This is a genomic window from Gordonia malaquae, from assembly GCF_037148075.1.
Classification (GTDB): Bacteria; Actinomycetota; Actinomycetes; order Mycobacteriales; family Mycobacteriaceae; genus Gordonia; species Gordonia malaquae.
This window is the reverse complement of the sequence record NZ_JBBCUB010000007.1, coordinates 55,918-238,545: the sequence shown is the minus strand read 5'-3', so window position 1 is coordinate 238,545 and position 182,628 is coordinate 55,918. Positions and strand designations below refer to the sequence as shown.

General features: G+C 66.5%; 167 protein-coding genes, 1 tRNA gene, 4 pseudogenes and 2 riboswitches. Of the genes and pseudogenes, 74 read left to right on the top strand and 98 right to left on the bottom strand.

The window, feature by feature from the left end:
* Nucleotides 1-263: pseudogene (locus tag WFK36_RS21165) on the top strand (HNH endonuclease signature motif containing protein); the annotation flags it as partial.
* Between the two features lie 5 nt (nucleotides 264-268).
* Here the strand turns inward: WFK36_RS21165 and gluQRS are convergent.
* The gene (gluQRS, locus tag WFK36_RS21160; RefSeq protein ID WP_336794062.1) at nucleotides 269-1,201 is read right to left on the bottom strand and encodes a tRNA glutamyl-Q(34) synthetase GluQRS; all 933 of its coding nucleotides are present in this window, start codon (nucleotides 1,199-1,201) and stop codon (nucleotides 269-271) included.
* A 3-nt stretch (nucleotides 1,202-1,204) separates the two neighbouring features.
* On the opposite strand from gluQRS, the gene WFK36_RS21155 reads away from it, so the two are divergent.
* On the top strand, nucleotides 1,205-1,711 hold the full coding sequence (locus WFK36_RS21155; RefSeq protein WP_336794061.1) for a DUF456 domain-containing protein: 507 nt from the start codon (nucleotides 1,205-1,207) through the stop codon (nucleotides 1,709-1,711).
* Here the strand turns inward: WFK36_RS21155 and WFK36_RS21150 are convergent.
* Entirely contained in the window at nucleotides 1,697-3,673 is a 1,977-nt protein-coding gene (locus WFK36_RS21150) for an alkaline phosphatase family protein (protein WP_336794060.1), read from the bottom strand. The two genes, WFK36_RS21155 and WFK36_RS21150, sit on opposite strands and share 15 nt — an antisense overlap.
* A 169-nt stretch (nucleotides 3,674-3,842) precedes the next feature.
* Between WFK36_RS21150 and WFK36_RS21145 the strand changes: the two genes are divergently transcribed.
* Entirely contained in the window at nucleotides 3,843-4,706 is an 864-nt protein-coding gene (locus WFK36_RS21145; protein WP_336794059.1) for a sulfite exporter TauE/SafE family protein, read from the top strand.
* 28 nt (nucleotides 4,707-4,734) lie between these two features.
* Entirely contained in the window at nucleotides 4,735-5,427 is a 693-nt protein-coding gene (locus WFK36_RS21140; RefSeq protein ID WP_336794058.1) for a FadR/GntR family transcriptional regulator, read from the top strand.
* Here the strand turns inward: WFK36_RS21140 and WFK36_RS21135 are convergent.
* Together WFK36_RS21135 and WFK36_RS21130 are read right to left on the bottom strand one after the other, a co-directional pair.
* Complete coding sequence (locus WFK36_RS21135; protein ID WP_336794057.1) at nucleotides 5,405-7,357, bottom strand: alkaline phosphatase family protein; 1,953 nt, start codon at nucleotides 7,355-7,357, stop codon at nucleotides 5,405-5,407. The genes WFK36_RS21140 and WFK36_RS21135 overlap by 23 nt on opposite strands.
* Before the next feature lie 46 nt (nucleotides 7,358-7,403).
* Entirely contained in the window at nucleotides 7,404-8,477 is a 1,074-nt protein-coding gene (locus WFK36_RS21130) for a Glu/Leu/Phe/Val dehydrogenase dimerization domain-containing protein (protein WP_336794055.1), read from the bottom strand.
* Nucleotides 8,478-8,665: 188 nt separating this feature from the next.
* Here WFK36_RS21130 and WFK36_RS21125 point away from each other — a divergent pair, with 188 nt between their 5' ends.
* From WFK36_RS21125 to WFK36_RS21115, 3 genes are read left to right on the top strand one after another with little or no spacing between them, the layout of a single operon-like run.
* Nucleotides 8,666-9,175, top strand: a complete 510-nt coding sequence (locus tag WFK36_RS21125) for an Lrp/AsnC family transcriptional regulator (protein ID WP_336794054.1) — start codon at nucleotides 8,666-8,668, stop codon at nucleotides 9,173-9,175.
* A gap of 47 nt (nucleotides 9,176-9,222) precedes the next feature.
* Nucleotides 9,223-10,275, top strand: coding sequence for an ATP-dependent DNA ligase (locus WFK36_RS21120; protein ID WP_336794070.1), 1,053 nt, complete (start codon nucleotides 9,223-9,225; stop codon nucleotides 10,273-10,275).
* Nucleotides 10,268-11,329, top strand: coding sequence for a DNA polymerase domain-containing protein (locus tag WFK36_RS21115; RefSeq protein WP_336794052.1), 1,062 nt, complete (start codon nucleotides 10,268-10,270; stop codon nucleotides 11,327-11,329). The genes WFK36_RS21120 and WFK36_RS21115 overlap by 8 nt, the downstream gene beginning before the upstream one ends.
* A gap of 11 nt (nucleotides 11,330-11,340) precedes the next feature.
* Here WFK36_RS21115 and WFK36_RS21110 read toward each other — a convergent pair whose 3' ends face one another.
* Complete coding sequence (locus WFK36_RS21110; protein ID WP_336794050.1) at nucleotides 11,341-12,159, bottom strand: helix-turn-helix domain-containing protein; 819 nt, start codon at nucleotides 12,157-12,159, stop codon at nucleotides 11,341-11,343.
* Nucleotides 12,132-12,524 (bottom strand): VOC family protein, encoded by a 393-nt coding sequence (locus WFK36_RS21105; RefSeq protein ID WP_336794049.1) that lies wholly within the window; start codon nucleotides 12,522-12,524, stop codon nucleotides 12,132-12,134. Before WFK36_RS21105 ends, WFK36_RS21110 begins: the two co-directional genes overlap by 28 nt.
* A 107-nt stretch (nucleotides 12,525-12,631) precedes the next feature.
* Here WFK36_RS21105 and WFK36_RS21100 point away from each other — a divergent pair, with 107 nt between their 5' ends.
* Nucleotides 12,632-13,708 carry an HtaA domain-containing protein gene (locus tag WFK36_RS21100; RefSeq protein ID WP_336794047.1) on the top strand — a complete coding sequence of 359 codons (1,077 nt, stop codon included), beginning with the start codon at nucleotides 12,632-12,634 and terminating at the stop codon, nucleotides 13,706-13,708.
* Here WFK36_RS21100 and WFK36_RS21095 read toward each other — a convergent pair whose 3' ends face one another.
* Genes WFK36_RS21095 through WFK36_RS21085 form a run of 3 tightly spaced genes read right to left on the bottom strand, consistent with a single transcriptional unit; the run spans nucleotide 13,709 to nucleotide 18,568 of the window.
* On the bottom strand, nucleotides 13,709-16,141 hold the full coding sequence (locus WFK36_RS21095) for a serine/threonine-protein kinase (protein ID WP_336794045.1): 2,433 nt from the start codon (nucleotides 16,139-16,141) through the stop codon (nucleotides 13,709-13,711).
* 4 nt (nucleotides 16,142-16,145) lie between these two features.
* Nucleotides 16,146-17,120: a glutamate ABC transporter substrate-binding protein gene (locus tag WFK36_RS21090; RefSeq protein ID WP_008377801.1), complete on the bottom strand. Its 975-nt coding sequence runs from the start codon at nucleotides 17,118-17,120 to the stop codon at nucleotides 16,146-16,148.
* The gene (locus tag WFK36_RS21085; protein WP_008377803.1) at nucleotides 17,117-18,568 is read right to left on the bottom strand and encodes a hypothetical protein; all 1,452 of its coding nucleotides are present in this window, start codon (nucleotides 18,566-18,568) and stop codon (nucleotides 17,117-17,119) included. The genes WFK36_RS21090 and WFK36_RS21085 overlap by 4 nt, the downstream gene beginning before the upstream one ends.
* A gap of 118 nt (nucleotides 18,569-18,686) precedes the next feature.
* Here WFK36_RS21085 and WFK36_RS21080 point away from each other — a divergent pair, with 118 nt between their 5' ends.
* Entirely contained in the window at nucleotides 18,687-19,160 is a 474-nt protein-coding gene (locus WFK36_RS21080; RefSeq protein WP_008377805.1) for an NUDIX hydrolase, read from the top strand.
* Between the two features lie 6 nt (nucleotides 19,161-19,166).
* On the opposite strand, the gene WFK36_RS21075 is transcribed toward WFK36_RS21080, so the two are convergent.
* Together WFK36_RS21075 and thiE are read right to left on the bottom strand one after the other, a co-directional pair.
* Nucleotides 19,167-19,628 (bottom strand): hypothetical protein, encoded by a 462-nt coding sequence (locus tag WFK36_RS21075; protein ID WP_336794041.1) that lies wholly within the window; start codon nucleotides 19,626-19,628, stop codon nucleotides 19,167-19,169.
* Nucleotides 19,629-19,749: 121 nt separating this feature from the next.
* On the bottom strand, nucleotides 19,750-20,406 hold the full coding sequence (gene thiE / locus WFK36_RS21070) for a thiamine phosphate synthase (RefSeq protein WP_336794040.1): 657 nt from the start codon (nucleotides 20,404-20,406) through the stop codon (nucleotides 19,750-19,752).
* A gap of 28 nt (nucleotides 20,407-20,434) precedes the next feature.
* Nucleotides 20,435-20,546, top strand: a riboswitch (TPP riboswitch).
* Between thiE and WFK36_RS21065 the strand changes: the two genes are divergently transcribed.
* The 3 genes from WFK36_RS21065 to thiG all read left to right on the top strand — a co-directional run bounded on the left by WFK36_RS21065 (nucleotide 20,515) and on the right by thiG (nucleotide 22,524).
* Complete coding sequence (locus WFK36_RS21065) at nucleotides 20,515-21,552, top strand: FAD-dependent oxidoreductase (protein ID WP_336794038.1); 1,038 nt, start codon at nucleotides 20,515-20,517, stop codon at nucleotides 21,550-21,552. (Overlaps the previous riboswitch by 32 nt.)
* A gap of 23 nt (nucleotides 21,553-21,575) precedes the next feature.
* The gene (gene thiS / locus WFK36_RS21060) at nucleotides 21,576-21,773 is read left to right on the top strand and encodes a sulfur carrier protein ThiS (RefSeq protein WP_336794037.1); all 198 of its coding nucleotides are present in this window, start codon (nucleotides 21,576-21,578) and stop codon (nucleotides 21,771-21,773) included.
* Nucleotides 21,766-22,524, top strand: coding sequence for a thiazole synthase (gene thiG / locus WFK36_RS21055; protein ID WP_336794036.1), 759 nt, complete (start codon nucleotides 21,766-21,768; stop codon nucleotides 22,522-22,524). The genes thiS and thiG overlap by 8 nt, the downstream gene beginning before the upstream one ends.
* A 1-nt stretch (nucleotide 22,525) precedes the next feature.
* On the opposite strand, the gene WFK36_RS21050 is transcribed toward thiG, so the two are convergent.
* Nucleotides 22,526-23,476, bottom strand: coding sequence for an EamA/RhaT family transporter (locus WFK36_RS21050; RefSeq protein ID WP_336794034.1), 951 nt, complete (start codon nucleotides 23,474-23,476; stop codon nucleotides 22,526-22,528).
* Between the two features lie 98 nt (nucleotides 23,477-23,574).
* Here WFK36_RS21050 and WFK36_RS21045 point away from each other — a divergent pair, with 98 nt between their 5' ends.
* On the top strand, nucleotides 23,575-24,741 hold the full coding sequence (locus tag WFK36_RS21045; protein WP_336794033.1) for an ATP-grasp domain-containing protein: 1,167 nt from the start codon (nucleotides 23,575-23,577) through the stop codon (nucleotides 24,739-24,741).
* A 15-nt stretch (nucleotides 24,742-24,756) separates the two neighbouring features.
* On the opposite strand, the pseudogene WFK36_RS21040 reads toward WFK36_RS21045, so the two are convergent.
* The 3 genes and pseudogenes from WFK36_RS21040 to WFK36_RS21030 all read right to left on the bottom strand — a co-directional run.
* Nucleotides 24,757-24,948 (bottom strand): annotated as a pseudogene (locus WFK36_RS21040) (HNH endonuclease); the annotation flags it as partial.
* Nucleotides 24,949-25,311: 363 nt separating this feature from the next.
* Complete coding sequence (locus WFK36_RS21035; RefSeq protein WP_336794032.1) at nucleotides 25,312-26,163, bottom strand: alpha/beta fold hydrolase; 852 nt, start codon at nucleotides 26,161-26,163, stop codon at nucleotides 25,312-25,314.
* Nucleotides 26,160-27,779, bottom strand: a complete 1,620-nt coding sequence (locus WFK36_RS21030) for a hypothetical protein (protein ID WP_336794030.1) — start codon at nucleotides 27,777-27,779, stop codon at nucleotides 26,160-26,162. Before WFK36_RS21030 ends, WFK36_RS21035 begins: the two co-directional genes overlap by 4 nt.
* Before the next feature lie 174 nt (nucleotides 27,780-27,953).
* Here WFK36_RS21030 and WFK36_RS21025 point away from each other — a divergent pair, with 174 nt between their 5' ends.
* On the top strand, nucleotides 27,954-28,334 hold the full coding sequence (locus WFK36_RS21025; RefSeq protein ID WP_336794028.1) for a carboxymuconolactone decarboxylase family protein: 381 nt from the start codon (nucleotides 27,954-27,956) through the stop codon (nucleotides 28,332-28,334).
* A 230-nt stretch (nucleotides 28,335-28,564) separates the two neighbouring features.
* On the opposite strand, the gene WFK36_RS21015 is transcribed toward WFK36_RS21025, so the two are convergent.
* The gene (locus tag WFK36_RS21015) at nucleotides 28,565-29,515 is read right to left on the bottom strand and encodes a LysR family transcriptional regulator ArgP (protein WP_336794068.1); all 951 of its coding nucleotides are present in this window, start codon (nucleotides 29,513-29,515) and stop codon (nucleotides 28,565-28,567) included.
* Nucleotides 29,516-29,594: 79 nt separating this feature from the next.
* Between WFK36_RS21015 and WFK36_RS21010 the strand changes: the two genes are divergently transcribed.
* A complete protein-coding gene (locus WFK36_RS21010) occupies nucleotides 29,595-30,224 on the top strand; it encodes a LysE/ArgO family amino acid transporter (protein ID WP_336794027.1) in 630 nt (209 codons plus the stop codon).
* Between the two features lie 124 nt (nucleotides 30,225-30,348).
* Here WFK36_RS21010 and WFK36_RS21005 read toward each other — a convergent pair whose 3' ends face one another.
* The gene (locus tag WFK36_RS21005) at nucleotides 30,349-31,635 is read right to left on the bottom strand and encodes an acetyl-CoA C-acetyltransferase (RefSeq protein ID WP_336794026.1); all 1,287 of its coding nucleotides are present in this window, start codon (nucleotides 31,633-31,635) and stop codon (nucleotides 30,349-30,351) included.
* A gap of 52 nt (nucleotides 31,636-31,687) precedes the next feature.
* Here WFK36_RS21005 and WFK36_RS21000 point away from each other — a divergent pair, with 52 nt between their 5' ends.
* Nucleotides 31,688-32,329 carry a DUF998 domain-containing protein gene (locus WFK36_RS21000; RefSeq protein WP_336794025.1) on the top strand — a complete coding sequence of 214 codons (642 nt, stop codon included), beginning with the start codon at nucleotides 31,688-31,690 and terminating at the stop codon, nucleotides 32,327-32,329.
* On the opposite strand, the gene WFK36_RS20995 is transcribed toward WFK36_RS21000, so the two are convergent.
* Entirely contained in the window at nucleotides 32,262-33,326 is a 1,065-nt protein-coding gene (locus WFK36_RS20995; RefSeq protein WP_008381569.1) for a metallophosphoesterase, read from the bottom strand. The two genes, WFK36_RS21000 and WFK36_RS20995, sit on opposite strands and share 68 nt — an antisense overlap.
* A gap of 117 nt (nucleotides 33,327-33,443) precedes the next feature.
* On the opposite strand from WFK36_RS20995, the gene WFK36_RS20990 reads away from it, so the two are divergent.
* From WFK36_RS20990 to WFK36_RS20980, 3 genes are all read left to right on the top strand, one after another.
* Nucleotides 33,444-35,117 carry an alkaline phosphatase D family protein gene (locus tag WFK36_RS20990; RefSeq protein WP_336794024.1) on the top strand — a complete coding sequence of 558 codons (1,674 nt, stop codon included), beginning with the start codon at nucleotides 33,444-33,446 and terminating at the stop codon, nucleotides 35,115-35,117.
* A 68-nt stretch (nucleotides 35,118-35,185) separates the two neighbouring features.
* On the top strand, nucleotides 35,186-36,070 hold the full coding sequence (locus WFK36_RS20985; RefSeq protein ID WP_336794023.1) for an SPFH domain-containing protein: 885 nt from the start codon (nucleotides 35,186-35,188) through the stop codon (nucleotides 36,068-36,070).
* Nucleotides 36,067-36,234, top strand: coding sequence for a type II toxin-antitoxin system antitoxin (locus WFK36_RS20980; RefSeq protein WP_008381576.1), 168 nt, complete (start codon nucleotides 36,067-36,069; stop codon nucleotides 36,232-36,234). The genes WFK36_RS20985 and WFK36_RS20980 overlap by 4 nt, the downstream gene beginning before the upstream one ends.
* Here the strand turns inward: WFK36_RS20980 and WFK36_RS20975 are convergent.
* Together WFK36_RS20975 and WFK36_RS20970 are read right to left on the bottom strand one after the other, a co-directional pair.
* Nucleotides 36,228-37,517: a family 1 glycosylhydrolase gene (locus WFK36_RS20975; RefSeq protein ID WP_336794021.1), complete on the bottom strand. Its 1,290-nt coding sequence runs from the start codon at nucleotides 37,515-37,517 to the stop codon at nucleotides 36,228-36,230. The two genes, WFK36_RS20980 and WFK36_RS20975, sit on opposite strands and share 7 nt — an antisense overlap.
* A gap of 64 nt (nucleotides 37,518-37,581) precedes the next feature.
* On the bottom strand, nucleotides 37,582-38,736 hold the full coding sequence (locus WFK36_RS20970; protein ID WP_336794020.1) for a hypothetical protein: 1,155 nt from the start codon (nucleotides 38,734-38,736) through the stop codon (nucleotides 37,582-37,584).
* A 134-nt stretch (nucleotides 38,737-38,870) separates the two neighbouring features.
* Between WFK36_RS20970 and WFK36_RS20965 the strand changes: the two genes are divergently transcribed.
* Together WFK36_RS20965 and WFK36_RS20960 are read left to right on the top strand one after the other, a co-directional pair.
* Nucleotides 38,871-39,515 (top strand): HEAT repeat domain-containing protein, encoded by a 645-nt coding sequence (locus WFK36_RS20965; protein ID WP_336794019.1) that lies wholly within the window; start codon nucleotides 38,871-38,873, stop codon nucleotides 39,513-39,515.
* A 7-nt stretch (nucleotides 39,516-39,522) separates the two neighbouring features.
* A complete protein-coding gene (locus WFK36_RS20960) occupies nucleotides 39,523-40,503 on the top strand; it encodes a HEAT repeat domain-containing protein (RefSeq protein ID WP_336794017.1) in 981 nt (326 codons plus the stop codon).
* A 9-nt stretch (nucleotides 40,504-40,512) separates the two neighbouring features.
* On the opposite strand, the gene WFK36_RS20955 is transcribed toward WFK36_RS20960, so the two are convergent.
* Nucleotides 40,513-41,091 (bottom strand): TetR/AcrR family transcriptional regulator, encoded by a 579-nt coding sequence (locus WFK36_RS20955; protein WP_008381586.1) that lies wholly within the window; start codon nucleotides 41,089-41,091, stop codon nucleotides 40,513-40,515.
* A 100-nt stretch (nucleotides 41,092-41,191) separates the two neighbouring features.
* Here WFK36_RS20955 and WFK36_RS20950 point away from each other — a divergent pair, with 100 nt between their 5' ends.
* Nucleotides 41,192-42,730: a DHA2 family efflux MFS transporter permease subunit gene (locus WFK36_RS20950; RefSeq protein WP_336794015.1), complete on the top strand. Its 1,539-nt coding sequence runs from the start codon at nucleotides 41,192-41,194 to the stop codon at nucleotides 42,728-42,730.
* Between the two features lie 231 nt (nucleotides 42,731-42,961).
* Here WFK36_RS20950 and WFK36_RS20945 read toward each other — a convergent pair whose 3' ends face one another.
* From WFK36_RS20945 to WFK36_RS20930, 4 genes are all read right to left on the bottom strand, one after another.
* Nucleotides 42,962-43,822 (bottom strand): SCO6745 family protein, encoded by an 861-nt coding sequence (locus WFK36_RS20945; RefSeq protein ID WP_008381589.1) that lies wholly within the window; start codon nucleotides 43,820-43,822, stop codon nucleotides 42,962-42,964.
* A 118-nt stretch (nucleotides 43,823-43,940) separates the two neighbouring features.
* Nucleotides 43,941-44,699 (bottom strand): lytic transglycosylase domain-containing protein, encoded by a 759-nt coding sequence (locus WFK36_RS20940; protein ID WP_336794013.1) that lies wholly within the window; start codon nucleotides 44,697-44,699, stop codon nucleotides 43,941-43,943.
* 220 nt (nucleotides 44,700-44,919) lie between these two features.
* Nucleotides 44,920-45,720 carry a potassium channel family protein gene (locus WFK36_RS20935; protein ID WP_336794012.1) on the bottom strand — a complete coding sequence of 267 codons (801 nt, stop codon included), beginning with the start codon at nucleotides 45,718-45,720 and terminating at the stop codon, nucleotides 44,920-44,922.
* 95 nt (nucleotides 45,721-45,815) lie between these two features.
* Nucleotides 45,816-45,889: transfer RNA gene (locus tag WFK36_RS20930), tRNA-Gly, on the bottom strand.
* Nucleotides 45,890-46,003: 114 nt separating this feature from the next.
* Between WFK36_RS20930 and WFK36_RS20925 the strand changes: the two genes are divergently transcribed.
* Complete coding sequence (locus tag WFK36_RS20925; protein WP_336794011.1) at nucleotides 46,004-47,332, top strand: cryptochrome/photolyase family protein; 1,329 nt, start codon at nucleotides 46,004-46,006, stop codon at nucleotides 47,330-47,332.
* 2 nt (nucleotides 47,333-47,334) lie between these two features.
* Here the strand turns inward: WFK36_RS20925 and WFK36_RS20920 are convergent, their stop codons facing one another.
* Entirely contained in the window at nucleotides 47,335-47,916 is a 582-nt protein-coding gene (locus WFK36_RS20920; protein WP_336794010.1) for a lipocalin family protein, read from the bottom strand.
* Nucleotides 47,917-48,070: 154 nt separating this feature from the next.
* Here WFK36_RS20920 and dcd point away from each other — a divergent pair, with 154 nt between their 5' ends.
* Both dcd and WFK36_RS20910 read left to right on the top strand, forming a co-directional pair.
* Nucleotides 48,071-48,640: a dCTP deaminase gene (gene dcd, locus WFK36_RS20915; RefSeq protein ID WP_336794008.1), complete on the top strand. Its 570-nt coding sequence runs from the start codon at nucleotides 48,071-48,073 to the stop codon at nucleotides 48,638-48,640.
* A gap of 1 nt (nucleotide 48,641) precedes the next feature.
* On the top strand, nucleotides 48,642-49,787 hold the full coding sequence (locus WFK36_RS20910; protein ID WP_336794006.1) for a hypothetical protein: 1,146 nt from the start codon (nucleotides 48,642-48,644) through the stop codon (nucleotides 49,785-49,787).
* A gap of 33 nt (nucleotides 49,788-49,820) precedes the next feature.
* Here WFK36_RS20910 and WFK36_RS20905 read toward each other — a convergent pair whose 3' ends face one another.
* The 5 genes from WFK36_RS20905 to WFK36_RS20885 form a co-directional block, all read right to left on the bottom strand.
* Nucleotides 49,821-50,585, bottom strand: coding sequence for a MerR family transcriptional regulator (locus WFK36_RS20905; RefSeq protein WP_008380791.1), 765 nt, complete (start codon nucleotides 50,583-50,585; stop codon nucleotides 49,821-49,823).
* A gap of 89 nt (nucleotides 50,586-50,674) precedes the next feature.
* Nucleotides 50,675-51,796: a PDR/VanB family oxidoreductase gene (locus WFK36_RS20900; protein WP_336794004.1), complete on the bottom strand. Its 1,122-nt coding sequence runs from the start codon at nucleotides 51,794-51,796 to the stop codon at nucleotides 50,675-50,677.
* A gap of 4 nt (nucleotides 51,797-51,800) precedes the next feature.
* Entirely contained in the window at nucleotides 51,801-52,715 is a 915-nt protein-coding gene (locus WFK36_RS20895) for a metal-dependent hydrolase (RefSeq protein ID WP_336794003.1), read from the bottom strand.
* 9 nt (nucleotides 52,716-52,724) lie between these two features.
* A complete protein-coding gene (locus WFK36_RS20890) occupies nucleotides 52,725-54,491 on the bottom strand; it encodes an SDR family oxidoreductase (RefSeq protein ID WP_336794002.1) in 1,767 nt (588 codons plus the stop codon).
* Nucleotides 54,492-54,577: 86 nt separating this feature from the next.
* Complete coding sequence (locus tag WFK36_RS20885) at nucleotides 54,578-55,831, bottom strand: pyridoxal phosphate-dependent aminotransferase (RefSeq protein ID WP_336794001.1); 1,254 nt, start codon at nucleotides 55,829-55,831, stop codon at nucleotides 54,578-54,580.
* A 57-nt stretch (nucleotides 55,832-55,888) separates the two neighbouring features.
* On the opposite strand from WFK36_RS20885, the gene WFK36_RS20880 reads away from it, so the two are divergent.
* Nucleotides 55,889-56,749 (top strand): exodeoxyribonuclease III, encoded by an 861-nt coding sequence (locus tag WFK36_RS20880; RefSeq protein ID WP_336794000.1) that lies wholly within the window; start codon nucleotides 55,889-55,891, stop codon nucleotides 56,747-56,749.
* 184 nt (nucleotides 56,750-56,933) lie between these two features.
* Here WFK36_RS20880 and WFK36_RS20875 read toward each other — a convergent pair whose 3' ends face one another.
* The 3 genes from WFK36_RS20875 to WFK36_RS20865 all read right to left on the bottom strand — a co-directional run bounded on the left by WFK36_RS20875 (nucleotide 56,934) and on the right by WFK36_RS20865 (nucleotide 64,198).
* Complete coding sequence (locus tag WFK36_RS20875; protein ID WP_336793999.1) at nucleotides 56,934-58,676, bottom strand: Ig-like domain-containing protein; 1,743 nt, start codon at nucleotides 58,674-58,676, stop codon at nucleotides 56,934-56,936.
* Between the two features lie 26 nt (nucleotides 58,677-58,702).
* Entirely contained in the window at nucleotides 58,703-60,634 is a 1,932-nt protein-coding gene (locus tag WFK36_RS20870) for an Ig-like domain-containing protein (RefSeq protein ID WP_336793997.1), read from the bottom strand.
* Between the two features lie 270 nt (nucleotides 60,635-60,904).
* Nucleotides 60,905-64,198, bottom strand: coding sequence for a (Fe-S)-binding protein (locus tag WFK36_RS20865; protein WP_336793995.1), 3,294 nt, complete (start codon nucleotides 64,196-64,198; stop codon nucleotides 60,905-60,907).
* A 427-nt stretch (nucleotides 64,199-64,625) separates the two neighbouring features.
* On the opposite strand from WFK36_RS20865, the gene WFK36_RS20860 reads away from it, so the two are divergent.
* Complete coding sequence (locus WFK36_RS20860; protein ID WP_336793993.1) at nucleotides 64,626-65,936, top strand: hypothetical protein; 1,311 nt, start codon at nucleotides 64,626-64,628, stop codon at nucleotides 65,934-65,936.
* An 86-nt stretch (nucleotides 65,937-66,022) separates the two neighbouring features.
* On the opposite strand, the gene WFK36_RS20855 is transcribed toward WFK36_RS20860, so the two are convergent.
* Nucleotides 66,023-67,411: a WS/DGAT/MGAT family O-acyltransferase gene (locus WFK36_RS20855; protein WP_336793991.1), complete on the bottom strand. Its 1,389-nt coding sequence runs from the start codon at nucleotides 67,409-67,411 to the stop codon at nucleotides 66,023-66,025.
* 137 nt (nucleotides 67,412-67,548) lie between these two features.
* Here WFK36_RS20855 and WFK36_RS20850 point away from each other — a divergent pair, with 137 nt between their 5' ends.
* Both WFK36_RS20850 and WFK36_RS20845 read left to right on the top strand, forming a co-directional pair.
* Complete coding sequence (locus WFK36_RS20850; RefSeq protein ID WP_336793989.1) at nucleotides 67,549-68,163, top strand: SanA/YdcF family protein; 615 nt, start codon at nucleotides 67,549-67,551, stop codon at nucleotides 68,161-68,163.
* A 31-nt stretch (nucleotides 68,164-68,194) separates the two neighbouring features.
* Entirely contained in the window at nucleotides 68,195-68,710 is a 516-nt protein-coding gene (locus tag WFK36_RS20845; RefSeq protein WP_336793988.1) for a hypothetical protein, read from the top strand.
* A gap of 2 nt (nucleotides 68,711-68,712) precedes the next feature.
* Here the strand turns inward: WFK36_RS20845 and WFK36_RS20840 are convergent, their stop codons facing one another.
* Nucleotides 68,713-70,875 (bottom strand): acyltransferase family protein, encoded by a 2,163-nt coding sequence (locus tag WFK36_RS20840; RefSeq protein ID WP_336793986.1) that lies wholly within the window; start codon nucleotides 70,873-70,875, stop codon nucleotides 68,713-68,715.
* Nucleotides 70,876-71,073: 198 nt separating this feature from the next.
* Between WFK36_RS20840 and WFK36_RS20835 the strand changes: the two genes are divergently transcribed.
* Together WFK36_RS20835 and WFK36_RS20830 are read left to right on the top strand one after the other, a co-directional pair.
* Nucleotides 71,074-72,198, top strand: a complete 1,125-nt coding sequence (locus WFK36_RS20835) for an NDMA-dependent alcohol dehydrogenase (protein ID WP_040520484.1) — start codon at nucleotides 71,074-71,076, stop codon at nucleotides 72,196-72,198.
* Between the two features lie 68 nt (nucleotides 72,199-72,266).
* The gene (locus tag WFK36_RS20830) at nucleotides 72,267-72,800 is read left to right on the top strand and encodes a hypothetical protein (protein WP_336793984.1); all 534 of its coding nucleotides are present in this window, start codon (nucleotides 72,267-72,269) and stop codon (nucleotides 72,798-72,800) included.
* Nucleotides 72,801-72,928: 128 nt separating this feature from the next.
* Here WFK36_RS20830 and WFK36_RS20825 read toward each other — a convergent pair whose 3' ends face one another.
* From WFK36_RS20825 to WFK36_RS20810, 4 genes are all read right to left on the bottom strand, one after another.
* Complete coding sequence (locus WFK36_RS20825) at nucleotides 72,929-74,632, bottom strand: DUF2339 domain-containing protein (RefSeq protein WP_336793983.1); 1,704 nt, start codon at nucleotides 74,630-74,632, stop codon at nucleotides 72,929-72,931.
* A 99-nt stretch (nucleotides 74,633-74,731) separates the two neighbouring features.
* Nucleotides 74,732-75,418, bottom strand: a complete 687-nt coding sequence (locus WFK36_RS20820; protein ID WP_336793982.1) for a response regulator transcription factor — start codon at nucleotides 75,416-75,418, stop codon at nucleotides 74,732-74,734.
* The gene (gene macS / locus WFK36_RS20815; protein ID WP_336793981.1) at nucleotides 75,373-76,569 is read right to left on the bottom strand and encodes a MacS family sensor histidine kinase; all 1,197 of its coding nucleotides are present in this window, start codon (nucleotides 76,567-76,569) and stop codon (nucleotides 75,373-75,375) included. Before macS ends, WFK36_RS20820 begins: the two co-directional genes overlap by 46 nt.
* Before the next feature lie 134 nt (nucleotides 76,570-76,703).
* Nucleotides 76,704-77,498, bottom strand: a complete 795-nt coding sequence (locus WFK36_RS20810) for a crotonase/enoyl-CoA hydratase family protein (protein ID WP_336793980.1) — start codon at nucleotides 77,496-77,498, stop codon at nucleotides 76,704-76,706.
* Nucleotides 77,499-77,574: 76 nt separating this feature from the next.
* Here WFK36_RS20810 and WFK36_RS20805 point away from each other — a divergent pair, with 76 nt between their 5' ends.
* Entirely contained in the window at nucleotides 77,575-77,988 is a 414-nt protein-coding gene (locus WFK36_RS20805) for a hypothetical protein (RefSeq protein WP_336793978.1), read from the top strand.
* A gap of 4 nt (nucleotides 77,989-77,992) precedes the next feature.
* Nucleotides 77,993-78,538, top strand: a complete 546-nt coding sequence (locus WFK36_RS20800) for a hypothetical protein (RefSeq protein WP_336793977.1) — start codon at nucleotides 77,993-77,995, stop codon at nucleotides 78,536-78,538.
* A gap of 152 nt (nucleotides 78,539-78,690) precedes the next feature.
* On the opposite strand, the pseudogene WFK36_RS22800 reads toward WFK36_RS20800, so the two are convergent.
* The 10 genes and pseudogenes from WFK36_RS22800 to WFK36_RS20755 all read right to left on the bottom strand — a co-directional run.
* Nucleotides 78,691-78,915, bottom strand: a pseudogene (locus WFK36_RS22800) (DivIVA domain-containing protein); the annotation flags it as partial.
* Nucleotides 78,913-79,014, bottom strand: a pseudogene (locus WFK36_RS22795) (DivIVA domain-containing protein); the annotation flags it as partial. The pseudogenes WFK36_RS22800 and WFK36_RS22795, both read right to left, overlap by 3 nt.
* A gap of 126 nt (nucleotides 79,015-79,140) precedes the next feature.
* Nucleotides 79,141-80,157 (bottom strand): hypothetical protein, encoded by a 1,017-nt coding sequence (locus WFK36_RS20790; RefSeq protein ID WP_336793975.1) that lies wholly within the window; start codon nucleotides 80,155-80,157, stop codon nucleotides 79,141-79,143.
* A 144-nt stretch (nucleotides 80,158-80,301) separates the two neighbouring features.
* The gene (locus tag WFK36_RS20785; RefSeq protein ID WP_336793974.1) at nucleotides 80,302-81,240 is read right to left on the bottom strand and encodes a hypothetical protein; all 939 of its coding nucleotides are present in this window, start codon (nucleotides 81,238-81,240) and stop codon (nucleotides 80,302-80,304) included.
* The gene (locus WFK36_RS20780) at nucleotides 81,233-81,811 is read right to left on the bottom strand and encodes a signal peptidase I (RefSeq protein ID WP_336793972.1); all 579 of its coding nucleotides are present in this window, start codon (nucleotides 81,809-81,811) and stop codon (nucleotides 81,233-81,235) included. The genes WFK36_RS20785 and WFK36_RS20780 overlap by 8 nt, the downstream gene beginning before the upstream one ends.
* Before the next feature lie 7 nt (nucleotides 81,812-81,818).
* Nucleotides 81,819-82,448 (bottom strand): SipW-dependent-type signal peptide-containing protein, encoded by a 630-nt coding sequence (locus WFK36_RS20775; protein WP_336793970.1) that lies wholly within the window; start codon nucleotides 82,446-82,448, stop codon nucleotides 81,819-81,821.
* Between the two features lie 13 nt (nucleotides 82,449-82,461).
* Complete coding sequence (locus WFK36_RS20770; protein WP_336793969.1) at nucleotides 82,462-83,553, bottom strand: signal peptidase I; 1,092 nt, start codon at nucleotides 83,551-83,553, stop codon at nucleotides 82,462-82,464.
* The gene (locus WFK36_RS20765; RefSeq protein WP_336793967.1) at nucleotides 83,550-84,086 is read right to left on the bottom strand and encodes a hypothetical protein; all 537 of its coding nucleotides are present in this window, start codon (nucleotides 84,084-84,086) and stop codon (nucleotides 83,550-83,552) included. The genes WFK36_RS20770 and WFK36_RS20765 overlap by 4 nt, the downstream gene beginning before the upstream one ends.
* Nucleotides 84,087-84,111: 25 nt before the next feature.
* Nucleotides 84,112-84,618: an alternate-type signal peptide domain-containing protein gene (locus WFK36_RS20760; RefSeq protein ID WP_336793966.1), complete on the bottom strand. Its 507-nt coding sequence runs from the start codon at nucleotides 84,616-84,618 to the stop codon at nucleotides 84,112-84,114.
* A gap of 209 nt (nucleotides 84,619-84,827) precedes the next feature.
* Entirely contained in the window at nucleotides 84,828-85,553 is a 726-nt protein-coding gene (locus WFK36_RS20755) for a hypothetical protein (RefSeq protein ID WP_336793965.1), read from the bottom strand.
* Nucleotides 85,554-86,165: 612 nt separating this feature from the next.
* Here WFK36_RS20755 and dnaK point away from each other — a divergent pair.
* The 5 genes from dnaK (at nucleotide 86,166) to lon (ending at nucleotide 92,761) form a co-directional block, all read left to right on the top strand.
* Nucleotides 86,166-88,004 carry a molecular chaperone DnaK gene (gene dnaK, locus WFK36_RS20750; RefSeq protein WP_008380745.1) on the top strand — a complete coding sequence of 613 codons (1,839 nt, stop codon included), beginning with the start codon at nucleotides 86,166-86,168 and terminating at the stop codon, nucleotides 88,002-88,004.
* Nucleotides 88,001-88,543: a nucleotide exchange factor GrpE gene (gene grpE, locus WFK36_RS20745; protein WP_008380744.1), complete on the top strand. Its 543-nt coding sequence runs from the start codon at nucleotides 88,001-88,003 to the stop codon at nucleotides 88,541-88,543. Before dnaK ends, grpE begins: the two co-directional genes overlap by 4 nt.
* Before the next feature lie 94 nt (nucleotides 88,544-88,637).
* Nucleotides 88,638-89,804: a molecular chaperone DnaJ gene (gene dnaJ, locus WFK36_RS20740; RefSeq protein ID WP_008380742.1), complete on the top strand. Its 1,167-nt coding sequence runs from the start codon at nucleotides 88,638-88,640 to the stop codon at nucleotides 89,802-89,804.
* A 6-nt stretch (nucleotides 89,805-89,810) separates the two neighbouring features.
* Nucleotides 89,811-90,215 (top strand): heat shock protein transcriptional repressor HspR, encoded by a 405-nt coding sequence (locus WFK36_RS20735; protein WP_336793964.1) that lies wholly within the window; start codon nucleotides 89,811-89,813, stop codon nucleotides 90,213-90,215.
* A gap of 152 nt (nucleotides 90,216-90,367) precedes the next feature.
* Nucleotides 90,368-92,761 (top strand): endopeptidase La, encoded by a 2,394-nt coding sequence (gene lon, locus WFK36_RS20730; RefSeq protein WP_336793963.1) that lies wholly within the window; start codon nucleotides 90,368-90,370, stop codon nucleotides 92,759-92,761.
* Nucleotides 92,762-93,022: 261 nt separating this feature from the next.
* Here lon and WFK36_RS20725 read toward each other — a convergent pair whose 3' ends face one another.
* From WFK36_RS20725 to WFK36_RS20695, 7 genes are all read right to left on the bottom strand, one after another.
* Complete coding sequence (locus WFK36_RS20725) at nucleotides 93,023-93,550, bottom strand: SRPBCC family protein (RefSeq protein ID WP_336793961.1); 528 nt, start codon at nucleotides 93,548-93,550, stop codon at nucleotides 93,023-93,025.
* Nucleotides 93,547-93,906 carry an ArsR/SmtB family transcription factor gene (locus WFK36_RS20720; RefSeq protein WP_008382010.1) on the bottom strand — a complete coding sequence of 120 codons (360 nt, stop codon included), beginning with the start codon at nucleotides 93,904-93,906 and terminating at the stop codon, nucleotides 93,547-93,549. Before WFK36_RS20720 ends, WFK36_RS20725 begins: the two co-directional genes overlap by 4 nt.
* A gap of 66 nt (nucleotides 93,907-93,972) precedes the next feature.
* Complete coding sequence (locus WFK36_RS20715; protein WP_336793959.1) at nucleotides 93,973-94,410, bottom strand: SRPBCC family protein; 438 nt, start codon at nucleotides 94,408-94,410, stop codon at nucleotides 93,973-93,975.
* Nucleotides 94,403-95,896 (bottom strand): SDR family oxidoreductase, encoded by a 1,494-nt coding sequence (locus WFK36_RS20710; RefSeq protein ID WP_336793958.1) that lies wholly within the window; start codon nucleotides 95,894-95,896, stop codon nucleotides 94,403-94,405. Before WFK36_RS20710 ends, WFK36_RS20715 begins: the two co-directional genes overlap by 8 nt.
* Nucleotides 95,893-96,837 carry an SDR family NAD(P)-dependent oxidoreductase gene (locus tag WFK36_RS20705; protein ID WP_336793957.1) on the bottom strand — a complete coding sequence of 315 codons (945 nt, stop codon included), beginning with the start codon at nucleotides 96,835-96,837 and terminating at the stop codon, nucleotides 95,893-95,895. The genes WFK36_RS20710 and WFK36_RS20705 overlap by 4 nt, the downstream gene beginning before the upstream one ends.
* Before the next feature lie 97 nt (nucleotides 96,838-96,934).
* Nucleotides 96,935-97,141 (bottom strand): CsbD family protein, encoded by a 207-nt coding sequence (locus WFK36_RS20700; protein ID WP_336793956.1) that lies wholly within the window; start codon nucleotides 97,139-97,141, stop codon nucleotides 96,935-96,937.
* 67 nt (nucleotides 97,142-97,208) lie between these two features.
* Nucleotides 97,209-97,748 (bottom strand): Dps family protein, encoded by a 540-nt coding sequence (locus WFK36_RS20695; RefSeq protein ID WP_336793955.1) that lies wholly within the window; start codon nucleotides 97,746-97,748, stop codon nucleotides 97,209-97,211.
* A gap of 152 nt (nucleotides 97,749-97,900) precedes the next feature.
* Between WFK36_RS20695 and WFK36_RS20690 the strand changes: the two genes are divergently transcribed.
* Entirely contained in the window at nucleotides 97,901-98,782 is an 882-nt protein-coding gene (locus WFK36_RS20690) for a MerR family transcriptional regulator (protein ID WP_336793954.1), read from the top strand.
* Between the two features lie 73 nt (nucleotides 98,783-98,855).
* Here the strand turns inward: WFK36_RS20690 and WFK36_RS20685 are convergent, their stop codons facing one another.
* Complete coding sequence (locus WFK36_RS20685; protein WP_336793952.1) at nucleotides 98,856-100,010, bottom strand: globin domain-containing protein; 1,155 nt, start codon at nucleotides 100,008-100,010, stop codon at nucleotides 98,856-98,858.
* 126 nt (nucleotides 100,011-100,136) lie between these two features.
* On the opposite strand from WFK36_RS20685, the gene WFK36_RS20680 reads away from it, so the two are divergent.
* Both WFK36_RS20680 and WFK36_RS20675 read left to right on the top strand, forming a co-directional pair.
* Nucleotides 100,137-101,252 (top strand): amidohydrolase family protein, encoded by a 1,116-nt coding sequence (locus WFK36_RS20680; protein ID WP_336793950.1) that lies wholly within the window; start codon nucleotides 100,137-100,139, stop codon nucleotides 101,250-101,252.
* A gap of 49 nt (nucleotides 101,253-101,301) precedes the next feature.
* Entirely contained in the window at nucleotides 101,302-102,171 is an 870-nt protein-coding gene (locus tag WFK36_RS20675) for an SDR family oxidoreductase (RefSeq protein WP_336793949.1), read from the top strand.
* On the opposite strand, the gene WFK36_RS20670 is transcribed toward WFK36_RS20675, so the two are convergent.
* Nucleotides 102,156-102,725, bottom strand: coding sequence for a TetR/AcrR family transcriptional regulator (locus tag WFK36_RS20670; RefSeq protein WP_008381997.1), 570 nt, complete (start codon nucleotides 102,723-102,725; stop codon nucleotides 102,156-102,158). The genes WFK36_RS20675 and WFK36_RS20670 overlap by 16 nt on opposite strands.
* Nucleotides 102,726-102,819: 94 nt before the next feature.
* Here WFK36_RS20670 and WFK36_RS20665 point away from each other — a divergent pair, with 94 nt between their 5' ends.
* Together WFK36_RS20665 and WFK36_RS20660 are read left to right on the top strand one after the other, a co-directional pair.
* Nucleotides 102,820-103,686 (top strand): oxygenase MpaB family protein, encoded by an 867-nt coding sequence (locus WFK36_RS20665; protein WP_336793948.1) that lies wholly within the window; start codon nucleotides 102,820-102,822, stop codon nucleotides 103,684-103,686.
* Complete coding sequence (locus tag WFK36_RS20660) at nucleotides 103,683-104,210, top strand: DUF4334 domain-containing protein (protein WP_336793947.1); 528 nt, start codon at nucleotides 103,683-103,685, stop codon at nucleotides 104,208-104,210. The genes WFK36_RS20665 and WFK36_RS20660 overlap by 4 nt, the downstream gene beginning before the upstream one ends.
* A gap of 1 nt (nucleotide 104,211) precedes the next feature.
* Here WFK36_RS20660 and WFK36_RS20655 read toward each other — a convergent pair whose 3' ends face one another.
* Nucleotides 104,212-105,456 carry a uracil-xanthine permease family protein gene (locus tag WFK36_RS20655; protein WP_336793945.1) on the bottom strand — a complete coding sequence of 415 codons (1,245 nt, stop codon included), beginning with the start codon at nucleotides 105,454-105,456 and terminating at the stop codon, nucleotides 104,212-104,214.
* 96 nt (nucleotides 105,457-105,552) lie between these two features.
* Between WFK36_RS20655 and WFK36_RS20650 the strand changes: the two genes are divergently transcribed.
* Nucleotides 105,553-106,437 carry a type IV toxin-antitoxin system AbiEi family antitoxin domain-containing protein gene (locus tag WFK36_RS20650; protein WP_336793944.1) on the top strand — a complete coding sequence of 295 codons (885 nt, stop codon included), beginning with the start codon at nucleotides 105,553-105,555 and terminating at the stop codon, nucleotides 106,435-106,437.
* Between the two features lie 189 nt (nucleotides 106,438-106,626).
* Complete coding sequence (locus WFK36_RS20645; RefSeq protein ID WP_336793942.1) at nucleotides 106,627-107,847, top strand: DegT/DnrJ/EryC1/StrS family aminotransferase; 1,221 nt, start codon at nucleotides 106,627-106,629, stop codon at nucleotides 107,845-107,847.
* Between the two features lie 4 nt (nucleotides 107,848-107,851).
* Here the strand turns inward: WFK36_RS20645 and WFK36_RS20640 are convergent, their stop codons facing one another.
* Complete coding sequence (locus tag WFK36_RS20640) at nucleotides 107,852-108,697, bottom strand: sulfurtransferase (RefSeq protein WP_336793941.1); 846 nt, start codon at nucleotides 108,695-108,697, stop codon at nucleotides 107,852-107,854.
* A gap of 12 nt (nucleotides 108,698-108,709) precedes the next feature.
* On the opposite strand from WFK36_RS20640, the gene WFK36_RS20635 reads away from it, so the two are divergent.
* Nucleotides 108,710-109,378 (top strand): response regulator transcription factor, encoded by a 669-nt coding sequence (locus tag WFK36_RS20635; RefSeq protein ID WP_336793940.1) that lies wholly within the window; start codon nucleotides 108,710-108,712, stop codon nucleotides 109,376-109,378.
* On the opposite strand, the gene WFK36_RS20630 is transcribed toward WFK36_RS20635, so the two are convergent.
* Complete coding sequence (locus WFK36_RS20630) at nucleotides 109,360-110,736, bottom strand: sensor histidine kinase (protein WP_336793939.1); 1,377 nt, start codon at nucleotides 110,734-110,736, stop codon at nucleotides 109,360-109,362. The two genes, WFK36_RS20635 and WFK36_RS20630, sit on opposite strands and share 19 nt — an antisense overlap.
* A 67-nt stretch (nucleotides 110,737-110,803) precedes the next feature.
* On the opposite strand from WFK36_RS20630, the gene WFK36_RS20625 reads away from it, so the two are divergent.
* Entirely contained in the window at nucleotides 110,804-111,592 is a 789-nt protein-coding gene (locus WFK36_RS20625) for a COG4705 family protein (RefSeq protein WP_336793938.1), read from the top strand.
* Nucleotide 111,593: 1 nt separating this feature from the next.
* On the opposite strand, the gene WFK36_RS20620 is transcribed toward WFK36_RS20625, so the two are convergent.
* The gene (locus WFK36_RS20620) at nucleotides 111,594-112,508 is read right to left on the bottom strand and encodes a TIGR03564 family F420-dependent LLM class oxidoreductase (RefSeq protein ID WP_336793937.1); all 915 of its coding nucleotides are present in this window, start codon (nucleotides 112,506-112,508) and stop codon (nucleotides 111,594-111,596) included.
* Between the two features lie 186 nt (nucleotides 112,509-112,694).
* On the opposite strand from WFK36_RS20620, the gene WFK36_RS20615 reads away from it, so the two are divergent.
* On the top strand, nucleotides 112,695-113,915 hold the full coding sequence (locus WFK36_RS20615; RefSeq protein WP_336793935.1) for an oxygenase MpaB family protein: 1,221 nt from the start codon (nucleotides 112,695-112,697) through the stop codon (nucleotides 113,913-113,915).
* Nucleotides 113,916-114,127: 212 nt separating this feature from the next.
* Here WFK36_RS20615 and WFK36_RS20610 read toward each other — a convergent pair whose 3' ends face one another.
* Nucleotides 114,128-114,784, bottom strand: coding sequence for an NAD(P)H-binding protein (locus WFK36_RS20610; protein ID WP_336793933.1), 657 nt, complete (start codon nucleotides 114,782-114,784; stop codon nucleotides 114,128-114,130).
* A gap of 489 nt (nucleotides 114,785-115,273) precedes the next feature.
* Between WFK36_RS20610 and WFK36_RS20605 the strand changes: the two genes are divergently transcribed.
* Nucleotides 115,274-115,906 carry a hypothetical protein gene (locus tag WFK36_RS20605; protein ID WP_336793932.1) on the top strand — a complete coding sequence of 211 codons (633 nt, stop codon included), beginning with the start codon at nucleotides 115,274-115,276 and terminating at the stop codon, nucleotides 115,904-115,906.
* On the opposite strand, the gene WFK36_RS20600 is transcribed toward WFK36_RS20605, so the two are convergent.
* The 19 genes from WFK36_RS20600 to WFK36_RS20510 all read right to left on the bottom strand — a co-directional run bounded on the left by WFK36_RS20600 (nucleotide 115,897) and on the right by WFK36_RS20510 (nucleotide 134,728).
* Nucleotides 115,897-116,847 carry a hypothetical protein gene (locus tag WFK36_RS20600; RefSeq protein ID WP_336793930.1) on the bottom strand — a complete coding sequence of 317 codons (951 nt, stop codon included), beginning with the start codon at nucleotides 116,845-116,847 and terminating at the stop codon, nucleotides 115,897-115,899. The genes WFK36_RS20605 and WFK36_RS20600 overlap by 10 nt on opposite strands.
* Nucleotides 116,844-117,371, bottom strand: a complete 528-nt coding sequence (locus WFK36_RS20595) for an ImmA/IrrE family metallo-endopeptidase (RefSeq protein ID WP_336793929.1) — start codon at nucleotides 117,369-117,371, stop codon at nucleotides 116,844-116,846. The genes WFK36_RS20600 and WFK36_RS20595 overlap by 4 nt, the downstream gene beginning before the upstream one ends.
* Nucleotides 117,372-117,379: 8 nt before the next feature.
* Nucleotides 117,380-118,198 (bottom strand): hypothetical protein, encoded by an 819-nt coding sequence (locus tag WFK36_RS20590; protein WP_336793928.1) that lies wholly within the window; start codon nucleotides 118,196-118,198, stop codon nucleotides 117,380-117,382.
* A gap of 60 nt (nucleotides 118,199-118,258) precedes the next feature.
* A complete protein-coding gene (locus WFK36_RS20585; protein WP_008382090.1) occupies nucleotides 118,259-118,669 on the bottom strand; it encodes a helix-turn-helix domain-containing protein in 411 nt (136 codons plus the stop codon).
* A 983-nt stretch (nucleotides 118,670-119,652) separates the two neighbouring features.
* The gene (locus WFK36_RS20580) at nucleotides 119,653-120,330 is read right to left on the bottom strand and encodes a nuclear transport factor 2 family protein (protein ID WP_336793927.1); all 678 of its coding nucleotides are present in this window, start codon (nucleotides 120,328-120,330) and stop codon (nucleotides 119,653-119,655) included.
* A gap of 97 nt (nucleotides 120,331-120,427) precedes the next feature.
* Entirely contained in the window at nucleotides 120,428-121,054 is a 627-nt protein-coding gene (locus WFK36_RS20575) for a TetR/AcrR family transcriptional regulator (protein ID WP_336793926.1), read from the bottom strand.
* A 35-nt stretch (nucleotides 121,055-121,089) separates the two neighbouring features.
* A complete protein-coding gene (locus tag WFK36_RS20570) occupies nucleotides 121,090-121,881 on the bottom strand; it encodes an MBL fold metallo-hydrolase (protein ID WP_336793925.1) in 792 nt (263 codons plus the stop codon).
* A complete protein-coding gene (locus tag WFK36_RS20565; RefSeq protein WP_008382095.1) occupies nucleotides 121,878-123,362 on the bottom strand; it encodes a flavin-containing monooxygenase in 1,485 nt (494 codons plus the stop codon). Before WFK36_RS20565 ends, WFK36_RS20570 begins: the two co-directional genes overlap by 4 nt.
* Nucleotides 123,359-124,084, bottom strand: a complete 726-nt coding sequence (locus tag WFK36_RS20560; RefSeq protein WP_336793924.1) for a dienelactone hydrolase family protein — start codon at nucleotides 124,082-124,084, stop codon at nucleotides 123,359-123,361. The genes WFK36_RS20565 and WFK36_RS20560 overlap by 4 nt, the downstream gene beginning before the upstream one ends.
* Nucleotides 124,081-124,887, bottom strand: a complete 807-nt coding sequence (locus WFK36_RS20555) for an MBL fold metallo-hydrolase (RefSeq protein ID WP_336793922.1) — start codon at nucleotides 124,885-124,887, stop codon at nucleotides 124,081-124,083. Before WFK36_RS20555 ends, WFK36_RS20560 begins: the two co-directional genes overlap by 4 nt.
* On the bottom strand, nucleotides 124,887-126,440 hold the full coding sequence (locus WFK36_RS20550; RefSeq protein WP_336793920.1) for an AMP-binding protein: 1,554 nt from the start codon (nucleotides 126,438-126,440) through the stop codon (nucleotides 124,887-124,889). The genes WFK36_RS20555 and WFK36_RS20550 overlap by 1 nt, the downstream gene beginning before the upstream one ends.
* Nucleotides 126,437-127,318, bottom strand: coding sequence for an SDR family NAD(P)-dependent oxidoreductase (locus WFK36_RS20545; RefSeq protein ID WP_336793919.1), 882 nt, complete (start codon nucleotides 127,316-127,318; stop codon nucleotides 126,437-126,439). The genes WFK36_RS20550 and WFK36_RS20545 overlap by 4 nt, the downstream gene beginning before the upstream one ends.
* Complete coding sequence (locus WFK36_RS20540; protein WP_336793917.1) at nucleotides 127,315-128,664, bottom strand: lipase family protein; 1,350 nt, start codon at nucleotides 128,662-128,664, stop codon at nucleotides 127,315-127,317. The genes WFK36_RS20545 and WFK36_RS20540 overlap by 4 nt, the downstream gene beginning before the upstream one ends.
* A 251-nt stretch (nucleotides 128,665-128,915) precedes the next feature.
* A complete protein-coding gene (locus WFK36_RS20535) occupies nucleotides 128,916-129,713 on the bottom strand; it encodes an ABC transporter ATP-binding protein (RefSeq protein ID WP_336793915.1) in 798 nt (265 codons plus the stop codon).
* Nucleotides 129,710-130,741, bottom strand: a complete 1,032-nt coding sequence (locus WFK36_RS20530) for a FecCD family ABC transporter permease (protein WP_336793913.1) — start codon at nucleotides 130,739-130,741, stop codon at nucleotides 129,710-129,712. The genes WFK36_RS20535 and WFK36_RS20530 overlap by 4 nt, the downstream gene beginning before the upstream one ends.
* 14 nt (nucleotides 130,742-130,755) lie before the next feature.
* Complete coding sequence (locus tag WFK36_RS20525) at nucleotides 130,756-131,817, bottom strand: FecCD family ABC transporter permease (protein ID WP_336793912.1); 1,062 nt, start codon at nucleotides 131,815-131,817, stop codon at nucleotides 130,756-130,758.
* Entirely contained in the window at nucleotides 131,814-132,740 is a 927-nt protein-coding gene (locus tag WFK36_RS20520) for a siderophore-interacting protein (RefSeq protein ID WP_336793910.1), read from the bottom strand. Before WFK36_RS20520 ends, WFK36_RS20525 begins: the two co-directional genes overlap by 4 nt.
* Nucleotides 132,737-133,783, bottom strand: a complete 1,047-nt coding sequence (locus WFK36_RS20515; protein WP_336793909.1) for an ABC transporter substrate-binding protein — start codon at nucleotides 133,781-133,783, stop codon at nucleotides 132,737-132,739. The genes WFK36_RS20520 and WFK36_RS20515 overlap by 4 nt, the downstream gene beginning before the upstream one ends.
* Before the next feature lie 126 nt (nucleotides 133,784-133,909).
* Nucleotides 133,910-134,728, bottom strand: coding sequence for a helix-turn-helix domain-containing protein (locus WFK36_RS20510; protein ID WP_336793908.1), 819 nt, complete (start codon nucleotides 134,726-134,728; stop codon nucleotides 133,910-133,912).
* Nucleotides 134,729-134,834: 106 nt separating this feature from the next.
* On the opposite strand from WFK36_RS20510, the gene WFK36_RS20505 reads away from it, so the two are divergent.
* Together WFK36_RS20505 and WFK36_RS20500 are read left to right on the top strand one after the other, a co-directional pair.
* On the top strand, nucleotides 134,835-136,448 hold the full coding sequence (locus WFK36_RS20505; protein ID WP_336793907.1) for an ABC transporter ATP-binding protein: 1,614 nt from the start codon (nucleotides 134,835-134,837) through the stop codon (nucleotides 136,446-136,448).
* Nucleotides 136,445-138,166 (top strand): ABC transporter ATP-binding protein, encoded by a 1,722-nt coding sequence (locus WFK36_RS20500; RefSeq protein ID WP_336793906.1) that lies wholly within the window; start codon nucleotides 136,445-136,447, stop codon nucleotides 138,164-138,166. The genes WFK36_RS20505 and WFK36_RS20500 overlap by 4 nt, the downstream gene beginning before the upstream one ends.
* 16 nt (nucleotides 138,167-138,182) lie before the next feature.
* On the opposite strand, the gene WFK36_RS20495 is transcribed toward WFK36_RS20500, so the two are convergent.
* The 3 genes from WFK36_RS20495 to WFK36_RS20485 form a co-directional block, all read right to left on the bottom strand.
* Complete coding sequence (locus WFK36_RS20495) at nucleotides 138,183-139,178, bottom strand: isopenicillin N synthase family dioxygenase (RefSeq protein ID WP_336793905.1); 996 nt, start codon at nucleotides 139,176-139,178, stop codon at nucleotides 138,183-138,185.
* 91 nt (nucleotides 139,179-139,269) lie between these two features.
* The gene (locus WFK36_RS20490) at nucleotides 139,270-140,166 is read right to left on the bottom strand and encodes a short-chain dehydrogenase/reductase (protein WP_336793904.1); all 897 of its coding nucleotides are present in this window, start codon (nucleotides 140,164-140,166) and stop codon (nucleotides 139,270-139,272) included.
* 28 nt (nucleotides 140,167-140,194) lie between these two features.
* On the bottom strand, nucleotides 140,195-141,685 hold the full coding sequence (locus tag WFK36_RS20485; protein ID WP_336793903.1) for a flavin-containing monooxygenase: 1,491 nt from the start codon (nucleotides 141,683-141,685) through the stop codon (nucleotides 140,195-140,197).
* Between the two features lie 63 nt (nucleotides 141,686-141,748).
* Here WFK36_RS20485 and WFK36_RS20480 point away from each other — a divergent pair, with 63 nt between their 5' ends.
* From WFK36_RS20480 to WFK36_RS20470, 3 genes are all read left to right on the top strand, one after another.
* Nucleotides 141,749-142,354, top strand: coding sequence for a TetR/AcrR family transcriptional regulator (locus tag WFK36_RS20480; protein ID WP_336793902.1), 606 nt, complete (start codon nucleotides 141,749-141,751; stop codon nucleotides 142,352-142,354).
* A gap of 118 nt (nucleotides 142,355-142,472) precedes the next feature.
* Entirely contained in the window at nucleotides 142,473-143,744 is a 1,272-nt protein-coding gene (locus WFK36_RS20475; protein WP_336793900.1) for a sensor histidine kinase, read from the top strand.
* A gap of 2 nt (nucleotides 143,745-143,746) precedes the next feature.
* Nucleotides 143,747-144,397, top strand: coding sequence for a response regulator transcription factor (locus tag WFK36_RS20470; protein WP_336793898.1), 651 nt, complete (start codon nucleotides 143,747-143,749; stop codon nucleotides 144,395-144,397).
* A gap of 87 nt (nucleotides 144,398-144,484) precedes the next feature.
* Here the strand turns inward: WFK36_RS20470 and WFK36_RS20465 are convergent, their stop codons facing one another.
* Together WFK36_RS20465 and WFK36_RS20460 are read right to left on the bottom strand one after the other, a co-directional pair.
* Entirely contained in the window at nucleotides 144,485-145,105 is a 621-nt protein-coding gene (locus tag WFK36_RS20465) for a DUF4822 domain-containing protein (protein ID WP_336793897.1), read from the bottom strand.
* Nucleotides 145,106-145,152: 47 nt separating this feature from the next.
* A complete protein-coding gene (locus tag WFK36_RS20460) occupies nucleotides 145,153-145,725 on the bottom strand; it encodes a hypothetical protein (protein WP_336793895.1) in 573 nt (190 codons plus the stop codon).
* 166 nt (nucleotides 145,726-145,891) lie between these two features.
* Between WFK36_RS20460 and WFK36_RS20455 the strand changes: the two genes are divergently transcribed.
* The 6 genes from WFK36_RS20455 to WFK36_RS20430 all read left to right on the top strand — a co-directional run bounded on the left by WFK36_RS20455 (nucleotide 145,892) and on the right by WFK36_RS20430 (nucleotide 153,492).
* Complete coding sequence (locus tag WFK36_RS20455) at nucleotides 145,892-147,118, top strand: sensor histidine kinase (RefSeq protein ID WP_336793893.1); 1,227 nt, start codon at nucleotides 145,892-145,894, stop codon at nucleotides 147,116-147,118.
* Nucleotides 147,115-147,795 (top strand): response regulator transcription factor, encoded by a 681-nt coding sequence (locus tag WFK36_RS20450; protein WP_336793892.1) that lies wholly within the window; start codon nucleotides 147,115-147,117, stop codon nucleotides 147,793-147,795. Before WFK36_RS20455 ends, WFK36_RS20450 begins: the two co-directional genes overlap by 4 nt.
* Nucleotides 147,796-148,001: 206 nt before the next feature.
* Entirely contained in the window at nucleotides 148,002-150,554 is a 2,553-nt protein-coding gene (clpB, locus tag WFK36_RS20445; protein WP_336793890.1) for an ATP-dependent chaperone ClpB, read from the top strand.
* 191 nt (nucleotides 150,555-150,745) lie between these two features.
* Nucleotides 150,746-151,840: a Fic family protein gene (locus WFK36_RS20440; protein ID WP_008381735.1), complete on the top strand. Its 1,095-nt coding sequence runs from the start codon at nucleotides 150,746-150,748 to the stop codon at nucleotides 151,838-151,840.
* A 180-nt stretch (nucleotides 151,841-152,020) separates the two neighbouring features.
* Nucleotides 152,021-152,728, top strand: a complete 708-nt coding sequence (locus WFK36_RS20435; RefSeq protein WP_336793887.1) for an ABC transporter ATP-binding protein — start codon at nucleotides 152,021-152,023, stop codon at nucleotides 152,726-152,728.
* Nucleotides 152,725-153,492, top strand: coding sequence for an ABC transporter permease (locus tag WFK36_RS20430; protein ID WP_336793885.1), 768 nt, complete (start codon nucleotides 152,725-152,727; stop codon nucleotides 153,490-153,492). Before WFK36_RS20435 ends, WFK36_RS20430 begins: the two co-directional genes overlap by 4 nt.
* A 164-nt stretch (nucleotides 153,493-153,656) precedes the next feature.
* Here WFK36_RS20430 and WFK36_RS20425 read toward each other — a convergent pair whose 3' ends face one another.
* Nucleotides 153,657-154,211, bottom strand: a complete 555-nt coding sequence (locus tag WFK36_RS20425; RefSeq protein WP_008381731.1) for a hypothetical protein — start codon at nucleotides 154,209-154,211, stop codon at nucleotides 153,657-153,659.
* A gap of 323 nt (nucleotides 154,212-154,534) precedes the next feature.
* Here WFK36_RS20425 and kdpF point away from each other — a divergent pair, with 323 nt between their 5' ends.
* The 10 genes from kdpF to WFK36_RS20375 all read left to right on the top strand — a co-directional run bounded on the left by kdpF (nucleotide 154,535) and on the right by WFK36_RS20375 (nucleotide 165,484).
* Nucleotides 154,535-154,633, top strand: a complete 99-nt coding sequence (gene kdpF / locus WFK36_RS20420) for a K(+)-transporting ATPase subunit F (RefSeq protein ID WP_075051916.1) — start codon at nucleotides 154,535-154,537, stop codon at nucleotides 154,631-154,633.
* 4 nt (nucleotides 154,634-154,637) lie between these two features.
* Nucleotides 154,638-156,302, top strand: coding sequence for a potassium-transporting ATPase subunit KdpA (gene kdpA, locus WFK36_RS20415; RefSeq protein ID WP_336793884.1), 1,665 nt, complete (start codon nucleotides 154,638-154,640; stop codon nucleotides 156,300-156,302).
* The gene (gene kdpB, locus WFK36_RS20410) at nucleotides 156,299-158,410 is read left to right on the top strand and encodes a potassium-transporting ATPase subunit KdpB (RefSeq protein WP_336793883.1); all 2,112 of its coding nucleotides are present in this window, start codon (nucleotides 156,299-156,301) and stop codon (nucleotides 158,408-158,410) included. The genes kdpA and kdpB overlap by 4 nt, the downstream gene beginning before the upstream one ends.
* Nucleotides 158,411-158,415: 5 nt before the next feature.
* Complete coding sequence (locus WFK36_RS20405; RefSeq protein ID WP_336793882.1) at nucleotides 158,416-159,045, top strand: potassium-transporting ATPase subunit C; 630 nt, start codon at nucleotides 158,416-158,418, stop codon at nucleotides 159,043-159,045.
* A 10-nt stretch (nucleotides 159,046-159,055) separates the two neighbouring features.
* The gene (locus WFK36_RS20400; protein ID WP_336793881.1) at nucleotides 159,056-161,545 is read left to right on the top strand and encodes a DUF4118 domain-containing protein; all 2,490 of its coding nucleotides are present in this window, start codon (nucleotides 159,056-159,058) and stop codon (nucleotides 161,543-161,545) included.
* On the top strand, nucleotides 161,545-162,231 hold the full coding sequence (locus WFK36_RS20395) for a response regulator (RefSeq protein WP_008381723.1): 687 nt from the start codon (nucleotides 161,545-161,547) through the stop codon (nucleotides 162,229-162,231). The genes WFK36_RS20400 and WFK36_RS20395 overlap by 1 nt, the downstream gene beginning before the upstream one ends.
* A 136-nt stretch (nucleotides 162,232-162,367) precedes the next feature.
* Entirely contained in the window at nucleotides 162,368-162,907 is a 540-nt protein-coding gene (locus tag WFK36_RS20390; protein WP_336793880.1) for a DUF6764 family protein, read from the top strand.
* Nucleotides 162,908-162,983: 76 nt separating this feature from the next.
* Nucleotides 162,984-163,949 (top strand): polyphosphate kinase 2, encoded by a 966-nt coding sequence (gene ppk2, locus WFK36_RS20385; protein WP_008381719.1) that lies wholly within the window; start codon nucleotides 162,984-162,986, stop codon nucleotides 163,947-163,949.
* Between the two features lie 26 nt (nucleotides 163,950-163,975).
* On the top strand, nucleotides 163,976-164,803 hold the full coding sequence (locus WFK36_RS20380) for a hypothetical protein (protein ID WP_336793878.1): 828 nt from the start codon (nucleotides 163,976-163,978) through the stop codon (nucleotides 164,801-164,803).
* Nucleotides 164,804-164,812: 9 nt separating this feature from the next.
* On the top strand, nucleotides 164,813-165,484 hold the full coding sequence (locus tag WFK36_RS20375) for a rhomboid-like protein (protein ID WP_336793876.1): 672 nt from the start codon (nucleotides 164,813-164,815) through the stop codon (nucleotides 165,482-165,484).
* On the opposite strand, the gene WFK36_RS20370 is transcribed toward WFK36_RS20375, so the two are convergent.
* From WFK36_RS20370 to WFK36_RS20340, 7 genes are all read right to left on the bottom strand, one after another.
* Complete coding sequence (locus WFK36_RS20370) at nucleotides 165,453-166,250, bottom strand: ABC transporter ATP-binding protein (protein ID WP_008381715.1); 798 nt, start codon at nucleotides 166,248-166,250, stop codon at nucleotides 165,453-165,455. The genes WFK36_RS20375 and WFK36_RS20370 overlap by 32 nt on opposite strands.
* Nucleotides 166,247-167,314: a FecCD family ABC transporter permease gene (locus tag WFK36_RS20365; protein WP_336793874.1), complete on the bottom strand. Its 1,068-nt coding sequence runs from the start codon at nucleotides 167,312-167,314 to the stop codon at nucleotides 166,247-166,249. Before WFK36_RS20365 ends, WFK36_RS20370 begins: the two co-directional genes overlap by 4 nt.
* Nucleotides 167,311-168,504, bottom strand: coding sequence for an ABC transporter substrate-binding protein (locus WFK36_RS20360; protein WP_336793873.1), 1,194 nt, complete (start codon nucleotides 168,502-168,504; stop codon nucleotides 167,311-167,313). Before WFK36_RS20360 ends, WFK36_RS20365 begins: the two co-directional genes overlap by 4 nt.
* A gap of 35 nt (nucleotides 168,505-168,539) precedes the next feature.
* A riboswitch (cobalamin riboswitch) is annotated at nucleotides 168,540-168,664 on the bottom strand.
* 31 nt (nucleotides 168,665-168,695) lie between these two features.
* A complete protein-coding gene (locus WFK36_RS20355) occupies nucleotides 168,696-170,738 on the bottom strand; it encodes a prolyl oligopeptidase family serine peptidase (protein ID WP_336793872.1) in 2,043 nt (680 codons plus the stop codon).
* Between the two features lie 174 nt (nucleotides 170,739-170,912).
* Complete coding sequence (locus tag WFK36_RS20350) at nucleotides 170,913-172,286, bottom strand: MFS transporter (RefSeq protein ID WP_336793871.1); 1,374 nt, start codon at nucleotides 172,284-172,286, stop codon at nucleotides 170,913-170,915.
* A gap of 219 nt (nucleotides 172,287-172,505) precedes the next feature.
* Nucleotides 172,506-173,747: an NADH:flavin oxidoreductase gene (locus tag WFK36_RS20345; RefSeq protein WP_336793869.1), complete on the bottom strand. Its 1,242-nt coding sequence runs from the start codon at nucleotides 173,745-173,747 to the stop codon at nucleotides 172,506-172,508.
* Entirely contained in the window at nucleotides 173,744-174,322 is a 579-nt protein-coding gene (locus tag WFK36_RS20340) for a TetR/AcrR family transcriptional regulator (protein ID WP_008380491.1), read from the bottom strand. The genes WFK36_RS20345 and WFK36_RS20340 overlap by 4 nt, the downstream gene beginning before the upstream one ends.
* A 102-nt stretch (nucleotides 174,323-174,424) precedes the next feature.
* Between WFK36_RS20340 and lpdA the strand changes: the two genes are divergently transcribed.
* Nucleotides 174,425-175,810, top strand: coding sequence for a dihydrolipoyl dehydrogenase (lpdA, locus tag WFK36_RS20335; RefSeq protein ID WP_008380492.1), 1,386 nt, complete (start codon nucleotides 174,425-174,427; stop codon nucleotides 175,808-175,810).
* Nucleotides 175,811-175,967: 157 nt separating this feature from the next.
* On the opposite strand, the gene WFK36_RS20330 is transcribed toward lpdA, so the two are convergent.
* Entirely contained in the window at nucleotides 175,968-177,212 is a 1,245-nt protein-coding gene (locus WFK36_RS20330) for an NAD(P)/FAD-dependent oxidoreductase (RefSeq protein ID WP_336793868.1), read from the bottom strand.
* Complete coding sequence (locus WFK36_RS20325) at nucleotides 177,209-178,576, bottom strand: amino acid permease (protein ID WP_336793867.1); 1,368 nt, start codon at nucleotides 178,574-178,576, stop codon at nucleotides 177,209-177,211. Before WFK36_RS20325 ends, WFK36_RS20330 begins: the two co-directional genes overlap by 4 nt.
* 299 nt (nucleotides 178,577-178,875) lie before the next feature.
* On the opposite strand from WFK36_RS20325, the gene WFK36_RS20320 reads away from it, so the two are divergent.
* The 3 genes from WFK36_RS20320 (at nucleotide 178,876) to WFK36_RS20310 (ending at nucleotide 182,468) form a co-directional block, all read left to right on the top strand.
* Entirely contained in the window at nucleotides 178,876-179,460 is a 585-nt protein-coding gene (locus tag WFK36_RS20320; RefSeq protein WP_336794066.1) for a TetR/AcrR family transcriptional regulator, read from the top strand.
* Nucleotides 179,461-179,602: 142 nt separating this feature from the next.
* Nucleotides 179,603-180,826 (top strand): Glu/Leu/Phe/Val dehydrogenase dimerization domain-containing protein, encoded by a 1,224-nt coding sequence (locus tag WFK36_RS20315; RefSeq protein WP_336793866.1) that lies wholly within the window; start codon nucleotides 179,603-179,605, stop codon nucleotides 180,824-180,826.
* 43 nt (nucleotides 180,827-180,869) lie between these two features.
* On the top strand, nucleotides 180,870-182,468 hold the full coding sequence (locus tag WFK36_RS20310; RefSeq protein ID WP_336793865.1) for a thiamine pyrophosphate-binding protein: 1,599 nt from the start codon (nucleotides 180,870-180,872) through the stop codon (nucleotides 182,466-182,468).
* Nucleotides 182,469-182,628 lie beyond the last annotated feature (160 nt).

Below are 182,628 nucleotides of genomic sequence, written 5' to 3'. Positions count from 1 at the left end.
GCAGCGTCTCCACCACACCCGGCGGATGGGAGACCACCGTCCTCACCTCTGGCCCGTTCAAGGGCCGGGTCGGATGGCGACCCTCCGGCTCGACCGAGCCGTGGAAGGTCAACCACTCGCTGCAGCCGGAGAAGCTGCTCCCTGCGATCCGGGCCACCAAGTCCGGATCGGCAGTGGAGAAATGGTTGTCGTGCCGGATCCCGGCACCACCACCGGGACCGCCGGCCCCACCGGGGGTCGACGTGGTGCGCAACCCCGCCTGAGCTGGTCAGGCGGGGACACCGCCATGCCCCGGAACGAACACCCACGGCTCGCGCGGAAGACGGGCGGGATCGAAGCGGGACGCGAGGATGTCCAACGTGACCGACTCACCCTGGTCGGCCATGCCCAGCGAGGTCGCGATCATGGACAGGACTCCGGCCGCGTCGACGCCCTGCTCCGCGAGGTCGGCGAGGGTGACGGCACCGTCACGTTTGGCGAGACGCGCTCCATCCCTGTTCAGAACCATCGGGACGTGCGCGTACTCGGGCGGCGTCGCGCTGAGCAGAGTCGCGAGATAGGCCTGCCGGGGCGCCGAGCTCAGCAGATCGTCACCCCTGACCACCTGGTCGACGCCGGTCGCGGTGTCGTCGACGACCACGGCCAGGTTGTACGCGGGCGTCCCGTCGTTGCGACGCAGGACGAAGTCGTCGACGTCGCCGGTGAACGGACCGTGCAGCGCATCGTGGACGGTGAACTTCGTGACGTCGGCACGCAACCGGATCGCCGCCGGCCGGGTGCGGCGCCGCTCATCACGCTCGGCATCGGTCAGGTCGCGGCAGGTGCCGGGGTAGGCGCCCTGCGGGGCGTGCGGCGCGGACGGTGCGTCGAGGATCTCCCGGCGCGTGCAGAAGCACTCGAAAGTGCGACCTTCCGCGGTCAATCCGTCGACCACCGCGGCGTACACATCGCGGCGCTCGGACTGACGGATCACCGGCTCGGCCCACCGGATGCCGAGCGCTGCGAGGTCGGCGAGCTGACGCTCCTCGGCGCCCTCGCGCACGCGGTCGAGGTCTTCCACACGCATGAGGAACCGTCGGCCCGACGTGCGGGCGAGCAGATCGGCGAGGACCGCGGTCCGCAGATTTCCGATGTGCAGATCGCCGGACGGCGACGGAGCGAAGCGCCCGGCGGGCGTGACGTCGAGAACCACGGTCCCCACCGTATGCCACGGCCTGCTTACATGGTCGATGTGAACACCTGGGCATATGCCGGAGTCAGCGTTCTCATAGCGGTGGGGCTCGTCGGCATCGTCGTGCCACTGCTTCCGGGAACAGTGCTGGTCGCGGCCGGGATCCTGATCTGGGCGATCCTCTCCGGCGGCACCGCGTGGTGGGTGTTCGCCGCGGCCGTGGCGTGCATGGCGGTCGCCTGGATCGTCAAGTATGTGATCGGCGGGCGATCGCTGGCGAAGTCGGATGTCGGGCGTTGGTCGCTCGTCGTCGGCGGACTGCTCGGCATCGTCGGGTTCTTCGTGGTGCCCGTCATCGGGCTGCCGCTCGGTTTCATCGTGGGCACTGTTGTAGCCGAAGCCGTCCGACTGAAAGACCTGAAGGCGGGCTGGACCGGCGGCATCACCGCCACCAAGACAGTCGGCCTGCTGATCGTCATCGAACTCGCCGGGGCGCTCGCCGCCGTCGCCGCCTGGCTCGGCTATCTAGTCGCGACCTAGGTCACGGCGAAGCGGCGAGGTACGCGTCCGACGGCCGTTCTCAAGACGGCCGGTGAAGTACTGCCGCCCGGAGGTGTCGGCGACGCTCACCTCGTACCAGCCGTTCCGGACCGCGGTGGCCGTCACGTCGCGCCCGTTCACCGTGATCCGTCCGGCGGCGTGGTTGAGCATCACACGGGCCGCCGAACCACCGGGACGGACGTGCAGGTCACGTAGGAATCGGTCGGGTCCAGTCACGACGACGTGGTCGGTCCCCGACGGAAGAGTCACCCGTCGTCGATCGGTGACCGTGTGGTGCTCGGCCCTTCCGTTGTGGAAGACGCCGAACACTGCAGCCCTCGAACCTTCATTGGTCAGGGTCACGACACCGTCCGCCACGTTCGCAGACAGGCGATACGGTGTCGGCAGTGCGACGGCGTCGCCCGACTCCTGGATGGGGACGTCGCCGCCGGGCTCGGCGTTCCACCGTTCGACGAACGTCGGAACCTTCCCTGGCTTCGACGGTGCGCGATACCCGTCCGACCGGGTGAAATCGAATGTGGACACAAGATCGCCACACACCTTGCGTCGCCAGCGGGAGATGTTCGGGCACCGAACGCCCGTGACCCGCTCCATGAACCTCACGACCGACGTGTGATCGAAGACCTCCGAGGAGACTCGTCCGCCGACCGTCCACGGCGACACGATCGTCATCGGAACGCGGAAGCCCAGTCCCATCGGCTTGCCGGCCCACCACTCGTCGGGTTCGCCTTCCGGTGGCAACGGCGGCACCACGTGGTCGAAGTACCCGTCGAACTCGTCGAAGTTCAGGAGCACGGCGGTCTTGTTCCAGACCGCGGGATTCGAGGCCAGTGCGTCGAGCAACTGGTAGGTGATGGTCGACGACTGGATCGGCGACGACGATCCGGGGTGCTCGGAATCGGCCGCCGATGTCACGATCCACGAGATCGTCGGGAGCGAGTTCTTCTTGACGTCCTCTCGGAATCGGCTCACGAGACTGCCGGGCTCGCCGCGATACAGGGCCCGGTTGTAGAGGTCGGCATACTTTCCGCCGAGACGGGCAGCCGAGTCGTGCACCGATTGAGCGGCACGACGCTGGGCGGCGGTCGTCCGGTAGACGCCGTCCGGTCCGGCCGACGACTTCTCAAGCAGATCCCCGTAGAACCCGGTGAGATCGTCGACGCCGAGGCCCGCGTTCGCGATCGCCGCCCGCCCGATGGTGCGCAGGCTCGCGAAGAAGTCGAGGTTGTTGTCGGTGAAGTTGTCCCACTCCTGATACACCCGCCAGTCCACGCCTGCGTCGTGCAGACTCTCGGCGTACGACTTCCAGAAGTAGCCGGGGTGCGCGCTGTCGTAGGCGTCGTTCCCGACTGCACGGGGACCGTAGGGTTCGAATCCGGTGGTGCCGGAGAACAGGAAGTTCCGATTGGGGCTGGTGGAGGTGGGGCACGACGCGAAGTAGGCGTCGCACACGGTGAACGTCTCAGCGAGTGCGTAGTGGAAACCGATGTCTCTCCGGTCGTAGGCGGCCATCGTCGCCTTGCCTTTGGCTCCGACCCAACCGTCGCAGCGTCCTCCGTTGAGCGCCTGGTGTCCGTCGGGCCAACTGTGGGGGAGCGAGGCGAGGTACTCGACGGACAGATCACCGCGGTTCGCTGCCGACCGTGCGAGGAACGGGTGGATACCGTCTTGATCGAAGACGCCGGGCAGCGCCGAGTTGTCAGCGAAACCTCGAACTCCGCGCAGTGCGCCGAAGTAGTGATCGAAAGACCGGTTCTCCTGCATGAGGACCACCACGTGCTCCACATCGCGAAGGCCGCCGGCGGGATGCCCCTTGGCGACCGCGTCGACCAACGACTGCGGGAGGAGGGTCGCCGCGGCCGCCGCGCCGACGGCGCCTGCGGTCAGTCCGAGAAAGTGTCTGCGGGAGTGTTCGGAAACCGTTTCGGGGGATGTCGCCACGATCTCCAGACGCTAGGAGTGTGGGGTGTCGCGGCGGTGTCGGCGGGGTGGCGGGTGAGCGGCGCGTCAGCGGCGCGCCGATGAGGAGAGAAATCAGTTGAGTACTTGTCAGACAAGTACTAGTGTTTGCCGAACAGTGGCGAAGGCGCCCTGGGCGAGAGGAGAGAGTGTGGTCACGAAGGCTGACAAGCAGGCGGCGGAAGACTCCGGAGGGTCGACCCAGGCCCGATTGGGCGTCGGATTCACCGGTGGTGTGATCGGGGGACTGCTCGGTGGTGGAAGCGGAGTGTTCTATGTCCCGGCCCTCGAGAAGCTCACCTCGCTGCCCCGACCGTCTCTGCACGGGACCGCGGGCGCGGCGAATATCGCGGTCTGTGGTGTGGGCGCGGCGACCTTCGCAATGGTGGGAGGGTCGATCGACCTCAGGGCGGGCACCGGAATGCTCGTCGGCGCGACTGTGGGCGCAGTCTTCGGGGCGCGGCTGATTCTGCGGGTATCGCATCGACTGTTGCAGTGGCTGTTCATCGGTATCCTGCTGGTCACATGCGCAAAGCTGTTCCTGGACGCGGCCGGAGCTGATCCGCTCGAGGGATCGGCTGTCGTCTCAGCGTCGTTGATTGAGAATGTGTGGTTCACCGTTCCAGTGTCGATTGCGCTCGGTGTGGTCATTGGGGCGTGGTCGGCGGGGATGGGTCTCGGCGGCGGACTGCTGGCCGTGCCCGCGTTGATGCTGGTCTTCGGCGCGGATCTGACGACGGCCGAGGGCACGTCGTTGCTCATGTTCTTGCCCAATGCGATCGTCGGAACCGTTGTGCATGCCCGACAGGGGACGACGGACCTGAGGCTCGCCACGCTTCTGAACATCGGAGCGGTACCCGGCGCACTCATCGGTGTGCTCGTCGCATTGGCGCTCGACCTCAAAGTCTTGGGACTCGTCTTCGCCGTGTTCGCGCTGGCTGTCGCAGTACGCGAGATCTACCGGATCGTCGCCGAACATCGCTCCACGCGCCCGGCTACCCTGTCTCAGGAGTAGTCCGACAACCTGACGACTGAGGACGTGAATGGACGCGCTGACCCGAGCGCCGCTGTCGCAGCGAGCAGCTCAGTCCCTCTTCGACGAGATCGTCGGCGGGCGATGGGAGCGGGACCAACAACTCCCGTCTGAAACCGCGCTCGCGGCCGAGTTGGGTGTCGGACGATCGACCATCCGGGAAGCCATCCGGCTTCTCGCGGCACGCGGAATGCTGGTCACCAGGCAGGGTGTCGGCGTGTTCGTGAGGTCGACGACGCCGAACGACTCGTGGGACCGGCTTGCGGAGATCAGTGCGATCGCCGACGTCTTGCAGGTGCGAATCGCCATCGAATCGCGTGCTGCCGCTCTTGCCGCCGAGCGAAACGATGCGGGGGAGATCGCAGCCGTTCGCCGTGCACTCGACGAGCGGGATCGCATGCGGGTCGCTGCACCGGAAGTTCTGGCGACGGCCGACGTCGACTTCCATCGGGAGATCGTCAAAGCGTCGGGCAATGCGCCCCTGCTAGCGCTTTTCGACAGTATTCGTCCCCGAATCGTCTCAGCCATGGCGGAGTTCTTGTCGCTGGTCGCAGTGTCCGCCGACGACGCCGTCGACCACGAGGGCATCGTCTCCGCGATCGCGGACGCAGACTCGGAGCGTGCGGAGAGGGTGACCCGCGAACACCTGTTGAGTCTTGTCGCGGCTGTGTCGCGAGGCGTCAGCGGCGCAACGGAGACGTAGTCGTCACCTGGCCGCTTTCGAGGCGGCCGGTGAAGTACTGCCGGCCGCGCGTGTGGGCGACGGTGACCTCGTACCAACTGCCCTGCGGCGTGACTGCGCGGCCGTCGACGCGGACAGTCCGTGCGTCGTGATCGAGTTCAACCCGCGCGCTCGACCCGCCCGGGGCGAAGTGCAGGTCGCGCAGGAATCGGTCGGGGCCGGTGATCACGACGTGGTCCGTGGTGCGGGGCAGTCGGATCCGCCGGGTGCCTCGCACCGTCGCGTGCGTGACGTCGCCGTCGTGGAACACGGCGAAGACTGCGGATCGGTCGCCGTCGTTGATCAGTTCTACAGTCCCGTTCACCACGTTCGCCGAGAGGCGGTACGGCGTGGGCAGCGCAGTGGTCACACCCGTCTCCTGCTCGGGGAAACCGCCGCCCGGCTTCGCCGTCCACCGTTTGTGGAACGTGGGCGGCGGACCGGGTGTCTCGGGAACCTGGAGACCGTCGGAGCGACCGAAGTCGAGAGTTGAGACCAGATCGCCGCTCACCTTCCGCCGCCATGCCGAGATGTTCGGGCATCGCACTCCGGTCACCCGCTCGAGGAAGCGGACGACCGACGTGTGGTCGAACACCTCGGACGAGACCCGGCCGCCCACCGTCCACGGCGAGACGATCGTCATCGGCACCCGGAACCCGAAGCCCATCGGATCGCCTTCCCACCACTCATCGGGTTCGCCTGCAGGGGGCAGCGGCGGCACCACGTGGTCGAAGTAGCCGTCGAACTCGTCGTAGTTCAGGATCACGGCCGTCTTGCGCCACACCTCTGGGCTGGACGCCAGGGCGTCGAGAAGGCGGTACACCACGTTGGCCGACTGGACCGGCGACGAACTCCGCGGGTGCTCGGAGTCCGCCTCCGGGGCCACGATCCAGGAGACCGCGGGCAGTCTGTCGCGCTCCACGTCCTTCCTGAAGCGTGAGATCAGGGTCCCGGGCTCGCTGCGGTACAGGGCGCGGTCGTACAACTCGGCCTGACGCCGACCGAGGGCGCGTGCTGCACGATGAACTGCCGCGACACGAGCCCGCTGGTCTGCGGACGGCAGGACGTCGCCGTGCGGACCCTTCCGGCCGCTCTCGATCAGCAGCGAGTAGAAGCCGGTGAGATCGATTCCGAGCTGGCCTGCACGTAGGAGCGCGTCGCGTCCGATCGCGCGGAAAGTGGAGAAGAAATCGAGATTGTTGTCGGTGAAGTTGTCCCACTCCTGGTAGACGCGCCAGTCGACGCCCGCACGCTGCAGGCTCTCGGCGTACGTCTCCCAGGTGAGGCCGGGATGCACGGGGGCGTACATCTCGTTGCCGACCGAACGGGCGCCCCACGGTTCGTATCCGGACTTCCCCGAGAAGAGGTAGTTGCGATTGGTGCCGGTTCCGGTCGGCGACGACGCGAAGTATCCGTCGCAGATCGTGAACGTCTCGGCGAGGGCGTGGTGAAACGGGATGTCCCGGCGGCTGTAACACGCCATGGTCGCGGCGCCCTTCGCCGCGATCCATCCGTCGCAGTGTCCGTGACGGAGGGCTCGTTGGCCGTCGGCCCACTCGTGTGGAAGCGACGCCAAGTACTCGACCGACAGGGATCCGCGGTTGGCGGCGTCGCGGGCCAAGAATGGATGGATTCCGTCCTGAATGAAGACGCCGGGCTTGGCCGAGTTGTCGGCGAAGCCCCGGACTCCCTTCATGGTGCCGAAATAGTGGTCGAACGACCGGTTCTCCTGCATCAGGACCACGACGTGCTCGACGTCGTCGATCGAGCCCGCCGGACGCGCCTGCGCGACCGCCGACAGCAGGGACGGCGGGAGCAGCGACGCCGCTCCCGCCATCCCGACCGCACCCGCTGTCAGTCCGAGGAAATGCCTGCGCGAATGCTCGGAGACATTCTCCGGTGAGGTGGCCATACCCCGCGACTCTAGTGGATCGATTGATCCAGCAAGGGTGGTTGCGTCAGGCAGACGCCAATCGCTCTGCCACGACGAGGCGCGCGGCGTCTCCCGCGGTGATTCCCTTGGCTGCCGCGGTGCTGAGAACGTGGGCCGTGCGGTCGCGGAGTGCTTCGACCTTGTCGCGCATCTGCGGATGCGTCCAGTCGCGCTGCTCACTGAACGCCTGGATCACGCCGCCCGCGTTCGCGATGTAGTCCGGCGCCCATACGATGCCGCGGCCGCCGAGGATCTGCTCCACCTCGGGCGACGACAGCTGGTTGTTCGCGGCGCCGCAGACGACCGCGGCCGACGTCTCCCGGGCCAGCTCGGCGGTGACGGTGCCGCCCATCGCGCAGGGCGCGTACACGTCGAGCGTCGCCGAGCGCACGTCGTCGACGATCCGTGCCTGCGGGAACCTCGCGCTGAACGCCTCGCGTGCCGCGGCGTTCCGCTCGGCGGCCAGCACGGTCGCGCCTGCGGCGATCAGCAGGTCGACGAGCTGGGTGCCGACCTTGCCGACGCCCTCGACGCCGACCACTCGGCCGGTCAGGTCGGAACTGCCCCACGCTTGTTCGGCTGCGGCCAGCAGTGCGCTGAACACGCCGAGCGCCGTCATCGGGGCGGTGTCGCCGGAGCCGCCGTTGGCCTGCGTCTTCGATGCGACGAAGCGGGTGCCCTCGCCGATCACGTCCATGTCGTCCGACGTGGTGCCCACGTCGCCCGCGGTGATGTACCGCCCGCCGAGAGTGTCGACGAAGCGGCCGTATGCGCGCAGCAGTTCGGGGGTCTTGTCAGCGGCCGGGTCGCCGATGATGACGGCCTTTCCGCCGCCGAGGTCGAGACCTGCCGCGGCGGACTTGAACGTCATGCCGCGGGAGAGGCGCAGGACGTCGCCGAGGGCGTCGGCTTCGGAGGTGTACGGGTAGAAGCGTGTTCCGCCGAGAGCCGGTCCGAGCGTGGTCGAGTGGACCGCGATGATCGCGCGCAGGCCGCTCGCCGCGTCCCGACAGAACACGATCTGCTCGTGCGGGGGATCGATCGTCATGTCGGGATGCGAGAACACGCTGAGGTCGGAGCGGTGATCGGCGAGGGTCATGGAGGTCCTTCCGGGGTGTGGCCGGGTGGTGCGGCGTGGTGGATGTGCCGGTGCCGCAGTGTGATGCAGGTCATTGTGGGCCTGCTCGACAATCGTCGGACGTACGATGCGATCAGGTGTGCTGAATTCGTGATTACTGATCGGATTGATCAGTTGAGACACTGGACGGCGATAGTGAGGTGGCAGAAATGCTCAGCATCGATCAGCTCGACGTTGAACTGCTGAGGCTGTTGGAGAAGGACGCCCGCTCCGGCGTCGTCGAACTGGCGGCCAAAGCCGGCGTCTCCCGCAACACTGTGCAAGCCCGGTTGCGGCGGATGGAGGACGGCGGCCTCATCACCGGCTATCGGCCCGAGATCGACCTGACGAGAGCCGGACTCGTCGTCCACGCGTTCGTTGCACTGGAGACGCACCAGGGAAGTCTGTCCGCGATCGTCGACGAAGTCAGTCGGATTCCCCAGGTGATCGAAGTCCACACCGTCACCGGACGGGAAGACCTCCTGGTCCGGGTCGCCTCCGCGACCCAGCCCGACCTGCTCGATCTCATCTCGACGATCGTCGCGTTTCCCGGCGTCGTCCACTCGAGCACCTGGCTCACGCTCACCACTCCGCTGCCGCACCGGTCTGTCCCGCCACTCGCCGAACTGGCGAAAGACTCCGGCTGGGGACGCTCCACCGCACCGCCGAATCGATCCTGACTGCCGAATCCGTTGCCGCTGTCGTAGGTGTCGTGGACGATGAACGGGTGGACCTTCCGATCAGCCCGCCCGTAGCGCCGATGCTCGCGAAAGCCGTTGCCGCTGTTCCCGATCAGCCTGCCGACGGCCCCGCGTGGTCGTACGAGCCGAAGTGGGACGGATTCCGGGCACTGGTGTTCCGTGACGGCGACGAGGTCGTGATGGCCTCCCGCGGTGGCAAAGACCTCGCACGCTACTTCCCCGAGCTGGTCGACGCTGCACGGGCGGAGCTTCCTGAACGCTGCGTGGTCGACGGCGAGGTCGGTGTGGTGAAGGAGATCGGCGGTGTCCGACGCCTCGACTGGGACTCGCTGAGTCAGCGGATCCATCCGGCCGCCTCGCGTGTGGCCAAGCTGTCGGAGGAGACGCCCGCGATCTTCATCGGCTTCGACGCGCTCGCACTCGGCGACACGGACCTGACCGGCGAGCCGTTCGACGTGCGCCGTGCGGCGCTGCTCGAAGCGATCAGCGGAGACGGTCGGATGCAGGTCAGTCGCGTGACGCAGGACGCCGACGTGGCACGCGACTGGTTCACCGCGTTCGAAGGCGCCGGACTCGACGGCGTGGTCGCCAAACCGCTGGCCGGTTCGTACGTACCGGGCAAGCGCGAGATGCTCAAGATCAAACACAAGAGGACCGCAGACTGCGTGGTCCTCGGCTACCGCGTGCACAAGAGCGGAACCGGCCTGGGCTCCATGCTGCTCGGCCTCTACGGCGACGACGGCGAGCTGCGGATGGTCGGCGGGTCGAGCGCGTTCTCCGACGTCAAACGCCAAGAGCTGCAGCAGATGTTCGAGCCCATGCGACTCGACCCCGACAACGTCGCTCAAGGTGAACTGTCCCGCTGGCGGTCCGCGGGCAGTGGCGAGTGGATTCCGATCCGGCGGGAACTCGTCGTCGAAGTGGCGTACGACCAGATGGAGAACGGTCGCTTCCGCCACACGGTGAAGTTCTTGCGCTGGCGTCCCGACCGGGATCCGGAGAGCTGTGGATACGACCAGCTCGACGTTCCGCTGACCTACGACATCCACGACGTTCTGGAGGGTTCGAACGATGCCTAAGCCGAAACCTGTGATGCTCGACGTCGACGGTGTCGAGGTCAAGCTCAGCAACCCTGACAAGATCTACTTTCCTGAGCTCGGCGAGAACGGTGGCCGCAAGGGTGACCTGGTCGATTACTACCGGACGATGGCGACCACCGGTCCGCTGCTCGCTGCTCTGCAGGGTCGGCCGACGTTCCTGCAGCGTTTCCCCGATGGCGTCGAGGGCGACGAGATCTACCAGAAGCACCTCACGAAGTACCACCCCGATCATGTGGAGTCGACGCGGATCGTGTTCCCGTCCAAGCGGACCGGCCAGGCGTTCTGCCCGCGGATTCCCGCCGACGTCGTGTGGGCCGCGAATCTCGGGACCGTCACCTTCCACACGTGGCCGACCGTCGACCCCGACAACGACCATCCCGATCAACTCCGCATCGACCTCGACCCGGCGTCCGGCCGCGACTTCGACGCGGTACGCAGCGTGGCGCTCGATCTGCTGCGACCGCTCCTGGACGAACTGGGATTCACCGGCTTCGTCAAGACCTCGGGCAGCCGCGGGATCCACGTGTTCGTGCCGATCCGCGCCGAGTGGGACTTCATCGCCACTCGCCGCGCCGTGATCGCTCTCGGGCGTGAACTCGAACGACGTGCGCCCGACGCCGTCACCACTTCGTGGTGGAAGGAGGAGCGCGGCGACCGGATCTTCATCGACTACAACCAGAACGCACGCGACCGGTCGATGGCCGCGCCGTACTCCGCTCGAAAGTCGGCGCGAGCTCGCGTCTCCACGCCGCTGACCTGGGGAGAACTGGTCGACGTCGACCCTGACGATCTGACCATCGCGTCCGTGCCCGGTCTTGTCGCCGAGCGCGGTGATCCGTGGGCCGACATCGGTGATCACGCAGAGGGCCTCGAACCGCTCCTGGAGATGGTGCACCGAGACGATGCGGAGGGCCTCGGCGATCTGCCGTACCCGCCGTCGTACCCCAAGATGCCGGGCGAGCCGCCTCGCGTGCAGCCCAGCAAGAAGGTCGCCGAGAACTGGGACGCCGACGGCAACCGCGTCGAGAAGTAGCCACCCCGGGCTCAGTGATCGGCCGGCGCGACGAACTCGGCGCGCCTCTCGGCCAGGTACCTGCGGGGTGGATGTCCGGTGAACTCGGTGAAGTCACGGGACAGGTGCGATTGGTCGGTGTAGCCGAGATCTGCTGCCACCGATCCAGGTGTGACTCCCGATTCGAGGGCGCGGCGGGCGGCGTCGAACCGGACCAGTCGGGCGGCCTGCTTCGGTCCCAACCCGAACTCGGCCGTGAAGACCCCGGTGAGGCGACGCGCGGACCATCCGGACTCGGCGACGAGCTCACCGACGGTCACTCGGCCGGTGCTGTGCAGGATCCGTCTCCACGCGCGCACCGCATCCGGATCCGCGCCGGGCGGCGTCGGTCCCAACCGACTCCCGATGCCGGCAGCCAGGGTCTGCGCGGCCACCCGACCGCGGTCGGCGGAATCTGCCGACCCGACCGAGTCGTACAGGCGTACCGCCAATTGAGGGGCGAGGTCGGCCAGCTCGAACGACGATGAACCCAATGCCGACGCGGGAACGCCGAACAGTCGTCGGACGGCGCCAGGGGACAGGCTCACCTGCACCCCGATCTGCGAACCGTCGTGATGAATCGTGAACGGCGTCGTGTGCAGTCCGCCGATGCAGCACCGGAACAGCGTGCGTCTGCTCAGGCCCGGCCCACTGAGGTCGAGTCCGTCCTGGAGATCGACGATCAACGTCACCGTCGGTGACGGCAGGCCCAGGTGAGTGCCGGGCTCGGCGCCCGAGATGGTGTACGGCGAGACGCCGACACCGAACCGCTCCAGTTCGGCGGTCAGCCCGCGTACGTCCCGAAACTCCACGTGTTGCCCTCCGGATCGGCGATGGAGAAGCCTCTCGACCCATAATCCTCTTCGGCCATGTCGCGCACCAGCCGTGCGCCGACAGCCTGTGCTTTGGCGTAGACGGCGTCCGGATCGGTCACGACGACATAGACGCTCGAGCTGCCCGCAGGCGTTGTGAAGGTGGCGTCGGTCTTGCAGGTCGAGTGGATCATCACCCGTCCGCCGTCGGGCCACAGCATCTCCGAGTGGATCACCTCGCCGTCACCGTCGCCCTCGACGAGGATGCCGGGGTCGAACCCGAGACTCTCGAGCCAGTCGCGTTCGGCGAGTGCGTCGTCGCAGGTAATGCCGGGCCAGATGTTGGTGTCTGTTCGTGTGTTCATAGTGACGATCCTGCCCCTGTGGTGCAGCGGATTCTTGTACGAATCGGCAGAACGACCGGGGACCTTCGGCCCAAGAGACGAACGTCCGACTAGGTTAGGCTCAACTCATGTCTCGATTGCGCAGTGTGCTGGTTCTGGTCGTCATCGCCGTGTGTTCGGTTGCAGGCGTCGGTGTCGGGAACGTGGCGGCAGCCCCCACAAGACCCGCGATCTCGGTGTTCCTCGCAGATGGAGTGACGCCGGTGGGCGACACCGAGTTGCACCCCGGAGACCAGGTGGTCGTCAAGGGTGTCGGATTCGATCCACGGGCCAACACGTCGGGTCTGCCCGTCCCTGTTCCGCCCGGCATTCCGCACGGAACCTTCGTCACGTTCGGCGGATTCGCTCCCGTGTGGCAGCCGTCGAAGAGGGCGCCCGCGTCCTCGCGCGCGGAGGTTCGCTCCAAGACGAAGTGGGCGTTGTCGCGCAGCGCCCTCGCGAAGGTCCCGAACGTGCCGTTCGACCTGCGACGCACAGTCCGCCAACAGTGGGTGCCACTCGACTCCGCAGGCCGCTTCACCGCTCGACTGACCCTCGCGACGCCGGAGAAGGTCCCGGCAGGCAAGCGGTGGGGCGTCTACACCTACGGTGCCGCCGACGCGGTGAACGCGTCTCAGGAGCGGTTCGTCCCGATCAACTATTCCACCGAGCCCGGTCCCAACACGCCCAAGGCGCCCGTGAAAGACCTGGTCTGGGGCTTCTCTCCCGCCTTCGCATCGTCGGTGAAGCGCAGTGGAGGTTCGCTGTCCGGCAGCGACGGCTCCAGTGTCGACGACGCGGGACACATGTCGTTCGAGCTCACGGACAACACGATCGCCAACGGCCGTGGTGAACTCCGCTACCGCGGCACGGTCGTCGCGTTCACAAAGTTCCACCTCCTCGAGATCGCCCTCGCCGATCCGATCATCCGGGTGAACGGCACCCGCGCAGTCCTGTCGATGCGCACGTCGAGCACCGATATGAACGGCACAGATGCGCTCCGTCGCATCGACGTCGCCGATCTGCGTCTCACTGCCGCGCAGGCGTCGCGGATCGCGCGTGGACTGTCCGTCTCGGGGGTTCGGACGACGTTCCGAGCCGGACTGACGCCGACATCTCTCGCCGCAGCCTCTCTCGCCGGGGCGTCGCCTGTCGCGCTGTTCTGATCAGAACAGCGTCGCGGGTCGGACGAGGTTCGCCAGGTCGACCAGCAGGAAGCGATGTGCCCGGTTGTCGCGCGTGGCGCGAGCGAGTTCGCGCAGTGACCGTTCAGTGCCCGCACGCAACCCCTGCTCGGTGAACGGGAATCCGAGGAACTCGCCGCACTGGCCGGGGTCGGGATTGGCGTCGATCCAACCGAGCGCGCTGCCGAGGATGATCAACTTCAGCCTGCGGCGTCGCGGGTCGTCATAGCCGATCGAACTGAAACGGTTCGCCGCCTCGAACAGCTCCTCTTTTGTCAACTCCTCGCCGGGTCGCCCGTGGACAAGCGCCAAAATTGCGCTGATCTGTGCCGTTCCGTAGTGGCGGCTCGTCATCGGCACCTCGTCGAGCGGTTCGATCGCCGGGCCGATCTCTCCTTCGGCCAACAACATTCGGGCGAACCCGAATGCCGCGGTGACGATGCCGTGGTCGGTGAGCCACAGATCGTGATACGCCTGCCGTGCGATGTCGTACCAGCGTTCGACCTGCGCGGCCTGCTCGTTGGTGATGAAGTCGTCCGCCGACAGCCAATAGCCGATCAGTTCGGCCGTGCCGGCGACGGCGAGCTTGGGCGCCACCTCGCCGGGCATCGCTTCGAGGACCTCGTGGAACCGGTCGTAGGCGAGTTCCGGCTCGGCGTTCAGCAGTGCACAGATGCCGAGGAACCAGTGCAGACGCCACGAGTCGCCGTGATGATCGGCGACGCCGCGCAGCAGTTCGAGGGCGGTGTCGAGGTTGCCGAGCTCCAAGTGGGCCCGCGCCTCGGCGAGGTCGATCTCCAACGACGGATGGTCCGGGTCGAGCGGGTTCTCGTCGTCCGACAGCCCGCGCATCAACGTTGCGAAACCGTCGGCGCGGGCGGCGTTGATCGTGTCCAACGTCTGCCGCGGATACGACAGCGCGGCCGAGGTGAGGACGTTGGCGGCCGGATCCGTCGGATCGACCAACGGAACCGGGAGAGCTCGCGCGATGTCGGCGGGATCGTGGATCGCGGCGTCCTTCGGATCGAAGAAGCCGTCGACCGGGGCCAACAGCAGTTCTGTCGCGAACGTCGACCGCTGTGGGGTGAACACGGTCGACATCGACGGCCGCGGAACGCCGGTGTGCAGCGCCACCGTTTCACGCAGCACGTTGAGAACCTGCGTCGTCATCTCTTCCGCGGACTCGAAACGTTCCGCCGGATCGGTCGACGTCGCCCGGTGCAGCAGAAAGTAGAACGACGGGTTCTGGACGAACACCGGTGTGGTCTCCGGGTCGGGAAGGCCGTCGAGGTACCGGCCGTCCTCCATCGGCATGTCGACGGTCAGCGCGGCGAGCGTCCTACCGATCGAGTAGATGTCGGTGACCACCTGTGGGCCGGTCTCGACGATCTCCGGCGCCTGGAATCCGGGCGTGCCGTAGAGGCGCCCGTAGCCGTTGATCGCCGACACCGCGCCGAGGTCGATGAGCTTCACCTCGTCGGAGGTGATCATGATGTTGTCGGGCTTCACATCGTTGTAGACCAGGCCGACCGAATGCAGGTAGCCGACGGCCGAGAGCACTTCGAGGATGTACGCCATGGCCTGCTCGACGGGCATCACTTTCGACTTGCCGGAATCCGACGTCGTCAGCTGTTTGAGCGTGTGACCGCCCACGTACTCCATGACGATGTAGCCGAACAATCGGCCGTCCTCATCAGCCCATTCGACGAAGTTGAAGATCTTCACGATGCCGGGATCGTTGACTGACGCGAGGAACTGACGTTCGGCGATCGCGACGGCCTGAGCCTGCGAGTCCGACGAGTTCAGGAGGCCTTTGAGGACGACTGGGCGATCGGACACGTTGTGGTCCACCGCGAGATAGATCCACCCCATGCCGCCGTGCGCGATGGCGCCCGCGATCTCGTACTGGTCGGCCACCATCGTCCCGCGCGACAGTCCCGGAACGAACGAGTACCGCGATCCGCAATTGGGACAGGTGCCCTGGATCGGCCCCTTGCCCTCGCCTGACGATCGGCCGACCTTGCGGCCGCACTGCCAGCACGTGCGCTTCGACTCGACGATCTTCGGGTCGGCGAGAACGGCGTCGGCGGGATCGATGTCGGTGACGTCGGGGAGTTGCACGAGCTCGCTGCCGAGGCGGCGATCGTGCACGTGTGGGCCCTTACGAGTCTTGCGGCGCGAGGCCGTGATGTCGTCGAACAGCCGCCGGACCTGGGTCGCCTGGGTCCCCTGCGGTGCGGGCATCGTGCCGACCGTCGGCGGGCCGACGAGCGACGCCGCGGTCCCAGTTGCCTGCGTCGCCGGGCCCTCATCGGTGGCGGCAGTGCTCACCTCGACCGCCGACGCGCGCGGCGGAGTGTCCGTCGGCATCGTCTGCGCCGGTTCGGTCGAGGGTTCGTCGGTGTGGTCGGCCATGATCTCAATCGCGGTAGGAGTACGACGGCGGGCTGCCCGGCCCGAGGACCGACAGCCATTCGGAATAGGACCTCTGCCAGCTGCCGTCACCGCGGCGTGCGGCGAGCACCCCGTTGACGAACCGCACGAAGTCGGGATGGCCCTTCGCGATGCCGACTCCGTAGTCCTCGGTGCCGAGGCTGTCGCCGACCACCTGCACCCAGGGGTCCTGAGCGACGATGCCCGCGAGGATCGGAGTGTCGGACGTGATCGCGTCCACCTGGCCTTGCTGCATCATCACCAGGCAGTCGGCCCAGCTGACCGTCGACACGAAGCGGACGCTCGGTGTCATCTCCTTCACTCTGGTCGCCGACGTCGAGGATCGGGTGGCGCACACCTTCTTGTTCTTCAGGTCGGCGACGGTCTCGATCCCGGAGTGCCGGTAGGCGAGGATGCGCTGCGCGGCATTGAAGTACGGCGACGAGAAGTCGATCGACTCCAGACGCTTGCACGTGATGCTCATCGATTTGATGACGACGTCGACCGCGCCGGAGGTGAGCGCGTCGATCCGATTGTCCGTCGAGACCATTCGGTAGTCGATCCGGTTGGGGTCGCCGAACAGGGCGGCGGCGATCCAGTGCGCGACGTCGACGTCGAAGCCCTTCACGTCGCCGGACAGCGGGTCGCGGAAACTCAGCGGATTGGATCCGAGGTCGGTGCCGACCACGAGGCGGCCCCGTTTGACGATGGCCGCCATCGTCGAGCCGGGCGGCATCTGGCCGGGTTCCGGTGTGCTGTCAGTGGGCCGGAGGCTCGACGTGTCGCACGTTGTGCTCTGGATCCGCGTGTCGACCGAGTCGTCGAACGTGACATCCGGAGGCAAGGGGATGAACGCCGTTGTCGTCGGCGGTGGGTTGCCTTCGTTGGTCGGCATCGCGCAGGCAGTGAGCGACGTCGCGACGACCACGGAGATGAGTGCAGCAACGAGGTGTCGCTTCATCGGTACTCCCGGATCCGCGGGAACAGTCCGCCGAACACGGCGAGCGCGGCGACGACACAGAGTACGGCGATGCCGCCTCCGGTGAATCCGAGCACTCGTTGGGCGGTGTTGATGTTGGTCCGGAACGTCGACCTGGCGTCGTTGATGGCGGCGACCAGCGCGGTGTTCGCCTCGGAGTACGCCGTCGCGGTGCTGATCGTGCCCTCGCCGACGGTGAGCGCGCGGGCACCGGTGAAGTCGCCGTTGGTCAGGAGACGCGCCACTTCGATGTGCGCGGACCGCCACCGGACCACAGCCGACTTCACGTCCTCGAGACGGTCGGTCACCCCGGGGTCGTCGGCGAGATCGGGGTCGGCGCGCAGAGCGTCCGCCTCGGTGCGGATCTTGTCCATGGCGTCCATGAACGTGCGGTCGAGCTCGCCCGGATCCGACCGACGCACCAGCGACAGCGTCTCCGCCGACCGTGCTTGCTGGGTCAGGATCCGCATGCTCGTGAGGGTGTGCAGCGGGTCGGCGCCCGACACCTTGGCGGTGTTGGCCGCGGCGACCGACATCAGACCGGATGCGAGCAGCCACACCGTGCCCAGGACCATCGCCGTGAGCGCGGCGATCAGTCCGATGTTGAAGTGGCGTCGCGTCCGTCTCGCGAGGTAGCGGCCGGTGGCGATCAGCATGCCGATGATCAGGAACAGCGCGACGTACACACCCCACGGCGGAACCGTCAGTGTCCGCTGCGGTTCGGAGATGGCGGCCGAACGTTGCTCGTATAGTCGCTGCGCCGCGGGCAGGATCGTGTTCTGCATCAACGACGACGCGACCGTCAGATACGCCGAGCCGACCGGGTAGCCCAGCCGGTTGTTGGTGCGCGCGGTCTCGACCAGTCCCGTGTAGGCAGGGATCTTCACCGCCAAGGTGTTCAGGTCGGCGCGGGCAGACTCCTCGTCCTCGGAGTGCGGGGCGGCGCCTTCGCGGTAGCCGTCGGTGGCAGCGATCAGCGCCGTGGACGCGGTGGCGATCGAGTTCATGAAGTTCGCCCGCAGTTCGGGCGTTTCGCGGCCGCCGGAGATGAACGCCGAATTGGCGGACGCGTCGGCCACCGACAGGGAGCTGTAGAGGACTTCGGCGGCCTCGGCCTGCGGTTCACTCCGGTCGATCAACGACGACAGGGTGGAACTGCGCGAGGTCAACGCGGCCGACGAATACCATCCGGTGAGGCCACAGGCGACGATCATCGCGAGCAGGATGATGACCAGTTTCCCTGGAGTCGTCGTCGCGTAGAAACGCAGTGTCACCAGGGGCGACGCCACTCGTTCCCGAGTCATCGCGGCGATCTCCCTGCGGTCTGCGATCACTTGCCGCAGGGTGGGACCCGGAGCCACCCGGTCGGGGATCACGGTCCGACCGGCATGCGAGAGCGCTGAGCGCACACCCGAAACCTGGCCGGTCACTTGCGTCCCTTTCCCTCGGTTCAACCCAGCCTAGTCCGCGTGCCTTCGTACGGATGGGAGGACCCGGTAGCGTGATGGGCGAGTCGGGCGATCACCCGCGGACGGCGAAGGAGACATCGTGCAGGGAGACGGCGACGGCTGGGTCTTCGACGCTGACGGACAGCGCTACTGGGGACGTCACGGGGCTGCGGGACTGCTGCTCACCGCACCACTCGGCGACGACGTCGACGGGATCGCAGTGCTGTTGCAACACCGTGCGGTCTGGTCGCACCAAGGCGGCACCTGGGGGCTGCCCGGCGGCGCCCGCGACTCCCACGAGACCGTCGAACAGGCCGCCGTTCGCGAAGCCCACGAGGAGGCCGGCATCGCTGCGTCCGATCTCGAGGTGACCGACTCGGTCGTCACCCACCGCGCGTCGAGCGGATGGACGTACACGACGGTCATCGCTCGGACCGCACATCAGATCACGACTGTCGCCAACGGCGAGTCGGCGGAACTGCGCTGGGTGCCCTCCACGTCGGTCGCCGACCTTCCGTTGCATCCCGGTTTGGCTCTGGCGTGGCCGGCGCTCGTGGACCGTCTGCAGTTCTGACCCGGGTCAGTTCTTGGCGAGTTGGTTGGCGCCGGAGATGAGCGCGTTGACGGCTGACTCGTCGCCGGTGCGTCCACGTCCGTAACTCCAGCAACGGTCGCCGTCGCGGTCGCAGAGGAGATACGTGATGATCTCAGCGCCTTCGGTCTGCTGATAGAACGACATGATCTCGACGCCTGCGCCGATGTCGTAGAGCATCGACGTCATCGCGCCGATCGTGCCCGCCGCAGTCGCCTCGAGGCTGACTGTGCGTGCGGCGACTGTCACGTTCGCGGTGCAGCGGACCATGTCGGCGGCGCTGGGCTCGATCCGCAGGTCGTCGAGGGAGATCGCGCCGGTCGGGGCGTAGGTGTTGTTGAAGCTGGCAGTGGTCATCGTGGCCGCCTCCGGTGGAAACCAGGTGGGCAGTCGGCGGACGCCGCGCCCGTACGGGGTCAACGATGTCGGGTGGATCTGAATGGAACGCATCTCGTCGGTTCATTTCGGTCGAAGATTTCGTGACCGACGAAAGTGGTGGAAGACGACGAACCCGCAGCGGGGGGTCGGTCGAATCAGACCCCGCTGCGGCGGGTTACCAGGAGCTTCCACGTCATAGTGTCGACGAGCCTAGCACCGCACCGCGGAGAGCGGTAGCGGCCGTGCGTGGATCCGCTTCGCCGGTGATCGCACGCACCACGACGATGCGTGACGCTCCGGCGGCCATCACCTCGTGGACGCGGCCCAGGTCGATGCCCCCGATGGCGAACCACGGCTTTCGGCTGGACTCCGAGTGGGCGGCCCGGACGAGACCGAGGCCGGTGGCGGCGCGGCCGGGTTTGGTGGGCGTCGTCCAGCACGGGCCGGTGCAGAAGTAGTCGACATCCGGGTCGGCGACTGCAGCGCGCATCTGGTCCTCGTCGTGGGTGGAGCGGCCGATGACGACATCCGGTCCGACGACGGCGCGCGCCGCGGCGGGCGGCAGGTCGTCCTGCCCGATGTGGAGCACGTCGGCGCGCGCGGCGTGCGCGATGTCGGCGCGGTCGTTGACTGCGAGCAGAGCACCGCCCGCATGCACCACATCCCGCATCGCGGCGAGGATCTCGAGTTCCTCCTTCGCGTCGAGTTCCTTGTCGCGGAGTTGCACGATGTCGACCCCTCCGGCGATTGCTTCGGCGATGAACTCGAGGAGGTCGCCGCGCTCGCGGCGGGCATCGGTGCACAGGTAGAGGCGGGCGTCGGCGAGAGCGGTGCGCGGGTCGGCGGGCATGGTGTCAACGGTAGGCTGGGCGGCGGAAGTGTGAAGACACGGGAGTCCGGGGCGCCGGGCTGAGAGTGCGACGCGGGCCGTCGCTGACCGTCTGACCTGATCCGGGTAATGCCGGCGAAGGGATGCATCGTGAGACGTGACCTCTCAGTTGTCGGCGGCGGAGTGATCGGGCTGTCGTGCGCGTTGGCGGCGGCAGATCGCGGCTGGTCGGTGACGGTGTTCGACGCCGGTGCGCAGCGTCGTGCCGCTCACGTCGCGGGCGGAATGCTCGGCTGTTTCGGCGAGGGCAGACCCGGTGAGGACGCTCTGCTCGCTGTCGCCGCGGAGTCGGCGTCCGCATGGCCGGATTTCCTCGCGCGTCTCGGTGACCCCGCCGTTCGGGTCGCTGACGACAGTCTGCTGGTCGCCGCGTCGAGCGCGGACCTCGCCGAACTCGACGACCAGGTCGCGTTCGTCCGTGCCCAGCTGCCGGATGCGACGATCACCGCCGAGTCGGCTGCAGAGATGCGACGTGCGGAGGTCACGCTCACCCGGAACATCGCGGGCGGATACCTCGCGTCGGGGGAGGGTGCGGTCGACAACCGGCGTCTGCTGGACGCGCTCCGGTCCGCTGCGGAGCAGGCGGGAGTTCGGTTCGTGACTGCCGAGATCACCGATGCCGCCGAGGTTCCAGGCGATCAGGTGCTTATTGCCGCCGGGTTGGGAACCCCGCAGGTCAGGTCCGTGGGGGAGCTTCCGATGCGTGGCGAGAAGGGCGAGATCCTTCGCCTGCGCCGCACCCGGTGGGCGGTGCCGCCGCCCGCTCGGGTGATCCGAGCCCGCTGGCACGGCAGACCGCTGTACGTCGTCCCGCGTGCGGATGGGGTGGTCGTCGGCGCCACCCAATACGAGGCCGTCGGGCCGGACGACCGCGCACCGCAGGCAGGTGGAGTCGCCGACCTGCTCGCCGACGCGGGAGAACTGATGCCGGGACTGCGGACGTACGAGCTGGTGGAGGTCGCGGCCGGCATCAGACCGTCGTCTGCCGACGGGCTGCCCGTGGTCCGTCGGATCGACGACCGCGTGATCGTGGCGACCGGCCACGGTCGGAACGGAATCGCCCTCGCGCCGTGGACGGCGAACCGCGTCGCAGGTCTGCTCACTTGAGAACCCCAACGAAGGAGAACCCCGTGGAACTCACAGTCAACGGCGACACCGTCGTCTTCGACGGACCCGTCGACGTCCCTGCACTGCTCGCGCACCTCGATCTGCCCGATACCGGCGTCGCTGTCGCCGTCAACGGCGTGGTGCGGCCGAAGACGCGCTGGGACGAAGAGATCAGCGCCTACGCCGAGGTCGACGTTCTGACGGCGGTGCAGGGTGGCTGACGGGTTCGTCGTCGCAGGCCGTGAGTTCTCGTCACGGCTGATCATGGGGACCGGCGGCGCGTCGAACCTCGCCGTCCTGGAACGCGCACTCGTCGCCTCCGGCACAGAACTCACGACCGTCGCGATGCGTCGGGTGGATCCGACAGCCGGGACCGGTGTCCTCGACCTGCTGCGCAGGCTCGACATCGCAGTGCTTCCGAACACGGCCGGATGTCATACGACAGCCGAAGCCGTGCTGACCGCGCAGTTGGGCCGCGAGGCGGTCGAGACCGATCTGGTGAAACTGGAAGTGGTCGCCGACGACCGGACTCTGCTGCCGGACTCGCTTGAACTCGTCGATGCTGCGGCCGCGCTCGTCGCCGACGGCTTCGCGGTGATGGCGTATACCAACGACGACCCGGTGCTGGCGCTTCGTCTCGAAGACGTTGGTGTCGCTGCCGTGATGCCGCTCGGTGCACCGATCGGGACCGGTCTCGGGATCGCGAACCCGCACAACATCGAGATGATCGTGTCTCGCGCGAGTGTGCCGATTGTCCTGGACGCGGGCATCGGGACGGCGTCCGACGCCGCACTCGCGATGGAACTCGGTTGCGACGCCGTGCTTCTCGCGAGTGCCGTCACGCGGGCGGACAGTCCTGAGTTGATGGCGGAGGCGATGGCTCACGCGGTCAAAGCGGGGCGGCTCGCGTCGCGTGCCGGGCGCATCCCGAAGCGCTTCTGGGCGCAGGCGTCGAGCCCCGATCGGGACTGAGTCAGGCTTCGGACTGCTCGCGGCCGCGGCGCCAGCCGCCCTTCTCTGGTGGAGCCTCACCGAAGTGGTCGGGGTCGCCGGTGCCGTACCAGGCGACGAGAACAGCTCCCACCACTGCGCCGACGAAGCCGACCACCGCCAGCCATCCGAGACCTTCGCGTGCGGCGTCTCCGAGAAATGCGACGCCGATGAGGCTCGGGCCCGCCGTTTCGCCGACCACCAGGAGCGCGGTGACGCCGTTGACGGCACCGACCTGCAGCGCGACGGTCTGCACGAAGAAGCCGACGGCACCCGCGACAGCGATCGACCATGCGGCCGGGTCTGTCAGAATCGTGACCAGGTCGAACGGCTCGAGGCCATCGAGGACGCGCACTGCGATCGCGATGATGCCGAACAGGAGACCCGACGCGGCGCCGCCGACGATGGCCGCGTACTTGCCGAGCTTGTACACACCGATCAGGGCGATCGCCGCGACGATGAAGGTCGCGATCAGCAGGCCCCAGTGGAAGTCGCGGGACGCTTCGTCGTGCGCGTGCGGTGATGACGAGACGCCGAGCATGAACAGCGACAGGACCACAAGCCAGATCGCGACCCAGTCGCGGGTGTGGAGCGTGATGTTCAGCAGCAGGGTGCCGAGGAGTGCGGTGACGACGAGGTTCGCCGCGACGATCGACTGCGCCAGGAACAGCGGGAGGAAACGCGCCGCGAGTGCACCGCCGCCGAAGCCGACGATCACCATCAGGGTGCCGAGGATGAATGCCGGGTCGGCGATGGTCGACATGGTCGACGAGACCGACGGCGCTGCGCCGCCCTCTTCGAGCGGATGGACGTCGTTCTTGCCGTCTTCGCGCATTTCGAGCGCGACGCGACGTGCACCCAGTGCGCGCAGCACGGTCGACACGCCGTACGCGACTGCCGCCATGGCTGCCGCGATGACTCCGATTGCGAACAACGAAGAATTCCCCAATCCCACCGTGCGAGTGACGATCCCGCTGTTGATCGATTGCCCACATTACCCGGCCGTAGGTGAGGAGTGTCTAGTGTGTATCTGTGGCCTCTGGTACGAGCAGACATGTCCTGATCACTTTCGCGCGGTCGTTTTTGACGCTCAACCTGGCGCGACTGATGGCGGCTGCGGGTCACCGGGTGACCGTCGTCGACAGTCTCGCGGTGGGTGTGAGCAGGTATTCGAACGCGGTGAGCGGCTTCCACAAGGTGCCGCCGCCCAAGTTCGCTCCGCAGGAATACTGCCGGGAACTCGCAGCGATCGTCGAACGGGAGAAGGTCGACATCGTCATCCCGATTCACGAGGAGACGGACATCCTCGCGATGATGGCCGGTCTTTTTCCGGACACCGTCGAATTGTTCCTCTCGCCGTTCGAGGTGGAGGACATGCTGCACAACAAGCTCTCGTACCAGCGCGCGTTGACCGAGCGTGGATTCGAGACGTTGAAGTTCATGGAACTGTCGAGTCCGGAGGATGTCGAGAAGCTCGACTTCACCACCCCGTTTGCGATCAAACAGGCCTACTCGAGGGGCTCGCAGACCATCTATAAGGCCCACCCGGGCGACGACCTGAGCTACCTGGAGTTCGATCCGACAAATCCGTGGATCGCCCAGGAGTGGCTCGAAGGCGACAGATACTGCACGTACTCGGTGTGCCGCGACGGTGAGGTGTTCGCGCACGCGACGTACCCGGTCGACTATGCGATCGACGGCAAGTCGTGCCTGACGTTCGAGCACGTCGACCACGAGGGGATCCTCGAGTGGACTCGCAAGCTGGCAAAGTCGGTCAACTTCACGGGTCACATGGGTCTGGACTTCATCGACCATCCTGAACGCGGCCTGTACACCATCGAGTGCAATCCGCGCGGGACCAGCGGAATCATGATGTTTACACGCGAACAACGGGTGGACCGGGCCTTCTTCGGTGAGAACACCGAACTGATCACGCCGCCGCTCGGGCGATCGACGATGATCGGTGCGGGCATGCTGTTGTTCGGCTGGAAGAAGAACGCGTACCCGAACAACACGTTCAAGAAGTTCCGCGCCAAGATGCGCGAGTCGAAGGACGTCATCATCGACCCGCTCGACCCCAAACCCGCCGCCATGATGCCGCTCGCGTACGCGGGGATCATGCGTCAGGCGCGCAAGTACGGCGTCGGAATCGACGGCGGCTTCATGCACGACCACGAGTGGGACGGCCGCCCGGTCTAGCCGAAGCCCTGCGAATCACGCTGCCGCAGCGTGCACTGTCATCGTTCGTCGGGCGTGCGATCTGATCGGGACCCGCGGTCGATCGGTTCGTGCCGGGTCGGCCGGTTCGAGGAACCAGGGGTGGCCGTCGTGGCCGATGAACACTTCCCAGCCGCTCTGGTGGATCAGGGTGTGGTGCATCCTGCACAGCAGCACTCCGTTGCTCAGGCAACCGAAGGTGCGTGGCAACAAACATGAACCGACCAGCGGTTCGGCAGCGACCTCCGACGACACCACCCACCCAATGCCGGGGTGGTGCCCGTCGGCGGTCACGAGGTGCCGGGCCACCAGCCCGGCCAATGCCACTGCGAGTCTCCCGCGGCTCGCACTCTCACCCGAGGAACGAGCAGTCTGTAACGGGTTCGCCTGACTGCAGCGCGCTATCGACTTGTCAAAGAACCTTCGCCCCGGCGTCAACCGGAAACTAACCAAATGATATAGATCACCTCTGACAAAAACGTACGTTCGATTCTCTTGTCACGCCGCGACGCTGCGTAAGTCGCGGCGGTCCGGGTGTCTCGTGGCGACCTGCTACAGGCCGGTGGCGAGAGACGCGCAGAACTCCGCGACGTGCGATGTGGCGCGATGCTGGGCGTCGAGCATCATGCCGCCGTGGCCTTCGCCTTCGATGAGGATCCAGTCGGAGTTGGGGATGTGTGAGGCGGCTTCGCGAGAGCCGGCGGCCGGGAAGAACACGTCGTCGCCGAAGCCGACCACGAGTGTGGGGCAGCCGATTCCGGAGAGTCGTTCGACGGTCGGTTCGCCCGCGCTCATCCACGCGTACGAGGCCGCGGTCTGACCGTGGTGGCCTGCGCCGGACGTCCACACGTCCGCCGAGCTGCCCATCAGATCGCGCCAGACCGCCACCTGTGCGTTGTCGCGGAGCGCCGACGGTGACAGCGTCGTCATCAACTGTTCGAACAGTGACACAGAAGCGGGCACACTCCCGAGACGCTCAATGAGGTCCAGTTCCATCTGATTGACGATCTCGCCGATCACCGACGACCTCAGCCCGGCGATCATCGCGAGGCCGCGGATCGACCCGCCCCACACGTCGAAGAGCGCCTGCGAGATGTAGCAGCCCATCGAATAGCCGACGAGGATCGCCTCCTCGACGCCGTAGTGGTCGAGGACCGCAGCGGCGTCGGCGGCCATCTCGTGGACGGAGTACGGCGCGGGCGGCGCCGAGGAGGGCGCCACTCCGCGAGCGGCGTAGGTGATGACCTGATACCCGGCATCCACCAAGCGGTCGGGGAGCCCGGTGAAAGCCCATGTGCCAGGGGGCATTCCGAGTCCGGCCGAGAGGAGGACGGCGGGGCCGTCGCCGGCGCGGGACGCCCAGATCTCGAGGCCGTCGCCAACCTGGATCAGATCGCCGCTCATCGGATCACCAAGCTCGTCGTGGTGGCGCTCAACGTGATCGGCGTTATCTGCTTGCCCTTCATCCAGTCGCGGACGAACGCGCGGACTGCCGGGTCGGACCCGCGTCGGGCGAAGGCCTCGTCATCGAGTGCGACGGCACCGATGAGATGTCGCGGCGTCCTGGTCAGGCCCGGCTTGCTCGGCGACATTCGCATGCCGTCTGCGGTGTGCAGGAGAACGTCGATCCGCTTCCCATCCGGAGTCACCACAACCGCGGGGCGAGTGGTCGCGGCCGGATCGAACGCTGTCACGTAAAGGCGGTACCCGGACTTCGGTGCGTGGAGCCCGACCCGATCGAGCAGTCGCGGGTCGACGACGCTGTAGGGCAGGTCGATGTCGATCAGGAGTTGGCCGTCGACGAACGCCTTCCGCGACGGAAGCGACGCAGACAGGTTCCACGGCACGGGTGGAGCGAGGGTTTCACTCGATCGGTCCGATGCCGAGTTCTCCAACGGTGTGCCGGGCGGCGTTCCGTCGGTGGCGGTGAATCCCCAGGTGGAAGCCTGCAGTGACTTGTGCCAGAAGCCCGCGACGCCGTCGCGCCTTCCTGCCACTCGCAGTTCGCGGCGTTCGACACCGGGGCCGGTCGCGATGACGGTGACCGTCGAGAAGATCTCGCCGGGGATCTTCGGCTGCCGTGTCCAATCGGGGGCCGGGAGCTGGACGGCGGCTTTCGATCGGTCCCATGTCTCGACCATCAGATTGTCGGCACTCGGCTTGCCGCGCTGTGACTCCCAGCTGTATCGGAAGAAGACCGAGTCCGAGCCCGAGGAGTCGAAGTCGAAGGTGCGAGTGAACATGTCGCCGAACTTGTTCATCACGAACATCGTGGACCCCGCGGCCGACAACGACCGCGACTGGAACCGTCCGCCGAGCGGTCCGCCGACCTCGTAACTGTCGTCGTTGGGGAGCCACGGGTCGGCGTATGTGATGCGACTGCCGTCGCCGGTGAGGCTCGGGATCATCGTCATCTTGGCCTGCCCGCTCGGATGCACCCGGCCGGCGATGTCCTGGTAAGCGCGATTGTCCGACGGCGACGTGACCGACAGGGCCCATCCGCCGACCTTGCGGCCCGGCAGCGTCCGTCCGGGGGCCGTCCACAGCATCGCGCCCCACGCCGACGTCCAGTTCCACAGGCGCGGCGACTGGTTCACATTGTCCATCGTGTAGATCCAGCCGCGGTCGTCGATGCCGACCAACTCGTCGTCGTCGAGTGAGATCGCGACGAGCCGGTCACGCAGGCACGACGGCAACGGCACTGTGCGCCACTGCGATGCGGACCGCGGTCGGGTGATCAGGCGGTGCCCGACCAGCGCGAACTCCCAATGGAGATTGAACTGCGTGGTCTCGGTGCGCATTTCCACACGTGACGGAGCCGAAGTCCCCGTGTACCGGGGGAACGTCGACAGCCCGGCCCGGCTCCCGGTGGCCGGTGCGCCGGGCGGCAACTGGGCGGTCCCGAACGGAACGCATGATGCGGGGCCGGCGTGGGAGTAGCCGCCACCGATCGGCGTCGTGAGCAGGGATGCTGCGGTTGCCACGGCGAGCAGGAGGGAGGGTGCGCGGAGGCTCTTCACTCCCGGATGGTACCGCGAACGTGTTCTAGTTCTGGGTCCGTCGCCATGACGGCCGTCACGATCAATAACCCCCTAGGGGGATATTGATCTATGATTGCCATAACCCCCATGGGGGATGAGGCGATCCTGGGTGCACGGACTCGGCATCGCGAACACCTTTGAAAGGAACACCAGATGACCGATCACGACTCGCCTCACGGCAAGCAGGTCCTGCGCGACCTGGCCCCGCTGCACCGGGAACTGCGTCGCGCGATTCCTGACGTTTACAAGGGATGGAGTGCACTCTCTTCCGCGGCGTTTGCCGACGGAGCGCTCGACCGGAAGACGAAGGAACTGATCGCCCTGGCGATAGGTGTCGTCGAAGGCTGCGACGGCTGCGTCGCGTCCCACGGCCAGGCCGCGGCACGCGCAGGCGCGACGCCGCAGGAGGCCGCGGAGGCGATCGGCGTCACGTTCCTCATGCACGGCGGGCCGGCGACCGTGCACGGTGCCCGCGCCTTCGAGGCGTTCCTCGAATTCGTCGATGCGATCGATGCGGGCGAGACCCCGGCCTGACGCCCGAAACCGAACAAGAGAGGACAGCATCCGATGTGTCGACCGAGTAGATGCCGAACGTGTGGAAAGACGACCTGGGCGGGCTGTGGCAGCCACATTGCTCAGGTGAAGGCCTCGGTTCCGGCGGCCCAGTGGTGCGCGGGGACGCACACGGCCGAGGAGAAGTCAGCGGCGAAGGCGGCGAGCGGAGGCTTCTTCGGGAGATTTCGCCGGTGACGTCGCAGTGTCGGTCAACGCCCGCCGGAGGGGACCGGAGCGAGACCGCGGCGCGGCGGGACAAGACTGCGGCGGGCGTGGTCGACGACGAGGGCGGTCAACCCGGAGACCAGGGGTGACCGGAGTTTCCAGTGCTGCCAGTAGAGCGGCACGTCGACCGGTCGCTTGGTGAGGGGCACGAGTCGTCGTCCGATCTGTTCGTCGTCGATCTCGACCTCGGGGACGGCGCCCCACCCGATACCGGCCTGGATGGCTCGTCGATACTCCGACGCCGAGGGGATGTAGTTCACCGGCGGCGAGATCGGTTCGGCGACGAGGTGTTTGAGCGCCTTGATCTGAAGATGATCCTTGCGGTCGAACATCACCATCGGCGCGTACTGCATGTCTCGCGCGCGGACGCCGTTCGGCAGCCACCGCTCGATGAACTCCGGTGATGCGACGGGGAAGTACCGCAGCGAACCGAGCTCCACCGTCTGGCACCCGCGGACGACGATCGGTTCCGAGGTCACCGCACCGACGACATCGCCAGCTCGGAGCATCGCGGTGGTGACACTCTCGTCGTCGCGGTGCAGGTCGATCGACACCGGGTGGTCGCTGTGGAACTCGGCGACCACCGGCAGAAACCACGTTGCCAGCGAATCGGCGTTGCACGCGATCGGGATGGTCACGCGCGGCAGCATTCGCGGGTCGACGTCGGGTTCGTGGGCGATGCCGGTGAGCTCACCCTGCGCTTCGGCGACGAGGAGGGACCACTGCTCGCCGAGGCGTGCGAGGACTTCGCCGTCGGGTGTCGCAGTCACCGGTTTGACTCGACGAACCAAGACCCTCCCGACGGATTGCTCCAGAGCTTTGATGCGCTGACTCACCGCCGACGGCGTGACGTGCAGCGATGCCGCCGCGGCTTCGAACGTGCCCTCGCGAAGAACTGCGGTGAGGGTCACGAGGCTTTCGGCGGAGACGTCCATGCCAGGGATCACAGTTACTGATTCTAATCTTTCCTAAGAATCAGTCGATGGACTAATGATCTAACGATTTCTAACGTCGATGTACGTGACCACGACCTTCCTGCTCGCCGCGCTCGCCGGACTCTTCACCGGCGCGGGCCTCATCATCGCCATCGGGCCCCAGAACATCTACGTCATCCGCCAAGGAATCAGCGGCGGGTACGTACTGCCCGTGATCGCCGTGTGCGTCGTGTCCGACATCGTGCTGATCAGTGCCGGAACCGTCGGCCTGGGAGCGGTTGTGTCAGCCCACCCAGGCATCGTCAGCGTCGCCAAGATCGTCGGCGGTGTGTACCTCGTCGTGCTGGGCGGATTCGCCGCGCGGCGGGCATGGCGACCGACGGCGTCGTCGACCACGAACGACGACCCGAGCCGCAACCGCGGCCTCTGGGCTGCACTCGGCACCGCGCTGGCCCTCACCTGGCTGAACCCGCACACCTACCTCGACACCGTCCTGACGCTCGGCTCGATCGCGAACAGTCACGCGGATGCGAAGTGGGCGTTCACGGTCGGCGCATGCGTCGCCAGCATCGTCTGGTTCCTCGCGCTCGGATTCGGCGCCAAGAAGATGGCGCCGATGTTCTCCTCGGTCCGCGCCTGGCGGGTCCTCGACTCCGTCATCGCCGTCGTCATGGGCGGGCTCGGCGTCAGCCTCATCGCGATGAGCTGACCGTCCCGACCTTTCGACTCACTCCGTTCGCTCAAGGAGCAGTGGGGCCTGTGTGCTCGCTGCAAAGAGCAGGGGGCGCTCGAGGACAGTGGGCTCGCGCAGCGCGCCGTCGAATATCCTCGGCTCAGGCCGACTCGAGGATGAGGGCGACGGACATGCCGCTCCCGGCGCAGATGGACACCAGACCGCGAGACCCGGGCCGCTGGGAGATCAGCTTCGCGAGCGTGCCGACGATCCGGCCGCCTGTCGCGCCGAACGGGTGGCCCGTGGCGAGGGAGCCGCCGCGTACGTTGAGCTTCGAGCGGTCGATCTCGCCGAGTGCCTCATGGCCGAGATGCTCGCGGCAGAAATCGTCGTCTGCCCACGCGGCGAGTGTGGAGCACACCTGCGAGGCGAACGCCTCATGGATCTCGTAGAAGTCGAAGTCCTGCAGCGTCAGGTCGTTGCGGCGCAGCAACTCGTCCACCGCGTACACCGGCGCCATCAGCACACCCTCCGACTTCGGGTCGCCGTCCACGTAGTCGACGGCCCAACTCTGCGCGTCGACGATGCGGGCGAGCGGGGTAAGCCCGCGCTCGGCCGCCCATGCCGGATTGCCGAGGAGGACGCTCGAGGCGCCGTCGGTCAGGGTGGTGGAGTTGGCGGCGGTCATGGTGCCGTCGTCGCCCCCGAAGCACGGTGACAGTCCGGCGAGGCGTTCGGCGGTGAGTCCGCGCCTCATGTTGTCGTCCTGCGCGAGGCCCGCGAAAGGGGTGACGAGGTCGTCGAAGAACCCATCGTCGTAGGCGGTGGCGAGATTCTCGTGCGAAGCGAGCGCGATCTCGTCCTGCTCCTGGCGTCCGACGTTCCACGCCGCGCCGGTGATCGCCTGGGCCGCACCGGGAACGAGGTGCGTGCGTCGTTCGGACGGGCTCGGGATGTCGAAGTCGATCGACATGGGGATCTGCGCTGCTTCGCGAAGGCGGTCGCCGAGCGAGCGTGCCGCGTTCACCTTGACCAGACGATTCCGCAGACGCGGGCCGAAGCCGATCGGCGGGTCGGACGTCGTGTCCGCGCCACAGGCGACGCCCGACTCGATCTGGTCGCATGCGATCTTGTTGGCGATGTGAACGATCGCCTGTCCGCCGGTCGCGCACTGCTGCTGCACGTCGACCGTCGGCGTCATGCGGGAGAGCGTCGAGTCCATGAGCGCTTCCCTCGTGAGGCTGTGGTCGCGCGCGAGCTTCACGACGGCGCCGCCCGCTACCTCGCCGAGGCGCTGGCCCGCGAGGTCGTACCGGTCGATGAGTCCGCCGAGCGCGGCGGTGAGCATCGACTGGTTCGTCTCGGCGAGGTACGCCCCGTTCGATCGTGCGAACGGGATCCGATTGCTGCCGAGGACGAGGACATCGGTCAGAGTGCGGTCGGTCATGCTGGACACTGTACGACGCGAGCGATCAATCATTACATCGGGGGATGAGACAGTGAGTAGTGACAAGGTGCGGAGCAGGTTGGCGACCGCTGCGCTCGTGATCGCAGGCGTCGCCTACTCGTCGTGGATCTTCGACTTCATCGTCCCGACCGGGCAGGACCGATTCAGGTCGTTCCTCTCCGAGCTGGAGGCCGACGACGTCCCATGGCACCAGGTGTACTCGTACGGCGACATCGTGGCCGGGGTCGCGGCGGTCGGAGCGTCGTTGCTCCTGTTCGGCGTCCGGCCGGCGGGACGAGGTGCGACGACGGCCGTCCTCGCACTCGGGGTGTTCGGCACGGCGACGGTCGCCGACGCGCTCGCACCGATGGGCACGGTGCCGATCGTGCACGCCGCGACGAGTGCGATCGCCGTCTTCTCGCTGTTCGTGACGATGGGCGCTGCCACGTGGTCGGCGTTCCGCGAAGGCAACTGGCCGATCATGAAGACCCTCGGCGCAATGACGTTCGCCCTGGTGACGATCGCGACCGGATGGATGCTCGGGTCGGATCGCCTCCAGGGCGATTACCTGCTGGGACTCGCTCAGCGGATCCAAGTGGGAGCGATGAGCGTGTGGCTCCTCGTGTTCAGCGTCGGTACGTGGTCGAGTACGCGGCACGCGCGGCACCCGAAGCGGGTACCTCGTAGGCGGTGAGACCAACGGTGCTCGGCGTGATGTCGAGCGTCATGAAGCCACGGTCCTGGTAGTTCTCGTAACGAGCGCGGAACCGCTTCGACGACGACTTGTGGACGGTCTTGCCCGCCGCACCGGACACGATCTGGCGAGTGCCCTTCAGGCCGTGGACGTTCTCCAGCACCTGCTGACTGTGATCGTGTCCCGAGAACAGGAACTGCGCCTTTCCTGCGATGTGGCGCTCGATGAAATCCTTCGCGGCTTGGCCGTTCAACGGTGCGGGGAGCCCGTCGAAGTCGCCTGCCGGACCGTGCGGGCCGTTGTTGGCGTAGGGGTGATGCGTGCAGACGAACTTCCAGGGCGCCTTCGACGACGCGAGCGCCTTGTCGAGCCAGCGCGCCTGGCGAGTCATGTAGTGGCCGCCCGGCTCCCACTCCGGCGAGAACACCGGGGGAATGTAGGCCGCGAGCGGATTCAGATCGACGATGAAGAAATCGGCCACGCCGAGCGACACCGAGTAGTAGCGCGACGGCATGTACCAACGACGCGACCGCGAGTGGTACTTCACCTCGGCGTCGCCGCGGAGCAGCCAGCCGCCGTCGCCGGGGAAGATCGCGGTGTTGTCGTGATTGCCGAGCGTCATCAGCCACGGGAAGTCCAGGCCGGCGTTCGGCTTCTCGAACTTGGTCTGAAACTGGTGATCGTCCGGACCCTTCGGGCCCGACTCGTAGATGTTGTCGCCGAGGCCGACGGCGACGTCGAACTTGCGGGCCGCGTGCAACTTGCGGGCGGCCGCGGTGACGGCGAACTGCGGCTTCTCGCCGGTGCCGGCGTCACCGGTGACGAGTACACGCAACGCGTCGGACTTGTGCGGCAGCGGGTATCGGGCGGCGGCCGAGGCCTCGGGAGCTCCGGCTCCGGCGACGGCGACAGTGGCGGCGGTGCCTGCCACCGCAGCGGCTCCGGCGAGGAAGGTACGACGGTCAGGGCCGACCGACAAGGGGCTGTTCTCGATCATGCGATCCACTTTCCCATGAATGAATGAACGGGACATGGCGTCCGGACGTATCTACGACGATCTGTCGTTACCCGAGAGTTCACCGTCGGGACATCGGGCTGTGGGATCGTCCCCCGTATGCATGACTCAGCAGCCCCCACCTCAGTCACCCGCCGCGGCTTCATCGGCGCCGCCGGTGCAGGCGCCCTCGCCGTCGGACTCCCGATCGCAACCGGTGTCGCCGCCCCGATCGCAACCGCCGCCGCGAATGCCTTCCGCCACGGCGTCGCGTCCGGAGACCCGCTGCCCGGAGGCGTGATCCTGTGGACCCGCGTGACTCCTACCAGCGATGCGACCCCCGGATCGGGTCGCGGTGCGGCATCGACGGTGGCCTGGGAGATCGCGTCCGACCGGGCTTTCACCTCACGTGTCGCATCGGGTTCGACGAGCACCGACGCGTCCAGGGATCACACCGTCAAGGTCGACGCCTCGGGCCTGAATCCGGCGACGGTCTACTGGTACCGATTCCGCATCACGTCGGGGCCCGCAGCGGGGGCCGTCTCGCCGATCGGGCGCACCAAGACCGCCCCGGCGGCAGGTGCCGACGTCTCAAAGGTGCGCTTCGGAGTCGCGAGTTGTGCCAATTGGGAGGCCGGGTACTTCGGCGCGTACCGGTTCCTCGCCAAGCGCACGGACCTCGACGCCGTCGTGTTCCTCGGCGACTACATCTACGAGTACGGCGCAGGCGAGTACGGCGGCAAGCACGGTTCCGTCCGCATGCACACGCCGCGCCACGACATCGTCTCGCTCGCCGACTACCGGATCCGCCACGGTCAGTACAAGACCGATCGCGACCTGCAGGCCGCGCACGCGCAGCACCCGTTCATCGTCACGTGGGACGATCACGAAGCCGCTGACAACCAGTGGAAGCACGGGGCGGAGAACCACAAGCCCTCGCAGGGTTCGTGGGCTCAGCGGAAGGCGCACGCCGACAAGGCGTACTACGAGTGGATGCCCATTCGTCCGCAGGTCAGCGCGGACAACCGTCACATCTACCGCCGGCTCGCATACGGCAAGCTCCTTGAACTGAACATGCTCGATCTGCGGACGTATCGCGACAAGGAGGCGTCGCGCTTCTCCACCGAGTCGGACGATCCGAAGCGCACCATCATGGGTCGTCGTCAGATGGAGTGGGTGCAGGGCGGAATCACCACGTCGACCGCGAAGTGGCAGATCGTCGGCAACTCGGTGATGATCGCGCCGATGCTCATCCCGCCGCTCGACCCGGCCCGCACCAAGGAGCTGACCACGCTGATCGGTGTGCCAGAGAACGGCATCCCCTTCAACGGCGACCAGTGGGACGGCTATGTGAAGGACCGCGAGAAGCTCCTCGACGCGATCGATCGAGCAGGCAAGAAGAACGTCGTGTTCATCACCGGCGACATCCACATGTCGTTCGCGAACGACGTCCCGCGCAAGCCCGCGAACTATCCCGGTGCGGGCAACGTCGCCACCGAGTTCGTCGTCACCTCGGTCACGTCGAACAACGTCGACGACATGGTTCTGCTGCCCGAGCACTCGCCGGTCGGTGGCGCCGCGTCCGCCGCGATGCAGGCCACCAACAACCACATCCGGTGGGTCGACACCGACGCGCACGGTTACGCGGTCATGACGATCACTCCCGCCGCGGCGCAGATGGACTGGTACTTCGTCGCCGACCGCGCCGACCCGCGCACCACCCAGTACCGCGGCCAGTCGTGGAAGGTGAACTCCGGTTCGCGCCGCATGGTGAAGGCGAATGGTCCCGCGTAGGCCCCGCAAGTTGCTATCGTGGTGATATCACTCCTGTCGATCCGCGGGAGGAGTCGAGAGGAGTAGTCGTGGAACTCAAGCAGGCATGGCGGATGAACGGGTTCGTCGCGCTGATCGGCGGACTCGCGGTGCTCGCGATCTGCGTGATCGCCGGCATCACATCGGTGATCGTGATGGCCGACGGCGGGTCCGCGGCGCTGGCCGTGGTCGTCGTCCTGGCGATCGTCATCGGTCTCGCGACGCTGCTCGCGATGAGCGGGCTGACGGTCGTCGGACCCAATGAGGCCCGCGTCGTCCAGTTCTTCGGACGCTACGTCGGATCGGTCAGCGAGCCGGGGTTCGTGAGCGTCATCCCGCTCGCGGACAAGCAGACCATCTCCCTGCGCATCCGGAACTTCGAGACGCAGACCCTCAAGGTGAACGACGCCGACGGCAATCCCGTCGAGATCGGCGCCGTGGTCGTCTACCGCGTCGTGGACAGCTTCAAGGCGGCGTTCGCAGTCGACGACTACGAGCAGTACGTCGCCACCCAGTCGGAGGCGGCGGTCCGGCACCTCGCGACCATCCACCCGTATGACGCACACGAGGCCGACCGCATCAGCCTGCGTGACGGTGCGACCGTCGCCGAAGAGCTCACAGACGAACTTCGCGAGCGGACCGAGTCGGCGGGCATCGAGATCATCGAGGCCCGCATCACGCACCTCGCGTACGCACCGGAGATCGCACAGGCGATGCTCGTCCGCCAGCAGGCGTCGCAGGTGGTGGCCGCTCGTCAGCAGATCGTCGAAGGCGCCGTCGGCATGGTCGGTCTTGCGCTCGATCGGCTCAGCGACCAGGGCATCGTTGAACTCGACGATGAACGTCGTGCGCAGATGGTGTCGAACCTGCTTGTCGTGCTGTGCGGCGACCGCGCCACGCAGCCGGTTGTGAACGCGGGCTCGCTGTACGCATGACCGCTCCCAGACGGGAGTCGAAGAAGGTCCTGCTGCGACTCGACCCCGATGTCCACGCCGCCATCGCGAAATGGGCGGCCGACGACCTGCGCAGCATCAACGCGCAACTGGAGTACGCGCTGCGTCTCGCCTTGAAGGAGGCGGGACGCAGCCCGCGTCAGTGAACCGGGCGTGTGCAGCTCGACGCGCCCGCGACGAGGGAGCACCACACCGCGGGTCGCGTCGGGCGGTACGTTCGGCCGACGCCGTTGGCGGCCGTCACCTGGCGGTATGCCGCCACGCCGTCCGTCGGGCGGCGTGTCAGTGTCGGGTCGGTCTTCACGTCCACCGTGTACAGGCCGAACCGTGACGCGAAATTGCCCCACTCGTAATTGTCGGTCAGCGTCCAGTAGTTGAAGCCCATGACCGGCATGCCGTCGTCGTGGGCGCGCTGAATCCAGTACGTCATGTCTTTGAGGTGATCGGATCGTCGGTAGCCGTCGGCGCGGGGTCGCCCGTCCTGGGTGACGAGTCCGGCCTCGACGATGTAGAGCGGCTTGCCTGGGAATCGTTCGTGCAGGTCGCGCAGCGCATAGTAGATGCCGTCGGCCGCCATCGACGCGTCCCACATCCGGTCGATCGCAACGTTCGCGACAGAGAGATCGGTCGGCGTCGCGGAGTAGTAATAGTCGATCCCGACGAAGTCGAGTTTGTCGGCGATCCTGTTCAGAACGGTCTTGTCGATGATCGGCTCGGCTGCCGGAATGTACGCGATGTTCGACGACACCAGCGCTTTCGTGTCACGCGCGTGGATGTAGTCGTAGATCGAGCGATGCACCCGCACGATGCGGTCGGTCATCGCCGGGACGTCGCCGATCCCGATTCCGCCGTGCATCACTTCTTTCATCACGTATGCGGTCGGCTCGTTGATGCTGATCCAGAGCGGATGGACCTTCGCGTAGCGGTCGACGATCATCCGATTGTGCTGAAGCCACCTCGCGGTGATGCCCGACCACGCCCAACCGCCTCGGTCGGCCACCCACGCCGGGTACACCCAGTGGTCGAGGGTGATCATCGGCCGCATGCCCGCCGCGACGATGGACGCGATCAGGTCGTCGTAGTACGCGAGTTCTTTGCGGTCTATCCGGCCAGGCCTCGGTTCGACGCGCGCCCACTCGATCCCGATGCGATAGACCTTCACGCCGAGGCCCTTGGCCAGCTGGATATCGGACTTGTATCGGTGGCGGAAGTCGATGGAGTTCCCGATCTTGTCCGTCGTCTTTCCCTGCGCGATGTACCGCGTCCAGTTGCTGGGAGGCGAGTGCCCCTCGGCCTGGAATCCGGACGACGCCACACCCCACAGGAAGTCGGAGGGCAGCGGCCCGACTCCCTCCGCCGCGTTCGCGGGGGCGAGAGGTGCGAGTAGGAGCACGGCAGCGGTGATCAGGACAGTGAGACGCCTTCGCATGCCGTCAGTATGTGCTGATCGAACGATCGTGTTGGCGATTCGGGCGGATTCGGTGCCGACGACGTCAGCGGGGTGCGGGAACGATCTGCTTGATCAGCGCGGCGATCGGATCGACCGGGGCGCGCTTCGTCGGCGAGGCATTCGTCCTGGTGAGAGCCGGTGTCGGGTCGGGCTCGTCGGATGAGCCGGCCGATCCGCTGGTCGAGCCGTTGTCCGAGGATCCTGACGATCCGTTGTCGGACGAGCCGGCACCGCCGAAGATGTCGGTGCCGAAGTGAAGGCCGTTGCTGAACGAGACCCGGATCAGATCGCGCTGGAGCTCCGGCACGAACGATGACCCGAGCACCTCGCCGACCGCGGGCGGCAGGTCGACGAGATCGCCGACACTGTCGATCAATCCGGTGAGGCCGTCGCCGATGGGGGCGATCAAGCGGACCGCGAACGGATTCTTCACCGCGAACCAGACCGGGCCGTCGCCCTCCTGGTAGCGCTGGAACAGGAACCCGACGCTCGTGCACGAATCGATGTTGGCGCCGCTTCGGTCGGTGACCTGCGCCGATCCGTACAGGGCGGTGCAGACGGCTCCGTCGTTCGGGTCAGCGGTGGCCGTCGCACTGGAGATGCCGAGGAGTGCGGTGGCGCGGGCGTTCCGACCCGACAGCGGGTGATTGGACGATGCGATCGCGATGCCGCCCGGCAGTGCGTTGGTTGTCGCGCTGTTAGCTCCCACGCCACCGACCGCGAGGGACACGCCCACTCCGAGCAGCCCGTTGGCGTACGCGGTGCCGGCGCCGGTGGCTGCGGAGACGGCGATGCTGGCGATCAGGTTCGACGACGATGTGGCGTCGCCGCCGAGCGCCGCGATCGCGGTGTTCAGTCCGTTGCCACGAATAGTCGACGTGGTGCCGATCCGCAGGCCGAACGTGATGGCCTGGTTCATCGAACTGAGAGTGTCCGAGCCGATCAGCGCGTCCACTCCGCGGGCGAGGAGCGATGGGCTGGAACCGCGACAGTCGGCGGTGATGGTGACAGTGGTGCCGACGATCGGAACCCGCCACGAGGCGTCGGCCAGTTCGGGATCGCCTGCCGCGCAGGTGGCGGACGTGCCGGGGTCGACGTTCGCGTGTGCCGGCGGGGCGGTGGGAGCGACGAGTGCGAGGGTCGCCCCTACGGCGGCCAGGCCCAACAGTTTGGAGGTGTGCTGTACCGAGACGGTCATGAGCATCGATTCTGGTGTGGGGGTAGTCGGACATTTCGACGTTAGGCCCGATCTCGGCTGCGCGTGGGAGAATTCGAGGCTTGACCTTCACACTGTGTGAAGGTCTTGGGTGGACGGTGAAGGAGGTGGTCCACATGACCGCACAGCTCATCCGAGCCCTCGCCGACGAGAGGGCGTCCGTCCGACTGCAGGCCGCGATGGCGGCAGGCACCGATCCCGACAGCGCGCTTCTCGACGCGCTGATCGACCGGTGCCGTGTGGAGCCGGACTTCTACGTCCGGGACATGCTGACCTGGGCCATCACACGTCTGCCTGCTGCCGGCACCGTGCCGGCCCTCATCAACGAGCTCGATTCGCCGAACGCGCAGGCGAGAAGCCAATCGCTGCACTCGCTGTCGAAGATCGGCGACCACGCCGCGTGGCCGTACATCACCCGGGATCTGTTGACAGACGCCGAGGTCGAGGTGGCGCGGGCGGCGTGGCGTGCTGCGGTGATCGTCGTTCCCGTCGACGAGCGGACCGGTTTGGCTGCGATACTGGCCACACAGTTCGGTCGCGGCGACACCGACGTGCATCGGAGCCTGAGCAGAGCGTTCGTTGAGCTCGGGTCTGCGGCGGCGCCAGTGGTGCAAGCTGCGCGACGGTCGTCGGACCCGATCGTTCGTGGACACGCCGCAGCTACCGAGCAACTGATGAACGACCCGGAGTCGGCGTTCGGTTTCGACGTCGACGCCGCCAAGCGGATCGCCGCACTCGGTGCGGCGGCCGACGACATGTGAGGCGACCATGCGAATCGGTGAGGTGGCTCGACGCTCCGGCGTGAGCGCCAGGATGTTGCGTCACTACGATTCGCTCGGCTTGGCGAGCCCGAGCGGGCGGTCGTCGGCCGGGTACCGGGAGTACTCGGCCGACGACATCGCCGCGATCTTCCACGTCGAGAGCCTCCGTGCGCTCGGGCTCTCGCTCCGCGAAGTGGGGCAGGCGCTGGACGATCCCGATTTTCGGCCGGCCGACCTGGTCTCCGATCTTGCGCTGCGTGCGGAAGCGCGGATCGCGCGGGAACAGGAACTGTTGTCGCGCCTGCGCCAGGTGGCCGACGCGGGGCCGGAGGATTGGGAGCAGGTGCTCGGCGTCGTCGCGCTGTTGTCGGGATTGGAGTCCGCGGACGCGGGCAGTCGGCAGCGGGCGGCGCTGACCGTCTCTGGGACCGATCTGCCTTCCGACGCTCTGGTCGCCGCGATGCTGTCGGAGGAGGACGAGAACGTCGCGGGCGCCCTTCGGTGGGCTGTGGTCCGATCGAGTGACGACGTGGTCCCACTGTTGGCCGAGGCGCTCGGTGATTCGGATGCTCACCTGCGTCGACGCGCTGTTCTCGCGCTCGTCGACATCGATTCGGACGCGTCGTCGGAGGCCTTGCGGACGGTCGTCGCCGACCCCGATCCGACGGTGCGGAGTCGTGCGACGCAGGAGTTGGCTGTTCGGGGCGACACTGCTGTGATCCCCCTACTCGTGGATCGGGTGGTCGACGGTGTCGCCGACGTGGACGCTTCGGAGGCGTTGGCCGCGGCCGGCGATCAGGCGATGGTCGTCGGCCGTCTCGTCTCCGCGCTGGACACCGCTGACGCTGGGATTCGGCGCCGCATCGCGCAGGCCCTCGGGGAGGTCGGAGGCCCCGACGCCCATGCGGCACTGCTGCGGCTCGTCGATGATCCGGACCGCGGGACGGCCGTCACGGCCCGGTATCTCATCGATTCACAACGTTGGTGACGACGACTGCTACGGCGCGAGGCCCCGCGCGATCAGGTTGATGACGTTCTCGTAGTTCTCGTCCATCGTCGCGCCCGGCGGTGTGGGCGATGCGAGTTCGAGGCTCGTCGCACCGTGAACGCACGACCACACCTGCATGGCGATCGAGCCCGGGTCGTCGTCGCGGATGATCCCTCCCACCTGGCCATACTGAACGATCTCCACGAGGGCGGTGAACGCGGCGGATGCCACCGCGATGTCGGGGGCGCACTGTCCGCCGAACATCAGGGAGTAGAGGGTCGGGTTGGCGAGGGCGAAAGCGCGATACGCGCGGCCCGATGCCAGCAGCCTGTCGGTGGGGTCGTTGTCAGCGGCGGCGATGGCCTGCGCGAACTCCGCGAAGCCGTCGTTGACGGCGGCCGTCAGCAGGCCGTCCTTGCCGTCGAAGTGGTTGTAGACGCCCATCGGTGCAACGCCGGCAGCTGCGGCGACCGCGCGCACAGTCAATCCGCTCGGTCCCTCGTTCTCGAGGATCTGTCGTGCGGCCGCGAGGAGGGACGACCGGACCTGAGCGGCAGGGGTGCGTCGGCTGACTGGTGAGCGCGGCATGTGGTCCACCTTACTAGAACGATGTTCTACAAAATCCTTGACCTGCATTGTAGGACGGCGTACTACTAGTTTGGTACGCCGTTCTACAACGGAGGAACTGATGAGAACCAAATGGCTCGCCCTCGCGGCGCTCTGCTTCGCAGAGCTGCTGGTGATGGTCGACAACACGATCGTGAATGTGGCACTGCCGACGATCAGCCGTGATCTGGACGCGGGGATCTCTGGACTTCAGTGGGTCGTCGACGCGTACACGCTGGTGTTCGCCGGGCTACTTCTGACCGGCGGCTACCTCGGCGACCGCTTCGGGCATCGCCGGATGCTGCTCGGCGGCATCGTCGGATTCGTGGCGGTGTCCGTGGGCGCCGCCCTCGCCGGTTCCCTCGGCGAGTTGATCGCCGCCCGTGCCGGTCTTGGACTGTTCGCCGCTCTGGTGTTCCCCGCGACGCTGGCGTTGATCGTCGGCATCTTCACCGACCCGAAACAGCGAGCGGCGGCGGTCGGCGTCTGGGCCGCGACGTCCGGCATCGCCATCGCGATCGGACCGGTGCTCGGCGGATGGCTGCTCGAACACTTCTCATGGTCGTCGGTGTTCTGGGTGAACGTCCCGTTCGGAGTGATCGCCTTCGTCGCGGTGCTCGCTGTGATCCCCTCGCGTGGACTTGATGCTCATGCGTTGCTTCCGCGGTTCGACGCCGTGGGCGTCGTGCTGTCGATCGCCGGTCTCGGCCTTCTCACGTACTCGGTCATCGAAGGGCCTGCCGCAGGTTGGGGATCAGCGCGAACCATTGTCGGACTGCTGGCATCCGTCGTGATCCTCGCGGTGTTCGTCGTTCACCAGCAGCGCGTCACGAATCCGATCTTCGACGTCCGACTGTTCGCCAATCGGCGGTTCGCGGCCGCCGCAGGAATGGTGGCCGTCGCGTTCTTCTCCCTGTTCGGGTTCATCTTCCTGATCACTCAATACTTCCAGGCAGTGCAGGGATACAGCCCACTGCAGGCCGGCATCCGCACGCTGCCGTTCGCTGTGGTGGTGGCGGCGCTGTCGCCGTTCGCGATGGCTGCGTCGCACCGCTTCGGTCCGCGACCCGTTGCGGTTTCGGGTGCGCTGCTGATGGCTGCCGGCTTCGGGCTCGTTCAGTTCGTCGGCATGGAGTCGACGTACTTCGGCCTGATCATCTGGTCGATGATGCTGATGGCGGCGGGACTCGCGCTGATCTCCGGTCCGTGCACCCAAGTGATCATGGATGCACTCACACCCGAGCAAGCCGGAGCCGGTTCGGCGGTCAACGACACGACGCGTGAGATCGGCGGAACGTTGGGCGTCGCCGTCCTCGGGTCCGTGTTGACCTCGGTGTACGCGGCCGATGTCGCGGACCGCCTCACTGCGATCGGCGTGCCCGCATCCGTGCGGGAGACTGCCGAGCAGTCGGTGATGGCTGGCGTCGCCGTGTCCGAACGCGCCCCGGGTGATGCAGGACGGGCCGTGCACGACGTGGTGTCGTCGGTGTTCATCGACGGGCTCGCCCAGGCCACCTGGGTCGCGGTGGGCGTATCAGTTCTCTCCGCGGTGATCGGGGCGTGGGCGCTGCGCTCACCCCGTGTCGAGGCGGCCGAGCCCGAACCCGAGCTCGTCGGCTGACGCCTACACCGAACGCGCTCGTCGAGCGGCGGAGTCCTTCTGCTCGTTGAGCGAACGAAGTGAGTCGAAGCGCCTTGCCGAATACACGAACCCAGGAGTCTCACGCCAGCCTTTATGACCCGTCAGGCCGTGGGCTCGTGGACGTAGTTCGGCGGTGGGGGACGACCTTTCGACTCACTCCGTTCGCTCAAGGAGCAGTACTCACTCCGTTCGCTCAAGGAGCAGTGGTGGTCAGGCCTTCTTCTTGGTCCCCGGGAGCACGCCGGCGTCGATGACGGCCTTGACGTACGGCCGCATCCGGGCGACCAGATCGTCGGCGCCGGGGGCCGACCACACGTTCTCGCCCAGCGCGTCGGTGGTGGCTTCGATGTCGTCGTACAGCGCTGCGCCGTCGGCGGTGAGGCGATGCCCGTCGTCGGTCCGTTCGGCGATGCCGCGTGCGACCAGTCGATCGACGGATGCCTCCCAGTCGGTGTCCGACCAGCCTCGCGTCAACTGCGTCAGTCGGCGTCCCATCGCGCGGCGACGGATGGTCGGGTCGAGCAGCGTCGACTCGTGGAACGTGCAGGCGTCGATGCCGTCGAGCCCGTGGCCGACGAGCACTGAGATGTGGTTGTCGCCGCGCCATTCGCGCAGGATCGCGACGTTGTTCCAGAGGCGCAGCAGGTCGTTGCTGTTCGGCGGCGTCGACGTCGACCATGCGGCCGCCAGTGCCCGTCCGCCGAGCGGCAGGTCGGAGGCGAGTCGGCCGAAGCCGTCGGCGAGTTCGGTGATCTCGGGGTTGTCGGCGAGGTCGCCGAGGATGTCACGGAGCGAGGCGTCGAGCATCGCGAAGCGACGATCTGCGATCTTCTGGAGGCCGGCGGACCGCGCGGTCGCCCATCCGGCCGTCACTGTGGCCGGTGCGAAATTGTAGAACGTCGAGATCACGACCTCGGGCGCGCAGTCGCCGAGCGGTGCGCCGCGCGCGCCGAGGTAGAACGACGACGGGTCGACGCCGGTGTCTTTGAGAGCGTCGCCCATTCCGGGGTTGAAGTAGGCGAGGACGTGAAATGGCTCGAGGGACTCGTACGCGGTCCGTGCAGCGGTCATGCCTCCACCATCTGTGTCTCGTCGAGTCGTGTCAACGGGCGGCCTACTGGCCGCGAAACAACTTCGGCACTCCACGCCGCGCTATTCGCGGCGGGGAGTGCCGAAGTTGTCGAAACCGTCAGTAGCTTCGTGCGAAGCCGAGGACGTCGTCCACGTACTCCATCGAGTTGTTGTAGCGCAGGATCGCGGTGACCCGGTCGCCTGCCTTGCGCATGTCGACACGATCCTCGCAGAGGTAGCGGGCCGTGGTGAGGGCGGCGTCGAAGAGGTTCTGCGGGTCCTTCTTGCCGTCGCCGTTCCCGTCGGCGGCGTAGTGCTCCCAGGTGGACGGGAGGAACTGCATCGGCCCGACTGCCCGGTCGTACGTGGAGTCGCCGTCGAGGCGTCCGCCGTCGGTGTCGGAGACGACTCGGTTGCCCGCGAGGGAGCCGTCGAGCGTCGGGCCGTAGATCGGGGTGCGCAGCTTGCCGTTGCGGAAGGTGTCGCCGAGGTTCGCGTGGTGCGACTCGACGCGTCCGATGCCCGCGATCAGTTTCCAGTCGATGTGGCAGCGGGGTGTCGACTTCGCCATCGACGCCTCCGCCGAACGGTAGGCGTCGAAGTTCACGCGCGGGACGAGTCCCTTGGACACAGACGCGGGAACTCGCGGCGGTGCGACCGGACGGGTGAGCGCTGCCTTGCGGACCTGCGCCTGTGTCGTGGGTGCAGGGGCCTGGGCAGGCTCCGGCTGCGGCTGGACGTGAGCCGCTTGGACGACGGCGGGAGCCGCCGCCTGTTCGGCGGTGCTCGCCGCCGCACCCGTCAGAAGGGCGGCAACGGGAGCGACGCCGGCCATTGCGAGCACGACGGTCTTGCGGAGGGGGCGGTGCGGATGCATGGTCTCCCAGGGGTTGGGGAAAGTTCTCCTCGTCGGCCGCCCGAGGTGGGGGAGGCGGTGCGACACATGCGTCGCGTCCGATCGAGGACTGCCGACGAACGTACATGAATCCGCGGTCTTGTTGTTATCTAGTCGTTATCAAAAGTGGTGATTCTCAGGAGTCTGGCAGCGCACCCGCAGGTCATCCAGCGGAAGGTCGCCCAGTGTGAGACGGCGCACGTCATGGCGTGTACTTTTCGGGATCGCGTTGATCGTCCGAGTCGGCGAGCTGCTCGCGAGCGTCGAGCCGCTCGTGCAGTCGCTTGATCTCAATCCGCAGTTCGTTGACCAATGCTTGAGTGGCGGCTTCTTGGTTCTTGGCGTCGTCGATCCGTTCGATGAGCCAGGATGCGACGGTGGCGGTGACGACACCCAGAAATGCGATTCCGGCCAGCATCAACGCGGCGGCGACGAATCGGCCAGACGTGGTGACCGGATACCGATCGCCGCATCCGACAGTCGTCATCGTGGTGATCGACCACCAGAGCCCGTCTCCGATGCCGTTGATTGTGGCTCCGGGCCGGCCCCGTTCCGCATCGGTGATGGCGAGTGAGGAGAGTATGAGGAGGAGTGTTGTGCCGCCGGCCGCATAGGTGACGACTCGGCCGCGGAGGGTGTTCGTCCCGGCGCGGTGTGCGATGGACAGAAGCGCGACGAGTCGCAACGCGCGAAGCGGTCGGAGCACGGGCATGGCCAGGATCAGCGCGTCGAACCAGTTGTGGCGAATGAAGTACCTCTTGTTGCCTGTCAGGATCAGGCGCGCCAGGTAGTCGAGAGCGAAGATGATCCAGGCGACGATCGTCGCCGCGGTACACGCAGACTGCCAGCCTGGACTGAGATCTTGCTCAACGATCGGTGTGCCGTAGGCGACCAAGAACGCTAGGGCGGCAACAGCGAGGATCGGTTCGGAGCGACGCTCCCATTCGGCTCGACGGGAGATCAGAGGTGGCCGTCCGTTCACGCGGTCCGATGATTTCGTCATGGCGGAGATTCTTACTGACCGCGAGCGCTCATCGAGAACAACTGAAGGCAGGCATTCCGAGGCAGAGGTTGATCGGTCCCGACCAGGGGGTTTGATGGAGCCGATGACGGGAATCGAACCCGCACTCTCAGCTTGGGAAGCTGATGTTCTACCACTAAACTACATCGGCGCTGCGCAGGGTGACCTGCGCGAGGACTACCGTAACAAACACGGTCCGTGGATGGTGCAGAGCATGTCGTGAACAGACAGGAGTTGTCCTATCGAGTCTCGAGCGAACCCTTCGGTGGTCTGGTTCCGTCGCGATCTGCGCGTGCATGATCTGCCGACGTTGACGGCGGCCGCCGCCGATGCGGACACGGCGGTCGGGGTGTTCGTCCTCGACGATCAGGTGGCTCGTCCGGGACCTCGCACGGACTTCTTCCTCGGCTGCTTGGCCGCGCTCAACGAGTCGTTGGACGGCAGACTGCTCATCTTGCACGGTGACCCCGAAGCGGAGCTGCCGCGTCTGGTCGATGAGATCGGCGCGGGATCAGTCCACATCTCGGCCGACTTCTCGCCGTATGGACGTCGGCGAGACGAGGCGGTCGAAACGGCGCTCGGAGAGACACCGCTCGTGCGTACCGGATCGTCGTACGCCGTCGCGCCGGGGCGCGTCGTGAAGGGCGACGGCACCCCGTATCGGGTGTTCGGCCCCTACCAGCGCGCGTGGCACGAGCACGGCTGGCGACCGCCCGCCTCGAGTGACGCCACGACTCTGACATGGCTCGACCCGACAGGAATGCGGGGCAGGCAGGACGTGCCGCGGCCGGCCGTGAAGCCACTCGCGCCTGCGGGGGAGACTGCCGCGCTCGACCGGTGGCACGACTTCCTCACCGACGACCTCGCCGACTACGGCACGAACCGCGACCGCCCCGACCTCGACCGAACCAGCCGGCTGTCGGCGTATCTGAAGACTGGATGCCTGCACCCGCGGACACTCCTCCACGACATGAGGTCGCGCACCGACGACGGAGCGGCGAAGTTCCGCAGCGAATTGTGCTGGCGCGAGTTCTACGCCGACGTCCTGCATCACCGGCCGGACAGCGCGTACATCGAATTCAACGAGAAGTTCCGCCGGATGCCGCACGACACCGGGCCCGACGCCCAGGAAGCCTTTCGAGCGTGGTGCGAGGGCCGGACCGGCTACCCGATCGTCGATGCAGGGATGCGCCAACTAGCGGCCGAAGGTTGGATGCACAACCGTGTGCGGATGATCGTCGCGTCGTTCCTCACCAAAGACCTCCACCTGCCGTGGCAGTGGGGCGCCCGGCACTTCATGGACTTCCTCATCGACGGCGACCTCGCGTCCAACCAGCACGGATGGCAATGGGTCGCAGGCTGCGGAACCGACGCCTCGCCCTACTTCCGGGTGTTCAACCCGACCACGCAGGGAGAGAAGTTCGACCCGACCGGCGACTACGTCCGACGCTGGGTGCCCGAGCTCCGATCAGTGGCAGGAAAGCAGGTGCACAAGCCGACCGGTGACCGACCCGGGAGTTATCCCGAGCCGATCGTCGACCACGCCGCCGAACGGCTCGATGCCCTCGACCGATACGCGTCGATCAAAGACTGACCTCACACAGTGCACAGGGGCCGGATGTCGCGAAGGCCTCCGGTCACCGGCGACGTCAACATCAAGCAGGAGTTGTAGCCCTTCTGCTCGGCGACCGACCGGATGCTCCGCCACGTCGCGCGGTCGACTGAACCCGAACGAGACAGCACGAACCCCGACAATCGCGTCGGGTCGCCGACCAATGCCCACGAGTAGTCGTCCGCGATGTACGCCACCAGGTAGTTGCTCGGTCCATCGACGGTCGACTGTCCGGGAACACCCGGGAACGAGACGTGCAGTGAGGCGGGACCGTTGACTCGCGCCCGGCCGACAATCGACCGTTTGGCGCCGGTGACGGTGGTGCACGAGTTCTTCACCCGGATCGTCCGGGAATCGATCAGCGAATACCGCGCAGTCGTGTCGCGCACGCAGTCGATGTTGAAGGGCGCCGGGTTCGCCGCGACCTGGTGCCACACGCCGAGATAGCGAGGCAGGTCCACGCGGGGGACAGGTTGCAGAGGAGCGGCGTGAGCGGCGGCGCCGAGGGGCGCCACGGCTGCCGTGGTCAGTGCGACCAGCGCGGCGACGACAATACGACGGATCATGGAGTTTCTCCGATCTGGTGGAACTCTGCGAGCAGGAACACCAGGCGATTCGGAGCCGAATCGGTATCGGATGGGCCGTCGCCGACATGAGATGTCGCCAACTGTCACGATGGCGGATGTCAAGGTCGGCCCGAAATTACAGTACGCTCTTCACGTGCTGTTATCTGATCGCGACATCCGTGCCGAGATCGGCGGGGGACGGCTGGGCGTCGAACCGTTCGACGAGGCCATGGTCCAACCGTCGAGCGTCGACGTGCGTCTGGACGGGCTGTTCCGCGTCTTCAACAACACCAAGTACACGCACATCGACCCGAAGCAGCAGCAGGACGAGCTGACGACACTCGTCGAGCCGGTGGAAGGCGAACCGTTCGTTCTGCATCCCGGCGAGTTCGTTCTCGGGTCCACGCTCGAAGTCCTCTCGCTGCCAGACGACCTCGCCGGGCGACTCGAAGGCAAGTCGTCGCTCGGGCGTCTCGGCCTCCTCACCCATTCGACCGCCGGCTTCATCGATCCCGGCTTCAGCGGACACATCACGCTGGAACTGTCGAACGTCGCGAACCTTCCGATCACCCTGTGGCCGGGGATGAAGATCGGTCAGCTGTGCCTCATCCGGCTGTCGAGTCCGGCGGAGAATCCGTACGGCAGCGCCGCTGTCGGCTCCAAGTACCAGGGGCAGCGCGGTCCGACGCCGTCCAAGGCGTACCTGAACTTCCAGAGCGACTGACATGAACGACGCACACGGCGCCCTTGCATGGTTGGCGGGATTCACTGTCCCGTCCGCCCCCACGGGTGCCGTGCTCGCCGTCACGTTCGCCGACTCCGGAGTGTGGATGGGCCGCGTGACCGGCGCCCGCGACGTGCTCGGCGAACTGCGAGAACCCCGCATCGTCCCGTCAGTTCTGGACATGCGGATAGCAGGTGAGCTGCTGGAGAACGGCAAAGTCCCCGAGGCGTCAGACGCTGACGTGTTCGACGAACTCGTCGATCTGGCGTCGCGTGCCCGCCAGTCCATCGGCGACCGTGACTCCGCGCTCGCAATGGGGCGCGGCACGCTCAAGTTCGTGTCCGTGACGCGACTGGAGATGGTCGAAGCGACTGTCCCGGAAGTGAACCGACTTCACGGCATGCTGATCGAACTGGCAGGCCCCGCGCCCGTCGACGCCATCCTCCTCGGTCCGGGCACCGACCAGTGGCCGGGCCTGTGGGAGGCGTTCACCGAGCGCGGTTTCAGCGCGCTGCTTCCCGGCGACCCGTTCCCGACCACATTCGGGGGCGACGAGCAGCCGACGGGTCTCCTCGACAGGGTCGACGAGGCGCCGTCGAACCTCGCATGGACCGACACCGCTGAGAGCGGCCCGCTGTCGTTCACTGCGGCAGGCATCGACCCCGCCGACTACGAAATCGACGCCAACGGCGACGTCCAGTTCGACGGACCGGTCTCCGACGACGCATTCGAAGAGAGCGACGAGGCGCGCGCCGCCCGCGAACAGCAGGCGAAACGTCGATTCCGATGGACGGCCGCAGCGTCGGTCGTCCTTCTGCTGGGACTCGGAGGCGCAGGTGCGGCCGTCGCGATGAACCTCCACGAACACGCCGGTCCGAACATGGCGTCGGTCAACGACTCCGGCAGCACCGCCACGACGACCGATGCGCCGTCGTCGACGTCGGCTCCCGAGCACATCCCGAACTCGGCCGACCCGGCTGAACTCGCGGCTGCCCGTTCAACGATGCTCCGCTACACGACACCGCCGCCACCGCCGCCGCCGAAGAAGACGAAGAAGCCGTCGACCGGCCGTAATCCGTCTCCCGGCCCACATCGCCGCACCGTGCCGAATCCGATCCCGGGGCTCCCGCCGATCGTCGTCCGATAGCGGTCCGGCGCACCTTCCGCGCGAAGGCGAAGGTCAGGATTCAGCGGCGTGTTTGCGCTCGCGTGCGATCGACAGGTAGTCGTCCAGCTGGCGGGACAGTTCGCGGTCGAGCGCACGGTACAGCGTGTTGTGTGCGGCGACGCGGCCCGTGCGGCGCAGTTCGCCGAGGAACAGTGAGGCCCATCCGGACTCCTCGTCACTCTCCGGGATCCAGCCGTCGAAGCGGCCCTCGGTGATGGCGCTGCGGCCCGCAGAGATCAACGTGTGCGCGGCGCGATCCATGTCGTCGTCGAGCTTGCGTTGCAGACCGAGGATGTACTCCAACGGCACACCGATCGCCATCAGACGCACGTAGCCGTCGATGCTCTCGGTGTCGGTGATCATGTACTGAGCCGGCGGAGTGGCGTCGCCGACCGGCTCGATCAGACCCGACGCCTGCACCCGAGCGAGCAGGTCGGGGTCGTCCGTGCCGAGGAGCTTGTGCAGTTCGGCGGCGGAGACCGTCTCGGACGGTGTGCGCGACCACGGCTCCGACACCATCTCGCGCAGACCGAGGACCTCGGCGAGATCCTCGCCCTGGCGCATCCGCTCGAAGAACTCACCGATGTGCTGCATCGTGAACCCACGACCCAACAGATCGTTGATCACTCGCAACTGAGCGAGGTGCTCATCGTTGTAGATCGCGATCCGACCCCGGCGGATGGGACGCGGAATCAGCCCGCGGTCCTGGTACCCGCGGACATTGCGTGTAGTGGTGCCCGCGGCGTGCGCCAGGTCGTCGATTCGGTACTCGGTCACCCGTGCATTCTGTCAAAGTCCTTCTCGACTGCGCTCGAAGACCAGGAAGGGACGCTCGGAGACTGGGAAGGGAACGGTCGACGAACGGGTCAGACGTCGATCGTGAGGGAGTCCGAGTCGCAGCGCGAGACGCACGGCAGGAAGTAGCCCGCCTCGCGCTCGGGTTCCATCAGGCTGCCGTCGCGATGATCGACCTCACCGTCGGACACCCGCAGCTTGCACGTGCCGCAGAAACCCTGCTGGCACGAGTACGGCGTGTTCGGACGGAGACGACGCAGCGCCGTCAGCACCGACTCGTCGGCGGCGACGGTCTGCGACTCGTCGGTCGACGCGAGACGGATCTCGAACTCGGTTCCGTTCTCGATCGGCGGCGGCGAGAACCGCTCGTAGTGCAACTCCACGTCGGCTCGGCCGACGAGGTGAACACGAAGCGCTTCGAGCATCGGCGTCGGACCGCAGCAGTAGACGGCGAGGCCGTCGTCGCCGATGTCGCCGACCAGCTCGGCCATCGTGGGCAGGCCGTGATCGTCGTCGGTCCGGATCTGTACACGGTCGCCGTAGCGGGCCAGCTCGTCGCGGAACGGGATGGAGTCGAGCGTGCGGCCGGTGTAGATCATCGACCAGTCCAGGCCGAATCGGTCGGCGATCGCGACCATCGGCAGGATCGGCGTGATGCCGATCCCCGCAGCGACGAACCTCAGGCGTCCCACCGGCGAGCCGTAGCCGGGCATCGCCAACGGGAACGCGTTGCGCGGCCCCTTGATCGAGATGGTGTCGCCGACGGAGAGGTCGTCGTGGACTTCCACCGAACCGCCGCCGCCGTCCGGGATGCGGCGCACAGCGATCCGGTACGTGGTCCGGTCGCCCGGATCGCCGCACAGCGAGTACTCGCGCATCCGGCCCGACGGCAGCAACAAGTCGAGGTGAGCCCCGGCGTGCCATTCGGGCAGCACCGACCGGTCGGGGGCCGCGAACGTCAGCGCGATCACGTTGTCGTCGTTCGCCACCACCTCGCGGCCGACGATCTCCAGGACTTGAATGCCGTTGTTCTCGGCGGTCTCCCGCAGCGGTTCGAGGCTGCCCCAGAACGGGAACCACGTCTTGCCGATGCCGGTGATCAGTCGCATCAGCGGGTCGCGTCGCCACCGCCCCTGGAGGTGGGGCGGCTCGGTGACCAGCGCCGTCTCATGCGGATGCATCAGATGGTTCATCGGTTCACCCCGCGCGTCGAGCGCCCGGTGACGACGCCAGATAGGCGACGGCCTGCGCGGTGTCACCGATGTCGTTCGGGTGGAAGCCCGGCTTGAAGTACGTGGCCGTGGCCCACACCAGGCCGCCGATCTTCGGGAACAGTCCGCGTCGCGATTCGACGAAGTAGTCCTTGACGTACTTCGTGTACTTGGCGGGGACGCTCATGTCGTCGTACAGCGGGTCTTGGCTGTTGATGAAGCGGAACCCGCGGACCAGCAGAATCGCCAGGAACGGCATCGCGAGCGCCATCGCGCGTCCACGCCGGAGCGGGGTGTCGCCGAAGTAGGCTGCGGCGTCGTGCGCGACGGCCCGGTGCTCGACCTCCTCCGCGCCGTGCCAGACGAACATGTCGGCCATGTTCGGGTCGGCGCCGTTCTCGACCCACGTGCAGTTCAGGGCGAAATCGCCGAGCAGGGCGGTGTAGTGCTCGATCGCCGCGATCAGCCAGAGTCGCTCGATGAGGTGCTTGAGGTCCTGCTCCGGCGTCTGTCCTTCGCGCGGTCCGAGGACCTTGCGGAAGATCCACTCCATCTGCTCGATGTAGGCGGTCGCGTCCACGCCGTGGCGCGACAGCCAGTTCTCGACTGCCCGATCGTGCACTTCGGCGTGCATCGCCTCCTGGCCGACGAAGCCGCGCATCGCGGTTGCGAGCTTCTCGTCCTTGATCATCGGGAGCGCTTCGTTGAACGTCTCCACGAACCAGCGTTCGCCCTCGGGCAGCAGCAGGTTGAGCACGGTGATCATGTTCGATGAGACGGGTGCGCCCGGGATCCAGTGAAGGGGCGTCTCCGAGAGGTCGAACGCGACATTGCGGGCGTGCAGTTCCACCTCGCCCGGATCGGTCTCGGGGGTGGAACGGTTGGCGTGCACTGCGGTCATGATGTGGTCCTATCCGTTCAGCTTCTGACGTGCGGCGATGCGCGACGCCCAGGGGAAGAATCGGTACACGCGGTAGCCGAACTCGGCCTCCGGCGTCACGGGCACGACGGCCTTGTTCGAGACGACGGCGTCGACGATCTGACGTGCTACGCGGTCGGGTGTGTAGTTGCGCTTCTCGTAGAAGCCGTCGATCTTGGCGCGGGTGGCGTCCTCGTCGGCGGCGCCCGCGAACTGGGTGGTGCTGGTGATGTTCGTGTGGACGATGCCGGGGCAGATCGCGCTCACGCCGATGCGGTGCTCGGCGAGCTCGGCACGCAGACTCTCGGAGAACATGAGCACGGCGGCCTTGCTCGCCGAGTACAGGCCGAGGTCGCGGGACGGGGTGAACGCCGCTGCCGACGACAGGTTGACGATGTGACCGCCGGTTCCGCGGGCCACCATCTGGCGGGCGAAGGCCCGGCTGCCGGAGATGACACCGCGGACGTTGATGTCGAAGAGGCGATCGAGCTGCTCGTCGGTCGCGGCGAGGGCGCTGCCGGCGAGTGCGATACCCGCGTTGTTGATCACGATGTCTGGAACGCCGTGGCGGGCGCGGACGGTCTCCGCGAACTCGTCCACCGCGGCGACCTTCGAGACGTCGAGTTCATAGACGTTGGTGAGCACTCCCTTCGCCTTGCATTCGGTGGCCGTCTCCTCGGCACTGGCGACGTTGATGTCGGCGAGGACCACCTCGCAGCCGAGAGCAGCCAGCGCGTACGCCGTCTCGCGTCCGATGCCGCTGCCTGCGCCCGTGATGACGGCGAGCTTGCCCGTGAGTGCGAGCGGCTTGCCGAGCTGACGTGCGCGGTCGATGGTGTTCGGGGCGCTCGAGGTGCCGTTCTCGACGAAGTCGATGAACTCACGCGCCGTCTCCGCCAGGTAATCGGGATTCGTATAGGGCAGCCAGTGCCCCGATGTGCCGCTCTTGCGCCACAGCTTCTCGGCGTGGGTGTGGGTCAGGTCGAAGATCGCCGGGCGCAGCGCGATGTCGCGGTCGTTGACCACCTCGAGAACTGGGACCTTCGTCGGACGCGGCTCTGGGCGGGCGAGCTTGCCGCGGATGTTCGCGCGGTACAGCTTGAGTCCGGAGATCATGTCCTCGCGCAGCGTCGGGGCGAACGACACGTTCTCGCGAGGAGTGCCCTCGATGGTGTGGAGGAACTCGGTCCAGACCTTCTCGGAGCCGAAAGCGCGGAAGAACGCATCAGAGACGCCGGGGATCTGGAAGAAACCGGTGTATGCAGACGACGCGACCTGCGACAGTGCGCGACCGATGTTGCCGGGAGTCGGCGACGCGAGCTGGGCACGAGCCCATTCGCTGAGGAAGTCGAGGTTCGGGCCCGATACCGAGGTGAACGACTTGATGCGCTTCTCGGCGTCGGGGGTGGTCACGGCCTCCCACGTCTGCACCGAACCCCAGTCGTGGGCGACGACGTGTGCACTGCCGCCGTCGGTGACGGCGTCGATGACGGCGAACAGATCCTCCGCCAGGCCAGGCAGTGCGTATGACGGGACGTCGGTTGGACGGTCGCTCTCACCGAAGCCTCGCGTGTCGTAGGCGAAGACCCGGTAGTGCTCGGCGAGCTGCGGGGCGATGCGGTCCCAGAGGTGATGCGTGTCCGGCCACCCGTGCACCAGAACCACCGCGGGGCGGTTGGTGTCGGTGGTGTCGCCGTACGAGAACGTCGCGATCCGCACGGCGCCTGCCGTGATGTCGGTGCGCTGCCAGTCCGTCATGTGTCGTCTCCGATCGTGCCATTGTTCGTTGACACGGTACCACCGGTGACACACAACACGCTAACAATTGTTAGCGCGAGTTTCGACTACTGGCGGTACGACGCCAGGAAGTTGCCGATCCGCTCCACAGCGTCCGCCAGGTCACGAGCCCACGGCAAGGTGACGATCCGGAAGTGCTCGTTGTCGGGCATGTTGAATCCCGACCCCTGGACCACGAGGATCTTCTCCTGCAGCAGCAGGTCCTGGACGAACTTCTCGTCGTTGTGGATCTCGTGGACCTCGGGGTCGAGGCGCGGGAAGGCGTACAGCGCACCCATCGGCTTCACGCAGCTCACGCCGGGGATCTCGTTGAGCTTGTCCCACGTGATGTTGCGCTGCTCCAGCAGCCTGCCTCCGGGGAGGACAAGATCGTTGATCGACTGGTAGCCGCCGAGCGCCACCTGAATGGCGTGCTGCGCGGGGACATTTGCACACAGTCGAGTCGAAGCGAGGATGCCCATGCCCTCGATGAGGCCGCGCGCGTGGTCCTTCGGTCCGGTCATCACAACCCATCCCGCGCGGTAGCCGCACACGCGGTAGGCCTTCGACAGTCCGTTGAACGTGAACACCAGCAGGTCGGGGGCCAGCGACGCGACGTTGATGTGCTCGGCGTCGTCGTAGAGGATCTTGTCGTAGATCTCGTCGGCGAGGATCAGCAGGGAGTGCTTCCGCGCGACGTCGACGAGCTTCTGCAGCACCTCGCGTGAGTAGACGGCGCCCGTCGGGTTGTTCGGGTTGATGACGACGATCGCCTTGGTGTTCGGCGTGATCTTCGACTCGATGTCCGCGATCGACGGATTCCAGCCGTTGTCCTCGTCGCACTTGTAGTGCACAGGGGTGCCGCCGGAGAGCGCCGTCATCGCGGTCCACAGCGGGTAGTCGGGAGCCGGGATCAGGACTTCGTCGCCGTTGTTGAGGAGCGCCTGCATCGTCATCGTGATCAGTTCGGACACGCCGTTGCCGAGCAGGACGTCGTCGACGTCGAAGTACGGGAAGTCGGGGATCAACTCGTAGCGGGTCACCACGGCGCGTCGGGCCGACAGCACGCCTGCCGATTCCGAGTAACCCTGCGAGTAGGGCAGCGCATGGATCATGTCGCGCAGGATCACGTCGGGCGCCTCGAAGCCGAAGATGGCCGGGTTGCCGATGTTCAGTTTGAGGATGCGGTGCCCCTCTGCCTCGAGTCGCGATGCGTGCGCATGCACCGGTCCGCGGATCTCGTAGCAGACGTTCTGCAGCTTCTCGGACTGCTCGATCGTCCGCAGATTGAGGTTCTGGTGCGACACATGGGGGCGGCTCATGCGTACATTCTGTCAGCCGAAGGCAACCGATTATGCGCCAGCGTGCATTGTTGTGGCGTGGGTTTCACTGTCACTTCGTTCAACGTCAACGGCATCAGAGCCGCGCGACGCCGCGGGTTCGACGACTGGCTGGCCGACCGCTCGCCTGACGTCGTCGGACTTCAGGAGCTGCGTTGTCCGGCGTCGGAGGTCGGCGAGTTCCGCGGATACTCGGCGGCGGTGGACGTCGGGTCGATCCCCGGCCGGAACGGCGTCGCACTGCTCACTCGCCACGAACCGGCCGCAGTGCGGTCATGGGCTGCCGTTCCCCCGAAGGCTCGTGGTCTCGGCGCATACTCCGACCACGGGCGCTACATCGAAGTCGACCTCGCCGATCGGCCGCTGACCGTAGCCTGCCTCTACCTGCCGAAAGGCGGCCTGCCCGTGCACCTTCAGCGCCCAGGCGGGATGCGTGCAGAGATGGACGGCGGTGCGAAGTACGAGCGGAAGATGGCGTTCCTCGACGGATTCGCGCGGGAACTCGACCGGAACAGGCTTGCCGCGGCGCGGGCCGGGCGTGACTTCACTCTGATCGGCGACCTCAACGTCGCCCACGTGGAGCACGACGTCACCAATTGGCGCGCGGCGCGGAAGATGGAGGGATTCCTGCCCGAGGAGCGCGAGTGGTTCTCGTCGTTGCTGTCGCCGAGGCGTCTGGTCGACGTGGTCCGGCAGATCCACGGCGACCAACCGGGGCCGCTGACGTGGTGGAGTTGGGCGGGGGAGTCGTTCAGCAAGGACGTCGGCTGGCGAGTGGATCACCAACTGGCCTCGCCGGCTCTCGCCCGCCGCGCCGAAGCCGTGTGGGTCGACAAAGAGCCCTCGCCCGATGCCCGACTGTCCGACCACGCTCCGCTCTCGGTCCGCTACCGCGACTGACTGACGGGACCTTTCGACCCGCACGCTCGCTCAAGGAGCAGAGGTTTGAGCGGACCGCGGAGAGATCCCACTGCTCGTTGAGCGAGCGAAGCGAGTCGAAGCGTCCGAACTAGATTCGCGGCCCGACGACGACGGCCCCGACACCGTGAGGTGTCGGGGCCGAAGTCGGTTCGCCCAGAGTGGATCAGCTGCCGAAGATGCTGTCCAACGAACCGTTTCCGCCGGGGTTGGTGCCGGGATCGGTCGGATCCTGTCCGCCGGGCACGGTCAGCGTCTGGGGATCAGAAGCCGAGTCGATGAACCCGTTGTCGGCCTTGAACTGAGCACTGATCGCAAACGTGCCGCCGGTGGCGAACGTCGTGGTCAGAGTCGCGACGCCGTTGACGACCCGGACAGGGCGTCCGATGGGATCGTCGCCGATCTTGAACTGCACGGTGCCGTTCGCGTTCGACGGGTCGACCGTCGCCTTCAGAGTCACCGACTCGCCCTTGTTGACCGTGCCGACCGGAGCCAGTGTGGTCGTGGTCGAGACCGAGGCCGCCGGGGCCGTGGTCACGCTGACCGGGAACATCGGGGCCACCGAGCCGGCAACCCCCGAACGTCCTGAGTATCGAGCCAACACGCGGTGAGTGCCCGTCGTCGTGAACTTGTAGGGTGCGACAGCGGTGCCGTCGGAGCCGACGTTCGCAGTCGGACCGGGCGCGCCGTCCACGGTGAATGTGACGGTGCCACCCTGGACTGCAGGCGTGACCTGCGCAGTCAGGTTGACGTCCTCGTCGACGTACGCGTCGTTCGGACCGGTGGTGCGAACCGATGTGGCGACGTCGTCGGTCGTGACCTTGATCGTCTTGGTGCCCGACGTGGAGCCCTCGAATCCGTTCGTGCCGGAGAAAACGGCCTTCACATCGAAGTCGCCGTCGGTCTCGAACTTGTGCTCGATCGAGGCCTTGCCGTTCTCGACGTCGACCGGTGCGCCGAGATCGTCGCCGTTCAGCGAGAACTGCACGGTGCCGCCGTTCGCCGCGGGCGCGACGTTTGCGGTCAAGGTGGCGGTGTCGCCGTTCTTGACGGTGCCAGGCACGGCCAAAGTTGTCGTCGTGGCCTTGTCGGCTTGTTCGATGTTCACGGTCGCGAGGGGGCCCGCACCGTTGTTCAGCGGGCCGTCGGCGGTGGTGCGCGGTGTGCACTGCGCGGGAGCCCAGATCGTCCCGACCAGTGGCGCGGTGGCCTGCGGGAGGAGGGTGATCGGGTTGGCGTCGTTGCCGAACTCGCCTGCACTGCCCGCGGTTCGGAGCTTCAGGCTGATCTGGCCGGAGGGGCCGGCCTTCAGGCGCGCCTTGACCTGCGGGAGCTTGAACGTCGTCGAGTCGCCGCTGCTGCCGACGTTCTTGGCGACGATGCCCCCGGATGAGCTCTTGTTCGAACTGGGACCGTTTCCGATCGTCTGGTTGTTGCCCGAGAGTCGGATGATGGTTCCATTGGGATCTACGGTCCCAGACTCATTGACCCGCAGCATGTTCGGCGCGACACCGCTGAGGCCGATACTGGTCCCGGCGATCACATCCGCGCCGAGGAACTGGGCGTTGTCCGGCACCATGACGTCGATCTTGATGCGAGACGACTCCTTGACAGTCGCCGTGATCCCGGAGGCGGTGATCCCATTGGGGATGGTGATCGGCGGCGGTGCGATGATCACGTCGAACTCTTGGCCGGGTTCGACGGTCGCTGGGGCCGTCACCTCGATCGGGGCACCGGGGTTGCCGATGTTCTGCGGTCCGCCCGCCAGCGACGACGACGGTGTCGCCTTGCACATGACGTCGAAGACGGTGGTGGTGGTTTCTGCGTTCGCGGGCACGGTCGGCACGACCGTGAGCCCGGCGAGGGTTACTGCGCCGATCGTGACGAGTCGGCGGGTTCTCTTCTGCACGAGAATCTCCTAGTGGAAGGTGTGGGCTAGCTGCCGAAGATGTTGGAGAGCGAGCCGTTGCCGCCCGGGTCGACAGGAGTGGACGCGGTGGTCACCTTGACCACGGTCGGGCCCGACTCGGAGCCGCGGTTGTTGCTGTCGCCCAGGTACTCCGCGGTGATCGCGAACGTGCCTTCGGCGTTGAACGTGTAAGTGAGGGTCGCGACGCCGTTCACGACGTCGACAGGCGTGCCGACTTCAGTGGTTCCAACTCGGAACTGGACTTTTCCGCCCGCGGTGCCGGGAGTGACGCGGGCGGTGAACGTCGCGGTCTTGCCGACGTTGGGTGCGCCCGCGACGGTCAGCGCGGTGCTCGAGTCGGTGCGGGTGTCCGGGTTACGGACGGTCACCGTGCGGGGAGCCGACTCGGCGGATGCGGCGAAGCCTTCAGCACCGAGGAACTTGGCGGTCACAGATGCCGAGCCCGCTGTGGTGAATGTGTGGGCCAGAACTGCGACGCCGTCTCCGGTTCCGACGTCAGCCTTGCCGACCGATGCGCCGTCGACGAAGAACTCGACCTCGCCGCCGTCGGGAATCGGACGGACGGTGGCGCGGAGCGCGGTCGACTCGCCGGTCACCGCGTCCATCGGGTCGATTACGACGGCGGTGGTCGCGAAGTCGGCGTCCTTGACGGTCACGGTCTTGGCGTCCGACTCGGAGTCGGCGAAATGCCCGGTGGCGTTGAAGACTGCCTTGATGGTGTGGCTGCCCGCCTCGTCGTACTTGCGGGTGATGGTGGCCTTGCCGTTCACCACGGGCTCCGGTGCACCGAGGTCGGTGGTTCCTTCTTTGAACTGCACGGTTCCGGTCGCCTCATCGGGGGAGACGTTCGCGGTGAACTCGACGTCCTCGCCGACCCTGGCGGCGGCCGGAACCGTGAGTGTCGTGGTGGTCGCAGTCTTCACAGTGACCGTCTTGACGGCGGACACAGCGTCACGGAAGCCTGCGTCGGCGGTGAAGACTGCCTTGATGTCATGGTCGCCGCGTGTGGTGAACGTGTGATCGAGTATCGCCACACCGTTGTGGACTGTGACCGGTCCGCCGATATCGTCGGAGCCGTCCTTGAACTGGACCTTGCCCTCGGCGTTGCTCGGGTCGAGGTTGGCCTTGAGGGCGACTTCCTGGCCGACGCCTGCATTGTCCGGCACATCGAGAGCGACTGTGGTGCGGACGGCAGGGTCCACGACTTCGGTGTCCGACAGCGCTCCACGCCCGTCGCCCGCGGCGACGCAGTACGTCGCGGTCTTGTCGACGACATTGCGCGTGTCGCCGAAGCTGATGCTCGTCGAGTCCGCCTTGATTGCGGCGGTGTCGTCGCCGGTTCGGATGCCCGTCTTGATATGGGTGCCCTCGGTCATCGAGGCCTTCGCGACGATCGCGATCTGCGGGGTCTTCCACTGGACGTTCTTGTTGACCTGCAACCCCTTGCCGGGGTCGTTGTCCTTGCCGTTGGGGCCGTTGTTTATCGTGAGGTGGCCATCGCCGGTGATGCGGAAGTACTCGCCGGCGGCGTCGACTTGGCCCGCGGAGTTCACTCGGAACAGTGTCGGAGTCTGGCCGCCGAGCCCGACGGCGGTGCCGGGGACTATCGCGGCCGATTCGACGGTCACGCCGGTCGGGACTTTGAAGTCGTACTTCAGGCGGCCGATGTTGGCGTCGGGCATCACCAGCGAACCTGCCTGCATCTTGATGGTGAACTGTTCGCCCGGCGCGACCGTGGCAGGCGCACTCACGACCATGGTGTCGTTGTATGCCGTCGTCCAGTCGGAGAACGTTCCGTCTACGGCACAGGTATGTGTGAACGATGTGGTTGTTACGACGTCCGCGGCGGACGCGGGTGATGCGGGTGCGAACGCGACCAGCGAACCGACCGCGGTGGCGATCGTCGCGACGGTCGCCGCACTCTTGCGGCTGAACATGAAGTTTCCCCTTCTTCGTGCGGGCGAATGCGACAGGGAGAGCGTCGATTCGGGCATTGCTGAGGAGAATCTAAGACATTCGACGACAGTGCTTGTTGCGCGTGTGACTGGAGTGATCATCTGACACAACCGTGTGCCAATTTGCTGTAAGTCGGCACACTTCCGACTTGATGAGTGGCGTGGAACACAATTGCGCTACCGAATGGGTGTCGATCGAACGAACGAAAAACGGCCCGGAAGCAAGTGCTTCCGGGCCGTTCTCCTATCGAATCACTTTGCGCCGGGACGCTTCTTTCCGGCTGCGATGCCAAAACCCTTCGCCTTCGACGCACCAGTCTCGGTGATCGTTCGCGAATCGGTTGCCGGGGCGGCTTCGGCCGCCTCGACAGCTGCCGGTGCTTCCTCGGCTACTCCCTCGGTCTCGGGTTCTGCTGCAGCAGGTGCCGGAGCAGCCGGAGCGGCAGCGGGTGGTTCCTGGGCTCCGCCGAAGGGCTTCTTGGCGCCCGGCTTCTTGAGGCCACCTGCCATGCCGAATCCCTTGGCCTTGCCTTCGGTTCCCTCGGTCACCGCGGCGGCCGACGGTGCGGCAGGTGCTTCCGGTGCCGGAGCGTCGGCTACGGGCTCCGCAGGTGCGGGCTCGGCGGCCGGAGTCGGTGCGGCTGCGGCAGGGGCTGCCGAACCTGGCTTCTTGGCGCCCGGCTTCTTCAAACCGCCCGCCATGCCGAAGCCCTTGGCCTTGCCCTCGGTTCCCGCAGTGACAGCAGCACCAGCTGGCGCTGCAGTCGCTGGAGCTTCCGCCGCAGGTGCCTCAGCGGCCGCAGTCGGAGCGGCGGCGGGAGCTGCGGTACCGGGCTTCTTGGCACCTGGCTTCTTGAGTCCGCCTGCCATGCCGAATCCCTTGGCCTTGCCCTCGGTCGCTGCGGTGGCCGCGGGTGCGGTCTCGGCAGCGGTCGATGCCGCGGCTGCGGGAGTTGCAGGAGTTGCGCCCGGCTTGGGTGCACCGCCGGGCTTCTTCAGTCCGCCCGGCTTCTTGAGTCCGCCGCCCATGGCCAGTCCACCGGCTGCAGGTGCGGCCGGTGCAGCCGCTGGAGCTGCGGCGGCCGCGCCACCCGGCTTGGGTGCACCGCCGGGCTTCTTGAGACCGCCCGGCTTCTTCAGACCGCCCGCAGGAGCGAGGCCGCCGGCCGCCGGAGCGGCAGCCGGCTTGGCAGCTGCTGGAGCAGCAGCGGGCTTGGCGGCGGGAGCTGGTGCGGCCGGTGCCTCGGTGACAGGTGCCGCGACGGGGATCGGGCCGAGGAACTGGCCTCCACGCTTGACCTGCTCACGACCGCGGTTGACGCCCTCGAGAATCATCTGCGCGACGTCGACGACCTCGACCTTGCCCTCGTCTTCAGTACCGCTGAGCTGGGCGGTCACGCCGTCGGTCAGCATCACGCGGCAGAACGGGCAGCCGGTCGCGATCTTCTTGGTCGTCTCACCCGCAGGTGCGGCCGTCAGGGTGTCGAGCGCTTCGTCGACGCGGTCGACGTTGATGCGCTTGCCGATCTGCTCTTCCATCCACATGCGAGCACCACCGGCGCCACAGCACATGGAACGCTCGCCGTGACGCGGCATCTCGGCGAGCTGGCCGCCCGCCGCGTCCATCAACTCACGCGGAGCGTCGTAGACCTTGTTGTGGCGGCCCAGGTAGCAGGGGTCGTGGTACGTGACGGCTTCGCCGCCGCCGATCGGGGCCACCGGGACGAGGCGCTTCTCGCGAACCAGGCGGTTCAGCAGCTGCGTGTGGTGAACAACCTCGTAGTCGCCGCCGACCTGTGGGTACTCGTTGCCGAGAGCGTTGAAGCAGTGTGCACACGTGACGACGATCTTCTTGCGCTGCGTCGGAGCGGTCGCGAAGAGCTCATTGAAGGTCTCGATGTTCTGCTGTGCCAGCATCTGGAACAGGAACTCGTTGCCCGCGCGGCGAGCGGAGTCGCCGGTACAGGTCTCGCCCTCACCGAGGACGAGGAAGTCGACGGCGGCGATGTCGAGAAGCTCGGCGACGGCCTTCGTGGTCTTCTTCGCACGGTCCTCGTATGCACCGGCGCAACCGACCCAGAAGAGGTATTCGTAGCCCTCGAACGACTCGACGTCCTTGCCGTACACCGGGATGTTGATGTCCATCTCGTCGATCCACGCGGTGCGCGCCGACGAGTTCTGACCCCAGGGGTTGCCCTTGTTCTCAAGGTTCTTGAACATGCCCGCGAGCTCGGACGGGAAGTCCGACTCGATGAGCACCTGGTAGCGGCGCATGTCGATGAAGTGGTCGACGTGCTCGATGTCGACGGGGCACTGCTCGACGCAGGCGCCACAGGTAGTGCAGCTCCACAGTGCTTCCACGTCGATGACCGCGCCTGCGGGATCACTGCCGAGCGATTCGCCGACGAGCTTGCGCTCGGCTTCCAGGCGAGCGGCCTCCGGGATCGCCGCGAGCTTGGCTTCGTCGACGTTGCCGTCGGCGTCCACGAGGCCGACCTCGTCGCCGCTCATGTCCTTGCTGCCGCCTGCGAGCAGGTACGGAGCCTTGGCGTACGCGTGGTCTCGCAGCGACATGATCATCAGCTTCGGAGACAGCGGCTTGCCGGTGTTCCATGCGGGGCACTGGCTCTGGCAGCGGCCACATTCGGTACAGGTCGTGAAGTCGAGCCAGCCCTTCCAGCTGAAGTCCTCGATCTTGCCTGCACCGAATGCGTCGACGTCGGGATCGGCGGTCTCCATGTCCAGGACCTTGCCCTGGCTCATCATCGGCTTGGCCGCGCCGAGGGCGACGCCGCCGTCGGACTCACGCTTGAAGAAGATGTTGGGGAACGCGGCGAAGCGGTGCCACGCGACACCCCAGTTGAGGTTGAGGCCGACCAGCAGCAGGAACAAGCTGCCCGACAGGAGCTTGACGACGGCGAACAGTGCCACCATCAGCGCACTCGACGGCAGCAGCTTGGCGACCTGCATGGTGAAGAAGTCCGAGCCCGCGTTCGCGTGACCGTACGTGGCGATCTTGCCTGCCTTGACGAAGATCATGCCCAGGCCCTCGACGAGGACGATGCTCTCGATGATGTAGGCGGGGGCGAAGCGCGAGCCGCTGAACCGCGACAGGCGACCTGGGATGCGCGGGTGGTTGATCTGCCGGATGACGATCAGCGTCACGATGCCGACCACGGTGCCGATGCCGAGGATCTCGTCCCACAGGTGCCAGCCGAAGGTGTTGCCGAAGATCGGCCAGTGGAACTCGGGGTTGATCGCCTGGCCGTAGGCCTCGAAGAACAGCAGGAAGCCGCCGAGGAACCCGATCATCACGAGCCAGTGCGCCACGCCGACGGTTCGGAACTTCACCATGCGCGTGTGCGCGATGAACTCCTTGAGCATCGTGTACAGGCGCTTGCCCGGGTACGCGAAGCGCCCCGAGTCGACCTTCTGTCCTTGGAAGATCGTGCGCGCCATGTTGGTCACGCCGCGGAGGAATGAACCCCAGCAGGCGATGCTGATCAGAACGGCAATCGATCCGATCACAACCGTGGTCGTCGTCATGGAAGTACCGGCCTTTCTTCAGGTCGTACCAAGACTCGACGTGAGCGGCCGATGCCCGCGTCGAAGTCGACGTTTTTCTCCTGGTAACCGTAAGGCTTCGGCCCTGCCCTGCGCCGCCAAGGTTTACCTAACTTCGCAGGTTGCAACGTGTTCCAGGTCTCTGGAGAGAATGTTACTCGCGAGTAATGATGCCGCCAAGTTCGGACGTTGGACCAGCAATCGTTGTTGATCAATCGATCAAGTGGGGCTGTCACTGTGCTCTCGGGCACAAATCCGTCCTGTGAACGAATGATTCATGCCGTGTGACTCGGGGCATACCCACGCCGTGGGCATAACCCGAATCACAGAAGTTACTGTCGGGTCAGGTCGTGTCCCCTGTATGCACGACATCCGTGTTCCGGACAGGAACTCCAGAGAAAGAGTTGACGTGAAGAAGTCGACAATTCGCAGGTCACTGGTGGCGGGCTTCGCCTCCCTGACCCTGGCTGCGGGTGGGCTGATGCCTGCTCCCGCTCACGCCGCCGAGGGAAATCCCGACCTTCCCTCCTACAGCTGCAATCCCGGCGACCCGATCAAGGGCGACTCGTCGCAGTACTGGTCCACCGACTGCTCGACGGCTGCTCCCTCCGTCATCGCCAAGGGCGTGGACACGATTCTCGGTCTGATCGCGCCGAACCTGGGCATTCACCTGGGTGACATGAACAAGGCGATCACCATTCCACTGGACCTCGGTGGCGGCAACCCGATGCTCATCTACCCCGGCAACGCCACGATCTCCGGCAGCGGCTTCACCTCCGCCATCGGTGCGGGCGGCACCGGAACGGCCATCGCCGACTACGTCCTGAGTGGCGCCATCGGCATCGGCGGCCTCGGCGGCACGGGTCTGGCGCACGCCAACCTGGGCGGCTTCGCCCTTGCTGCAGGCATCGGAGATGCGAAGGCCAACGCCAAGGCGCTCCCCGGCGGCATCGCGTTGGCGGTGGGCCTCGGTCAGAATGCCTCGGCCACCGCTCTGGGCGGCATCGCCGCCGCATCCGGTGAGCACGACGGCTTCACCGGAAAGGCGCAGACGATCTGCACCGCCGTCTACGGCACCGCGCAGGTCACCGATCCGACGACCGGCAAGAACGTCTCGTCCTGCACCAGCATTCTCTTCATCTTCCAGAAGTCGCAGGAGGGTGAGGGCCCGGTCGTCTACGCGATCAAGAACCCGCTGTCGCTCGCCCTGGGCAACCCGCTCAAGGTCCTCTCGGACTTCAGTGCGGTCCAGGAGGCCATGGGTATCAAGCTTCCGATCCCGAAGTCGGTCATGGACCTGCTCGGCGGCAACATCATTCCGAAGTTCTCGGATGACCTGTTCCGCATCGTCATGACGCCGGAGGGCCCGAAGTTCGAGTCGGACCTCTTCAAGCCGAAGGCTGACACCGCGCCGGCCCCGACCACTGCTGTCGTCGCCGACAAGAAGGCTGAGCCTGCCGTCGAGACGCCCGCAGTCGAGACGCCTGTCGTTGAGGCTCCGGCCGTCGAGACGCCTGCTGTCGAAGCTCCCGTCGTCGAGGCACCCGTCGTCGAGGAGCCTGCTGTCGAGGCGCCTGTGACCGAGGCCCCGGTCGTCGAGGCTCCGGTGGATGCGCCGGCCGCTGAGGCGCCTGCGGATGTCGAGGCTCCGGCCGCTGATGAAGCGCCTGCGGCTGACGATGCGCCCGCAGCAGCCGAAGAGGCTCCCGCAGCTGCGTGATCGATCCCTCAGTGGAAACACCTCGGCCACCGCGATCCATCGCGGTGGCCGAGATGTTTTTGCGCTCTCTCCTCCGGGAACGTGAGTCAGGCGGGCGGAAGGGCCTCGAGCTCGGTCAGCGTGGTTTCGAGGTGATCGAGGATGCGCTGAAGGCGGGGAAGCTCGGCTCGGGCACCGATGATGCCGAAGTTCGCTTTGCCCGAGACAGTGGTGACGGTGATGTTCATCGCCAAGCCCTCCATCGGGATCGACACCGGGTAGCAGCCGTCGAGACGTGCGCCGTTCCAGTACAACTGCTCCTCGGGTCCGGGGACGTTGGAGATCATCAGGTTGAAGCCGGTGGGTGTGTACTCGACGAATCCCGGGACAGTGTTGAAGGCGAGTGGCCAGATGGTGGCCGCGCCGAGGGCGAGCGCCTGAAGCGGACGCAGTCCGCGGACCGCCTTCTTGGCTGCGGTCGTCGACGCCTTGATCGCCGCGAGACGCTCACCCGCGTCGTCCAGATCCGTCGCCATCCGCACCGAGATCGCGGTGACGGCGTTGCCGTCGTCGTCGCCGTCGGCGTGCAGAGACACCGGCATCACTGCGACCAGTGATTCGTCAGGCAGTGCGTCATGATCGGAGAGGTACGTCCGCATCGCACCCGCGCACATCGCGACCACTACGTCGTTCAGTGTCATCTTCTGCGCTTTGCCGACTGCGCGGAGTCGCTCGACCGGCCAGTCCTGCGCGGCGAAGCGTCGTGCCGAACCGATCGGCACGTTCAGGATGGTCTGCGGTGCCTGCTGCATCGGCGCGAAGTAGTCCTTGTCGGTGACGCCCGCGATCGCGATCTTGGCTGCGGCCGGCGCAAGACCGACCACCTGATCGGCGATGTCGAGCACCTGACCCGCGGCTCCGGTGATCGAAGCGAGCAGTCCCTTGGGCTCGCGCTCGACCGGCGGCCGGCGGCGCTTCAATCGTGCGTCCCACACCGCGGTCCCGGTCCGGTCGGCCGGATCGGTCGACAGCGTCCGCTGCAGTAGTCGGAGTGCGGTCACACCGTCCACGACGGAGTGATGGACTTTCGTGTACAGCGCCACTCGGCCGTCGGCCAGCCCCTCGATGATGTGCATCTCCCACATCGGACGACGTCGGTCGAGCAGCGCGCCGTGGTTCAGCGAGACGTATCGAAGCAGGTCCCGGACTGCGCCCGGGCGGGGCAGGATGATGCGGCGAAGGTGATAGTCGGGATCGATCTCGTCGTCGAACGACCATGCCGTGTATCCGGCGAACTGGGCGGGTGTCGCAGGTCGTTTGAGGAACATCGGCGCCACGTCGGTGGCTGCGGCGAAGCTGGCGGCCATCTCTTCGGCGAGTTCCTCCGAGGTCTGGCCCTCGCGCGGTACGAACAACTGCAGTCCGCCGACGTGCATCGGCTGGTCGCGAGTCTCCGCGACCAAGAACATCGATTCCGTGACCGGCATGTACTGCATCGGTGGTGCGCCTCCGGGTGAGTGGTGCTCTGCGCGCTCACGCAGGCGAATCATTGTGACATACGGCACAGGATTCGATTCTCTTGCGGGTCGGTCGTCGGGGTCGCGTGGTCTGACGAAGTGACTACCGTAGACGGGTGCTCACTCGACGGATCAGCCTCTTCTCCCTGTTTTTGGTGATCGCGGCAGAGGCTCTGGTGATCACGACGTCGTCGTGGGTCTTGATCGCATCGCGCGGACGAGTGGTGGAGCCGACTGAGTTGCCGGATGACGCGCCGCGAACTCTCATCGTCCTCGGTGCGAAGGTCGAGGACCGTGAGGCGGGTGAATATGTGCGGGCTCGACTCGACGTTGCCGTCGATCTGTACCGACAGGGCCGGCTCGACCGGATCCTCAACTCCGGCAACAACTCCGACGATGCAGGCAATGAGGTCACGGTGATGCGGGAGTATCTCGTCGACCACGGTGTGCCGCCCGAGGTGATCGTCGACGACCCGCTGGGGCTCAACACGGCTGCGACATGCAGACGAGCGGCGTCCGAGTTCGGGATCGCCGAGGCGCTCATCGTCACGCAGAACTTCCACGCCGGACGCGCCGTGATGCTGTGCGACGCGTTCGGCGTCGCCGCCACCGGTGTGGTCGCGCCGTGCGGACATTGCTCGCTCTACAGCAAGGTGCGCAATCACCTCCGAGAGGCACTCTTGTCGCGTCCGCGCGCGGTTTTCGACGCTGTGCGTCATTCGAACGAATAGGCACTTCCGACGGTGGGCCTAGCGTGGTCGCATGACTACGCGGCGACCCGGCTTGCACGTGGCGGGCATGGCGGTGACCAGCGGTGACTGGCCGGGGACGCTGCTTCCGCTCCGTGCCGCAAATGCAGCGCTCGACGACGCCGGGCTCGGTCCATCGGATCTCACAGCGGTGATCCACGTCGGCGACCGCGCGGCGGCAGGCATCGCCACAGCGGTCCGGGACGGAATAGGCGCGTCATCGCTGGTCCGGACGTTCGACGTCGACGGCGGCTCCGCGGGCTTCGTGTCGGCACTGGCCGTCGGTGCGTCACTTCTCGCCGGAGGCTCAGCAGTCCTGATCACCGACGCCGAGCAGGAGGGAGCGGCGTCGGTGGTCCTGACTGCGGGAGAGCACAGCACTCGGCCGCCGGGTGGGCACGATCCGCTCGTCGTTCGTTCGGTGTCCCCGGTCCGGGCGCTGCTCGACAGCCGGACCGGCGGCCACGACGACGTCGTCCTCGTGGCACCGGGCTTCGACGGCGCGTCAGTCCGCTGTCTGTTCGACTGATGTCAGCGGGGCGCCTTCGTCGGCTTCCACCAGCCGGTGGCGCGCCCGAAGTCGGAGTCGAGGTACGGGATCACGCTGCGGACGATCGCCGTGGTCAAGTGGTGTGAGTCGTGCCAGACGAGGATGTTGCCGACCACTGCGGGACAGTAGCCGTCACGGCAGAATCCGTCGCTGTAGTCGAGGAACGTGATGTTCGGGTAGTCGGCTCGGATCGCGTCGATGGGGCTCACCGGCGACAGCGCACGGTCGCGGCTGACACCGCACACCTCGGGGCTTCGGCCTGCGGCGATGCAGTCTCGGGGCAGCATCGGGCCGTGGGTCCACGGTGTGTCGCGGAGGGCGATCACCTTCTGCCCCGACTTCTTGAACTGATCGAAGATGTCGAGGTAGCCGCGCGGCGTCACGTCGCCTCGGCCGTCGTCGACGGGTCGGGTGGCAGTGGTGAACACGACGTCCGGTTTGTCCTCGGCGAGCTTCGCCATGACGCGCTCGGTCCAGTCGTTGCATTCGGTGAGGATGCGCCCGTTGAACTCGACGGCGGCTTCGGTGCTGAGTGCACAGCCGGCCTTCATGTACGTGGTGACACGGAATCCGCGTTGTTTGCCGATGACGTCGATCGCGGTCATCCAGTGTTCGGAGTGCGACCCGCCGACCACGGCGATCGTACGTTTGGCGCGCTTGTTTCCGTACACGCCGATTCGGATGGACGGATCTCCGAAGTTGGAGAAGTGGGGGCGGTGATTGAGCGGCCAGTCGCCTTGGGCGCCCTCGGGGGTCGGCACCGGGTCGACAGCCGGGACGGGCACGTCGTCGAAGAACGCGCGTACGCCGGGGTAGAGGCGTGGATCGAGGTTGGTCGTGTCGATCTGTTGCTTGGACTCGCGGTACTGCCAGTAGCCTGCGCTGGCGAAGGCGAACAGCGACACGCAGACGACGAAGATCGCCATGAGCTTGCGGTACCGGGCGGAGAATCCGCCGCCGCGTCCGGCACGCAGGGGAGTCTCGACGTATTTGGTGGTGAACCACGCGATGACGACGGAGACCACCAGGATTCCGGTGCCTTCCAGGAACGACACGTCGTCCTGGAAACGCCATGTCATGTAGAAGATCAGCAGCGGCCAGTGCCACAGGTAGAGGGCGTACGCGATCGAACCGAGCCACACGATTCGCGGGTGCGCGAGCACGCGCCCGGTTGGCGACAGGCCCGCGTCCGGCGACGGGGCGGTCGCCGTGGAGCCGAGCCAGATCAGCAGGAGCGTCGAACCGGCGGGCACGAGGGCCATCGCCGCCGGATACTCCTCGACGCCGGCGATCCAGAATCCCGACGATGCGATGAGTGCGACGGCCACCACGCTGAGTGCCGACCGCAGCCACTGGGGCATCGCCAGTCGCGGCATCCAGATCGCGAGCAGGCCGCCGGTGATCGGCTCCCACAGGCGAGCGATGGTGTCGTAGTAGTTGAACGTCTGGTGGATGCCGTGGCGGTAGTTCGCCCACGCGAACGACACCAGTGCGACGAGCGCGAGCGATCCGCCGACGACCCCGGTGATGACCTTGGGCGTGCCGAGCGCCGGCCACCGTCGCGCGCCGAGCTTGAGGAGGCCGCCGAGCGCGAGGGCGCAGATGATGGTGATGAAGAAGAACTGACCCTGCATGGCCATCGACCACAGATGCTGCATCGGGCTGATCGCGGAGTCGGCTGCGCCGTAGTCCTGCGACGCGAACGCCAGGTGATAGTTCTGGTAGTAGAACGCCGACGCGAACAGTTCGCGGCTGAGCGGGCCCCACCTGGTGGTGGGCATCAACCACCAGATCAGGACGGCGATCGCCGCCAGCACCAGGAACAGGGCGGGGACCAGGCGCCGCAGCATTCGCGACAGCCTCGGCCAGGGGTTGATGGCCACCGACCACCCGACGTCCGACGGGTTGGTGGTGATGACGTGCTTGAGCAGGGAGGCGACGAAGAAATAGCCCGACAGGGTGAGGAACACGTCGACGCCGCCGGACACCCGCCCGAACCAGACGTGGAAGACGGCGACGAGGAAGATCGCGATTCCGCGGAGCCCGTCGAGGTCGAGCCGGTAGTCCGCCGACTTTCCGGTCGCTGCGGGCGTCAACGGAGCCTGCGGCGACGATGGTCGGGCACTGCTTCCGGCGTTCGTCACAGCCCGGATGCTACGTGCATCGACACGCCGATTTCCATTTCGGCGTGGCGTGTCGAGTTGCCAGAGCATGCAGATCCGGTGCTGGCGTAATTCGACATATGCTCACGCGGAACGTCCCTCGGAGGGCAGGATGAGACCGTGGTCACACGTCAGGCGTGTGGCCCGAACGACCTACTCCACGAAGAGAGTGATGTGCGCATGAAGACGAAAGCCGCAGTCCTGCACGGCGTCAACGAGGAATGGAAGATCGAGGAGGTCGAGCTCGGCGACCCGGTCGCCGGGGAAGTCCAGGTGCGCCTGGTCGCATCCGGGCTCTGCCACTCGGACCACCATCTCCGGACCGGGCAGTCGCCTGCACCGTTCCCTGTCGTCGGCGGCCACGAAGGTGCGGGTGTCGTCGTCAAGGTCGGTGAGGGCGTCACTCGGTTCGCCGAGGGCGACCATGTCGTCACCGCGTTCATTCCGGCGTGCGGCGTCTGTGAACCGTGCTCGCGTGGCGCGCAGAACATCTGTGACGAGGGTGCGGGTCTGTTGACCGGGCTCTCGATCTCTGACAAGACTCACCGCGTGACGCAGAACGGTGAAGGTCTCACCCAGATGTGTCTGTTGGGCACGTTCTCGCCGTACATCACGGTGAACGAGGCTTCGCTGGTGAAGGTCGAGAACGACATCCCGCTCCAGCAGGCGGCTCTCCTCGGCTGCGGCGTCGCCACGGGCTGGGGTTCGGCGTCGGAGATCGGTGGGACTCGCGTCGGCGACACGGTGGTGGTCGTCGGCATCGGTGGTGTCGGAATCAACTCGGTGCAGGGAGCGAAGGCGTCCGGTGCGCGGCACGTCGTCGCCGTCGACCCGGTGAAGTTCAAGCGCGACATGGCCGAGAAGCTCGGTGCGACGCACACTTTCGAGTCGATGGAGGAGGCGATTCCTGCTGTCAACGAACTGACGTGGGGAAAGATGGCGAACACCGTCGTTCTGACGATCGGTGAGATGAAGGGCGAGTACATCGCGCCGGCGGCCGCGTTGACGGCGAAGGGCGGCCAGGTGGTGGTGGTCGGCATGGGCGACTACGCGGCGATGGACGTGAAGCTCAATCTGTTCGAGCTGACTCTGCTGCAGAAGCGGATCCAGGGCGCGATCTTCGGCGGTGCGGGTCCGCGCACGCAGATCCCGAAACTGCTCAACGAGTACCGGTCCGGCCAGCTCAATCTCGCCGACCTCGTCACCCAGACCTACCGCCTCGAGGACATCAACCGCGCCTACGACGACATGCTGGAAGGCAACAACATCCGCGGCATGGTCGTCTACGACGAGGCCGACTGGTAGGTCGCCAGTCCATTCATCCGATCGACGCACCCGCACGCGACTGCGTGCGGGTGCGTTACGTTTCCGGCATGACGCAGCAGAATCCCGCAAACCTCCCGCCCCAGCAGCAGGGCGTGCCGAACTACTCGCAGCAGCCGGTCGGCCAGGCCGACTACACACCTCCGGCGCAGGCCGACGAATACACAGGTTTCTCCATCGGAGCGATCCTCTCGATCGTCGGTGCCGTCCTGGTCCTGGTCAGCTACCCGATGGTGTGGATGGTCGCGAAGGCGGATTCGGGTGCGACGGTCACCGGACTGGGCACCAAGACCAGCGGTGAGATCTACGAGATCACGTCTGCGTCGATGGGGCGTCTGCATTGGGTCGCGGGTATCGCGATGGTCGTCCTGATCGTCATTGCGGTCGCCCGTCTGATCGGCAAGTTCACCGACAACATGAAGCGCGCTCCGATCATCGCCGGCGTGTTCGCTCTCCTCAGCGCCGGCTTTGCGCTCCTCACCATCGGCAGTGACTTCAAGGCCGGTTCGGGCCTCTACCTGGCACTGGTCGGCGCAGTGATCGCTCTGGCCGGCGGCGTCGTCATGGGACAGCTCAAGAAGTAGTCCGCGTCGTCTCCCTGCTCGTTGAGCCGTGCCGGAGCGATAGCGGAGGCGCGTGTCGAAACGCCGCAACAACACACGAAAGCGGGCCGGATCCCACAAGGGATCCGGCCCGTTCGTCGTGCACGGGGTCAAGCGTGGGCGGGCTCGTCGTCCGAGGCGACCAACGTCTGTGCGTACGAGACACCGAGGCCGAGGAGCATGAGACCCACGACGATGAAGGCGATGACGCGGTACACGCCGTCGAGGGCGGCGAGGTCGAACAGGAACAGCTTGCCGATCGCTGCGGTCATGACTGCCAGACCTGCGGTGAGGACCACTGCCCGGTCGGATCCGGCGAGACGGCGCGCCTTCAGCAGTGCGACGACGGCGACCGAACCCCAGATGATCGTGGTGGCCGCGTGGCCTGCACGGAAGGCGGCGTCGACGTCGTCGGTGATGAGGTGCGCGACGCTGAGGCTGCCGGTGGTGATGAGCCACAGGGCGGTGACGCCGCCGGCCATGGTGATGCGGAGAGCGTGTGTTCCGAACGCGGTGGCCCACGACCAGGTGAGCAGTGCGGTGGTGATCAGGCCGACGACGGTGCCGACGAGCAGTGATGCGTACGTCGAGCGTTCGTCGAGGGTCGGGACGAACACCTGGGCGGCGGCGCCGTAAGCGTTGAGCATCAGAATGCCGATGGATCCGAACACGGTGGCGATGACGCGGATCGGGAGCGCGAGGTCACGGGCGTAGAACGACGCTCCGGCGAGGACGACAGCTGCGGCGAGGATCGTCGAGGGGCGGTAGGCCGTGTCGACCGCATAGCCGGCTGCCAGCAGCAGGAGCAGACCCGACGGGATGAGCCACATGATCCGGACGTCGCGTCCCAGGGTGCGTGCGGTGCCGAAGGCGGCGGCGGAGAACACGGCCGCACCACTGGCGAGAAGTGCCGCGGCAGGTGCCCCGAGGTCGGTGACCGAGGTTATCAGGGGCAGCGCGCCGATCGCTGCGGCGAGTGCGATGAGCTCAGGGTTGCTGCTCGTGCGAGCGATGAAGACGGAGGAACCGATGAGAACAGCGACACCGGCGAGAGCGAGTGACGCCGCGACCCACGGGTTCTCGGCGAACTGGGGATAGATCCCGGCGGGAATGATGACGGCTGCGGCGTTGACCAGGAACATGGCTGTCCAGTCCCGACCGACCTGAATCCAGGTGGTGGCTGCGACGTACACGATCATGAACGCGACGAGCGTCTCGTCGATGCCCTGCGTGACGATGGGCGCGAGGAGAAGGACCGGGATCGACACCATCAGGCCGAGGGTCTGGGATTCCCAGCGATGTGCGATGTAGAGTCCACCGCCTGCGATGGCGCCTGCGATTCCGAGCGCCGCGGCGGAAGGCAACCAGTGGTAGATCGCGCTGGTCGCGAGGACGTCGAACAGGAGGCCCGCGATGCCGGTCGCGACGATGGCGATGGCGCCGGGGCGCTTGGCGGGTGTGCGGCCGATCCAGATGCCGAGAGCAGTGAGTGCGGTGGCGAGAACACCGCCGCCTGCAACACGGGCTTCGGGACGCAGGAGTCCGGCCTGTGCGGCGAGGACGAGGAGCATCACGATTCCGGAGAGCGTGATCGCGACGCCGACACCGGCGAGGACACGGCCGATGAGGCCGCTCTCGGCGGCGGCGGAGAGTCGTTGGCCGATGGTCGGGGTCGGGGGCAACGGTGCCATGGCGGGATACGGCGTGTAGCCGGAGGTCTGGTACTGGACGTGTGGTTGGTAGGGCTGCGGACCGGTCGGCGGCAGCTGGTTGGACAGACGATTGACGGGCGTTGGCTGCGGGGTCTGGTTCATGCCTTCAACCCTCGCCCGGATAGGGCGCGAGAACATGAGTAGGACTACGCACTTCCCCTGGTCACTTGCGCGTGCGCACCCCCGCCCGCCGAGTGTGGGTCAGTCTGCGTCGAGTCCGTGTTCGATGGCGTACCGGGCGAGTTCGACCCGGTTGCCGAGTTGCAGCTTCCGGAGAGCGGAGCCGACGTGGTTCTCGACGGTGCGCGGACTGATCTCCAGTCGTGTCGCGATCTGCCTCGATGACAGACCCTTCGCGACATGCCGGAGTACCTCGGTCTCGCGGCCGGTCAGGACCGGTGCGTCGGCTTGCGGCGACTGCGACATGCGGCGGTACTCGCCGAGAACAAGTCCGGCGAGGCCGGGAGTGAAGACCGGCTGACCTTCGCCGGTGGACGTGACTGCGGCGATCAACTCCGACTGCTGGGCGCTCTTCACGAGATACCCGGTGGCTCCGGCCTTGATGGCCTCGAGGACGTCGTCGCGCTCGTCCGACGCCGACAGGATCAGAACGCGTGCCGCGGGGTGCACGTCGAGAACGGCGGCGGTGGCCTGCGCGCCGGTTCCGTCGGGGAGATTCATGTCCATGAGGACCACGTCGGGCAGGGTGGCGGCCGCGCGGGCCGCAGCCGCGGCGACGCTGTCGGCGGTGGCGACGACGTCGAACCCGTTGTCGGTGAGGTCGCGGGCCACGCCGTCGCGCCACATCGGGTGGTCGTCGACGACCATCACTCGTAGGTCGCTCACGGTGTGGCCTTCCCGTCGTGTTTCGGTGCGGACAGTTCCCATTCTGTCCCGGCGTCGGGCGCGGACTCCAGACGTGCCGTTCCGCCGAGTGCTTCGACCCTGCCGATCACCGACTGCGAGATGCCCAGTCGGCCTTCGGCTTCGGCGGCGGCGAGGCGCCCGTCGGGGATGCCGACGCCGTCGTCGCGGACGCTGACGATCACCTCGTCGCCGAGGTCTTCGAGGAGGATGAAGGCTTCTGCGCCGGGGCCCGCGTGGTGCGCGACGTTGTCGAGGATGTTGTCGACGGCGGCGAGGAGTTCGTCGGCGATGTGGGCGTCGACGGTCACCGGGTCGGCGGGGGCGCTCACCTGGGCACGGTGCGCGACCGACGATCGCAGGGCGGCCGCGAGATCACGGCTCGATGGTGCAAGCGCGTTGGGCGTGTCGGGTTCGTCGGCGATGAGCGCGCGGAGTCGGCGTTCCTGTTCAGCCGCGAGTTCGGCGAGTTCGGCTGCGTCGCCGCCGATCTCCCGCCCGCGCTTGGCCATCAGCGCGAGGACTTGAAGGACGCCGTCGTGCACTTCGCGGGACAGTCGGTCGCGTTCGGCTGAGCGTGCTGCGAGGGCGATGGCGGAGACGAGCTCACCGTGCACGGTTCGCGCACGGGACGCGGCCATGCCGACTGCGGCCGCGGCGGACACCAGCAGGATCGTCGTCGCGTTGCGGCCGAAGTTCAGGTAGATCTCGCCTTTCACGTAGTAATTGGCGCCCGCGATCGCGAGCGCTGCCGCGGCACCCCACAGAGTGCCGCCGATGACGGCAGTCGAGAGCGCGGCGTTGGTCATCCACAGGGTGGTCGGCCAGGTCTGGTTGTGGCTGATCCAGTCGTTGTCGGTGACGAACGACGTCGACAGCATCATGCCCGCCGACACTGCGACCTCGACGGCCACGAACCAGGGGCGTCGTCCGAATCCGACGAGATAGCCCGCCGCCCACCAGATGTTGGCGGCAGTCAGGATCCCGAACAGCGTCCACGTGAGGCCGGGCCGGGTGAGGTCGCCGTTGATCGCGATCTGGAAGCCGAGCGCATACACGAATGACAGGAGTCGGAAGATCTGCGCTGCTCGCCACAGCGGGCCCACGGGGTCGCGGTCTTCGATCTCCCGCCAGCTCTGGACCAACTGGGGTCGGCCGCGACTGTCTGCCTGCATCCTTCGACCTTCCCATATCCGACCAGCCCGCCCATGCGCGTCGACCGGACTCCCTATTAGGTTGTCGACCGGACTTCCTCTTTACTGCTCGTTGAGCGGGCGTCCTCTTTTGCTCGTTGAGCGAAGTCGAAGCGTCAGATCTGCCGCTCGCCGAACGAGGGCTTCTCCTTCTTCAGTCCGGCGTTGCGGGCGATCGTGTGGTTCTTGCCACGAAGCAGACGGACCTGGAGCGTTTGTTCCACGGGAAACGACAGGCGTGAGCCGTTGTACCAGGTGTTTTCGAACAGTGCCTTCGATGCTGCGACGGCGTCGGGCGACCGCTGCTTGATCTGCTCGATGAGAGCGTCGGCGTCGGCGAACGGGTCGTCGGACACTCCGGACACCAGACCCCAGTCGAGGGCCTGCTCGGCGTTGAACATCTCGCCCGTCATGGTCAGGCGCTTCGCGACGTCGATGCTGGTGAGCTGCGCGATGCTCGCCGACAGCGACATGTCGGGGATGAGGCCCCACTTCGCTTCGAGGATCGAGAGATCGGCGTCGGATGAGGCGTATCGGAAGTCGGCGGCGAGCGCGATCTGCAGCCCGCCGCCGTAGCAATGGCCCGTGATGACCGCGATCACCGGGACGGGGACGTTGCGCCACGCCCATCCCGCGTTCTGGAAGTTGTTGGCGGCGGAAGTCTTCTTGGGGACCAGCATCCGCATGATTCGGCCCTGTTCCTTGCCTGCGGAGGCGAAGTCGAGCCCGGAGCAGAACGAGTCGCCTTCGCCGGAGATGATCACGGCGCGCAGGCTGCGATCTTTCGCGGCACGGTCGGCTGCTGCGGCGAGGTCGTCGAGCATGTCGAGGGTGAGCCCGTTGTGCTTCTCCGGGCGGTTGAGGCGCACATGCGCCACCTGATCGCGGACCTCGTAGCTGATGTTGCTCATAGTGTGAGGGTAGTGAAGTCATTCGGATGATCGTCCATCCACCACGCCGTCTGGTTTGCGCAGTAGGCTGCCGACCATGACGAAGCCTCGTGTTGCCGTTGCACTCTGCGGAGTCGGAGTAGCGGTCGCGGCTCTTGCCGGATGCTCGAAGTCCGACCTGACACCGGTGAAGGCCGCCGGCGACAGTTCAACGACGACGTCCACGTCTGTCACGACGTCGACCCAGGTGGAGTCGAGCACACCGCCGTCGAGCGCTCCGGCGTCGACTCCCACCGTCGCTGCGCCGTCGAATGCGCTGACGATGTCGTGCACCGAGTTCATGGGTCTCGACCAGGCGACGAAGCAAGCGGTGACCACGGAGGTCATTGCAGGCAACCGGACCATCGTGAACCCGAACAACACGTCGCTCGCGGTGGTGCTCGCCGAGGCCATGTGCACACATGAGCCGAACTCGACCGTGAACACAGCTCTCGGTGGCCCACCGGCCTGAGTGGATGATCGACCGTTCTGAGGTCCACTTCGCAGACACCGTGATGATGTTCGCCCACTATCCGTTTCGAGCGGCGTCCGTGATTTCAGACCCGACTCTCCACACTTCGCAGATCCGCGACGTCGATCCGACGTCGTGTCCACCCGAGATCCGCACCGTCGACGGGGAGACGCTGTTCGTTGCCAAGGCGGACGAGCCGCTTCTCGCAGAGTTCGCCGAACGCAACGGAATCCCGGTTGTTCATCGGCCGGACGTGTGGCCCCGCCTCCTCGAGCCGTTCCTTGATACCGAGTGGACCGGTGACAGTCAACGGAGCGCCCGAGAGTTGCTCCTCGATGTCGGTATTGAGCCAGGCGAAGCCCGGGCGGTTCGGTTGCGCGTGTGGCGAATCATGCGCGCGTTCAACGCCATCATGTGGGACGAGTGGAACCTGAGCCTGTACGACCTCCTATTGGCATCAACCTGGTTCCCGACTCGAATCAGGCGGAAGCATCGACCTGAGTTCTACAACTGGGCGATGGAACTCGCAGACCGGCCCACTTCCCGCTGACTGCCCCGCACTGCGCGAGTCTTCATTCGCCCGCACTGCGTGAGTCCTGATCTGCCTGCCATGAGCAAGTCTTCATTTGCCCGTCGAGCGAAGTCGAGACAAACATCGATGGTCGAGGGAGACTACAGAGCCTCGTACTTAGACAGACGGCCGCGGAGAATCCGCACGGTCGCTTCGACTTCGTCGAGGAACTGGTCGACTTCATCTTCGTGGTAGCCGCGCGACCCGAACGGAGGCTTCGAGAAGGCCGCGTCCCGGATCTCCTCGGGTAGCAGCGTGCGTTCTAGTCGACGAGTCTCCGCCGATTCGCTCGACGACTTGACCGCGGCGGTTCCGCCGTCGACGCGACGTTGCAGTTCACGGAAGTCGTCCTCCACGAGGCGCAGGAACTGGTCGACGTCCGCTTCGCGATAGCCCTTCTCGAATAGGCGAGTGGGCTGGAAGCGGACTAGTCGGATGTTCTCTGGGGTCAGCATGTGGGGCATCGTACCGTTGAGATCGGACAATCATCTCTCTACTCGTGCCTCAGCGATGACTCGGCAGAAGACGCAGAAACGCGTCCGGACGGGGTCCGGACGCGTCGTCAGCGCTGTCCCGTCAGGTCACGACGTCTTGCACGTGTCCGAGTCGACCTTCTTGACCGCACCATCACTTGCGGTGAGAGCGACCTCGTTGCCGCGAACGCTTACGACGTCAGTCGGGTCCTTGTCTCCTCGGCACTGCTCGACGCCGTCGTGGCTGACCACGAACTTCGATGTCGAGCCCGCGACTACTCCTACGGTGACGATTGGCTCCGCGGCGGACTTCGACGCCGACGGACTCGAAGGGGCTGCGGATGAGGTGGTGGACTCCTCTGAATCCTCCTTCGGCTTCTCCGACGTCGGCCTTTCTGATGTGGTCGGAGCAACCGATGTCTCAGAGGGCTCAGGGGCAGACGTCGTCGTTGATTCTTCGGTCTCCGCATCCGGCGTCTTGCCAACCGAAGGGGACGGTGTCTGCCGCGCGAGTTCTCTTTCAGGACCGACACTGGAGCGGCCGAAGACCTGCGGCTCCGCAGGAGTCCACGATGCGCTGTCCTCCCAGGTCGCGTTCGCCTTCACGCCGGCACCACCCTGGCAACTGGCATTGCGTTGGCCGTTGGAGCCGACCGTGATCCGTCGGTGTCCCGACGACACGAGGCGCGTGGCGTCCGTGGTGTCGCTGGCGACGTTCACCGTTTCGACGGTGAGGACGTAATTGTTCCAGGCGAGGTTGTAGTTCACGCTCAGCGACCACCCGGTGCCGTCCTGGAAGGACGGTCCGCGTTCAACGGACGTCATCGCCTCGTTCCACAAGGTGACGCGGTACTTCATGCCGGCTCCGGCGCTCGGCCACGACACGTTCGCGTTGTGGAAGCCGAGACTTCCACTCTCTGAACACGAGATGGACGCGGGCAGGGGCGTCGGGAAGAAGTTCTGACTCGCGATCTGCGAGGTCGTGGCCTCGACGTCGTCTTGCTCGGCAGCCAACGTGCCGGTGGTCTGGGCGATGCCGAACACGACAGCAGCAGCGCCGACGGCAGCGACGCCGGCGCGCTTGTGTGCGCTTGCTGTGCGCAGGATTTGCAGAAGCTCAGCCACGGTTGGTCTCCTCGACTTCGGGGCGGTTGGTGGATTCGGTCCGCACTTGGAGCGGATGGTGGGCATACGGACACTGCGGAACGAGGACGAGGCGCGTCCGACGGAGAGACGTCGGACGCGCCTGTCGTCAACGACTGGTCGTGATCACGAGACTTCGCAGGTATTCACGTCGACGTTCTTCACAGCGCCATCCGCCGTCGTCAGCGTGACATGGTTGTTGCCGAAGCTCACGATGTCTGTCTCCGCCTTTTCCCCGCTGCACTTCTCAACACCGTCGTGGTAGACGATGAATCCCGATGCCGTGCCCGCCGCCGCAGCAGCAGCGGTGATCTTCACGGGTGCATTCGGAGCGGAAGATTCAGTCGTCTCGCTGGTCGAAGGCGTGGTCACAGACGTCGACGGTTCCGACGCCGTCGGATCCGCTGACTCCGACGACGGCGCGGTCGATTTCGCTGTCGCGGTGTCGGAAGGCGCGTTGAACTTGCTTCGGTTCAGACTCGGGGGATTGATCACTTCTTCGGCGTCGAACGGCGTGTAAGAGGTCGTCTGTTGCCAGGACGTGATGTTGACCGGGCCCTCCTTAGCGGTGCCTTCCGGTCGTCCGCAGCTTCCGTTGTTCCGCCACGTGTAGATAGAGACGTACCCGGTGGATCGCTCATTCGTCGTGGCGTTCACTCCGAAGATGCGGTACTCATGCGTGCCGCCACCGCCGCCTTCCATGCCGGTCTGGCGTGATGTGCTCGTCAGCAGATTGCTGGTCCACATCAAGTTCGTTCCACCGTCGCCCCACTCCTCCATCACCCACTTCTGGTCTGCAGGAGTACCGGCTGCAGCGGCCCACTTGAGAGTGGGGTTGCCACCGCACCATCCGGTGTTGCTGTAGTCCGGGTTGATCGGAGCCAGCACCGGAAAGAAGTTCTGGCTGGCGATCTGTGAGGTGTTGGCGTTGACGGTGTCGTTCTCTGCGGCGAGCGTATCTGTGGTCTGGATCGCGCCGATGGCGACGGCGGCTGCTCCGCCGATAGCCAGGACTGCCCGTTTGGAAGGGATCTTGCCTCGGACGGTCTGAAGAGTGTTAGGCATGGTCTGCCTCCTGCAGTTCCGGCCCGCCGTTGTCGGCGGGCTCGTTGGTCGTGAGGGATGTGTCGCTCGAACGTCGGATCGGACCGAACGCGAGCATCAAGAGAGCGCCGGCGACGATGCCGCCGATGAAGATTGCTGTTTTGCTCGAGAGCCAGGCTGCGGCGTAGCCAAGAATCGGGACGCTGCCGATCACACGGTCCGCCTCGGTCACGAGGTACGGCGACGGATCGGGTACGCGGTTCGCGTCACCCTTCAGAGTCAGCGACACGGCACCGTCACCGGCGTTCTCGATGGCGACCACCCGGTGGGTGATCCGGGTCCCGACCTCGTTGTCGACACTCACGACATCACCGATGCGTAAGTCGGTGGCGTCAACGGTACGAGCGAGTGCGAGCGAGCCGGTCGGGATGTCCGGGGACATCGACCCCGACCGGAACACGAGTGGCGTGATTCCGAACAGCATCGAGCCGATTGCCACGACAATGCAGATCAGCCCAAGTATCGCGCCGACGTTGAGCGCGAGCTCACGTCTGGACCGTGGCTTCGGATTGTCGTCCGTGTACTGACTCATCCGAACGTCAGACCTTGGTCGCGGTGAGCTTGAACTTTGCGGAGATCGCCGCCATGCGGGCTTCCTTCGGTGCGTTCGGGTTCACCTTCACTTGGACGCAGAGGTTGTCGGACGCGTTGACGGCGAGCGGCCCGGTGGTCGGGACCAGTGCGGTGGACCCGAGGACAAGCGGCTTGTCCGCAGTGCCGAGAGTGGTTCCACCGGTGCAGGTGTCTCCGCTCTTGGTTCCGCCCTTGGACACGGTGACAAGAAGATTCTGAGCGAAGACGGCTGCGCTTGCGCTGCCATACGTCGCGGTGCCGTTGTTGGCGGTGTCGACGCTCATGACGTAGGTGAACGGGTGGGAACCGGTGTTCTTCACTTCAAGCACGCCGGACGTCGTTGCGCCGCGAGCCATGTTGATCTTCTTCAGGCTCGTGAAGTTGTAGATGGGGCGGTTGTCATTCACCTTCATCTGGATATTGATGGAGTTGGTGGTGAACATACCGGTGGTAGCGGTCGCGGTGTCAGACCACGCGGCCATCGTGCCGACGGCGCCGAGGCCGAAGACCATGCCGAGCGATGCGATTGCGCGGGCGCGCGTCCAGCCGGTCTCGCCGAGGCGGCCGCGCAAGCGGGATTGGGTGGGAGAAGACATCGTTTGCCTCAAGTCACTTGATGATGGGGATCGGTCGGGTAGTCGCGGTCGACGGCACGTCCGCGAGGGGTTCAGCCGGGGGAGGGGCCGGCGCGCCACACGCGTGGCATGTCGATGACCGCGGCGGCTCGGTCACCGCGGTCGTTTGGGCAGGGAACAGAGTTGCGAGGGACGAATAGGCGACGGCGGCTTGGTGTGTCGCATGCGACTCCTCGACTGCGCTCGGAGAGCCGGAAGCGACGGCCGGAGAGCCGGAAACAACGATCGGGTAGTCGGAACTGACACTCGGAGAGCTGTCATTGACGACCAGATAGTCCGAGCCGGATTCGCTCGGAGCGCGATGTCGGGCTGCGGACGGAGGGCAAGTGATGACCGTCGGGGTGACGGAATCGCTTGTCGGAGCGACGGGGACATCGGCGACGGGCCATTCGTTGGAACTCGGGGAGTCGAGCGGTGGGGACGGCTCTGAAGCCGCCTCTGCGTCCGAATCCTCGTCCTTCGGCTTCTTACGGTCGCGAATGCTGCTGATCCACATCCACAACGCGTAGAGGCCGAGTCCGCCGGCGATCAGAAACACCGCGATGCTGCGGGTGTTGCCCGACATCACGTTGTTCAGGTATCCGAGTTTCGGCACCGAGTAGAGGAGACGGCCACGAACCTGCTCCTCGATGATCGGCTCATCCGTCGCATTGTTGGCGTCACCCTTGGTGATGAACTTTCGCACGCCCGACGCGTCGTAGACGATGCTGACGATGCGGTGAGTGGTGACAGACGGATCACCCGACTTCGGCTGGAACGTGATGACATCGCCCGCCTTGAGGTCGGCCCCCGGCGTCGGTTTGACGACGATGAGCGTTCCCGGAGGGTATGTGGGCTCCATCGAGCCGGTCAGCACTGTGTAGGCGGTCGAACCAGTCAGTCGCGGAACCACCACGAGTGCTGCGAGCAGCGCGACGGCGGCGCAGAGCAGAGTCCACGAGGCGATGGTCTTGACCCACCACAAGAGTGAGGTCTTCTCATCATCGTCGACAGTGCTCTCGACATCGTCAGGATCCGGCAAGACGGCGGTCTCGCCGGTGTGGTGGCTTCCGCGACCCGAAATCATGAGTTCGAGACCGACTGTGCGCCGAAGGTGAAGGTGGCATTGCTCGACTGCGAGGTCTGCGCGTTGGACGCGATCGTGACCTTCAGGCAAAGCACCTCGGTGGTTCCCGCCGAGACGTTCTGTGGCGGAGTGAACGCAGTGTTCGCGGCGCCGTTGTACAGCTCCGTGCCGGGGGTTCCGGTGGCCGTGCATTCTGCCTGAGTGTTGACCGTGGCAACACGGAGCATGAGCGGTGTGGAGCCGTTCACGTCAACGCTGTTGAGTTGGTAGCGCATGGTGACGTTGCCCGAGTTGATCACCGGCAACGGCTTCTGCACGCTCTGGCCCGCATCGGCGTTGGTCAGAGTCAATCCATCGAGATTGAAGCTCTTGACGCCGTTCTGGCCTGCCGAGATTTCGAGCGTGCCCGCGGTGATGGTGCCGCCGGGTGCGGTTGCTTCCGAACGCCAGAGGGCGCCGGTCTGCTGGAGGGATACAAATCCCACCAGCAGAACCGCCGCCGCTGCGAGCGCCCATTTGATTTGGGGCTTCACGATTTCCTCTTAAGGGACGCGCAGACTAGTTCTGCTGCAGGGTGACCGTCGCGCCGGAGAGGTCGGCGGTCTTGTCCTGGCCGTCGGTGCCGGTAGTCGAGGTCTTGAAAGTGATGTCAGTAGACACGGTCTTGTTGGTGTTGTTGTCGGCCGCGGTGACTGTGGCGCCTGCGCCGCCGGTCGGGGTCGCCGTCAGATACGAGGCGAGGTCGCCGGTGACGCCGCCCAGACTCGGGGTGAGGGTTGCGGTCAGGTTGGTGCCGACAGCGGTGATCTTGTAGGTCGCGGTGTAGCGGACGGTGTCGCCTGGGACGAGACGGTCAGTCGCGGGGACGAATGCTTGTCCGTCCTTGGCTCCACCGACCCACTTCCAGGAGCCTGCGTCGACCGAAGTGAGGTTCAGCTGACCGGCGGTCACTGTGCCACCGGAAGCGCTCTGGCTGCTGTTCCACGCGGCCATGGTGCCTGCGCCGCCGGCGAGGATGGCTGCGCCTGCGGCTGCGGCGAGTGCGCCCTTGGTTACCTTGTTCATGTTGTCCCTTGTCGGGTCGGGCATTCCGTCTGTCGGAGTGCTGGGAGGGAGTGCTCGTCGCCGTGGCGCCGAGCTGACTTGCGCAGAGCGCAGGTCTACGGCCGGGGGTCACCAAGGGTGCGGCCGAAGTCTTGGGGTGCCGTGGCGGGCCTCGGGGAGGTGGCCCGCCACGGCAGATCGGGGAGGGGAGGGAGTCTGGTCTTCGTCGGTCAGCGGGAGGCTGCGACGACGTTCGGCGAGTCGAGCTGGATCAGCTTCGACGCCGCGCTGCCGGAGCCGAGGCTGCCGGTGTCCGAGCAGAGGATCGGGCCGAGGATGTCGCCGAGCGAACCGCTGGCGCTTCCGCTCGCACTGCTGTTGCTGCAGTCGCCGGGATCAGTCGGATCCGTCGGATCGGTGGGACCGTCGCCAGCGACCTCTTCGAGCGCGGTGCTCCAGTCGGGCTTGATGACGAAGCCCTGCTGGGTCTCGCCCGCCGGGATGCCGACATACAGCTTCACGTCGATCGGAGTGCCCTTGGTCAAGCGGTTCGACTCGACGACGAGGATTCCGGGGTTGCCGACCAGGTCCTTCTTGACGCCGGTCACGGCACCTGCGTTAGCTCGGACGAATGCCGACCCGCCGTTCGGCAGCGCCCAGTTGCCTGCGTACGCCTGGAACTTTGCGGGGGTGTCGCAGTTGTTCTTGACCTTGAATGACGCCTGCAGCACCTCGCTGCCAGGCGATGGCACGTTGCCGGTCCACACGATGGTGTTGATGTCGCCCCAGGTGTTGCCGTTCACGGAGAACTGGAGGCATTCGTCCGGGAGGTTCTGTCCGACGGCCGCGTGCGCGGCCCCCGCGCCGAGGCCGGCAATCGCTGCCGCAGCTGCTCCGGCGGCAGCGACGACGGCTGCGCGTCGAACAGTCTGGGTCAGTCGTGCGTTGTTTGGCATGAGATGAATAGTGACCGATTCGATCGATCGATTCCTGTAACCCGTTCTAGGGACAAGCGCGTGACCTGCACAGATTTTGAGTCCTCTCCGTCCGATTTGTGCCACCGATGTCAGTGGAGGATGGCGGCCCTGCCTGCGAAGAGAGACGTTTCGAGCGCGAGGTCCCAAATTTGAGTGACTGGCGTCACGCACTGAACGTAAGCATGTGAGACGTCACATTTCTGTGCTCGAACTGTGCCAACGAGTAGGGCGCTGACTCAGATTTGCTGTTGGAGTGCTCGGAAGTGTTGATCGAGCGATCTACGGCCGGGCTTCGGTCGACGAGCGGAGGCCCGCTCGGCGGGTGCTGACTAATAGGGGGTGCGCGACTGGTTGTGTGTGCGGGATTACACAAACTTGATCGAATATCGCTCAAGTTTGGGGAATGGAACCGTGGTTCGGCAGGTTGAACGAAGCAAGAAACCTGAGTGAGGAAGACTCAAGAAAGTTGACGGCCGAGAGTTCGGCCGGTAGACCTGAGTCCGAGGCGCTAAGGGTTTCGGAAACGAAGGCCACGCCAGGCCAACCAACCAACCGGCTTCGTCAGGTAGCCGCCCACAAGGAGGAACACATATGTCCCGTGCTGTCGGAATCGACCTCGGCACCACCAACTCCGTGGTGTCCGTTCTCGAAGGCGGCGAGCCCACCGTCATCGCTAACGCTGAAGGCTCCCGCACCACCCCGTCCGTCGTCGCATTCGCCCGCAACGGTGAAGTCCTCGTCGGACAGCCTGCCAAGAACCAGGCGGTCACCAACGTCGATCGCACCATCCGTTCGGTCAAGCGCCACATGGGCACCGACTGGACTGTCGAGATCGACGACAAGAAGTACACCCCGCAGGAGATCAGCGCGCGCACGCTCATGAAGCTCAAGCGCGACGCCGAGGCATACCTGGGTGAGGACGTCTCCGACGCCGTCATCACGGTCCCCGCCTACTTCAACGACTCGCAGCGTCAGGCCACTAAGGAAGCAGGCCAGATCGCCGGCCTCAACGTCCTGCGCATCGTCAACGAGCCCACCGCGGCCGCACTCGCATACGGCCTGGACAAGGGCGAGAGCGAACAGACCATCCTCGTCTTCGACCTCGGTGGCGGCACGTTCGACGTCTCGCTCCTGGAGATCGGCGACGGTGTCGTCGAGGTCCGCGCCACGTCGGGCGACAACAACCTCGGTGGCGACGACTGGGACGAGCGTCTCGTCGAATGGCTCGTCGACAAGTTCAAGTCCACCTCGGGCATCGACCTGACCAAGGACAAGATGGCCATGCAGCGTCTCCGCGAGGCTGCTGAGAAGGCGAAGATCGAACTGTCGTCGTCGCAGTCGACCTCGATCAACCTGCCGTACATCACGGTGGACGCCGACAAGAACCCGCTGTTCCTCGACGAGCAGCTGAGCCGCAGTGAGTTCCAGAAGATCACCAGCGATCTCCTCGAGCGCACCCGAACGCCGTTCCAGGCCGTCATCAAGGACGCGGGCATCTCGGTCGGCGACATCGACCACGTTGTCCTCGTCGGCGGCTCCACTCGCATGCCCGCCGTCACCGAGCTCGTCAAGGAGCTCACCGGCGGACAGGACCCCAACAAGGGCGTGAACCCGGACGAGGTCGTCGCCGTCGGCGCCGCACTGCAGGCCGGTGTGCTCCGCGGTGAGGTCAAGGACGTGCTCCTGCTCGACGTGACCCCGCTGTCGCTGGGCATCGAGACCAAGGGCGGCGTGATGCACAAGCTGATCGAGCGCAACACCACCATCCCGACCAAGCGCTCGGAGACCTACACGACCGCTGAGAACAACCAGCCGTCCGTGCAGATCCAGGTGTTCCAGGGTGAGCGTGAGATCGCGGCGCACAACAAGCTCCTCGGCTCGTTCGAGCTCGGCGGCATCGCACCTGCACCGCAGGGCGTCCCGCAGATCGAGGTGACCTTCGACATCGACGCCAACGGCATCGTGCACGTCACCGCGAAGGACAAGGGCACCGGTAAGGAGAACAGCATCCGTATCCAGGACGGTTCCGGTCTCTCGAAGGAAGAGATCGACCGCATGGTCAAGGACGCTGAGGCTCACGCTGAAGAGGACCGCGCTCGTCGCGAGGAGGCGGAGACCCGCAACCAGGCGGAGTCGCTCGTCAACCAGACGGAGAAGTTCCTCAAGGAGAACGAGGACAAGGTCCCGGCCGACGTCAAGGAGAAGGTCGAGGCTGCCATCGCCGAGGCCAACGAAGCTCTGAAGGGCACCGACACCGCTGCCATCCGCAGTGCCATCGAGAAGCTGTCGGAGGAGTCGCAGGCCGTCGGCCAGGCGATCTACGCCAGTGCTCAGGCCGAGGGTGAAGCAGCAGGCGCGGCAGCCGACGGCGCCGACGACGTCGTCGACGCAGAGGTCGTGGACGACCCGGCAGAGGACGACAAGAAGTGACCTCGCCCGACGACGTGACGCCAGACGACGTGACGCCGGAAGCGGACGAGACGGTGGCCGAGGCTGTCGTTGAGGAAGCACCCGCGGAGGAGGTCGCAGCTGATCAGGCTGCGGCCGACCCGCAGGTCGCCGAACTCACCGAGGCACTGCAGCGGGAGCGCGCACAGTTCGCGAACTTCAAGCGCCGCAGCGCCGAGGAGGCTCTCCAGGCCGTCGCTCGTGGAAAGCAGATTCTCGTTGAGAAGCTGCTGCCCGTGCTCGACGATCTCGACCGTGCCCGCGAGCACGGCGACCTCGCCGACGGCAGCCCGCTCAAGGCTCTCGCCGACAAGCTGGGCGACGTCCTCACCAGCGAGAAGCTCGCCAAGTTCGGCGAACCGGGCGATGTGTTCGACCCGGAGCTGCACGAAGCGATCCAGAACGACGGCTCCGGCGACCAGCCGGTCCTCGGACTGGTCTACCGCGCCGGATACCGGCTCGGTGACAAGGTGATCCGCACTGCGATGGTCACCGTCACCGATCCGCCCGCTGCGGAATGATCCGCGTCTCGACTGCGCTCGACGAGCCTTACGCTCCTCGAGCGCAGTCGAGAGGCATCCCACACATACACAGACTTTCAGGAGGTGACGTCTGATGGCAGCCCAGCGTGAATGGCTGGAACGCGATTTCTACGCAGACCTCGGCGTTTCTTCCGACGCCACTGCGGAGCAGATCAAGAAGGCATACCGGAAGCTCGCTCGTGAGCTGCATCCCGACGCCAACCCCGGCGACACTGCCGCCGAGGAACGCTTCAAGCGAGTGTCGGAAGCTCACAGCGTGCTCGCCGATGACGCGAAGCGCAAAGAGTACGACGAGATGCGCACACTCATGGCGAGCGGTCGATTCCGCGCCGACGGCGGACCGTCGGCAGGCGGTTTCGGCGGTGGCGCCGGCGGCTTCGACATCGGTGACCTGTTCGGTGGCGGAGCCGGTGGAGGGGGCGCCGATGTCGGTGACCTCTTCGGCGGTCTCTTCGGCGGACGGGGTCGTAAGACGACCGCGCCTCGTCAGCGTCGAGGCAACGACCTCGAGACCGAGACGACCCTCGCGTTCCGCGACGCGGTGCAGGGAACGACGGTCCAACTGCGAGTGACGAGCCCGTCGCCGTGCACCAACTGCCACGGCAGCGGTGCCAAGCCCGGCACCAGCCCGCGCACGTGCACGAGCTGCAGCGGTTCCGGATTCGTGAGTCGCAACCAGGGACACTTCGGATTCTCCGAGCCGTGCCCCGACTGCCAGGGCACCGGAACCAAGATCGACGATCCGTGCCCCGACTGCTCGGGCTCGGGCATCACGGTTCGCCCTCGCACGATCAACGTCCGCGTCCCACAGGGCGTCGAAGACGGGCAACGCATCCGGCTCGCCGGTCAAGGTGAGGCCGGACGACGCGGTGCACCGTCGGGTGATCTGTACGTGACGGTGCACGTGACCGCCGACAAGGTGTTCACGCGCAACGGGAACGACCTCAAGGTGGAACTGCCTGTCGCATTCTCCGAGTTGGTGCTCGGTGCGACGGTGTCTGTTCCGACTCTGGACGGGACCGTCGGCGTGAAGATCCCAGCGGGCACCTCGGACGGGCGTACCCTGCGCCTCAAAGGCCGCGGAGTTCCGAAGCGGTCCGGCGGTGCGGGCGACCTGCTCGTCACCGTGAAGGTGGCCGTTCCCTCGAAGCTCGACGACGCAGCGATGGCTGCGATGAAGTCGTACGCCGAGGCGGAACGGTCGAGCGGATTCGATCCACGAGACGGATGGGCCCGGTGATCGGCCATGGCTACACGGAAATCGCACGACGACGGCGGTGACGCCGCCACCTTCTTGATCTCGGTGGCGGCCGAGCTGGCCGGCATGCACGCGCAGACGCTGCGCACGTACGACCGGCTCGGCCTGGTGAGCCCGCGGCGCACCAGTGGCGGCGGGCGACGCTACTCGTCTCGCGACGTCGAGATGCTCCGCGAGGTGCAGCGCCTGTCCCAGGACGAAGGTGTCAACCTCGCGGGCGTCAAGCGCATCATCGAGCTGACCGACCAGGTGGACGCCCTGCGGAGCCGCCTCGCCGAGATGCAGAACGAGCTCGACAACGCCCGCCGGAACATTCGACCGGGCACCGAGCTCGTTCCCGTCCCGCGCACCAACGCGCTTGTCGTCTGGCAGCCCCGCAAACGTAAGAACTGACTCGCTCCGAGCCCTGTGACCAGCATGTGGTCACAGGGCTCGGAGTTGTTTGGTGCTTCATCCACGGAGTAGTTCGCTGTAGGTGAACAGCGTTAAGGAACAAGATCGCCAGTCTGGATGTTGAGTCGAGCAGACTGAACTTTGGAGGTGTCATGTCTGAGAACATTTCCGTTCCCGTCCTGTTCGTTCCCGACTTGGTGGTGCTCCCCGGGATGGTGGTGCCGGTGCCGCTCGACGACGCCGCGCAGGCTGCGGTTGATGCGGCTCGCCCCTCGACGTCGCTCGGGGATCGGGGGAACACGTCGCTCGGGGAATCCGAAGGCAAGATCCTGATCGCGCCGCGGCTCGACGACCGTTACCCGACACACGGCGTGATCGCATCGATCGTGCAGGTCGGGCGCATGCAGGGCCAGGAGCAGTACGTCGCGGTGGTCCGCGGCGAACAGCGCGCTCACATCGGTGCCGGAACCACCGGCCCGGGCGCGGCACTGTGGGTGCAGGTCGAGGTCGTCGACGACACCCCGATCACCGACACGACAAGAGAACTCGCCGCCGAGTACCGCAAGGTGGTCCTGGCGATGCTCCAGCGTCGTGAAGCGTGGCAGGTGATCGACGCCGTCAACCGGCTGACCGATCCGGCCGCACTCGCCGACACGTCCGGCTACACATCGTGGCTGACCAACGCGCAGAAGCGGCAGCTACTCGAGACCGGCGACGTCGACGAACGTCTCCGACTCCTCATCGACTGGACGGGCGAGCACCTCGCTGAGACTGAGGTGAGCGAGAAGATCGCATCCGACGTCCGTGAGGGCATGGAGAAGACGCAGAAGGAGTTCCTGCTCCGTCAGCAGCTCAACGCGATCCGCAAGGAACTCGGGGAAGACGAGCCCGACGGCGCCGACGACTACCGTGGGCGCGTCGAGGCGGCCGATCTGCCGGAGAAGGTCCGTGAGGCCGCTCTCCGTGAGGTCGGCAAGCTGGAACGCGGAACCGACCAGAGTCCCGAGGCCGGCTGGATCCGCACCTGGCTCGACACCGTCCTCGACCTGCCGTGGGACGTGACCACCGACGATTCGACCGATCTGGCAGGTGCGCGAGAGATCCTCGACGCCGACCACCATGGACTGGACGACGTGAAGGACCGGATCGTCGAGTACCTCGCCGTCCGCACTCGGCGTGCCGAACGTGGGATGTCCGTCGTCGGCGGCCGTGGATCGGGTGCTGTCATGGTGCTGGCCGGTCCTCCCGGCGTCGGCAAGACGTCGCTCGGGGAGTCGGTGGCTCGTGCACTCGGGCGGAAGTTCGTGCGCGTGGCCCTCGGCGGTGTGCGCGACGAAGCCGAGATCCGCGGTCACCGTCGTACATACGTCGGCGCGCTGCCCGGCCGGATCGTCCGAGCGATCGGTGAAGCCGGCTCGATGAATCCCGTCGTCCTGCTCGACGAGATCGACAAGGTCGGCTCCGACTACCGCGGCGACCCGGCGGCGGCCCTGCTCGAAGTCCTCGATCCGGCGCAGAACCACACGTTCCGCGACCACTACCTGGACCTGGACCTCGACCTGTCGGACGTGGTGTTCCTCGCGACCGCCAACGTCGTCGAGAACATCCCGTCCGCACTGCTCGACCGCATGGAGCTGGTGTCCATCGACGGCTACACCGAGGACGACAAGGTGGCCATCGCCCGGGACTACCTTGTCCCGCGTCAGATGGACCGTGCTGCGCTGACGGCGGCGGAAGCCACGATCACTGACGCCGCACTCCGTGAGATCGCTGCGAACTACACCCGCGAACCGGGTGTGCGACAGTTCGAGCGACTCCTGGCCAAGGCGCTCCGCAAGGTCGCCGTCCGTGAGACGGAGAAGCCGGGAGAGGAGATCGTCGTCGACGTGGACGATCTCGTCGACTACCTCGGTCGTCCGCGCTTCACGCCCGAGACCGCCGAACGGACGGAAGTCCCCGGTGTCGCGACGGGACTGGCGGTCACCGGCATGGGTGGCGACGTGCTGTTCATCGAGGCGTTGTCGGCGCTCGGTCAACGCGGCGACGAGAGCGACGGTGGTGGAGCGCTGACGCTCAAGCTCACCGGGCAACTCGGCGACGTGATGAAGGAGTCGGCGCAGATTGCGCTCAGCTACGTGCAGGCGCACGCGGCCGACTTCGGGATCGACCCGGCGGCGCTCCGCGGCGAGGTGCACATCCACTTCCCAGCAGGGGCCGTCCCGAAGGACGGGCCGTCGGCGGGCGTCACGATGGTGACCGCACTGGTGTCGATGTTGACCGGGCGGCGCGTTCGCAGCGACGTCGGGATGACCGGCGAAGTGACGCTGAACGGACGCGTGCTCCCGATCGGCGGTGTGAAGCAGAAGCTCATGGCTGCGCAGCGGAACGGGCTGAAGACGGTGTTCATCCCGCAGCGCAACGAGCCCGACCTCGACGAGGTGCCCGCTGAAGTGCTCGATGCGCTCGATGTGAAGCCGATGGTGGACGTCGCCGAGATCGTCGCGCTTGCACTGGAGCCTGCCTCGGAGGCCGCAGCTGCCGCGTGACATCGGCGTCCGCCCGCGCCTCACCTGCTCCGTGAGCGACGTCCCGTCTGCTCCTTGAGCGAACGGCCCCACCTGCTCCTTGAGCGAACGCAGTGAGTCGAAAGGTGTAGCGGCACAGGCCTTTCGACTCGCAAGCTCGCTCAAGGGGCAGGGGGACGAGCTCGCTCAAGGGCAGGGGACGAGTTCGCTCAAGGGCAGGGGAGGAGCTCGCTCAGGGGCAGGGGAGGAGCTCGCTCAAGGAGCCGGGGGGCGTGAGGGCTGTCAGAACCCGAACTCGGCGCGGTAGTGCGCGGTGAACGCGTCGTTCGGGTGATAGTCGGCGAAGTCGACGGCGGAGGCGTCGTCCCCGGTCTCGGCCGCGACCAAGCGGTCGAGGTAGTAATCCCAACCGGGGCCGACGCCTTCAGCCATCTTCGGGTCGGGAACGCTCTGCGCAAACGTCAGCGTGGTGACGCCGTCGGCTTCGGTGAGATCGAGGCGGAGGCGCCAGTGCGTCGGATTCTCGCCGTCGTACGGGGAGGTGGTCGTGACGCGAAGTCGCCGGGGCGGATCGCATTCGTCGATGGCGAACGCTTCCGCGGGCATGTCGTCTCCCTCGAACAGCATCTGGAATCGCACTTCGCCGGAAGCGGGCTCGCCAGTCCATGTACCGATCCAACGGGCCAGGCGCTCCGGTTCGGTGATCGCGGCCCACACGTCGTCGATGGGCGCGCGAAACGTTCGACGCCATTCGCAGTAGGCGCCGTCGGCTGCGTCGAGACGGCGGCCGGTCGGGGCGGGTGTGCTCATGCGGTGTTCTCCTTGCGGTCGGCGTCGCTCTCGCGTCGCTCTCGGCTGGTGCGTCGGACCTCGAGGTCGAGGCCGTCGAGGACGTGTTCTGGAATCAATGGCGCAGGTGGGCGGAGACTGTCGAGGAACTCCCGCACGGGGGTGATTCCCTCGACGGTCAGGCGGTAGTGCCGCTCGCGACCGGAGGTCGACGCGTCGACTAATCCGGCCTCGGTCAGGAGTCGTAGATGCTTGCTGATCGCGGGCCGACTGATGTCGTGATCGCTCGCGAGGTCGACCACGCGAGCGGGCCCGTCGCGCAGTCGTGTCAGCAGGCTGCGTCTCACCGGGTCTGCGAGAGCTTCGAATGCGTCCACACCACTATTGGTAATCAATTGGTTACCAATAGTCAAGAGTGAGAGGAAGGCGACGGCACGCGCCTGTCAGGGCGCGAGTCGGTCGAGTTCCCTGCTGAGCCCCTCGGCGCCGTCGGTGAACAGGCGTCGAACGGCGAAACGGAGCAGCGGTTCGAGCAGGCCGAGCACTCCGTTGAAGTCGAAGGCGACCGCGTATGTCACCTCGGTGCGGTCCCCCACCTCGACCACCGTGATCGTGTCGACTGCGGTGATCGACTTCTTCTCGCCGCGGAGTCGGATGAGCGAGTGCGGTTCGACGTCGGTCAGCTCGTAGTCGAGCGTCGTTGTTCGGCCTGCGAACTTGCTCTCCACTCGGTACCGGGTGCCGATGCGTCCGTCGCCGCTGAGCGTTTTCACGGCGACGGCGTTCGGATCCCACTGCTCTGCGTTCGTGAAATCGGACAGGTAGTCGAACACCGCGACGGCGGACGCCTCGGTGGAAACCGTCTGCTGCATCTCAATCATGTTCTTTCTCCTGCTCGACGACGAAGTGTTCGGACTGGGCGGCGGCCTGCCCGGTGATGTTGCGTGCCATACCGCTGAAGATGATGCCGTGGAACGGCAGGATCGAGGCCCAGTAGGCGTGTCCAGCCAATCCGTTCGGACGGAACAGCGCGCGCTGGTGATACACCGATCCGCCGTTGTCGCCGGGCTCGACGGACAACTCCAGCCAGGCGTCTCCCGGCACCTTCATCTCGGCGCGCAGCCGGAGGAGCCGCGGGCGTTCGAGGTCTTCGACGCGCCACCAGTCGAGCGCCTCGCCGACGCGCAACCTGCGCGGGTCTCGTCGACCGCGGCGGAGTCCGACGCCGCCGCTGAGGCGATCGATCCATCCGCGGACACTCCACGCGAGCGGGAACGAGTACCAGCCGGTCTCGCCGCCGATCGCCTCGATGACCTCCCACAACATCTCAGGGGGTGCGTCGGAGTCGTGACGTCGCTCGTCCTTGTACAGGGTTCCGCCGGACCACTCGGGGTCGGACGGAATGGGGTCGGACGGGGCGGGGGTCGACGTCGCATCGGACCATCGGGTCGGCACGTCCAGGTCGCGGATGCGGGCCAGTGCCAACTCGACGGCCCGCCGGTAGCCGGTCAGCCCTCCGGCCGGCTCGGGGATGTACTCGGCGATGTCCTGCTCGTGGCAGACCACCTCGTGCACCAGCGATTCCATCAGCGGGACCGCGATCGACCGCGGAACAGGCGTCACGAGGTTCACCCACTGGGCCGACAGCCAGGGCGTGAGCACCGGGACGGGCACCACGAGGCGTCGCGGCAGTTCGGCGACAACCGCGTACTCGCGCATCATCTCGAGATAAGTGAGCACGTCGGGGCCGCCGATGTCGAACGATCGATTCACCTCGGCGGGAAGCTCGGCCGAACCGACCAAGTAGTGCAGGACGTCGCGCACCGCAATCGGTTGAATGCGGTTCTTCACCCAGCGCGGGGTGATCATCGCGGGCAGACGTTCGGACAGGTATCGCAGCATCTCGAAGCTGGCCGACCCGGATCCGAGGATCACCGCGGCCCGCAGCTCCGCCGTCGGCACTCCGCTGTCGCGCAGGATGCGTCCCACCTCGGCGCGAGATGCCAAGTGCGGCGACAGTTCCTCGGCGTCTGGAACCAGCCCGCCGAGATAGACGATGCGTTGTATCCCGGCGTCGGCAGCCTGCGCGCCGACGAGTCGGGCGGCGTCGGCGTCGACGGTGACGAAGTCCTTTCGCACAAGGGAGTGAACGAGGTAGTAGAGGACCTCCTGGCCGTCGACTGCGGCGCGCACAGAAATCTGATCGGTGACGTCGCCCCGGACCACGTCGACCTCGGCGCGCCACGGAACATCGTTGAGCTTCTCCGGTGAACGCGCCATCAGCCGCACAGCGTGCCCGGCCGCGATCAACTCGGGAACGAGCCGTCCGCCGATGTACCCGGTGGCCCCGAACACGACGACTCTCACGACTGGGCCGGCTTCGTCTCTGCGATGTCACATGCTGCGGCGACTTCGCGCCACACCTCGGCGAGCCCGTCGTCGGAACCGCCGAAGTAGTGCGTCGGACGCGGCGCGCGGTCGTGCCAGAACAGCCCGCTCGGCGGTGTCGGTTCCGTTGACAGCAGCCATACCGCGGTATCGGCACCCTCCTGCGCCGAACGCAGAAGCGGCCCGGTGAACCTCCGGAATCCCGGCAGCGAATCGGCGACGCCGGGTGTGTCGACCCACCCGGGATGCATCCCCGCGACCATCACGTTCGGCCACCTCTCTGAGAGGATCGGCAGCAACGCCACCTGCACCCGTTTGCTGCGGGCGTAGGCGCGTGCGCCGCGGTAGTCTCCGGACCGGTACTCGAGGTCGTCGGAAGGCAACGCCGCCGTGTACATTCCACCGGACGACATGAACACGACGCGCGCGTCGCCGGCCGAGGCCAACTGCGGGGCCAGCAGTTCGGTCAGCAGCACCGGACCGAGAACGTGCGTGGCCAGCGACATCTCGTGGCCGTCGGCCGACTCAGTGCGCTCGGGCGGCATCACGCCCGCGTTGTGAACGATCCCGTCCACCCCTCGTTCGGTCAGCCGATTCGCTAGGTCGCGGACCTCGGAAAGGTCGGAGACGTCGCCCAGTTCGATCCCGACGACTGCGCTCGGCTGGGTCTGAAGAATCGAGGCTCGTACGCCCTCGGCGCGGTCGGGGTTCCGCCCGACCAGAATCGGGCTGCCGCCCAGGGCGGCTATGCGGGCCGCAGCGGCCGCGCCGATGCCTGATGTCGCGCCGGTGACCACCACCGTTCGCCCCACCATCGATCCGGGTGCAGGTTGATTCCACGTCCGGGACCGGATCGCGAACCCGAGGCGTGAGTAGCCCCCGATCACGGAACGGTCCAGCACGGTGTCGAGCAATGCCATCGTGCGGTCCTCTCTGGCGGGTGGTTCAGGTGGTCGCAATGCCACGAGGCGGCGGGAACCGTCCTCCCGCCGCCTCGTGTCGCACTGCTGTCGTCGACTACTTGTTGTCGTCGCCTACCAGCTTCTCGGCGATCTCATTCGCCTTGTCCTTCACCTTCTCGACACTCTTGTGGATCGCGGACGACGCCTGGTCGGCCTTGCCCTCGTTCTTCAGGTCGTCGTCGCCCAGCGCGGCCCCCGCGGTCTCCTTGGCGCGGCCCTTGAGTTCTTCGGCCTTGTTCTCGAACTTGTCCTGAACGCCCATGATCTTGTGGTCCTTTCGTGGATTCTGTGGTGCGGTTTGTGAGGTTCTCTCCCGCCAGAGCGAGAGATCAGCGAGCTTGTGCGGCGGCACCCGTCTCGGTGTGCTCGCTCTGGCCTGCGATGGCACCCGACTCGTCTTCGAGGTGCGCGCGTACGAACCATTGGAACTTCTCGAGTTCGCCGGTCTGGCCGATGAGCAGATCCTCAGACACTGGATCGAGGTCGCCCAGCGCGGCGATGGCGCCGCGACTGCTGGCGATCAGGCCGTCGTACACCTTGTTGAGTGCCGCGAGATGGGCGTCGGTCGTGTCACGAAGCAGGCTGTAGTCGTCCCAGTCCCGGTCGGCGACGACGTCGCCTGCGCGGCCGCGAGGGGAGGTGCCCATGGCGGCGATCCGCTCGGCGACTGCGTCCGCGTAACCGCGGACGAGCTCGACCTGGGGATCGATCATCTCGTGGACTGCGATGAACGACTTTCCGACGACGTTCCAGTGCACGTGTTTGAGGGTCAGATGCAGATCGTTGTACGCCGACAGGCGCTTCTGCAGGATCGCGACAGCCTTCTCGGTGTCGTTCGCGCTGAGCCCGGGGATGCTGAATGCGGTCATCTGTTCGTCAACTCCTTCAGCTTGTGGCGGCCAGGGCGGGGACTTGTCCCGTCGAGTGCCTGTTGTGCCGCCGACACCTCAAACCTTACACAAATATCGAGTTCTGTCTAATGTTAGGGGTGATGCAAGAATGTACGAGGAGGTGATCGCCCATGTCAGACGGGCTGCGGATCGGCCAGGTCGCGCGCGTCGTGGGCATACCGACGACGACACTCCGAGCCTGGGAGAAGCGATACGGGATCGTCGTGCCGGTCAGATCCGGATCGTCCGGCTATCGCGGGTACCTGCCGGCCGATGTGGACCGTCTACGGCACATGCGGGCCCTGGTCGAGTCGGGTATCGCGCCGAACCGTGCCGCAGCGATCGTCGCGACCACCCCGAGAGTCGAGGACGTGTCCGGGCCGAGGCCCCAGGAACTGCTCGACGACCACGACGCGCTGGTACGGGCAGGCGCTTATTACGACGGCGCTGCGTTGGACGCGCTGCTCGATGAGGCATTGACCGAACCCGATGTCGAGGAGGCCCTTGAACGTTGGCTGCTGCCGAGCATGCGGGTAGTCGGCGAAGCGTGGGCGAGCGAGCGGATTCCGGTGCTCGTGGAGCACTACATAGCCGCCGCGGTGATGCGTCGCCTCGGGCGACTGTTCGATGCCGCGCCGGCGGCCGGACCACGAGTGGTGGTCGGTCTGCCTCCGGACTGCCACCACGAGATCGCGGCACTCGCCTTCGCGGTCTGCCTGCGTAGGCGCGGCGTCGACGTCCTCTACGCGGGCGCAGATGTGCCCCTCGAGAGCTGGCGCCGACTGGCCGCAGAATGGGCGCCCCGCACCGTCGTGACGGTCGCGACCATGGCGGACGACGCCGTGAACGCCGATGCGGTCTGTGCCGTCCTGAAGGATGCGGGCGTCCCCCAGATGTACGTCGGCGGCACGCATGCCGTCGACGTTCCTTCTGCGATCCCGCTCCCGCTGTCGCTTTCGGCGTCGGCCGACGTGGTGGTGGCCTCTCGACTCCGTTCGAGGAGCAGGAAGTAACGCTCGAGGAGCGGGAAGTAGCGTTCGAGGAGCAAGAGATAGTGCTCGGGGAGCAGGACGTGGCGTTCGGCGGTCAGTTCAGCGGGTCGTGCAGGATGCGGTCGGGCGCGACACCGGACGCACGCAGCTTGAGCTGGGTGTGAAACACCATCGGGGCCGGCCCGGAGAGCAGGACCTCGTGCTGGGTCCAATCGCTGTAGCCGGCGACGATGTCGCCGACGCGGCCGAACCGCAGTTCAAAGCCCCATTGGCGGGGATCGGCTGAGTCGCCGATCCACCACGGGTCGTCGGGAGTCTCAGCGACGGCGGTCACTCGGAGCCACGGATTGGTCGACGCCAGTTGGGCGAGCACGCCGAGTTCGTACAGTTCACCCGGGTGGCGGGTGCCGTAGAAGACATGCGTCGGAGGCGAGTCAGGGCGGTGGGCCATCTCGAGCAGGATTGCGCGGAGCGGCGACAGTCCGGACCCGCCGCCGACCATGAGGACCGGACGTTTCCCGGTCACCTGCATGGTCCCGTGTCGCTGACCGAAGCGCCACACGTCGCCCGGCTGGGTGTCGCGGACGATGGCCCCGCTGAACAGTCCGTTCGGGATCGCGTGCACGTGGAACTCGAGCTCGCCGCGCTCGTTCGGCGGCGTCGCCGGAGACAGATTCCGCCACAGATGTGGATGCTGTGGGACCTGGACCTCGGTGTACTCGCCTGAGCGGTACGGCATCCGGGGACCCGTGGGCACCAGGCGGACGACGGCTCGTTCGCGATTGATCTGGAACTTCTGGACCACTCGTGCATGCCAGACCGCCGGGCCTTCGACGCTGTCGGCTGCGCCGCGCATCACGCCGGTCATCAGCATCATCGCGTGCGACGTCGCCTCCTGGGCGTCGGGTGACCATCCCGGACCCAACATGGCGGCGAACTCGGCCATCAGTGCGTCGTACATCAACCAGTAGTGGTCGCCGATCACGCCGAACTTGCGGTGATCACGTCCCAGCTGCGCGAGAAACTCGATGAGTTCGGCGTGGTCGTCGTCGTTTGCGATCGCGTCGAGCACGTGGTCGACGACCTGCGTGAACGTCGCCCGCATGCGGCTCATCTCGCTCGGGAACAGCTCCCGCAGCAACGGTGTTTCGGCGAAGAGGCGATTGAACACGCCGACCGCGAAGCGGTCGGGATCGTGAGCGATGCGGTCGCGAAGGACGGTCAGCACAGGCTGCGCGGGTGAGCTCACCGGCGACGTCCTCCTCAGCTTCTCGACCGACTGTTAGTACTAGAGGGTAGCCGCCGGGGCCGACACGACACGTGAATTGCGTCGCCGGCGGCATGTGTCGTCGGACGCATATGCGACCCTGAATCGATGGTGACATTGAGTGGGGTGATCCCGGGGATCGTCGACGCTCACGTTCATTTCTATGACCCGATGCGCTCCACCTGGGCGCTGTCACGGTACGCCCGAGTGGCGACCATGCCGCTGATCAAACGATTCCCACGTCCCGCCCTGTGGGTGTCCGGGATGACGACCCGACGTTCCGAGATGCGGATGATGATCGACCCGAGCATCGTTCGATCCCCGTACGGCTCTCGACAGTACGGTGCCGAGGCCGCGGGAGTGCGGCGCGTGGCCGGCGTCGGCGTCAGCTCGGTGGTTCACATGGAATCGCACTGGTTCGGCGACAGCTCGGATGCGGCGTCGTCGTTCGCCGAGACTCGCTATGTAGTGGGTCTGCCGTTCGGTCACAACGGAGTTCCCGATCTCGGTGCGCTCGTGATCGCAGGCGATCCGACACATGCCGACTTCGGCGCGTCGGTCGACGAGCAGATTCGCTACAGCCCGCTGGTGCGCGGAGTCCGCTACAAATGGGCCCGGCATTCCGACGCGCAGGTGATGCAGTGGAGGCGCGAGCCGGGCGTCCTCAGCACGGCGTCGTTCCTGCGCGGGTTCGAGTCGATCGCTGAGAACCGCCTCGCGTTCCATTCGTTCGCTTACTCTCATCAGCTGGGCGAGCTCGATTTCCTGGCCAGGCGCTTTCCAGAGACCACGATTGTGATCGAGCACCTCGGCCTGCCTGTCGGCGTGTTCGGTCCGGTCGGGTCCGGAGCGGGAGCGACGGCCGCGGCGCGCGCCGAGATCTTGAACCTGTGGAAGGAGCGGATGAGCATGCTCGCCGCTCGTCCCAACATCGTCGTCAAAGTGTCGGGACTGGCGCTCGGGCCGCTCGGCTACGGCCGCGAGACGGCGGGCAACATCGGCGGCCGCGACATCCTCGCCGAGATGATCGGACCACTCGTCCTCCATGTGGTCGACAGGTTCGGTCCCGAGCGAGTCATGTTCGGCTCGGACATGCCGATCGACAGGCCTAACGCCTCGCTCGACGTGGTCATCGGCGCCCTGCTCGACGTGGTCGGCGACCGCGGCGAGCACCTCCTCGCACATCTCTTCGCCGAGAACGCCAAGCGCATCTACGCGATCTGAGACCTGTGCGGGACTACCGGCCAGAAGTGAAACGTGTTCTAGTAGCGGTATGGGTGTGTACGTGGTGACCGGGTCGGCGTCGGGAATGGGAGCTGCGGTCGCGCTGCGGCTGCGGAAGGACGGTCACGAGGTGGTCGGCGTGGACCTCGCCGATGCCGACGTGACCGCGGATCTGTCGACGCGGGCCGGTCGAATCGCGGCGTCCCGCGAGATTCTGGCTAAGGTCGACGGCCCGATCGACGGGGCGGTGCTGGCTGCGGGGATGGGCCCGAGACGAGGCCGAGAGCGCATGCTCGTCGAGGTGAACTACCTGGGCGTCACCGAACTCCTGGAGGCACTGAGGCCGCGTCTGGCGCAAGCGGGCAACGCGAAAGTTGTTGTGTTCGGATCGAATTCGACAACATCGACGCCCCTGGTCCCGCGCGGAGCGGTGCGTTCCCTGCTCGCGGGTGATGCGGCGAAGGCGGCTCGGATCCTCTCGCGCCGCGGTCCTCTGGCGGCGCCTGCGTCGTACGCGGCGTCGAAGATCGCAGTCGCTCGCTGGGTTCGCCGGACGTCGGTGGCGGCCGAGTGGGCGGGTGCCGGGATCCGCATGAATGTGATCGCTCCGGGGCCTGTGATGACCCCGCTGCTCGCGGGGCAGCTGGCGAGCCCGACCGGCAGCCAGGTGAGGTCCTTCCCCGTGCCGGCGCGTGAGTACGGCACCCCTGAGCAACTCGCGCAGTGGGTGATGACCATGCTGTCGCCTGCGGCCGACTTCATGGTCGGATCGGTGATCACGGTCGACGGCGGGACCGAGGCGCTGCTGCGGCCCGACGACTGGCCCGCGCGACTGCCCGGCCGACTGCTCCCGCGTATGGCGTGGACCATGTACCAGGCGCCGAAGCGCGGTCAGGTGGCCGACTACTCCGACGTCTGATCTGCGCCGGTCATCGTCAGTGCGGCGGCGGTGAACGTGTCCATCGCCCACTTGAAATCGTCGAGTGACGGCTGGGTCGAGTTCTCGAAACCGGTGAGAAGCAGCATCGCGGTCGACGCGAGGCGGTCGGCAGTGGCCTCGCCGAACAGTTCGACGCCCATTTCGGCGATGGCGCTGCGCCTGGCGTTCTCCACGTCGGCGAGGGCCGCGTGCACCTCAGGGTCGTTGGCGGCCCATGTGCGGATGGCGCGTTCGGTCGCGTGCGGCAGGCCGAGCGCGATCGAGATCAGTGCGCGGATGCGTTCGTGCGGGTCGGCGACGTTGCGGGCCGACTCGACGAGGCGATCGGTGGCTTCGACTCGCCAATGTCCGATCAGCTCAGATTCGAAGGCTTTCCAGTTTCGGAACGAGTGGTAGAACGCGCCGGTGGTGACGCCTGCCTCCGCGCAGACCGCGGCCTGCTTGAACCCGGAGTAGCCGTCACGGGCGAGCACAGTCATTCCTGCGTCGAGGAAACGGGAACGCAGCTTGTCGGGTTCGGCTGACGTCTCCATGAATGGGATTCTGTCACGTCGGGTTCGGGCAATCCCTTGCGAACCGTCCATAAGTAGACTTATGGTGAGTGGGCAGCCGACGAGAGGACCCACCATGTTCAACCCAGATCGCAATGCCGGGCTCGATCCGCACCGCGACTACCTGGAGATGTACCGAAACATGTCCATGCTCGACTTCCCGTGGGACTTCAATCAGGCGCTCAGCTTCGCCCTGTTCCGTACGTACGCGGTGCCGAGCGTCGGCTCGCTCCTGGCGGCGTCGGGCGGATTCGACGACACGCAGAAGCGGTACGACGACACCGGATTGCTCCTGGAAGCCCCTCTGGTCTGCGGGTTCGCGTCGCCCGACGGCAAGGCCGCGCTGCGTCGTATCAACCAGATGCATCATCGATACGACATCTCCAACGACGACTTCCGGTACGTCCTCGCGACCTTCGTCGTGGTGCCCAAGCGGTGGATCGACGAACACGGTTGGCGCAAGCTCAGCTACGACGAGGTCGTCGCCGCGACGAACTACTACCGCGAACTCGGCCGGCACATGAACATCAAGGACATCCCGGAGACATACGACGAGTTCTCGACTCTGCTCGACGACTACGAGGCCGAGCACTTCGCCTTCGACGAGGGTGGACGTGCCGTCGCCGACATGACGCTCGACCTCCTTGCGACCTTCTACCCGACGCCGGCGCGTCCAGCAGTTCGGGCGTTCTCACGTGCGCTGATGGACGATCCGCTGCTCGACGCACTGCACTACAAGAAGCCGTCCGCGGCCGTCGTCGCGCTGAGCCGACGGGCGATGCGAGCACGAGCATGGTTCGTTCGGATGCTGCCGCCGCGGCGCACTCCGACGGGCTTCGGCGACAGTCGCCGAGTGAAGTCGTACCCCGCCGGATTCGAGGTCGAGAAACTCGGCACGTTCCCGGGCGGCTGTCCGGTGAAGCACCTGGAGGAGGCACGATGACGATCACCGTCGCCGACCTTCAGGCCGGACTGCCCAACGCCGACGCGGCCGCTCACTTCGACTCGCTGCCGGGCGTCGGAGTCGATGACGTCCTCGGACAATGGCACGGGTCCGAGGTGCCCACCGGTCACCCGCTCGACGGGTTCCTCGCAGTGAGCGGCTGGTACGGCAAACGCTTCGACGACGCCGATCATGTGCACCCGCTCCTGTTCGGCACGCCAGGTTCGTTGTTCCCGGTCAACCCGGGAGCGATGCCGCTGCAAACACTCGTCAAGTTCGGCGCTCGGTTCCCTCGTCCGAAGATTCCCGGGGTCGGCGTCGGCTTCGCCTTGACGAGGACCCGTCGGCACCGAGCTCGACTGCGTCGTGTTGAATACCGCGGCGTGGTCAGCACGAGCATGGTCTACGACCAACTGCCGATCATCGACCATTTCCGTGCGCTGGATCAGAACACGCTGTTCGGCGCGATGGACGTCCGCGGCTCCACTGAGCTGTACTTCTTCCTGCTGGAACGCGACTGGTGAGTCAGTCGGCTTTGAGGTCGCGCGCCGCGGTCAGCAGGCGCATGCCGTGGTAGATCGCGAGCGCGGCGATCGAGCCGAGCGCGATACCGGTGAAGATGAGGTCGCCGACCTGCCACGTGAAATTGGCGATGCCGATGATCAGGGGGATCGCCGCGGTCATCTGGTTGATCGGTTTGGAGAAGTCGACGTTCGCGGTCAGCCAGATCCGGACACCGAGGATGCCGACGAGTCCGTAGAGCACCACTGTCGCGCCGCCAAGGACACCCGGCGGAATCGCCGAGATCACGGCGCCGACCTTGGGACACAACGACAGCAGGATCGCAGCGATCGCGGCGACCCAGTAGGCGGCCGTCGAGTAGATGCGGGTCGCCGCCATGACACCGATGTTCTCGGCGTAGGTCGTAGTCGCCGACCCGCCGCCCGCGCCGGCGAGGACGGTCGCTACGCCGTCGGCCATCAGCGCCTTGCCGGTGATCGGATCGAGGTCGCGGCCGGTCATCTGGGACACCGACTTCACATGGCCGATGTTCTCGGCGATCAGGGCGATCACCGCGGGTAGGAACAGCGGGAGGACTGACAGGTTGAACGACGGCGCGTGGAACTCGGGGAAGCCGATCCAGGCGGCGGACGCGATCGCCGAGGTGTCGACGTCGCCCTGGGCCAACGCGATCAGGTAGCCGACCACAACGGCGAGGAAGATCGCCAGTCTGCCGACGAGGCCGCGGAAGAACGCAAGCACCGCCACCATCAGAACCAGAGTGATCAGGCCGACGACAGGCCCCTTCTCGAAGTTGTCCTTCGCAGCCGGCGCCAGGTTGAACCCGATCAGAGCGACGATCGCTCCGGTGACGATCGGCGGCAGGATCACGTCGATCCAATGGGTTCCGACGAAATGCACGACGGCGCCGATCGCGATGAGCACCAAGCCGAGAACGATCAGGCCGCCGAGAGCACTGCCGGTCCCATGCGCTGCGACTGCACCGGTCACCGGTGCGATCACCGCGAAGCTCGAGCCGAGATAGCTGGGGAGCTTGTTGCCGGTGATCACCAGGAAGGCGATCGTGCCGATGCCCGAGAACAGCAGCGTCGTCGACGGTGGGAAGCCCGTGAGCACCGGGACGAGGAACGTGGCGCCGAACATCGCGACCACGTGCTGCGCGCCGATTCCGATCGTTCGAGGCCAGGACAAGCGTTCGTCCGGGGCGACGACCGTCGCGTCTGCCGGGACGGTCTTCCACGTCAACATGCGTCGGAGGTTATCCGACACGCCCGAGGGGCGGCAGTGGAACCGCAACGGCGTGGCGTGCGTCCAACGAGTATGGGGGCAGAACAATCGGTCGGAGTGCGTGCTGCGCGCTTTCTCGCCGACCACGACGGCGTCATCACCACGGCTCAAGCTCGCGATCTCGGCATGACAAGAGGGCAATTGCGCGCGCGGACCGAGAGAGGCCTGTGGGTAGCGCACGCGCGGTCGACGTTCCTGTCGGCAGAGCACCGGATGACTGACATGGCGCGGGTCCGGATCGTCGCGAACGGTTACGCCGGGGCGGTCGTCGACAGGACTGCGGCGGCGTGGTTGCACTGTCTGACGAAGGTCCTGCCCGACGAGGTGACGCTCTCGCTGCCGCGGAGCTCGCACGTCGTCGACTCGTGCACGGTGCCCGCGTCGGTGTGTCGCCGTTCCTTCGCCGCGGAAGACGTGACGACCGTGAAGGGCTTGGCGACGACAGCGCTTCCGCTGACGGTGCTGGCTGCGGCCGCCGATCTCGGCGACGACGGCGTCGCGCTCATGGACAGGGCCCTGCAGATCCGCTGCGTGACGCTGAAAGAGCTTCGCTCGGCGCTCGAACGGAATGCGGGTTCGCGGGGAATGCGGACTGCCCGACGGCTCCTGCGTTCCGCGGAAGACCTGTCCGAATCGGAGTTGGAGCGCAAGTTCGTCCGACTCTTGAACAAGCACGGCGTCACTGGGTGGACGCAGCAGGTGTGGATGGGCAACCTCCGCATGGACTTCGTGTTCCCCGCGGAGAGGGTCGTCGTGCAACTGCACGGCTGGGCGTTCCATCATGACCACGAACAGTGGGAGAAGGACCAGGCGACGACGAACGCATTGTCGGCCATCGGCTGGGTGCCCCTGATCTTCACGTGGAAACGCCTCGAGTTCTCACCCGACGAAGTCTTGACCGAGCTCATCAGCACCCTTGATCTCCGCCGAAGCGTCGACTGATGATTCACATCCGGTGCTCCAAAGGCGGATATATGCCGTTTGGGCACCAAATGTGCTTCGAGTCGGAGTCTTAGCGATTTCCCTACGAGATATTGACGCTTCGCCCCGTTCCCGAGGGTACGAATCGGGGGTAGTTCTGAATGTGCAGCCGCTGATCGAGCGGCCGCTGTCACTACAGAGGGACGGAAGATGACACAAGTGTTCTCGGGCATGTCGGACCAAGGCGTCCGCGACGTCGAGCCGATGACCGTCAACGGTCGAGCCACCGATCTGAGCCTGCTTGCGGATCGGGTGATGCACCGTCTTCCGCCGCGGCCGGTGATGGTCCTCGATGTGCCCGGCAACGAGCAGCTTCGGCACATGGCCACGCGCAATCCACTGTGGAAGCGGAAGTCCATCGTCGATGTCGGAGGTGTCGTCACCGCGGTTCCGGCCGCACCGTGCGATCGTCTGCTTGCGGTCGAGGAGATCGGCCCCATCGAACGGGCTGTCCACGACGTGCTGGTGACCGGTCTGTTCACCGCGGGTCCGCAGGTCGCGGAGTTCGAGCACGCGCTTGCGGGTTTCCACGGCGCGGTGAGTGCGGTCGGCACAGCGTCCGGGACGGATGCCCTCGTCGTTGCACTGCACGCGGTCGGGGTCGGGCGCGGTGACGACGTCGTCATCCCGTCCAACGCGCCCCACGCGACCACGAATGCGGTCTGTCTCGCCGGCGCGAATCCGGTGATCGCGGAGGTCGGCGACGATCATCTGCTCCACCCGGAGTCGGTGCGCGACGTCCTGACCCCGAGTACCCGCTGCGTCGTTCCGATTCATCTCAACGGTCGTGCCGCCGATGTCCGGTCGATCAGCGCCGTTGTCGCGGGCACCGACGTCGCGATCGTCGAAGACGGTGGTCAGGGCATCGGTCTCGACGGGTTGGGGGTGTGGTCTGACGCAGTCGCCGTCGGTTTCGACGTCCAGAAGAACCTGGCCTCCTGTGGGCGTTCGGGCGCGGTGCTCACGAATCGGTCCGATGTCGCCGAACTCGCACGAGAACTCAGCCTCGACACCCCGATGGACGACGTTCAAGCGGCTGCCCTGTCCGCGCGGCTGCCCTACTTGGCACTCAACAACCTGCGTCGATCGATCTTGGCGCTCCGCTACCTCGACTGGCTCGCACCGCTCGCCGACACCGGATTCATCACCCTGCCCGAGCGAGTCGACAACCACGTGTGGAACCAGTTCGCCGTCACCCAGGACACCCGGCTCGCGGCGCACACCGGCGAGACCCTCGCCCAGCGCGGTGTCGAGACGTCACGGTCCGGGAACGTGCTGCGTCTTCCGATGTTTCCGGGTCTGACGATCACCGAGCAGGATCACGTCGTCGCGGCACTGTTCTCTGCCGCCAAGACCGGTCCGCGAGGGTGAGCGGTCAGGGGAGAGACGTCTCGACCGGGCGCGTCGGATCGGACGACCACTGGGAGTACGAGCCGGGATAGAGCGTGGCGTCGATTCCCGCCACCGCGAGCGCCGCGATCTGGTGAGCTGCGGTGACACCTGACCCGCAATAGACCACCACGTCCTGGCCCGGGGTGACGCCGAGGTCTGCGAAGCGAGCGCGCAGAACGGACGGGGGCAGGAAGCGGCCGGACGCGTCGACGTTGTCCGACGTCGGCGCGCTCACCGCGCCCGGGATGTGGCCGGGGCGCGGATCGACAGGCTCGACCTCCCCGCGGAATCGTTCACCGGCGCGGGCGTCGAGCACAATCGCCGACGTGGCGGCGACGTCGTTCATGTCAACGGTCGGCATGGCCCCGGCGGACAGGCTGACGGTGCCGGTCCGAGGCTTCGCGTCGCCCTTCGACACGCGCATCCCGGCGTCCCGCCACGCGCCGAACCCTCCGTCGAGGATCCGCACGTCGGCGACGCCTGCCCAGCGCAGAAGCCACCACGCCCGTGCTGCGGACATGCCCGCGCTGTCGTCGTAGACCACAACCGGTGAACCGAAGTCGACACCCCAACTGCGTGCCGATGCCTGCAGCCGTTCGAGATCGGGCAGGGGATGCCGGCCGAGAGCTGGATCCGCGGGCGCGGCCAGTTCAGACTCCAGATCGACGTAGACGGCGCCGGGCAGATGCCCGTCGCGGTAGCGCTCTGCGCCGTCGTCGCGCCCCAGCTGCCAACGGATGTCGAGCACCGCGGGCGGTCGATTCGACAGCATCGATTCGACGAGATCGTCGACGGTGATCAGTACGGCGTGGTCCGAGGCGTCAGGCATACGATCGAGCATATGAGAATCCTCGTGGTCGAAGACGACCCGGCGATCGCCGAGACGGTGCGCCGTGTGCTCCTCGCGGAGGGTTGGGTCGTCGAAACCGTCGCTGACGGTCTCGACGGGCGCGAGGAGGCGGCGACGGGCGGTTACGACGCGGTTGTCCTCGACATCATGCTGCCGGGGCTCAGTGGCTACGAGGTGGTGCGCGGCCTCCGCGCAGACGGAGTGTGGACGCCGATCCTCATGCTCACGGCGAAGGACGGCGAGTATGACCAGGCGGACGCCTTCGACCTCGGTGCCGACGATTACCTGACAAAACCGTTCTCCCCGGTGGTCCTGGTCGCGCGGCTGCGTGCGATCGTCCGCCGTAGTGCACCGGAGCGGCCGACCGTGCTCTCCGCGGGCAATCTCACGCTCGACCCTGCCGCTCACGCCGCGCACCGCGGAGACGCAGAACTGGCCCTGACTCGCCGTGAGTTCGCGCTGCTCGAGTTCCTCATGCGAAACAAGGGGACCGCCGTCACCAAGGCGCAGATCGTCGAGTCCGTATGGGACGTGAACTACGCAGGCGACGAGAACGTCGTCGAGGTGTACATCAGTTACCTGCGCAAACGCATCGATGCGCCGTTCGGCTGCGCTTCGATCGTGACGGTCCGAGGAGTGGGCTACCGGCTCGACGGCTGATCGACGGGTAGATCGAAACCGATCCGGGCACCGCCGTCGGGTGCCTCGTTGACGAACAACCGGCCGCCGTGAGCACGGATGATCTCGTCGACGATGGCAAGACCGAGCCCCGATCCGCCACTGTCGCGGGTCCGCGCGTCGTCGAGCCGCACGAAGCGGTCGGTGATCCGATTCCGGTCGGAGACAGGAACGCCGGGACCGTCGTCGGAGACTGCGATCGTGACGTGGTCTCCGCCGTCGACGATCTCCAGACCGATACGGGTCTCGGCGTGCCGGATCGCGTTGTCCACAAGATTTCGCAGTGCCCTGGTGAGCTTCTCCGCGTCGCCGTCCACCTGAATCGGTACGGGACGGTCGTCGACAGTCAGGCCGGTGAGCGCGCGGATGCGGGCCGCCTCGGCGAAGAGCAACTCGTCCAGATCGACGGTCGACAGCATGAGTGCGATGCCGTTCTCGTCGGCCCGTGCGAGCAGGAGCAGGTCGGCGACCATTCGCTGCAGACGCTCGGCCTCCGGCGCGATGACGTCTCGGACTGTGTCGGAGTCGATCGGTTCTCCGCGCGACGCAGCGAGGTCGGTGAGCCCGACGATCGTCGTGAGCGGACTGTTCAACTCGTGCGACGCGTCGCCGACGAACTTGAGCTGGCGACTGCGTGCAGCCTCCAGGCGGTCGAGCATCTGATTCATGGTTGCCGCGAGACGACTGATCTCGTCGTCGCTGGACGGGACGACGACCCGCTGGTCGAGTCTGCCCGCGGTGATCTCGTCGACTTCGCGGCGGATGTCATCGACGGGCCTCAATGCTCGGCCGACGAGGTGAAAGGTGAGGAATGCGATCAGCAGAACGATGATCGGGAAGACGATCACGCAGAGCAGCGTCACCACTAGAACCAGACGTTTCAACGGAGCTTCGGCGGCGCCCACCGCAACTGTCAGCATGCTGCCGTCCGGTGCGACTACTCCGACGAATGTCGTCCGGAAATCACCAGACGACTTGTCCACGGTTCTGTCCGGCTCCACGGTCTCCGTGCTGGGCCGCACCGGTGCACCGAGGGGGCACACGGTGCCACTGCGGCTCGACCGGATCACCTCGCCGCCGGGTCCGATGATCTGAATGACGTCGACGTACTGATCGGTGTCGAGCAACGCCGGATCGACGCCGACGAGCCCCTCGGCTTGGATCGTCGTCGCGATCTCGGTTGCGCGTTGCGATGTTCCGCGGTCGGCCGTCGACAACATGAGATTGCGGCTGACGAGCACGATCACCACCGCGGCGACGCACAGCGCGACTACGACGAGAACTGTGGCGAGCGCCGTGACCCGCGACCGGACCGGGCCGAACGACCGTCGGATGTTCACACGACGACGATAGCGCCGCCGCCGGCATCACAGGGTTCTCCAAGCGGGCTCGGCGAACACTCACACCATGACAATCACCAGTTCCCGCCCCACAGCGTTTGCGCTCAGCAAGGTTCCAGAAGTGACGGTCTACTTCTGGATCATCAAGATCCTCGCGACAACTGTCGGCGAGACCGCCGCCGACTACGTCAACATGACCCTCGGCTTCGGTCTCAAGTCGACGACTGTCGCCACCCTCGGACTGCTCGCCGTCGCACTCGTCGTGCAGATGAGCGTGCGGCGTTACGTTTCGATCATCTACTGGGTGACCGTCCTCCTCGTCTCCGTCGCCGGAACCCTGGTGACCGACAATCTGACTGACCGCTACAGGGTGCCGCTCACCACGTCGACCGCGGTGTTCGCGGTGCTTCTGAGCGTCGTGTTCGGCACCTGGTACGCGACCGACCGCACGCTGTCGATCCACTCGATCCACACGCGCCGTCGTGAAGCGTTCTACTGGGCGGCGATCCTCGTGACCTTCGCGCTCGGCACCGCGGCAGGCGACCTGATCTCCGAGAAGTACGCGCTCGGGTACCCGCTGTCGTTGGCGCTGTTCGCCGGGATCATCGCGGCCGTCGCGCTCGGCCGTTACGCGTTGGGGCTCAACGCCGTCGTCGCATTCTGGGCCGCATACATCGTGACCCGCCCGCTCGGAGCCTCGCTCGGCGACCTGTTGACCGCCCCGAAGGGCGACGGCGGCCTCGACCTCGGCACCAACAACGTGACGTGGGTGTTCGTCGCCGTCACCGCGGTGCTCGTCGGCTACCTCACCGTGTCCCGCGCCGACCGGATCGACGCGGAGCGTGCTGCCGTCTAGATCACAGAGTGCGGAGCAGAGCGCGGGTGCGGGCGCGGGTCTCGGCGTCGCGGTCGAAGAGGATGCCGACGTACTCGTCGACACCGAACGATGCCAGCTCGCGGATCTTGTCGGCAACGGTCGCCTCGTCGCCGATGATCGCGGCGTCGGCGGGACCTGTGAAGCCTTCGCGGTCGAGCATCGCCTTGTATGACGGGAGCCCGTCGTACATGGCGAACTGGCGGCCTGCTTCTGCACGTGCGCCATCGACGTCGTCGGTCACGCTGACCGGCAGCATCGCGACCGTGCGGACCGATCCGTCGGGTCGGCCGGCGTCGGCCGCGGACTGGCGGAGTGTCGGGATGATGTGGTCCCGCAGCGTCTTGGGGCCGGTCATCCAGGTGACCGTGCCCGCCGTGCGACGTCCGGCGAGATCGAGCATCTTGGGGCCGAGTGCAGCGAAGTAGACGGGCGGCGCCGGGACGTCCACCAGTGACAGTTTCCCGCGAGTGGTCACGAGATCGCCTGCGGCGCTGACCTTGTCGCCCGCCAGCAGGGGGAGGAGTCCGTCGAGGTACTCCGAGGTGCGTTGGACGGGCTTGGCGTATGGGACGCCCCACATGCCTTCGGTGACCACGCGATGACTCAGTCCGAGCCCGAGATTGAGGCGGCCGCCGATGATCTGGTTGACGGTCAGCGCCTGCTGGGCGAGCTTCATCGGGTGCTGCGACTGGATCGGGAGAACGCTGGTGCCGAACTCGATACCGGGCACTTCGCGTCCGGCGACAGCAATCGCGGTCAGCAGGTCGGGTTCGTTCGGCATCTGCGTGGACCACACCCGTGCGAAGCCTTCACTGTGGAGTTGCGCGAGATTCTCGATCGACTTGTCGAGGGACAAGTTCTTCGCGTTGATCGTCCAGACGACGCTGACCTGCATGTTCATCTCCGTATGTGTGGGGCGGGACTGTGAGTTCGACAGTACTTGTGCTGAGCGGACCGCACCTCACTGCTCCTCAAGCGGGCTTGCGAGTCGAAGTGCTCGTGCCGAGCCTCCACGCCCCGAGTGAGAATGAGACGGATTCGTGCTGGCGTCTCACGCGGATCGGATCTATCGTCATCAGACATGGGCGTCGAACTGACAGTGTCACCGCAGCACAAGAAGGTCCGCGATCGGGTGAAACGATTCACACGATTCGATCTGCTGCCCTCCGACGCCGTCGCTGAAGCCTTCACCCGCGGGCATTCGGAAGGCGACCCCGTCGCAGAACGGTTCGTCGCCGAGACCTACCACGGGGAGATTGGCGGTGAGAAGGCGCGCGCACTGCTCGACGAGGCGTTGCGCGTCGGCATCGCCAACGTCCCCGATGCACCGGAGTCGATGCGTGCGCTCTTCGCCGAGTTCGAGACGATCCCCGACTGGCTCGACCCGGACCTCATCGAACAAGGCGCGGCAGTGTGGCGGCGCTGGGGATACAGCCTCGGGGCAGTCGGCAACGCCGGAACGATGGACACCTACACCGAGGCGTCGCTCGCCGTCCCGCTGTCGTTGTCGGGCGGCTACGCCGGAGCGTCGGCGCTCCACCGGTATCTGGAGACCAGCCGTTGGTGGCTCGAGGTGTGTCGGCCCGGCGCGGTTCTGACACCGGGGTCGACGGCGCGTGAAGTGTCTCTCAAGGTCCGGGTCATGCATGTGTCCGTACGAGCGCGCGTCGCCGCACATCCCGAATGGCGGTCGGACGTCCACGGTCTGCCGATCAGTCAGAGCGAGATGATGCTGACGCTCCTCGGCGGCAGCGTCGGCCCGGCGCTCGGTCTGTACGCACTGGGATTTCTCACCAGCCCGGCAGAGATGCGGGCCGTGTTGCACTTCAACCGCTACCTCGGCCACCTCGTCGGATGCCGCGTCGACGACATGTACCCGGCGACAGTCGGCGACGGTGTGCGCCTGCTCTACTACTTCGACGCCACTCGCAAGCACGACTCCGGCGAGCTCGGGCCGGAACTCGTCGAAGGCTTCGTGCCATCGTTCGAGCCTGCAGCGTCGGTGCGCGGATTTCAGCGGGTGCGCACGCTGTTCCACCTGCACCTGCAGGCCGGGTACACGAGGTTGTTCATGCTCCCGTGGAACCGTAGGAACTACCGGCTGCCCAGTGGGCTTCCGGGTCTCGCGTTCATGGTGGCGCGAGCGCCGCTCATCGCCGTCGTCGAACTGTTGCGTCGAGTGGTCCCCTCCGTCGACCGCGCCGAACAAGCCGTCGCGATGCGCAGCTGGCGCCGTTGGCACGCCTGGCACATCGGGCGACGCGAAGAGGCCTTCGACGCGTCGAAGGCACTCCGCCGCTAACCTTCTGCGCGTTTTCGGCAGGGGCAGTGGGGGTGACCATCGGACACCGCGGGTAGGCCTTCGATGGGACTTCATTCTGCTCGTTGAGCGAGCGGAGCGAGTCGAAGCGTGTGGTGTTGCTGCCGGGGTCGGGTGGGGTGCTGTGGGCCTTTCGACTCGCTTCGCTCGCTCAAGGAGCAGCGGACGTGCGCTTGCTACAAGGAGCCAGGGGGTCAGAGGGCGGCGAGCGCGACGTCGATGGGGACGGAGCCGTCGGTGAAGGGGATGTTCTGACGGATCGACGACGGGCTGGCGAGGGTCGCCGCCGCCACGAGGGCCACGTTCGCGCGCGAAGTTCCGGGGAGGTTCGAGGCGCGGATCGCGGCGGGATCGATCGTCCCGGACGGCTCGTCCAGAGTGAGGGCTCCGGGCATGAGGACGGTCCAGTCGAGGTCCGACTCGCGGAGGGCGACGTCGGCGGCGGCCTTCGCCTCCGCGTATGCGAAGAACGAATTGTCGCTGGGCACGCCGTGGTCGACGTCCGCGCCGAGGTACGACACCATCACGAAACGGTCGACGTTCGCGTCGCCGGCGGCGGCGATGGTTCGGATCGCCGCGTCGCGGTCGACGGCGTACGTGCGGGTCGGATCTCCGCCACCGGCGCCCGCGCTCCACACGACTGCGTCGAAGCCGGACAGCGCGCCGGCGATCTCATCCTGCGTCGCGGTCTCCACATCGAAGACGAGCGGTTGTGCGCCAGTGGCGACGATTGCGTCGGCCTGGGCTGGGTTGCGAATCACTGAAGTCACGTTGTCGCCGCGTTCGCTCAGCAGTGGGGCGAGGAGGAGCGCGATCTTGCCGTGTCCGCCGATGATGATGATGTCAGCCATGGGTCAACGGTACTGAAAGACAGATATCGCTGCAGTCTTGCCTGCCGTTACATGCAATGGACTGTCGGCAAGAATGTCGTCCGATCGGGCGTCGTTCGAACGGGTGAGGTAACGGTTCAATAACGACATTTATCAAATCGTGTGCCGATCGTCACATTCGGGAGCATCGTAGGCCGAACGGACGACTGAAACGTCGGTCGAACGTACTCCCACTCATATCGTGAGAAAGAAGCAGAAAATGGCTGAAGGACCTATCCGCCTCGAGATCGACATCCTCGGACCGATTCTGGAAACCCTGAGCACCGGGTCTGCCGGCGGCAGCAGCGAGTAGATCTCAACCGGATCCAACGAGTCGGGGGGGGGGGGGGGGGGGGGGGGGGGGGGGGCCCGCGCGGCCAGGCACCCCCCCCGAACCCCCGCCCCCCCCGCCACCCCCCCCGCGGCGCCCGCCCCCCCCCCCCCCCCCCCCCCCCCCGACTCGTATCACCGATGCACACGATCATCCGGGCCCTCGACCGCAACCGGCTGCCGGACGTCATCGCCGTCGCCGAGCAGGGCGTCCGCGACATCCCGCTTTACCGCTGGCTCCTCGGTGAGCACATCGACGACCAGAACAAACGTGAATGGCTGGCCGAACTGATCCTGCGACCCCTGCTCAACGCGGGCTGCGTGGTCGGAGCCGTCGACTCCCACGGAACACTCGTCGGCGTCGTGGCCTGGCAGCCACACGATGTGAATCTCTCGCCCGACGGGACGCCGCCGCTCACTCCAGCGGACGTAGAAGTGGCCGCCGCGACGCCGGGCCTGCGTGAGCGGCTCTTGGAGCTGTGGACGTCGCCGCCCCTCCCGATTCCTGTGCAGGACGCCGTGAACTGTGTGTTCACCGCAGTTCTGCCGGATCACCGCAGAGGATCACTGGTCCTCGACATGATGGAGACGTGCGAACAGTTCTGCACGGACAGAAACCGTCCGTTCTACGCGTGGACGGGCTCGCCGCATCTCCGTGACTGGTTTGTCAGCGGGTGGGAGACCACCTGGTTCTCAACAATCGAATGGAACGGCGTGAGCTACTACGGCGTCGTCTCCGATCGGCCGCCGAAACCGCACACCCGTCACCGCTGAGTCTTGTTGAACTCCCGCGCGACCATCCGCACCCAGGTCCGGTCGGACAGCGCGTCCGGCGTGGACAGCAGGTCGGGATCGATGGGGGTCACCTCGGAGTCGTGCAACCACGCTGCCACGAGGACCGCTCGATCGTGTGGGGACAGTGCATCGACGTCGTCGAGTTCGACGATGATCACGCCTGCACCTGCGTGCAGGTACAGGCCGTCGAGAATCTGGGAGACCCGGTCGTCGGCGCGAAGAACGGGGGTCGCCGACTTGTAGTCGGCTGCGGCGAGTTCCGGGTGCGCGGTCAGCAGCATCTCCGACAACGGTCCACTCATCCGCAGGTCGAATCGAGCGAGGAACCACGACTCGATCATCACCGACGAACAGCCGAGGCTCATCAACACGATCGCGATCGCCCACCAACTGGCGCCGGGGTCGGGGTGGGCGGGATCGATGACGAGCACGACCATTGCGACTGCCAGACCGAGGAGATACAGCGCTATCGCTCGGCCGAGAGAGTGCCACGCGATGTAGCGGACGCCGACGGCCAGTGAGAACAGGCCTGCGACGATCACGAAGACCGAGCCGAATGCGGCTTGTCGGGTGACTGCGATGAGAACGATGTCGACCAGTACGACGATGGGGACTGCGATCGTGAGGACTGCAACGGTCTGTCTGTCCACCGCGGGCCAAGCTGCGAACGCGATGATGGCGGTGGCGGCCGCGACGACTACCCAGAGTGCGATGAAGACCAGTTGTGGTGCGGTGCTGCCGACCGGACCTATCACCACTTCCAGGGTGGGAGTGCGGACGGTCGCGGCTGCCGCGACCCCGATCGCCGCGATCATGACCGCGGTGCGGGCCAGTGATGGCGGTCGGACGGTGAGCCGACCGATGCGGGTTCCGACAGCGGCTGAGCAGAACAGAGCGATGATCCAGGTTGCCCAGGTCATCCAAGCGCCTCGTCGTAGCGCAGCAACGGGCGCAGTGAGTGTCGTTTGTTGAGCTGGCCGAGCCGCTGCAGCAGGCGAGCGGCGAACGCCTCTGCTTCCCACTCCTGGAGTTCGAGGTCCTCGTCGGGAGCTGCTTGCGCCTCCGCGGGTTCCTCACCACGCAGCATGTACGCGATCAGGTCGTCGTCGGCGGCGACTGCCGCACCCTCGGCGGCCGTCCCCGGGTGCCGGAACACGACATGGCCGAGTTCGTGGGCAAGAGTGCGAGCCTCGCTGGGAAGTGAACGGGCGAGAACGATCTCGTCATGGTCTTCGTACTCGCGGCGTTGACCCCACACCCCGGGTGCGAGGTCGTCGACTGCCACGATCACGGGTCGGCCGCGGCTCTCTCCGACTGCATGCACGATGTCCAGGAGGCTGCCGGCGTGCTTCTGGGCGGCGACGTCCAGCACGGCGTCTACGGCCGCGTGGATGCGGCGGTGGGAGCGTCGCGCTGGCGTGGAACTCGTACCGGAAACGGCCATCTCACTGATCATATCCGCGGAGACAGGAACTCCGCTCGTGCCGTGTTGACCCGCACGCGTCCGGCGCGCGCCGAACGGAAGCTCATGGCGCCTGCGCCCACCGCGATCGCTGCCACCCCGCCGACGCCCACCGCAGCCGCGACGTACTGGCTCGCGGTAGCGGAAGCAGGTGACGGCAACGCCGTCACCGTGCCGGGGACGTCGTTCGGGTCTGCGGACGCGGCGACCGTTGAACGGTCTCGGTTGTCGCGAGTCGCTTCATCGGTGGGAGTGCTGTGCGACGGGCTGGATCCGACCGACGGAACGCTGCGGTTGGGGACATCTCGTCGCGGACGATTTCGCGGTTTGTCGCCGCCCGGAGCGACCGCGCCCGAATCCGACCGCTTCGTCGTCGTGGGACGTTGCTTGACGGTCCGGTCGGTGGTCAGCGTGTGAGTGACACCGGGGTTCGTCGGGCGGCTCGAGGTGCCGGGGCGCGTCGGGATGATGACCGGACCGTTGTCGTCGTCCGTGGACTCGGGGGAACTCGTAGTCTGCGAACTCGTCGGATCGTCAGTGTCCGTCGGATCCGGAGTCTCGGTGTCGATGGTCAGGACAGGGTCCGATGTTGTGGTTGTGGTCGTGGTGGTCGTCGTCGTCGACGTGGTGGTGGTCGTTGTTGTCGTCGGATCGTCATCGGAGCAGTGGTGCCCCCACGAGTGGTGGTGGCAGTGGTGCGATGCGAGCGTCGACCTGACCGCGGGCGGGGTGGCGTCGGCGAATGTGGGCATGCCGACCTGGATGCCGACGACGAAGGTGGTGGCGCCCAAGGCAAGAGAGGCGCGCACGAGGCGACTCTTCCGGGTCACAGCCTTCACCTGTTCCGTGGTCCGAGGATTCGGGCGCGACTACTCGTTCGGCGTGGCGGGGAGACCCTCGCCACGGCGAAGCTTCTCGGCCATCGCGGTCAGCATCTCCTGCGACTCTTCGGAGAGATCGAAGGCGCGGGCGGAGAGGCGACGCAGGCCGCGCCCACGCAACTGAGCGAGGACTTCGAGGTCGTGATCGATCTTGGCCGCGTACACGTCGTCGTAGAAGTAGTCCGGCTGAACCTTGAAGAACTTGGCCAGAGCGACGACGATCTCGTGAGACGGGTTGGTGCGGTGCCCGTTGCGCAGCTGCGACATGTAGGGCTTTGAGATCGAGTGGCCGGCAGCCGTCAACGAAGCGACGACCTCAGAGTTGGTGTGGGGACGACGCCCCGGAGGGTGCACCGTCTCGAACAGTCGGTTGAGCCGATCTGCAAAGCCGTTGTCCATATCGCCTTCTGGTCTAGTCGTGTCGTATGTTCGTTGGAGCGCGCTGGCTACTCAGTGAACGGACCTCATTGCAAGCTACCAGAGGGTATCACTCTTTGGTAGCCGTCGGTTCGCGTTCGGCAACTCGTGGGCAATTTGATTCTGCGCGGTCAGTGGTGACGAAACTGCCACGTCAAGCACGGTTTGGAGATGCTGCTCGGATCCGTCTGTGGGGTCGGAGGCGACGAGGTGGCTAAGATTTTCGTCTCTGTGGCGATCTGCTTCCACCACGATGCGGCTTGCCTGCCGGCCGAGGCGGCTGATCTGGAGACTTCTCCACTTCTGCGAGTTTGGCCATACCTGTCGTGCGATTGGGCACGTGGGCGTCGCGCTTGGGGCACACAATCGCGGCCGCAGAGATGGTGGTGTGCAAACAGCAGTGGCCGGTCCCCCCACGGAACCGGCCACCGCCGTCGGCCTCGAAATTGCTCGAGACGCGTAGGCATCGCATCGGCCGATCGACTCTAGGCCGGCTCGACACCCCTCGTTTGACACCTTTGGCCCGGACCTCCCTCCGGGGCACGGTAGTTACCGTAACGCAAACCGTGTCGCATGACCAGTGAATTTGAGAAATCAAGTCTCACTACCGAGGATCGGGTGGTGGAAAATGCAGGTCAGGGGCATTCGTCTGCGGCGGGGCCGGGTGACTCCTGAGACGCTGGACAGGAGTTGTCTCGGTGTCTCAGTTACCAACTGACCAACGGGTAACCAAAGATTTGCGGCAAGCGAGCCGATGGCCTCCCTGTGATGCGATTGTAGTTCAATTGGATGACAATCGGCGCGGGGTGCGGAGAGTGTCGGTTGTTTATGTGTGACGGCACGTCGCATGTCAGACGCGCATTCGAGCCGTTCGGATATCCGCTGCTCGGATTCATTTCGTGTCGAATCGATACGAAATATCCGGCATGTGCTGCGCGGTAACCAGACGTGAGTGCACTCATTGTTCACTGGTCGGTGAACAACGTTACGTCGGTGATCGACTTGCCGGAGAACTCGACCATCGCGACTGCGTGCTCGCCTGCCCTCGACATGCTCACTGTGACGTACCGGCCGGCCGCGAGGCACTTCCCCGCGGTCCAATCCGGTTGCGTGGTGCGCAGATGCTCCAGTGCAGCTCGCTTCTCTCGGGCTCCAACGCGCGAGAAGCCGCGCGCGAATCCCGCACTTCCCGATAGTCCCTGGTTCTGCAGTAGCGACTTGGTAAGGCGAAGGGAGACGGGGGCTGCGGCGAGGCCCTTGCCGAGCATCTGTCGGATCATCGTCGGCAGCTCCCAGTGCGCATAGAGCCCGGCGATGTGATCGGCTCCGGCCATCTCGTACCGCAGATGTACCGGCACCGACAGGACCACGGCGTCGCTCATCTGGATCTCGAGTGTCACGTCACGCACTACGACGTCACCGCAGACGATGTCGTGGTGTGGATGGAACACGACAGTGTTCGGAGCGATGAAGGTGTCGTAGAACGCGCTGAGCTCGTCGGATCCGCTGTGCAGCGCGGAGCCGACGGGGTCGTTGACGATGCCGTCATCGGTGAACAGTGCGAGCCAGGCGGCCTTGTCGTGTGCCGCGACAGCAGCGGGGGATCCCTGTACGGTCGCGAGCGTCGTCTGTCGGTGATCCATCGGGGATTCTCCTCGGCGCGGTCTAAAATGGAACGTGTTCTATCGGCGTCCGATGATTCTGGCACGCGGCTAGGCGAGAGCGACTATCGCCACGATGTCAGCCGCGAGCGGGGAGCCCCAGTCCGCGGGCCAGTGTGTCTGCGGCGAACGCGACGGCGTCGTCCCAGGACATGGCGAGGAACTCCTGCCGTTCGGTCGCGAAATGGTTCGCCAGACCCGTCATCGACGCCCACAGGAGGGTCATGGCCGCGGGGACGTCGCCCTCGTAACCGAGTCGGACGAGTGCGGTCGAGAGACTGGCGACCATGCGCGCAGTCGCATCGCGGAGTTGATCGGCGACCTCCGCCTGAACGGTGTCGACGTCGGTGACGAGGCTGAGCGCGTCGAACTGCCGACCGAACACCATGTAGCCCTCGCGGTACATGTTCGTGGTGACCGTGAACAGTTCGGCGGCGTCGGTCGCGGTGGCAGCGGCGGGTTCGAGGCCTGCCATCATGCGGTCGAGGCGGTCGGCGAACACCGCGATGAACAGCGACTCCTTGTTGGAGTAGTAGGTGTAGACGGCGCCGAGGGAGATGCCCGCGCCCGCGGCGACGTCGCGCATGCGCAATGCGGCGAATCCGCCGGACACGAGAAGGGTCTCACCGGAACGCAGGATGTCGAGGCGGCGTTGCTCGCGGTCGCCCCACCGGGTGGCGGGTGCCTCGTCTGGGCTCTGAGTCACCCCACCATCCTGCCCTGTGCGCCGTCGTGCGGTCGTCACAAGTGCCCGATGCCTGCAGATTCGTCGTACAGCGTGGCATCGTGAGCGCATACGAGCTCGATGCTCTCCGACGTTCGTTCGTGCAGGTCAGCGAGGCGATTCCGCGTGGTGCCTGCGAGTCGGGGCTTGCGCGCCGAGGCGAACTGGGAAAACGCAAGCGTCAATGGGATCGATCCGCCGCGCACGACGCTCCGGTGGTAGAAGGCGTCGCCGCAATGCAGCAGCCAGCCGTCGCCCCGGCGGACCGCGACACCCATGTGGCCCGCCGTATGCCCGGGCAGGGCGACGAACGCGACGTCGTCGCCGAATCCGACCAGCGACGTCGCAGCGAACCCGAACCAGTCGTCGGGTGTCGTGTCGTACGAGTGGACGTCGTCCGGATGTGTGGACTGGCGCCACGGCCGGTACCGCACCGCGGGCGACGGGCCGGACTCCGCATCGGCGTCGGCCAGTTCGCGGGCACTGACATGCAGACGAGCGGAGGGAAAGTCGTCGATGCCTCCGGCATGGTCGGAGTCGAGGTGAGTCATCACGATGTCGGTCACGTCCGCGCGGTCGAAGCCCAACGCTTCGACCTGCGCGAGAGCCGTCTCGTGATAGTCGAACTCGGGTCGGATCACGCGGGTGAGTGGACCGATGCGTTCTGCCGGGGACTCCACGTCGCGGACGCCGAATCCGGTGTCGACGAGAGCCAGCCCTCGATCGGTTTCGAGCAGCAGGACGTGGCACACCATGCGGCCGGTCGCGATCGGATGCATCGTTCCGCAATTGAGGTGGTGGATCTTCATCTGTCGTCTCCAGACTCAGCCAGTTCACTCGTCCGACTGAACCGGAAATGGTCGTCGCGGTGCTCGGCGAGCATCGCGGTGAGGGTGGCCCGATCGTACGGCCACAGGTCGACGTCTCCGGCGGGTGTGAGGTACCACGAATCGCAGCCGGTGGCCCACACTGTCGGGACCATCGCGGAGTTCGCGGCGGCGAGGAAGTCGTCGGTCGCCTCGTCGGTCACCTCGACGGTGTCGAACTCGCCTGTGGCGAATCTGTCCAGCCAGCCCGCGATGAACTCGGCGGTCCGCTCGGCGGTGTACTGCAGCGAGATCGAACCCGTCGGCGAATTGGGGCCGAGCGTGGTGAACAGGTTGGGGAAGCCCGGGATCGCGCTCATTCGGTAGGCGCGTGGACCGTCGGCCCAGACGTCGTCGATCCGCACGCCGTCACGCCCGCGGAGATCCATCGGCCGCATGTAGTCGTGGGCGCGGAATCCGGTGGCCAGGACGATCATGTCCAGCGGGTGCACGACGCCGTCGTCGGTGATGATCCCGTCCGGTGTCACGGACACGATCGGGGTGTCGACGACTTCGGCGTTCGACGCCTGGATCGCCCGGTAGTACCCGCCGGACAGCACTTGCCGTTTGCACATCGGCTCGTAATCCGGGGTGAGCGCTGCGCGGTCGGCGCGGTCGCGGACCTGCGCGCGAAGGGACAGTCGCGCGTACTGCTGGACCGCCCGACGCCGCCAGCTCGGTGTGGTCGCGATGTCGGCGAGGAATCCAGAACCGGAGAGAAGTGTCTGGTAGAGACCCGTGCGCAACGCCGGGAATCGAGTCAGGAGCGCAGTGACGAGACGCGGCTGACGCCGATCCATCGGCGCCCACATCACCCACTGCGGAGTCCTCGAGAAGTGCACAATCCGATCGGCCTCTCGCTGCAGAGCCGTGACGAGCTGGACTCCGGTGGATCCCGATCCGATCACCGCGATCCGTCGCCCGCGGGTCTCGACGGTGTCGTCCCATCGCGCCGAATGGACCACTGGGCCGGTGAACGTGTCGAGTCCGGGGATGTCGGGGACCTGAGGGTTGTGCAGGACGCCGGTCGCCATCACCACGAAGTCGGCGACGAAGACGCGGCCGTCGGCGAGCGTGACGGTCCATTCGCCGTCGTTGAACACCGCGGAGGTCACCTCGGCGTTCAACTCGATCCGACTGCGCAGACCGAGTTCGTCGATCACATCGTTCAAGTACGCCTTGATCTGTGGGCCGGTCGCGAACATCCGCTCCCAGTCGGGTTTCGGCGCGAATCCGAACTGGTAGAGGTTCGACGGAACGTCGCAGGTCAGGCCCGGATACCTGTTCCAGTGCCACACGCCTCCTGCCGCGCTGCCCTTCTCCAGGATGGTCACGTCCGTGAATCCGCGTCGGATCAGGACGTGCGCGGTCGTGATGCCTGCGACGCCCGCGCCGATCACGATGACACGCGGCGACCGGCTCATGACGCCCGCTCCGCGAATCGATCGTCGAGGAATGCGAACACGCGATTCCAGGCGTCGGCGGATGCGTCGGCGTCGTACGCCAGGCCCGTCACGCGTAGGAGTGTCGGCGGGAACCTGTCGTCCATCCGATTGGCGAAGCTGTGCCCGACGCCGGGGTACGTCTTGGTGTCGTAGGGGACGCCGTTCTTCTCGAGTGCTCGGGTCAGTCGCTTCTCTCCGCGAATCACCACCGGGTCTTTGGCGCCGAACGATGCCACGACCGGGCACATGTCCGGTCCGGCGAAACCGTGCGTCAGGACCGACCCGTAGAACGGTGCGGCCGCAGCGTACTTCTGATCGTCGGCCACCAGCAGGGCAAAGCCTCCGCCCATGCAGAATCCGGTGACCGCGACGTCGCCGGTGCACGCGGGCATCGCTGAGAGTGACCGTCGAGCCGACTCGATGATGTCGAACGCTCGGCCCCGACGTGTCGCGAGCGACTGCATCGCCGACACCACGCAGGTGACCTTGCGACGGCCGCCCGCGGTGAACAGCAACGGTGCGAATGCGATGTATCCGCGGCCGGCGATGATCCTGAGATTCCGCTCGATGTCGGTCTCGTCGCCGGTGACGTCGTGAATCAGCAGGACCCCGGGACGGGACCCGTCGACGTCGTCGGGCCGGGCGACGAGTGCTTCGAACGGTTCGTCTCCCGGCACGACGATCTTCTCGATGGTGGTCACTTGGTGCTCTCCTTCGTGGTGGATGTTTCAGCGCGTTCGGGGGCCGTCACAGTGAGTGGAAGTCGCATCGGGATGCGGTGCGACGACATGAGATGCACGTCGTCGCGGGCCGCGAGCCTGCTCAGCGTCGCGAGGGTGCGACGCTGAGCGTCGCGGTCGGCCGCGGTGAAGCGTTCGTACAGGCCGAGCGGGAACGCTGCGGGCGAGCCGCTGCGGATGTCGGAGTAGCTGGCGTCGCCGGTGTGCAGAAGCCAGTCTCCGCAGTCGAGTCGGACCGCGACTCCGCAGTGCCCGACCGTGTGGCCCGGCAGCGGCACGAGGATCACGTCCTCAAGGACTTCTGCACAGCCGGGGACACCCAGCCACTCGATGTCGCCGACGTGCGTCCGCCACCTCGGGACGTGCTCGAAGAACCGCTTCCGGTACGACACGCGGGACCGGAGGGAGCTTCCGGAAGCGACTTCGAGTTCGGCCGTCGACACGTGCACCTGGGCTGCGGGAAAGTCTGCGATGCCTGCGGCGTGCTCGCTGTGCAGATGAGTCAGGACGATGTCTGTCAGCTGGTCTGGGCGCACGCCGATCGACGCGAGCCGGTTGGTCAGGGCGGCGTCGGGACGATTCGGCAGGCGGAGGAATCGGGCCTCGAATCCGATCAGCGACGGGTCGTCGAAGACCGCCTCCGGGTAGCCTGCGTCGACTGCGATCACCCGGTCGCCCCTGACGATCACCAGCGCCTGAGTCGGGACCTCGCCGCCCATCAAGGGCCGCAGCGGCGCGACGTCGAAGACATGGACGGTGCTCATCAGATCTCCTCCTCGACACTCAACGACCGGGCGGCTCTGCGGTCCACTTTGCCTGCCGCGTTGCGCGGAATCGCGTCGACGAACACGACGTCCCTCGGGCGTTCGAAGCGGGACACCTGAGAGTGGAGATGCTCGTGGAGCTCGTTCGACGTGATGTCCCCGGCGGGGACGACGAGTGCCACCAGTCGTTGACCGAAACGTGTGTCGGGGACGCCGAACGCGCACGCGTCGGCGACCCCGGGGTGCCCGGCTAGGACGTTCTCAAGGGCCTGTGGGTACACGTTCTCTCCTCCGCTGACGATCATGTCGTCTTCCCGTCCGATGATGTGAAGCAGTCCGCTCGTGTCGAGCGATCCGAGGTCGCCCGTCGCGACCAGACCGTCGTGCACGTCCTTCGACGCGCCCCCGACGTACTCGGAGACCGACGAGTCGCCGCCGACGAACACTCGACCGGTGGTACCCGCAGGCGCCGGCCGACCGTCGTCGGCGATCACCGCGATGCGCACGCCGGTCACCGCTCGGCCGACGGTTCCGGGCCGGCGACGGAGGTCGGCCGGAGTGGCGAGGGTTGCGAGCGCGACTTCAGACGAGCCGTATCCGTTGAACAGCACGTCGCCGAAGCGGTCGGTGAACCGTCGGGTGGTTGCCGGGGACAACGCCGAGCCTCCGCTGAGCACCACACCGGGGACGCGGGAGCCGGGTGTCAGGTCGGCGTCGAGGATTCGGGGCAGCATCGCCGGAACCACCATGAGAGCGTGTGCACGGTGCCGGACGCATTGGTTCACCGTCGCGACCGGATCGAACCGCGACCGGACGATAACCGTTCCGCCCAGTCCCAGAGTGAGTCCCATGGTCGCCAGACCGAACGCATGGAACAGGGGGACGGCGACCACCATTCGTGAGCCGGTGCGCAGCCCGGTCCGGTCCAGGACCGTGGTGACCATGCTCAGCAGGGCCCCGATGTCGGGGTCGCGGGGAACACCGCGCGGGCTCCCGGTGGTGCCCGACGTCAGCAGAACCACTGACCCTTCCCGATCAGGTGTCGGCAGGGTTCCGCGTGTGGACCGCATCCCCGGGTCGGCGACCGGTGTGCCGGTTGCAGCGATCAGGTCGGCGAACTCGGCGTCGGCGATCACGAGCGACAGCCTCTGGCTGCGGATCGTCGATTCGAGGGCTGCACCGCGGAAGTCGGTGTTGAGCAGAACGACGTCGGCTCCGAGGCGGGCCGCGGCGAACACCGCCACGACGAAGTTCCGTCCGTTGCGGCACATCACGCCGATTCGGTCGCCAGGTCCGACGTCGTACGAATCCCCGAATGCGAGGGCCGCTGCGTCGACTGCCTCACTGAGCGCCAGATACGTGAGCGGTCCGTGATCGTCGCGCAGCGCGATCCTCTGCGGCCATCGCGCCGTGGAGACCGCCAGCACCCGTCCGAGTCCGGTCGGAACGTCGGCGCCGGCTCGGAACATCCGCCATGCGGTGGACGGGGCGGGTGGTGAGAGCATGCCCGCTCGCCACATCGATGCGACGAATCGGGCGTGCGGGCCGATCATTGCTGCACCTCGTGGCCGAGCGCTCGCTCCGAGTCGGCGGACCGCCGGAACGACTGGCTGTAGACGACGTTCACGAGGCGCTCTGCTGCGACCCCGGACAGTTCGGTCGGCGTGACCCACCATGGTGCGATCCGGCGTGGGCGGCGTGTCAGGGCTCGCGCGACGACGTCGGCGGCCTGATCGGCGTCCAGCCCGGGGAGCCGGCGCATGATTGGAGTCGGTGCGCTCATGCGAGTTCGGATGAGTGCCATGTAGATCGAGGTCATGTCGATTCCGGCGGTTTTCAGTTCCGGCTCGACGCTGCGCGCCCATGTGTCGAAGGCGCCCTTGGACGCCTGGTAGGCGCCCCACCGGGGACCGGGCGGGATGCGTACTCCGATGGTCGACACATTGACGAGATGGCCTTGTCCCGCATCGCGCATCGCCGGGAGGAGTCCGAGCAGCAGCCGCACCGGGCCGAGGTAGTTGACGGCCATGGTCCGCTCGAAGTCCTGTGGACGGTCGTATTGAAGTTCCAAGGACCTCCGCATCGACATGCCCGCGTTGTTGAGCACGACGTCGGGTGCTCCGTGTTCGTCGAGCAGGCGTGCTGCGACTGCCGAGGTGCCGTCCAGATCGGTCAGATCGAGATCGTAGGCGTGTGCTGATCCGCCCGCCGAGGTGATGTCGGAGGCCACTGCGTCGAGTTGATCAATGCTGCGGGCGGCGAGCAGAACTTTTGCACCTGCGGCGCCGAGAGCGCGTGCGGTCGCCTCACCGAGACCGTACGAGGCTCCGGTGATCACCACGGTGCGGCCTTCGACGGCGGCGCGGAGACGATCACGGTCGGTGTCTCGAGGGGGACTGGACAGTCGGTCGAGGAACGTCGGGGCGTTCATCGCGCGACCGCCTTCGTCATCGGTGTGAGCGGGTTTCCGGGTGCGATCCGGCCGCAGTCGGACGGAGCAGGGGTCCCATCGAACCGAGCGTTGATCCAGCGGAGTGATTCGGCCAGCCACACGGTCGTCGCGGGCTGATGGCTCGCCCAGTCGAGCTGGATGTAGCGGACTCGGCGATCGCCTGCCGCGCAGTACTGCCGCATCAGGCTGCGGACGTCGCCGGCGATCATCACGCCGTCGCCCGGCCCGATGCCGCGCTTGGCTCCGTCGGAGCCTTCGAGCTCACCACGAGCGCCCTGCACCATCAGCAGCGGTGTGGTCGGAGTGGGGGCCTGGGCGAGGTCGACCTTGTTGACCGCGTCGACGAAGGGCCCGATGGCAGCTGGGTTCCGGTAGGCGGGCTTCACCAGCTTCGACCAGGTCAGACCGGGATAGCGGAACAGCACGTCGAGGATCGACGCTTTCGACGTCCGGGCGACGACCTGGCGACCGTACGCGCTCAGGTATCGGGTGAGATCGATTCCGTAGGCGCGGGAGACGCCGTTGATCGCCATGACCGCCACTCCGGACCAGCCGAGGCTTCCGCTGACGTACTTCAAGTTGTGCGCGGGGCTCACCAGGAGCCCGCCGCCAGTGGCGCCGACGAGTCGCCGATTCACATCGGGCGCGTACGACGGTGCGAGCGCCGCGGCCCAGTTCGTGGCGATCGAGCCGCCGGAGTAGCCCATCAGCGCGACTCGAGTGTCAGGGGCGAGGCCGCCGCGGACTCGGCTCACCGCTCGAATGGCGTCCAATGTGTTGGCGCCGTATTCGGGTCCGGCAGCGAAGTGGGCCTTCTGTCCCTGGGTGTCTGTGACGATCACCGGGTAGCCCTGTGCGAGCAGCGGTGCGATGAAGGTCGATTCGACGTTGTTGATCAGGCCGCCGAAGCTGACGTCGCCTTCGATCGAGCGCGACGGGCTGTGCGCCGGGTCGAGGGAGTCGTAGAACGAGTTGTACGCGACCGCCTGCTTCGGCTTGGCGGCGCCCGGCGGGAGGAGCAGCGACGTGACGTTCGACGACGGCCGACCCTGTGCATCGGTTGAGCGGTAGGCCACCTGGAGCACTCGGACGGGAGTCTGCACGCCGGCGACGTGGTACCGAAGAGTGCGCGATCCGAAAGGCTGGCCGGGTTGGGCCGCTGTCACGGTGCGATCCGGCACCTGCCCGAAAGTCGCGGCTTCGACCGAAGCAGGCGCAACCAGCCCCGCTGCCGCAACGGTTGCCGCGGCGGCGATCGCCAGCCGCGTGAATCCGGTGTGTGTTCGTTGGCCACGGGCGATCTTGCTGCTACGTGAACGGTTCACTTAAACTCCATTCTGAACAGTGTTCATGACAATGAATGTTGTTCAGAATGAGGTGAGAATCGACGAATGTCAAGCACGGGCAGCAGCTCCGACCGTCGACTGCCTCGTCCCCTTGGCGGGCGACCGCGTGGTTGTCGTGAGGCGAGACCGCGCCGGGTTTGCTAAGGCCTGTGTCGGTGTTGCCGTGTGACGTGTCGGATAGCTGGCGTCGGCCAGATCAGTTCCGACTCGACGTGGTTTGCGTGAGCCGCTCAGGCCACGCAGCGTCCGGCGCGGGCGATGACCATGGGAGCGCCGGTCTCGGGATCGGGTTCGACACGGCACCGCAGTCCGTACACCGACTCGACGAGTTCGGCGGTGATGACCTCGGCCGGGTCGCCCGACGCGACCACGCTGCCGTCCTTCATGACGATCAGGTGGTCGGCGTAGCGGGCCGCCTGATTGAGGTCGTGCAGAACCACCACGATGGTCCTGCCGTGATCACTCCGCAGACTGTCGAACAGCTCGAGTAGGCCGTACTGATGAGCGATGTCGAGGAATGTCGTCGGCTCATCGAGCAGTAGGATCGGCGTCTGCTGGGCGAGCACCATCGCCAGCCACACCCGCTGACGCTGTCCGCCGGACAACTCGTCGACGAGACGGTCGGCCAAGTCGGTCGTCGCGGTGGCGTCCAGAGCCTCGGTCACCGCCTTCTCGTCCTCCCTCGACCAACGGTCGAACATCCGTTGGTGCGGATAGCGGCCACGTCCGACGAGATCGGACACGATGATTCCCTCCGGGGCGGTAGACGACTGCGGCAACAGCCCGAGTTCTCTCGCGATGGCTCGGGTCGGGATGGTGCTGATGTCGCGGCCGCTGAGAATCACCGAACCGGCCTTGAGCGGCAGCAGACGAGCCACCGCACGAAGGAGCGTGGACTTGCCGCACGCGTTCGGGCCGATGATCGCGGTGTAGGAGCCCGCGGGGACGGCGAGGTCGACGTCTCGGCACACGGTGGTCCCGTCGTATCCGACCTGCAGTCCGTTTATGCTGATCAGGCTTTCGGTCATCGAGTCCTCCGGTATTGCATGGCGAGCAGCCAGGTCAGGTATGCGCCGCCGAGCGACACGGTGACAACGCCGACCGGGAAGCCGACGCGTTGAGCGATGATGTCCGACACCAGTAGGACCAGCGCGCCGACGAGTGCGGACGGAATCACCTGAAGGCCGCTTCCACGCGTCAGACGTTTTGCGATCTGCGGTGCGGCGAGTGCTACGAAGGCGATCGGGCCCGCGGCAGCGGTGACGAGCGCGGTGAGGCCGACGCCTACGACGATCGCGACTCCTCGCACGGTCTCGACCCGGATGCCCAATGCTCGAGCCGCGTCGTCGCCGATCTCCATCTGGTTCACTGCGCTTGCAATCCGAGCGACGACGATCATCAACACGACGAGTACAGCGGTCATCGGCCACAGTTGTTCATCTCCGAGTCCGTTGAGCGACCCAGAGGCCCAGACCGCGGCGAGCATCGCCGTGTCCACGTCGACGAACATCATGAGTGCCGAGTTGACCGACGACAACATGGCGGCGATGCCTATGCCCATCACGATGAGCCGGAACGGCTGCACGGTGCCGTTGCGGCGAGCCAACACGTACACCGTGGCAGCGGTCAGCAGTCCACCGATCAGTGACCCGATGCCGATGTCGAGGTACGCCGTCGACCCCATCCACAGCATCACGATCACAGCACCCGTATACGAACCCGACGCGAACCCGAGAATGTCCGGCGAACCGAGTGGATTGCGGGTCAACGACTGGAAGACGGCGCCGGAGACCCCGAGTGCGATCCCGCATGCGACGGCGAACAAGACGCGTGGCAGACGCCATTGCACAACGAGCATCTGTGTCTGCGGATCCTCCAGCCCGACCAAAGCGCGGAGGACGGTCAGGGCGTCGAGGTGGTACGTCCCGATGCCGAGGGCAATCAATCCGATGACGACCACCAGAACGACCAGAGCCGACGAGACGGCGGCATATCGCACCGGGATTCGGCCCGACACCGACAGGCGCGTTCGTGGAATCGTCGCGCGGACGGTCATCACCCGAGTGGAGGTCACAGGCCGCTCACCGACTTGCGTCGAGCCAACACGATGAGGACCGGCGCACCGATAACCGCGGTGACCAGGCCGACGCGGAGCTCACCGCTCGGCAGCACGATGCGGCCGATCACGTCGGACAACAGCAGCAGTGCAGGGGACACGACCACTGTGTACGCGAAGATCCATCGCTGGTCGGGTCCGACGAACCAACGGACCACATGGGGAACCATCAGTCCGACGAACGCGATCGGTCCGGCGATCGCGGTGGCCGTTCCGGCGAGGAGCGTGATCGCCACGACGACGGCCGCGCGGAGCAATCCGAGCCGGACTCCGAGCGCGGCGGCGACGTCGTCGCCGAGAGCGAGCGAGTTCAGGCCTCTGGCGGAGGCCAGACCGATCAGCAGGCCGACGACGATGAAGGGCGTGAACTGTGCGACGAGTGTCAGGTCCCGTCCGCCGATGGCTCCGACCTGCCAGTACCTCATCTCGTCGAACGCCTCACGGTACTTCAGGGTGAGCGCGGTGGTCAGGCCGCCGAGGACGGCACTGATCGCGACGCCCGCGAGCAGGAGTTTCACCGGCGTCGCACGGCCTCCGCCGAGTGAACCGAGCACGTACACCGCACCGGTCACCGCGCCCGCGCCGATCAATGCGAACCAGACGTATCCGAGGGGAGCCGCCACCCCGAACAGGCCGACGGCCACGGCCACCGCGAACATCGCACCCGCGTTGACGCCGAGGATGCCGGGGTCGGCGAGAGGGTTCCTGGTGAACGCTTGGATGAGTGCGCCGCACAGTCCGATCGCCGGGCCGACGATCAGCCCGACGACGGTCCGGGGGACCCGAAGCTCCATGATCGTGACGTGCGAGTCGTTCGTGGAGTCGTATGCAGTCAACGCATCGACAATGGTCGACGGTGCGATATCGGCGGCGCCCACGGCGATGCTCGCCACCACTGTCACGAGGAGGATCGCTCCCGCGACGACCAGGCCGACGGTACGGGCGCCGTTGCTGTTCGCCCGACCGCCGGACCCCTGCGATCTCTCTTCAACGTCGGGTTTGACGTCCGTCGTCACAGTCCCGCGGCCTCATACACCCGGAACACCTCGTCGACGATCTCTTCGGTGTCGCGGTCGCTCTCGTAGAGGGCCTGGAGATGAGCATGGACCTCGGGGCCGAGCGCCTCGTAGCGAGCCGTCCACTCTTCGCCGTTGTCGGTCCAGTAGCCGACGACCCGGTAGGAGTCCGCGGCCATCTTGCGTTCGTGCCGAAGGTACTTCCGTGCCTCGCGAGTCAAGCGAGCCTCGGCCGCGACCCACACGAAGGTGGCGTCGTCGATGTCCGTTCGCCGCAGGGCCTGCACAAGACTGCTCGGAGCGTGGCCGTTGCCGCTTCCGCGCAGCCAAGTGTACGACGCGTCGCCGGAGTCGGCTTTCAGCTGGTGCGCCTCGCTCCTGACCTCGGCGATCACGATCGTCTCGACGTCGTGGGATGTCAGTTCGACGATGCGCAGCGCGGCCGGGAGCGCGGGCTCATCGGCGACGAGGATCTGCCGTCGCGCCCATTCCGGCCGGTTGTACATCGGCTGTGGCGGAGTGATTCCGACGGCGAGACCGGGGACCGCCTGTGCGGCCCATGCGGCTGCGACGCCTCCGTCGTGGACTACGAAGTCGATGTCGACTTCGCCGCGGCGATGGGCACGGATCGTATAGGTGCGCATCTCCATGGGCTCGGCGCCGTCGGGGTAATCCCAGCCGCGCGCAGCCACGAACGGCCACACAGGGTCGGGTGCGTCGCCTGGGAAGTAGAGGCGGACGTACTCGTCGCCGACGTCGGCCGTCGGGTAGTCGGCCATGTCGGGTCCCGCGATGGAGACGCGGAGCATTCCGTCGGACACCGTGCGGACGGCACTCACCTCACCGACGTGGATTCGAGGTTCGTAGTCGTCTGGGAGTCCGGAGTAGTACTCGCGGATCGCACTGGAGTCGTTGCTGCTCATGACGCGGGAATCACGACGGGCCGGCCTGCTGCGGCGCTGGCGAGATCGGTCACGAAACCCTTGTCGATGGCCCACGGAATGCTCAACGGCGACGGCCCGTTCGTGGCCATGCCCATCTGCTCGCTCTCGATCAGGAGGTGATGCCCGCTCGCGATGGGCTGCCAACGTGAGAACGCAGCATTGGCGAGCGTGTCTCCGGTCTCCTGCTTCGAACTCGACCAGCCGACGAACATGTCGGTCTTCACGGTCCCGAGCTTCTCCAGGCTGAGCGCGCCATAGAAGGCGTCGTCACCGATCTTCCCGAGGGCTTTCGCAAGGTCGGGGCTGTCGACGAGACCGAACTCACGCAGGAACGCCACACGCGGGTCGCCGGAGACGTAGATGCCGAGTTCGGTGCTTCCGGGCGACAGGGTGAGGCCGTAGAGGAACGTTCGCCCCCTGAGTCCGGGGTTGGCCTCGACCGATGCGGTGATCCGCTGCTGTGTGGAGGCGATGACCTGCTGCGCGCGTTCCTGCTCGCCGAGCGACTTTCCGACGAGCGTCGTCAGGTCCTTCCAGGTGCCCGAGGTCCACGGCTTCTTGGCGTAGGCGACGGTGGGTGCGATCTGGCTCAGACGCTTGTACTGGACTTCGGTGATGCCCGAGTGCGGAGCGAGGATCAGGTCGGGGCGCAACTCCAGGATCTTCTCGAAGTCGGGCTCTTCGCCTTCCTTGAAAACCGCGGGCATGTCGGCCTTGAGCACGTTGGTGACCTGATCGCGGAACCAGGGAGTGAAGCCCTCGTCGTCGCCGCCCCATGAGGCGTCGATGCCGACGGGTGCGACGCCGAGACTTGCGACCACGTCGTGGGTGATCCAGCCGATCGTGACGACGCGCGTGGGCTTCGCGGGGATCGTCGTGGTCCCGTAGACGTGGTCGATCGAGACGGGGAAACCGGGGCCTGCCGCTATCGGACCGTCGGAGGAGGAACTCCCGCACGCAGCGGCGAGGAGTACGACGATCAGGGAGACGGCGAGCAGCGTGACGTGCCGCAGGAACCTCATGGGACTCACTTTCGGGGAGGAAGATAGGGCAGGGTGTCCTATCCTCGTTGTCCTCAGGCTACGGTCGGTCGCTGTCGCTCAACGGACACACTTCGTCGTCCCCGCGACAGTGAGGGCGCTTGGAGCTCAGCCGACGCGCGACGGCAGGAATGCGGTCGGCGGTTGGTTGAGGATGCGGTGGAAGGCGGCGGTGAAGGCGCTGTTGGTTCCGTAGCCGACCCGCTTGGCGACCAGTCCTACTGCCATCCCCTCGCCGAGGAGATTGACCGCGCGGGACATCCTCGCGCAGGTGCGCCATTGAGTGAAGGTCATTCCGGTCTCGGTTCGGAAAGCCCGAGCAATCGTGCGTGAGCTCTGGGATGTCAGATACGCCCAGTCGTCGATGGACCGGTCGTCCGCCGGGTCCGCGACGATGCTGCGTGCGATCTCCTCGATTCGTGCATCGCGGGGGATCGGCAGGTCTATGGCGGGGCGCGACTCCTCGGTGATCAGTTCCATGCACACCTGTTGCGCTCGCAGTCGGTGATCGCGCGGCATCGGCGACCAGGCGAGGAATGTGAGCAGTTCGCGGAGCGCGGCGTTCACGACCACTGGCCTGATGGGGCCTGCTTCGCGTGTCCACGCGTCGGGCACGATGTACACCGCGGCCATGGTGCTCGCCGGGTCTCGGCTCACCGAGTGCTCAACGCCCGCGGACACCCAGAGGCCCTGACCCGTGGCGAGGCTCCAGCGACGGTCGCCGACGTCGACGTGGCCGCTCCCCCGTTCGGGCCAGAAGACGACGTGTTCGGGGTGTGAATGGGGCTCGTCGGAGCAGCCGTCCTGATCGTCGATGTACGCGCACCCGAGGAAACGTGTCGTGAGCAGGTAACCCGGTGGGACCACTTCGGAGTGGACATGGCCGGGGGAGTCCGCACGAGCGGGGAGGGCCAGGAGCGCTGTCATCGGACCTCCTTCAGGTCAGCGAAGGCTCACCTTACTACATGATGTCCGAACGGCGACAACATGTGTCCACCGATTCGGACGCCGAGTCCATAACGTCGAGATCGTTATGAGCGAACCCGTCATGAACGAACCCACCACAGTCCGAGACATCCTGCGCGTCGGCCTGCTCAGTGACCGCCGCGGTTGGCGGTTGTCGGCGAGCTCGATCGGCTTCATGACCCATCAAGCCTGCGAAGCCGCCGTCCCCGTGTTGATCGGCCTGGTCATCGATCGGGCAATCGCAACCGGAGACGGTTCGGCGCTTCTGCGCTGGCTGCTGATCCTCGGTGCAGTGTTCGTCGTCCTCTCGGTGAGCTATCAGGCCGCCAACCAGGGCATGGTCCGCACGTACAGCCATGGAGAACACGATCTTCGGCAGCTCACCGCGGCCCGTGTCCTGCATCCTCGGGGGCTTGCGTCCCGACGTCGGACCGGAGACGTGCTCACGGTCACCACCAGCGACACGTACCGGGTCGCCGGGGTCGCATGGAGCATTGCGGAACAGAGCGCGACTCTGGCCGCCGTGGTCGTCGCGAGCGGTGTCCTGCTCACGATCTCGATACCGTTGGGCCTCGGCGTGTTCCTCGGGGCAGGCCTCGTCCTTTGGCTGATGCAGTCGTTGGCGCGACCTCTCGAACGTCTCGGGATGCGGGAGCAGACCTCGGTCGCGGCGGCCAGCGAAGTCGCTGCCGACACTTTCGCGGGAATCCGCACGATCCAGGGGCTCGGCGCAGAGATCGAGTCGGTCCGGCGGTACCGGGCGGCCAGTGCTGCATCTCGTCGAGGTGCGGTCGCGTCCGGGCGGTCGTTGCTCACTTACCAGTCGGTGAGCACTGCGGTGTCGATTCTCTACTTGGCGATCCTCACAGGGGCGGCCGGCGTGATGGCATCGAACGGGACCATCACGATCGGGCAGCTCATCACTGTCGTCGGCCTCGCTCAGTTCCTTCAAGGCTCGCTCCAGCACATCGGAACGTTCGGAGCCAACTGGGCGCACAAGAGGGCGTCCGCCAAACGGCTGCACGCGTTGGTGGTCGACGAGTATGCGCTGCCGGACGGCGTGACGGTGCCGGCCGAGCGGACTCGGACGCTGCTCGTGTGGGTGCCTCGGACGGGACCGGAACTGCGCGTCGAGGAGGGTCGGATGACGGGCGTCCGCGTCACGTCATCCCAGCAGGCGCGCGATCTGAGTGCGCGGCTCAGCTACCGGACGCCGATCCCCAGGGGCGAGCTGACTGCTCGTGGCGTCGACGCCGTTGATCTCGGCCCTGACGTCTACGCATCGCTCGTCCTGGCGCCTCCACACGACGCGATGGTCTTCAGTGGCAGCCTCGGCGACAACATCGGAGGGAGCGGGCCGATCGATGACGACCTCGTCGCAGCCTGCGCTCTCGACGACGTTGTGGGTTTGATCGGTCTCGACGCCCCCGTGGGCGAAGCCGGCCGCCGCTTGTCCGGCGGGCAGCGTCAACGTCTCACCCTGGCGCGTGCACTGCACTCCGATGCCGACGTCGTCGTCCTCGACGAGCCGACCACTGCACTCGATCCGGTCACCGAACAGCACGTCGCGAACGGGCTGCGTCGCTCGGGTCGGACGGTCGTGGTGATCACGTCGAGCAGGGCGCTGCTCGACGCCTGTGACCACGTTGTGGATGCTGCGGTCGTGGAGGTCGTCCGATGAGCGCCGTTCTCCCGGTCGCCGGCCCACGTGAGGTTGGATCGGCGGCGGTGCGCCTGCTGTCGCCCCAGCGAAAGGCATTGGCGGCGACGGCCCTTCTCCTGGTGGCGGGTTCCGCTGCGGCTTTGGCGGTCCCGCCGCTGCTCGGCGTCGTCGTCGACGCTGTGGCCGACGGTCATGGCCTTGCACGTGTGTGGTGGGCGTGCGCGGGACTGCTGCTGTCCGGGGTGGTCGCGGCCGCTCTCAGTTGGTCCGGCGGATTGATGCTCATCCGCTGCCTGCAGCGGTCGCTGGCCGAGTTGCGTGAGGAGGCGTTCGCGCGGGCCGTGGTGTCCGACCTCGGATCGCTCGAAGCCGCGGGAAGCTCGGACGCCGTGTCGAGAGTGACGACGGACGTCGAGTCGGTGACCGAAGCGGTGACCGGCGTCGTGCCGCGCATGCTCGGTGCGGCGCTCACGATCGGACTCACCGGGGTGGGACTCGTCGCGTTGGATCCATGGCTCGCACTGGCCGCGCTGCCTGCGATTCCAGTGCAACTGCTTGCCACGTGGATATTCCTTCGTCGTTCGCGTCCCCTGTACACCCGGCTACGAGTGGAGGAGGCGGTCCAGGGGCAGTCGATCATCGAATCAGTCCGCGGAGTCGAGACGGTGCGTGCACATCGGCTTCAGGACGGTCGGCTCGCGGGTGTCGCCGCAGCCAGCCACGCGACGATCGAGACGCAGTGCGACGCGTCGCGTGCGCGGAACCGATTCAACGGAGGATTGAACATCGCGGAGTACATCGCTCTCGCCGGTGTGCTCGCCGTCGGCTTCCATCAGGTGTCGGCCGGGGCCCTGACGATCGGAGCGGTCACCGCAGGCGCGTTGTTCATCCATCGTCTCTTCGGTCCAGTCGGCGGCCTGCTCGGCGGAGTCGACGAACTCCAGCGTGCGCTCGCCGGGTTGGAAAGGATCGTCGGGCTCGTCGACTCCGACCTCGGCGGCAGATCGGGCGGGCAGGAGATCAACGACTCGTCGGTGAGCCTGAAAGGCGTGTCGTTCACGTACCGCGCCGGTGCGCACACGGCGGTCAGCGACGTCGACATGGTCGTGCCGTCGGGTGCGACCGCAGTGCTGGTCGGGGCCTCCGGCTCAGGGAAGTCGACAACGGCGCGTCTGATCGCAGGTCTCGCCGAACCGTCGTCCGGCGTCGTCCAGGTCGGCGGTGTGCCTGCTGACCGTGCCACGTCGAACGGCCGACCCGCCGTGCTGTTGGTGACTCAGGAGACGCATGCGTTCACCGGAACGGTCGCCGACAATCTGCGGCTCGCCGCTCCGGGCGCGCAGGACGATCACCTCGTGGCGGCTGCCGAAGCGGTCGGCGTCGAACACGCGTCGGAGGTGCTCGACCAACAGTTGTCCGACGCCGCGGTGACCGACGACGCTCTGGTACAGCGTCTTGCGCTGGCTCGGGTTCTGCTCGCCGACCCGCCGGTGGTGGTGCTCGACGAGGCGACGGCCCAGGACGGCGGCACCGGGCTGCTCGACGCCGCACTCGCTCGAGTGACCGCGGGGCGGACAGCGATCGTCGTGGCCCACCGACTGTCGCAGGCGGTCGACGCCGACGTCGTCGCAGTCTTCGACGAGGGGCGGCTGACGGAGTCGGGTACCGCTGACGAACTGAGGCAGCGCGACGCCGGTGCGTTCGCACAACTCTGGAAGGCGTGGAGCAGGGTGTGAGCCTCGGCGGCCGAAGTCAGCCGATCAAGTCGGCGTGGTGCTGTCGCGCGACATCGGGATGCGCGCGCAGGCGTGCTTTGAGCATGTTCTCGCCGAAGGTGCCCGAGATCACGTTGTCGGGGTCCGTCGTCACCCCCGATGCCTGTGCGGCGAGTTCCTCTGGCAGGGTGATCTGCGGCATCGCCGATGACAGTGCGGGGTTGAAGAAGAACGGGACCGACAGCCGTTCGCTCCCCAGCGGGGGCGATTCGACGCGGTGCATGGTGGCCTTCAGGTAGCCGTCGGTCGCGTACTCCATCAGTTCCCCGATGTTGACGACGAAGGCGTCGTCGACCGGAGGCGCGTCGATCCACTGGCCGTTGTGCTCCACCTGCAGGCCGCCCTTGCCAGGCTCCACCAGCAACAGCGTCAACACACCCGGGTCCTTGTGCGCGCCGACGCCCTGCCGGTCCTGAGAATTGTCCCGTCCCGGGTAGCGGACCACCTTCAGCAGCGTCGACGGGCGTTCGGCGAAAGCCTCGTCGAACACGTCGGCTGCGGCTCCCAGGCTCACCGCCCACTCGCGCATCAGGGTCAGTCCCAGCGCCGAGCATCGTCGTTGCCAGTCGGTGACAACGTCGCGGAATGCGGGAAGCGCGGACGGCCACAGATTGGGGCCGTCGAGGCGAAGGTACGCGGGGTCGTCTCCGAGTTGCTGATACTCGGCGGCCACGTCGATCTGCTCGCGCCAGTCGATCGCGCCCTGCGTGTACTCGCCGCCGAATCGGGTGTATCCGCGAAACTGCGGACTCCGGAGCATCTCCACGCTGAACTTGTCCGCCTCGGGCAACGCGAAGAAGTCCCGCGCAGTGGCGAAGAGTCGATTCCGTGTTGCCGCGTCGATTCCGTGGCCGACGAGGTAGAAGAATCCGTACTCGTGTGTCGCAGTGCGCAAGGAGTCTTGGAAGGTGACCCGATCGCTGTCGAGCAAGGCCATGTCGACGATCGGAAGAGTGGCGTGTGCGTGGGTCATCGGTTCTCCTGCAGGCGTTGCATCGCTCAATTGCGAGCCTAGCGCGGATGTCTGCGAGTACCTCGAACAGGCGCGGCGCCGCCTCAGGCGGTTATCGCGTCGAAGTGGATTCGGTAGCTGCGTCGGTGTCCAGCGTCGAATCGGTGCGATCGCCCGCGGACCGGGCGTTGAACGCCAGGACCATGTCGATCACGCTGCGGTTGCGGGCGGCCGCCGCGTCGACGATCGGATTGAGCAGTCCGCGCAAGGCGCTATAGGGCGCCCAGCGGCGCGGTGCGATGGTGCGTGCCGCCCGCTTCTCGATGCCGCGCACGGTCGCCTCGCCGGCTTCGGCGGGGGAGATGCGGTTGGTGAGGAAGCTCGGCAGCATCTCCTGGACGCTGTTCGCGATCGGGTCCTGGTCGAATCCGACCTTGACCATCTCGGTGTCGATGAACCCGTAGTAGACGACGCCGGCGGTGGCGCCATACGGCGCGAGCTCGACTGACAGGGCACGTCCGAGCTGCTCGACGCCTGCCTTGGCGACGGCGTACGGCGACACCCCGACTCCATTCATGAACGCGTACACAGACGACGTCAGAAGAACGTGCCCGCGGCGCTCGGTGATGAACGGCAGTGCGCCGATCACGGTGTTGTAGACGCCGGTGAGGTTGACCTCGATGACTCGGTCGAACTCGCGTGGGTCCATTCCGGCGACGGTCGCACCCCGCGGGGCGATGCCGGCGTTGGCGACCACGACGTCGATGCCGCCGAGCTGCCCGGCGATGGTTTCGAACGTGTGCTGCAGACCGTCGCGGTCGGTGACGTCGACCGCGAAGCCGATCGCCGAGCCGCCGAGTTCGGCGACGGCTCTGTCCACGTCGTCCTGTCGAAGGTCGATCACAGCGACCTTGGCGCCTCGGGCAGCAGCCGCGGCAGCCGTCCCGCGGCCGATGCCGCGTGCAGCACCGGTGATCACGACAGTCTTGTCGGCGAGGTCGAACGTCATGATGGAGGAACTCCTGTGTCGGGTCGGGTCAGTTCGTGAACGTGTAGTGGGCGAGGGGGAACCGTCGGCTCTGCCACGCCGATTCGAGTGTCGTCGCCGCGCGGAACGGGACGTCGCCCTGTTTGGTGAAGTAGTAGCTGTTGGCGCTCGAGCAGGTGGGGTCGGTGAAGACCTGCAGGTGGCCGCGGGCGAGGATCGAGTCCATGTACTGCTCTTGAGCGTCCGGCGTCACTTCGGCGACTGTGGCCTCCCGACGCCGTGCCTCCTCGAGCACCCGCACGACGTGCGCCGCGCTGTTCTCGACGAGGGTGAAGAACGACGCCCCGTTGTACCCGTACGGACCGAAGATGGTGAAGAAGTTCGGGAAACCGGCCGTCGACACGCCCTGGTAGGAGTGAAAACGATTGTCCTCCCAGTGGGACGCGAGATCATTCCCGTCGTGCGAGGTCAGCGCGTACGTCGGCAAAGCGTCGCGGTCGGTCACCTTGAACCCTGTCGCGAGGATCAGCACGTCCAGTGCGTGCTCGTCTCCTGCGGCTGTACGCACGCCGTTCGGGGTGATCCGCTCGATCGAGTTGGTTTCGAGCGTGACGTCGTCGCGGTTGAACGTGCTCAGGTATGAGTTGTGGAAGCTCGGCCGTTTGCAGCCGAGCGCGTACGACGGCGTCAGTTTCCGCCGGATCTCCGGATCGTTCACCTGGGTGTTGACGTACTGCCGAGCGGCGGTCTCGAGCAGACCCGTAGCCGGGATCCATCCGTGGAAGTGGGCGAGGACCGGGAAGGTCGCCTCGACGAAGGTCTGGCTCGCAAGCCGTGCGAGTCGGCCGACTCCGGGGACTGCGCCGAGCGCCGCTCGGCCCGGGCGACCGATCGGGAAGTCGGGTTTCGGCAGGCACCAGATCGGCGTCCGCTGAAACACCGTCAGGGCAGATGTCAGCGGCGCGATCTCGGGGATCACCTGGACAGCGGTCGCTCCGGTGCCGATCACGCCGACACGTTTGCCGGTGAGGTCGACGTCGTGATCCCAGCGGCTGGTGTGCATCGTGTGCCCGGCGAAGGTGTCGATGCCGTCGATGTCCGGCAGTTTCGGCTGGCTCAGGGGACCGCCCGCGTGGATGAGCCACGAGCACGTGATCGGTCCTCGGCTGGTCTCGATTCGCCATGTCCGGTCGTCGCCGTCGAACGCCGCGGACTGCACCCGAGTGTTGAACTGGAGATGTCCGCCGAGGGAGTAGTCCCGAACGATCTGGCTCGCGTAGTCGCGCAGTTCGCTGCCGGGCGCGTAGCTGCGTGACCACGTCGAGCGCTGGGCGAAGGAGAACTGGTAACTGAACGACGGAATGTCGACCGCCACACCGGGATAGGTGTTCCACTGCCACGTCCCACCGGGACCGGCAGCGTCGTCGATGACGAGGATGTCATTGAAGCCCGCCTCCTTCAGCGCAATCGTGGTCCCGAGTCCGGAGAAGCCCGCACCGACGATGACGATCTCGTAGTGCGCGGGAGAGGGGTCGGCCATCAGCAGCTCATTTCAGATACGGTGAGTATTCGAATACGGACTGTATCTCGTTAGGATGGGAGGGTGCAACGACTCACCCGTGCAGATGCTCAACTGCGGACGAGGAGACTGATCGTCGAATCGGCCACCGACCTGTTCCTTCGTGACGGCTTCGATGCGACGTCGTTGGAGGCGGTCGCGGCCCACGCCGGGTTCACTCGCGGTGCGGTGTACTCGAATTTCGCAGGCAAGGTCGCTCTCGGATCCGCCGTCATCGACGCACTGTACGAACGGGAGGTCGACCGCGTGCTCGCGCTCGCGGAGTCGGCCGACGGCGACGGCCTCTCCGCTGTGATCAACGCGCTCGACGTGTGGGCTCGAACCGTGGTCGGCGACCGAGCGTGGTTCCGACTCGAGATGGCGGTCGTGGCCGCCAGCCCGCACGACGGTCAGCTCATGGCCGCGACGGCGGCACGCTACACGCGGATCCGTGAAGCGACGGAGACACTCGTGGCCCGGTTGGAGTCCGTCCACGGACTCGATCTGCCCATCGACTCCGAGACCCTCGCCGTCGGCCTGTTCAGCCTCATCCTCGGGCTCGGAATGCTCCGGGCCGCCGACCCCTCGGTCTCGACCGACGTCGCCGCGTCGATCATCGGGATTCTGATGGGGTCGGGTCGGGAGGGATGACCTTCGTCGGGTCCCGATCGCGGTGAACCACGGCACGTCGAGTGTCGACTCACCATGGCACATGAATGGCTGATCGGATGATGCGACAAGCTTGACGTTCTCTCTAATGTTGGGTCGCATGGCAGGCCTGCTCGCTTCGGGGCGTCGTCTCGACGCCTGGCTCTTCGTTGTTCTTGTCGCGCTGGTCGCGACGAGTTCGCTTCGATACGTGGTGCGTCACGGGCTCGGCCTCACCGGAGTACTCGTCCTGCTGGGTGCGGCTCTGCTCATCGCGGGATATGCCGCCAGACCGCTTCTCCCGAAGCGAGCGGGAGTGCCCGCGGTGTGGTCCGCGGTTCTCGCGTGTGTGGTCGCGGCCCTGACGATCGTGGCCCCCTCATTCGCTTGGTGTGCCGTGCCGGTGGCGTTCGCCGTGCTGCAGACCGTCCGGTTCGTGCCCGCGGTGGTGTGCGTGAGCGCCCTGATGGTTGTCATCACGGTGTCGTGGCTGCGGATCAGTGCAACTGTCGATCCCGTGATGATCGCGGGGCCGCTGGGAGTAGCACTCATCACCGTCATGTCGTTTCGAGCGCTGGACGTCGAGTCGAAAGCGCGGGCTCGACTCATCGATCGACTTGTCGACGCGCAGGACGACCTGGCCGCAGAACAACGCCGAGTGGGTGCGCTGCGCGAGCGTGCGCGACTGTCGCGGGACATCCACGATTCGGTCGGACAGGATCTCTCGAGTGTGTACTTGCTCCTGCAGGCTGCCGACCGCAGTTGGCTCCGGGATCCGGCGGTGTCCCATCAGAACGTCAAGACGGCGATCGCCACGTCTCGCCGTGGTCTCGAAGAGATCCGCCAGGTGATCCATGAACTCAGCACGGACGTCGAGTCGTCGGCGCTGACCGAAGCTCCGGAACTGCACCGGCGTCTACGTGAACTCGAGGATCGGTCGCACGGGCCTGCGAAGGTGTCCACGCGCATCGACGGGGTCTCCATGCCGTTGTCGAACCGACTCGCTGCGGCGCTTGTCGCCAGCGCGCGCGGTGCGCTGGCGAACGCGCAGGAGCACTCGGGCGCCGATCACGTCATGATGACCCTCACGTACACCGGTGAGGAGATCCGCCTCGACATCCGTGACGACGGGCGCGGATTCGACGTCGACACAGTGAGTTCACGGAGGGAGGCGGCTGCGAGCGGCGACGTCCGCACTCGCCGGGCGACCACCGACACGTCGTCACCGACGCGCGGGCTGGGGCTCAAAGGCATCAGGGACCGAGTGATCGAACTCGGCGGCGGCGCCGAAATCGAGTCCGAACCCGGTGACGGCACGACCGTGTCGGTGTGGTTCCCCATCGGGAGCAGTGCGCAGAACGGCGATCTGAACAGACAGAATGAGGAGAACTGACCATGTCCGAGACCGATATCCGAGTCCTCCTCGTGGACGATCATCCCGTGGTCAGAGCCGGGCTCGCAGCGTTGATCAACGGACTCGACGACATGTCAGTGGTGGCGGAAGCCGACGATCTGGAGTCGACTCTGCGCGCGGTGGCGATTCACCAGCCGAACGTCATTCTCATGGACCTCAACCTCGGAGCGGCCGAGTACTCGGGCGTGCACATCATCGCCGAGTTGAATCGCCGTGCTGACGGGAACCCGACGCCCCGGATCCTCGTCCTGACGACCTACCAGACGGAGTCGGATATTCTTCGCGCGCTCGATGCGGGTGCGCTCGGCTACCTCCTCAAGGACGCTCCGGCCGACGACCTCCTCGCGGCCATCCGGGCCACCGCACGCGGCGAGACCGCCCTCTCTCCCGCGATCGCGTCGACGCTGGTGCGGCGCAGCTCCCGTCCGGGCCCGACCATCACCGAACGCGAGGTCGAGGTCCTCGAACTGCTGGCGCGCGGCATGGGCAACAAGGATCTGGCCAAGACGATGTTCATCTCCGAAGGCACGGTGAAAGCTCATCTGGCCCATATCTACGGCAAGCTCGGGGTCGACACCCGGGCAGGAGCTGTGGCCGCGGCCATCGAGCGGAGGATCATCCGCGTCGATTGATCCGACTCGTTCCGGACTTCATCCAACGCCAGAAAGGCCGATGTCGGCTCCTGGTATGAGGAGCCGACATCGGCCGACGAAGTGGAGTCAGTGGGAGTTGCCGTTGTTGAAGTGGTACCCGCCGCGGCCGCTGTTCCCGAGGCTGCCGTTCGAGCCGGGGCCCTTGGCGTCGGTGCCGGGCTCGGCGTGGTTGGTCTTCGTGTGGATGATGTCGAAGTACGTGCTCGTGTCCCCGGCATTGGGGTACACGCGGTACGTGAAGACGTTCTTGTTCAGCTCGACGATCGGAACGACTCGCTGGAAGAGGACGTTGCCCGCGTCGTCCTTGGCGTTGATCCACCGTTCGGTGCCGGCGTCGTTCACCGTCCAGTCGCCCTTGAGCTTCGGCGAATCGTCGAGGTTGTACATCGTGTAGGTGCCGTCGGCGTCGAAGTACGCCCAACCGACGAAGTTCGACACGCCGGGGTGGTCGAGGGCGACACGATCGCCGTTCTGATCAACGGCGCCCGTGGTCTTCCACGGCGTCGATGCGAGGATCTGGGACGGCGTCAGCTTCGTCGGGAACAAGGAGGAGATCGAACCCGAACTCAAGGGCGCGGCGGAGGCGGGTGCTGCGAGGTCTGCAGCGCCGGTCAGGACGGCGCCCGCGGCAGCGGAGAGGGACAGGACCGCAAGCGCGGCGCGACGGGTGAACTGGGTGTTTGTCATGCCATTCAACTTATTTTCGGAACAGCGGGTCGACATCGTCCGATCGGCTAGTCCGTGACGACCCGATGGCCGATCGGGAATGGTTCGTCGAGCATGATCTTGTCGAGCGCCCAGGCGGCGGCGGACATCAGGGCGACCGCGTCGAGGAGATGCGCGGCGAGAGCACCGATGTACGTGGGGCCGCCCCAGGCGTCGACGGTGAAACTCGGGTCGAGTCCGGCGACGAACTGGAGGCCGATCCGGAACGGCCCGTACAGGATCAGAGCGACGAGGGCGGCGGTCGCGACGCCCCGGGCGGGCCTGCGTCGAATGTCGTGCAGCGTCCGCCGCACCCGGCGGTGGGCGCGGGCGCCGAGCGGCAGGAGCACGACCGGCCCGCGGCGTCCGGCCTGCCTGCGGCGGACGTAGACGCTCACTGCAACCACGGCGGTGACCGCGGCGAGCGCCAGGTGCGGCCACCAGGCGGCGGTCCCGGCGACGTGCGGTCCGGGGTCGGCCGGGCGGCCCGCGTAGAGGACTGCTCCCTGGACGAGGCCAGCGGTGAACAGGGTGCCGAAGGCTGCGGCCGACGACCGGGAGAGGCGGGTGGAGGTGCAGTGATGTGCGGTGTGAGTAGTCATGTCTTCACGGTGCTCTCCGATCGGCTCGTCGTCGTCGGTCTGCGGGCCCGACCGTGGGTGGTGCCCGCGCAGGAGCGCCGGACGCGCGAGTGGTACCTGAGGAGGAGGCAGGCGGTGGCCGCAAGGACGATGCGGTGGTTCGCTGCGGCTCGTAGTGTCGGATGACATGGCCGATTCGTCTCAGCCCGTCGTCGACAGTGACCGTCCGCCGTGGCATGTCCGGATCGCGGATAGATCCGGCACTGAACGGACCGCACGATTCGCCGATGCAGCGCTTGCGCTCGGCTGCTTCATCCTGTTCACCGGTCCGCTTCTCGTCGGCGCTGTCGACCGGCAGGGGACACTCTGGGCGCAGGCGCTGCTCGGGGTGCTCGCTGCGGCCCCGTTGGCGGTTCGCCGACGGCGCCCGGTCGGTGTTTTGCTCACGATCTCGGTAGTCCTCGCGGCGGCGCCGCTGCTCGGAGTGCAGTTCACGCCGTTCGTCTCCGACGCCGGACCCGCGTTGCCGATCGCGGTGTGCACGGTCGCGGTCGCTCACCGTCGACGGTTGTCGGCGGCGGCGACGGTCGCTGCGGTGCTGGCGGCGACGACGGGTGCGTTGGCCGCCTACGTCCTGCGCCCGGACATCGATCAGAACGCCGTCCAGCTGGCGCTCGCCATCCCCGCATGGCTGATCGGTGACGCGGTGCGGACCGGACGTGACTATCGGCGGCGGGTCGCCGAGCAGGAACGGCTAGCCGCAGCCGAACAGCGGCGTCGGCTGCGCGCCGAGGAGCACCTGCGGCTGTCGCGGGAGGTTCACGACGTGGTCTCGCACGGGCTGAGCATGATCGCGGTCCAGGCGGGGATTGGCCGGATGGTGTTCGACGACCGTCCGGACCAGGCGCGAGAGGCGCTCGCCACGATCGAGGTCGCGAGTCGGGCGGCGCTCACCGATCTGCGGGGTCTGCTGCGGGACATCCGCGACAGCGGATCCGGCGGAGGCTCGGGGACCGGCTTGGCCGACTTGCCCGCGCTCGTCGCGCGGATCGGTGACGATGGAGTGATCGCGGTGACGCTCACCGAGGACGGCGTCCCGCGCGACTACCCGCCCGCGGTGGACCTGTCCGGCTATCGCATCGTCCAGGAGGCCGTCACGAACGCCGTCAAACATGCGCCGGGTGCGGCCGTGCGCATCGAACTGAGTCATCGGCCGTCCGAGTTGATCCTCACGGTCAGAGACGACGGCGGGTCCACGCCGACGGTCCCGCTCGTCGGGTCGGGCCTCGGGCTAGCCGGGATACGGGAACGCGCCGACCTGCTCGGCGGCGACGTGGTGGCCGGACCCGACGACGACGGCGGATTCACGGTGTCCGCGCGCCTGCCAGTCGGCGGCGCGGAAGTCGGCGCATGACCGAGCCGATCAGAGTGCTCGTCGTCGACGACGAACAGCTCGTCCGGGCCGGGTTCGCGCTCCTCATCGATGCGACGCCCGACCTGGCCGCGGTGGGGGAGGCCGGTGACGGCGGGGAAGCGGTGCGCGCCGCGCGGCGTCTGCGGCCCGACGTGGTCGTCATGGACATCCGGATGCCCGGCATCGACGGGCTCGAGGCCACCCGACTGATCACCGTCGACGTCGACGCCCCGCGCATCCTGATCGTCACCACGTTCGACGAGGACGATCACGTGTTCGCCGCGCTACGCGGTGGGGCGAGCGGGTTCCTCCTCAAAGACACGCCGCCGGAAGAGTTGGTGGACGCGATCCGCACCGTCGCTCGCGGCGACGCGCTGCTCGCGCCGACGATCACACGCAGGCTGATCACCGAATTCGTCCGCACCCCGCAGTCCGCGACCCGACGCTCGACCGTGCCGGACACCCTGACCGACCGGGAACTCGAGGTGTTCGCGCTGGTCGCCGCCGGTCTGTCGAACGGCGAGATAGCCGATCGCCTCTACCTCGGGATCACCACGGTGAAGACGCATGTCGGGCGATTGTTGACCAAACTCGACGCCCGCGACCGCGTCCACCTGGTGATCCGGGCGTACGAAACGGGCCTGGTGTCGGCCGGTCCGGCATCGGACGGCCGGTGACCGTCGCCGCGCTCAACGGCGGCGAGTGAGCGCCGCCGGGGGTATGACATCACGGCGTGGCTGGGTGCGGAGTATCACATCCGTTCGATAACTTGAGCGGAATGGACTCAAGGTTGTGACGGTTGAACTAGTCGAACGGCAAACATGAGCCGTATAGACTAAAGTCCGGAACAGTTCCGGATGTCAGACCTACAGAAAGGCAACCAGTGGACAGCTTCACTCCCACAACCAAGACGCAGGCTGCACTGCAGGCTGCCCTCCAAGACGCTGCCGCGGCGGGCAACCCCGACGTGCGGCCCGCTCACATCCTCAACGCGCTCCTCGAACAGAACGACGGCATTGCATCGCCGCTGATCAAGGCCGTCGGAGTAGACCCGGTGCAGATCCGCGCCGAAGCGAAGGCTCTCGTCGGGCGCGCTCCGACGGTGTCGAGTTCGAGCGGCCAGCCGACGCTCTCGCGCGAGTCGATCGCAGCGGTGACGGCCGCGCAGAACCTCGCGACAGAGATGGGCGACGACTACGTCTCCACCGAGCACCTCGTGGTCGGTCTCGCGACCGGCGACTCCGACGTCGCACGACTCCTGTCCGGGGCGGGAGCGACGCCGGAAGCGCTTCGGGAGGCCTTCGTCTCCGTTCGCGGAACCGGGCGAGTGACCAGCGAAGACCCCGAGTCGACGTATCAGGCGCTTGAGAAGTACTCGACCGACCTCACCAAGCGTGCTCGCGAGGGCGACCTCGACCCGGTGATCGGTCGCGACAGCGAGATCCGTCGTGTGGTGCAGGTTCTGTCTCGCCGCACCAAGAACAACCCGGTGCTCATCGGTGAGCCGGGCGTCGGCAAGACGGCGATCGTCGAAGGCCTCGCGCAGCGTGTCGTCGCGGGCGACGTGCCGGAATCCCTCCGCGGGAAGACGGTCGTGTCGCTCGACCTCGGCTCGATGGTCGCGGGCGCCAAGTACCGCGGAGAGTTCGAGGAACGGCTCAAGGCCGTGCTCGACGAGATCAAGGGCTCCGACGGTCAGATCATCACCTTTATCGACGAGCTGCACACGATCGTCGGTGCAGGCGCCACCGGCGACTCCGCAATGGACGCCGGCAACATGATCAAGCCGATGCTCGCTCGCGGCGAGCTGCGGCTGGTCGGCGCCACCACACTGGAGGAGTACCGCCAGTACATCGAGAAGGACGCTGCTCTCGAGCGTCGCTTCCAACAGGTGTACGTCGGTGAGCCGTCGGTGGAAGACACCATCGGCATCCTCCGCGGACTCAAGGATCGGTACGAGGTGCACCACGGTGTCCGCATCACCGACTCCGCGCTGGTGGCGGCGGCCTCGCTGTCGGACCGGTACATCACATCGCGCTTCCTGCCAGACAAGGCCATCGACCTCGTCGACGAGGCCGCGTCGCGTCTCCGCATGGAGATCGACTCGCGTCCCGTCGAGATCGACGAGGTGGAACGTGTGGTCCGCCGACTCGAGGTGGAAGAAGTCGCCCTCGAGAAGGAGACGGACGCCGCGTCGAAGGATCGGCTGGACGCGCTGCGCGGTGAACTCGCCGACCATCGTGAGAAGCTCAACGAACTCCTCGCGCGCTGGCAGGGCGAGAAGACGGCGATCGACGCAGTCCGCGACGTCAAGGAGGAGCTCGAACGACTCCGCGGCGAAGCCGACCGCGCTGAACGCGACGGCGACCTGGGTCGTGCCGCCGAACTCCGCTACGGCCGCATCCCCGGACTGGAGAAGGAGTTGGAGGCCGCGATCGAGAAGACCGGCACCGATCCCGACCAGGACGTGATGCTGCAGGAAGAGGTCGGTCCCGACGACGTCGCCGAGGTCGTGTCGGCGTGGACCGGTGTGCCCGCAGGCAAGATGCTCGAAGGCGAGTCGGCCAAGCTGCTCCGCATGGAGGACGAGCTCGGTCACCGCGTCATCGGGCAGAAGGCCGCCGTCGGTGCGGTGTCCGACGCCGTTCGGCGCGCTCGCGCCGGTGTCGCCGACCCGAACCGCCCGCTCGGATCGTTCCTGTTCCTCGGACCGACGGGTGTCGGTAAGACGGAGCTGGCGAAGGCTCTGGGCGAGTTCCTGTTCGACGACGAGCGGGCCCTCATCCGGATCGATATGAGCGAGTACGGCGAGAAGCACTCGGTCGCGCGGCTCGTCGGCGCCCCTCCGGGGTACGTCGGATACGAGTCCGGTGGTCAGCTCACGGAGGCGGTGCGACGTCGTCCCTACTCGGTGGTCCTGTTCGACGAGGTCGAGAAGGCTCACCCGGACGTCTTCGACGTGCTGCTGCAGGTCCTCGACGAGGGTCGTCTCACCGACGGTCAGGGACGCACGGTCGACTTCCGCAACACGATCCTCATCCTCACGTCCAACCTGGGCGCGGGCGGCGACAAGGATCACGTGATGGCGGCGGTGCGCGCAGCGTTCAAGCCCGAGTTCGTCAACCGGCTCGACGACGTCGTGATCTTCGACGCGCTGAGCCCCGAAGAGCTGGTGTCGATCGTCGACATCCAGCTGGCTCAGCTCGGCAAGCGTCTCGCGCAGCGTCGACTCGACCTCGAAGTGACGCCGAAGGCCAAGGAATGGTTGGCCGAACGCGGCTTCGACCCGCTGTACGGCGCGCGCCCGCTGCGCAGGCTGGTGCAGCAGGCCATCGGCGACCAGCTCGCCAAGGCGCTGCTCGCAGGCGACATCCGTGACGGCGACGTCGTCCCGGTGAACGTCGGCGGCGACGGCGAATCGCTCGTCATCGGCTGATCGCGCACACGACGTAGGTCCCACCCCTCGCATCACGAGGGGTGGGATCCTCACGTCGTCTAGTTGCGCCTGTCAGGCCCGGTGACCTGCGCCGATCGACTGAAGTGAAAGAAACTTTACATGTCGTCCGCGACATGTAAAGTTTTTGCCGTTTTCTTTACACGTCGCAGGTCAGAGGGCATGATTTCAGTGTGACCAACTGGCGGCCCGACGAACCCTACAACGACCTGCCGAATCCTCCGGATGCTGAGGTCCTGGAGACCGGACGCGTGCTGCGTGCATCGATCAAGGCGACCGGATCGTTGGCGAGGCTGGATCAGGCGACTCGATCGATGCCGAATCCCGCAGTGCTGATCAACACGATTCCGATCTTGGAGGCGCAGGCGAGTTCGGAGATCGAGAACATTGTGACCACCATCGACGAAATGTTCCAGCACGCGGCGGACGATCGGAACGCGACACCCCAGGCTAGGGAAGCTCTGAGGTATCGAACCGCACTTCGAGTGGGATACGACCACATCGCCGCCCGAGGTCTCGGTAAGACGACGGCGATGGCGGTGTGCTCGACGATCAAAGGGCTCGACATGGATGTGCGGTCGATGTCGGGTACAAGACTGATGAACCCGATCAGTCGGGAGATCACCTACAGCCCTCCTGAGGGACGCGAACTGATCCTAGACAAACTCGCCGAATGGGAGAGATTCGTCCACCAGGATCCCGGGCGCCTCGATCCGCTCGTGATGACTGCGGCGGCGCACTATCAGTTCGAAGCTATCCACCCGTTCTCCGACGGGAACGGTCGTACGGGACGCATTCTCAACGTTCTGCTCCTTCGCGAGACGGGGTTGCTCGATGAGCCGGTGCTGTACCTGTCGCGATACATCATCGCGACGAAGGACGAGTACTACCGTCGGCTGCTCGCGGTGACCGCGGAGGCGGACTGGGAGGGGTGGATCCTATACATGTTGGCCGGGATCGATCGGACGTCGCGGTCGGCGCTTGCCAAGACTTCTGCGATCGCTGCTTTGCAGCAGGATTTCGCGGGACGAGCGCGTGCCGCATCACGGGGAGGTGAGGATGCGGAACTGCTGTCAGTGCTGTTCGAGCAGCCGTACTGCCGTATCGCCACTGTTGTCGAACGATGTGGGAACTCGCGGCCAACGGCGACGAAGTGGCTCGTCGACCTTGCGGAGGCGGGCTTGCTGGAAGAGGTCCGGGCCGGACGGGACCGCCTCTTCGTGAACCGTGAGTTCCTGGCGGTTCTCAACCGGCGGGAAGCAGTCTGACCTGCGCCGATCGACTGAAGTGAAAGAAACTTTACATGTCGTCCGCGGCATGTAAATTTTTTGCCTCTTTCTTTACACGTCGCAGGTCAGGGGGCGTGCGTCGCATCGGTTTCCCTTGTGCGCGGATGGAGGCGGAGTATCGTCGACTCTGAACTCAACGTTTGATGAATAGAGGTCACCGTGGACGCGATCAGATGTGAGAACGTGACCGTGCGGCGCGGGTCCGTCACCGCGGTCGACAACGTGTCGCTCACGGTTCCGCAGGGCCGGATCACCGGGTTGCTCGGACCGTCCGGATGCGGAAAGACAACGCTCCTGCGCTCCATCGTCGGGACGCAGAAGAACGTGGCGGGCAGTGTCGAGGTCCTCGGTGAGCGTGCCGGATCTGCCGGTCTGCGGCGTCGCGTCGGATACGTCACGCAGGCGGCGTCGATCTACACCGATCTCACGGTGGAACAGAACGTCCGCTACTTCGCGACACTGTTCGACGCGACCGATGAAGTGCAGAGTGCGCTCGAGGCCGTCGACCTCACGGCGCGCGCGAGACATCTCGCATCCGACCTGTCCGGCGGGCAACTGAGCCGCGTCTCGATCGCGTGCGCACTGGTCACCAAGCCGTCGCTGCTGGTGCTGGACGAACCGACGGCCGGCCTTGATCCAGTACTGCGCGCCGACCTGTGGTCGAGGTTCGCCAACCTGGCGGCGTCGGGGGTCACGATCCTCGTCTCGAGCCACGTGATGGACGAGGCCGACCGCTGCGACGACCTGATCCTGATGCGAGACGGTCGACTCGTCGCTCAACTGACACCTCGCGACCTGCGGGAACGGACCGGGAAGAACAATCTAGAAGACGCCTTCCTGACTCTGATTCAGGGGCGTGCAGCGTGAGCGCGCCGATTCGGCCGCGGATCCTCGGCGCGACGGCGGTGCGGGTGCTCCGCCAGCTGCGGGCCGACCCGCGGACCATCGCGCTGGTCCTGGTGGTGCCGATTCTGCTCATGACGCTGCTGTACTTCATGTACTCGGGCCAATCGCGGCCACCGGGAGCGCCGGACCCGTTTCAGCGTGTCGGCGTTGTGATGCTGGGCATTCTGCCGTTCGTCACGATGTTCCTGATCACGTCCATCGCGATGCTCCGCGAACGCCGATCCGGCACTCTCGAACGGCTCCTCACCACACCGATCGGAAAACTCGATCTCCTCGGCGGTTACGGCGTCGCGTTCTCCGTCGTCGCCGCGGTCCAAGCTGTGCTCGCGTCTGCCGTGGCGTTCGGGCTGCTCGGCCTCGAAGCGGAGGGCTCGGTCGCGTGGGTGATCGTGATCGCCATGCTCGACGCGATGCTCGGTGTTGCGCTTGGACTCCTGTGCAGCGCGTTCGCGCAGACGGAGTTCCAGGCAGTGCAATTCCTGCCTGTCGTGGTGATCCCTCAATTATTCCTCTGCGGACTGTTCGTCCCACGCGACCAGTTGCCGGGCTGGATGGAGGCGCTCTCGGACGTCATGCCGCTCACGTACGCGGTCCAAGCGCTGCAGGAGGTCGCATCGCACCCGACAGCAACCGCGTTGATGTGGCGGGACATGGGGATCGTCGCCGCGTGCATCGTCGTCGCACTGTCGCTCGCCGCGGCGACGCTGCGCCGCCGGACGCCGTAACGTCCCAACCAATCCGCTCCCCTCGTCGACATCCGCTCCTCTCCCGGGGTGAGCGGATGTCGAGGAGGGGAGCGGATTGCTGGCGAAGTGAGCGAACGCCTCCACTGACGACGGAAGGCCCGGACCAAGAGGTCCGGGCCTTCCGTCAGCGAGTCGGTGAGCGACTAGCGCGGGCAGAACTGCGCTGCGATGCCCATGACGGCCTCGAGCGGTGCGCCACGCAGACCGAGGTCCCAGGCGATGCCCTTGACGATCAGCAGGCACTGGTTGGTGGGGGTCGACACTCCGCCCTTGAGCTTCACGTCGAACTTGTTGGCGCCACCGAGCAGGTTGGACGAGCCGGGCTTGGTGGGCTCGGCAGCGTTCGGCTCCACGCACGTGCCCGACAGGGAGTAGGTGAACGGGCCGAGGCCGGAGAACGTGGCATTCGCAGTGTTCTGGTTGGCCGCGTTGAGGGTGACCTTCTTGGTGAAGGTCTTCACTGCATCGGCACCGGCGGGACGCGACGCGGTGACCGTGCACTCGCTCGCCTTCTTGCGGTTCACGATCAGCACGTTGATCGTCGACTCGGTGTTGGTCACGACGATGCCGCCGTCGGCCGGCTGCGTCGGCTGCGCGGGGTCTGCTGCTGCGGCGACACCGGGAGTGACGGATGCGCCGACGAGGGCGGTGGCGGCAGCGGCGATCGTGACGGCCGCGAGCTTCAGGGACAGCTTCATGGTGACTCCATCGTGTGGGAGGTAATGGACATTCTCATCTAACTAGACCTGTAATCGCCGCCACAGGCAAATCTCAGGGTCGTCGAACGATGACCTCCACCCGGATGGACGACCCCGCGTAGAGGTCGCGTCAAGATCCGTTCCGGCACCGTATGGATCCCGTTAAGGCATCTGGTGGGACCGGCTCCGCGGCCCGAATGTGAAGAGTGTGAACACATTCGAGGAGGTCTCGTCATGTCCGATGTGGTGATGGTGCTGATCGTCGCGGCGTCGATCGCGCTGTGCGCGCTCGCCGTGCACGGGCTCGACCGTCGGATCTCTCGATGACCGGCGCGGGGACGGTGGCCGTGATCCTCACGATCATCGCCGTTGCCGTCGTCGGCTACCTGATCGCTGCTCTGCTCTATCCGGAGAGGTTCTGACCCGGTGAACTCCACCCTCGCCGGCGTACTCACGCTGGTCTTCATCCTTCTCGTCCTGGCTGCGGTCTACATCTCGCTGGGCGACTACATGGCGCGCGTCTACTCCTCGACCAAGGACCTCGCCGTCGAACGTGTTCTCTATCGAGTCGGCGGCGTGGATCCGCGATCCGGTCAGACGTGGCGTGGCTACGCGCTCAGCGTGGTCGGGTTCTCGGCGGCGTCGCTCTTGGTGCTCTACGCCCTGCAGCGGTTGCAGGGGGTGCTGCCGTGGTCCGACGGCAAGCCGGGGATGTCGCCGACGGTCGCCTTCAATACGGCGATCTCGTTTGTGGCCAACACGAACTGGCAGTCGTACACGCCCGAGAGCACGATCAGCAATCTCACGCAGATGCTCGGCTTGGCGGTGCAGAACTTCCTGTCGGCGGCCGTCGGCATGGCCGTCGCGGTCGCGTTGGTCCGTGGCATCGTCGCACGTAAGACGGGCCATCTCGGAAACTTCTGGGTCGACCTGGTTCGCGGCACGATCCGGATCCTGCTGCCACTCGCCGCGATCGTCGCGACGATCTTCGTCCTGCAGGGCGCCGTGCAGTCGTGGCGCACCGGCTTCGACTTCACGATGCTCGACGGCACGAACGGGCACGCCCCCGTGGGCCCGTTCGCATCGCAAGAGGCGATCAAACTCGTCGGCACCAACGGCGGCGGCACGTACGGCGCAAACTCGGCGCATCCGTTCTCGAATCCGACACCGCTGACCAACGTGGTGCAGATCCTCGCGATCCTGATCATCCCCGTGTGCCTCACCCGCACCTACGGCACTCTCGTCGGCGACCGGAAGCAGGGACTCACCCTGTTGGGCGTGATGGCGGCGATCTGGGGCGCGATGCTCGCGATCGTCTGGACCTTCGAGTCCCGCACCGACGGCCTCGCCACCCGCGCAGCCGGTGCAGCGCTCGAAGGCAAGGAACTGCGGTTCGATGTTCCCGGATCTGCGCTGTTCGCGGTGTCGACGACGGGTACATCGACCGGAGCGGTGAATGCTGCGCACGACAGCTTCTCCGCTGCAGGCGGCGGCGCTCTGATCTGGAACATGCTGCTTGGCGAAGTGGCGCCCGGCGGCGTCGGTTCAGGGCTGTACGGCCTGCTGGTTCTGGCGATCATCACCGTCTTCGTCGGCGGCCTGCTCGTCGGACGCTCACCTGAGTTCCGCGGCAAACGCATCGGGCAACACGAGATCACTCTCGCAGCCCTGTATGTGCTGGTGATGCCTGCGCTCGTTCTGCTCGGAGTGTCGATCACCGTCCTGCTGAGCTCCACCACCGGTTTCCTCAGCAACGACGGCCCGCACGGGTTCAGCGAGATCCTGTACGCCTATGCGTCGGCCGCCAACAACAACGGCAGTGCGTTCGGCGGCATCACCGTCACGAGCGACTGGTTCCAGATATCGCTCGGCCTGGCGATGCTGTTCGGCCGCCTGCTGCCGATCGTCGTAGTACTCGCTTTGGCGGGTCGTCTCGCGGCGCAGTCCCCGAAGGAGACCGACCCGGCGACAGCTCTGCCCAGCCGAGGAATCCTCTACGGCGCACTACTTCTCGGGACCACGCTGCTCGTCGCCGGTCTCACCTTCTTCCCGGCGATGGCGCTGGGACCGATCGCGGAGGCGCTCTCATGACGCTCCAGACAGAACTTCCTCCGGCACCGGAGACCGACGGCGAACTCGTCACCAGCGGTGCATTCGACGCGAAACAACTCGTCGCGTCGCTGCCGCAGGCCGTACGGAAACTGAATCCGCGCGACCAAGCCCGGAGCCCGGTGATGTTCGTCGTGTTCATCGGCGCGATCATCACCACCGCGCTCGCGATCTGGCACCCGTCGGTGTTCGCATGGGTGGTCACGGCCTGGCTGTGGTTCACCGTCCTGTTCGCGGGTCTCGCCGAAGCAGTCGCCGAGGGCCGCGGCCGTGCTCAGGCCGACAGTCTCCGAAAGGTCAAGCGCGACACCGTCGCCCGAGTGATCGGCGACGACGGCTCGATCACGTCCGTTCCCGGTTCCGAGCTCACTGTCGGAATGCGGATCGTCGTCGAGGCGGGTGAGGTGATCGCAGGAGACGGCGACGTCGTCGAAGGCATCGCGACCGTCGACGAATCGGCGATCACGGGGGAGTCGGCCCCCGTCGTCCGCGAATCCGGCGGCGATCGCTGCGCCGTCACCGGCGGCACCGTGGTGCTGTCCGACCGGATCGTCGTGCGCATCACCACCGAACCGGGGCAGACGTTCGTCGACCGGATGATCGCGCTCGTCGAAGGCGCGTCGCGCAAGAAGACGCCGAACGAGATCGCTCTCGACATCCTCCTCACCGCTCTGACCATCATCTTCCTTCTCGCCGTCGTCGCCGTTGGTCCGATGCAGCAGTTCGCGGGCGAAGCGGCCGACCCGATCAAACTGATCGCGCTCCTCGTCTGCCTCATCCCGACGACGATCGGTGCGCTCGTCTCCTCGATCGGCATCGCCGGAATGGACCGACTCGTCCAGCGCAACGTGCTCGCGATGTCCGGACGTGCTGTCGAAGCCGCAGGCGACGTCGACACGTTGCTCATGGACAAGACCGGCACCATCACGTTCGGCAACCGGCGCGCCACCGCGTTCCATCCCGCGCCGGGTGTTCCCGCTGACGAACTCGCCGACGTCGCCCGGCTCTGCAGCCTCGCCGACGAGACCCCCGAAGGCCGGAGCATCGTCGACTTGGCCGGGGCGCACTTCTCGACTGCGCTCGAAGACCGAGGTCTCGAAGGCGAAGCTGGTTCCGTTCCTCGAGCGCAGTCGAGAGGCCCGGAGCGCAGCGACGGGTCCCCGCTCGTCACGGTCCCGTTCACCGCTCAGACGCGGATGAGCGGAGTCGACCTCGACGGCGTGCAGTACCGCAAGGGCGCCGCCGACTCGGTGCGCGCGTGGATCGGAGCGGACGCCACCGACGTCGACTCCATCGTCGACGACATCTCCAGCCGCGGAGGCACCCCGCTGGTGGTTGCGGCGGGAACACAGGTGCTCGGCGTCGTCGAACTGTCGGACGTCGTGAAGCCGGGAATGGCGGAACGGTTCGCGCAGCTGCGCGCCATGGGGATCCGAACCGTCATGGTGACCGGTGACAATCCGCTGACGGCGGCGGCGATCGCCGACCAGGCGGGCGTCGACGACTTCGTCGCGCAGGCGACACCGGAGGACAAGCTCGAGCTGATCCGTCGCGAGCAGGCGGCAGGACGTCTTGTCGCGATGACCGGAGACGGCACCAACGACGCACCCGCACTCGCCCAGGCCGACGTCGGGCTCGCGATGAACACGGGAACGTCGGCGGCGAAAGAGGCCGGCAACATGGTCGATCTCGACTCCGACCCCACCAAACTCATCGAGGTGGTCGGCATCGGGAAACAGCTGCTCATCACCCGAGGCGCCCTGACGACGTTCTCGCTGGCCAACGATCTCGCGAAGTACTTCGCGATCCTGCCGGCGCTCTTCTCGACGGTGTACCCGCAGCTCGACGCGCTCAACGTGATGCACCTGCATTCCGCGCAGTCGGCGATCGTCTCGGCAGTCGTGTTCAACGCGCTGGTGATCGTCGCGCTGATCCCGCTGTCGCTGCGCGGCGTCACCTATCGCGCCGTGTCGCCCGCACGACTGCTGCGCCGGAACCTGCTGATCTACGGCGTCGGCGGCGTGATCACGCCGTTCATCGGCATCTGGCTCATCGACCTGCTGGTCCGCCTTCTACCCGGAATGGGATGAGAACAATGAAGAACCTCCTGACCGGACTCGCCCGACAGTTCGTCGTCGGCCTCATCGTGCTCGGCGGCCTCACTCTCGTCGTCGGCGTCGCCTACCCGGCGGCGGTCTGGGCCGTGTCGCGAATCAACTCCGACGGGGCCGAAGGCTCACAGATCAAGGATGCGACGGGTTGCGTCGTCGGATCGGAACTCCTCGGCGTCGATCAGCACGCGGCCCCGGGACAGCCGGACAAGTACCTCCATGCGCGCTTCGCGGGCGGCGTCGACGACCCGACGGCCGCGGGTGATCCGGCGTCGTCCGGCGCGAGCAATCTCGGCCCGAACAACACCGATCTCGTCGCGATCATCGACAAACGACGCGCCGCGGTCGCCGAACGGGAAGGCGTCCGACCCGATCAGGTGCCCGCCGACGCCGTCACCCGCTCCGGTTCGAGCCTCGACCCGGGCATCTCGCCCGCCTACGCCGACCTGCAGGCCCCACGCATCGCGCGGACCACCGGCCTGCCGATCGAACGAGTGCGACAGATCATCAGCGACAACACCGACGGCCGCCAACTCGGCTTCCTCGGCGAACCGACCGTGAATGTCGCGCGCGTCAACGTCGCACTGGGCCTGACCGGCCCCGGCTGTCGATAATCTGAACGCCATGACCGCCACGACTCGAGGCCAGCTCGAGGTGTTCCTCGGGTGCGCACCCGGGGTCGGAAAAACGTACGAGATGCTGGCCACGGCCCGCGGCCTCCGCGACGAGGGCGTCGACGTGGTGGTCGGCGTCGTCGAGACGCACGGACGGGCGGCGACCGCGTCGATGGTCCACGGTCTGGAGGTGATCCCGCGCATCAGCGTCGACTACCGCGGGACCACTCTCGATGAGATGGACCTCGCTGCAGTCCTCGAACGGCGTCCGGCCGTGGTGCTCGTGGACGAACTCGCTCACACGAATGCTCCGGGTCTGGCCAACACCAAACGGTGGGAGGACATCGACGTCCTGCTCGATGCGGGGATCAACGTCCTCTCGACGGTCAACATCCAGCACCTCGAGAGCCTGAACGACGTCGTCGCGCAGATCACCGGGATCACCCAGCACGAGACCGTGCCGGACGCCGTGGTCCGGGCCGCCGATCAGATCGAGCTCGTCGACATCGAACCGCGGGCGCTCCGACAGCGACTGTCCGCAGGCAAGGTGTACGACGCATCCCGAATCGAGGACGCTCTCGGCAACTTCTTCCGGCAGGGCAATCTGACAGCTCTTCGCGAGTTGGCGCTGCTGTGGCTGGCCGACCGGGTGGACGAGAAGCTCGCCGTGTACCGGTCGGCGAACGCGATCACCGACACGTGGGAGGCCCGCGAGCGAGTGGTCGTCGCCGTGACCGGCGGGCCCGAGAGCAGTACGTTGGTCCGTCGTGCGAGCCGGATCGCGTCGCGGTCGAGCGCCGAACTGCTGGTGGCGCACGTCGTTCGAGGCGACGGGCTCGCGGACAGCGGATCCGGTGATCTCACCGGACTGAGGACGCTCGCCAAAGACCTCGGAGCGAGGGTGCACACCGTGGTCGGCGACGACGTCGCATCGACTCTCCTCGACTTCGCGCGCGCCACCAACGCGACACAACTGGTGCTCGGCACATCGCGTCGGTCGCGGTGGAGTCGGATGTTCGACGAGGGCGTCGGGGCGCGGGTGGTCCACGACAGTGGGCGCATCGACGTGCACATGGTGACGCATGACGAGGCCAAACCGCGCAACCCGTTCGACATCCGCGAGACGCGATTCCATCGTCCGCTGAGCTGGGTGTTCGCGCTGATCGTGCCCGCGATCGTCACCGGGATCGTGTACGCGACGGATACGTGGCTCGGATTCGCGAGCGAGTCGTCGTTGTACTTCGTGGGTGTGCTCGCCGTCGCGATGCTCGGCGGTGTGGCACCCGCCGCGCTGTCGGCTATCGCGTCCGGCCTGCTCCTGAACTTCTTCTTCGCCGATCCTCGCCTGACCTTCACGATCGCCGAACCCGACAACGTGATCACTCTCGCGGTGATGCTGCTCATCGCGATCGCCGTCGCCGCGCTCGTCGATTCGGCGACCGTTCGCCGTGTCCAGGCGCAGCGAGCGAGCCGCGATGCGGAGCTCCTCGCACTGTTCTCCGGGGCGGTCCTCGACGGCGCAGGTGTCGCGGACCTTCTTGAGCGCGTACGTGGCACGTACCTGCAGACCGCGGTGTGGATCGAGAACGACGCGGGTGTGGTCGCGTCGGTCGGTGGCGAGCCGACCGATCATCCGGACACCGTGTGCCCGGCGTACGACGGCGCGTATCGGCTCAACCTCGCGGGCTCGTCTATCGACGCCCGCGACCGGCAGGTCCTGACGGCCGTCGCGAACCAGGTGGCCTCCGCCGCAGAACGCGACAGACTCGCAGCCGAAGCAGCGCTCGCCGACGAGGTGGCCCGTACCGACGAGCTTCGCCGGGCCCTGCTGTCCGCGGTCAGCCATGATCTCCGGACGCCGCTTGCCGCGGCGAAAGCCTCCGCGTCGAGTCTGCGCAGCGCCGATGTGACGTTCTCGCCAGAGGACACCGCTGAACTCCTCGCCACCGTCGACGAGTCGCTGGACCAGCTGTCCGCACTGGTCGGAAACCTGCTCGACTCGTCGCGTCTCGCGGCGGGAGTCGTCAGGCCGCAACTCCGACCGACCTTCCTCGCCGAGGTGATCCACCGTGCCACCGCGGCTGTCGCCTTGCGCGATCCGGCGGCGGTCGACATCCCCGTCGTCATCGATCAGGCGTGGGCGGTCACCGACGCCGGACTCCTCGAGCGGGCGCTCGCGAATCTCGTTGACAACGCACTCCGTCATGGATCACGCGACGTCGAGATCCACTCCGAAATGGCCGTCGACGACAACGGCGACCCGCGCTGCCTGATCAGGGTGATCGACCACGGCGACGGCATCCCGACCGACGAGGTGCACCGCGTGTTCGTGCCGTTCCATCAATACGGCGACCAGAACCGCAACACCTCCGGTGTCGGGTTGGGGCTGTCCGTCGCGAGCGGGTTCGTCACCGCGGTCGGGGGCACCCTGTCGGTCACGACCACGCCGGGTGGAGGTGCGACGATGGTCGTCGATCTGCCCGTCGGAGAGGAGTCCTGATGTCCGCCGGACACGTGCTCGTGGTCGACGACGAGCCGCAACTGCTGAGAGCCCTGCGCATCAACCTGCGCGCCAGAGGATTCGACGTGACCACGGCATCGAACGGGGCCGGTGCGCTCGAGGCCGCGGCCAAGGTGTCGCCCGACGTGATCGTGCTCGATCTCGGCCTCCCGGACATGGACGGATTCACGGTCCTGCACGGCCTGCGCGGATGGAGCACCGTTCCGGTGATCGTCTTGTCCGCGCGGACTGACGCCGCGGACAAGGTCACCGCGCTCGACGCAGGTGCCGACGACTACGTGACGAAACCTTTCGGCATGGAAGAGCTCCTCGCTCGCCTCCGCGCCGCCATCCGACGGGGTGCGTCGGCCGCGCCCGCGCCGTCGCCGGTGGTCGACGCGGGCTCCATCCAGGTGGACCTGGCCGGGACTCGTGTGCTGCGCGACGGTGAACAGGTGCGCCTCACGCCGACCGAGTGGGGAATCCTCGAACTGCTGGTCCGCGCCGACGGCAACCTCGTCAGTCAGCGGGAGATCCTCGGCGCGGTGTGGGGACCGACCTACGTGAACCAGACCAACTATCTCCGCGTGTACCTCGCGGGACTCCGCCGCAAGCTCGAGGACGACCCGTCCAATCCTCGCCACCTCATCACCGAAGCCGGAATGGGCTATCGCTTTCTCCGCTGACCTGTTAAGGAGTCGGTCTCGAGGCAGTGTCAGCGGGATAACGATTCATGGCACATGGCGGGGGCTGTTGTGGCGAAGGTAACCTCATTTTGAGACTGATCGAGCGACAGCAGCATTGGATGCAGAAGGACGGGACGTGGGTATTTCATCTGGTCACAAAGGTTTTCGGGTCATCGGCGCGCGAACCGTCATCGCCACCCTCGCATGCGGCGGCGCATTCGGCCTGATGGCACTCTTCGGCGGCGGCGACGCAGGCGCGGCGACCAATTGCAGCGCCGTCGACAACGCCCGCACCGAACACGCGAACGGGCAGAGCCACTGCATCGCCAACGCGGGGCCCGGCTCCCGCGCGACCGCACAGGACACCAGCAACAGCGGCATCGCGACAGCCGTCGCCACCACCGGAGGCAGCGCCACGAGCAAGAACCTGCAGCCGGGTTCGCAGGCCCTGTCGAGTGGCATCTACGGCGGCAACGCATACTCGATCACCACGGGACCGAAGGCGGAGTCGGTTGCCATGGCCCGCCGCGGCGGCACGTCGATCGCCATCGGCGGTTGGGGTGGACAGGCGTACGCCGGGCCCGGCGGAACCTACTGCGCGGGCGGCTTCGGCGCCGCCTACGACAGCAATACGGGCGCCTACTGTCTCAAGACCGGCTCGATCAACATCAGCTGATCGGGTGTACGGCTTGCCGATCGACCGGGGTGTGGGACTTTCGTACCCTGCCGAATCGCGCTGCCCGGGATAACCTGTGCCCGTGGAGAACGTCGACGGCTATGTGCAGCCTCAGCAGAACATCGGTCCGGACCTGAGTGTCGTGTCGGGGCGGGAGGCGTTGCAGCAGCTCGTCGACCTGCGCGACACCGGCAACTTCACCGTTGTCGACGACGATGACGACGACCCGATCCTGCTGACGCTGCCCGAGCGGAACGTCGTCGACACGTGGCGTGAGGACTACCCGTACGAAGAGCGCATGAGCCGCCGCGAGTACGAGGTCACCAAGCGGCGCCTGCAGATCGAGCTGCTCAAGCTGCAGAAATGGTCGAAGCAGACCGGCCAGCGTCATCTCTTCCTGTTCGAGGGGCGTGACGCGGCAGGCAAGGGCGGGACCATCAAACGCTTCAACGAGCACCTCAATCCGCGCGGCGCGCGCGTCGTCGCCCTGGAGAAGCCGTCGGAGCGCGAGTCGACCGAGTGGTACTTCCAGCGGTATGTGCAGCATCTTCCCGCCGCGGGAGAGATGGTCTTCTTCGACCGCTCCTGGTACAACCGGGCTGGCGTCGAGCGAGTGATGAGCTTCTGCACGCCGGACCAGTACGACCAGTTCATGCATCAGGCGCCCGCCTTCGAGAAGATGCTCGTCGACGACGGTGTGCACCTGGTGAAGTTCTGGTTCTCGGTGACACCGCTCGAGCAGCGGACTCGTTTCGCGATCCGTCAGATCGACCCGGTCCGTCAGTGGAAGCTCTCACCGATGGACCTCGCGTCGCTTGATCGCTGGGACTCGTACACCGACGCCAAAGAGCGGATGTTCGCCGACACCGACACCGACCATGCTCCGTGGACGGTTGTGAAGAGCAACGACAAGAAGCGCGCCCGGATCAACGCCATGCGGTACGTGCTGAGCCTGCACGATTACGACGGCAAAGACGCGTCGATCGTCGGAGCGCCGGACCCGCTCGTCGTGGGCCGTGCCCGCGACCTCGTCGGCGAGTAAGCCGAGCAGCCGGTAGCCTCGAACGGGTGCGAAGTCTTGTCTCCGGCCTGTTCACCGTTGTCGCGATGGTCTGCATGATCGTCGCCGTCCCCAGCATGTGGGTGTCGCAGCGAGTCGTGTCGACGGAGGGATTCGCCGCGTCCGCCGCGGACGCGGCACGCAACACCGAAGTGCAGGACTACTTCGCGGAGAAGGTCGCGGCGGCGGTCGTCGACCAGACGAGTGTTCCGCTCGCGGGGACCATCGTGCAGCCGCTCGCCACAAACTATGCGCGGAGCGAGGGCTTCGTGATGGACTTCGAACAGATCGCCCGGCAGCAGCACGACTGGCTGTTCAACGCTCCGGGCCCCGACACCGACACTCACGTGATGGACGTCAACATCACGCCGATGGTCAACCGGGTGCTGGCGACGGCGCCGCTGCCGACGCCGATCGTGGTCGACAAGGCCATCTATGTCGGCATCGATCAGCACCGCCTGACGGCGGGCTCGCTGGAGTCGTCCGGCGAGCTGATCGACAAGACCTCGTGGCTGACCCTGATCGGGGCGGCGATCGCGGCGGTCGTCGCGTTGCTCACCGCGAACCGCCGCAGCACAGTGCTCGCGTGGCTCGGCGTCGGAGTGGTCCTCGCAGCCCTCGGGGCGTACGGAGTCGCGCAGTACATCAACACCCTTGCAGGCGACAAGGCTGCGGACACCGACGAAGCCGCCCGCCGCACCGTCGAAGTCGTAGCGGACGGCGTCTCGTCCGATCTAGTACAGGTGTCGCTGATCGTCGGCGCCGTCGGAGCCGTTGTGATCGCAGTCGGGCTCGTGTCTCGCGTCGTCGCAGGACGACGCGCCTACAGTTACTGACCCACGGAGATGGCGACCACGTCCGACAGCAGGTTTCGGACGGTGGTCCGCGCGGTCGTCGGCTGGATTCGCAGCGCACCCGCCACCTATCTGTGGCTGGCGGTCCTCCTGGCGACCACGATCGTGCAGCACATCGTGTCGCCCGGCTCCCTCGACGACATCCTGGGTCGCAGATCGACGAATCTCGAGAACCTGTCGGAGCATCCGCTGCGCCCGATGATCACCAGTCTGTTCTGGCTCGACGGTGCGTACTGGCTTCCTTACGTCGTGGGGTTCACCGTGTTCCTCGCCGTCGCCGAACGATGGCTCGGCACCGCACGATTCGTCGTGGTCGGACTCGCCGGACACGTCCTTGCGACGCTGGCTAGTCAGGGGCTCCTCGATCTGGCGATCGGGCACGGCCGCGCCGACCCCACGCTGCGCGACGCGATCGACGTAGGCGTCAGCTACTTCATGGCCACGGTGATCGCGGTGCTCGCCTACCGTCTCCCGCCGCCGTGGCGGTGGGTCTACGCGGCGATCGCGCTGGCGACGGTGATCGCGCCGTTCGCGGTGGGGACACCCGACTTCACCGACGCCGGGCACCTGATCGCGATGCTCATCGGCTTCGCCATGTACCCGATCACCCTCGGCCGGTCGCGACTGCAGATCACCCGAGGGTCGTTCCACTTCCGTCGATGACGAACGTCAGCTGATCGGCGTCGAAGCGGAGACGTCCACGATCGAACGCCGCGGACACCGAACCGTCGGCGGCGAGTGCCGCAGGCGTGCCGGTTGTCATGGTCCCGTCACCGCGCAGCAGCCACACCTCGTCGGAGAGGCGCATGACGAGTTCCAGTTCGTGCGACGACATGAGGACGGCGATGCCCTGCTCGCGGGCCAACGTCGCGAGGAGATCGAGGAACTCGACGCGTGACGGCGCGTCCAGATGCGATGTCGGCTCATCGAGGACGAGCAGTTCCGGCTCCTGTGCGAGAGCTCGCGCGGCGAGCACACGCTGCCGTTCACCGTCGGACAGGTCGTGGAACGGTCGGTCGGCCAGATCCGTCGCTCGGACGGCGTCCAACGCGCGGTCGGTGACGCGACGGTCGTCGGCGGAGAGTCGTCCGGTCGGGGACAGGTACGGCGTTCGGCCGAGGGAGGCGACCTCCCGGGCCGTGAGCCGGCCGGGATCGACGGTGTCGGTGGTGACGACGGCGATGCGGCGTGCCAGGCCGGCTGCCTTCAACGTCGTGACGTCGGTGCCGTCGGCGAGGACCGCCGAGCCCGCCAGGGGCGGCTGCAGACCGCATACGGTCCGGAGCAGTGTCGACTTGCCCGCACCGTTCGGCCCGATCAACGACGTGAGGCGGCCCGTCGCCGCCACGGCGGACAGGTTCGAGGCGACTGTGCGGCCTCGCCGTCCCCGATACCCGACGGTCAGCTTCTGAAGTTCGAGCCCGGTCACACCGCACCTCCCTGTGCGCGTCCGCGGAGCAGGACGGTGATGACGACGGGTGCTCCGATGAGGGCGGTCACCGCGTTCAGCGGCAGCGACATGTGATCGCCGGGGAGGTCGGCGAGGGCGCCGCACCAGACGGCGAGGGTCGCGCCGACAAGCGCGCACCCCGGAATCAACGACCGGTGATCGGAGGTTTGGAGCAGGCCCCGGACCAGGTGCGGAATCACCAGGCCGAGGAATCCGACCGGCCCGCAGAACGCCGTCACGACACCGGTGAGAAGGGCCGCCGACAGCAGAGTGACGGTTCGCGCGACACGAAGGTCAACGCCCATCGAGCGGGCGTAGCCCTCGCCGAGGAGCAAGGCGTTCAGCGGTCGGACGGTGAAGAACACGACCAGAATCGTCACCGCCACAATCGGCGCCGCCACCTGGATGTCGCTCCACGACGTCGACGAGAACGTTCCGAGACCCCAGATCATGTACTTCTGGACCGAAGTGGGATCGGCGTAGACGATGAGGACCGCGACGAGCGCGCCGGTCACCGAGCCGAGCATCACGCCGATCAACAGCAGCGTGACGGCGTTGCGGACCCAGACGGCCATCAGCAGGATCACGCCGAGCACTGCCGCCGCGCCCGCCGCGGCGGCCAGAACGATGCCGAGACGACCCCATCCGGCGAGGACTCCGACGAACGCCGGTCCGCCCGCGCCGCCTGCGAGAGCGACGATCGCGACTCCGAGACTCGCTCCCGAGTTGGCGCCGAGGATGTAGGGGTCGGCGAGCGCGTTGCGGAACAGCGTCTGCATCTGCAGGCCGGCGACGCCGAGAGCGGCGCCCGCGATCGCCGACGTCGCGATCCGCGGCAGCCGGACCAGGCGCAGAATCGCGTCATGGCCCGCATCCGACGCAGTGCCGCCGATCAACACGTGCACCACGTCGGACAGCGGCATCATCACCGCACCGATCGCGGCCGTCACCAACACCGACACGACGGCGAAGACGATCAGCGCCGTCCACTTTTCGGCTGTGCCGCGAGCCTTCACCGTGTCGGCGGTGACGGGAGTGGTCACTGCTGCGGGAGCTGGAGGTAGAACGCGAACTTGTGGTCGGGGAAGAGGTCTGGATGCAGGATCGCCGCGAGATCGGCCAGTACGAGGTCGGGACGGAGGACGCCGCGCTCCCAGTAGTCGTTTCCGCCGGTCGCGCTCATCGCCTTCGTCGCGTTCCACGCACGCTTGGCCGGTTGTGCGAACACCCGGTACCGCTCGTCCTGCTTGTACAGGTCGGCGAGGGACGCGACGGTCATGTCGGAGAGGAGCCACGCGTCGGCGTTTCGAGACTTGTCGATGACGGACTCGATCGAGAGACGCAACGAGCCGGTCGACGGGTCCGCGGCCCAGGGGTAGTCGCCGCCCGCGTCACGGACGAGCCGCCCGAAGTAGTTGCCGCCCGCGGCGAGCGTCCACGCGCCGTTCTCGATGCCGCCGAGCAGCACGTCGGTCTTCGGTGCGTTCGTCGTCTTCTGCTGCACCTTGGTGTACTCCGACTTGATGGTGCTGAAGACGTCGGCCGCCTTCGTCTCGGTACCGGTGAGTGCGGCGAAGAACTTGATCCACTCGGCCCGACCGAGTGGACTCGCCTCGAGCCAGTCGGCGTTGGCGAGGACCGGGACGCCCGCCTGCCGCAGTTTCGCGTACGACGGATCCTCGTTGCCGTCGGACACCAGGACGTCGGGCTGTCCGGCGATCACCTTCTCGACGTTGGGCACACCAGCGTCGGCGTACTGGACCACGTCGCCCTCGTCGATCCGTGCGCGGATCTCAGGGGTGGAGACGTAGTCGGTGGAGCTCACACCGGTCACCGTGTCGGCGGCGCCGAGGGCCGCCATCGCGGGCAGATGTGTCGTGGATCCCGAGTACATGCTGCGAATCGGCACCTGAACCTGCGGGGCCTCCGCGAGAGCTCCGTCGAGCTTCGGCGCAGGTGCACCGCAGCGGACCAGGACGTACGACACGGGCCGCGCGCCTGGCGACGGTTCCTTGACCGTCAGGACCTGGTACGACTTGTGGTATTCGATCGCCAGTCCCGACGCGTCGGAGATCGTCGACTTGTCGGGGAAGTAGTCGGTGTTCGCGTCGAAATCTGTGATGCAGTCGCGAGCAGCGCCCGCATCGTTCGACGTCGACTCGGAGCAGCCCGCGACGGCCAATCCGATGACGAGCAGACACGCGATGGTGGCCTTGCGGACATGCGGGTGCACGGCATCCGCCTCTCTCGGGGACACTCCGCCCCGACGACGAGATCAGCTCGAGCGGAGGTCTGGCTGCCGCGTGAAGCGGTCACAGTGGCGGGTACCGCGTCGGATTCACACCGACTTCCCGCGTCGAGGCTGGTTGACGCCATGAAACGTAACACGATCCCCGAATCTCCGACGCAGTCGCCGTGGGAGGGTCAGCGATCAGTCGCGCCGACAGTGCGCCAGAGGAATTCGTAGGCGAGGGCCGATTTGAACGCCGCCTGCTTGTTGTCGGCCGCGCCGCCGTGACCGCCCTCGATGTTCTCGTAGTACCGGACCGGTTGGCCTGCGGCTTCGAGTGCGGCGGTGAACTTCCGGGCATGACCGGGATGCACGCGGTCGTCGCGGGTCGAGGTGGTGACCAGCGTCTGCGGGTAGTCGACATCGGAGCGAACCCGCTGGTACGGCGAGTACGCGGAGATGTACTCCCACTCGGCCGGGTCGTCGGGGTCGCCGTACTCGGCCATCCACGAGGCTCCCGCCAGGAGGAGGTGATACCGCCGCATGTCGATCAGAGGCACCTGGCAGACCAACGCGCCGAAAAGCTCCGGGTACGTGGTCGCCATGACGCCCATCAGCAGGCCGCCGTTCGATCCGCCCTGCGCGGCCAGGGTCGCGGGAGTGGTGAATCCTCGTGCCACGAGATCCCGAGCCACCGAGGAGAAGTCCTCGTACACGAGATGACGTCCCGCCTTCACCGCCTGGGTGTGCCACGACGGACCGTACTCACCGCCTCCGCGGATGTTCGAGTACACATAGATCCCGCCACGCGTGATCCAGTTCCGCGCAGCCACGGCCAGATAGCTCGGTGTCAGCGAGTTCTCGAAGCCGCCGTAGCCGTAGAGCAGGGTCGGGCCCGACTCGACGTCGTCGCGCTTGATCACGAAGTACGGAACCCGGGTGCCGTCGTCCGAGGTCGCGAAGAACTGCTGGGTGCTCACATTCGACGCGTCGAACCGCTCGGGCGACGACTTGATCGGAGCCACCCCGGACACGGCGTCGCCGTACAACAGGGTCGGGGACTGCGTGAACGAGCTCGACGACATCCAGATCTCGTCACTGTGATCGGCGTCGGTGTCGAGCACTCCGACCGTCGCGAGATCCGGGACGCCCGGCAGCTCTGCCGGCGTCCACGTGCCGAACTCCATCGACTGCAGCCGGGTCGCGACGTCGTGCAGCGTCACCAGGATCAGTCGTGTCGCCGTGATCGCGTACGTCTCCAGGCTGGTGTGCGTGTCCGGCGTGAACAGCACAGTATGCGTGCGGTCGCCGTCGAGGAAGCGCTCGTAGTCGAACGCCAACAGGCTTCCGGCCGGCCGTGCCACACCGTCGACGGTCCACTCGGACTTCGGGGTCACCAGCATCACGTCGTGCCGTACCGAGAAGTCGGCGTCCGACGGGACGTCCACCGTGCGCAGCTCACCGTCTCGGAGTTCGAACTGCTCGGCGTTGTAGAAGTCTGTCGACCGGTACACGAAGTGTCGCGGAAAGCCGGGCGTCGGGTCGAACGAGGCGCCGACCGCGACGTCGTCGACGGAACCGGTGAACACCGTCGTCGCCGACGCGAGGTCGGTGCCGCGAGTCCACTGCTTCACCACGCGCGGGTACCCCGACGACGTCCACGATCCAGCACCGTCCGGCTGCTCGCCGAACTCGGTGCCCACGTACACGGTGTCCCGGTCGATCCAACCGACATTCGATTTGTTCTCCGGCAGCACGAATCCGTCGTCGACCCACGTTCGCGACGGGATGTCGAACTCGCGGACAACCGTCGCATCCGCGCCGCCGCGGGACAGCGAGATCAACGCACGGTCGTAGTCAGGTCGAAGCACCGACGCCCCGCTCCACACCCAGTTCTCGTCCTCCGCCGTCCGCAAGGCGTCGACGTCGATCAAGACGTCCCACTCGGGCTCGGTTGATCGGTACGATTCCAGCGTCGTCCGCCGCCACAGTCCGTACGGGTTGGTCCCGTCGACCCAGAAGTTGTAGACGTACTCGCCGCGCCGCCGCACATACGGGATCCGGTCGTCCGACGACAGGATCTCCAACGTCTCCGACTGCATCTGAGCGAACCGCTCCGACGATGTCAGTTCGGCGACGGTCGGCTCGTTGTGCGCGCGCACCCAGTCGAGTGCCTCGTCTCCGGTGACGTCCTCCAGCCACAGGTACGGATCGTCGGTCGTGTTCGTCTCAGCCACGTGGTTCAGGCTACCGGCGGGGCGGTTCGGCCGGTGGGGTCGGCAGGCGGGGTCGATTCGCCTCCTCGGCAGTCCTCGCGGGCTCGCCTAGCGGCTCGCTCGCTGCGGAGGGCTCCGAGGCGAATCGCCCCCGCCTGCCTCCGCTGTTGCTCCTAGCGCGATTAGGAGCAGGGGTCAGCGGGAGGGGAGGGCGGGCTCCGGGACGTCGTCGACCTCAGCGTCGGGCTCCGCGCTGGGGGTCTTGGTGCCGCGGAGGGAGGCTCCCGCAGTCTCCTTCAGGAAGTACAGGGCGACCATTCCGATCACACAGGCGGCCATCATGTACGCGGCGGGGAAGAGGTGCCAGCCGGTGTCGCCGACCACCCAGTCGTTCACCAGGGGAGCGGTGCCACCGAAGGCGGCCGTCGACACGTTGTACGAGATCGCAAAACCCGCGTAGCGAACGTGGGTCGGGAACATGGCGGGGAACGTCGCCGAGATGGTCGCCAGCTGCGGGATGTAGAGCAGTCCGAGCACCACGAAGCCGACGATCGCCCACGCGAAACCCTGCCCCATCAGCCAGTACATCGGCAACGCGAACACGAACAGACCGATCAGCGACGCCCACCACATGGGTTTGCGGCCCGTCGAGTCCGACCAGCGGCCGAACACGGGGATCATCAGCATCATGAGGACCTGGCCGATGAGGACCACCCACGAACCGCCCGACTCCGACAGCCCGATCGTGTTCTTCAAATAGTCGGGTTGGTAGGCGAGCAGTGTGTAGTTGGCGACGTTCAACGCCACGACCATGCCGAACATGATGAGGATCGGGCGCCAGTAGCCGACGATCGCCGTCTTCAAGAGTTCGAGGCCCGACGGTTCGCGCTTGCGCTTGCGATCCACTTCGGCGAAGACCGGTGGATCGTCCAACTGCGACCGCAGGTAGAGGCCGACGAGGCCGAGCGGGAGGGCGACGAGGAACGGAATGCGCCAACCCCACGATGCCATCTGGTCCTCGTCGAGGATAGAGTTCAACAGCAGGACGAACGCGGTGCCGGCCGAGAGGCCCGCCATCGTGCCGAACTCGAGGAAACTGCCGAAACGGCCGCGCTTGCGATCGGGCGCGTACTCGGCCATGAACGTCGCGGCCCCGCCGTATTCGCCGCCTGTCGAGAATCCCTGAATCACACGAAGCAGGATGAGGAGGGCGGGCGCCCAGACACCGATCGACGCGTGCGTCGGAAGCAGGCCGATCAATGCGGTGGCAAGGGAGATCAGCAGGATCGTCAATGCGAGGACGTGCTTGCGTCCCACCTTGTCGCCGATCGGCCCCCACACGAAACCGCCGAGCGGTCGGAGAAGGAACGAGACCGCGAAACCGAGCATCGTGCCCGTCGTTCCCCACGCTCCGGGAAAGAACGCTTGGGTCAGATATGTGGTGGTGGCGGCGTAGACGCCGTAGTCGTACCACTCGGTCGCATTGCCGATCGCGGATGCGGCGATCGCTTTGCGGACCATGGTGGCCGGTGGTGCTTCGAAGTCCTTGGTGGACGGCGAGTCTGTCATTCTGGTTCGTCGATTCGTGCTCGAGGAGTCGATGTCTCCGGGTCAGGTGGACTCAGGTCTCGCGGCCGCGCACGGCACGGCGGTTACCACTTCCTGACGGTCCTCGGGGGACGGTTGACAGACGGAGCGTGTACTCCGAACGGACTACATCCACACCTAGCATGTCTGTTCGACGATGGGAAACCCGCTATCGACCGTCCGGCCCCGCGAACAGGAGGTTCACGCAGGTGAGAAGGTGTCTGGCACCTCTCCTTCGCGGATGGGGCAACGGGTCTCGGAGTAGATCGTCGGCATGCACAGATTGCAGTGCACACAGCGCGAAACCGTCGACGCGTCCTCCTGGATCCGCAGCGGCAGATCTGGCTCGCGGAGCAGTGCGCGTCCCATCGCGACGAACTCGAATCCGGAGTCGAGCGCCGTCTGCATCGAGGCGCGATCGGTGATTCCGCCGAGAAGGATCAGCGGGAGCGACACCGACTTGCGGAGCTCTGCGGCCAGTGGGAGCAGGTAGGCGTCCCGATAGGGGTAGTGCTTCAAGAACACCGGGCCGACAGCCTTCATGCCGGTTCGGATGGGTCCCTTCATGGCGTCGGCGAACTCGGCCAGCGGCGGTTTCCCGTGGAACAGGTACATCGGGTTGAGCAGTGAGCTGCCCGCCGTCGGCTCGATGGCGTCGATGAAGCCGTCGGCTTCGAAGAGCTGAGCCGTCTCGCATGCCTGGTCGACGTTGAAACCGCTCCAGGGGCGGCCGCCTCGGTCGCGGCCGGGTTTGCCGACGCCGTCGAACATGTTCAACTTGGCCCAGACCGCGGCTTCGTCGCCGACGGCGCCGCGCACGGCTTCGAGGACTTCACGGGCCAGACGTGCTCGATTGACCACCGAGCCGCCGTATCCGTCGCGGCGGTGATTCAGCAGCGGGGACAGGAACGAGCTGATCAGGTAGTTGTGGCCGCAGTGCACCTCGAGTGCGTCGAACCCGCAGTCGACGGCGAGGCGGGCGGCGTCGACGAAGTTCTGCGTGACGCGTTTGATGTCGTCGGCGTCGACCTTCGCCGTGGCCGACATGCCCATCGGCGCCGGGATGCGGCCGGGTCCGAGGGCCTTGGCCCGGTTGGAGATGGAGTTCGCGACGGGACCCGCGTGGCCGAGCTGTGCCGCGGCGAGAGCGCCCTCGGAGTGGATGGCGTCGGTGAGACGTCGCAGGCCGTCGGCCGCTTCGGGGACCATCAGGATCTGATGCCTGTCGGTCCGCCCCTCCGGCGCTACAGCGCAGTACGCGACCGTGCTGATGCCGACCCCGCCCGCAGCGGTCTCGCGATGGAACTCGATCAGTTCGTCGGTCACCAGGGCGTCGGGTGTGCGCCCTTCGAAGGTCGCGCACTTGATCAGCCTGTTGCGCGGGGTGATCGGGCCGAGCTGCGCCGGTGCGAACGGGTCGACGGTGGAGAGGTCGAGGGTCATCGGGGTCCTTCGGTCGAAGTGGGGGCGGGGCCGGACAGGCCCGCGGTCAGGAAGTCGGCGAGTGCGGCGACTGTCGCGGTGCTCACCGGTGTGGGGTTGGACAGTTCGGTGATCAAGACGGTGAAGGCGAACCGCCACCGACGTCGCGCGGTGGCCTCGTCGACGTCGACGACTCGTCGCAGGAGCGCCACCCACACCTCGGTGCGGAACCAGGTGTCGGTCCAGTCGAGGTCACCGTGCGTGAGGACGAACCTTCCGAGCAATCGGAGGTGTCGGGCCAGTGCGGGATCCTCGGCCAGGCGCGTCACCGGTTCGAGAATCCTGTCGACGATCTCCCCGACGGAGGTGTCTCGAGTGCTCAGCTCGGTGAGAGGGTCGGCCCAGACCGGCCCGAGACGCTCCTGCAGCAGGGTGGTGACCAATCCCTCACGTGAACCGAAGTGGTAGTGGACTGCCGCCGGGTTCACTCCGGCCTCAGAGCACACCGCACGTACTTTGAGCTGCTCGTACGGTGTGCTCTCGAGGATTCGCTCGGCCGCGTCGAGCAGTCGGGTACGTGTCACGTCAGTGGCCATGAGGTGCAGTACATCACGTTTCAATCAACGTTTCAATCATTGATTGAAAGTTCCTCGGTGGAGCGACGACGCGACTGGTCGATGCGCGTTAGGCTGGACGCCGTGGCTGAACATTTTCAAACAGTTGTCCTGGGAGCCGGCCCCGGTGGGTACGTGGCCGCGATCCGGTCCGCCCAGCTGGGCATGAAGACCGCCGTCATCGAAGAGAAGTGGTGGGGCGGTGTCTGTCTGAACGTCGGATGCATCCCCTCCAAGGCGCTGCTCCGCAACGCTGAACTCGCTCACGTCTTCAATCACGAAGCCAAGACCTTCGGGATCAGCGGAGAGGTGTCGTTCGACTTCGGCGCCGCCTTCGACCGCTCCCGCCAGGTGTCCGACGGCATCGTCAAGGGCGTCCACTTCCTCATGAAGAAGAACGGCATCACCGAGATCGACGGCTACGGCGTGTTCACCGACGCCAAGACCATCAAGGTCGGCGACCGCGAGATCACGTTCGACAACGTCATCATCGACACAGGTTCCACTGTCCGCCTCCTGCCGGGCGTGGAGCTCAGCGAGAACGTCGTCACCTACGAGACGCAGATCCTCACCCGCGACCTCCCGAAGTCGATCGTCATCGTCGGCGCGGGCGCGATCGGCATGGAGTTCGGCTACGTCCTCGCCAACTACGGCGTCGACGTCACCATCGTCGAGTTCATGCCGCGCATCCTCCCGAACGAAGACGCCGATGTCTCCAAGGAGATGACGAAGGCGTACAAGAAGCTCGGCGTGAAGATCATGACCGGCACCGGCGTCCAGACCGTGGACGATCAGGGCAGCCAGGTCGTCGTCACATACAAGGACGCCAAGGGCAATGACGGCAGCCTGACCGTCGACAAGGTCCTCATGTCCGTCGGCTTCGCGCCGCGAGTCGAGGGCTTCGGTCTCGAGACCACCGGCGTGGCACTGACCGACCGCGGCGCCATCGCGATCGACGACCACATGCGCACCAACGTCGAAGGTATCTACGCGATCGGCGATGTGACCGCGAAGCTGCAGCTCGCGCACGTCGCCGAGGCCCAGGGCGTGGTCGCCGCCGAGACGATGGCCGGAGCTGAGACCATGACGCTCGGCGACTACCGCATGATGCCGCGCGCCACGTTCTGCCAGCCGCAGGTCGCGTCGTTCGGTCTCACCGAGGAGCAGGCCAAGGCCGAAGGGTATGACGTCAAGGTCACCAAGTTCCCGTTCAGCGCCAACGGCAAGGCGCAGGGCCTCGCCGCGCCGGCAGGCTTCGTCAAGCTGATCACCGACGGGACCAACGACGAACTGATCGGCGGTCACCTGGTCGGCGACAACGTCTCCGAGATGCTGCCCGAGCTCACTCTCGCGCAGAAGTGGGACCTGACCGCCAAGGAACTCGCCCGCAACGTCCACACGCATCCGACGATGAGTGAGGCGCTGCAGGAGACCTTCCACGGCGCGATCGGTCACATGATCAACCTGTAGGCATCGCCTGCAGAACCCCCCTGCTCCTTGAGCGAGCTCGCGAGTCGAAAGGTGTTGCCGCAATAGCCTTTCGACTCGCTTCGCTCGCTCAAGGAGCAGAGGAAGCGTCCGCTGCGGTGTGGCAGAGGAAGCGTTCGCTGCGATGCGCAGGGGAAGGTCAGCGGAGGGGATCGAATCCTGCGAGCGCCGAGGGGGTGACTCCCGTGCAGATGGTCTCCGCGAGGAGGCGGCCAGTGGCCGGACCGAGGGTCATGCCCTCCATCGCGTGGCCGCCCGCGACGAACACCCGGGGCGAGCGGGTGCGGCCGACGATCGGCAGACCGTCCTGTGTGCACGGCCGTGAACCGACCCATTCCTCGCGACGGTCGTCGAGCGATACACCCCGCAGCAGGGGACGGACCGATTCGACGATCGCCCCGATACGGCGCTGGTCGACGGGATCTCCATGTCGACCGAACTCCATCATCCCGGCGATCCGCATGCGGTCGCCGAGCGGAGTGCAGACCACGGACGACCCCGGGAAGTACACCGGACCCGGGGGCAGGTCGTCGACGTCCACTGCGAAGCTGTAGCCGCGACCTGCACGGACGCGGGTGGTGACGCCGTACTGCTTGGTGAGGGCGGGGAGTCCGACGCCGGTCGCCACGACGACCGAGTCGAACGACTCGTCCATCGTCGGTCCGGCGATCCGGACTCGCACACCACGATCGTCGACGCTGGTGATCGTGGTCCCGGTGCGGAGAGTGCCCCCACGGGCGACGAACGAGTCGGCGACAGCGGCGACGTAATCCGGCGGGTTCAAGAACCGCTGGCCGCGGAGCATCAACGCACCGCGAATCTTCTCGGTCAGCATGGGCGCGCGGGCGCGGGCCTCGTCGGCCGAGATGAGGTCGATGTCGACCTGCTGGCCGAGCGAGGTGATCTTCCGTCCCTCGTCGACCATGCCCTGCGGCCCTGCCGGGTCGGTGTAGGCGAACAGGAAGTCGTCTGCGGCCTCGATGGGGCCGTCGACGCCGCCGTCGGCCATCGCGTCGAATGCGTCGAGGGCCTCCCGGTTGATCTCGGCGAGAGCGCGCACCCCGGCCTTCCACCGAGCGGTGGTGCTGTTGCGCGCCATCCGGGCGAGGAACCCGAAGAGCTTCGGGTCGGGCCGCGGCGGGATGTACAACGGCGACGTCGGGCTGAGCAGGCTGCGAAGTCCGTAGGTCAGCATCGACGGATCGGTGAGCGGAGTGGAGAGCGTCGGGGTGATCCATCCGGCGTTGCCCCAGGAGGCGCCTGCCGCCGGGCCGACGGAGTCGACGACTGTCACGTCGACTCCGTGATCCTGGAGGAACCACGCTGTGGACAGGCCGACCATCCCGGCGCCGACGACGGCGACGGATGTGGGCGCAGCGTTCACTGCTTCGCGTCCGCGGTTGCGCGGTCCGCGATGCGCGGCTTGATGCCCCAGTGGTAGATCGCGTAGAACACGGGCACGCAGCCGAGTCCGAGGATCAACGACAGTCGTTGGGTGGCGTCGAACGCCATGGACACGAACACGACGCCGTTCATGAGAATCACGAGTATCGGGGTCAGCGGGAACATCGGAGCGGCGTAGGGGAGATCCTTCACGTCGCCGCCGTTCTTCACGTACTGCCGACGGAACCGGTACTGCGACAGGGCGATCGTCATCCAGCACAGGGCGCCGCCGACACCGCTGACGGAGATCAGGAATACGAACACGGTGTCCGCGGCCACGAACTCGGTCATGAGCGACAGCAGGCCGAACAACAGTGTGAAGAGCAGGCCCCACACAGGGATGCCGCGCTTGGTGGTGACGCCGAAGACGCGGGGTGCGGCCTTCTCCTGCGCGAGGGACCACAGGATGCGCGTGCACATGTAGAGGCCGGTGTTGCCGACCGACAGGATGGCCACCAGGATGACGAAGTTCATGATGCCCGCGGCGTAGGGGATGCCGATGGCCTTGAAGACGGTGACGAACGGACTCTCGTCGAGGCCGAGCTGCTCCCACGGGATGAGGGCGATCAGGATGAGGATCGAGCCCAGGTAGAGGAACACCAGGCGGAAGACGATGGTGCGGACGGCCTTCGGGATCGCCTTGCGCGGATTCTCAGTCTCGCCTGCGACGACGCCCATCACTTCGGAGCCCATGAAGGTGTAGACGACGGTCATCATGGCGGCGAAGACGGCGCCGAACCCGACCGGGAAGAACCCGCCGTGTGCAGTGAAGTTGGTGAGGCCGGGAGCCTGGATGCCGTCCATCTTGATGACGCCGAAGATGGCCAGGAGGCCGAGGACGATGAAGGTGCCGACGGCGAGGACCTTGATGGCGGCCAGCGCGTACTCGGTTTCGGCGAACGACCGGGCGGTGAAGCAGTTCACGAGGAACAGCACGGCGATGAAGACGGCGGACCACACCCACGTCGGGGTGTCCGGGAACCAGAACTTCATGGTGATGCCGGCGGCAGTGAACTCGAGGCCGATGAACGAGGCCCAGCTGATCCAGTACACCCAGCCGATGGTGAAGCCGGTGCCGGGACCGATGTACTTGGTGGCGTGCGCCTGGAACGAACCGCTGACGGGCATGACCGCGGACATCTCGCCGAGGCAGACCATCGTCAGGTAGAGGAGGACGCCGCCGACGATGTACGCGACGATTGTTCCACCGGGGCCGGCGGAGCTGATGACCTCGCCTGTTCCGAGAAACAGGCCGGTGCCGATCACGCCGGCGAGGGTGATCATGAAGAGGTGGCGGCTCTTCATGACGCGTTTGAGGGCTGGACCTTCGGGCGTGTAGAACGGTTCGTTCACAGGTGAGCTCGGGGAGGGAGTCGCCGGTTCGTCTGAACCGGCCGTCGGGGCTATGGACACGGGGATGTCTCCTGAAGTGTATGCGGGGGCCGTGCACGTTCGATGTGGTCGGGCAACTACGCAAGTAGCTGACTATGTACTCAGTCAGCTATTAGAGAATGCGATGGCGGTCACATGTTTGTCAAGGCTTGCCGGGTGTCACATTTCGTGGCTGCGCATATCGGGCCCGTAGCATTGCCTGCGTGGCACGTATGACGAGAGACTCCGCCGAGCGGCGCGAAGGGATCCTCAGGGCGACCCTCGACATGATCAAGGAGGGTGGGATCGATCGTGTCCGCGGCGCCGACGTGGCCAAGCGGGTCGGCGTCAGCGTCGGACTGGTGTTCTACCACTTCGACAATCTGGAGACGTTGATCGTCGAGGCTCTGACCTACGCCGCCAATCGGGACATCGAGCATCGGGACGCGGCGCTGGCCGCGTCCTCGTCGGACGTGACCGAGCGGTTGCACACGATGCTTCGCGAATACGGCCCCTCCGGATCGGAGTTCGGGTGGCGTCTCTGGGTGCAGGCGTGGTCGGCGAGTCTGCGCGACCCGACGCTCCGTCGGGTGGTTCACGATCTCGATGAGGGGTGGCGCGCGGTGATCGTCGGCATCATCGACGAGGGCGTTGAGCAGGGTGTCTTCACCTGTCCCGATCCGGTCGCCGCAACGTGGCGCCTCACCTCGATGCTCGACGGCCTAGCGGTTCAGCACGTGGTGTTCGACGACACCGTCACCGTCGCGCAGATCCGCGACTGGACTCAGGTGGCGTTGAGCCGCGAACTCGGCATCTGACGTCGTCTCGACGAAGGGGTTGCGTCGCCGCTGTGATCGGTGCCATACTGACTAAGTACTCAGTCAAGCGTTGGTTCCATGCAGTCACGAACTGTTCCGAGTCGACGTCACCGTCGACCCCCGTCACGCCCAGGAGCGATACATGTCCCTGACACTCCCCAATGCGATCGACGCCTCCGCAGGCGCTCGCGACGACAACGCCTTCTTCGAGATCGTCTGGCACGACACCGAGAGTGACGCCACCGGCTATGTGGTCATCGACCAGCTGGTGCGCGGTGTCTCCTCCGGCGGTCTGCGCATGCGCGCCGGCTGCACCCTCGACGAGGTGCGCGGCCTGGCTCGCGGCATGACCCTCAAGGAGGGCGTCCACTACGAGCCCGGAGCCCGCTACGTTCCGCTCGGCGGCGCCAAAGGCGGAATCGACTTCGATCCGTACAGCCCCGAGGCGGACGGCGTCCTCCGCCGCTTCCTGCAGGCCACTGCACCGATCATCGACACCCGGTGGACCATGGGCGAAGACTTCGGCGTCCAACAGACCACCATCGACCGCCTCCTCCCCGAGGTGGGACTTCGCAGCTCGATTCAGGCCGCCGAGCGGGTCGTCGACGATCCCGAAGCCGCGCGCGGCCGCATGGCCACGGCGTTCAACAGCGTCGTCGACGGCGTGAGCCTCGACGAGTTGGTCGGCGGCTACGGCGTGGCCAAGGCCGCCCTCGCCGCGATGGCCCGTCGCGACATGGCGCCCGCCGACACCACCGCGGTGATCCAGGGCTTCGGCTCGATGGGCGGCGCGACGGCTCGTTACCTCGCCGAGGTCGGCGTCCGTGTCGTGGGCATCGTCGACGTCGAAGGCGTGGTCTACAACGAAGCCGGCCTCGACGTGGAAGAACTGCTCCTCACGCGCAGCGCCAAGGGCAACGTCGACCGCACCAAGCTCCGCGACGGCGACCGCTGCCTGGACTCGTCGGAATGGCTCTCGATCGACGCCGACGTGCTCGTCCCCGCCGCCATCTCGTACTGCATCAACGACGGCAACCAGGATCAGATCCGCGCCCGCCTCGTGGTCGAAGCCGCGAACATGCCAGTCACTCCGGAAGCCGAGGAACTCCTCCGAGCGCGCGGCATCGAGGTCTCGCCCGACTTCGTCGCCAATTCGGCGACCAACGCCTGGTGGTGGTGGGTCTTCTTCGGCGACGTCGACGGTTCTCCCGAGCAGTCGTTCGTCAAGATCAACAGCCGCATCACCGCGCTGAGCGACGAGATGTTCGACATCGCCGACGCCGAGGGAGTCTCTCTCCGCGCCGCCGCGTTCGAGATGGCCTCCCGCAAGTTGGCCGCTATCTCCGACGAGTTCCCGATCTACTGAGCCGGCTTCCCCGTCTCGACTTCAACAGAGAGTTCAGATATCCATGTCAGCTAGTGTTCTCCGCTCGGGAGGCGGCGCCGTCGTCGACGCGCTGGTCGCTCACGGTGTCGACACCGTCTTCGGCATCCCCGGCACGCACAACCTCGCGATCTACGCCGCGCTCGAGGCGTCGTCGATCAAGCACGTCACTCCCCGCCACGAGCAGGGAGCGGGCTACGCGGCCGACGGCTATGCACGACTGTCCGGCCGACCGGGCGTAGTCGTGACGACCACCGGCCCGGCGATCCTCAACGCATCGGCTGCTGCGGCGCAGGCGTACTCGGACTCGGTTCCGGTCCTGTTCATCGCGCCCGGCATGCCGTCGGATCATCCGAGCGGATACAACGGCCTGTTGCACGAGGTGCGCAGCCAGATCGACGCGATGTCGGCAGTCGTCGCCCACGCGCAGCGCGTGACCAGCGTCGCGGAGATCCCGCACGCCGTCGCGCAGTGCTTCGCCGCGATGACCACGGGGCGTCCGCGTCCGGCATACCTGGAGATCCCGCTCGACCTGCTCGAAGCGCAGGCAGAGGTCGTGGCGGAGGCTCCGGTCGTCGTGCCGTCGATCGTCCCGGCGGAGTCGGTCGTCGCCGCTGCAGCCGAGGTGATCGCGTCCGCGCAGCGCCCGTTGATCGTTGCGGGCGGCGGCGCGAGCCGTGCCACCGCGGAAGTGTTGGCTTTCGCCGAGAAGTTCGACGCGCCGGTCGTCACGACGGCCAACGGCAAGGCGGTCGTCCGTGAGGACCACCCGCTGGCACTGGGCGCGGGTGTGCCGCTCGAGGTGACTCTCGATCTGGTCCGCGACTGCGATGTCGTCGTCGCCGTCGGCACCGAACTGGCGCCGGCCGACTGGTGGTGGGGCCCGATGCCTGCGACCCGTCTGGTTCGCATCGACATCGATCCGCTTGCGGTCGCGACCAACGCGATCCCCGAGGTGGCAGTGGTCGGCGACGCCGCGGCGGTCCTCGCCGATCTCACCGAGCGGCTCGCCCCGGTGACCGGCAGGGCTGACAGCGGCGCCGACCGCGCGGCCGCGTGGCGTCCCAGGCTCATCGAGGACGCACGCACCATCGGTGCGGCGTACGTCGGACTCGCCGAGTCGCTCGCGGAGGTCCTCGACGACGACGCCGTGATCGTCGCCGATCAGACGATGTCGTGCTACTACGGCCTGATGGGCAACTTGCCGCGCTACGCGCCGCGGTCGTTCATGTACCCGTCGGGTCTCGGCACCCTCGGGTACTCGCTTCCCGCGGGCATCGGTGCGATGGTGTCGACGCCCGGTCGACAGGTGGTCGCGGTGATCGGCGACGGCGGCGTGATGTTCTCGCTGCCCGAGCTCGCAACCGCGGCCCAGGCGGGAATCGCCCTGCCCGTGGTGGTCGTCGACAACGGCGGATATGGAGAGATCCGCAACGAGATGGTGGACCGGGACGAGACGCCGATCGCGGTGGACCTTCCGACGCCGGACTTCGCCGGTGTCGCTCGGGCCCTGGGCTGTCACGGTGTCGACGCCGCGTCGTATGCGGAGGTCGGCCCGGCCGTTCGTGAGGCGTTCGCCGCCGATCGTCCGACGCTGATCTACGTGCGCGAGCCCGCTGTCTGATCCCCGCTCGAGCAGAAGGCCCGGAACCCGCCGCCCGGCGGGTTCCGGGCCTTTCGTGTACCCGGCGGCACGCTTCGACTCACTTCGTTCGCTCAACGAGCAGTGGGCGGAGTCTTGCGGGCGCGCTTCGACTCACTGAATGAGGCGGGGTGTTTCCCTG

What these genes read in the sequence shown, in the direction of transcription:
- WFK36_RS21155 (WP_336794061.1), top strand. Translation starts at nt 1,205, where the DNA reads ATGCCACGGCCTGCTTACATGGTCGATGTGAACACCTGGGCATATGCC.
- WFK36_RS21140 (WP_336794058.1), top strand. Translation starts at nt 4,735, where the DNA reads ATGGACGCGCTGACCCGAGCGCCGCTGTCGCAGCGAGCAGCTCAGTCC.
- WFK36_RS21135 (WP_336794057.1), bottom strand. Translation starts at nt 7,357, where the DNA reads ATGGCCACCTCACCGGAGAATGTCTCCGAGCATTCGCGCAGGCATTTC.
- WFK36_RS21130 (WP_336794055.1), bottom strand. Translation starts at nt 8,477, where the DNA reads ATGACCCTCGCCGATCACCGCTCCGACCTCAGCGTGTTCTCGCATCCC.
- WFK36_RS21125 (WP_336794054.1), top strand. Translation starts at nt 8,666, where the DNA reads ATGCTCAGCATCGATCAGCTCGACGTTGAACTGCTGAGGCTGTTGGAG.
- WFK36_RS21115 (WP_336794052.1), top strand. Translation starts at nt 10,268, where the DNA reads ATGCCTAAGCCGAAACCTGTGATGCTCGACGTCGACGGTGTCGAGGTC.
- WFK36_RS21105 (WP_336794049.1), bottom strand. Translation starts at nt 12,524, where the DNA reads ATGAACACACGAACAGACACCAACATCTGGCCCGGCATTACCTGCGAC.
- WFK36_RS21100 (WP_336794047.1), top strand. Translation starts at nt 12,632, where the DNA reads ATGTCTCGATTGCGCAGTGTGCTGGTTCTGGTCGTCATCGCCGTGTGT.
- WFK36_RS21095 (WP_336794045.1), bottom strand. Translation starts at nt 16,141, where the DNA reads ATGGCCGACCACACCGACGAACCCTCGACCGAACCGGCGCAGACGATG.
- WFK36_RS21090 (WP_008377801.1), bottom strand. Translation starts at nt 17,120, where the DNA reads ATGAAGCGACACCTCGTTGCTGCACTCATCTCCGTGGTCGTCGCGACG.
- WFK36_RS21075 (WP_336794041.1), bottom strand. Translation starts at nt 19,628, where the DNA reads ATGCGTTCCATTCAGATCCACCCGACATCGTTGACCCCGTACGGGCGC.
- thiE (WP_336794040.1), bottom strand. Translation starts at nt 20,406, where the DNA reads ATGCCCGCCGACCCGCGCACCGCTCTCGCCGACGCCCGCCTCTACCTG.
- WFK36_RS21065 (WP_336794038.1), top strand. Translation starts at nt 20,515, where the DNA reads ATGCCGGCGAAGGGATGCATCGTGAGACGTGACCTCTCAGTTGTCGGC.
- WFK36_RS21035 (WP_336794032.1), bottom strand. Translation starts at nt 26,163, where the DNA reads ATGAGCGGCGATCTGATCCAGGTTGGCGACGGCCTCGAGATCTGGGCG.
- WFK36_RS21025 (WP_336794028.1), top strand. Translation starts at nt 27,954, where the DNA reads ATGACCGATCACGACTCGCCTCACGGCAAGCAGGTCCTGCGCGACCTG.
- WFK36_RS21015 (WP_336794068.1), bottom strand. Translation starts at nt 29,515, where the DNA reads ATGGACGTCTCCGCCGAAAGCCTCGTGACCCTCACCGCAGTTCTTCGC.
- WFK36_RS21010 (WP_336794027.1), top strand. Translation starts at nt 29,595, where the DNA reads ATGTACGTGACCACGACCTTCCTGCTCGCCGCGCTCGCCGGACTCTTC.
- WFK36_RS21005 (WP_336794026.1), bottom strand. Translation starts at nt 31,635, where the DNA reads ATGACCGACCGCACTCTGACCGATGTCCTCGTCCTCGGCAGCAATCGG.
- WFK36_RS20995 (WP_008381569.1), bottom strand. Translation starts at nt 33,326, where the DNA reads ATGATCGAGAACAGCCCCTTGTCGGTCGGCCCTGACCGTCGTACCTTC.
- WFK36_RS20990 (WP_336794024.1), top strand. Translation starts at nt 33,444, where the DNA reads ATGCATGACTCAGCAGCCCCCACCTCAGTCACCCGCCGCGGCTTCATC.
- WFK36_RS20980 (WP_008381576.1), top strand. Translation starts at nt 36,067, where the DNA reads ATGACCGCTCCCAGACGGGAGTCGAAGAAGGTCCTGCTGCGACTCGAC.
- WFK36_RS20975 (WP_336794021.1), bottom strand. Translation starts at nt 37,517, where the DNA reads ATGCGAAGGCGTCTCACTGTCCTGATCACCGCTGCCGTGCTCCTACTC.
- WFK36_RS20970 (WP_336794020.1), bottom strand. Translation starts at nt 38,736, where the DNA reads ATGACCGTCTCGGTACAGCACACCTCCAAACTGTTGGGCCTGGCCGCC.
- WFK36_RS20965 (WP_336794019.1), top strand. Translation starts at nt 38,871, where the DNA reads ATGACCGCACAGCTCATCCGAGCCCTCGCCGACGAGAGGGCGTCCGTC.
- WFK36_RS20960 (WP_336794017.1), top strand. Translation starts at nt 39,523, where the DNA reads ATGCGAATCGGTGAGGTGGCTCGACGCTCCGGCGTGAGCGCCAGGATG.
- WFK36_RS20955 (WP_008381586.1), bottom strand. Translation starts at nt 41,091, where the DNA reads ATGCCGCGCTCACCAGTCAGCCGACGCACCCCTGCCGCTCAGGTCCGG.
- WFK36_RS20950 (WP_336794015.1), top strand. Translation starts at nt 41,192, where the DNA reads ATGAGAACCAAATGGCTCGCCCTCGCGGCGCTCTGCTTCGCAGAGCTG.
- WFK36_RS20945 (WP_008381589.1), bottom strand. Translation starts at nt 43,822, where the DNA reads ATGACCGCTGCACGGACCGCGTACGAGTCCCTCGAGCCATTTCACGTC.
- WFK36_RS20940 (WP_336794013.1), bottom strand. Translation starts at nt 44,699, where the DNA reads ATGCATCCGCACCGCCCCCTCCGCAAGACCGTCGTGCTCGCAATGGCC.
- WFK36_RS20935 (WP_336794012.1), bottom strand. Translation starts at nt 45,720, where the DNA reads ATGACGAAATCATCGGACCGCGTGAACGGACGGCCACCTCTGATCTCC.
- WFK36_RS20920 (WP_336794010.1), bottom strand. Translation starts at nt 47,916, where the DNA reads ATGATCCGTCGTATTGTCGTCGCCGCGCTGGTCGCACTGACCACGGCA.
- WFK36_RS20910 (WP_336794006.1), top strand. Translation starts at nt 48,642, where the DNA reads ATGAACGACGCACACGGCGCCCTTGCATGGTTGGCGGGATTCACTGTC.
- WFK36_RS20900 (WP_336794004.1), bottom strand. Translation starts at nt 51,796, where the DNA reads ATGAACCATCTGATGCATCCGCATGAGACGGCGCTGGTCACCGAGCCG.
- WFK36_RS20895 (WP_336794003.1), bottom strand. Translation starts at nt 52,715, where the DNA reads ATGACCGCAGTGCACGCCAACCGTTCCACCCCCGAGACCGATCCGGGC.
- WFK36_RS20890 (WP_336794002.1), bottom strand. Translation starts at nt 54,491, where the DNA reads ATGACGGACTGGCAGCGCACCGACATCACGGCAGGCGCCGTGCGGATC.
- WFK36_RS20885 (WP_336794001.1), bottom strand. Translation starts at nt 55,831, where the DNA reads ATGAGCCGCCCCCATGTGTCGCACCAGAACCTCAATCTGCGGACGATC.
- WFK36_RS20870 (WP_336793997.1), bottom strand. Translation starts at nt 60,634, where the DNA reads ATGTTCAGCCGCAAGAGTGCGGCGACCGTCGCGACGATCGCCACCGCG.
- WFK36_RS20865 (WP_336793995.1), bottom strand. Translation starts at nt 64,198, where the DNA reads ATGACGACGACCACGGTTGTGATCGGATCGATTGCCGTTCTGATCAGC.
- WFK36_RS20855 (WP_336793991.1), bottom strand. Translation starts at nt 67,411, where the DNA reads ATGCAGTACATGCCGGTCACGGAATCGATGTTCTTGGTCGCGGAGACT.
- WFK36_RS20845 (WP_336793988.1), top strand. Translation starts at nt 68,195, where the DNA reads ATGACTACGCGGCGACCCGGCTTGCACGTGGCGGGCATGGCGGTGACC.
- WFK36_RS20835 (WP_040520484.1), top strand. Translation starts at nt 71,074, where the DNA reads ATGAAGACGAAAGCCGCAGTCCTGCACGGCGTCAACGAGGAATGGAAG.
- WFK36_RS20830 (WP_336793984.1), top strand. Translation starts at nt 72,267, where the DNA reads ATGACGCAGCAGAATCCCGCAAACCTCCCGCCCCAGCAGCAGGGCGTG.
- WFK36_RS20825 (WP_336793983.1), bottom strand. Translation starts at nt 74,632, where the DNA reads ATGAACCAGACCCCGCAGCCAACGCCCGTCAATCGTCTGTCCAACCAG.
- WFK36_RS20820 (WP_336793982.1), bottom strand. Translation starts at nt 75,418, where the DNA reads ATGGGAACTGTCCGCACCGAAACACGACGGGAAGGCCACACCGTGAGC.
- macS (WP_336793981.1), bottom strand. Translation starts at nt 76,569, where the DNA reads ATGCAGGCAGACAGTCGCGGCCGACCCCAGTTGGTCCAGAGCTGGCGG.
- WFK36_RS20810 (WP_336793980.1), bottom strand. Translation starts at nt 77,498, where the DNA reads ATGAGCAACATCAGCTACGAGGTCCGCGATCAGGTGGCGCATGTGCGC.
- WFK36_RS20805 (WP_336793978.1), top strand. Translation starts at nt 77,575, where the DNA reads ATGACGAAGCCTCGTGTTGCCGTTGCACTCTGCGGAGTCGGAGTAGCG.
- WFK36_RS20800 (WP_336793977.1), top strand. Translation starts at nt 77,993, where the DNA reads ATGATCGACCGTTCTGAGGTCCACTTCGCAGACACCGTGATGATGTTC.
- WFK36_RS20785 (WP_336793974.1), bottom strand. Translation starts at nt 81,240, where the DNA reads ATGCCTAACACTCTTCAGACCGTCCGAGGCAAGATCCCTTCCAAACGG.
- WFK36_RS20780 (WP_336793972.1), bottom strand. Translation starts at nt 81,811, where the DNA reads ATGAGTCAGTACACGGACGACAATCCGAAGCCACGGTCCAGACGTGAG.
- WFK36_RS20775 (WP_336793970.1), bottom strand. Translation starts at nt 82,448, where the DNA reads ATGTCTTCTCCCACCCAATCCCGCTTGCGCGGCCGCCTCGGCGAGACC.
- WFK36_RS20770 (WP_336793969.1), bottom strand. Translation starts at nt 83,553, where the DNA reads ATGATTTCGGGTCGCGGAAGCCACCACACCGGCGAGACCGCCGTCTTG.
- WFK36_RS20760 (WP_336793966.1), bottom strand. Translation starts at nt 84,618, where the DNA reads ATGAACAAGGTAACCAAGGGCGCACTCGCCGCAGCCGCAGGCGCAGCC.
- WFK36_RS20755 (WP_336793965.1), bottom strand. Translation starts at nt 85,553, where the DNA reads ATGCCAAACAACGCACGACTGACCCAGACTGTTCGACGCGCAGCCGTC.
- dnaK (WP_008380745.1), top strand. Translation starts at nt 86,166, where the DNA reads ATGTCCCGTGCTGTCGGAATCGACCTCGGCACCACCAACTCCGTGGTG.
- dnaJ (WP_008380742.1), top strand. Translation starts at nt 88,638, where the DNA reads ATGGCAGCCCAGCGTGAATGGCTGGAACGCGATTTCTACGCAGACCTC.
- WFK36_RS20735 (WP_336793964.1), top strand. Translation starts at nt 89,811, where the DNA reads ATGGCTACACGGAAATCGCACGACGACGGCGGTGACGCCGCCACCTTC.
- lon (WP_336793963.1), top strand. Translation starts at nt 90,368, where the DNA reads ATGTCTGAGAACATTTCCGTTCCCGTCCTGTTCGTTCCCGACTTGGTG.
- WFK36_RS20725 (WP_336793961.1), bottom strand. Translation starts at nt 93,550, where the DNA reads ATGAGCACACCCGCCCCGACCGGCCGCCGTCTCGACGCAGCCGACGGC.
- WFK36_RS20715 (WP_336793959.1), bottom strand. Translation starts at nt 94,410, where the DNA reads ATGATTGAGATGCAGCAGACGGTTTCCACCGAGGCGTCCGCCGTCGCG.
- WFK36_RS20705 (WP_336793957.1), bottom strand. Translation starts at nt 96,837, where the DNA reads ATGGCATTGCTCGACACCGTGCTGGACCGTTCCGTGATCGGGGGCTAC.
- WFK36_RS20700 (WP_336793956.1), bottom strand. Translation starts at nt 97,141, where the DNA reads ATGGGCGTTCAGGACAAGTTCGAGAACAAGGCCGAAGAACTCAAGGGC.
- WFK36_RS20695 (WP_336793955.1), bottom strand. Translation starts at nt 97,748, where the DNA reads ATGACCGCATTCAGCATCCCCGGGCTCAGCGCGAACGACACCGAGAAG.
- WFK36_RS20690 (WP_336793954.1), top strand. Translation starts at nt 97,901, where the DNA reads ATGTCAGACGGGCTGCGGATCGGCCAGGTCGCGCGCGTCGTGGGCATA.
- WFK36_RS20680 (WP_336793950.1), top strand. Translation starts at nt 100,137, where the DNA reads ATGGTGACATTGAGTGGGGTGATCCCGGGGATCGTCGACGCTCACGTT.
- WFK36_RS20675 (WP_336793949.1), top strand. Translation starts at nt 101,302, where the DNA reads ATGGGTGTGTACGTGGTGACCGGGTCGGCGTCGGGAATGGGAGCTGCG.
- WFK36_RS20670 (WP_008381997.1), bottom strand. Translation starts at nt 102,725, where the DNA reads ATGGAGACGTCAGCCGAACCCGACAAGCTGCGTTCCCGTTTCCTCGAC.
- WFK36_RS20665 (WP_336793948.1), top strand. Translation starts at nt 102,820, where the DNA reads ATGTTCAACCCAGATCGCAATGCCGGGCTCGATCCGCACCGCGACTAC.
- WFK36_RS20660 (WP_336793947.1), top strand. Translation starts at nt 103,683, where the DNA reads ATGACGATCACCGTCGCCGACCTTCAGGCCGGACTGCCCAACGCCGAC.
- WFK36_RS20655 (WP_336793945.1), bottom strand. Translation starts at nt 105,456, where the DNA reads ATGTTGACGTGGAAGACCGTCCCGGCAGACGCGACGGTCGTCGCCCCG.
- WFK36_RS20645 (WP_336793942.1), top strand. Translation starts at nt 106,627, where the DNA reads ATGACACAAGTGTTCTCGGGCATGTCGGACCAAGGCGTCCGCGACGTC.
- WFK36_RS20640 (WP_336793941.1), bottom strand. Translation starts at nt 108,697, where the DNA reads ATGCCTGACGCCTCGGACCACGCCGTACTGATCACCGTCGACGATCTC.
- WFK36_RS20635 (WP_336793940.1), top strand. Translation starts at nt 108,710, where the DNA reads ATGAGAATCCTCGTGGTCGAAGACGACCCGGCGATCGCCGAGACGGTG.
- WFK36_RS20625 (WP_336793938.1), top strand. Translation starts at nt 110,804, where the DNA reads ATGACAATCACCAGTTCCCGCCCCACAGCGTTTGCGCTCAGCAAGGTT.
- WFK36_RS20620 (WP_336793937.1), bottom strand. Translation starts at nt 112,508, where the DNA reads ATGCAGGTCAGCGTCGTCTGGACGATCAACGCGAAGAACTTGTCCCTC.
- WFK36_RS20615 (WP_336793935.1), top strand. Translation starts at nt 112,695, where the DNA reads ATGGGCGTCGAACTGACAGTGTCACCGCAGCACAAGAAGGTCCGCGAT.
- WFK36_RS20610 (WP_336793933.1), bottom strand. Translation starts at nt 114,784, where the DNA reads ATGGCTGACATCATCATCATCGGCGGACACGGCAAGATCGCGCTCCTC.
- WFK36_RS20605 (WP_336793932.1), top strand. Translation starts at nt 115,274, where the DNA reads ATGCACACGATCATCCGGGCCCTCGACCGCAACCGGCTGCCGGACGTC.
- WFK36_RS20600 (WP_336793930.1), bottom strand. Translation starts at nt 116,847, where the DNA reads ATGACCTGGGCAACCTGGATCATCGCTCTGTTCTGCTCAGCCGCTGTC.
- WFK36_RS20595 (WP_336793929.1), bottom strand. Translation starts at nt 117,371, where the DNA reads ATGGCCGTTTCCGGTACGAGTTCCACGCCAGCGCGACGCTCCCACCGC.
- WFK36_RS20585 (WP_008382090.1), bottom strand. Translation starts at nt 118,669, where the DNA reads ATGGACAACGGCTTTGCAGATCGGCTCAACCGACTGTTCGAGACGGTG.
- WFK36_RS20580 (WP_336793927.1), bottom strand. Translation starts at nt 120,330, where the DNA reads ATGGATCACCGACAGACGACGCTCGCGACCGTACAGGGATCCCCCGCT.
- WFK36_RS20570 (WP_336793925.1), bottom strand. Translation starts at nt 121,881, where the DNA reads ATGAAGATCCACCACCTCAATTGCGGAACGATGCATCCGATCGCGACC.
- WFK36_RS20565 (WP_008382095.1), bottom strand. Translation starts at nt 123,362, where the DNA reads ATGAGCCGGTCGCCGCGTGTCATCGTGATCGGCGCGGGCGTCGCAGGC.
- WFK36_RS20555 (WP_336793922.1), bottom strand. Translation starts at nt 124,887, where the DNA reads ATGAGCACCGTCCATGTCTTCGACGTCGCGCCGCTGCGGCCCTTGATG.
- WFK36_RS20550 (WP_336793920.1), bottom strand. Translation starts at nt 126,440, where the DNA reads ATGATCGGCCCGCACGCCCGATTCGTCGCATCGATGTGGCGAGCGGGC.
- WFK36_RS20545 (WP_336793919.1), bottom strand. Translation starts at nt 127,318, where the DNA reads ATGAACGCCCCGACGTTCCTCGACCGACTGTCCAGTCCCCCTCGAGAC.
- WFK36_RS20535 (WP_336793915.1), bottom strand. Translation starts at nt 129,713, where the DNA reads ATGACCGAAAGCCTGATCAGCATAAACGGACTGCAGGTCGGATACGAC.
- WFK36_RS20530 (WP_336793913.1), bottom strand. Translation starts at nt 130,741, where the DNA reads ATGACCGTCCGCGCGACGATTCCACGAACGCGCCTGTCGGTGTCGGGC.
- WFK36_RS20520 (WP_336793910.1), bottom strand. Translation starts at nt 132,740, where the DNA reads ATGAGCAGCAACGACTCCAGTGCGATCCGCGAGTACTACTCCGGACTC.
- WFK36_RS20515 (WP_336793909.1), bottom strand. Translation starts at nt 133,783, where the DNA reads ATGAGGTTCCTGCGGCACGTCACGCTGCTCGCCGTCTCCCTGATCGTC.
- WFK36_RS20510 (WP_336793908.1), bottom strand. Translation starts at nt 134,728, where the DNA reads ATGACAGCGCTCCTGGCCCTCCCCGCTCGTGCGGACTCCCCCGGCCAT.
- WFK36_RS20505 (WP_336793907.1), top strand. Translation starts at nt 134,835, where the DNA reads ATGAGCGAACCCGTCATGAACGAACCCACCACAGTCCGAGACATCCTG.
- WFK36_RS20500 (WP_336793906.1), top strand. Translation starts at nt 136,445, where the DNA reads ATGAGCGCCGTTCTCCCGGTCGCCGGCCCACGTGAGGTTGGATCGGCG.
- WFK36_RS20495 (WP_336793905.1), bottom strand. Translation starts at nt 139,178, where the DNA reads ATGACCCACGCACACGCCACTCTTCCGATCGTCGACATGGCCTTGCTC.
- WFK36_RS20490 (WP_336793904.1), bottom strand. Translation starts at nt 140,166, where the DNA reads ATGACGTTCGACCTCGCCGACAAGACTGTCGTGATCACCGGTGCTGCA.
- WFK36_RS20485 (WP_336793903.1), bottom strand. Translation starts at nt 141,685, where the DNA reads ATGGCCGACCCCTCTCCCGCGCACTACGAGATCGTCATCGTCGGTGCG.
- WFK36_RS20475 (WP_336793900.1), top strand. Translation starts at nt 142,473, where the DNA reads ATGGCAGGCCTGCTCGCTTCGGGGCGTCGTCTCGACGCCTGGCTCTTC.
- WFK36_RS20470 (WP_336793898.1), top strand. Translation starts at nt 143,747, where the DNA reads ATGTCCGAGACCGATATCCGAGTCCTCCTCGTGGACGATCATCCCGTG.
- WFK36_RS20465 (WP_336793897.1), bottom strand. Translation starts at nt 145,105, where the DNA reads ATGACAAACACCCAGTTCACCCGTCGCGCCGCGCTTGCGGTCCTGTCC.
- WFK36_RS20460 (WP_336793895.1), bottom strand. Translation starts at nt 145,725, where the DNA reads ATGACTACTCACACCGCACATCACTGCACCTCCACCCGCCTCTCCCGG.
- WFK36_RS20455 (WP_336793893.1), top strand. Translation starts at nt 145,892, where the DNA reads ATGGCCGATTCGTCTCAGCCCGTCGTCGACAGTGACCGTCCGCCGTGG.
- WFK36_RS20450 (WP_336793892.1), top strand. Translation starts at nt 147,115, where the DNA reads ATGACCGAGCCGATCAGAGTGCTCGTCGTCGACGACGAACAGCTCGTC.
- WFK36_RS20425 (WP_008381731.1), bottom strand. Translation starts at nt 154,211, where the DNA reads ATGAAGCTGTCCCTGAAGCTCGCGGCCGTCACGATCGCCGCTGCCGCC.
- kdpF (WP_075051916.1), top strand. Translation starts at nt 154,535, where the DNA reads ATGACCGGCGCGGGGACGGTGGCCGTGATCCTCACGATCATCGCCGTT.
- kdpB (WP_336793883.1), top strand. Translation starts at nt 156,299, where the DNA reads ATGACGCTCCAGACAGAACTTCCTCCGGCACCGGAGACCGACGGCGAA.
- WFK36_RS20405 (WP_336793882.1), top strand. Translation starts at nt 158,416, where the DNA reads ATGAAGAACCTCCTGACCGGACTCGCCCGACAGTTCGTCGTCGGCCTC.
- WFK36_RS20400 (WP_336793881.1), top strand. Translation starts at nt 159,056, where the DNA reads ATGACCGCCACGACTCGAGGCCAGCTCGAGGTGTTCCTCGGGTGCGCA.
- WFK36_RS20395 (WP_008381723.1), top strand. Translation starts at nt 161,545, where the DNA reads ATGTCCGCCGGACACGTGCTCGTGGTCGACGACGAGCCGCAACTGCTG.
- WFK36_RS20375 (WP_336793876.1), top strand. Translation starts at nt 164,813, where the DNA reads ATGGCGACCACGTCCGACAGCAGGTTTCGGACGGTGGTCCGCGCGGTC.
- WFK36_RS20350 (WP_336793871.1), bottom strand. Translation starts at nt 172,286, where the DNA reads ATGACAGACTCGCCGTCCACCAAGGACTTCGAAGCACCACCGGCCACC.
- WFK36_RS20345 (WP_336793869.1), bottom strand. Translation starts at nt 173,747, where the DNA reads ATGACCCTCGACCTCTCCACCGTCGACCCGTTCGCACCGGCGCAGCTC.
- WFK36_RS20340 (WP_008380491.1), bottom strand. Translation starts at nt 174,322, where the DNA reads ATGGCCACTGACGTGACACGTACCCGACTGCTCGACGCGGCCGAGCGA.
- WFK36_RS20325 (WP_336793867.1), bottom strand. Translation starts at nt 178,576, where the DNA reads ATGAAGAGCCGCCACCTCTTCATGATCACCCTCGCCGGCGTGATCGGC.
- WFK36_RS20320 (WP_336794066.1), top strand. Translation starts at nt 178,876, where the DNA reads ATGACGAGAGACTCCGCCGAGCGGCGCGAAGGGATCCTCAGGGCGACC.
- WFK36_RS20315 (WP_336793866.1), top strand. Translation starts at nt 179,603, where the DNA reads ATGTCCCTGACACTCCCCAATGCGATCGACGCCTCCGCAGGCGCTCGC.
- WFK36_RS20310 (WP_336793865.1), top strand. Translation starts at nt 180,870, where the DNA reads ATGTCAGCTAGTGTTCTCCGCTCGGGAGGCGGCGCCGTCGTCGACGCG.